The sequence below is a fragment of the Ruegeria sp. CDSA034 genome (assembly GCF_059612275.1).
The window spans coordinates 169071-393910 of sequence record NZ_JBXWQH010000002.1; the positions used below are offsets into that span (position 1 = coordinate 169071).

Sequence of the window (224840 nt, forward strand, 5' to 3'; positions counted from 1 at the left end):
ACGCCACCGAAATTGGCCAGCGCATCGCGGATTTCTGTGGCCTTCATTCCCAGATGGCGGGCAACGGCCACTGCAGACAGCGCGTTCGAGACATTGTGGTCGCCGGGCATCGGCAATGTGCAGCCCTCGATCATCTTGTCTTCGTACTGAAGGTGGATGTCGAAATGCGCCACGCCGCCTTTGTAGGTCAGGTTCAAGGCGCGCACATCGGCCTGCGCGTTGAACCCATAGGTCTGGACACGGCGGTCGGTGATACGTCCAACCAACGTCTGCACTTCGGCGTGGTCCGTGCAGCACACAGCCAGACCGTAGAATGGCAGGTTCGAGACGAACTCATAAAACCCGTCACGCAATTGGTCGAAGTCACCCCAGTGCTCCATATGCTCGGGGTCGATATTCGTAACAATGGCAATGGTCGCGGGCAGTCGGTTGAACGAGCCGTCGGATTCGTCGGCCTCGACCACCATCCATTCGCCTTGCCCCATCCGTGCGTTCGAGCCGTAGGCGTGGATGATGCCGCCATTGATGACGGTCGGATCGAAATCACCCGCCACCATCAGCTCGGCCATCATGGTGGTCGTGGTGGTCTTGCCGTGGGTTCCGGCAATGGCGATGTTGGATTTCAGGCGCATCAGCTCGGCCAACATGTCGGCGCGACGAACAACCGGCAGGCCTTGCGCCCGGGCGCCGTCCAGCTCGGGGTTGCCAGGCTTGATCGCAGTCGACACCACGACAACGGCCGCGTTTTCAAGGTTTTTGGCACGCTGGCCGACAAATATCTCAGCCCCAAGGCTCGCAAGACGATCAGTGATCTTGGACGCTTTCAGGTCTGACCCCTGCACGCGGTAACCGAGGTTCAGCAAAACCTCGGCAATGCCCGACATCCCAATCCCGCCGATCCCCACAAAGTGAATCGACCCCACGTCTTGCGGCAGTTTGGTTGCAGGATTCATGTGGTCTCCTTCTGCGCCAGTTGTTCGACAAGGGCCGTCAGACGTTCAGTCGCGTCGGGGGCACCGGTCGAGAGGGCGGCATGGGCCATCTTTTGGGCGGCTTCGGGGTTGGTAAGAACGGCGCTGATTTGCTCTGCAAGCGCGGGAACGTCAAGTGCGTTTTCCGGGATCATGATCGCGCCGCCTGCCTGAACCAATCCTCGCGCATTGGCGGTCTGATGGTCGCCTGCGGCTGCGGCAAACGGAATCAGGATCGATGGACGTCCGATGACCGAGATATCCGCCACACTAGATGCGCCGGATCGGCTGATGACAAGTTGTGCATCCGACATGCGACGCGGAACGTCGTCGAAAAAAGGTTTGACCTCGGCCCGGATGCCATGTTCGGCATAGAACGCCGTAACACGTTCCCCGTCTTCGTCGCGGGCCTGATGTGCGACCCGGATATGGCTGCGGAGGTCGTCAGGCAAGGCAGCAATCGCCCCAGGGACAATATCGCTGAGAATGCGCGCACCCTGACTGCCGCCCATAACCAGAATAGACATAGGATAGTCGCCCGGTGGGATGTAACCTGCGGCCTCGCGCTCAAGCACGGCGGCGCGGACCGGATTTCCGGTGTAGATGCCATTGGCCCCTACGGGCAGATCGGTCGGCCAGACACCACAGGCGACGTTGGCAACACGCGTGGCAAACAATTGGTTCACGCGCCCCAGAACCCCATTCTGTTCGTGGATCATGCGCGGAACTTTCAACATCGTCGCGGCCCCCAAAGCCGGGATCGACGGGTATCCGCCAAAGCCCACGACAACGTCCGGTTTGTCGCGCATCATCTGAAACGCCATGCTGGCGACACCACCCGCAATCTTGGGCCCTGCCAGCGCTTTAGCGGCCAGCCCGCCGCGCGCGAAAGTGGCAGAGGCGACCTCGACAATCTCAACCGTTTGCGGAAAGGCGCCTGTGTAGCGCGCGCCACGCTCATCCGTGGACAGGCGCACGCGCCAGCCTTTATTCAGCATCGCTTCGGCCAGCGCCTGCGCCGGGAACATATGGCCCCCGGTGCCGCCAGCCGCAATCAACAGGTAAGGTTTCCCCATTATCCTCTTCCGCGCAGAATATCGCCAAGTTCGCCCTGTGGGCGGCTTCTGGTGAAGGCCAGCAGCATGCCAACAGCGATGCCACCTGCAATCAGCGACGACCCACCATAGCTGACAAAGGGCAGCGTCATGCCCTTGGCGGGCAGCAGGCGCACGGCCACACCCATGTTGATCATGGCCTGAACGCCAAACATGCAGGCCAGACCGGTCCCGGCCAGGCGGATGAACATATCGCGCTCGCGCATCAGCCGAAGCAGTGAGCGTACAACGATCAGTGAATACAGCGCGATGATGATCAGCACCAGGATCAGCCCGTATTCCTCGGCCGCAACGGCGATGATGAAATCCGTATGGGCATCGGGCAAGGACCATTTCACCTGCCCCTCACCCACGCCGACACCGAACAGACCGCCTTCGCGGATGGCGTTGGTGGCATAGCCAAGCTGAGTGGTTGGGTCGACCTCCTGGTTCAGGAAGCCATCAATACGGCGGGCAAAGTGTTCCGAATTCGAATAGGCGAACATACCCCCCAGGACAACGACGCCCGCCATGCCAACCAGCAGCAGCATCGGCGCGCCGGCCACAAAGTACATCACACCCCATCCAAACAGGATCAGGCAGGCCTGACCGAAGTCAGGTTGCAAAACCAGCATCGCCACAATTGCAATGCACAACGCAAATGACCACAACCGACCCGGAGGGCCGTTGATCTGTTGCGACGCAGCCAGCAGCCACGCGGCCACGACGACAAATCCGGGTTTCAGAAATTCCGACGGCTGCAAAGATGCAAAGCCCAGCGAGTACCAGCGCACTGCCCCTTTTCCGAAATCCGTTCCGAAGACGGGCAGAAAGGCCAGCGCCACAAACGAGGCAAGGAACCCAAGTACTGCCAAACGGCGCACCAAAGTCGGCGACATCATCGACGTCAGCAGCATCGCAATCAGCGCCAGTCCGCCGAACAGTGCCTGCCGTTCGACATAGTGGAACGGATCAAACCCGTTGCGCCCTGCCAGCGGTGGTGATGAGGCCAGCCCCAGCAACAATCCGATGACAAACAGGATCAGAACGCAGGACATCGTCCAGCGATCAATTGTCCGCCACCATTTCGGAAGAATCGGTTCTCCGCGCTGGTCCTGGACCGCGCCATACACCATCTCAGTCATGAGATACCGCCACTATCTGCCTCGTTAACGTCCCGTTTTTCAGGATCTGACTGAGAGTCTACAGGCATTTTTGCGTTTGGGCTAGCGGAATGAATAAGGATGGAGAAATCTGCTCATCGTTGCGGCTGAGCGGCGGAACACCTACCGGACTTTATCATGAAAGAGCTCGTCATGACGTTTCTTGATCTTGGGCCAGGCTTCAGCAACCGCCGGGACATTCAGGCCAAAGTCATACTTCAGGCAGTCAACCAACTCCCTTGGTGTCGAAATGGTTTCCTCACGCATTCCCATAGTATCAATCGTCCTCATCACCAGACCGCGTAGTATAATATGCCTGTTGGTATAACGCCTTTGCGCGGTCAGGGTGCGTAGAAATGGCGAGTTGGGATCGGTCTGCAAATGTCGACTGGCAGACTGAAACACGCTTGGTTCGACACTTTCCTGAGTAAACCAATAGCCTGTTTCCCCTCCGCCTGCGCTTTCTGAATATTGAACAAAGCCATCACGCTGGGCGGTTAGCGAAATACTGTAGGGCTGCTGCAATCCCGTGAATGGTTCCAGCGGGGTTGGAGTGGACATCGCGCCACCAAATCCAACATCAACAAGCAAATGCTCATCGCACTTGACCTTCAAAAGCATATGATCCGGTGCCTGATCCGGAGCAGGTTTGTCCGGGCCGACGTATCCAGCCAAGTATGACACCTCAAATCCGATTTCCTGCAGTACCCAACTGAAAAGAGAGTTTAGCTCAAAACACCATCCGCCACGTTTCCGCGCAACGACTTTTTCAAACACGTCGTTCTGATCAAACGAAACCGGAACCCCCAATTGTTGATCGATGTTTTCGAAAGCAACCATCCTTAGTTGGGCCGCGAAGAGATTGTCGAGCGTCGCCCGATCCGGCTTTAGGTCGCCCGAATACGCTATTCGGTCCAAGTATCTTTCCAAATCCATTTAAGCACCCTCACAAGCATTGCACTGTTTGGCGACATAAACTTGCTTGTAATTCCTCAAGCTAGGTTGAGCTCAAGACAAAATTCTGGATCGTTCATCTGAGACTTTGACCCCTTGCCTTCCTTTGCGATCCAAGCCATGCGCAGCACATGACCTATGACACAATCATCCTTGGCGCCGGTGCAGCCGGTATGATGTGCGCCGCCTATTGCGGCGGGCGCGTTTTGGTGATCGACCACGCCAAAGCTGCCGGAGAGAAAATCCGCATCTCAGGAGGTGGGCGCTGCAACTTCACCAATATGTACGCGGGACCGGGAAATTTCCTGTCGCAGAATCCGCATTTCTGCAAATCCGCGCTGGCGCGGTACACGCAGCGGGATTTCATTGATCTGGTCGACCGACACGGCATCGCGTGGCATGAGAAAACGCTGGGGCAACTGTTCTGCGACGGATCGTCAAAACAGATCATTCAGATGTTGCTGGATGAGATCGAGCGTGCCGGGGCCGAATTGTGGATTCGGACCGACGTAAAAGACCTGCGCAAGACCGATGGCGGATTTGCTGTGGACCTCGAACGTGAAGGGCAGCGGCTTAGCCTAAGCTGCACCAACCTCGTGCTGGCTACTGGCGGCAAGTCGATCCCCAAGATGGGCGCGACCGGGCTGGCCTATGAGATTGCGCGCCAGTTCGGATTAACGATAACCGAAACGCGGGCCGCGCTCGTGCCGTTTACGTTTTCGGATGGTAAATTCAAGGACCTGTCTGGCGTATCCCTACCCGCGCGGCTGTCGAATGACCGGACCAGCTTTGACGAGGCTCTGCTGTTCACCCATCGCGGGCTTAGTGGACCATCGGTTCTGCAGTTGTCTTCCTATTGGCGCGAAGGCGAGGCGGTCCGCGTAAACCTGATCCCGGATCTGCCGCTGTTAGATTTGCTGCGGGATCAGCGGCAAAGCGGCGGACGCAAGGCGCTGACCACGGAACTCGCGCGCCACCTGCCCGGGCGTCTGGTCGAGTACCTGAGCCATCATATCCCCATGCCAGGCAATCTGGCCGATCAGTCGGACACCGCGCTGTCCGAACTGATCGCAGCACTGTCCGACTGGCAGCTCACCCCCTCGGGCACCGAAGGGTATCGTACAGCCGAGGTGACGCTGGGCGGGATCGACACTGATAGCCTGTCGTCAAAAACGATGGAGGCCAGGGATGTCCCTGGCCTCTATGCGATTGGCGAAGCGGTGGATGTCACCGGATGGCTGGGCGGTTACAACTTCCAATGGGCGTGGTCCTCGGGCCACGCCGCAGGAATTGCAATCGCCGGGCAGAGTTAGCCGACGACGTTGTAGCCACGTCCGCGCATGCAGTTGCGCACGATAACTTCTTTGTTCTGGTTTTTGTTAATCACGTCTGCGCCGGCGCCAACAAGCGCACCGGCAACTGCCGCACGGCCCAGATTGTCACTGCTGTCCTGAACAATCCCGGTTACAGCCGCCGCACCTGCCGCGCCTATCGCTGCGTTTCCTGCGGTAGAGCCATCAACGCTGGCTTGTGATGCCGCCAGTTGTTGGCACTGCTGAAGGTCTACGTTGTAGTTCGGGCCGATCGGGCCGTCGACGATTGGTTGATAATTGGCACCTGTGTTGGTGCAGGCACCGGCAACGAGAATGGCAGGCAGGATCAGAGAAAACTTACGAAATGGCATAGTCATAACCTCGTGTTGAATTTGCAGGCAAGCAAAACCAATAATGATGGCGCGTCAAGCTGATAGCATCGCAGCTTGGCCCAACCGGCGGTCTATTGCAAATGGCTATTCCGGAAGCCGTTGCCTGACTTCCGCTACAAAGTCCTCTCCGCGCTGCTCGAAATTGTCATATTGGTCGAAACTGGCCGCGGCTGGCGCAAGCAGGACTGTCTCGCCGGGTTGGGCATCCTTCATGGCTTGCTCAACAGCCACGGACATGGTGGTGCAAACCAGCGCATCGGCCTTAAGTTGCATGGCGAAACTCGCGGCCTCGCGACCAATGACATAAGCTTTGACCACCTGGTCTGCGGCTGCGTTCAGAGCGGCGACACCGCCTTCCTTCTCAAGCCCCCCACAGACCCAGCGGACCTTCCTGAAAGCGCTCAACGCCTTGAGAGCGCTGTCCACATTGGTGGCTTTTGAGTCATTCACATAAGTAATACCGCCTACCTCGGCGATGATCTGACTGCGATGCGGCAGGCCCGGATAGCTGTGCAGCGCGTCTTCGATTACGCGCGGTGCCAGCCCAAGCGCGCGACAGGCGGCATAGGCCGAACAGGCGTTTTGGTGGTTATGTGCGCCGGGAAGGCCCGTGATTCCGCGCAGGTCAATCGAGCCCGCTTGCCGTCCCTTACGGTATTCCGACAAGAACCCTTTACGCGCAAACACCTGCCATCCGGGTCCCGTCAGTTTGCGCGCAACCGACACCCGGATAACCCGATCGTCTGCGCGGCCCTCTGCCAGTTGACCGGCCAAAAACGCGCCCTCTTTCTCGTCAATGCCAATCACGGCGCGGTCCGGGCCACCTTCGGCGAACAACCGACGCTTGGCGGCAAAATAGCCCCCCATCCCGCCGTGGCGGTCAAGATGGTCGGGCGACAGGTTGGTGAAAACGGCCACGTCCGGGGTCAGGGCCCGGGCCAGTTCTGTTTGATAGCTGGACAGCTCCAGCACAACGACCGAACCGTCACCGCCCGGATCAATATCCAGCACCCCACGACCGATATTACCCGCCAGCTGTGCCTCGCGCCCGGCTTCGGTCAGGATATGGTGGATCAAGGCCGCGGTGGTCGATTTCCCGTTCGACCCGGTCACCGCGATCACACGCGGCGGAGAGTCATAATTGTTCCACTCAGGCCCTGCAAAGGATCGGAAAAACAGCCCGATGTCGTTATCGACCGGGACACCGGCCTCAAGCGCCGCAGCCACAATTGGATTGGGGTCAGGATAGAGATGAGGAATACCGGGCGAAACGATCAGCGTGGCGATATCGTCAAACGCTCCATGACGGCGCAGATCGGCACAGACGAACCCTTCGGCCTCAGCCACTTCCCGGGCGGCAGGATTGTCATCCCAACACACAGGCTCAGCTTTACCTGCCTGCAGGGCACGCGCCGCGGCCAGCCCCGACCGGCCAAGCCCCAGAACCGCAACCTTCTGCCCTGAAAACCCTTTGACCGGGATCATACTGCCTACCTTTTATTGACTTAAATTTGGCCGCCACACTGCACCGAAGAAATCACCGAAGGCAAGGGTGACGAAAGGCTCGCGCGTCAGCGCGAGCCCGGCCCAACAGGTGACAGGTGGACCGCAGGTCCGCCGAACCTGACGGGAGCGTTACCGGACTTTCAGCGTTGCCAGACCGATCATTGCCAGGATTAGCGAGATGATCCAGAACCGGATCACGATCGTCGGCTCTGCCCAGCCCTTTTTCTCATAGTGGTGATGGATCGGCGCCATCAGGAACACCCGACGTCCAGTACGTTTGAAATACAGCACCTGGATGATCACGCTCAGCGCTTCGACTACGAACAAACCACCTACGATCGCCAAAACCAGTTCGTGTTTGGTGGCTACCGCGATGGCACCCAATGCACCGCCCAGCGCCAGCGATCCGGTGTCGCCCATGAACACCGCAGCTGGTGGCGCGTTGTACCAAAGGAAGCCAAGACCGGCCCCGAACAGGGCCGAGGTAAAGACGAAAATCTCACCTGTTCCGGGCACGTAATGGACATCCAGATATTCGGTAAAGTCGACCCGTCCAACGGCATAGGCAATCACTCCCAGCGTCGAAGCTGCGATCATCGCCGGCATGATGGCCAGACCATCCAGACCATCGGTCAGGTTCACAGCGTTGGCCGCCCCTACAATCACGACGATCGAGAAGGGTATGTAGAACATGCCCAGATTGATCAGTGTATCCTTGAAAATGGGCAGCGCCAGCTGGTTCTGCAGGGCCTCGGGATGGTGCAGCGTGGCCCAGGCCGAGGCCAGAACTGCGATGATAACCCCCAGTGCCATACGCATTTTACCCGAAACGCCCTTGGTGTTCTGTTTCGACACCTTCGCATAGTCATCAGCAAACCCGATCGCCGCATAGGCCAGCGTTACAAACAGAACCATCCAGACATAGGGATTGTCCCACCGCGCCCAGATCAATGTCGATGTCATCAGCGCGCCCACGATCAGCAGCCCGCCCATCGTCGGTGTGCCCGCCTTCGAAAAATGCCCTTCGGGCCCATCATCCCGGATCGGCTGGCCCTTGCCCTGCTTTTTGCGCAGCACGTTGATCAGCGGTTTGCCAAAGAGAAAACCGAAAATCAGCGCGGTCAAAAAGGCGCCGCCTGCGCGGAACGTGATATAGCGGAAGAGGTTGAAAAAATCCCCTCCGTCCGACAGGGCGGTCAACCAATAGAGCATTTCAAAACCTTTCTCACACTGAGGTGGCGGGCGCGATCATCAATCAAGCGCGCCCCCTTGCCCCATTTTACGCAAACCGTCAACAATCTGCGCCAATGCCATGCTCAGCGATCCCTTGGCCAACACAGTATCACCGGCCTGAACAAGCTCGGGCAGTTGAACCGCCATCTCGGAGCTGGTCTCGAACCAAAGCCCGCGTTTATCCGCCGGAAGTGCATCGTACAGCGCCTTCATCAGCGGGCCGACGCAATGTACTTTGTCCACGCGCTGCATAGCCGAAACATCCGCCATCGCCGCATGCATAGCAGTTTCTTCCTGCCCCAACTCCTTCATATCCCCAAGAAAAGCGATACGACGATGCCCTTGCGCCGCGGCCAAAACATCCAGTGCGGCCTCCATCGACGTCGGGTTAGCGTTATAGCTGTCATCCAGCAGTTCGATCCGGCCACCGTCGGTCAACGCGATCTGTTCGCGCACCCCGCGACCCTTGACCGGCGACCATCCGCCGAGACCTGCAATCGCCTGATCCAGATCGATGCCCAATTCGACACAGGCAGCCAATGCCCCCAGGGCGTTCATGGCGAAATGCGTGCCCGCTGATTGTACGTCAAACGCAAACTGGCGTCCTGCGACTGTTGCCTTTGCATGAACCGAGTCAGCCTCTTGGGTTACATCGGTCAATGTGTAGTCGGTGCCATTGCGGCCGAAATCCACCGTTTTCGCGCCCAAGTCCCGCGCACAGTCGCGCAGGATGTCCGCATGCTCGATATCCGCGTTCAGGATGGCCGCGCCGCCCTCGATCAGGCCGTCAAAAATTGCCGCCTTTTCATGCGCAATACCGGCCACCGACTCAAAGGCTTCTAGGTGCACTGCCGCCACGGTCGTGACCAGCGCCACATGCGGGCGGGCTTGCTGCGCCAGCGGAGAAATCTCTCCGGGGTGGTTCATACCGATTTCGATCACCGCGAATTCTGTGTCACGCGGCATCCGCGCCAAGGTAAGCGGCACGCCCCAGTGATTGTTGTAGCTGGCAACGCTGGCATGAGTTTTTCCCTGCGTTTCCAAAATCGTGGCCAGCATTTCCTTCGTCGATGTCTTGCCGACGCTTCCGGTCACCCCGAGCACCCGCGCATTGCAGCGGTCACGACCCGCGCACCCCAGCGCCTCAAGCCCCAACTGCACGTCTTCGACGATCAGCAAGGGCGCATCTTCGGTTACGCCCTCAGGAATACGCGACACCAAGGCCGCCCCAGCGCCTTTTTCCAAAGCCTGTGCCACGAATTCATGCCCGTCCCGCGCGGCTGTGAGTGCGACGAAAAGATCACCGGGCTGGATAGTACGCGTGTCGATTGACACACCATTGACCGCCCAATCCGAAGTGACGCGTCCACCGGTTGCCTCGGAGGCCTCGGCTGCAGTCCACAATGTCATGCCACCCTCCCGTCAAGTGCGGCCACACTGATGCTGGCTTGTTCGACATCATCAAATGGCAGAACCTGATCACCAACGATCTGACCGGTTTCATGCCCTTTGCCCGCAATCAAAAGCGCGTCCCCGGGTTGCAGCGCGTCTATCCCGCGCAAGATGGCCTCGGCCCGATCGCCGACCTCGGTGGCCTCTGGTGCCCCGTCCATCACGGCGGCGCGTATGGTGGCCGGTGCTTCGCTGCGCGGGTTGTCGTCGGTGACGAAAACCACATCTGCGTGGTTGGCGGCGGCTTGCCCCATCAGCGGGCGCTTGGTCGCGTCGCGATCACCACCCGCGCCAACAATGGCGATAAGGCGGCCCATTACGTGTGGGCGCAATGCCTTGAGGGCTGTCGCCACCGCGTCGGGTGTATGCGCATAGTCCACAAACACCGCCGCCCCATTCTCTCGTGTCGCCGCCAGCTGCATGCGCCCGCGAACCGTAGTGAGATGCGGCAGGGTTTCGAAAACGTGTTCAGGCTCTTCCCCTGCAGCAATAACCAGACCGCAGGCCAACAAGATATTTTCGGCCTGAAAGCCGCCGATCAGATTCAAACGAGTTTGGAAGATCTTGCCCTGCCAAGAAAACCGCAGGTCCTGACCTGTTGCGTCAAACCGCTGATTCATCAGGCACAGGTCTGCTTCCCCAAGCCCAACGGTCAAAACCTTCTGCCCCCGGTCTTTGGCAATTCGGAGGACCTGAGCGCCCTTGGGATCGCTCATGTTGACGACAACAGTGCCGTCTTGCGGCAGGACCCGATCAAACAGACCTGCCTTAGCGTTGAAATACGCCTCAAACGTTTCGTGGTAGTCCAGATGGTCCTGAGTGAAGTTCGAGAACCCCGCCGCAGCCAGCTGTACCCCGTCCAAGCGGCGCTGTTCCAATCCGTGCGAGGATGCCTCCATCGCAGCATGAGTCACTCCGTTCTCCGCAGCCTCGGACAGGCAACGATGCAAAGTGATTGGTTCGGGCGTTGTATGGGCTAGTGGTGCGGTCCACGCCCCCTCAACCCCTGTGGTCCCAAGGTTGACCGCGGCGTGACCAAGTTCGGTCCATATCTGGCGAACAAATGTCGCGACCGAGGTTTTGCCATTGGTGCCAGTAACCGCAACGATGGTTTTGGGCTGCGCTCCGAACCACAGCGCAGCGCACCCGGCCAGCGCCTGACGCGGGTCCTCGAGCACGATCAGCGCCGCATCTGATGCGGCCAGTTCCTCGGCTGCGATCTCTGCCCCTTCGGCATCCGTCAGGATGGCTGCGGCCCCCATACGCAAAGCGTATTGAATGAACTCACCGCCATGAACACGTGTACCGGGAAGTGCCGCAAAGAGGAAACCGTCTTTGACTTCGCGGCTGTCGACCGCCAGCCCTGTGATATTAGGATTGGTGCCACCTCGGGCGGTCAGGGCCAGTTGGCTGAGTTTCTTTGTCCTTGCGCCCATGACCCACCTCGTTTGGACAGCCTAATTTGAGGTCAGCGTTATAGCAGCGCCGGCCTCAGGCTCAACCCGAGGACGCAGGCCCAGCAACGGTGCGATGCGCCCGATCAATTCTGCGGCCACAGGAACCGCTGTCCAGCCTGCCGTACGGCGCTTTTCGCCATAAGCAAGTATGGATGGTTCGTCCAACGTCACGATCAGGACATACTTAGGATCATAAGCCGGAAAGAACGTCGCAAAGGTCGCGATAACTTTGTCATCATAGTACCCGCCGCGGGGCTTGGGTTTGTCCGCGGTGCCGGTCTTACCGGCCACATCATAGCCTGCAACATCGCCAAAACTGGCGGTGCCATCTGTTACCACCCGGCGCAACATGTTCTGCGCCTGGTTTGCCGCGTTATCAGACATCACCCGAGGACCGTATTGTGGCCCATTTTTACGCAGAATCGTCGGGCTTACATAGTGCCCGCCATTGGCAATCGCCGCGTACCCTGCCGCCAAATGCATGGGGCTGGTCGACAGACCATGACCGTATGAGATGGTCACCGTGCTCAGTTCGCCCCATTTCTTGGGCTTCAGCGGTTCGCCGCCCTTGGCTTCGACGATTTCGAACGGGGTGGGATCGAACATACCAAGCGATTCCAGGAAATCCTGCTGCCGTTGCGCGCCGATCTGCAGCGCCAGTCGCCCGGTGCCCCGGTTCGAGCTGTGGACGATCACATCGGCTACGCTGATCTTGCCGTAATTCTTGCCGTTGAACTCACCAATCGGGAAACGGCCGATCTTCATCGGCCCCGAGGTATCGATGATCGTGTTCGAATTCACCAAACCCAACTGAACCGCCTGCGCGGCGGTGAAAATCTTAAACACGGATCCCAGTTCGTAAACGCCCTGTACATAGCGATTGAACAGCGGGCTATCTGATGGATCGAATCCCGAGGTCGGCGGGCGCGGGCGATCATTGGGATCGAAAGACGGCAACGAGGCCGCTGAGATCACCTCGCCCGTATGCGCGTTCATCAGAACCGCCGACGCACCCTTGGCGTTCATGATCTTCATGCCGCCATATAGCACCTGCTCAACGGCGGCTTGAACCGTCAGGTCCAATGAAAGTTGCAGCGGCTTAGTCCCATTCGCGGGATCACGCAGGTAGTCGTCGAATTGCTTTTCAACACCGGCCACACCGATCACTTCAGCAGCGCTGACGCCTTCGCGCCCAAAGCTTGACCCGCCAAGGATATGCGCCGCCAGACGGCCATTCGGGTACAACCGCATCTCACGCGGGCCGAACAGGATGCCAGGATCACCGATATCGTGCACGGCTTGTTTCTGCTCGGGCGAGATACGCTTTTTGATCCACAGGAATTTGCGATTGCCGGTGAAGTCCGTGACCAGGCGTTCTTTTTCCAGATCTGGGAAAATCGCCACAAGCTGATCAGCTGCGGCAATCGGGTCGATCATCAGCGGCGGCTGCGCATATACCGAATAAGTGTCCAGATTGGTCGCAAGAATGCGCCCTTCCCGGTCTACGATGTTGGCCCGCTGCATCGCAATGGCTGCACCAGGGGCCGAAGCCACAGGCTCCTGCGCTTCGGATGTGGCCAACATGCCCATCCGGACGCCCACGACTGAAAAGGCACAGAAAAAGAACAGACCCAGCACCAGCAAGCGGCCCTCAGCACGGGTGCGGCTGCGGTCTTTCATGTCTTCGTGACGCTTGCGGATGTTTTCGCGCTCAATGGCTTTGGGATTCTCGCCCCGCGAGCGCGCGTCAAGGATTCGGGCGAGAGGGCGCAGCGGCGTGCGGGTCATGGAATCTGCACCTCACCCAGCGCCTGAATATTCGTGATGGCCTGCAGCTCGATCGGGTCGACGATCGGCAGGTCAGGATCTTCCGCATAGGCAATCTGATCGGCGCGACCGAATTGCTCAGCCCGCAGGGGCAAAAGGCCCAGCCGTTCAAAGTTTAGATCTGCAAGCTCACGCAACCTATCGGGGCGGTTCAGATAAGCCCATTCGGCGTTTAAAACCGCCAGCTTCACCTGCGCCATACCAATTTCGCGCTGCAGCTTCTGCGTTTCCTTCACCACCTGCTGCGTGCGATAGTTTTCCTGATACGCCCACAGCGCCAGTCCAAACACGGACAGAGCAGTCAACACATACAAAACACTCTTCATTTTGCTCTTCCCCCTAGTTGCGGCATGCCAACGGCGCGGGCATCAATTTCCCCCGACGGCGCATCCGTTCGAATTGCAACACGCAGCTTTGCCGAGCGTGAACGCGGATTTTCCTGCAGCTCCTGATCATCCGGCCCCACGGCCTTACGAGTCTTAAGCGTGAACTGCGGCAGCTCCTGCTCAATCTCGGGCGCATAGCGATTGGCCCGGCCCGTTTTGCCCGCACGGGACTGAAAGAACCGTTTGACCATCCGGTCTTCGATGGAATGGAACGTCACGACTGCCAGTTGCCCGCCCGGCTTCAAAGCGCGCTCAGCAGCCATAAGGCCCTGATACAGCTCTTCATATTCAGCATTCACTGCGATCCGCAGGCCCTGAAAACTGCGGGTTGCAGGGTGGGACTGCCCCGGCTTGGGACGCGGCAAACAGGATTCGATGATCTGAACCAGGCGCAGAGTTGTTGTTATCGGCTCTTCCGCACGCGCTTTGGCGATGGCTTTGGCAATGCGGCGGCTGGCACGCTCTTCGCCATAATGATACAGGATATCAGCCAGTTGTTCCTCGGTCGCAGTATTGACCAAATCTGCCGCGCTTTCGCCCTCCTGACTCATACGCATGTCGAGCGGGCCGTCCTTCATGAAAGAAAATCCGCGTTCCGCCAGGTCGAGCTGCATCGACGACACACCCAGATCCAGAACGACACCATCCAGATCCTGTGCGTATTCGTCCATGCGCGAGAATACACCCGGCTGCATCACAAGCCGGTCGCCATAATCTCCGACCCAATCCGCCGCCATTTCAAAGGCCAATGGATCACGGTCCACGCCGATGACCTTATCTGCGCCAGCGTCCAGCAGGCCCCTTGTATATCCGCCTGCGCCAAACGTTCCATCCAGCCAGACGCCCGACACGGGCGCAACAGCAGCCAGCAATGGACGCAGCAGAACGGGAATATGAGGTTTATCAGAAGGGGTGTTAGCGCCGGCCATGCCGTTACGCATCCCCGGTGCCGTCAAGGAACTCCAAAGGATCAAAGTCCTCGGGCTGTTCGTCCAACCACTCTTCGGCCGCAGCCAATTCTTCGGAATCGTAAGTTTCAGGCTTCCAAATCTGGAACGTGTCACCCGCGGCGATAAAGAATGCCTCACCTTCAAGATTGATCTTGTTGCGCAGCTTGGCCGGCAGCACCAGACGGCCGGTTTCATCCACTGTGGTCGGGAAAGATTGACCGTGGAACATGCGCTGCAACATCTTCCGCTGCATCGACCCGCGCGGCAGCGCATCGATCTTGGCATCGACCTCTTCGATCGCCTGCATAGTATAGCATTCCAAGAATTTGCGTCGGTGGTCGCCGTAGACAATTACAAGCTCAGGAGTGTCGCCGGGCTGCCAGTTCGGGTCAGAGGATTCAAGCACACGGCGAAACGAGGCCGGGATCGACACCCTGCCCTTCGTATCCACCTTGTGGTGGCTTTCACCTCTAAACCTGCGCGCCAAGACGACTGTCCCTTCCGCTTGCGCCCCACTTAAAATTCACTCCCCCAGATGAAAAACGGCGGGTTGATCTGCTGCCACTGATCAACCCGCCGCATTGACCCGCTGTGCGGGATGTCCAGCTGCGCGCGCCACCTGGGGGGATGTCTGCTCGCCCGCGCGCCGGATCTCTTGATTGATGAAAGCGAGATGCCTGTATGAAACCTGTTTTTATTGGTTCGGGGTCGTTTGGCGCCCCATGTGCCTCGTCCTCATCGGATGAACTAGGGATGACATGGGAATTCATGGAAATCAACAGAAAATTTGCCGACCCTATGTTCAGAATCACAGTTTAGCCAACGCAACTGGGAAAGAAAACCACCCCGCAGACACCAATTGTAGGTAGTTTGTGTTATCAGTATACTAAATAGGCCAATTTTGGAGCCACCCCAAATATTCCCATAATTTCCCAGAAAATTCTCCCAAAGGTGATATTTTATGATGAGCATAGCGAAAATGGGCCACTGGGTTAACGAATCATCCCAATTATTAACCTCAGCCACATGTGGATTCTGCGCCGCCCCAGCTGACGCCCATGAATTCCCACGATCAGAAATCATCATGTCAGCCGCCGCGCGCCTGGCCCGTCCAATACACAAAGCGCACAAGAATTGACAAACTACGCTCAAAAGACGCGCAGACAGGAAAATTCAGAAAACCTTGTTGAGACCTTCCCTAGGGGAAACACTCACTGAAGGCCTTATTTTATTGGCTCGGCCAAACCCACACTGGCAACCGGTTGATATCTATGCATTTGCTGCATAGCAGCATTGACGTTGTCGGGTATTGTGCAATCGCAGCATTTGATTATTTTCAATCTCAAGCAAGCGCCGGACAACACCGGCAACAACGAATACATCGAGTAAAGCAAATGGCTGTAGCAACACAGAACACCGCGCTCAAAGGCGCACCGGCAGTTAGCCTGGCTTCGCTGTTCGAGGCGGCAAAGACCCGGTTCACCCGATATCGCGTCTATCGCCAGACAGTTCACGAACTGTCTGATCTGTCGAACCGCGAACTGGCTGATCTGGGGCTTCACCGCTCAATGATCCGCCGCCTGGCTCAGCAAGCGGCCGAAGAGCACGTCGCGCGTTAAGCGACACAGAAACATCGAGATCAGGTCCTTCCTCCTCCCTTTTGGACCTGTATTTCAGCGGCGACATCTCTCCTCCTCCCTGATGTCGCCGCCCTTAATACCGGCCTTGAACGCCGGAACGTGACACACCGGGTACTCCTCCTCCCTTTCCCGGTGTTGAAAGCGCGCGGCGACGTCTCTCCTCCTCCCTGACGTCGCCGCGTCTTCCTCATACCGGGATCAAACCCGGGTTCGGATACATCGGGGCTCTCCTCCTCCCTGCCCTGATGTTGAAAAGAACGGCGGTTCCCTCTCCTCCTCCCTGGGAACCGCCGTTTTTGTTTTTGCAGACAAGAAAAAAGCGCCGCGGTCGAAACCGGGCGCTTTTCAAAAAGATCGAGCATGTGCCGTCAGGCAAATTCCGTTTGCTTAAAACGGCACATCATCCTTGGCGGACAGAAAGCGGGAAACCACTTTTTTCAATCCAGCCTTTTCGAAATCGACCTCAACCTTGTCGCCTTCGATGCCGATCACTGCGCCATAGCCGAATTTCTGATGAAACACGCGCTCGCCAAGGGTGAAACTGGCGACCGCAGTCGCGTCAATCACCGTATTGCGGCTTTCGCGGGGTTGGGACGTTCCATACTGCCCCTGCCGGGCCTGCAATCGCCGCCAACCGGGGGAGTTATAGACATTGGCCTCGGCCGCACGGGTTTCGATACCGGCAGTCGGCTGACCACCCCCATACAGCCCCGGCGGCGTCAGAACTTCGACATGATCTTCAGGCAACTCGTCAATGAACCGCGACGGCATCGCGTTTTGCCATTGACCAAACACCCGACGATTGGCCGCAAAAGAAATCGTACAGATCTCTTCCGCGCGTGTGATGCCGACATAGGCCAATCGCCGTTCTTCCTCGAGTCCCTTGATCCCGGATTCGTCCATCGACCTTTGCGACGGGAACAACCCGTCCTCCCACCCCGGCAGGAACACGGCCGGGAACTCCAGCCCCTTTGCCGCGTGCAGGGTCATGATCGAGACTTTTGCCCCGTCCGATTCCTTCTCGTTGTCCATCACCAGGCTGACATGTTCCAAAAACCCTTGCAGATTCTCGAAATTATCCAGTTGGTTGACCAATTCCTTGAGGTTTTCCAACCGCCCCGGAGCCTCAGGCGTTTTCTCGTTCTGCCAGTGGGCCGTATAGCCGGATTCGTCCAGGATGATCCGCGCCAACTCAATATGTGACACCTCTGGCTCACCAAACCGCATCGGAGCTGTGCCGTCATCAATCACAGAATCATCGTCGACTTCGATCTTGGGCCCGCGCGTCATCGCGTTCCAACGCGCCAACCCATCGATAAGCTCGCGCAGTGCTTTGCCGCCTTTGCCTTTGATCAGCCCATTGTCGACAGCAATCCGCGCCCCATCGACCAGCGACACGCCATTTTCCCGCGCCGTCATCTGAATCGTCTGCTGCGCCTTGTCACCAAGCCCGCGTTTCGGGGTATTCACGATCCGCTCGAAGGCCAGATCGTCGCCGGGGCTAACCACCAGCCGGAAATAGGCCATCGCGTCACGGATCTCCATCCGCTCATAGAATCGTGGGCCGCCTATGACCTTGTAGGGCAGGCCGATGGTCAGAAAACGGTCCTCAAACGCGCGCATTTGATGGCTGGCCCGCACGAGAATCGCAATTTCATCCAGATTAAAGGGCCGCGCACCGCGCGTTCCCCCCTGCATTGCGTCGATCTCTTCACCGATCCAGCGCGCCTCTTCCTCGCCATCCCAGTGGCCAATTAATCGTACTTTTTCGCCATCCTGCGCATCAGTCCACAGTTCTTTGCCCAACCGGCTTTCATTGCCGCGAATTACATTGGACGCAGCCGCCAGAATATGTGGGGTTGAACGATAATTTTGTTCCAGCCGGACAACATAAGCCCCGGGAAAATCTTTCTCGAACCGCAGGATGTTGCCCACTTCGGCCCCGCGCCAGCCATAAATTGACTGATCATCGTCCCCCACGCAACAAATGTTCTTGTGCACCCCGGCCAGCAACCGCAACCACAAATATTGGGCGACGTTGGTATCCTGGTATTCGTCCACGAGAATGTAGCGGAACCAGCGTTGGTATTGCTCCAACACATCCTGATGAGTCTGGAAGATCGTGACCATGTGCAACAGTAGGTCGCCAAAATCCACCGCGTTCAGCTCTCGCAGACGAGTTTGGTACTGCGCGTAGATCTCGAGACCTTTGTGGTTATAAGCCCCCGCATCGGCTGCCGGCACTTTGTCGGGCGTCAGGGCGCGGTTCTTCCAGTCATCAATGATGCCGGCCAACATGCGCGCAGGCCAGCGTTTGTCATCAATATTAGCCGCTTGAATCAGCTGTTTGAGCAGCCGCAACTGATCATCCGTATCCAGAATGGTGAAATTTGATTTCAGATCGACCAGTTCCGCGTGCCGCCGCAGCAGCTTGACGCAGATCGAGTGGAACGTGCCCAGCCAAGGCATCCCCTCGGCTGGTTGCCCCAACAAACGGCCCACGCGGTTCTTCATCTCGCGCGCGGCCTTGTTGGTGAATGTCACCGACAAGATCTCGTTCGGGCGCGCACGCCCAATACTAAGCAGATGCGCGATACGCGCGGTCAGTGCCTTGGTTTTGCCCGTACCTGCGCCTGCCAGCATCAGGACAGGCCCATCCAGTCGCTCGACCGCGTCACGTTGCGCCGGGTTCAGCTCGTCCAGATAAGGCATAGGGCGCGCGGCCATGGCGCGCGCGGACAGGGATGCGCCCTCAAAGGCGTCCATTTCGTCGAAACTGCTCATCTTGCCAAACTACGCTGGATGTTGGCCGAGGGAAAGGGTTTGTTCACGCCTTGTTCGCATAGATTTTGTTACTCCGTTACGATCAATTCTAATCAAGCGACTTGGACTGAGAACGATTTCATTAACCATCTGTAAAACACCCGCCGCGATGATCAGTAAATTGCTGTGGGAGCGCGTAGGTATGACTCAGGATAATCGGGGGGCCGTAAATCACCGGCTGAAATGGATCGGTATCAGCATGTTGCTGATTTCTCTGGCAATTGGATGCGGCTGGGGAATTTACAAATTGCCTGCGCCGCTGGTCGACAGGATGCTAAAGGTCGACATTCTCAAGCAAGCCGAGCTGTGGAAGCGCCGCGTCGTCTTGCATCTGGAGGACCCCGAGAGCGCGCTTAAGACCGGCGTGATTGATGCGCATGACGCCGAATTTCTGGCCGCGATGCCCGAAGCTTCTGATGTTTACCGCTTCAAATTGCTCGACTCGAATGGGCGTGTCACCTGGTCGACTCGTCCGACAGAGGTAGGCAGTGTTGAAAACCGTGATTTCTTTCGCAGCGACGTAGCCAGAGGAATGATTCACTACATTCAGGAAGTAGTTCCACTGTCCGAGATCGACGGGCTTGATCTGCATACCGACAATATCCTGAACGCAACGCAGCACCATGTTGCCGAAGTCTTTATGCCGGTGGCCAAGAATGGGCGTTTCATCGGCGCCATCGAATTCTTTACTGATATCTCCGATTTGCGCACCACGTTCATCACGCGGCTTAGGATTTCTTTGACCGTTCTAAGTGTCATAGCCCTGCTTGCGCTTGTTGCCGTGTCCTTTGCCAGCTACCGGGCGAACCGCTTGCAACTGCGGGCCCTGCAAAAACAATCTGCAAAAGAGCGTGATCTGATGGAAGATCAACTGCGCCTGGCCCGCGAAGTCCGATTGCTGGGCGAATTGAACGAGTGGTTACAATCCAGCCGGTCCTTGGACGAGCTGTTCGATATGGTCTCGCGCTTCATGACCCATATCCTACCCGAGGCTGAGGGCAGCGTTTACGTGTATTCCAACTCGCGCGACGTCCTGGATGGCTGTGCCAGTTGGAATGGCGGGACCCATAAGGCGCACATCCATCCCGAAGGGTGTTGGGGGCTTCGGCGTGGCCGAACCTATGAATACGGCGCGTCTGAGATCGACTTTGTCTGTGAACACGCCGAACCACATGACGGGCGACCCTATTTCTGCTTTCCGATACTGGCGCATGGGGAAACGGTCGGCCTTCTGCACCTCCGCGCCCTTGAGGGAACAGATGAGGCGTTTCACACGAGTAAAAAGCTGGCACAGCTCAGCGCCGAACAGATCAGTATGGCGATTGCCAATGTACGGATGCGCGATCAGTTGCATGACCAGTCCGTCCGGGACCCTTTGACCGGGCTGTTCAACCGGCGGCATATGCTTGAAACCCTGCGCAAATCGATCAACCGCAGTCAGCAAACCGGCGCACCGCTCAGCCTGATTGCCGTGGATGTCGATCATTTCAAGAAATTCAACGACACCCATGGGCATGATGCCGGTGACATGGTGTTGCGTGCAGTTGGTGCCGCTTTGGAACAGGGCTGCGACCGGGATGAAGTTGCCTGCCGCATTGGTGGTGAAGAATTTATGCTGATCCTGCCCGACAATACATCAGACGACGCAGTCACCCGCGCCGAACAATTGCGGCAAGCGGTCGAGGCCGTCTCGGTGCGCTACGGTGAGAAATCCCTGCCCCGTATCACGATCTCGGTTGGGGTTTCGCATTATCCGGCACATGGCACCATGCCGCAGGATCTGATGCGCGCTGCCGATGATGCGTTGTATGCGGCAAAGGACAAAGGTCGCAATCAAGTGCAGGTCGCCGGCAGCGGAAGTGACTCACAGCAGATTTCCCAGCTCAAAAAGCCGGTAAAAGCCATTGGTGGGAAATCAACGGCTTAAAATCCTTGCCGAATCGCGCCTTTGGTCCGATCAATCCCCATGGACCTTCATAGTCGCTTTCCCGGCATCGCCGATCTGAAACACCGCGCCCAGCGCAGGATTCCTCATTTTGTCTGGGAGTATCTGGACAGCGGAACCGGGGTTGAAGCCACGCTGCGCCGCAATCGCGAGGGATTGGACCGCGTCGGTTTCCTGCCGTCTATCCTGCACGGACCATTGGAATTTGACACTTCGACCGAGTTCCTGGGTCAGACCTACCCATTACCGTTCGGCGTTGCCCCGATCGGTATGGCCGGCCTGATTTGGCCTGATGCCGAAGCTCATCTTGCCCGCGCTGCCGCAAGCGCCGGTCTGCCTTTTACCCTATCCAACGTTGCCTGCCAAAGCCCCGAGGACGTCGCGCCGCATCTGGGTGACAACGCGTGGTTTCAGCTTTATCCGCCAAGGGACCCGGACATTCGTAAGGATCTTCTGAATCGGGTCCGGGATGCTGGCTTTACGACGCTTGTGATGACCGCAGACGTTCCGGTTGCATCCCGACGCGAACGGCAGACACGCTCGGGCCTGACCAATCCACCAAGATTGACGCCGCGCCTGCTAGCCCAAATCGCGATGCGGCCGGAATGGGCGCTTGGAATAGCGCGCAGCGGGCCGCCGCGGATGCGGACACTGGACAAGTATACGGACAACTCCAGCAACTTGCCCCCGACGGCCCATGTTGGGTATCTGCTCCGCACGTCTCCGGACATGGACTATGTTCACTGGCTGCGCGATGCCTGGGATGGCCCGCTGATCGTGAAAGGCGTGCAGCGCCCTGAAGATGCCGAGCCATTGCAGCGGGCTGGCGTCGACGCCATCTGGATATCGAATCACGGCGGACGACAATTCGATGGTGCCCCCGCCGGAATCGACGCCTTGCCTGCAATCCGCGCGGCCACAGACCTGCCCCTGATCTTCGACAGTGGTATCGAAGGTGGTCTGGACATCTTGCGTGCCAAGGCCCTTGGGGCCGATTTTGTGATGCTGGGCCGTGGCTTCATGTATGGGCTGGCCGCCCTCGGCGCCAAAGGCCCTGCCCATGTCATCGACATTTTGCGGCAGGATATGCACGCGAATATGGGTCAAATGGGGGCTGTGTCGCTGAATCACCTGCCCCCAGTCGTGCCGCTTGCCGATGCTGCGGTGCAGCGTTATTAGATAAATAGCGCTAATAGGGGGCGTTTGCGAGCGTTAACATGCCGGTTCTACCCAGAACGACTGATATACGTGCGCGTATTGTCCGCCTATCAACACGGCCAAACAAGTAGGACCGGGACTCGACATGACTGAATTCACCAAGATCCTGATCGCCAATCGAGGCGAGATTGCCATTCGCGTTATGCGCGCCGCCAATGAGATGGGCAAACGCACCGTTGCCGTCTTTGCCGAAGAGGACAAGCTGGGCTTGCATCGGTTCAAAGCGGACGAAGCCTATCGCATTGGCGAAGGGATGGGGCCTGTTGCGGCCTACCTGAGCATCGATGAGATCATCCGCGTCGCTAAAGAATGTGGGGCAGATGCGATCCATCCCGGCTATGGCCTGCTGTCCGAGAACCCGGACTTTGTCGATGCCTGCGTGCAGAACGGCATCACCTTTATTGGCCCGAAGGCGGAAACCATGCGCGCCTTGGGTGACAAGGCCAGCGCGCGCCGCGTGGCCGTCGCGGCGGGTGTGCCTGTGATTCCGGCGACTGAGGTTCTGGGCGATGACATGGATGCGATCCGGGCCGAGGCAAAAGAAATCGGTTATCCCCTGATGCTCAAGGCGTCGTGGGGCGGTGGCGGGCGCGGTATGCGCCCGATCCTATCCGAGGATGAACTGGAAGAGATGGTTCTGGAAGGCCGTCGCGAGGCCGAGGCCGCGTTCGGCAATGGCGAGGGTTATCTGGAAAAGATGATCATCCGCGCCCGCCATGTCGAGGTGCAGATTCTGGGCGACAAGCATGGTGAGATCTATCACCTGTATGAACGCGACTGCTCGGTCCAGAGACGGAACCAGAAGGTGGTCGAGCGCGCCCCTGCCCCGTATCTGTCCGAAGAGCAGCGTGCCGAGATCTGCGAACTGGGCCGCAAAATCTGCGCCCATGTGAATTATGAATGCGCCGGCACTGTTGAATTCCTTATGGATATGGAAACCGGCAAGTTCTACTTCATCGAAGTGAACCCACGTGTTCAGGTGGAACACACCGTCACCGAAGAAGTCACCGGTATCGACATCGTTCAGGCGCAAATCCTGATTGCCGAAGGCAAAACTCTGGCCGAGGCCACCGGCGCAAACAGCCAGTCGGATGTGCACCTGACCGGCCACGCGCTGCAAACCCGGATCACCACCGAGGACCCGCAAAACAACTTCATTCCCGACTACGGTCGTATCACTGCCTATCGCTCGGCCACTGGCATGGGCATCCGTCTGGATGGCGGCACCGCTTATGCGGGGGGTGTGATCACGCGCTATTACGACTCGCTGTTGACCAAAGTGACTGCCAAGGCGCCGACACCCGAGGCTGCGATTGCCCGGATGGACCGCGCTTTGCGTGAATTCCGAATTCGCGGCGTCAGCACCAATATCGACTTTGTCATCAACCTGCTCAAACACCCGACTTTCTTGTCGAATGAATATACGACCAAATTCATCGACACGACGCCGGATCTGTTCTCCTTTAAACGCCGCCGCGACCGGGGCACCAAGGTTCTGACCTACATCGCCGACATCACGGTGAACGGGCATCCCGAGACCAAGGACCGCCCCGAACCTCGCGCTGATCTGAAAGACGCAAAGCCCCCGGCACCGAACTCCGAGCCGCAGATGGGCGCTCGCAACCTGCTGGAACAAAAAGGTCCGCAAGCCGTTGCTGATTGGATGAAGGCGCAGCGCCAGCTTCTGATCACCGACACAACCATGCGTGACGGGCATCAGTCTCTGCTGGCGACCCGGATGCGTTCGATCGACATGATCAAAGTGGCACCAACCTATGCAGCGAACTTGCCCCAGCTATTCTCGATCGAGTGCTGGGGGGGCGCGACCTTTGACGTGGCCTATCGTTTCTTGCAGGAATGCCCGTGGCAGCGCCTGCGCGACCTGCGCGAGGCGATGCCGAACCTGATGACCCAGATGCTGCTGCGCGGCGCGAACGGGGTCGGTTACACCAATTACCCTGACAACGTTGTGCAGGAGTTCGTGCGTCAAGCATCGCAGAACATCGACGTGTTCCGTGTGTTCGACTCGTTAAACTGGGTCGAGAATATGCGCGTGGCCATGGACGCCGTGGTTGAGAACGGCAAAATCTGTGAGGGCACCGTCTGTTACACCGGTGATATTCTGGACCCGGACCGCGCCAAGTATGACCTGAAATACTATGTCGGCATGGCGAAAGAACTGCGCGATGCAGGTGCACACGTTCTGGGTCTGAAGGATATGGCGGGTCTTTTGAAACCGGCCTCGGCCAAAATCCTGATCCGTGCGCTGAAGGAAGAGGTCGGCCTGCCAATCCACTTCCACACACACGATACTGCCGGTATCGCCAGCGCCACCATTCTCGCTGCATCCGAGGCGGGCGTGGACGCGGTGGATTGCGCGATGGACAGCTTCTCGGGCAACACTTCGCAGGCGACGCTGGGCACCGTGGTCGAAGCACTGCGCCATACCGAGCGCGACACCGGGTTGGACATCAAGGCCATCCGTGAGATCAGCGACTATTTCGAAGCGGTTCGCGGCCAGTACGCAGCCTTCGAATCCAGTCTGCAGGCTCCGGCTTCTGAGGTTTACTTGCACGAGATGCCCGGCGGACAGTTCACCAACCTCAAGGCGCAGGCGCGTTCGCTGGGGCTGGAAGAACGTTGGCACGAGGTCGCTCAGATGTATGCTGACGTGAACCGGATGTTCGGTGACATCGTGAAGGTGACACCGTCATCCAAGGTGGTCGGTGACATGGCGCTGATGATGGTCAGCCAGAACATGACCCGCGAACAGGTCGAAAACCCGGATACCGATGTGGCCTTCCCCGACTCGGTTGTGGACATGATGCGCGGCAATTTGGGTCAACCTCCGGGCGGGTTCCCCGACACTATCGTAACGAAGGTCCTCAAGGATGAAACACCCAACACAGATCGCCCGGGCAAGGATGTCCCACCGGTTGACCTTGAAGGCACACGCGCCGAGCTGTCCCAACTTTTGGAAGGCAAAGAGGTCGATGACGAGGATCTGAACGGCTATCTGATGTATCCAAAGGTGTTCCTGGACTACATGGGGCGTCACCGGGCTTACGGACCTGTGCGCACTCTTCCCACGCGCACCTTCTTCTACGGCATGGAACCCGGCGAAGAGATCACGGCCGAGATCGACCCCGGCAAAACACTGGAAATCCGCTGTCAGGCCATCGGTGAGACCGATGAAAAGGGCGAGGTCAAAGTGTTCTTTGAACTCAACGGCCAACCGCGCGTGATCCGGGTTCCAAACCGACTGGTGACCTCAACCACGCAATCCCGTCCTAAAGCCGAGGCAGGCAACCCCAACCACATCGGCGCGCCGATGCCAGGTGTGGTGGCCACCGTCGCCGTGGCTGCGGGTCAGGAGGTCAAGGAAGGCGACATGCTGCTGACCATCGAAGCGATGAAGATGGAAACCGGCATCCACGCCGAGCGCGATGCGACGGTCAAGGCTGTGCATGTTCAGCCGGGCAGCCAGATTGACGCAAAGGACCTACTGGTCGAACTGGAATAAACGACCTAACCTTTTCGGGAACAAGGGCCGTTCGGGGAACCGGGCGGCCCTTTTTTGATCCTGAAAGGAGCAGACCATGCTGTCCATCACCCCAGTCTATGCCGCATTGCTGGCACTTCTCTATGTCGCGCTCAGTGTGCGGGTCATCATGCAGCGCCGCGGCGACAAGATTTCTTACGGCGATGGTGGCAACACCGACATGCTCAAAGTGATGCGCACGCATTCCAACTTTGCCGAATATGCACCGTTTGCCCTGTTGCTGATCGCCATGGTCGAGCTGCAGGGCGCCGGTGGCTGGTTGGTCAATCTGTTGGGCCTTGGCATTCTGGCCGGGCGCGTGCTGCATGCCTATGGGTTCGGCCGCAAACCGCAGATCGTGATTCTGCGCCAGATCGGCATGTTGCTGACCTTCGCCGTGATTGTGGTAGCAGCCATAGCCAGCCTTTTGATGGCGCTGTGAACCGGATGGCGGGGATTACCCCGCCAAAATCTGCGTTTCGATTCGAGGGGATTCCGTAAAAATTGATTCGACATCGCCCATTTGATTCTCGCCTTTGCCAGACACCGCCGTAGCCAGCAAAATCATCGCCGCCAGGGCCGCCATCTTCAGATCCTTAGTATACGTCATTTTCGTCACCTCCACCGTTCTTATTCTTGGATGCTCAGGTTCTTGAACGGTTAAGAGGCGCGTTTCCGTCGCAAAGAATTTTCCTCTTTTTTGTTTTTTCCGCTTGAAGCCCTGCTTGGGAATTAATACACCCCTCCTCACTCAACGGCGCGGGCGTAGCTCAGGGGTAGAGCATAACCTTGCCAAGGTTAGGGTCGGGCGTTCGAATCGCCTCGCCCGCTCCATTGAGAGACCGAATGGTCGAAAATATGTATCTGATGCGGGCGTAGCTCAGGGGTAGAGCATAACCTTGCCAAGGTTAGGGTCGGGCGTTCGAATCGCCTCGCCCGCTCCAGATACAAACCTCTCTGAACATGCTGGTTCTTTGTCTGGTGTTGCGGCATTCTCGAATGGCACGCAATCACAACAGAGGTGCGCTGATGCCAGAATACGTTATTCGCGCTTTGACTGAAGACGAAGTTCAAACGGCCGTCGATTGGGCCGGCCAGGAAGGCTGGAACCCGGGGCTACACGACGCGGTCTGCTTTCGGGGTTCCGACCCCGAAGGGTTTAAGGGCGGGTTCCTGGATGGGCAGATGATCGCATCGGCCTCTGCCGTGAATTATGACGATAACTACTCGTTTTTAGGCTTTTATATCGTGCAACCCGAGTATCGCGGATCGGGATATGGGCTGCAGGTTGCCGAGGCAGTCAAGGCCCATTGTCAGCACCGGAACATGGGCATGGATGGCGTTGTCGAACAGCAGGACAATTATCGAAAATTCGGGTTCGAGCTGGCCTATGACAATTACCGCTTCTCGGGCACGGTGGGTAAAATCCTAGATCAACTGGGCCGGTCCCTTCACGATCAGATCACGCCCCTCAGCGCCCTGACGGACGAGCTGAAATCGTATGACCGGGGCTTGTTCCCTGCCCCGCGCGACACATTCCTTCACGCCTGGCTCGGTGCGCCCAGCCACGTCTCTCGCGTGTTCGAAGAAGATGGTCAGATCAAGGGCTATGCAACCCTGCGGCGATGTTTGAGTGGTTACAAAGTTGGCCCCCTTTTTGCGGACCGCCCTGAGATCGCACAAGCCCTTTTGGTATCGCTGCTAACGACACTTCCCGCCGATCAGATGGATGCGGAGGTCTTCATCGACATGCCCAACCCCAACGCGCATGCTATGGCAATGGCGCAACAGTTGGGTCTGACCAAAGTCTTCGAAACAGGTCGCATGTATTCCAGCCACGCACCGGATATTGATCTGGACCGGATTTACGGCATCACAACATTCGAACTGGGGTAATTTCACCCCACACTCGACATTCCAAAAGCGCAATTACAAAAAGGAAATCTACAGAATGCCCAGCGAAACCCAAAAGCGGTTGCTGCTTGAGATGTTTGAGAATCTGCCGGGCGTGGTTTTCATGCTTTTGTTTCGGGCCACGGATGATATGCGATTGGCCGGGTGGATCGGCACGGTTCTGGCCGCCTCGGTTTGCGTTACCTATGTCAGGAAAACGCTGCGTCCACAGCCCATTTTACTTGGTATCAATCTCTTCATGGTGGCGATCACGCCACTGATCGAATGCCTGATCTTGCTTGGCTATCGCGACACGGCGACGATTTTGACCCGGAACATCGCGACCCTCGTTATTATGAGCGTTTTCTTGACGGGTGTCGTTTTGACCTTGTTCAGAACGAACGGATTCCTGAACTATCAGACCAATGGGACAAAACAGAGAAACACGCACTCTGCCGTTTTGCTGATTGTCTGCGCTTTCGGTGTGGTTTGGTCGCAATTGGCCGGAGAAAACTATCTGGTCTCGCTTGGCATTCCGCTGATGGTATTGTTCGGTGTGCATCAGTTGCTCCGGGCAGGAACAACTGATCAGCAGGCGCGCAATGGCGCGATTTTGGCAAGTGCCGCGCCACAAGGTTCCGTGTCCGACGCTTCGGCCTGACTCAGAACGCCTTGAAGGTCATAGTGGTCAGCGAACGCTCGATATTCGGGATCACAAGCAGGTTTTCATTGATGAAATGACCGACATCGTCGGTTTCAGGGATGTAGAGCTTGAGTAGCAGGTCATATTCGCCGCTGGTCGAGTAAAGCTCGGAGTGAATCTCGCGCAGCGCGATCTCTTCGGCGACCTTATAGGTGGTGCCGGGTGTGCAGCGGATCTGAATGAAAACGCAGGTGGACATGTTTTGGACCTGTTGATTGAGTTTCCGGCAGGCTGGCATGGCACGTCACCGGGCGCAATCCCCTGCAACAGATTGTAGTGAAAGCAACGCTTGGCCTGGATAAGCCGACCAATCCCCGTCTATAAGCGCGCCTGTAGCAAAAGGAATTCGCCCATGCGCAGCGCAAAGATCAGCCGTCAAACCGCCGAGACCGAGATTTCGGTCGAGGTCAATCTTGACGGAACCGGCACCTATGACAACCAAACCGGTGTTGGGTTCTTCGATCACATGCTGGACCAACTTGCGCGCCATTCGCTGATCGACATGACGATCCGCGCCAAGGGTGATTACCACATCGACGACCACCACACGGTTGAGGATACCGGTATTGCACTGGGTCAGGCGCTGACACAGGCCTTGGGCGACAAGAAGGGTATCCGACGCTATGGCGAGTGCCACCTGCCCATGGATGACGCGCAAGTACGCTGCGCTCTGGACTTGTCCGCGCGTCCTTTTCTGATCTGGAACGTGGACCTGCCGACACCCAAGATCGGCAACTTTGACACCGAATTGGTGCGCGAGTTCTTTCAGGCGCTCAGCACCCACGGCGGCATCACGCTGCACATCGACCAGTTACACGGCTTCAACAGCCACCACATCGCCGAGGCCGCGTTTAAGGCCGTCGCGCGTGCGTTGCGTTTGGCGGTCGAAACCGATCCGCGCAAGGCGGACGCGATTCCGTCCACGAAGGGCGCGTTGTAGATGCTGACGGCCATTATCGACTACGAAAGTGGCAATCTGCACTCGGCCGAAAAGGCGTTTCAGCGCATGGCGCGCGAGATGGGCGCGGGTGAAGTTGTCGTAACCTCGGACGCGGAGGTGGTTGCCCGTGCGGACCGGCTGGTTCTACCCGGTGACGGAGCTTTTCCCGCCTGCGCGAATGAGCTGCGCGGGCACAAAGGCATCTACGACGCGATGGTCGAGGCCGTCGAACAGAAAGGCCGCCCCTTTCTGGGCATCTGCGTCGGCATGCAATTGATGGCCTCCAAGGGTCACGAATATCGCGAGACCGACGGTCTTGGCTGGATTGCAGGTGATGTGGTGCGGATCGAGCCGTCAGATAGTGCGCTGAAAGTACCGCATATGGGCTGGAACGATCTGGTTCTGGAAAGCGAGCACCCGGTCTTTGCCGGGGTGCAATCAGGCGATCACGCCTATTTCGTGCACTCCTACCATTTCCGTGTCACCGATCCGGCGCAGCGTCTGGCCTTTGTGGATTATGGGCAGGAGGTCACGGCCGTGATCGGCCGCGACACAATGGTTGGGATGCAGTTTCACCCTGAGAAAAGTCAGGATGTGGGCCTGCGGATGATCGGGAACTTCCTGACCTGGACGCCCTGAGCGTTTACTGAACCCGCGTCCAGTCCTGCCCGCGACACACGAGACCGCCCACAGCACAGCCTTTGACGGTCAGCTTGTTCTGGCTGTCCAGCGTCATTTTCGAGCTGTAGGTCTTGTCCCGGTCCGGGGCCCAGATCTTGCCGCCGCTATAGCTGCCGCCGCCATCGGGCACCATATCCCAGATGATCTGCTTGCCGAGGTTTTCATACGCCAGCTGCTCATTACCGTCTTTGTCAAAGGCGGTGTCGATGGTGCCACAAATCGCGCTGCCGCATTCCGAAATCGAAACGTGTAGATACCCACCGGTATCCCCGGGCTGAGTCTTCCAAAGACCGTCAACCGGATCGGCCGCAAAAGCAGCGCTGGCCAATACCGCAAACCCGGCTGCAAGTGTGAATGTTTTCATGATTTCCTCCCTTATTTCTGCTCAGTCTGGCCCGGCTGGGCAATTCCGGCAAGATTGACTTGGCGTCGCGTTGCATCCCCTGCCCCGCATGTGCGATATCCCGCGCGAACAAATCAGATATAGGGCCGCCTGACATGATCCTCTACCCCGCCATCGACCTCAAAGACGGACAGGCCGTACGCCTGCTGCGTGGTGAAATGGATAAGGCAACGGTGTTCAACGAAAACCCGGCGGCACAGGCCCGTGCTTTTGTCGAGGCAGGCTGTGAATGGCTTCACCTCGTCGATCTGAACGGCGCTTTCGCGGGTGAGCCGGTCAACGCCGCCCCGGTTGAAGCGATCCTGAGAGAATGCAACGTGCCCGCGCAGTTGGGCGGTGGCATTCGCGACATATCCACGATTGAGACATGGATCGACAAAGGTCTGGCGCGCGTGATTCTGGGCACCGTGGCTGTCGAAAACCCCGATCTGGTTCGTGAAGCTGCCAAGGAATTTCCGGGCAAAGTTGCTGTTGGCATCGATGCGCGCGACGGCATGGTGGCCACCAAGGGCTGGGCCGAAGAGACCAACGTGAAGGTCACCGATCTGGCCCGCAGTTTCGAGGACGCAGGCGTTGCGGCCATCATCTATACCGATATTAATCGCGACGGGGCGATGCAGGGGCCGAACATCCAGGCAACGGCAGATTTGGCCCGTGCGGTGTCAATCCCAGTCATCGCCTCGGGCGGGGTCAGTTCGCTGGATGATCTGATCGCCCTGCGTGATTGTGGCGTGGCATTGGACGGCGCGATCTCGGGCCGGGCGCTTTATGATGGCGCGATTGACCTTTCCGAGGCCATTCGCGCCTTAAGCTGATCACTCGGCCGCAACCGAAGTCAGCTTGGCAAGCGCACCGCGCATCTTTTCGATGACAGGTGATTTCTCGACTTCGTCGAGCTCATCCATCGTCTCTTTCGGATCCTCATAGGCCAGCCAGACCTGCCCGGTCTCGTCTTCGTATGCCTGCACTTTGAGCGGCAGGAAAAGCCCGGCACGTGGATCAATTTGCATCGCGGGTGTACCCAGTGCCGGGTTGCCAAAGATCAGAACCTGATTGGCGGGGATGGTCAGACCGACCTTTTCCGCACCAGCTGCATGATCGACGCGTGCAAAGACGGTCGCGCCCGCATTGCCAACGGCAGCTTCCAGGGCGTCCATCGCCTCTTGCACCGATTTGTTCGTGTTTACCTTGATGATGTCGTCAGCCATGGCAGACATCGCCCCTCCAAAAGTCAAAATTGTTGCCAATATCAGATTTCGCATATCGGGTTTCCTTCTGTAAATTTCATCCAAATTGTCTCAGCTTTTCGCGAACTTGCAATCACATCTCCGGCATCGGCGAAGCCTTGCCACGCACCCGACCCCTCGCAACTTTGAAACCCGCGCAGACCGTCCCGTATTCGAGAACAATAACCCATTCTGACAGATATTTTACCCAGCTTGGCCCAAACTTCGTCTTAATTCGCCTGTAGCAGTTCGCAAAAGAACTCGAGCAGGGAATTCCACCGTGAGTATTACCAGCACAGAATATTCGAACAATTCTTGGTTCAGAATTGCGATCATATTCAGCTTTTGCACCACAGTTTTTGTCAGCGCTTCTCTATTGTTTTTTGTTCAGCCCCTGTTTGCCAAGCTGGTCTTGCCGCAAATTGGTGGCGCTCCTGCGGTTTGGACGACCGCTATGCTGTTCTTTCAGGTGGTTCTGATCGTTGGCTACATTTACGCCCATGTGTTGACGAAATGGATCCCCTTGCGCTGGCAGCTTGTGACTCACCTGGCACTTTGGGCGGCTGCACTGACATACCTGCCCCTCTCAATTAGCGACGGCTGGAGTTATGACGCATCCAGCTCGACCGCGCTGCAAACCCTTAAGTTGTTTGCCCTGGGTGTCGGCCTGCCATTTGCGGTTCTTTCTGCGAATGCGCCATTGCTTCAGGCGTGGTATTCACGGTCCGGTGGGCCTTCGGCAGACGACCCCTATTTCCTATACAGCGCAAGTAACGTCGGTTCCCTGCTGGCTCTTTTGGCTTTTCCTTTGCTGGCAGACCCCCTTCTGGGTGCCAGTGCGACCAGTAAAATTTGGTCCATCGGGTTTGTCATCTTCGGTGGGTTAATGGCGATAAGTGGCCTTTTAGCGCTGCGCGGATCGAGCAGCGTCATTGCGCCGATCGCAGCTGATATCGCGAAGAGCACCCCAAAAATGAAGCAGATTGCAACCTGGATTGTGATCGCCTTTGTACCTTCATCTCTGATGCTGTCATTTACCACGAAAGCCAGCACAGATCTGGGCTCAATCCCGCTTATCTGGGTTGTGCCTCTGGCAACTTACCTTCTTTCCTTCATTTTCGCCTTTGCGAAATTGAAAAGACTAAGTGCGAAATCTCTACACGTTCCAATGATTTTGGCACTGGCGACAGGTGTAGTCTTGCTGTCCAACAAAATCGGCCACCATTCGGGCCCAATCGTCTTTTTGTTGTACGTTCCCGTACTGTTCGTAATCGCCCTGTATGCGCACAGGTTGCTTTACGAAATGAGGCCGCCAGCAGAACAGCTTACAGTGTTCTACATCGCGCTGTCGGTAGGCGGCGCATTCGGTGGATTGTTCAATTCAATCCTTGCCCCTTTAGCATTTGCCCAAGAAGTCGAGGCGCAGCTGACACTATTCCTGGCCAGCGGATTGCTCTTGATAGGAAAAGGAACAGTTACGCCCAGAAACCTGGCGATTGGTCTGATTGTCAGCTACCCGATCCTCCTTCTGTTCGGCATGATCGATGGAGTTGATCTTATTGCAGACGGGCCTCTGAGTGCACTTGTAGCAACCGCAATGCTGCTGGGTGCATTGATCCTGTTTCGCAGTCAACCTGCACGTATCGTCGCCATCATCGCGGCGCTGATGCTGCCGGTCCTTTGGCCACATAAGGGTTCGCTGCTTCAGGATCGGAGCTTCTTTGGAACCCATAGGGTCTACTCGGAATCGGGTCTGAGAATTTATCAAAACGGGACCACTCTGCACGGTTTGCAATTGGAGTCAGAATTTGGCGAAAAACCAACGCCGAAGTCATACTTCTACCCCAACGGTCCGATCGCTCAGGTCATAACATCCGATTTTGGGCGTGACGCCGACAGCATTGGTATTATCGGCCTCGGAGTTGGGGCTCTGGCCTGCTACAAACTTCCATCGCAGGAATGGGCCTTCTTTGAAATCGACGCCATGGTGGATCAAGTAGCGCGCGACCCATCCCTTTTCACCTACATCTCGGAATGTGCACCAAATTCGCCAACGCATCTTGGTGACGCTCGTATCGTCCTGGCGCAGACAGACTATACCTTCGATGTACTCGTTCTGGACGCCTACAGCTCTGACGCAATCCCCCTGCATCTGACAACTGAAGAAGCGGTGCGGATGTACATGGATCGACTGGTTGATGACGGGATTCTGGTTTTCCACATCACCAATCGCTACTACGACTTAGTTGACCCGCTGGCGCGCATTGCAGGCAAGCTTGGGCTTCATACCGCCAGTCAATTTCATCAGATCGAGCCGGACAGCAGTGAACTTGGCGCGCACGAATCCCATGTGATGATTGCCAGCCGAGACCAGTCTAAGATCGACAGTTTTGTTGAGAGCGGAAAATGGAAGGCCGTGGTTTCGGATGGAGGTGAGCCGTGGACGGACGACAAGGCCAATCTTCTGTCTGCGCTCAAATTGCTAAAGGACAAAAAGCAATAGAACCGGCGCAAGATCTTAGCCAATGATTGACCCCGCCATTTTCCGCAACGCGCCCTAACGGTACTGGAAAAGGCGGGGTTTTGCCGATACAGGTGCGCCAACAAAGGACGCCGGTATGCTGAAAACCCGTATCATTCCCTGCCTGGATGTCGCCGATGGCCGTGTTGTCAAAGGTGTCAATTTCGTTGGCCTGCGTGACGCGGGCGATCCTGTAGAGTCGGCCAAAGCCTATGACGCAGCAGGCGCGGATGAGATCTGTTTTCTGGACATTCATGCCACCCATGAAAATCGTGGCACCATGTTCGATGTGGTTCAGCGCACGGCAGAACAATGCTTTGTTCCGCTGACCGTCGGCGGAGGTGTCCGCACCAAGGACGACGTGCGTGCGCTGTTGCTGGCTGGCGCCGACAAGGTCAGCTTCAATTCGGCCGCTGTCGCCAACCCGGATGTCATCGCAGAAGCTGCCGATCAATTCGGTAGCCAGTGTATTGTGTGTGCCATCGACGCAAAAACAACCAGCCCAGGCAAGTGGGAGATCTTCACCCACGGTGGCCGCAAGCCGACCGGTATCGACGCGCTTGAGTTCGCCAAAACCGTTGTCGCCAAAGGGGCTGGCGAAATCCTTTTGACCTCAATGGACCGCGACGGCACCAAGGCAGGCTTCAATCTGCCGCTGACCCGCGCGATCTCGGACGCGGTGGACGTGCCGGTGATTGCTTCTGGCGGCGTAGGCAACCTGGATCATCTGGTCGAAGGTGTGACAGAAGGCGGGGCCAGTGCCGTGCTGGCGGCCTCGATCTTCCATTTCGGCGAATACACCATCCGCGAGGCCAAAGAACACATGGCTGCGGCTGGCATCCCCATGAGGCTGACATGAACATCCTGCACGATCTGGCCGCGACAATTGAGACCCGCAAAGGTGCCGAGCCCGACTCTAGCTGGACCGCAAAACTGCTGGCCAAGGGGCCAGAGAAATGTGCCGAGAAGTTCGGGGAAGAGGCTGTTGAGGCCATCATCGAAGCCGTCAAAGGCGACAAGGACAAGCTGACCGCCGAGGCTGCGGATGTCCTCTATCACCTGTTGGTCATGCTGGCCGCGCGGGACGTGGCGCTGGATGACGTTTTGGCCGAGTTGGCCCGACGCCAGGGCACAAGCGGAATCGCGGAAAAGGCATCACGCCCAAAGACCTAAGCGCGGGTTCCGTCCTGCCGCCCTGCCCTGTATAGTCAGGGACCAGTGTGGGACCGACCGAGGAACGCGGGAATGACCAGGGCTCTGGCCAGTGTAATGGCTTTGCTTTCGCTTGTGATGATTACCGCGTGTTCGGCGCCGCCGCGCACGACCGGTGATGAAGTTCAAAGACTGGCAACGGAAATCCGCAGCCTTGGTCCCGACATCGACCCCGAAGAAGCCGACCGCGCGGCCCGCATCGCCTATTCCTATACTGCGCAGCTGGTTCAGGAATACGAAATTACTGACCCTCCGCTGATCCACAATGCCAAGGTCAACAAGGGTCTACGCCCGCGTGGGCTGTGTTGGCATTGGGCCGAGGATATCGAACGTCGACTGAAGCAAGAGAACTTCCGGACGCTGGACTTGCACCGTGCGATAGCAAATGCGGACAACCAGTTCAGAATCGACCACAGCACAGCCATCATCAGCCGCAAGGGCGAGACGATGTACGAAGGCGTGGTGCTGGACCCATGGCGGTACGGCGGTGTTCTGTTCTGGTCGCCCTTGGTGGAAGACACCAAGTATGAGTGGGTGCCCCGAAGCGTTGTTCTGGAAAAGCGCCGCCAGGAACAATACGGGGAATTGCTGCCGTATGTCGGCGGCTAACCTTCACAGTCTGGAAGAAATCACTCCGGTCGCGAATCCACCCATGCGCAGCTCGCCAAACAGGCGCTGATATTCGATTTTAGGGCAGCGATTCATCACCACATCCACGCCGCGCGCCTGTGCTTTGGCTGCGGCTTCGGGGTGTTCAACGCCGATCTGCATCCAGATCGTGCGTAGGTCGGGAAAAGAAGACAGTGCTTCGTCGACTATTGACGGAACAGCTTCGGAACGGCGAAAGATGTCAACCATATCGACCGGCTGAGTAATCTCGGACAATGACGCGCGAACGGTCTGCCCGAAAAGTACTTTCCCGGCATGACCTGGGTTCACCGGGATCACCGTGTATCCCTTAAGTGAAAGATACCGCGCGACATAATAGCTGGGCCGCACCGGGTTCATCGAAACGCCCACGACAGCAATCACTTTGGTGCGACGCAGGATGTCTTTCAGGAATGGGTCTGTGTAATTCGGCATGCGGGCACCCTAGACTTGGCGCAGCAAAGAAAAAAGCGCTCAGGTCGAACCTGAGCGCCAGTTGTTGGAACGAGGGACAGTGAAATGACCCGCGGCAGTTCCGTTCCGCGGTCACTGTGACATTTAGGCATAAGTTTAGAGAAAAAAAGAGGGGCGTCGCATTTTTGTGATGACAGTCCGAAGAAGGCGGAAATTCGCCTAGTCTTGATACAGCACCACAGGCCAGTTTTCCTCGGCCATGTGAATGTATTCTGCACGATCTCCACGCCAGAGCTGCTCAATCTCAGGCGAGTGGGTCAGGTACAGCCGGCCTTCCACCATGTCCCAAAGCATCGGATCGGTGCTTTTTAAGATACCTTGCGCCATGGCATAGGCGCAGTAGCCCCCGAACTGAGGGGAAAAGGCGCGAGGATTGCTTTCAAACAGATCGCGATTCTCGGCCGAGGCGAAATGCCACTCGGCCCCTTTCCAGATCACAGAATATTCTGGCAATCCGCGGACCGGCGTTTCCTCAAGAAAATATGAGACAGGGTCGTAGCCGGCCATGACGGCACCGTCCGCCTCATAGAAGACGGGCATGTCCTGTGCTTGGGCGGCAGAAAGAAGGGCAACGGCGGCTATCGCGCCAAGTATGAAACGTTTGATTGGCATCACATGCTCAGGATTACAAATTCAGGGTATCAAAATGCAATCTTTTGTCGCGCGAAACACCCCTATTAACGCGGTTGTGAACGCTCGTGTCGCTTTATCCCGCGTCAGTCAAAGATATCCTCGACCACATCCCATGCTTCATCAATGACGCGCGCAAAAATCCCCTTTTTCTTCTTTTTCTTTTTGGACTTGTATGCGGTAGCGGTTTTGTAGCTGTCGCGCTTTGGCTTGTCATTGCTCAGCTTGCGCTTGGGAACCATCTTGAGGTCATGCAAAGGGGCCCCACAGCTAGAGCAGCTGAGTTCGTGGCGTTGCTTCCCTTTCAGAACCAACGCAGCGCGCGTTCCGCAGTAACAGCAAGTAGCGATTTTGGTCGGGCTGGTAATGGCTCTCTCCTGTCTATCGATGCCTTGAAGCATATAAGGCAATTGCGGCAGCATTTGAGACGTTAAGAGAACCAAACCCACCGGCTGCGTCGATTTTCACCAGTTGATTGACAGTTTCCTTGGTCTTTTGCCGCAGGCCGGGTCCTTCGGCCCCCAGCACCAACGCGACAGGTTGGTCCAGTTTGCCGCCCAACGCCGTCTCGATGGTTTGTTCGGCCTCACCGTCCAGACCCAATACCTGAAAGCCCATGTTCTGCAGCTCGACAATAGTATCCGCCAGATTGCGCACGCGCAGATAGGGCTGACGCTCCAGTGCTCCACTCGCGGTTTTGGCCAGCGCGCCCGTCTCCGGCGCCGAATGGTGCCGCGTACCGATCACGGCACTGGCTCCAAGCACTTCGGCCGAGCGAAGAATCGCCCCAACATTGTGCGGGTCGGTAACACGGTCCAATAAAATGACCCTGGGATGCTCACGCCCAATGCAATTTTCAGCCAGCCCGCCCCAATCCAGCGGCTTGACCTCAAGTGCAGCCCCCTGATGGACTGAACCGGGATCAATGGGCGCGGTGAATTTTCGCGGATCGACCATTTCGGCCTCAATCCCTGCAAATTCAATCGCTTCTGCCAGTTTATCCCGTGCGTTCCGCGTCACAATCAGTTTCAATTTCTGCCGGTTCGGGTTCATCAAAGCATCCCGAACGGCATGCAAACCGAACAGCCAAACGGTTTCAGACGCCGCAGCTTTGCGCGCCTGTTCCTTTTCAACGACCCACTTGGGTTTCTTCATTTCTTGGGCCTCCGGGCCGGGAATTCGGTTTCCTGCGTCAAAGCCAAATTTTCCTGTTGACGCTTCTTCAAGGCGCTAGTAATCACGCCTCCACGTCAGGTGCAACGCCTGACAGTGGGCGACAGGCCGCAAGGTGTGGCAGGGGACTGTAACTCCCTCGCGGAGACGCACGCCTGGTTCGATTCCAGGGTCGCCCACCACTTTCCAATCACATGCAGATCACTCGATCCAAGCATTTTCGTTTGCACTGGCCTTCGATTGCGAGGCTCTGTTGCAAATTGTTGACATTGGCAGAACGCTACGCGATTGCGCCGACGCTGGCCTACAGCTGTTGATTCTGGGGATCGCGGTCGACACCGGAACGGTCATAGCAGGCGATACACTGGTCGATCTTGGAGCCAGTCCGACTTGGTGCGATCTGGAAAACTGGCTTGAAAATCTGGCCGGGCGCTTTGTCATATTCAGCAGGCTTGGACGCGAGCAAAGGCTGTACATCGACCCTACCCTGAAATTGTCCTGTTTCTATGATCCAAAGACCGGCCTTATCGGCTCATCACCTTTCATGGCGCTGGACCAACCCATTGAGCCAGGTCGCTATATCCGGGTCGAGGACGTCATGTCTGGGGCAACCAACTTTTCACTGGGCATCACTGGTGATCGCGATTTGCGGCTGGCGCGGCCAAATCACGCTCTTACCCTGGACCGGTATTAGCAATATCGCCATTGGCCCCAATCGGACGCGCCGTTTACCGCAGATGCAGATATTGACACTGTTGCATCAGAAATAGTGACGCGTCTTGGGGCGACAGTTGGTGCGCTTGCGGGATCCTTTCGGGCCGCCATTCCGATTACAGGTGGGTATGACAGCCGGGCACTGGTCGCGTCGGCCAAGGAGCACCTTGAACAAGTCAGTGCGTTTATACGCACCGGATTAACTATCTGTCATCGCTGGATTGTCTGCTTGCCCAGAAAATTGGACAGAAACTTGGATTCGAACCCGATTTGATTGACGGCATGAAGTTGACCGAAAAACGCGCGCCCTCGGATGCACCGAGCTTAGAGGAGAAACTATTCGGCCTACGCACGGGGGGGCACACGTCGACGATGGGGTATCGTGAATTGGCAGCGCATGCGTTCCTCCCTGATGCCCAGATCTCTCTGCGCGGCAACGTCATGGACATGAACCGTGCAAACCAGTGGAAAAGGCAGGATGCGTTTCGGTTTCTTCATCTGGTTCGGCGTCTGCGCCTGAGGGCACCCGAAGGCATTCAACCAGCCGTTTTTTGGCAGCGTGAGGTGATGACTTGGCTTGACACACTGCCGCCAGAAGCGCGCCCCAACGCGTATGACCTTTCATTTCTTGAAAACATCCTTCCAAACACAATGGGTGCCATGCTGAACGGGATGCCACGTCACTTTACACTCAATCCGTTCAACGACAGATACCTGATCTCGCGCAGTATGGGCGTCACTCCTGCCCGGCGCCGAAATGGAGAGCTGAACGCGGCGATCTTGCGTCAGTCGGTGCCCGAACTGGCCGAGCTTCCTGACAACCAAGAAATCAAACGCGACCCCGAGGCGCGCCGCGCCGCCGAAGCCCTGTTTGCAGATTAACCGACGCCTAGTTAGGCAGGCATGGCCATTCACTAACCACCTGCCCACCTCGGACGGCCAGAATGGTGCCGAACTGAGTCAGCACAGCCTCGCTTTGATCAGGGCGCAGCAGTGCGATGTCGCCCGGCGATACGTCTGCCGAACGCGGGCCTGTCCACACTTCCTGATTGCTTGAACGGCCAAAGACCGCTGAGTAGCCAAACGCTGCTGGGAAAACCGGCTGGGCAAGGAAGTGGCCGCCAAAGATCGCAATATCCGTTTTTTGTCGCGGCAAGAACTCCAGACCCGGCAATGCGTTTCCCGGCATTACTTTCAGAACTGGTGTCGCAATGAACGCGGCTGGGTCAAACGCCTGCGTCGTGGCGTGGTCAAAATCGCCGGGCTTTACCAGGACCGAGCCGAATGCCACCTCATTCGCAGAACCCTCGGCAAGGTAGGATTGAAAGGTCAGGCTGCCGCCTGTGTTCAGACACAACCCATCCTCGTCACGCGGCAAAGCGGCGACGGCTGTGTTGAACGCATCTGCACTGGCCCGAACCGCGCGGTTGCGCAGAATGCCGGGCAGTTTCGCCAAATGCGCCTCGTAACCCATGACCCCGGCAAGCTGCCCGTATGGGTGCGCTATTATTTGTTGGGCAAGTTCTGCGACATTCTGAGAATTTAGCCCGCCACGGTGCAGGCCGATATCCAGCTCCAAAGACAAACGCAGTGACGTCTGGCGATCTGAAGCCAACGCCAGATATTCGCCAAGCCGAGCTGGGGTGTCGATCAACCATTGAACGCGCCTTGCCGCGTCGTGATTGGTGGTCAGTAGCCTTGCAGCCGTACTGACAGGCAAGGGCTTGCCGATCAGATGGTCCGTATCGGGCTCGGCCATCAAAAGCGCCTGCAACATCGGTTCGGAAAACGTCATCAGGCCAGAGCTCGAGATGCGCTCGCGAATGAAATCCAACAAAGGAAGACAGGGCAGAGACTTGGCAACCAGCCTACGGGCCAGCCCAGCGTCAGCAGCCCTGTTCGCGACAACACAATTGGCGTCCAACAAGTCTAAGTCCACTACGACGACGGGCTTGTCGACCCCGTGTGATCGCAGAACATTTGACAGAGCTTTCAGGGCTGCTGCGTTCATGGTCGAAACAACCGAGCAAGCGAGGGCGTCAGAAATTTACCCTGTGGATCGAGCTGTTCGCGCAACGCGCAAAACTGGTCAAAACCCGGATACATTACGGACAGGTCTTTGTAAGTCAAATTGTGCAACTTGCCCCAATGAGGGCGACCACCTGCTTCGACAAACAGCGGCTCAATAGCTTCGAAATACCGTTTATGATCCTCGGCTGCGTCGGTGTGGATGGCAATGGAAATGCGCGGCCCACCCTGGAACGGAGACAGACAGGCCGTGTCACCAGCAGTCTGGCGCACTTCGATCGGAAAATAGATGTCCTTGTGGTGGCGATGTAGGCGCGTCAGAACCTCTTGCAGAACATCCCCAGCCACATCTGGCGGCAGATGGTATTCCATTTCCTTGAAACGAATATGCCGGTCGCTACACAAAACCCGCCAGCTTTCGCCGACATAATCCTCGTCCGACTGCGCAAGCGTCAGTAGCTTGAGCATCGCACGGCGCAAACCCTCGCTGATCCGCCCCGCGCTGCGTGCAAGTTTCAGAACTTTTACAGCGATCATATCCAAATCGCGCGGTGCCTTGCTTTCGGCGGCATCGATGATGGCGTGACGTAGCTCGACAGTTTTTCCGGTAAACGGGATGCAGAAGAATTCGAAATTCCGGTTCTCTGCCCAATTCTGGTGCATCGTGGCCAGACTTTCCTCGACCGAGGCAAGCTGAACCTGACGACGTAAGTTGTACTTTGGCACGACCGAAATCTGCGCTTCGGTCAGAACGCCTAGCATCCCCAAACTGACTTGTACCATCTCAAGCGGGATTTCATCCGAGGTCAGAATATCTCCACTTGCTCCGATCATCCGGGCTGCAGTGATTTCTGCCGCAAGGCACGGCAAGTCCCGCCCGGTCCCATGCGTCGCAGTCGACGCCGCACCCGCCAGCGATTGGGTGTTGATGTCCCCAAGGTTTCGAAATGCCAGTCCTTTGTCCGCCAGCGCCGGTGACAGATCCCGCAACCGCGCATTGGCGTTGACCCACACCCGATCCTGCCGGGCATCACCAAGCGTTGGCAGATCCAAATCAGACAAGTCCACGATCCGGTCACCACCGGCTACGATTGGCGTAAAGGAATGCCCCGCACCCAAGACCCGCAGGCTTTGGGGTCGCGCGATCTCATTTTGCAGTTCAGCAATCGACGTCGGGCGCGCTATTGGCGTATCCGTGCGCTGGTTTCCGGCCCAGTTGGTCCACATGCACTGTCTCCTCCGAGAGAGAGGATTGCAGCACATGCGACACGAAACAAGTTAGGAAAACAGAAGCTTACCCAACGGGAGCTTTGTCAGGCCGCGGCCTCACGTTGCGCAGTGACGCGGTCGAACCAAGCAATGATGCTTTCAGAATCAGGTTCGATCTGTTCGGCAGCACCACCAGTGAACGCGTCGAATTTCTCTTTGTTCAGACCGTTCACACCAACAAGGACGGGAACATCCAGCGCCAGAGCTTCGGCAATTACGGGGCGGAATCCACGCCCGTCAGCCTCATGCTTGCCGAATTTGTTGATGATCAGCAATTGGGGCGCATCGGCCAGCGAAGACGTCACATATCCTGCGGCCTGTTCCAACGCAGCAGGATCCAAACGGCAACCGCGCGACTGCTCACCAAGGGATTGCGAGATGCGAATGGTCTCTCCCTCGGGCAGAACCCGAACATCCATGTCACACTTGCTGCTATCCGCGCATTCGGTATTAGTTTGCACGACTCCGGCAAGGCTCGCGCCTTTCGCGAGCAGGTGTTCGGCAACCGCGCTTAAAAGACGATCGGTTGCGCCGCGGTCGGTGGTAGTGACATAGGCCAGATGCATCTAAGGACCCCTAAGTACAGATTTGTGACATTCCAGATAGCACGCAAGTACTCGCGCGGCCACTCTCTTGCTTTACGGCAGTGGCGACAACCCGATCACAGGCGCGTGCAGATGAAGCAGGGCCATGAAGATGGCGATAGCAACAAACCAGACCCAAGGGCGCGGCCAGGGACGCGGCGCGCGCAGCGACAGACGACCTGTATTGCGGGACAACCAAGTCCATTCCATGCCCATATCGCGTTGTTTACGGCGGTCGATCAAGGCCATGCCTAAGACAGCAAAACCGGCAAAAAGGCCAAACAGGATCACGTGTGACAGACTGCCATTGGCCAGCAGATGCGCCACGGCCCACAGCATTAAGGCGACAAGAATAGGGTGGCGCGTTGTCCGCAGAATGCCCGGTTTTTCAGGATCGAAGGCGCGGCGCCCCATCCCGCCAAAAGAGAACGGGTTTTGGATCGACAAGCCTGCAACCGCCAGCCAACACACGATCGGCATCACCAAGAGTGGTGCCCAGCGAAAAATGGCAAACGGTGGTATGACCTCAACATATGGTGCTTGGGCTGCAGCGACGATCAGCCACGCGAGAACCAATAGGGACAATGCGGAATATGCAGCGAAATACCCCCTGCGCCCCAACATATCGATCAGCCGACCGCGCACGGCCGGTCTTACCGGGATGGCGTGGCTGAGAAGAAAGGTAATCAGTGCTGCGAGGAAGAAGGCCCAACCGGTCATCGTGTTCTCCGAACGTGTTACGCGCGGTCTACGTCTCGAACGCTGTCCGGTCTTTGTCTAAGATCAAGTGCAGGGCAAAAGGGGCGGACGCGCCGCCCCTGCCCCATTTTACAGTCCCAGCGCTTTGCGCCGTTCTTCGGCAAAACCCTGTACGATACGGTCGGCAACAAGCGCCAGAATCGCCATAGCAGCACCGGCCGAGATGCCCAGACCCACATCCGCTTGCCCTAGTGCAAGATAGATCGACTGCCCCAGACCGGTGGTCCCGATCAGTGCCGCGATCACCAGCATTGCAAAGGCATAAAGGATGGTCTGGTTCAACCCCAGCAGGATCGTCGGCGCAGCATATGGCGCGCGCACGTCGCGCATGATCTGCCACTCGGTCGCACCGCTCGAGATTGCGGCCTCCATCATCTCTTCCGGTGTGTTGACCAAACCGTGCCTCGTGTAGCGGATCATCGGGACAATGGCGTAGGCACAGATCGCCAGAAAGGCCGAGAACTCGCCAATCTGGAAAACCATCAGCACAGGGATCAGGAAGACGAACAGCGGGATTGTCTGCAGCATGTCGCAGATCGGACGAACGACCTTCCAGACCGGCAACCATACGGCGCTGGCTAGGCCGATCAAGCCACCTGCGATGGCGCAGGAAAACACCGCAGCACCGCTGAGGTAAAGCGACAGCAAGGCGCGCTCCCACAGGCCGGACACTAGGATGGTGCAAAGCAACCCAACGGAAAGCGCCGCCAGACGCCAGCCCCCCGCGACATAGCTGAGCGCAGCCGCCCCGGTCAGGACGAAGGGCCATGGAAGGTTTGAAATACCCGTTTCCAGCATTCCGATCAGGATCAGAACAACCAAACCACCTGTCAGGTGGCCGCGCCATGCCATCAATGCGGCGATGACGCCGCCGGCAGCAAAAAGGCCAAAGCTCATCCCTGCTGTCCACTGGAAACCCCATGTGAAGGGCAGAACAGCTTGATCCAGTCCGATCCGCAACGGCAACAGCACGTAAAACAACGAGTTGTTCTTGAGAGCATCCAGCCAAGGACCATTCGCCTGCGTGAACGCTGTCAGTCCGCTGTCGACAGCCTCAGCCATCGGGTCCAGCAGGGTCAACTCGGACGGGTTCGGCAGCCAAGCCCAAAAGGCGGCGGTAAACAGGACCGTAAAGCCCAGAACTGCCCAGACAACGCGTGGATCATAGCGCTTACGCTCGGTCGCCAACGTACCGCTCATCCGATCGATCACCACGGCAAAGACCACGATGACGAGACCGGCCATCAGCGACTCACCAAACTGCGCCTTGCGCATGGTCAGAAGAACTTCCCAGCCGATATCGTTGAACCCGCCGATAACGGCGGCGATGATGACCATCGAAAGGGCGGCCATCAGGCATTGGTTTACGCCCACCATGATCTGCGTCGCCGCTGCGGGGATTTCGACCTGAAACAACTGCTGAAACCGCGTGCCGCCGGACATGATGGCGGCCTCTTTGATCTCGGGCTCGACCCGTTCCAGACCCAGCATCACGTTGCGCGCCATTGGCGGGGCCGCATAGATGGCCGAAGCGATCAGCCCTACGACCGGACCAAAGCCGAACAACAGCAACAGCGGGGTCAAATAGGCAAAAGTCGGGACCGTCTGCATCACGTCCAACACCGCCTGAACAAAGGACTTCACGCGCGGCACCTCGTTGGCAAGGATGCCGATGGCACCGCCGACGACTAACGCGACGGGCACAGAAACGGCAACCAGCGCCAGCGTATTCATACTCTCGGCCCAGTAGCCAGATGCCAGCACAAAACTCAGGCCAAAGAATCCCAACGCCGCCATCGGCAAGCCGCCCAGAAACCAGCCCAGCGCCGTCACCAGTCCAATCAGAATCGGCCATGGTGTATTACCTAATACGAAATTGGCCCCGTTCATGGGATATGCCATCAGGTCAGAGAACAACCGCATCGCCGGTTTGATACCGTTCAGAAACCAGTCCAGAAACGCGCCGACCCATTGCGTGGCGGGCAGTTCCCAAGTGGCGGGCCACTTGACCAACCAAGGCGCAAGACCCTCCAACGCAAGGCAAATCGCGCCGACAACGACTGTGATTAATGCCGCCTTCGCGCCAACCGTCAATTGGATCGCGCTGTTGCTGGGGATGTCTGACACGGCAGTCATGTCTCATCCACCTGGAGCGCGGCGGCAAGATCAGAAGGATGAACCGTGCCAACAATATTGCCGTTTTCATCTCGCACAGGAACGGGCTCATAAAGCTCCATGCAATGCGCCAACGCAGCGTCTAGCGTCATCGAGGTTGTCAGGCCAGGATCATCCGGGCCACGTTCAGACTCGTCCCGCATGACCGAGGCAACCTTGGCGTGCTGACCCTTGGCCACGTCTTTCGAGAATTCGCGCACGTAATCATCTACGGGGCGCAATACGATATCCGTCGGCGTTCCGATCTGGACGATCTTGCCATCGCGCATGATGGCGATGCGGTCGGCCAGTTTCAGCGCCTCTTGGATATCATGAGTAATGAAGACGATGGATTTCTTCAGCGTCGCCTGAATGCGCAGGAATTCGTCCTGCAGCTGTCGGCGGATCAGCGGGTCGAGGGCCGAGAACGGCTCGTCCAGAAACCAGATGTCCGGGTTCACCGCCAAAGACCGTGCAATTCCCACGCGCTGACGCTGACCACCGGAAAGCTGACGCGGGTAGCTGTCCTCGCGCCCCTCCAATCCGACCAGAGTGATGACCTCTTGCGCACGGGCCATTCGTTCCTTTTTGCCGACGCCCGATACGCGCAGTGGATAGGCCACGTTGTCCGCAACAGTCATGTGTGGAAACAGGCCAAAATGCTGGAACACCATGCCCAGTTTTTTGCGCCGCAATTCGGTCAGCGCTTTCTTCGACGCGCCGATAACGTTTTCGCCGTCGACACGGATTTCGCCGCCCGTGCCCGGCAGCAATTGCGAGATACAGCGGATCAGTGTGGACTTGCCCGATCCCGACAGCCCCATGATGACGAACAGCTCGCCCTCTTTAACTTCAAAGTTTGCGTCCTGAACGGCCGGGATGAACCCGTGTTCGCGCAGATCGGCGGCGGCTTTGTCTGCGTCATTCCCTGACCGAGACAGCGCGTCGGTCAGGGCTTTGTCTGCGCCTTGACCAAAAACCTGCCAGAGATTCTGGCAGGTAATGGCTGGCGTATTCGCGTCAGTCACTTATGCGAACTCACTGCGTTGCCGCGTCAACAACCGGACGCCATTTGTCTTCGTTCGCAGCCATCCATTCGGCGACAACTTCTTCGACTTTACCGCCGTCAACGTCGATCGCGCCCATCATCGGCTGTTGGTCCTCGACCGCCAATTGATAGTTGGACAGGATTTCATAAGCCGCGGGCCATTTTTCTTCCATCCCGTTCCAGCTGGCTTTGAAGATGCGTGAGGGCGAGAAATCGCAGTCGTTCACGGCGTTCGGGTTCGGTCCCCAAGCCGGATCGTTAAAGCAAGCTTCTTCACCGGCAGGCAATTCAACGAACTGAACGTCATAGGCCGACATCGCCCAATGCGGCTGCCAGAAAGTGATCAGCAGCGGCGACTTGCGCTCGGTCGAGGCGCGCAATTCGGCGATCAGAGCACCTTCGGAACCGGCAGGCACAGCTTTGAACGGCAGTTCAAGACCGGTCATACGGTCAGCGCCGGGCGTACCCCAATCGGCAGGATAGTCGACCAGACGACCACCGGGCAGAGTTTCAGCGGTCGCGAAGACCTGCGCGCAATCCTTCAGCGCTTCCCATGCCGGCAGACCGGGGCACAGATCGGCCACGTGCGCCGGATAAGCGATGCCTTCCTTGGCATCCAGACCCAGATCGCCGATTTCGACGACGGTGCCTTCGTCGATTTTCTTGGCGTATTCGTCCGAGACGTTTGACGACCAGATTTCCAGCGTCGCAGTGATGTCGCCATCCGCGATTGCCTGGAACTGGTTCATCATACCAGCGGTCACATATTCGACGTTGTAACCCGCGGCTTTCAGCATCTCGCCCGCCACTTGGGTCGTTACGTGCTGACCGGTCCATTCGTTGATCGCCAGTTTGATCGGCTCGTCCACGGCACCCATATCGGCGGCGTAAGCGGAACCGGCTACCATCATAGCCAACAGGCTGACACTAAGTTTTTTCATCGACATTCTCCCTGTCTTTTTTTGTTTTTCGTCCACCTCAGCGCACAGGTGCGCGCCGGAAGGTTGGACAGACGACAATACCATGTCGCAACATGCACAATATTGGCCGCAAAAGGGAAGTGAACACTTTGAACAAAGGCGGAATTTTTCGCCTTGTATTAAGCCGCAAGTCCCCACTCGCTGCGTTGTACTGATCGCGCGCGTTTTTGCTTAACACAAATATCTGGCGCAGGTCTTTGATTGACGAGTCAATCACAAACCCGAATCCCCTGTTTTGTCGAGCATTTCTTTGCTCGATGTTCGATTTTTCTGCATTTTTTTGATCTTAGACGCACCAAATGTCCAAAACCTCACTCTCTTTGAGACCTTGCAACGAAGCGTTCAACAGGCAACTTTATCGGTGGAGGACATGATTGATGCATCATTTCGATGAAATTTTTGTAATGGCTGCCAATCGCCATGGTGGCCCGGATGCGTTGAATGAAAAATTGAGCAAACCCAAAAGCCTGGCCGAGCTTGCTGAGATGCCGGAAGATCGCTGGCTTTCGATTATCACCAAATCCATCTTTCAGGCGGGGTTCAACTGGAAGGTCATCGAAAACAAGTGGGACGGGTTTGAAATCGCATTTGACGATTTCGATGTCGGACGCTGCGCCTTCATGGATGATGAGAAATTCGACGCCTTGCTGCAGGATACCAGCATTGTGCGCAACGGGACCAAGATCGCGACCGTTCGTGACAATGCTGCATTTTTGCTGGAGCTGCGTGATGAAGGCGGTGTGGGTCAAGTTCTTGGCGGTTGGCCATCTGAGGATTATGTCGGTCTGTTGGCGATGCTGGGCAAGCGCGGGTCGCGTCTGGGCGGGGCTTCGGCCCAATACGCCATGCGATTTGCAGGGCGTGACAGTTTTATCCTCTCGCAAGATGTGACCGCGCGGCTGATTGCCGAAGGGGTGGTCGATAAGGCCCCAACATCAAAAAAGGCGATGGCTGCGGTGCAAGAGGCCTTTAATACATGGATGGATCAATCAGGCCGGTCGCTGACCGAAATCAGCAGGGTTTTGGCGATGAGCCTGTGAAAACGGGTTGCAGCGCGGGCACTTCGCATTAGGCTTTGATTATGGCCTTTCGTATTTTGATGACGCTATTAATTTTGCTTGCTGCCTGTGGTCGCCCTTTGACGGATCAGGAACGCGCATTTGCAAGTGCCGTTCAAGGCGACACGCTGGATTTGGATCGCGTGCGACTTGTCGAAGGTGCGCCGGTAACGCCGATCACGTTTTACCGCAAGGACCGGCCGCGCCTGGCCTGTCGGGAACGTATCCTGCCACCAACCGAAGAAGGGGTCGTAACCGCGAAACCCGCCGCTGTTGCGTTGTTTAATAAGGTCTATTTTAACAAGGACTGGTACCTTGAGGACTATATGTCCGATTTCCCGGAACAGATGGACCTGATTGCCGGGATGTTGCTTGCACACGAACTGACACACGTCTGGCAATGGCAGAACCGCCAGTCCACTGGTTACCATCCCTTGCGAGCCGCCGCCGAACATGGCGGAAGCAAGGACCCGTACTTGTTCGACCTGCAGACATCGCCTGATTTTCTATCCTATGGATTCGAACAACAGGGGGCGATCGTCGAGGAATACGTCTGCTGCCGGGCATTGGACCCTACCGCACCGCGGACCCTGCGCTTGCATGACATGTTGGGCGCGCATTTCGACTTGTCACCGCTGCCTGGCGCGCAGCGCGAGCGTGCCGTTGTCATTCCGTGGAGCGGAGCGAAGGTCGAAGGGATTTGCCGCGAAGGCTAAGCCTTATTGCAGCGTCTCCAGATAAGCCACCAGATCCACAATCGGCTGACTGGTCAGGATCGGCTGCCCATCGGGTGTTTTCATTGTGGTATCCTGCCCGTCGAAATAAGGACCGTAAACCGGCATCGGGCTGCCATGACTGACCAAGGGATCACGCCCGTCGATACGCGCCACAACACGGGCTGTAGGGAATACTCCATCCCTGGATGCCAGCAGGGTCAGATCAGTCGGCTGTATCACCAACACACCAGCCATTGGCCCATGCCCGGTCGCATCGATCCCATGACAAGTCGCACAATAATGCTGATAGAGTTCGGCACCGGTTTCAACGTTCTGCGCCATGGCCGGAGACGCCAACGCAGCAACACTCGCACAAACGGCCCTGAACATCGGTCTGATCATCGCATCCTCCTGTCACGATTGACATTTGCAGGCTTGCCCGCCGGGCGGCTTGGCGCAATGATCCAGATCAACGAAGCGGGAGGATACGGGCAATGACACAATACGCAGCCATTATGCTGGCGGCCGGGATCGGCGTTCCGATTCTGGCGGCTTTGAATGCCGCACTGGGCAAGCTGATCGGGTCCCCGACAACCGCCGGCGTAGTCCTGTTTGCCATCGCGTTCGTGGCGTCAGCCCTGGTCATGCTGCTGTTTCCAGGAATGGAAGCGCTATCCAAAGTGGCCCAAGCCCCGAAACACTTGTTGCTGGCCGGTGTTTTGATTGCGTTTTATGTTCTGTCGATCACGCATGTTGCCCCCCATTTCGGGGTCGGTAACGCAGTGTTCTTTGTTCTGCTGGGACAGCTGATCAGCACGGCGGCCATCGATCATTTTGGCCTGTTTGGTGCTCAGGTCACGCCGCTGACATGGATAAGGGCCGGGGGTATCGCCGTGATGGCGGCCGGCGTCGCCATCACTCAACTGGCTTAAGAACACCCGCCTCCAGCCGCAGTTTTCGGTCCATCCGCGCGGCCAGATCCATGTTATGCGTGGCAATCAACGCTGAAAGCCCTTCATCCCGGACCAGCGACATCAAAGCACCAAATACCTGATCCGAGGTTTCGGGATCCAGGTTACCGGTCGGTTCATCCGCCAGCAAAACGCTTGGCTTGTTCGCCAGGGCCCGGCAAAACGCAACACGCTGCTGCTCGCCCCCTGACAGGGCGGCGGGGCGGTGTTTGGCACGTGCCGCCACTCCAACGCGGTCCAGCAAGGCCATCGCCCTGTCCAGTGCAGCCTTCTCAGATACACCGTTAGCCAGTTGCGGCAGGGTGATGTTTTCCAGCGCAGTAAACTCGGGCAACAAATGATGGAACTGGTACACGAACCCAACGTCCTGCCGTCTAAGCGCTGTACGGGTTCGATCCCCCCTGCCCGCTACATTCTGGCCCGCGATCTCAACTGATCCTTCATCTGGTTTGTCCAGTAGCCCAGCAATGTGCAACAGTGTCGATTTGCCTGCCCCGGATGGCGCGACCAAAGCCACAGCCTCACCTGCGCGCAATTCCAGATCGACCCCACGCAACACCTGCACCTCACCTGGAGTGCCCTTGAGGTAGGTCTTGGTCAAACCGTTCAGCCGCATCGTCAGATCATTCATAGCGCAGCGCCTCAACCGGGTTCAGCCGCGCCGCGCGGCGGGCCGGGAAATAGGTGACGATGAATGACAGCCCCAACGACAGCCCAATCGCCTTGAGAACATCTGAAAGGTGCAACTCGGCGGGTAAGGAGTAGATGCCGCGAATGGACGGATCCCAGACGCCGCCGCCCATGACGTAGTTCACGAATGAGAATATCGGGTCGATATAGATGGCAAACAGGCAGCCGAGGATCACGCCCATGACGGTGCCAATGATGCCTGTGAATGCACCGCAGATGAAAAAGACCCGCAGGATCGACCCTTCGCTCAGGCCAATGGTGCGCAGGATACCGATATCGCGCCCCTTGTTTTTCACCAGCATGATCAGGCCCGACACGATGTTCATTGCTGCGATCAGGACGAGGATCGACAGGATGATAAACATCACGTTGTCCTCAACCTCAAGCGCACGCAGAAATCCGCCCGACGCATCCTGCCAAGTCCAGATCTGGCTGCGCCCGCCTGCGGCCTCGAGGATGGGAATCAGAACCGGGGTCATTTCCTCGGGCCGTTCGACCATCACTTCGATCTCGTCGGCCACACCGTCGCGGTTGAAAAAGCTCTGAGCTTGCGTGAACGGCATATAAACGCGGGTGCGGTCGATGTCATACCGCCCGGCCGAGAACACATAGACCACCTGATAAGCGTTCACGCGCGGAGACGTCCCAAAGGCGGTTTTCACCCCATTGGGTGAGGTCAGTTTGACCGTGTCACCAACCGTCGCTCCGATGCTGCGCGCCACACCGGACCCAATGGCAATCACATCCTCTCCGTCTTGAAACTGGGTCAGATCACCGACGGCTTGTTCGCTTTGCGCGACGCCCGGCAGATCGCGCAAGTCGTCGGGGCGGATACCAAAGACCTCGACCCCGCTGCTGCGATCGCGATTGGTAATCAGGACCTGCCCTTTGACCAGCGGGGCCGCGCGTTCCACGCCCGGAACCTGCGCGATCCGGCTGGTCATCTCTTCATATTCCGCGATTGTGCGGTCAACGCGCCCCTGCGCATCAAACTCTCCGGCGGAGTACACAGTCACATGGGCGTTTGCGCCCAGAATAGTGCCGACGAATTCGGACCGAAATCCAGAACGGACGGCCAGAGTGGCAATCAGGGCAAAGACGGCCAGCGTGATCCCGATCAGGGAAATCCACGTCATAACGCTCACGCCACCTTCGACACGGCGCGCGCGCAGGTAACGCCACGCGATTTTCCACTCAAATAGGGCAAAGGGCGGGGGTGTTCTGGCCATGCCTGCTCCGGTTATTTTGTTGTCGCGACCCTTTCGGCATTTCACCGGATGGTCAAGCCGGTTGTCAGCCGGTCAGCGTCGCCGCGCGGTTTAGCACCTCTTCGGCGCGCGGTCGGGTACAAATACCCCTGTCTTCCAACTCGGAAAACACACGATCCCGCAGATCGCCGGGCAACAGCGACAAGGCGCGGTTATGCAGACCCAACGTCAATGCAGCGGGATCATCCAGCATCGCCAACTGCGATGCCATTTCCTCGGGCGAATAGGTCGGCCAGAGCCCGATATTGCATTGCGCGTGGTCCTCGAACCACGGTGCATAGCCATCCGGCGATTTGAGGCAGAACGCATTCAGCAACATGAACTCGGACGGTCGCCTGCGCGATCCGAACAGCGCCTGAACCGAACCGTAGCGATCATTGATCTCGTCCAGCAGCGCCAAGGCCAAGGATCGGCGCATCGCGAAAGGGGTCGCAAATGTCGTAGTCCTTAACCCGTTGAGGTCGGCACCTGACGCGCCCAGAGCATCAAGGCTCTCGACCAGCCAATTGCGGTGGTAATCGCTTTGGACGTCGATGAAAGCGATACGCGCCGCACCGTTGTCAGCAAAGAACTCAGCCGGGTCAAAGCTACGTAGAAAGACATTCTTGGTGTCCAGGATAACCATGTTCTCGGACGCCGCAACGCGCGCGGCGCCCAGCTTCAGAACTTGCTGACTGCGATACCCGTTGGACCCGCGCCACCCCTGCCTGCGAATGCCGGGAATACGAAACCGATTTTCGATCATGATCCGATCCGACAAGGATCGCCGCGCGTACTGACCGGGCTGCAACAACAGGTCATCGCCGCCCAGGACCTGAACCTTGGATCGCAGTGGGCCGTATGAAGCCAAAAGGGGTTCGATTTTTGCCCTGAGCGTATCTTCGTCGCAGTCATTCATGATCACGTGAATCGACGAAACCATGTCCGGATCGACAAAACGGGCAAAAGACAGCGCCTGAAGTTCAAGCAGGGGAAAGTCCTTGGAATACACGACGGTCGCGAAACTCAGCACAGCGCGGGCCCTTTCATCGTTTTGCTCGGTTTATCAGCAATTTCGGCGCGGTCAAATTCACTCTCAAAGCCTCGAAAATGCGAATCAGTAGGGCCACGGGTCGAACGGTCACACGAATTTAAGGAGATCGTCCGCCACCAAAATATACCCCCGGTTGTGACGCTCTTCACAGACAGCCCGGTATTGTTTCAGGTATGAAGTCAATGTGAGCATGGCGAGGCAAACTGAACTCAAAATGCAACATTTGAAACGCAACTTTATTTCGCGTTTTGCTTATTTTTGGAAACTTTGTCACCCTGATTGTGGGGGAATACATTTTTTAGAGCGGGGGTCGCTCATGAGTATTCGAATTGAAACTGAACAACCGGACGCATTTTCGGTCCGACAAACATCAACAGAACTGGATTGTGAATCCGCAGTTCTACTGCGAGCAACGATCCTTCCGATCTTTGCCAGCGCGGCAAGCTGGGCTGGTCTGACCGACATCCTGAACGACAAGGGGTATCGCCTGGTCTTCCGGGATGGACGGATGTGCCTAACCGATCAAACTACCGGAGACCGGATTTGCGGTCTGCGCTTTCTGGGCCTTGAGTTCAGGGATTTGGTGCGACGGCTGGGCCGTCCAGTCGTTGTCGCACGGGGCCATGAGGCAGACGGAGATGTTCTGACCGCCCGACCGACAGCCTGACGCGCCTAAAAGCTGCGCCAGAACTGAACGGATCGGCGTGTCGTCTTCCACAGACTATGGCGCGCGGCGGCTTTGATGGCATCCGACGTGCCGGGCTTTAACAAGCGCTCAAGGATCAGGGCCGCGGGCATGTGACCGCGTCGGTAATATCGAGCGAAATCGGACTGTGTTAGGCCATCGGCCGACCTGTACCCGCTGTAGTAATTCATCCAGACACGGGCGTAGTCTTCCGCTGTTGCGGCATCGTCGCTCGTAGCGCCCCTGCCCCAGAACATGGATATCGGGTCGTCAATGCGCTCGCCCTGATACCCTTCGGTCAAAAGGCGTAACATCAGATCGTAATCGGCCGCGACGCTAAATTGAGTGTCATGTCCGCCCAGCGCCAAAAACACATCCCGCTTCAGCAACACAGAGTTATGACAGAACGGCATCCGCTGCAGAATCGCTGTCAGCGACATCCGTTTCTCTCGGCTTTCCGACCCATCCTCGAACCGGCGCAGGGTCGAGCCGAACAGGAAATCCGGCTGTGTCGCTTCAAGCCGATCAGCGGCGATGTTCAAAATGTCGTCGGATGCCAGCGAGTCATCCGAGTTCAGGAACAACAGATATTCCCCTCGCGCGGCCTGCGCCCCCTTGTTCATCGCGTCATACAAACCGGTATCCGGTTCGCTAATCAGCCGAGTGCGAGCTGCGTCCGCAGTCAGGTCCTGTAGAACCTCGACCGTACCATCGGTCGAGGCCCCATCCTGAACGATATGCTCAGCCCGGTCGCAATTCTGACGCGCCATGCACTCAATCACCTCGCGAAAACTGTCCTGCCGTCCTTGCGATAGCAGGTCATAGGTCGCGGTGATGACCGAGATTAGCGGCGCGTCTGAGGTATCAGGCGATGCGCTCATAGATCTCGGCGATCTTGGTGACGGCGGCTTCGGGGGACATCTCCTCGCTTTCGCCTGTACGGCGACAGGTCAGTTCAACTACTCCGTTTTTCAGCCCGCGCGGGCCAACGGTGATACGCCAGGGCAGACCGATCAGGTCCATAGTGGCGAACTTGCCCCCTGCCCGTTCCTTACGGTCATCATACAACGGGTCGAGGCCCAGCGCAGTCAGCGCGCCGTAGATCTTGTTACAGGCGGCGTCGGCCTCGTCATCACCCTGTTTCAGGTTGACGATACCGCAATGGAACGGAGTCACGCCTTCGGGCCAGATGATGCCCTTGTCGTCATGGCTGGCCTCGATGATCGCGCCGATCAGGCGGCTGACGCCGATACCGTGGCTGCCCATGTGAACAGGAACCGGCTTTCCATCGGGGCCTTGAACAGTTGCGCCCATGGCTTCGGAATACTTGGTGCCGAAGTAGAAGATCTGACCAACCTCGATCCCGCGCGCCACACGGCGACGCTCTTCGGGGACCTGATTGAACAGCGCCTCGTCATGGGTTTCATCCGTGCGCGCGTATTTCGAGGTGAACTCCTCGAGAATGGCCTGACACTGCTCGTGACTGTCATAGTCGATCTGACGATCACCAAAGGTCAGATCGGTGACTGCACTGTCATAGAACACCTCAGATTCACCGGTATCGGCCAGAACGAGGAACTCGTGCGTGTTGTCGCCACCGATAGGGCCGGAATCGGCACGCATCGGTATGGCTTGCAGACCCATGCGCTCATAGGTGCGCAGATATGTGACCAGATGGCGGTTATAGGCGTGCAGCGAGTCTTCTTTGGTCAGGTCGAAATTGTACCCGTCCTTCATATAGAACTCACGTCCGCGCATTACGCCGAAACGGGGGCGGATTTCGTCGCGGAACTTCCACTGGATTTGGTACAGCGTCAGCGGCAAGTCTTTGTAGCTACTCACATGACCGCGGAAGATGTCGGTGACCAGTTCTTCGGCAGTCGGTGTGAACAGCATATCCCGGTCATGCCGGTCTTTCATGCGCAGCATTTCCTGACCGTAGTCATCATACCGCCCGGATTCGCGCCACAGGTCCGCCGACTGGATGATGGGCATCTGGATCGCGATGTGGCCAGCGCGTGCCTGCTCTTCATGGATGATGTTTTCCAGCTTACGCAGCACTTTGAAACCCAGCGGCAACCATGAATAAATTCCGGCAGCAGCTTGCTTGATCATCCCGGCGCGCAGCATCAGCCGGTGGCTGACGATCTGGGCCTCGGAGGGGTTTTCCTTGAGAACGGGCAGAAAGTAACGGCTGAGGCGCATTGGTGAACCTTTGAAGGTGAATTTGGACTTCAAAGTTGCTTATGCCAAAGCCCCGCCGGGGGCAATCATGCATTGGTTAATTTGCGACCTCGGGCCAGTCGGTTTTTTGATTGACCCGCCAGTCAGGGTTTTCAATTGTGACTGAAGTACCAATTCCAGGGGGCACCCATGCAAACCATTCAGGAACCCGCGCGTCAAATACCGGTTGTTCATCAGACAGACGTACTTGTGATCGGGTCAGGACCGGCAGGGCTAGCCGCCGCGCTGGCCGCCGCTCGGGCCGGGGTCGAGGTTTCGCTGGTCGACCGCTTCGGCTGCATGGGTGGCAACATCACCGCCGTGGGCGTTGAGGGCTTCGCCTGGTATCGCCATGAACAGACGGTCGAAGCTGGTGGAATCGGCATGGAGTTCGAGACCCGCGCCAAGGACATGGGCGCCGCGGTGCCCGAAAGCCAGTCGCTGAGCTATGAGTTGGACAGCGAAGGTTTTAAGCTGGTGGCCGACAAGCTGGTTGAAGAGGCAGGCGTTCATCCGATGCTGCACCGGCAATTCGTCGCTCCGATCATGGAGGGAGACCGGATCACAGGCATCGTCACCGAATCCAAAGCTGGGCGTGAAGCAATCCTGGCCAAGGTGGTGATCGACGCCACCGGCGACGCCGATGTAGCCCACCGCGCAGGCGCGCCAACCCACAAAACCGCCCGCGAAGACATGATGGCAGCCTCGGTCATGTTCCATCTGGCCGGTGTCGACAAGCGCGCGTTCATGGAAGGTGTCAAAGCCGATCCGCAGACCTACAAGGATTGGGGCGGCGGCGGCGAGTGGAACATCGAAACTTCGGGCAAAGAAGACGACATGTTTTCCCCCTTCGTGCACAAGCCGTTCCAGCAGGCCATCGATCAGGGCCTGATCCCGCCGCATCTGAACACCATCGCGGGCACATGGGGTGCAATGCACGACACGGGTGAGCTGACCTATATGAACCTCATCCATCTGGGCGAAATCGACGGGACCGACCCCGACAGTCTGACAAAGGGCGAGATTGAAGGCCGCCGCCAATCCATGCTGGCAATCGAGGCGCTTCGTCGCTTTATGCCGGGGTGTGAGAACGCGCGGCTGCGCAATTTTGGGATGACCATCGGCATTCGCGACACGCGGAAGATCGACGCGGTCTATAACATGACTGAAGATGACGCCCGCCATCAGGGCCGGTTTGAGGACACGATCGGCATCTACCCTGAATTCATTGATGGCTATGGCATCCTCATCCTTCCGACTACCGGGCGATATATGCAAGTTCCCTATCGCTCGATGCTGCCCAAAGGCGTCAAAGGCCTCCTGGTTGCAGGCCGCTCGCATGGTGCGGACAAAGTTGCCCACGCTGCAACCCGCAACATGGCTTGCTGCGCGGTCATGGGTCAGGGTGCAGGAATTGCCGCAGCCATGTCGCTGAAAAGCAATCAGGGTCTGCGCGACATGAACCTCGCCCCAGTTCACGCCGAGCTGGATCGGCAAGGCGTGAGGATTCACTGATGCAATCAATCCCGACGATCGACATCTCTCCACTGAAAGACACGGCCCATCCGGACCATGACGCAACCGTTCAGCGGATATTGGACGCCTGCACCGACATCGGCTTTCTCTCCATCACAGGCACTGGGGTTTCGCCTGACACCGTTGATCAGGTCCGCGTCAAGACGCGCGCGATCTTTGACATCGATGAACAGAGCAAGTGGGATCAGGCGATCACCCGCGACAACTATCGCGGATATATCCCCATGGGTTTCTTCACGCCCAATGATGGCTCGGGCAAAGCGGACAAATACGAAGGTTACAAGCTTCATTTCGAAGTTTCCGAGGACCACCCGGTTCGCGATGACTGTGCCCTTTATGGACCGAACCTTTGGCCAGCGGAGGTACCGGGCGCGCAGGATGTGATATTGGAGTATTGGTCGCAACTGGACCACGTGGCCGAACTGCTGCTGGGCGCGCTTGAAATCGGTCTGGCTCTGAAGCCCAACGTCCTGAAAGCGGCCTTTGCCACCCCCATGACAAACATGACGCTGTTGCACTATCCGCCGCAGGCCCCGGATCAGGAAGGCTTTGGCATTCATCCGCACAAGGACACGGATGCCCTGACCATCATTGCCCCCGACCCCGTCGGCGGGCTTGAGGTGCAGACCCGCAATGGCGGATGGATCACCCCGGATTGCCCTCCCGGCGGCTTTGTCGTGAATATCGGCGATATGCTTGAGCTTTGGTCCGGCGGACAGCTTAAATCCACTCCGCATCGGGTGGTCAATAAATCTGGCAAAGAACGCTATTCCTTCCCTTACTTCGCAGTTCCGCGTCATGACGTGGTCGTTGAACCGCTACTGCCGCCCCTGCCCGGCTTTGATCGACCATCTGTTCATTGCGGACATTGGTCCGCCGAAATCTGGCGCACCAACTGGCCCGATGAAAATGCCACCGTCGATACACCCGAGCTTGGGACGCTCAGCTCATAATCCTTGGAAATCTCCATGGCATGAACCGCTTGCATCACGTGGCCGCTTACGCCAAGAACACCAGTAAGAGCCAAAAACAAGGGGACGAGCATGGCCTTGCCGGTAAAGGATCAACTCAGGTACTGGGGCGTCGCGGCTGTCATTTTTGTGCTTTGCCTATGGGCACTTGGCGACGTTTTGCTGCCGTTCGTGATTGGCGGTGCGATTGCCTACTTCCTTGATCCGCTCGCAGATCGTCTGGAAAATGTGGGCCTGTCGCGCATGGCGGCTACTGCGATAATAACGGTTGTCGGTATTTTGGGCTTTGCTCTGGCGATCCTGATGGTCGTTCCCGCGCTGATTACCCAGTTGATCGAATTGGTCGAGGTTATGCCAAGCCTGTTCCAACAGCTGCGCAGTTTCATCGAACAACAGTTCCCGTCCCTTCTGGACCGCGAATCCAACTCGCATCAATTCCTTGTCTCTTTGGGCGAAACGCTGAAGTCCAAAACAGGCGATGTATTGCAATCCGTAGCAGCCTCATTGGGTTCGGCGATCAACGTCGTAGTTCTGTTGGTCATTGTTCCGGTTGTGGCCGTCTACATGCTGCTGGACTGGGACCGCATGATCGCCCGGATCGGGGATCTGCTGCCCCGCGATCACGCCCCCACGATCAAACGCCTGGCCGGTGAAATTGACGCCGTCCTGGCCTCATTCGTGCGCGGCATGGGCACGGTCTGCCTGATCCTTGGCACCTATTACGCCGTGGCACTGATGGCGGTCGGCCTGCAGTTCGGACTGATCGTCGGTTTCATCGCGGGTCTGGTCACATTCATTCCCTACCTCGGCGCGCTTATCGGCGGCACGCTGGCCATCGGTCTGGCGCTGTTCCAGTTCTGGGGGGATTGGGCGCATATCGGTCTGGTTGCCGGGATCTTTGCGCTGGGCCAGGTAACCGAAGGCAATTTCCTGACGCCAAAGCTGGTAGGTAGCTCAGTGGGTTTGCACCCAGTGTGGTTGCTACTGGCTCTGTCAGTTTTCGGTGCCTTGTTCGGCTTTGTCGGGATGCTGATCGCGGTGCCCGTTGCCGCGGCGCTGGGAGTGCTGGCGCGGTATGCAACATCGGTCTATTTGGGCAGCCGCCTGTATACCGGCCTCGAAAGCGCGGATCAGGAAGACCTGTAAGATGGCCCTTCAGCTAAGCTTTGATCTTCCGGCGAAAACTGCGCTGGGGCGTGAGGATTTTTTCGTCTCTCCCGCGAATGCACTTGCGGTTGCCATGATCTCGGCCACGTCCTGGCCGGGCAACAAACTGGTTCTGAGCGGCTCTGCGGGTGCAGGTAAAACCCATCTGGCACAAGTCTGGGCGGCCGAAACCGGTGGTCGGATCATTCAGGCCGTGGATGTGCGTCACGAAGACGTGCCGGATCTGGCACGCGCGCCTGTCGCGGTTGAAGACGTCCCGATGATCGCGGACGACTTAGAACAACAGAAAACACTGTTTCACCTGCACAATCTTGTGTTGGCCGAAGGCAACGCCCTTCTTATGACTGGCCGGCTGGCCCCTAATTTCTGGCAACTTCCGTTGCCCGATCTCCAAAGCCGGATCGAGGGTGCGCATCACGTAGCGCTTGACCCGCCGGATGACGCATTGCTGGGCGCGGTTCTGGCCAAGCTATTCGTGGATCGGCAGTTGAACCCCAGCCCCGAGGTTATCGCCTATCTGGTCAAACATATGGACCGGCGCTTTGAAACTGCCGCCAGTGTGGTGGCGCAACTGGACCAGCTTGCGCTATCGGAAAAGCGCGACATTACCCGCGCCTTGGCGGTGCGTGTTTTGAGCGCAGATTTGGATGATATCCAATCTGGGAATTGACCCACGCCGGGTCATCTCGCATTCTGCACGCGGAATATCTGGAAGAGACATGGATCAGACTGTCGTTACCGAAATCCCTGACTGGGGTCCGTTCGGAAAGCCCCTCTTTGATGACCCCCAAGCCCGAGCTCTGTCACGCGTGGGCGTGGTTGACGTCGGATCAAACTCAGTCCGGATGGTGATCTTTGACGGTGCAGCGCGCTCACCGGCCTATTTCTACAATGAAAAAGTGATGTGCGAGCTGGGCGCGGGCCTGTCAGACACAGGGCGGCTCAATCCAACGGGTCGCCAGCGCGCTCTGGCCGCTTTGGGCCGGTTTGCCCAACTCTCCGATGACCTTGGCCTGCCCGGCCTGCATGTCGTCGCCACCGCAGCCGTACGCGAGGCCGAGGATGGCCCCGAGTTTTGTGCCGAGGTCAAAGCCGAAACCGGCCTGACCGTATCGGTCATCAACGGCGATGAGGAAGCTCGCCTTTCCGCGCAGGGTGTCCTGCTTGGGTGGCCCGGCGCATATGGCCTGATCTGTGACATCGGCGGGTCCTCAATGGAATTGGCCGAGATCGGAGACGGCGGTGTCGGTCGGCGTCTGACCTCGGCGCTGGGGCCGCTGAAACTGCGGGACATCAAAGGTGGGCGGCGTGCGCGCAAGGCGCACATCAAGGCCACGATGGAGGATCTGCGCGATCAGATGGGGCCGCAACGCGATCGCCTGTTCCTTGTGGGCGGAAGCTGGCGAGCATTTGCGCGTCTGGACATGCTGCGCCGGGGTTATCCCCTGAACGTGCTGCATGAATATCGCATGACCACCAAGCAGGTGCGCGAGACCATTAAATTCATCGAAAAAGGTGACCCGGAAAAGCTGCGCGGCAAAGCCGGTGTGTCGGGATCACGGATGGCACTGATCCCCTATGCGATGGATGTGCTGGCACGCTTGATCCGCACGTTCAAACCCAAAGATATCGCCATTTCCAGCTATGGTATCCGCGAGGGTCTGCTTTACGAGCAGATGTCACAAAACCTCCGGGACCGCGATCCGTTGATCGAGGCGAGCCGTTTTTCCGAAGCCAAGGACGCCCGCCTGCCCGGTTTCGGAAAACATCTGCTCGATTTCGTGATGCCGCTGTTCAAATCAGCCCCACCCGCGCGTATCCGCCTGATAAAGGCCGCCTGTCTATTGCACGACGTAAGCTGGCGCGCACATCCTGACTATCGCGCCGAGGTCTGTTTCGACTACGTCACACGTGCCAATCTGGGCGGCTTGAAGCACTCGGAGCGAGTTTATATCGGGCTGGCCCTGCAGCACCGGTATCGCAACAAACGCGAGGGCAACCGGTTCACCGCATTGTACGAACTCCTAGACGAGAAAGACCAGAAACAGGCCGAGATCTTGGGTAAGGCTATGCGGTTTGGTGCCATGCTGTGGATGCAGAACGATGCGCCGATGGCGACCTTGAAGTTTTACCCCAAGAAGCAACAGCTGGACCTGTTTCTGCCAACTGCAGCACGCCCCCTGTTCAACGAAGTGGCCGAGGCGCGGCTAAAATCACTCGGGAACGCTTTGAAATCCGAAACCCGCGTCATCATCCGGGGCTAGATATCAAATCTCGGTTTCGCCCTCGGGCGGGCCTTCAGGGATCTCTGGCTGTATCTCTGGGTCCTGCGGCGGCTTTTTGCGGATAATTATATCGCCGTTAGGCAGGATCTCGGGTGCTTCATAGGCGCTCCAATCCTCAATCTCATCTGCCAGCTCGGCCAAGGCGGGCCCCATTTCCGCAATAAATGACTGCATTGCAGGGCCAAACTGTTCAGCGAGTCCCAGCAGTTCATCCAATGCAGGCTCCATCTCCTGGCGCAAGCCTTCAAAGAACAGCTCTGCCCCCTGCTCCATCAGGGATTTGTTCCCCTCTTCCTCGGCAGAAGCCGGAAGGGCCATAGTGACGGTCAACGCGCAGATTGGAATGAAACGTCTCATATCCAAAATATAGGGCAACTAAAAGTCGGTTGGAAGGTCACAGCTCGATATCCAGAGTGACAGGGAAATGGTCAGACGCGGTTAGCAACCCTTCATGTAGATCCATCGCATCACGGCAAGCCGGATCGCGAAACGGATGCCATATGCGCCAGTCCGGGCGACGATCCTTTAACCCATCGCTGATCATAATATAGTCCAGCAACGCCTCAAGATACCCGCGATCTTGGGGCCGATAAAAGCGCGCGGTCGACGGGCGTTCACCCGGTTCTGACCCGAAGGCCGTATCCGCGTGGGGGTCAAACACCCCCGATTGCAGCAGGATTTCAACCGATGAGCGACCAAACAAGTTTTCGAATTCGTCCAGCCCCGGACCATCGTTCAGATCGCCCATTAAGATCACCTGTTCATCAGCCGCCAGATGCGCCTTGATCCGCCTGCCCAGCCAGATCGCCTGAGCCAGCTGTTTTCGGCGATTGGCGATCGAGATGCGGATCGCCGCATCGCGGGTTTCCGCCCCATGAGGCGCCTTTGACTTCAGATGCGCGCCAATAAGACGGAACCGTTCGCCTGCCTTGGTTTCAACTGCCAATTCCATAGGCGGCTTGGAAAACTGCACCTGATCCTCGGTTGCGTCGATATCGAGGTCGATGTGAAACACCTGGTCGAAACGCGGAGCCCGTTGCCCTCCGTCTTTTGGATCATGTCGCACCGTCAGAACGCGCGGGTCATACAACAAAGCCAGTTCTTGATGTGTATCGTTGGCAAATCCCATCACGGCTTCGCTGGTGCGCAGATCGAAAGCCTCGGCAAAGTTTTGTAGCGCGCGGACCGTGTTCTGAGATTTCCCTGTGTTTGGTGCTTCGACAACCAGCACAGCATCCGCATCGATCGCCGTCAAAACTTTGGCGATAGCCTCGATCTGCTCCGCTTTGGTGACATCATGGCGACCTGACCAACTGTCATCGGCGATCAGTTCGTCATGACGATCAAACAGATTGGCGAACCACTCGATGTTATAAGTCGCGAGGCGCATGCCTCAGGCCTGCGCGCCGTTGATTTCGTCCCAGGCGCGGTTGATGTCGATCATCTTCTTTTCAGCCAGACGTACGGCCTCTTCGGGAACTCCACGTGCCAACATCGCATCGGGATGTGTTTCGCGCACAAGTTGCCGCCAGACCTTACGAATATCCGGTAACGGCATGTCCCGTGGCACCCCAAGAACCGTGTAAGGATCATTGGGCGCATCAGGCACAAAACGGGCACGCAAGGCCATGAACTGCGCATCGGTCTGGCCGAAAATATGGCTGACCTCTTCCAGAAACTCGTTTTCGTTGGGGTGATAGAACCCGTCCGCCATTGCGATGTGGAACAACCCCTCCATCAAATCGCACAGTGTGGTGCTATCCTCGGAAAACATGCGCGCGATCTTGCGGGCATAATCCTGATAGCCCGCAACATCCGTGCGGGCCATGTTGAACACGCGTGCCGCGCCTTCCTCGTCATCACGCGCGATCTGGAATACGTCGCGGAAAGCGGTGACCTCATCTCGCGTCACCTGCCCATCCGCCTTGGCCATTTTCGCACCCAAGGCGATCACAGCGATGGTGAAGGCCACCGACCGTTCGGGCGGCGAGCGCAGCTTTTCAAAGACTGCGGTAAGGCTTTCACCCTGGGCAAGCGCGCTTAGCGCATCGGATATACGGATCCAGATCGACATGAGCGCACCCTAGCGTCCCAAATCGGGACTGTCAGGTGCAACCAAACCGTCTGCGGCAAGAATTTTCTGCATCAGCACAAGGTCCAGACGTTTCCCCCACTTGAACCCAACCTCGGGCATGCGCCCGACCTCGACAAAGCCCACGGCCGCGTGAAATGAAACTGCCCCCGGATTTGCCGAAGAAATCCCCGCCACCAGTGCATGAGTTCCCTCTGCCCGGGCGGCGGCCTCAAGCGCCCGCATCAAAACGCGCCCCGTACCTTGTTCACGCGCATCAGTGGCCAGTTGGATCGTTAGCTCTCGGCACTGCGCGTATCCCGGACCGGATCGAAACGGACCATAGGTGGCAAACCCAAGAATCTGATCATCCTGTTCAGCTACAAGATAAGCCAGACCGCGCGCTTCGATGTCACGCGCAATGCTGTCCACACTGCGTTCGTCGGTTGTGAATGTTACCAGCGTGTCGCGGATGATTGCGTTGGTGATCGCAGCTATCTCTTTGGCATCCGCAGCTTTGGCTTGTCTAATTTTCATTCCAAAACGCGTTTCCCGTGCGGTGTTTCGAACTCTGCCCGCAATGCGACCGGGCCTGTGTCGAAAACCACAGCGTCCATTTCGCCTAGCAGCTTGGCTAGCTCCAGCGCGTCCGGGTGAAAAACCACCAATCGACGCAAACGGCAGCCGCTATCCTGCAGCATATTTGCCGGATGCAAATCTCCGTGCCACTGAATAAGCGCCGGGAACAGATTGTCGAAGGGCAGACGCCCGTTTGGCGGAACCGCCATTTGCCAGCGTAACGCCCCGCGGGCCAGGTCGATCGGGTGGCCCACCCCATCCGGAAACACGGTCAACGAGGCTGAAATGTCCGGCACCCGGCATATCCAGTTGGTAAGGCGCGGCGCGCCCTTGAACCGGTCCAGATCGAACCATCTGGTTCTTTGCGGATTCGGTGCCTGTGGGTCAATCGCGATGGCCTCAAGATACAAGCCGTCTCGCAATCCTAACAGGCGGTTATATGTGCCAAACCTTTCATGCTTGCCGCCGTCCTGCAGCGGTACTCCCAATGCCTGTTCGACATGGGCAGACGCTTCTTCGAGCGTTTCGCCCGCAACCGCCAGATGATCCAGTAACACGCAGCGCCTCCTATGAAAAACGACCAAACCCTATCGGATCTGGTCGCATGTTTTCCTTAAAGGCGGTGGATCACAAGATTTTTCGACGAAAATCTTTGAAAGCCTCAGCCTTTCGCTTCACCGATCAGGCGCAGAATGTCCTGAGCGGCTTCGGGGATGTTGGTGCCCGGGCCAAAGATCGCTTTGACGCCGTGATCATAGAGGAATTGATAATCCTGCTGCGGGATCACCCCGCCGCAGATAACAAGAATATCCTCGGCACCGGCTTTCTTCAGCTCTTCTACTAGCTGCGGTGCCAGTGTTTTGTGCCCCGCTGCCTGCGACGAAATACCGATGACGTGCACGTCGTTGTCCACGGCGTCCTGCGCAGCCTCTGCCGGGGTTTGGAACAGCGGACCTACATCTACGTCAAACCCGATATCCGCAAAGGCGGTTGCGATCACCTTGGCACCGCGGTCATGCCCGTCTTGCCCCATCTTGACCACAAGCAGGCGTGGACGGCGGCCTTCGGCCTCGGCAAATTCTTCGATGGATTTCTGGATCGCGGCAAAGCCTTCGTCGCCTTCGTAGGCTGCGCCATAGACACCGGCCAGCGTTTTCACTTCGGCGCGGTGGCGACCGAATTCTTTTTCCATTGCCATGCTGATCTCTCCTACGGATGCACGGGCGCGGGCGGCCTCAACGGCAGCAGCCAGCAGGTTTCCACCCTCGCGGGCGGTCTTGGTCAGAGCATCCAGTGCCGTTTGACAGGCGGCTTCGTCACGGGTTGCACGGATACGTTCCAATCGCGCGACCTGAGCTTCGCGCACGGCCACATTGTCGACGTCCAGAATGTCGATCGGGTCTTCCTGTTCCTTGCGGTACTTGTTGACGCCGACGATCACCTCGTCACCCCGGTCAATCATGGCCTGACGGCGGGCGGCGCTTTCCTCGATCCGCAGCTTGGGCATACCGCTGGCAACGGCCTTGGTCATACCGCCCATTTCCTCGACCTCTTCCATCAGAGCCCAGGCTTTTTCGATCAACTCGTTGGTCAGGCTTTCGATGTAATACGAACCGGCCAGCGGATCGACCACATCGGTCACGCCGGTTTCCTCTTGCAGAACCAGCTGCGTATTCCGCGCGATACGGGCCGAGAAGTCGGTCGGCAGCGCAATCGCCTCGTCCAACGCGTTGGTGTGCAACGACTGGGTGCCGCCCAGAACCGCGCTCATCGCTTCATAGGCGGTACGGATCACGTTGTTATAGGGATCCTGTTCCTGCAAAGACACGCCGGACGTCTGACAGTGGGTGCGCAGCATCCTGGACCGCTCGGATTTCGCGCCAAAATCGGTCATCACCCGGTGCCACAGCGTACGGGCGGCGCGCAGTTTGGCGATCTCCATGAAGAAGTTCATGCCGATGGCAAAGAAGAACGACAGACGGCCTGCGAACTTGTCCACGTCCATCCCGGCCTGTGTCGCTGCTCGGACGTATTCACGCCCGTCGGCCAGCGTATAGGCCAGTTCCTGCACCAGGTTCGCCCCGGCCTCTTGCATGTGATAGCCCGAGATCGAGATCGAGTTGAATTTCGGCATCTCGTTCGATGTGAATTCAATGATGTCCGAGATGATCTTCATCGAAGGCTCAGGCGGGTAAATATAGGTGTTTCGGACCATGAACTCTTTCAGAATGTCATTCTGAATGGTGCCGGACAGGACGGATTTGTCATGCCCCTGCTCTTCGCCTGCAACAATGAAACTTGCCAGGATCGGGATCACCGCGCCGTTCATGGTCATCGAGACCGAGACCTTATCCAACGGAATACCGTCGAACAGGATCTTCATGTCCTCGACGCTGTCGATTGCCACACCGGCCTTGCCCACGTCACCGACAACGCGCGGATGGTCACTGTCATAGCCGCGGTGCGTCGCCAGATCGAAAGCGACCGACACACCCTGCTGACCGGCCGCCAGATTGCGGCGATAGAACGCGTTTGATTCTTCGGCGGTCGAGAAGCCTGCATATTGGCGGATCGTCCAAGGGCGGCCCGCATACATGGTCGCCTTCACACCGCGCGTAAAAGGACCGAACCCAGGCAGCGACCCCATATGCGGCAGCTCAGCGGTGTCTTCCTGCGTGTAAAGAGGTTTGACGTCGATACCTTCCAAAGTCTCTTTGGTCAGGTCGTCCAACGGGCGTCCGCGCAGCTCTTTCTCGGCCAGCGCCTGCCAGTCTTTCGTATCGGTCATTGTGTATTCCTTTTCTCAATTCGGGTCGCGAACAGGCTTGGCCTGCGCGTTTTAACGTTCGGTGCCGCGCGTCGCGGCAGGTGTAAACGCGATATTTTGAAGCCTGCGTGCATTTCGCCGGTCGCATTCACCGGCGCAGAGGCTATATTCAAACGAACAGGAGGCCCTATGACACGAACGCTTGCCCTTGTTTTCTCGGCACTATTCCCGCTGGTCGCGATGGCGGCAGATGGGTCTGCGCCCGCCGATGAAGATTTTGTCCGCCCCGCTGGTGATAGCGAGCTGAGCGAATACTTATGGGTCAACCGGCCCATCGTCGTCTTTGCCGATACCCCAGCCGACCCGCGTTTCCGGCAGCAAATCGACATGCTTCTGGAAGGCGAAGAAGCCATGCGCGACCGGGATGTGGTCGTGCTGACCGATACCGATCCGTCTGCCCGTTCTCCGATCCGGTCACAATTGCGCCCGCGCGGCTTCCAGATGGTGTTCGTCGACAAGGACGGCGTGGTTAAACTGCGCAAACCCTCGCCGTGGAGCACACGTGAAATCGGCCGTTCCATCGACAAAACACCCCTGCGCGAACGCGAAATCCGCGAACGACGCGAGGGCGGCTGAGCGCTTTCGCCACGCCCAAAGCTCCCGGCGCGAATCGCCGGGAAATCATGGAGATATGGTGAAAACGCGATCATGATCACTCGAACTCTATGATCACGTCGTCCACGGCGAGGTTGTCGCCGGGGCCTGCGTTGACTTTGGACACGACACCCTTCTTCTCGGCGCGCAGGATGTTTTCCATCTTCATCGCCTCAACAGTGCACAGTGCCTGACCTTCCTGCACTTCCTGCCCCACTTCGACATCGATCTTCACGATCAGGCCGGGCATCGGGCACAGCAGCATTTTCGAAGTATCCGGCGGCAGCTTTTCGGGCATCATACGGGCCAGTTCGGCCTGACGCGTCGTACGGACATGGACTTTGAGGTCTGCACCCCGGTTGCGAATACGGAACCCGCCCGAGATTTTTCCGACCTTCAAAACCAGCGGGCTGCCATCGACGTCCAGCACCGCCAAATGATCGCCCGGCGTCCAGTCCGAAGTGACCCGCACGGTATTACCGTCCGAGAACGTCACGGTGGACCCATCGCGATCCGCATCAATCTCAACCGCATATTCCTGCCCTTGCAGTGTGACGACCCAATCAGAGCCGACCTTGCGTTCGTGATTGTCCATCCGGCCAGAAACGCGGGTGCGGCGAATCTCGGCCACGCGGTGCATCGCGGCGCAGGACGCGGCTATGCGGCGCAAGTCGGCCTCGGGCAGTTCAACGCCTTCGAACCCGTCGGGATATTCCTCGGCGATAAAGGCTGTGGTCATGTCACCGCTGACGAATTTCGGATGGTCCATCACAGCCGACAGGAATGGCAAGTTGTGGCCAATGCCTTCGACCTCGAAACTGTCCAGCGCCACGCGCATCGCCTCGATCGCCTGTTCCCGCGTCGGAGCCCAGGTGCACAGTTTGGCGATCATCGGGTCATAGTACATGCTGATCTCGCCGCCTTCGTAGACGCCGGTGTCGTTGCGCACGGCGGCTTCACCTTCGGGCGCTTCACCTTGCCATTTATCGTTCACCAACAGCGGACCAGAGGCAATCTCTTGCGGCGGACGATAGCGGGTCAGACGACCAATCGACGGCAGGAAGCCACGATACGGATCTTCGGCATACAGGCGGTTTTCGATGGCCCAGCCGGTCAGGGTCACGTCGTCCTGTGTGATCGACAGCTTTTCACCTGCTGCGACGCGGATCATCTGCTCAACCAGATCGACTCCGGTGATCAGTTCGGTGACCGGGTGTTCCACCTGCAGACGCGTGTTCATTTCCAGGAAGTAGAAATTCTTTTCGCCATCGACGATGAATTCAACCGTACCGGCGCTGGCATAGTCTACGGCCTTGGCCAGTGCCACGGCCTGTTCGCCCATCGCCTTACGGGTCGCTTCGTCCAGGAAAGGTGACGGTGCTTCTTCGACCACTTTCTGGTTCCGACGCTGGATCGAGCATTCACGCTCGCCCAGATAGATGCCGTTACCGTGACTGTCGCATAGAACCTGAATCTCGATGTGACGCGGCTGGGTCACGAATTTTTCAATAAAGATACGGTCATCACCGAACGAGTTTGCCGCCTCGTTCTTGGACGACTGGAACCCCTCGCGCGCTTCCTCGTCATTCCACGCGATCCGCATGCCCTTGCCGCCGCCGCCGGCACTGGCCTTGATCATGACCGGATAGCCGACTTCGTTGGAAATCTTGACGGCCTCTTCTGCGTCTTCGATCAGCCCCATGTAACCGGGAACAGTGGAAACACCGGCTTCTTGCGCGATCTTCTTCGAGGTGATCTTGTCGCCCATGCTTTCGATTGCCCGAACCGGTGGACCAACAAATGCAACGCCTTCAGCCTCAAGCGCCTCGGCGAATTTCGAGTTTTCCGACAGGAAGCCATAACCAGGATGCACCGCCTGGGCCCCACTCTGGCGAATGGCATCCATGACCTTGTCGATCACGATATAGGACTGGTTCGCAGGCGGCGGGCCGATATGCACCGATTCATCCGCCATCGACACATGCAAGGCGTTCTTGTCTGCATCCGAATAGATGGCAACGGTGCCGATACCCATCTTGCGGGCTGTCTTGATGACCCGGCAGGCGATCTCGCCCCGGTTGGCGATCAGGATCTTGTTAAACATGGAACGTCCTTTGTCTTGATGTTCTGAGAACGCAAAACGCCGCCGCAGGGAACGTTCCCCACGGCGGCGTGATGCGCGATTACGGTCGGGGCGACGCGCGCCCCGAAAAACCCGGTATTACCTACAGTTGTTTTGTGTCTTGCAGTACAGGACGTTGCCCGCCGCGCCGACAACCGCGCCGAACAGCGGATCGGCGCTGACAACAGCCGCCCCGACGGCGCCTGCGCCACCGCCAAGCAGCGCCTGTTCGCCCGTCGTGTCACCACAGGCGGCAAGGCCTGCGCAGGTCGCCATTGCAAGAACGAGTTTCGAGATTCGCATGATATCTGCCCCTTTGGAATTCTTGATGCGTTCCGGGGCAGATGTCCGATTTCGACCTTGTTATTCAATAACAGGCCGTCCTGAACAGAGTTTTGCGCAGATTTGTGCCGCTTTACGCTTGGATATTGCGCAAAGAAAAACGCGGGCAGGACTTTGTGAACATCACAAGCCTGCCCGCGGAAGGAAGGGGTACGGAATAGTAGGTGCTTGTGCGACGCAGGCAAAGTAGAGCCGCACGGCTTGGTCAGGTTGCTTGGCACAATCAAATGCGTAAACAAAGTATTGTTTCCGGTCAGGATTCCGGCTGGAAATCGCCCATTGGGCGAATGCGCGCGCAGAATCGCGCCGAGATCGGATGCAGTTTTTGGGGGGAAACGCGAGGCCAATGCCGTCACGTTGCTGTTACTTTTCCTCAGCAATTGGTCTGTTTCTGCGCCTGCAACATCACGGGTTGCGAAAAAGGGCGCTTGAATTTGTCTTTTCAAACGCAAAGGGTTAACCGATCTGTTCACCTTAGGGTGAAAACGGCCCGATAATTTTGCACGTTTCCTTGAGAAACTAGGAGATTCCCATCCCGTTCTCGTGATTTCCCTCAAGTTCTCTTGCGTGGAACGGTACCCCTGCACACTCGCACACAAGGAAATATCCACATGATTGCAAAGAGAAAAACGGCGTTGCTGCTTGCCGTGTCCGCGCTTGGCATGTCCGGCGCGGCTGCTTTCGCCCAAGACGCCCAGACGCAAACGGAACTTGATGCCCTGCGTGCCCGCGTCGAAGCCCTCGAGGCCGCAAATCCCGGCGCTGGCACTGGCGATCTTCGAATCGGAAACACCACTCTTGATGTTTATGGGTACGTTAAGGCTGATTTCTTCTACGACACGGACTTTGAACTGGGCGATCTTGCTGATGCGACCCGAATAGGCGAGCCAGCAAACGCGACCAGCGGCACCTTTGGGGCTACCGTGCGCCAATCGCGCATCGGGCTTCGGACCAATACGCCGTCTGCCATCGGCGATATTGCGGGCCAGCTGGAACTGGACCTGTTTTCCGGCGGGACGGATGGGCCTGCTGAATTGCGCCTGCGCCACGCCAATATCCGTATTGGTGACAACTGGTTGATCGGTCAATTCTGGACCAACTTCCAGCCGTTGGACACCTATCCCACGACAGTCGAATTCAACGGCCCCGTTGGCATTCCTTTCGCCCGCGTCCCTCAGGTGCGCTATACGAACACGCTGGGCTCGAACACAACCTTTGCGGTGGCGATCGAGGAAAACGTTGGCGGGTCGGATTCGAATGATCCCGTCCTGACCGGATCCATCGAATACAACAACGGTACCTACCTGGCCCGAGCCTCGGCTTTGTATGGTAAGGCCCAATCCAGCGCGGTCGAAGTGGATCAGACCGGCTATACCCTCTCGGCTGGCATCCGGCCCTGGCAAGGCGGTCTGTTTCAGGTCAACTATGTCGACGGCGAGGCTTTGGGCCCCTACCTGATCGCTGCCGGTGACGCCATCGTCAACGGACAGGCCAACGACGTGGATGGATTTACCGTGGAATTCCGCCAGGAACTGAGCCCCAAATGGAACGTCGGCATCGCCTATGGGCAAGAGAATTACGACCTGCCGACCTCGACCGGGACCTTGTCCTTTACCGAAATTGAAACGATCCACGTGAACGCCTTTTACAAAGCGACAGACAATCTGACGCTTAGCGCCGAATACTTCTATGGTGAGCGGAACGATGCACCGACCGGACGCACCTTTGACAGCAACCGAATTCAATTGGCGGCGCAACTGAACTTCTGACCACACATACCGACCCTGCCCCGACACGGGCAGGGTTTTTGGCCTGGAAGGCCTCACCGCGTTATGGGCGACAGCGGTTGGCACGATCAGCGCACCCCGTCAAAAATTTCGGGGAAGGAAATCCGGCCCACATTCGGATCAATGACCAAAAGCGCGTCGTAACTAGCTGGATCAAAAGGATCTTCGGCCGGAATGACTTCGCGTTCGAAGAGCCAGCAAAGACGGCCAGCATCCAAATTGCCCCTCTCAAACGGTTGGTCGCCAAAATGCGCCCACAGGGCTTCCATAAAAGCCGCATCCGCGCGCTTGTCCGCGGGTTTACGATCTCGAAACCGCTCGCGGCGGGTCAGGGGCGTCACGCCTTTGGGATTGGCCCGACGAATAATGAACTGAAAGTCAGTTCCCGGCAGGCGCCCGGGAAATCCGCGATGTTTCAGCATGGTTCCACCTCAGTTGCACAAGGGGTCATGGGGATCAGATATTCACATCCGTCACAGGATGATGTCATGGTGCGCACCTCCAAAGCCGCGTAGCTGTTCAGAAATGCCCTGACGGGATGAATAGCGCGATTCATGGTCAAAGCCCCTCCCAGATACACCGGGACTGTTCCAGCCGGTAGGCTTCAAAGAACTGCGTGGCATCAGGGGATGTACGGCCGAATTCGATGGGCCGGTCAGACAGGGAAATGACCACCCGGGCAGCGTCCAGTTCGTATTTAGCCACATAAGTAACCGCAAGCGTCTGGCACAGATGTTCCATGTCGACCGAGGCGATATCGTACCCGATCCGGCCAATGTCCGAACCGATCTTGGGCGCAATAAAGCGAAACCGCACCCAAAGCTCACCGGGGTTATTGTCCAGCAGAACGTCGCTCAGGTGCACTGGCTGTCCGGACGGGACCGGCAACAGGTTTTCGGAATCAGCCAGAACGGGGACCGCAAAAACCGACAGTACAACAGCTAAAGCGCGATCCCGGACCCGCCACAGGCGAGCTCCTCTCTCCGGGATCGCGCGCGCCTGGCTTTCGGCCCGCGCTGTTCTATGTCTGATTGGGCAACTCATTAGCAGTTGTGGCCTCAAAGTCAATTTTGCACCCAAGTAATCTGCCCTGACCGTTTGTCCGAGACGCTGTCCAAACCGTTTTGGCCGGGCAGATTTCCTTGCACATCCCCTCAAAGAGGGATGTTGTCGTGCTTTTTCCACGGGTTTTTCACGTGCTTGTTCCGCAAGCTGGCAAAGGCCCGCGAAACGCGACGGCGGGTCGATTGAGGCATGATCACCTCATCGATAAAGCCACGCTCGGCCGCGACAAACGGGTTCGCAAACCTGTCCTCATAATCCTGCGTGTGCTGCACAATTTTCTCGGCATCGCCCAGATCGGCACGGTGAATGATCTCGGTCGCGCCCTTTGCGCCCATCACCGCGATTTCGGCTGTAGGCCAGGCATAGTTGAAGTCACCGCGCAGGTGCTTGGACGCCATAACATCATAGGCACCACCATAAGCCTTACGGGTGATGACGGTAACTTTTGGCACCGTGGCTTCACCGTAGGCAAACAACAGCTTGGCGCCGTGCTTGATCACTCCGCCATATTCCTGCGACGTCCCCGGCAGGAATCCAGGTACATCCACCAGCGTCAGGATCGGAATTTCGAAGCAATCGCAGAACCGCACAAACCGCGCGGCCTTGCGCGAGCTGTCGATGTCCAAACAACCGGCCAGGATCATCGGCTGATTGGCTACAACGCCCACTGTCTGCCCTTCAAGCCGGATGAACCCTGTGATGATGTTTTTAGCAAAATCCTCCTGAATTTCGTAGAAATCACCCTCATCCGCCACTTTGGTGATGAGTTCCTTCATGTCGTACGGCGTATTAGGGTTGTCGGGGATCAATGTATCCAGCGAGGTTTCCAGACGGTCGGGTTCGTCAAAGAACGGGCGCACTGGCGGCTTTTCGCGGTTGTTGAGCGGCAGGAAATCAACCAAACGGCGCACCTCGGCCAATGCTTCGACGTCGTTCTCAAACGCTCCGTCAGCAACCGAGGATTTCTTGGTATGGGTCGACGCCCCACCCAGCTCCTCGGCGGTAACGACTTCGTTTGTGACCGTCTTGACCACGTCGGGGCCGGTCACAAACATGTACGAGGTGTCTTTGACCATGAAGATAAAGTCGGTCATCGCCGGGCTGTAGACTGCGCCACCAGCACAGGGCCCCATGATCACGCTGATCTGCGGAACCACGCCTGACGCCATGATGTTGCGCTGGAACACCTCGGCATAACCAGCCAGCGACGCCACGCCTTCCTGAATTCGCGCCCCGCCCGAGTCGTTAATGCCAATCACCGGTGCACCGTTCTGAACGGCCATATCCATGATCTTGCAGATCTTCTGAGCATGGGTTTCCGAAAGCGAGCCGCCAAAGACCGTAAAGTCCTGGCTGAACACATAAACCATGCGACCATTGATAGTACCCCAGCCAGTAACGACACCGTCACCCGCTGGCCTTTGCTTCTCCATCCCGAAATCGGCGCACCGATGGCTGACAAACATGTCAAATTCTTCAAAGCTGCCTTCATCCAGCAACAGTTCGACCCGTTCCCGCGCAGTCAGTTTGCCGCGCGAGTGCTGTGCGTCGATGCGCTTTTGTCCACCACCCAGCCGCGCGTTGTCGCGACGGTCTTCAAGTTCGGAAAGGATGTCTTTCATAACGATGATCCCCTGTAAAATCTGGCCGGACACTATACGCAGATGCCGCGAGACCAAAGTATCTTTCGGCAAATTTGCAAATCTTATCCAATCATCTTGGTGAATATTGTAAACTTGCTAATTTTCACTCACAAAACGCGTGATGGATGGCATTCTGATCCGTGGTGACTATACACGTGAACTATGCAGTTTAGTTCTTCGTCGGCGCATCGCTCGCCTCCTAAAATTACCACTCTGGTTTTGCTGTCCGGATTGTCCGCGCTCAGCCTCAATCTGTTTTTGCCGAGCCTGCCCAATATGGCACTGCACTTTCAGGCCGACTACAAGGTCATGCAACTGTCGATTGCCCTGTACCTGCTGGTCAATGCGGTGCTTCAGATCCTGATCGGACCAATTGCCGACAAGGCGGGGCGCCGTCCCGTTCTACTTTGGGGGTTGGTCCTTTTTTTAGTGGCTACGTTGGGCTGCATCCATGCACCCAACGTCCAGGTTTTTCTTGTTTTCAGAATGTGTCAGGCAATCATCGTGGTCGGCATGGTTCTTAGCCGTGCGGCGGTTCGGGACCTATATGATCAGGACCAGGCGGCGTCGATGATCGGTTATGTAACGATGGGCATGGCCATTGTCCCCATGATCGGACCCGCGATCGGAGGCCTGTTGGAGGAGAGCTTTGGCTGGAAAGCCAACTTCTGGCTGCCCTTCGTTCTTGGCGTAATGACGCTGGTGCTAACTTACTTAGATTTTGGCGAAACCTCAGCCAAGAGCGGCAAAACACTGGTTCAACAATTCCGGGAATACCCCGAACTGCTGGGTTCCCCGCGATTTTGGGGCTATTCGCTGTCATCCGCGCTGTCGTCTGGCGCCTTCTTTGCCTATCTGGGCGGCGCTCCCTTTATCGGCACCGAACTATTCGGCCTCAGCGCCGCCGAGGTCGGCATCTACTTTGGCGCCCCAGCCGTAGGGTACTTTTTTGGCAATTTCTTCAGCGGTCGCTATTCCGTTCACTTCGGCGTCAATCGAATGGTACTTTGGGGCTGCTGGCTGAACGCAGCAGGCGTTGCAATGTCCGCGATCTTGTTTCTGGCCGGTTTCGGAACGGCGCTTAGCTTTTTCGGCTTCATGACCTTTGTAGGCATTGGAAACGGCATGACGATTCCCAACGCAACGTCGGGCGCACTTTCGGTGCGACCGCATCTGGCCGCCACAGCATCCGGACTGAGTGGAGCGATCATGCTGGGCGGCGGCGCGGGCCTCAGCGCGCTTGCAGGAGCCTTGCTAACCCATGAAACTGGAGCAATGCCCCTGCTGTGGTTGATGCTGGCAACCTCGGTCCTGGCAGTATGCGCAATATTGTCCGTCATTCGACGCGAACGGCAACTGGGCCTTTGAATGGCTTGCCTATGACGGTTTGCAAAGTTAGCTTGCCGAATTAGGAAAGTTGCAAAGGCCCAACATGGCGACTCAGAAACTCTATGCAGGTGCAAAGCTACGCGAAATGCGTACGCGCTTGTCACTGACCCAAAAGGAATTTGCCGCCAAACTGGGTGTTTCCCTGCCCTATCTAAACCAGATGGAGAACAACAACCGTCCGATTTCGACCACGGTCGTTCTGGCGCTGGCGCAAGAATTCGGAATGGATGTCACCGAGTTGAGCACCGGCGACAGTGAACGCCTGGTCTCGGACATGCGCGAGGCATTGGCCGATCCGGTCTTTGACGATGCCGTTCCGCCACTCGCCGATCTCCGCCTGACGGCTTCAAACGCACCCGCTCTGGCACGAGCCTTCATTGCTCTGCACCGCACCTATCGTCAGACGCATGAACGCCTGGCCTCTCTTGATGAAGCATTGGGGCGCGAAGACGCGCAAATCCAGGCCAGCCCATGGGAGGAAGTGCGGGACTTCTTCCACTATTGCGACAACTATATCGACGCGGTGGACCGCGCGGCTGAACGATTTGCCGGGCGCGCCGAGGATGCAGGTGGCATACGCGCCGCAGCCCTGGACGGCCTCGCGGAGCGCGGCATCCGGGTACAATTCCCGGATATCGATGAAACCCGAAAGTACGACCCAGAAAACAAAACACTGCAGCTTTCGTCCAGAACCGCACCACAAACTCAGGTGTTTCAGTTGTTGTTGCAGGTTGCACTGATCAGTCAGGACAAACTTCTTGAAGCAACGCTGGATTTTGCCAAATTTCACAGCGATGAGGCCCGTGCCATTGCCAAGATCGGGCTGGCAAATTACTTCGCCGGCGCATCACTGATGCCTTATGCCAAATTTCTGGCCACAGCACAGGAATATCGTCACGACCTTGAACTGCTTAGCAACCGGTTTGGCGCATCGATCGAACAGGTGGCGCACAGGTTGTCGACCCTGCAACGCCCTGGCGCAAAAGGCATTCCGTTTTTTTTCGTTCGCGTTGATCAGGCCGGAACGATCACCAAAAGACACTCGGCCACGCGCCTGCAATTTGCCCGGTTCGGCGGCGCCTGCCCCTTATGGAACGTGCACCGCGCCTTCGAAACACCCGGCCACTTTCTGCGTCAGCTTGCAGAAACACCCGATGGCGTTCAGTATATTTCTCTGGCTCGGGACGTGTCGAAATCCGGAGGCTCATACGGTGCACCGGTACGTCGTTATGCCATTGCCCTTGGGTGCGAAGTGCGTCACGCCGAGGCGCTGGTTTATGCCGACAATCTGGACTTCAAAAACGCCAGCGCCTACGAGCCAATTGGCATATCCTGCCGCATCTGCGAGCGGCAGAATTGTCATCAGCGATCGGTTCCGCCATTGGAAAGACGCTTAACGATAGACGCCCATACCCGCGGCACCCTGCCCTATGAAGTCACCTGATCTTTACCTGGCCTGACAATATCCCGGGGGAGGCGCGGCCTGCCGCGACCGGGGGCGGAGCCCCCGACATGCCTCAGGCTTTCGACAGGATAGCCCAGATCTCGTCTTTCAAACCCGCACGTTTCTTACGCAGGTCCGTTTCAGCAAGATCATCCATCGGCTCGACATTCGTTTCGGCTCGATGCACTTCGCGGTTAATCTCATGGTATTCATCCGCCAGCCGCGCAAAGTGAGCGTCCGTCTGCTTGAGTTGGCTCATCAGCTCAACCTTGTCCGGAAACTCTTCAGCCAGTTCGTGCGGGGTATGGGACATTCCTGTTCGCTCCTCAAAACATGTTGTTGCGATTCAAGTCTATTCGTCCGGTCCCCGTCAATCTTTGACGCGGATCAAATCATTCTTTCGATCATCGCTGTGCAACCGCCCATTGGGGATTAATCCAAGGTTGGTCATTGGCTGCTGGCAGGGCATTCTTACCCAACAGATGATCGGACATCTTCTCACCCACCATGATAGATGGCGCGTTCAGATTGCCATTGGTGATCTGCGGGAAGATGGAGCTGTCGGCAACGCGCAGCCCGTCCACGCCAATAACGCGCCCCTCGGGATCGACCACAGCGTTTTTGTCATCAGCCCGACCCATCCGGCAGGTTCCACAAGGGTGATACGCGCTTTCGGCATGTTCCGCGATAAATGCATTGAGCGCGTCGTCAGACTGCACATCCGCACCAGGTTGGATTTCTTTACCGGAATAAGGTTTGAACGCATCCTGTCCGAAAATCTCACGCGTCAGGCGAATACAGGTGCGAAAATCTGCCCAATCCTCTTCATGGCTCATGTAGTTGAATCGGATCACTGGCCTGTCTTCGACATTGGCTGACCGCAGCGTCACCGCCCCGCGCGACGGCGAGCGCATCGGTCCGACATGCGCCTGGAACCCATGACCTTCGGCCGCCGCCTGGCCATCATAGCGAACGGCAATTGGCAGGAAGTGATATTGAATATCCGGGTATTCCACGCCCGGTTTGGACCGAATGAAAGCCGCACTTTCGAATTGGTTGGATGCACCCAGACCGGTTTTTGTGAACAGCCACTGCGCCCCGATCAGACCTTTGCTGATCAGATTCCAGTGTTTGTACAGCGTGATCGGCTGTAGGGATGCCTGCTGGATGTAAAGCTCCAGATGGTCCTGAAGGTTCGCACCCACACCCGGGCGATCCGCCACGATGTCGATCCCATGCTCGGCCAGATGCGCTGCCGGACCGATGCCTGACAACATCAGCAGCTTGGGAGAGTTGATGGAGGACGCGGCAAGAACCACTTCGCGCCGAGCGCGGATGACCTCAGTCTTGCCACCTCGGATCAATTCCACTCCAATTGCGCGGCCATTTTCCATAACCACCCTTGAGGCCAGTCCGCGCACGATATCGCAGTTGTCGCGCTTGAGCGCAGGTTTCAGATAGGCATTCGCCGCCGACCAACGCCGTCCTTTCCAGACGGTTTGTTCCATCGGGCCAAAGCCTTCCTGCTTTTCACCGTTGTAGTCGCCGGTAACCTCGTACCCCGCCTGCTGACCCGCATCGACGAAAGCCTGAAATAGAGGGTTCTCGCGCGGTCCGCGAGAAACATGCAGCGGGCCATCGGTGCCGCGCCATGTCGGATCACCGCCGTGGCCACCATCATGCCAGGTCTCCATGCGTTTGTAGTACGGAAGAACATCCGCAAAGGACCAGCCATCGGCGCCCATCTCGGCCCATGTATCGAAATCGCGCGCGTGGCCACGAACGTAGACCATACCATTGATCGAAGACGAGCCGCCAATCACCTTGCCGCGCGGGCAGGCCAGTTCGCGGTTATTCAGGTGCGGCTCGGGCTCGGACTTGTAACCCCAGTCATACATCGGCATGTTCATCGGATAGCTCAGCGCCGCTGGCATCTGGATGAACGGTCCGGCATCGGTGCCACCATGCTCGATCACCAGAACCGAGGCCCCGGCCTCGCTCAGGCGATATGCCATCGCGCAACCTGCGGATCCTGCGCCGACGATGACGAAATCTGCTTCCATTTTCAGGTCTCCATATCCTGCCGAACTGCGTTTTGAACCGTTCGGCAGGAGTATTTTCAAAAAGGTGAAGAGGTTACTCGCCGCGCGGGTAGCGGGCGTTTTCCTCGACGACATTCAGATCCATGTGATTGCGCATGTAGCGCTCGGATGCCTTCTGCAGTGGCTGGTAATCCCATGGGTAATACCCGCCCTGCCGCAGCGCCTCGTAAACAACCCAGCGGCGCGCCTGGCTGGCGCGGACATCCGCGTCGAATTTATCCAAGTCCCAACGCGCCTGAGATTTCGCGCGCAAAGTTTCCAGTGTACCTGCGTGTTCGGGATTTTCCGCGAGGTTTTCCAACTCATGCGGGTCAGCCTCAAGGTCGTACAACTGATCAGGGTCCAGTGCGCAGCGATTGTATTTCCACTTGCCATAGCGCAGCGAAACCAGCGGCGCATACGAGCCTTCGGCCGCGTATTCCATCTTCACCGGAGCAGTCCGTTCGGTGCCATTGGCCAGTGGTACAAGGTCTTCACCATCGGTCCACGGCGCGATCTCGGCCATATCTACACCCGCCAGTGCGCCAAGGGTTGGCGTGACGTCGATTGTCGAAACCGGTGTGTCGATACGGCCTGCCGGCATATCCGGCGCGGCAATCATCAACGGCACGCGTGCCGATCCCTCGTAGAAGTTCATTTTGAACCACAGGCCCCGTTCACCCAGCATGTCGCCGTGATCCGAGACAAACATGATGATCGCCTCTTGCCGGGTTGTTTCCAGCACCTCGAGGATTTCACCGATCTTGTCGTCCAGATACGAGATATTGGAAAAATACGCGCGGCGCGACTTGCGGATGTCTTCTTCCGTGATGTCGAAGCTGCGCCAATCATTGGCATCAAAGATACGCTTTGAGTGCGGGTCCTGATTGTCATAGCCAATGTCCGCAACCTCGGGCTGCAGGTGCTCGCAATCTTCGTATAGATCCCAATACTTGCGGCGCGCCACGTAAGGGTCGTGCGGGTGGGTAAAGCTGACGGTCACGCACCACGGGCGGTCATCCTTGCCGCGCGCCAGATCATAAAGCTTGGCCTTGGCGTTGTAGGCGACCTCGTCGTCGTACTCCATCTGGTTGGAGATTTCGGCCACGCCTGCGCCCGTCACCGAGCCCATATTGTGGTACCACCAGTCAATACGCTCACCCGGTTTGCGATAGTCCGGCGTCCAGCCAAAATCAGCCGGGTAGATATCGGTTGTCAGGCGGTCCTCAAACCCGTGCATCTGATCTGGGCCGACAAAGTGCATTTTGCCGGACAGGCAGGTGTAGTAGCCCGCACGGCGCAGATGGTGCGCATATGTTGGGATGTCGCTGCGGAATTCTGCGGCGTTGTCATAAACACCCGTGCGCGAAGGCAGCTGACCGGACATAAAGCTGGCCCGCCCCGGCGCGCACAGGGGCGACGCGGTATAGGCGTTGGCAAACCGGGTCGACCGTTCAGCCAGCTTCTTCAGGTTCGGAGCGTGAAGCCAGTCAGCGGGACCGTCTGGAAAGAGGGTCCCGTTAAGCTGATCCACCATCAGGATCAGAATGTTCGGTTTTGTCATTTTTCAGCCTCGAGCAGAGTGTTGAGGACACGCATCGCGTGATTGACCGCCAGCTGCGGTTCTTCCGGCGCGCTGAGTGCGGCGCGGATATAAAGCCCATCGATCAGGGCGATCATGTTTTCGGCCGCCTCGGCCGGGTCGCCCAGCAATGGACGCAGGGCGTGTGTCAGGTTCGACCGGATACGCGCCTGATAGATTTGCCACAGGCGCAAGGCGTCATCATTCGTTTGGGCCAGCACGTAGAACGTCATCCACGCAGCGATGACATCCGGTGTGAAACATGATGGTGCAAAACAGGCCCGGATAATGGCCTGCGCGCGCTCTTGCGGGACAGCATTCTTAAGCTCCTGTCTAGCCTCGTCGGCAAAGTCCGACAGGATGCGGCGCATGGCAGCCAGAAAGATCTGGTCTTTGCCACCGAAATAATGATGCGCCAACGCACTGGACATGCCTGCCCGCTTGGCAATCTGGCTGACAGTTACATCAAGGGATTTCTTCGACCCGAGCTCGGCAATTGTTGCCTTGACGATCGCGTCACGGCGGATTGGCTCCATTCCGAGTTTCGGCATCGCTATCCCCTCTTTGCGTATTTGAGAAAACGCTAAGGGGTTTTTATTGACTCGTCAATCAATAACGTTTCACGCAACTGTCAACGGTCAGAGTTTGGGTGCGATACTGGGGGTCGTCAAGCTGCTGCGGTTCAAAACCGCTTCGCGCCAGGCAATGAAACTGACCGCCAACAGAATCACCGTACCACCCGCGACAACCCAAATGTCGATGCTTTCGTTGAAGACCAGCGCGCCCAACAAGGTGGCCCAGATCAGCTGCAGGAACGTAACCGGCTGTGTGACCGCAACCGGGGCCGCCTTAAGTGCGATCGTCATGAAATAGTGGCCCGCCGTGGCAAAACTGGCCACCAGAAACAGCACGCCAAGGTCGCGCAAGCTGGGCGTGGTCCAAACTGCAATCGCAAAGGGGATCAAGGCTATGGTCACCCAGATCGACATATGCGCCACAACGACCGACGGCGGCAGATCACGCACAAGCACTTTGGCGATCAGATAAGATCCGCCCAGGGTCAGGGCCGTGCCCAGCATGGTGATATGACCCAGTGAAATCTCACGAAAACCCGGCCTTAGGATTATCAGAACGCCAACCAGTGCCACGCCAATCGCGGCGATCCGACGGATGGCCAGCTTTTCGCCCAGAAACAATGCGGCCCCCAACGTGACATAGACCGGCGTCATGTAGTTCATCGCCGTAACCTCGGCCAGCGGGATCTGGGTCATCGAGAAGAACCACAGCATCACTGCAAATGCGTGGACGACACCGCGTGTCCCCAGCAATACGATGTGGCTGCGTGTAAGGTGGGTTTTCAACACCAGGCGCAACGCTGGCAACAGAAAGATCAAGCCGAAGGCAAAGCGTAGGAACGCAGCCTGCGTAGGGTCCATCGTGGAGCCCAGCGACTTTACCAACGCGGTCATGACCACAAACGACAAGCCTGCCGAAAACATCCAGAGCATGCCAGCTACGGGGCGGTGTTGGGCGGTTAAAGTTGACATGTTAACGGTTGAACACCGAATACTTGGTAGAGGCAACCCGTCACATCAATACGAGCTTTGCAGCAATTGCCAGCATGACCACGCCGATTATTAAATCCAGCACCTGCCACGCCCGTGGTCTTGTGAAAATTGGGGACAGCATCCCTGCCCCGTAGCCCAGCGAAAAGAAGAACACAAAGCTGGACGTCATTGCCCCAAGCGCAAAGGCCAGCCGGTCATCATACTGCGCCGAGATTGACCCAATCAGCACAACTGTATCCAGATAGACATGCGGGTTCAGCCATGTGAACGCAAGAACGGTCAGCAAAACAGATTTCAGGCTGACCCGCTTCCCTTCGCCGATCTCCATCACCGCTCCGCCGCGCCAGGCCGAATTCAGGCTGCGCAAACCGTACCATATCAGAAAGATCGCCCCGCCATACCGCATGACGGTCTCGAACCAGGGCAACGCGTGCGCCAATGTTCCGAAACCCGCAACGCCGGCGGCTATGAGAATGGCATCAGACACCGCGCAAGTCAGGCACAGTGGGAATACGTGCTCGCGCCGCAATCCCTGACGCAGAACAAAGGCGTTTTGCGCGCCAATGGCGAGGATCAGGCTGAAGCCAAGCACAAAGCCTGCGATCAAGGATGTGGACATGAAACCTCCGATAGTCTGAGGCGTTGACTACTTGCTTACCAAGCATCTATCAAATTAAAGAAACTGACCTGAATTAAGTCTGCCTAATGCTGCTGGATCCAAACCACCTGACTGCGTTGTCTGCCATCCTGCGTCATGGCAGTTTTGACGCGGCCGCCTCAGAACTTGCGGTTACGCCTTCCGCGGTATCACAGCGGATCAAAGCGCTGGAAGACCTTGTCGGCGCAACCCTGATCAATCGGGGAACGCCCTGCACGGGTACTCCGATGGGTTTGCGCATCGCTCAACACGCTGAGGACATCGGGCTACTTGAGACGCATCTGGCCCGCGAACTGACGCTTGATCAAACCAACGGCCCCGCGCGCGTGCGCGTCGCCGTGCCAGCCGACGTCCTGGCGACGTGGTTCATCAATGTCATGTCTCAGGTCGACGGCCTGCTGTTCGATCTGGTCGTTGACGATCAGGATCATTCGGCGGAATGGCTGAGGCGCGGAGAGGTCAGCGCCGCCATAACGGTCGGAGGTGATACAGTCCCAGGCAGCGACGCCGTCGCCCTTGGCGCCCTGCGGTACATCCCCACGGCCAGCCCCGATTTCATGCGCAAATGGTTCGCGGACGGTGTAAACGTCGACACGTTGTCCCGCGCCACCTGTTTGACATTCAACCGCAAGGATGGGCTGCAAAAAGCCTGGATTACCCGGCAGACAGGTCAACGGCTATCACCCCCTTCGCATTTCCTGCCGTCCTCTCAGGGATTTGTAGAAGCGGCCATTGCGGGGATTGGTTGGGGAATGAATCCGGAAAACCTTGCGCTCTCAGCGCTGGAAGACGGCCGGTTATGCCCTTTGGTACCGGGCGCGCATCTTGACGTAGGGCTGACCTGGCAGGTGGGTCGTGTGCTATCCACGGCGTTGGCCCCGATGACTGACGCAGTCAAACGCGCCGCCAATGGTGCCCTGCTTCCTGCTGACACGGCAGACTAGGACTGAACCGCTTTTTTCTCGCTGGGAATAACAACACGGTAACAGGCGACCGCCGCGAAAACGCTTGTGGCGACGATGAAGGCGATTGCCCAGGCGACCTCGTGCAAATGCGCAACGCCTGCCAACGCGGCCGAGAGCAATACGCCAGAGATCCGGCAAATGCTCTTGATCGCTGCGGCACCTTTGACCCTCTGATCTTTTGGGGCAACGTCCAGGAAGTACAGCTTGCGGGCACTGCTGATCCCTGTCACCGCAACAGTGACAACGAACAAGGCAATGGCGTGTAAGTGAACGTCATGGTCCATGCCCAGAAAGTGCACGGACAAAAGCGCACCGCCCGTCAGTGCCACCATCAGGTTCCCGGTGACCATCACGGCGCGATGCGATTTCATGTTCACCAATTGCCACAGTGGGGCAGATACAAGATACCCCGACGCCGACGACACGATCATCGCCGTCAGCCCTCTGGCCGAATCGTGGTGCGCTTCGGCTGCGATCAGCGCAAAGAACGGTACGGACAGGGATACGACAACAAGCGGCATGCGCATGATCATGTAACGGCGGAACCAGTGCTGATCGAACATTGCAGCGATATCGGTGAAGTTATCCAGGAACTTTCGCTTCTTGACCCGTTCTGCGCCCTGTTCCTGGGTGGGACCGGCGGTTTCGGACATCATTAGAATCGACAGGCCGGATAGGACAAAGAATGTTACCGAAACGGCGATGACTGCGGAATGGCGCGAAAACGGTGGGTTTTCTTTGGTGATCTCGTGAACCAGCAACGCCAATCCGATTGCGCCCAATCCACCCACCCCCAGCTGCAGATAATGCATGATCATCCGCGATTTGGAGCGCACCTGATCGCCCAGCAGATCGGTATACATCAGCGACTGAATTTCTTCGATCAAACCGATCATGAAAAATGCCGCGACAAAAGCCACACCTATGACCGGAACAACACCTGTTGAGGCCACCAACAAAGCCAAAATCAGGCAGGCGCCGATTGCGACCTCAGTCATCGCGATTGCACGTTTCTTGCGGTCACGCGCTGCGATGGGATACGCGAGGAAAACATCCGAGATCATGCTGCCAACCATCCGCACCGACACCAGCGCGCCGGCTATGTACATCGGAAGCTCAAGCGACACGGCCAGAAACGGCAAGACCACGGATGGGCTACCAAGGGTCCACGCCACCTGAGACAGAATGCTTTGCCCAGCCAGGACTGGAACGTTTCTTTTTGATGTGTCCAGTGACTTGTCAGTCATATGCGCGCTTGGGTTCCTCGGCTCGCAAAAGGGCGCGCCACTTGGGTTTGATCAATCCATGGTACTCAGTTCCACGTAACCGGCCAAGAACCCCCTGTGTCAAAAATGAAAACCCGGCCAAAGACCGAGTTTTTCGTGCTTTTCTTGCAATGCGGATCAGAGCTGAGCCATGACTTCGTCCGTGGCTTCGAAATTCGTCGTCACGCGTTGAACGTCATCGTCGTCCTCCAGCGCATCGACCAGCTTCATCAGCTTTTGCATGTCTTCCAGACCCAACTCGGTTGTCGTCGTAGGCTTCCAGATCAGCTTGGTGGAATCGGTTTCCCCCAGCGCAGCTTCAAGGGCGCTCGACACTTCGTTCAGGTCGGTATCGGCACACCAGATGATATGCCCTTCTTCCGAGCTTTCGACATCTTCAGCACCGGCTTCGATTGCGGCTTCGAACACGGTGTCCGCGTCGCCGACGGAACCCGGATAAACCACTTCGCCCTTGCGTTCGAACATGAAGCCAACTGAACCGGTTTCGCCCAGGTTGCCGCCGTTCTTGGAAAAGGTCGAACGCACGGTCGACGCTGTGCGATTGCGGTTGTCGGTCATCGTCTCGACGATCACCGCCACACCGTTCGGGCCATAGCCCTCATACCGGATCTCTTCGTATTCATCGCCTTCGCCCGCCGTCGATTTCTTGATCGCGCGGTCGATGACATCTTTTGGAACCGACTGTGACTTGGCTTCTTTCACGGCCAAACGCAGCCGTGGGTTTTTTTCAGGATCGGGGTCGCCCATCTTGGCAGCGACGGTGATCTCTTTCGACAGTTTGGAAAACAGTTTGGACCGCGCGGCGTCCTGACGCCCCTTGCGGTGCTGGATGTTGGCCCATTTGGAATGGCCTGCCATGTTGCGTCCTCGTCATCGTGATTGCGTATTCGGCGCTCATATAGACGTTTGCGGGGCCAAGGATCAAGAGAGCGGCTTGCGACAGTCGCCGCGAAGGGTATGGTGGCCGCATGACGACAGACCAGATTATTCTTTTTTCCCTTTTCGCCACTGTGTTTGGAATGCTGCTTTGGGGGAAGTTTCGATACGACCTTGTGGCCTTCACCGCGCTATTGATCGGAGTTACGCTGGGTGTTGTGCCGGTCGATGACGCCTTTGCCGGGTTCGGACACCCCGCCACGATCATCGTCGCTTTGGTATTGGTTGTCTCGGCCGGGTTGGTGCGCTCCGGCGCTGTTTTCCTGATCACCCGCACACTGGTCGATGCCTCGCGCGGGCTTGGCGCGCACATCGCACTGATGGGCGGGATTGGCGCTGTTCTGTCAGCCTTTATGAACAACGTGGCTGCGCTGGCACTGCTGATGCCGGTCGATATCCAAACCGCGCGCAAGGCGGGGCGACCGGTCGGCCTGACCCTGATGCCGCTGAGTTTTGCCACTATTCTGGGCGGCATGGCCACGTTGATTGGAACGCCCCCTAACATCATCATCGCATCGATCCGGGCTGAGACCTTGGGTGAACCGTTCCGAATGTTCGATTTCGCCCCCGTTGGTGGATTGGCCGCGATTGCCGGGCTAGCATTTGTCGCGCTGGTCGGATGGCGGTTGATTCCCAATCGCGGAACACAGGAAGAGGCCTCGGAAACCCTTGCCGAATACATCGCGGAACTGACGGTCCCGCCAGAGTCGCCGCAAATCGGAAAACGTGTCAGCGAACTTTATGAGGCCGCCGAGAAATCCGACGTGGCCATCATCGGCCTTATTCGAGATGGAAAACGGCGCTATGGCCGGTCGGCCCATGCTACAATCAAACCGGGCGACGCTTTGGTGCTGGAGGCCCGCCCCGAGGCGCTAGACGAATTTCGCACCGCGCTGAACCTCGATTTCTCGGATACCCGCCGTCAGGAATTGCTGACCGCCGAAGGGGACGGTCTTGAGGTGATTGAGGTTGTTGTGCCGTTGAACGCACGCGTCACCGGTCGCACCGCGCAGGGCCTAGGATTGGCTTGGCGTCAAAGCACCGTTTTGATGGGGATTTCACGTCAGGGCCGCCGCATAACCGAACAGGTCCGCAAAACTCAGATTGAAGCGGGCGATATTCTGTTGCTGCTGTGCCCACGTGACCGCAGTGCCGATGTGACCGAATGGCTGGGTTGTTTGCCACTTGCTGAACGCGGTCTGAACGTCACCGCCAACGAAAAAGCGTGGCTTGCCATTGGCTTGTTTGGTGCAGCTGTTCTGGCGGCCAGTGTCGGGCTGATCTACCTGCCCATCGCTTTGGGGTTGGTCGTTGTCGCCTATGTTCTGACCAAGATCATGCCGATTGCCGATATCTACAATCATATCGAGTGGCCCGTTGTCGTTCTGCTGGGTTCAATGATCCCGCTAGGCAGCGCATTGGAGACTTCCGGCGGTACAGAACTGATTGCGAATGCTTTGATTCAATTGACCGACGGGCTGCCGGCCTGGGCCATTCTGACCGTGTTGATGGTGGTCACAATGACCCTGTCAGACGTGCTGAACAATACGGCTACCGCCATTGTTGCGGCTCCGGTCGGCATCCAGATGGCCCGCACGCTTGAGGTTTCACCCGACCCGTTCCTGATGACGGTTGCCGTTGCTGCGTCAGCCGCGTTCCTGACGCCGATCGGGCATAAGAACAATACGCTGGTGCTGGGGCCCGGAGGGTATCAGTTTGGTGATTATTGGCGCATGGGGTTGCCGCTGGAAATCCTGATCATCGCCGTTTCCATTCCCGCCATCCTTGTATTCTGGCCACTGTGACGGATAAAGGCCTTTCATGAAACGATTTCTGATCCTGCAACTGCGCCCGGAAACCGATGCTTCGGATGCCGAATATACCTCGATCCTGGACAAAACGGGGCTGACTCCCGATCAGACCCATCGCATCCGATTGGATTGTGAGGCTTTGCCCGACGATTTGAATGTCACTGACTATGCTGGGGTGATTGTTGGTGGTGGACCGGGATGCGTCAGTGACGACCCCGCAACCAAATCCGAAGCCGACGCGCGCATTGAAGGCGCCATCATGGGATTGATGCCGCAGATCATCGCACAAGATCATCCCTTTATGGGCTGTTGCTATGGGCTGGGCATTCTGGTCGCCCATCTTGGCGGTGACGTCAGCAAAGAGAAATACGGTGAACCTGTCGGACCTTCGACCTGCCACCTGACTGCAGACGGAGCGCAAGACCCGCTAACGGCAGGGCTGACCGGAACATTCGACGCCTTCGTCGGCCACAAAGAGGCCGTGCAGGCGCTGCCGAGCGGGTGCATCCACCTGCTGGCCTCGGACCCCTGCCCGTTCCAGATGATCCGCTGGGGGCAGAATGTTTATGCCACGCAATTCCACCCCGAGGCGGACGCGCGCGATTTTGAGCAGCGCATCAATATCTACAAGAACCACGGCTATTTTCCGCCCGAAGACGCCCAGCGCCTGATCGACATTTGTCACGCAGCGGACGTCACGCAACCGGCCGAAATCCTCCGCAGATTTGCCCAACGCTATGGGTGACCCAACGGCGTTATTGCCTGATCCACGACCGCTCGCTTAGGGTGACCCGAACGGCTTTGGGAGGAGTTGTTCTTGGATCTTCTAATTAATGTCGGCCTGCCGCTGTCGCTGGCCATTATCATGCTGTCTCTGGGCGTTGGGCTTGAGGTAGCTGATTTCCGCCGCGTACTCAGCCGGCGCTATCCTTTCGCCATCGGTGCGTTGTGTCAGATTGTGCTGCTGCCGGTCGCAGCCTTCATCACGGTCATAGTGTTCGCCTTACCGCCCGAGATCGCGGTCGGCTTCATGATCCTCAGTTTTTGCCCCGGCGGTGTGACCAGCAACATTTTGTCGAAACTGGCCAAAGGTGATGTGGCCCTTTCGGTCAGTTTGACAGCCGTCATCAGCCTGCTTTCGATGGTTACCGTGCCCTTTCTTGCCGCCTGGTCAGTGAACTATTTCATGGGCGATGCGGCACCCGAGGTGTCCATCTCAGGGCTTGCAATCGCCATGTTCCTGATCACCACGCTACCCGTGGCGCTTGGCGTCACACTTCGCAGCTTTGCAACAGATTTTGCAAAGCGGATCGAGCCCGGGCTGTCCAAGCTTGCGACCGTATTATTCGTGCTGATCGTTATGGCTGCTCTGGCTGGAAACTGGCAGCTGTTCGTCGACAACCTCGGCGTCATGGGCGCTGGGTTGATTACGTTGAACGTCGCGCTTTTGCTGATCGGGTTGGGGCTGGCACGTGCCGCAAAGCTGTCGTGGAACGAAAGCAAGACTGTTTCCATCGAAACCGGCATACAAAACTCGACACTTGGGATTACACTGGCCGCACTGATCACCGGGACGGAAAGCGGGTTCAGCCCGCTGGCCCTGCCGTCTGCGGTATACGGAATCACGATGTATGTTGTGGCCCTGCCCTTCATCCTTTGGTTCCGCAGTCGCTGAAAGGACGTGACATGACCAACAATACTGCTGATGCCATCGTCGTGGGGGCCGGGCTTGCCGGGTTGGCCGCAGCTGCCGAACTGGGCGACCGTGGCAAGAAGGTGATCGTGGTCGACCAGGAGCCCGCGCATTTCCTAGGTGGTCAGGCGTTTTGGAGTCTCGGCGGCCTATTCATGGTCGACACGCCGGAACAGCGGCGCATGGGCATCAAGGACAGCTACGACCTTGCCTTGCGAGACTGGATGGGCAGCGCGCAGTTCGATCGTGACGAGGACGCATGGCCCCGCAAATGGGCCGAGGCCTATGTTGAATTTGCCGCTGGCGAGATGCGCCCTTGGCTGCATGACATGGGCCTGCGCTGGTTTCCGATTGTCGGCTGGGCCGAACGCGGTGGATCATATGCGGATGGTCACGGCAATTCTGTGCCCCGCTTTCATATCACCTGGGGCACCGGCCCAGGTGTTCTGGAACATTTTAAACGCCGGGTGCGTGACCATGTCAGCAACGGGTTGATCGAGCTTAAATTCCGCCATCAAGTCAGCCACATCATCATGCAGAACAGCGCTGCCAAAGGCGTCTCGGGCGAAGTTCTGGCAGACGACACCGCACCCCACGGCGCCAAGACCAACCGTGATGAGGTCGGCGAGTTCGAGTTTTACGCCCCAGCCGTCATCGTCACGTCAGGTGGCATCGGAGGCAACTTTGAAATGGTCCGCAAAAGCTGGCCACGCGACCGTCTGGGCGAGCCGCCGAAGGACATGGTCGCAGGCGTGCCATTCCACGTCGATGGCCGCATGATCGGCATCAGCGAAAAGGCTGGCGGTCATGTGATCAACGGCGACCGGATGTGGCATTACACCGAAGGCGTGCGTAACTGGAATCCGATCTGGCCATCGCACGGTATTCGCATACTGCCCGGCCCAAGCTCAATGTGGTTCGACGCTGAAGGCAACCGGTTGAAACCGCCGTGCCTGCCGGGTTTTGATACATTGGGGACGCTGAAGGAAATCCTGAAAACCGGCCATGAATACAGCTGGTTCGTCCTGACCCAGAAGGTAATCAAAAAAGAGTTCGCTCTGTCCGGGTCTGAACAGAACCCCGACATGACGGACGGTGGATGGAAAGAGGTTCTGTTCCAACGCATTCTGACCGGGTCCAAGGCCACCGCTCCGGTCGAGGCGTTCAAGGAGCACGGCGAAGACTTCATCGTCGCCAATACCCTGACCGAGCTTGTTAACGGCATGAACCATCTGGGCGGAGGGCTGATCGATGAGGCGCATCTACGCGCCCAGATCGAGGCGCGAGATTCCCAGATCGACAACCCGTTCACCAAGGATGCGCAGATGGCCGCCATTCTGGCCGCGCGCAACTACCGTGGTGACAAACTGATCCGAACCGCCAAGCCGCACAAGTTCCTTGATCCGGCCAATGGCCCGCTGATCGCGGTAAAACTGCACGTGCTGACGCGCAAAACGCTGGGTGGGCTTCAGACCAATCTGGACAGTCAGATGGTGGGCGCAGACGGCAAGGTCATTCCCGGCCTATTCGCAGCCGGAGAGGTCGCGGGTTTTGGCGGCGGTGGCTATCACGGCTACAACGCGCTCGAAGGTTCATTCCTGGGCGGCTGCATTTTCTCCGGCCGCAATGCAGGACGGTCAAGGGCCGTCGCGTGACGGCCCCTTCAAACCCTACTGTTCACGGGCAAACTGAACGACGGATTGCCCAGCACTGTCCAGCAACACCAGCGTATCGCCTTTGAACGCATATGCTGTCACCCCTTGTAGGGCTTTGAAAAATTGCCGCTCAACTTCATCCAGTGGGGGTGGACAGGCCATTAGGGTGGCAGCCATGTTGTCGGGGAATTCAATATTGTTGCCCGCAATCTCGGCTTGGCCAGAAAACCGGTTACATCCACCGCTGCCTGAGAACGCGCCATCATTGGCGAATGAAAGCGCGGGGCGCCTTTCGGTCTCAAGTGCTGCGCCATTCAGGCCGGTTGCAGTCCAGTTGGTGTTCTCCAGCACGGCTGCCCCGGGCGGTTGTACTTTGACCAGCATCAGATCGGTCGTGTTCCCGGCCCCATTCGTCAGAACAGGGTAGGCAGTATCGGTTGTGAACAACAGCTTGTCGCCCTGAAAGATCGAACCTCGCACCACGTAGCGCATCCCCTCTTGAATAAGGGCGTCGTCATAGCTCAGCTCGAATTGTGCTGGCACTCCGGTCAGCGCGTAGCGCTTTGCCGACAGGGTCACCGACGGTGCGTCCGCGCGCGAGACGTCTTGCAATTGCACGTAAAGCGTCGCATCCGGAGGTACGGCGATACGCTCGCGATATGCTGCAGTGCCTTCGATCGTTCCGCCGATGGCCGCGCCGCTCAGCAGGACTGATGTGGCCGCAACCGTAAGCGCAGTATATCCGGTCTTGAGCATTGGCGTGCTCCTTTTCGCAAAATCACTTATTCAAAACATTGTATGAGGTTTTGATTTTACAAGGACTTCGCCGGAAAACCAGCGGTTCCGTGCCGAACTCAAAGCGGCCAGATCAGAGGGATCAACAGCGAAGCCAGCAAACCCACAGTCAGATTCAGCGGCACGCCAACCTTCAGAAAATCTGTGAACCTGTACCCACCGGGGCCGTAAACCATCATGTTGGTCTGATATCCGATCGGCGTCGCAAATGAAGCCGAGGCTGCCACCATGACCGCCACCACCAGAGGACGCGGATCAACGCCCACGGCCTGCGCCAAACCGATGGCAATCGGCGTCACCACAACTGCCACGGCGTTATTCGACACCAGCTCTGTCAGCACAGAGGTCAGCAAATAGACCGCCCAGATGATCAGGAATGGCGGCAGGGCACCAAGACCCGGCGCCACGGCTTCGACAATTAAGGAAACTGCACCTGATTTGTCCAGGGCCGCGCCTATGGCCAGCATCGAGAAGATGAGGGCCAGCAATCTTCCTTCGACGAAGGAAAACGCCTCATCCGCGTCGATGCAGCGCGTAATCAAAACTACCGCAACAGCCAGGATCGACAGCAGCAGGATGGGCGCAACGCCCAGCGCGGCCAGCACAACGATCCCGGTTAGCGCCCCGATGGCAATCGGCGCGTGGCTGCGGCGGAATGCGCGGGCCGAAGGTTGGGTCACATCGACCATATCCATATCAGCAGCCAGTTTCCGGATATCTGCAGGTGAACCCTCCAGCAGCAGCGTGTCACCGACCCGCACGACCAGATCATCCAATTGCCGCCCGATATTCTGGTTTCTCCGATGCACCGCCAGCACATAGACGCCATAACGGCGGCGTAAACGCATCGCGCCCAACGTCCGCCCCACCATGCGGCAACCCGGAGTGATCAGCACCTCGACCGTTTTCGTCTCAACCGCCGAGACCTGATCAACACGCTTGAGTTCCTTGTTGGTTTGCAGGCTCAGCAGTTCCGTCATCTCAGTCCGAAGAACGACACGGTCGCCAACTTTCAAAGCGACGCCCTTGAGGTTGCGCCGAAGTGACTCGTCGCCGCGCACGACGTCGATCAGGCGCACGCCAGGACGTTTGAACAGCTGCACGCCCGTCACCTCACGTCCGATCAGGTTGCTGTCGGGGGGAATGACAGCCTCGGTAAAGAACTTCATCTTCGACCGATCGCTAAGCATTGTCGCCATGCTGTCCCGTTCCGGCAGCAGGCGCGGCGCGACAAACCGCAGGTAGAACATGCCGTAAATGACCAGCGCGATGCCCAAGGGTGTGACCTCGAATATCGTAAACGGGGTCATCCCCTGGGCCCGCGCGACACCATCAACCAACAGGTTGGTCGAGGTCCCGATCAGGGTCAGCGTACCACCCAGAATGGCCGCATAACTAAGCGGGATCAGCAGTTTCGAGGCCGACACGTTCAGCGTTCGCGCGATCTGAACAAATACGGGGATCATGACGACCACGACAGGCGTGTTTGAAACCACCGCCGAGGCAAAGACAACAAAGGCCATCAGCGTCGCGATTGCGACCTTGGGACTTACCTGTGCCTGTTTTTGCGCGGTCGATGTGAATGCGTCCAGTGCTCCGGTACGCACCAATGCTCCCATGATGATGAACATCGCGGCAATCGTCCAAGGGGCCGGGTTTGACAGAACGGCAAGTGCGCTTTGATAGGGCAGAATGCCCGTCACCAGCATCACGGCCACGCCACCAATTGCGACCACTTCAGTCGGATAGGATTCGCGCAGGAACATGATGAACATGCCTGCAACGACCAACAGCGCCAGTATCGCGCTTCCCATTTCTGTCAGTTGAAGGAATTGCATTCTTGGTTTTCTGTCCGAACCCTGGCCTGGTTTACGCGCCCGTCAGGCAGTTTCACGTATTGCGCGCGACAGAGCAAGCCTGACGTGCCCTTACTGTGGGCCAGCTTGCTGTAGCCGCCCGCCAACGCGCACCATTTGAACAGATTTCGCCTGACCGTCCCGGTCGTCGGTTTCAACGAACACGCCACTTAGCGTGGCCTCGCCATTAGCCGGCGTGAACCGGGCCTTGGGCATGCCAGTGATAAACCGGCGCATCGGTTCCAGCTTGTCCATGCCGATGACCGAGTCATAATCGCCGCACATGCCCGCATCCGTCAGATATGCCGTGCCACCCGGCAGGATTTGCGCGTCCGCGGTTGGCACATGCGTATGCGTGCCCACAACAAGGCTGGCGCGTTTGTCGCAATAGTGGCCCATGGCCATCTTTTCGGAAGTCGCTTCACAATGCATATCGACGATGATCGCCTGCGCTTGCCCGCCACGCGGGTGCGACTTCAGGATTGGTTCAATAGTAGAGAACGGATCATCAAAGGGGCGTTTCATGAAGACTTGCCCCAACACCTGAACAACCAGAACCTTGCGCCCGCCCGGCGCGGTGTACAACCGGTGGCCCCTGCCCGGCGCGCCCTTGGCAAAGTTCACCGGGCGCACGATACGGGGTTCACTTTCGATGAATTGCAACATGTCTTTCTGGTCGAACGCGTGATCGCCCAGTGTCAGGCAATCGGCCCCGGCATCCAGCAGCAGCTTGGCGTGATCCCCGGTCAGACCCATCCCGTTTGATGCGTTCTCGCCATTGACCACGACAAAATCCAACCGCCATTCGTCGCGCAGACGCGGCAAATGTTGCTGAATGGCCGCGCGTCCGGCGCGGCCCATCACGTCACCCAGAAAAAGTATCCTCATTCGAACTGTCCTAAGTGTGGTATCTCTCAAGCACAAGTGGTTAAGCTGGCAGAATAAACCGCCAAAGCACATTATGCAGGAGATTTCCCATGCGCCTTGCCCTTCTGACCGCCGCCAGTTTGACCGCGCTTTCAGCTTGCGACCAACCTGCTTCAAACGACTCGTCCACCCAGCTGGCGAACCCGGCAGCAACCTTTTGCGTTGAAAGCGGCAATCGTTACGAAATCCGAGATGGCGAAGGCGGCCAGATCGGTATCTGCATCCTGCCCGATGGCACAGAAGTGGACGCGTGGGAGTACTTTCGCGAAAACAGCCCGACCTAAGGCGGTCAGGCCGAGAACGTCAGTACTCGGCTTTCAGTGATGACCATATCCAACGTCTGATCCGTGGGTTCCAACGGCAGCCCCTCGGCCTCTTGTGCGTCAAAGGCAAAGCCGATGGCCAGTGTGGGGCGCTTGGCGCGCAATCCCTCTAGCGTGCGGTCATAAAAGCCACCGCCATATCCCAGTCTTCCGCCTTGCGCGTCAAAAGCAACCAGCGGCACAACCAGAATCTCGGGGTCAAAATAATCGTCAATCTCGGGAACCTTGGCGCCGAACGGGCCGTCTTTCAACACGCCCTCGGGCGTCCAGCGCGAAAACCGCAACGCCTGTCCGGCGGCCTGAATGACTGGCACACCGACCGGACCATAAGCCGCGGCCTCGGCCATAGCAGGCAAAGGATCAATTTCGGTGCGGATCGGCATGTACCCCGACATCGGGACGCCGCGATGCCCCGCAAGCACTTCGGACAAACGTCCGGCTGCACCCGGCAAACGCGCATCGAATGCAACCTTCCGGCGCGCAAATGCCGCCTTACGGGCGACGGCCTTGATTTCAGTCAGATCGGTCACAGAAGCACCACGCTGGCAAGCCCAAGAAAGATGAAGAACCCCATGACATCCGTTGTGGTGGTCACGAAAGTCCCTGACGCCAGCGCCGGGTCAATGCCCAGACGATCCAGCACAACCGGTACTACCGTACCTGCGAAGCCTGCGATCGCCATATTCACGACCAAGGCCGAGCCGATCACGACACCCAGCAAGGGTGAATCGAACCACATCATGCCGACAGTCCCCAAAACGGTCGCGAAGCACAGACCATTGAGCACTCCCACAAGCAATTCTCGCCGGATAACGCGCGCCACGTTCGATCCGGTCAGGTCGCGCGTTGCAAGCGCCCGCACTGCAACCGTCAGCGACTGTGTCCCGGCATTACCCCCCATCGAGGCAACGATTGGCATCAGGATTGCCAGTGCCACTAACTGATTGATCGCCGCCTCGAACTGCGAGATGACCAGTGACGCGCATATTGCGGTACACAGGTTGACAGCCAGCCACGGCAAGCGCCGCCTACTGGTTGCGGCGACACTGTCGGACAGCGAGCTTTCGTCGCTGACACCGGCAAGGCGTAACATGTCCTCTTCGTATTCTTCGTCCAGAACAACCATGGCGTCATCAATGGTAATCACGCCGACCAAACGCCCATCGGCATCAACCACCGGGGCGGAAATCAGGTGGTACTGGTTAAAGGCGTAGGCCACATCCTCTTCGTCCTGATCGACGGGGATGGTGTGAAATTCCTCTTCGGCGATGTCGTGCAACGGCACTTCGCGCCGGGTTGCCATCAGCTTGCCCAGCGTGACCTGTGCCACCGGTTTGAGCCGCGGATCAACCAGAACAACGTGATAGAACTGTTCCGGCAAGTCATCATTGGCGCGCATGAAATCGATGGTCTGCCCCACGGTCCAATGCTCGGGCGACATGACCACCTCGCGCTGCATGAGGCGACCGGCCGAGTTTTCCGGATAGGACAGCGCCTGTTCCGCGGCGATCCGTTCGGAATCTTCCAATGCGCCCAGGATGGCTTCTTGCTGCGGCTCTTCAAGGTCTTCCAGCAGGTCGACAACGTCATCGCTTTCCATGTCCCGCACGGCGTCGGCCAGAACGTCGGGGCGCAGGACACTGATAACCTCTTCGCGGACGGACTCATCCAGTTCGGATAAGATATCGCCATCGAATTCCTTGTCGTAAAGACGGATCAAACGCCCACGGTCATAGGGATTAATCTGTTCAAGGAGGTCGGCAATGTCCGCAGGGTGCAGCGGCTCCATCAGCTCGATCAGTTTGTCGCGATCTTCCACATCAACCGCATACAGGATCGCGGCAACCATCCGGCGATCCAGCGCATAGGCGTCATCGTCGCTTGCGGAATCGATTACGGGTTCATCATAGCCTGTCGTCATGTCTGCCCCCGGTTGGTTCGCGCATTGACCCCTAATTAGAAGAAGCAGCTACCGGAAAACAATGACAATGCGCCGATTTACCGACAAGTTTCGCCCCACTATGCTGTTTCGCAGTCCCATACAGGCGGAGATGAACGGAAATGGCGCAAAAAACGCTGCTGAAAGGGCGTGTCCTGAGCTTCAACGGATCACCATTCGAAGGTGAGCCGACAGAGGCTGTGACAATCAGCGAAGCGGTCCTGATCGAAGACGGCTGCATATCTGCAGTCGGCGATGCCGACAGCTTGATATCCGCGAACCCCGATGCCGAAGTTGTAAACCACGGTCAACACGTGATCATGGCTGGCTTTGTGGATGCGCATGTCCATTACCCACAGACCGCGATGATCGCCAGCTGGGGCAAGCGCCTGATCGACTGGCTGAACACATATACTTTCCCCGAGGAAATGAAGTTCGGGAATCCCGACTATGCAGCCGAGATCGCCAACCGTTATTTGGATCTGACGGCCTCGCATGGCACCACAACAATGTGCAGTTTCTGCACCATCCACCCCGAAAGCGTCGACGCATTCTTCACAGCCGCGCAGCAACGCCGGCAGCGTGTGGTGGCAGGCAAAACCTGCATGGATCGCAACGCGCCCGAAGGGCTGCGGGATACCCCGCAGACGGCCTATGATCAATCGCAGGCGCTGCTTGAGAAATGGCACGGTGTCGACCGGATATCCTACGCCATCACACCACGGTTCTCGCCCACATCCACGCCCGAGCAGCTTGAGGCGATGGGCGCACTGTGGGCCGAACACCCGCATTGCCTGATGCAAACACACCTGAGCGAGCAGACAGACGAAATCTCATGGGTTCGTGAACTTTTCCCTGATGCGCGAGACTATCTGGATACCTATGAAAAGTTCGGGCTGCTGGGCTCGCATGGCGTTTACGGCCACGTTATCCACCTGGAATCGCGCGAACGTGACCGGCTGCGCGAGGTTGATGCCTCGTTGATCCACTGCCCGACCTCGAACACCTTTATCGGATCCGGCTTGTTCGACATGGACGGACTGATGCGCGAAGGGCACCGGGTTGGTCTGGCAACAGATACCGGCGGCGGGTCGAGCTTTTCAATGCTGCACACGATGGCCTCGGCCTATGAAATCGGGCAGCTGCGCGGCTCGCCGCTGCACGCGGCACAACTGCTGTGGCTGGGCACGGTTGGCTCGGCCCGTACGCTGCGGATGGATGATCGCATCGGCAATGTCGCACCGGGGATGGAGGCTGATCTGGTCGTTCTCGACCTTGCCTCAACCCCTGCAATTGCCCAGCGTGAGGCCTGCTCCGATGATCTGTGGGAGGCGATCTTTCCAACGATCATGATGGGCGACGACCGGGCGATTGCGGAAGTTTGGATCGCCGGTCGCCGCGTGTCTTCCTAAGCCTGCAAATCGCGGGCCAATTGGGTCTGCCGTTCGATCACGCGCGGCAGGTCCAACGTCGTGACATGCCCGTCGCGCACGATCTGGCGGCCTTCAACAAACAGGTGTTTCACCTTCATCGGTCCGGCCAACAGCAATGCGGCCGGGTCCCAACTGCCCGCGCTTTCGATGCCGCGCGTGTCCCATATGGCAATGTCGGCGCGCTTTCCGGGCTCTAGCCGACCACAATCAGGGCGGTTCAGCACGTCTGCTCCGCCGCGCGTCGCGATTTCCAGCGCTTCGCGTGACGACATCGCATCCGCACCATTGGCAACGCGCTGCAGCAGCATGGCCTGTCGAGCCTCGAGGATCAGACTGCCGTTATCGTTGCTGGCCGAACCGTCGGCGCCCAGACCCACCGGAACCCCGTGATCACGCATGGTTCGAACCGGTGCGATACCGGACCCCAAGCGGCAGTTTGAGCACGGGCAATGCGCCACCCCCGTTTGGGTTCGGGCGAAAAGATCAATCTCGGCCCCGTCCAGTTTCACGCAATGCGCGTGCCAGACGTCTGATCCGGTCCAACCCAGATCTTCGGCATATTGACCAGGGCGGCACCCGAACTGCGCCTGCGAATACGCTATATCTTCATCATTTTCCGCCAGATGAGTGTGCAGCATCACACCCTTGTCGCGCGCAAGGATTGCTGTGTCGCGCATCAGGTCCCTGCTGACGGAAAACGGGGAGCAAGGCGCCAACCCTACCCGGCACATCGCCCCATCGGATGGATCATGAAACGCGTCAACCACACGGATCATGTCGTCGAGGATTTCGGATTCGACCTCGACCAACGCATCTGGCGGCAACCCGCCGTCGCCTTCCCCGATACTCATCGCTCCACGAGTCGGATGAAACCGCAAACCAATTTCGGCGGCGGCAGCGATCGTATCCTCTAGGCGCGCGCCGTTGGGGTAAAGGTACAGGTGGTCAGAGCTGAGCGTACAGCCCGACAGAGCCAATTCAGCCAGACCGATCTGAGCCGACACAAACATCTCTTCAGGCCCGAAACGGGACCAGATCGGATAGAGTGTCTGCAACCATCCGAACAGCAATGCATCCTGCCCGCCCGGCACAGCCCGCGTCAGGGTTTGGTACAGATGGTGATGGGTATTCACCAGCCCGGGCGTCACAACACAACCCGCAGCATCGTGGATCTCACCGTCGGTTTGCAAGTTGTGGCCGATCTGCGCGATCTGCCCCCCCACGATCAGAATGTCTGCGCCTGACAACTCTTGCCGCGCGTCATCCATCGTCAGAATGGTATCTGCATTTTTGATAAGGATTTCGGTCAATTCGCCCTCCTGCAACAGCCCGTCTCATGCAAGAAGTGCAAAGGCTGGCGGAAAACGGGCATAAGAACCAGCCGCGTAGAACCTACCCGACCGGCCAAATTGCGGCAACCAGTTTCAGTAGTTGCGCAGGATTTCCAGTGCGACCGCGTGCAATTCGGGATTCGCCGCCGCCAGAGCCCGCCCGCCATTATGGGCCGGACCGCCCCGCCAGTCGGTCACAACCCCACCAGCAGCCTCTATCACTGCAATGGGGGCCTGAATATCATAGGCGTTCAGGCTGGATTCGATCACCAGATCAACCTGCCCCGCCGCCACCAACGCATAGGCATAACAATCCATGCCATAACGGGTCAGCTTTGCTTGCCGGGCCACCGCTTCGAACCCTGCGCGGTCCTCAGGTGTGCCAACCTCTGGGAAGGTCGTAAAAACAACCGCCTGATCCAAGGCGGATGTCGAGCGTGTCTTCAACGGTGCCGTTCCGGATGGGCCGGTGACCTGCGCGATATCCGCCGAACCCACAAACCGTTCGCCGATATAGGGTTGGTCGATCACCCCCATAATCGGGCCGTCAGTTGTGCTGAGAGCAATCAGAACCCCCCAAGTCGGAGTACCGCTGATAAAACCGCGGGTACCGTCGATGGGGTCCAGAACCCAAGTTCGTCCGCTGGAGCCTTCTTCGCGACCAAACTCTTCGCCGAAAATGCCATCTTCGGGCCGATAGCGCGCCAGAACCGCGCGCATCGCCTTTTCGGCGTTTCGGTCGGCTATAGTGACGGGGTCAAACCCATCATCCAATTTGTTCGTGGTGTCCAGATTAGTTTGCCGGAAATACGGAAGAATGGCCGCACGCGCCGCGTCGGCCATTTCTTCGGCAACTTCCAGATCGCTTAGAGAGGTCTCTTGCATGCGTAACCCGTGAGGCGCGCACGGTTTGAAGTCAACCCGCTAATTTATGCGACGTCGCTAAGAACCCGCGCCAGCTCAAAAAGGCGGCGACGTTGGTTTTCGGGAATCGCGTAATAGGACCGCACGAGGTCCAGCGCTTCCTTGTCCCCCATCAGATCGGCAGGAACCGACTTTTTACCTGATGTTTCTTTTTCGGCCTCTTCCAGACCTTCAAAGAAAAAGCTGACGGGAACGTCCAATGCCTCGGCAATGTCCCACAGGCGAGACGCGCTGATCCGGTTGGCCCCAGTTTCATACTTTTGAATTTGTTGAAACTTAATACCAACTTGCTGCGCCAACTGCTGCTGGGTCATGCCAATCAGCCAGCGGCGATGCCGGACGCGCTTGCCCACATGGACATCGACGTGATGGGTCATTGGTATTCTCCTCTTTTACACACAACTACTAGGGGCGCGCGTTGCTTTTTATCGCAACACTAGCGAGTCGCACTTAACCACTCCCTAATTTGGAACATACCCCCAAAACAGCACCATAGCGCAATATTGCCGCATTTGGGTAATTTTTCAAGAAGGTTGAATCCGTTTCCCGTCACAAAGATTTAAGGTTGTGTGTTTTTGACGCTTCGATGCGTACTGCACCCGCTGTCGGAAACCCGAATGCAACCGATGCGCCCGGAGAAATGATTGACAAACCCTGGCTGAAAAGAATCTATGCCTCAAAATTACGGAGCGCGATCATGCAGGCATTCACGATTCAATCCCAGGGAAGCGCGGCCCAATTGGCTGAAATTGACCCTCCCGAACCCGGCACAGGGCAGGTGCGCATCGCGATCAAGGCCTGCGGACTGAATTTTGCCGACCTGCTAATGCAGAAGGGTACGTATCAGGACACGCCCGAGGCTCCGTTCACGCTGGGTATGGAGGTTGCCGGCGTTGTCGACAAGCTGGGTAACGGTGTTACGCGCCTGAATGTCGGGGACCGCGTGGCCGTATATTCCGGTCAGGGTGGGCTGGCGGAATATGGCGTTTTTGATGCGAGCCGTGCGATACCCCTGCCCGACGCAATTAGCTTTGAAAATGCAGCGGCCATTCAGATCGCTTACGGCACAAGCCACATCGCCCTGGATCACCGGGCGCATCTGCGGCCGGGCGAGACCCTTTTGGTGACCGGGGCCGCAGGTGGGGTTGGACTTACCGCCGTCGAAATCGGCAAGCTGATGGGCGCGACGGTAATTGCCCATGCGCGCGGGCAGGAAAAACTGGATGTGGCCCGCGCGGCTGGTGCGGATCACCTGATCGACGCCTCGGAAGACTTGCGCGCACGCGTCAAGGAACTGGGCGGCGCGGATGTCGTCTATGACGCTGTCGGAGGGGATGTCTTCAAAGCCGCGTTCCGGGCAACCAACCCCGAAGGGCGTCTGTTACCCATCGGGTTTGCGGGTGGCGACGTCCCCCAAATTCCGGCCAACCATCTGTTGGTGAAAAACCTGACAGTGATTGGGTTTTACATCGGCGGCTATTTGAAATTCCGGCCGCAGATCGTTCAGGACAGCTTTGACACGCTGTTCGGCTGGCTTGCCGATGGTCGGATCAAGCCCCATATAAGCCACGTTCTTCCATTGGCCGAGGCCGACGAAGGCATGCAGTTGCTGCGCGATCGCGTGGCCACGGGCAAAGTGGTTATTACTCCCTGACGGGCGCTTACCCCACGACAGCCTTGAGCGGTGCACTGCCCAGCATACGAAAATTCTGACGCACCAGCGCAGCCAGCGCTTCGACGACGGCGCCGCGCCCGGTCTCGCCTCCGTACAGATTGATCATGTGGGCGGGCAGTTCCGGCAATGCCCCTCCGGTATCAATCTGTTCAAGATGTGCGGGTTCGGTCCCGTCCAGCATCGCGTGAACAGCCAGATCCGCGCTGACGGTCGCCTCGATCGTGCGGTCGTTTTCTGTTTCGACTGACAGTTCCCACGGGATACCTTCCGCATCAAGGGCCGAGATCATCTGGGGCCGAAACGCGCATCGCCGCCCAACAGCCAGCGGAATCGGGTTCTTACGCCATGCTGACCCGCCTGGCGCCCCAATCCACCGTAAGGGCAGTTCCGCGACGGTCTCAGATCCGTCACTGGCTGAGGCTTCGGTTGTCAGGATCAGATCGCACTCGCCGCGCTTGAACATTTCTTTCAGCTGAAGGGAATATGATGAAATCAGTTGCACTCGAACCCGCGGGAAGTCAGCATTGAAACGCTGCAAGACCCGCGGAATGGCCGGGTAGACGATATCATGCGGAACGCCCAGAACGACCTCGCCTTCATAGGCCTGATCCGTGAGCTTTGAGATCACTTCGTCATTCAGCACGATCATGCGCCGGGCATAGGCCAGCAGCTGCTCACCGGATGCAGTCAATGCAATTGTGCGTCCACTACGGTCCAATAATTCAAGGCCCAGCAGTTCTTCCAACCGCTTCAACTGCATCGACACAGCGGATTGCGTCAGATGCAGAAATCCGGCGGCCCGTGTGACGCCGCCTTGGTCAGCAACGGCAACGAAGGAACGGAGCGTGGTGATATCCAGATTTCGCATGTTCACAAATCCTTATGCATCTCTTCATAAATATTCATTTTCAAAATGTGACATGTTGCGCCATATAAATCAAGGAAGTTGATGGAAACACGATCAACCATCATGAAACAGAGAAAGGACAATAAATATGACCCAAATTGCAATCAAACAGCACTGCACACCGCAGCGTCGCTCTTTGTTGTCCTCGCTTCGGGATGCGCTCTCTCTTCTGCGTCAGCGCAAAACGCTTGCCAGACTTGATGATCGCGCCCTGGAAGACATCGGTATCACCCGCCAACAGGCCGAAGCCGAGGCGTCACGATCCATTTGGGATGCGCCGGAGTTCTGGCAAAAGTGATTCGATACCGCACCTTTTCTCAGTGAATGGCAGCGCGAACCGTCGGGCTGCCATTTTTGTTGCGTGTTTTAGCCAGTTTCGGCCGTTAAACCCTTGAAACACAGCCCGCACTTGCCGATATTTGCGGGGAATGGGGTCAACATCATGGCCCGACAAGAAATATGCAAAGGGAGACCCTTAATGGCACAATTTGACACGATCCGGACGGCGACCGGTGCGCGCGCTGCCCAGATTGACGAGGGCCTGCGCGCCCATATGAACAAAGTCTACGGCACGATGTCTGTGGGCATGCTGATTACATTCATGGCGGCCTGGGCCATTTCCGGCCTTGCAACCACAACGGACCCGTCGGCTGCGGTCGGGCAAATCAACTCGGGCACCTATCTGACTTCGCTGGGTGCCGCGATCTACACGTCGCCCCTGCGCTGGGTGATCATGTTTGCACCGCTGGCGTTCATCTTTGGCTTTAGCGCGGGCATCAACCGCTTGTCCGCCGCAGCTGCGCAGCTGGTGTTCTATGCATTCGCAGCGGTGATGGGCCTATCGATCAGCTGGATTTTCATTGCCTTTACAGGCATGTCGATCATTCAGGTGTTCCTGATTACTTCGATCGCCTTCGCTGGGCTGTCCTTGTATGGCTACGTGACCAAGAAAGACCTGTCTGGAATGGGTACCTTCCTGATCATGGGTCTTATTGGCCTGATCGTGGCGATGGTTGTAAACATCTTCCTGCAGTCACCCGCGATGATGTACGCGATCTCGGTGATCGGTGTACTGATCTTTGCTGGCCTGACCGCCTATGACACGCAGAAGATCAAAACCACCTACCTGCAGATGGCTCATTCGGGCGACCAGGAATGGTTGGGTAAAGCCGCAATCATGGGCGCGCTGAGCCTGTACCTGGACTTTATCAACATGTTCATGTTCCTGCTGCAGCTGTTCGGCAACCGCGAATAAGACAGCCGGAATTCGATTTCAAAGGCGGGCCAGATTTGGCCCGCTTTTTTTGTTTGCCTCGCTGCATGGCATCCTGCCCGGGACGGCAAACAGGCGGCGCAGACTTATGTCGCCAAGAACAAAAAAGCCTCCACCGAGACAGTGGAGACTTTTCATTTCGTAACTGCGTGGTTCGATCAGCTGCAGTTCAGAGCAACCGCAAAACCCGAGCTGCGCGACGACGATCCCTTGCGGAACACGTCACCTGCAGGCAAGCACCCGGTAAACTGTTCGGCATTTTGGCCAAAGGCTGCGCCGATGTCGTTGTCCACGCGGGTGCTGTTGTTTGCGGTTCGAAGAACTCCGAACAAAGTGCCGTTCACGCTGACTGTGCTTAAGAACAGGTTCATGTCCGAACCGGTCAGAACGACTGAGTTTGTGTCACTGCGCCCACCGTTGTCGATCGCGACGCGGGCTATTTTTTCCGCCTCGGTCTGATCCGTTACGACCGGGATGGATGGCAACAAAGCCAGTTCCGCCGGAATATTCGTGGCGTCGGGAAGGAACGAGACCGCACCGGGAACATCCGAGAGGGTCCGGGGCTCACCATCGATGCCCGTGAAGCCAACGCCCGATCGATTAAAGGGGTCTTCACAAGCCGCAAGGGTGAATACGGCAATTGTGGATAACAAGATTTTTTTCATGGCGACCAACATTTTGGAACGATTTGCTGAAGCGTATGGCCAAGGGGTTCCAAAAAGCAACCCGCCGCCCAACCGAATAGCCGTTACGCTGATGCGCCACTGCAACGGCCAATTCCTGATTCCGGGCATTTCACCCAGCCGCATGCACAAAGAAAAAGGGTTCCGCATCAGCGAAACCCTTTTCCATTCTGTCCAAGTTGGACGGCAGATTACTTGATCTTGCCTTCCTTGTACTCGACATGTTTCCGAGCAACCGGATCGTATTTACGAACGATCATTTTCTCGGTCATGGTGCGAGCGTTCTTTTTGGTCACGTAGAAGTGGCCCGTGCCCGCGGTCGAGTTCAGACGGATCTTGATTGTCGTCGGCTTCGCCATGGTTATCTCCTGCGTCCGAAAAGGCAGGGGCCTTTCGGTTGAATTCCTATGAGCGTGCGCTTTTACGCCTTGCACGGCTCGTGTCAAGGGCAATTGGGCACATGATCGGCTGATCAGGGATCAGGCCTAGGTCGAAAGTGTCGGCGCGCCCATATACGTGTGAATCTGGTCGCGTTCGGCATCAGATAAACCCAGCGCAGTGGCCAGTTGAACAAGGTAAGAGGCCTCGCGCTGGTTATCCAGACGAATCGCCGCCAGAGACGTTGCATAGACCTGCGCTTTCAATGGCGCACCGGAATCAGCAGCCAGGCCGATCACATCAATCGGGCCATTCAACTGATCCTGGACAAAGGCGCGTTCTTCGTCGCTGATGTCATCACCCAGTTCGCCCAGAATGGTTTCCTTCTCTTGCTCATCTAGCTCTCCGTCCGCCTTGGCTGCCTGGATCATCGCGCGCAGCATCAGCTTGGCCTGCTCCTCCATCGCCGCGCCCCCGGGTGTGCCTTTGAATACCGTATCCATCATGTCGGCGGTCTGCTGGCTGCCTGACTTTGCTGCCCCCTGCATGGCATTCATCAGCCCACCAAGACCTGCGGCCCCAGCCGGATTGGCCATGCCAAGCTTTCCAATTATCTCTTGCAGCCCACCGGCACCCCCCGGCATCCCGAACTGTTCTGCCATCTTGCCCAGTTGATCCATGCCAAAGCCGCCCCCGGCGCCCTGCATCATATCTTGCAGACCGGCCATCCCGCCCATTTGCTTGTACTTTTCCATGCCTTTTGCTGCAGCAAATCCAACTGCGACCGATGCCAGTGCCTTCATGAAACTCATAACAATCCTCCCAATATTCAAAATGCGTTTTTGCAATATAGCAGATATCTGCGACTCAAAAATCCACGGATAAAGCAGATGCCCTAACGCTAGCGCAAAGCTGAGCATTGGTGGCTTCGTTTCACCAAGTGAACATGTAACAGGCGTATTCCCGCACAAGCGCATGTCTAATTTGTCAGAAATTCGAATATGTGATACTTACCGCGCCATCAACAATCCAAAGAAGCCATTTTTCGGCTCGATCTTCGAGGCTCCATAAACAGGCAAGCAACCGTGCAAGCAGGGTTTGCACGATTGATTTTGTTTAGGGGGCATCATGACTGAATGGACCATTAAGGGCGAAGAGCTGGCCAACTGTAACTGCAACTTCGGTTGTCCTTGCCAGTTCAGCGTACTTCCGACACATGGCAATTGCGAGGCCGTCGTCGTATTCGACATCGAAAGCGGTCACTACGGGGACACAGATCTGGCGGGCGTAAGGGCGGCTGGGGTGTACTATTGGCCTGGCCCGATCCATGAGGGCAACGGTCAGATGCAACTGATCATTGATGCCAGCGCCAGCGCTGATCAGCGTGCGGCCCTGCAAGCCATCATGACCGGTGAAGATACCGATGAAATGGCAACCTTCTGGTATGTCTACAGCGCTATGGCTCCGACCAAACATGAAACGCTCTTCGTTCCGATCGAGCTGAACTGGAACCGCGACGAGCGCACCGGGTTTGCAAAGGTGAACGGCGTCTTCGATGTCGAAGTCAGCCCGATTCCGCATATCGTGTCGGGTGCGGCGCACCGGGCGTCAATTCAGCTGCCAAACGGGTTTGAATACCGTCACGCCGAAGCTGCCTCGGGCTCTGCCAAGACTCATGGCGGCGAAATTAGCCTGACCTTTGACGCGACGCATGCTCATCTGGCCCACCTGAACATTTCGGGCCACGGTGTCCTGGGCGCCTGATCCGGGGGTCATCATGACATCCCATCCCACACCGCCCCGCACTGGGGCGGTAGAGTGGCTTATGCGGCGTGAGCGGGTCATCGTGCTGTTCGGTGTGTCGCTGATTGTTCTGTTTGCAGCCTGGTACACCATCGCCGGGATCGGCATGAACATGACGGCCAGCGAAATGACCAATATGGCGGGTCCGATCGGAGAACCCATGCACATGGGCGAAGCGCCCAGTTGGGGCGTGCAATACGTAATCCTGATTTTTCTGATGTGGTGGGTCATGATGATCGCGATGATGACCCCCAGCGCTGCACCCGCAGTCTTGCTGTATTCGGCGATAAAGCGTGCGGGACCCGAACGTGACAAGGCCGCGCAGTTCAGCTTTTGCTTTCTCGCAGGCTACCTGATCGCCTGGGCTATATTCAGCCTTGCCGCGACGGGGTTGCAATGGGGGCTGGAAAGCATCGGGCTGTCCGATGGTCCAATGATGACAATCCGGTCCAAAACATTTGCTGGCTGCGTCCTGATTACGGCAGGCGCGTATCAGTTGTCGGACCTCAAGTCCGCCTGTCTGCGGCATTGTCAAAGCCCTGCCCGATTCATCGCCGATCATCACAAACCCGGCGCATATGGTGCGTTCCGAATTGGTGCTTTGCATGGGCTGTACTGTCTGGGCTGTTGCTGGGCTTTGATGGCGCTGCTGTTCGTCGGCGGGATCATGAACCTGTACTGGATTGCCGGAATCGCGGTCTACGTCGCATTGGAAAAGCTTCTGCCGGGTGCACGATGGTTGCCCACCCTGACCGGTCTTGGGCTAATCGCAGTGGGTTTCTGGATCGCCCTGAACGCCCTTATGAGCATTTTTTAGTCCCGTTTTCAGGCCGCGGAACAGGCCAATTTCAGCGTTCCAAACCATTGAAACAAGGAGAAGACTTATGCCTATTTTCATAACTTACGCGACCTACTCGCAGGATGGCGTCAAAGGAATGCTGAAGAAGCCTGCAGACCGCACGGCGGCCGTCCGGGCGTTGTTGAAAAAAGTCGGCGGCAAGCTTTTGGCTTTTTACATGACGACCGGCGAAAATGACGTGGTGGTCGTAAGCGAAGTTCCGGATGGCACTGACGCAGTAGCAATTGGAATGGCCGTTGCGGCCTCGGGTGCAGTATCAAACGTTGAAACAGTACGCGCCTGGAAGGCGAAGGACTTTGCCGCCATTACAAAGAAGGCCGCCAAGCTGACCGGGGCTTACACGCCGCCCGGTAAGTGAACAGAGTTATGCGCGGAGGGCCTGTAAGCCGGATCTTGTTCCGGGGTTGCCCCCTTCGATGACCATTCCTCTAGGCCGCGCATTGCTGCGCGGCTCAAGCTGCCAACCCGGTCCCTCTTGGCCAGGACGTGCCTAGCGGCGGTATCGGCTTACGCCGACCTGCCCGCGCGGGGACCCTATTTGGCATTGCTCCCGGTGGGGCTTGCCGTGCCGCCCCTGTTGCCAGCGGCGCGGTGGGCTCTTACCCCACCGTTTCACCCTTACCTCGGACCGAAGTCCGGGGCGGTCTGATTTCTGTGGCGCTTTCCGTCGGGTTGCCCCGCCCGGGCGTTACCCGGCACCGTTGTCTTGTGGAGTCCGGACTTTCCTCTCGGGCCTTGCGGCCCCAGCGGCCATCCGGCCCTCCGCGCAAGCGGTGGGTATGCCTTGTGACAGGCTGCGTCAAGAGTGCAGCGCGGATCAGGATCGGGCGGTCATCGGTACGAGATCAGCACTCTGCAACGGCCCTGTAGCCCAAGGACGATATCGCAGACGAACGGCGGATAGCAAAGTTTCGTCGTCTACGTCAGCGCTGAAGCCGGCGGATTGTGCCAGAATTCGAAACTGATCCATCGGCGCATCTAGCGGGCCATCGTTTTGTCCGCGCGGCGCGGCCAGTTTGTTGCGCTCGAGCCGCAGCCAGTCAAATCGCGGTCCGGGATCAAATTTGCGTCCGGGTGCCATGTCGGAATGACCGATCACACCGTATGGTCGAATGCTCCAGCGATGCATGATCTGAGGCAACAACTGTTCCAGCCTGCGCATTTGCAGGTCTGAAAATGGGTGCCTGCCAGTGTTGTCCAGCTCGATGCCAATCGAACGGGAGTTGATATCCTTCTGACCGCTCCATTCTCCGGCCCCGGCATGCCACGCGCGGTCCTCTTCTCGCACCATGTGCCAGAGCGTCCCGTCGCCCCCAATCAGGTAATGCGCCGAAACTTCGTGGACAGGGTCACACAACCTGTCCAGCGCCTCTTGCGCGCTGTTCATCGCCGTATAGTGCAAAACGATCAGGGACGGCTTCAGCCCGTCCCTGCGTGGTCCGTAGTTAGGCGAAGCGTGCCAGATTGGCGCTTGTGGATCAGTTGTTGACGGCACTGCGGAATGCACTTGGATCCCAGCCACATGCGTACCCATCCCCATCCGGGTCCAGACCGTTGCGATCACGCTGCGGGCCGCCGTTGGCCAGAAACTCGATCTGAGCTTGGTCAGGCGACGGGAACTTGGCGCAATTCCGCTGCGCCTTGGCCTCAAGATTGAAACCAGCGCGGCTGTAAAGCTGTGTACCAACTGGATTCGATGTGCTTAAAGCGTATTGCACGATGTTAGGCTGGCCGTCCGATCCGCGCTGCGGAACAGCAGTTGGGGTGACGACTTCGTAGGTCTGGCGGTTCTGTTGAATCAGGGCCGCGTCGTTTTCGATCGTGCGACGTCCTGATACAGCCGCGAAATCCTGTTCGTCGGAGATCGCATTGTTACTGGCGGCAGACAGCGGGACTTGCGTCAACGTGCTTTGCCCCGACGTGTTGGCCAATGCAGCCGCCGTTGCCGACGCGATATCAGCGTTATCCCCGGTTGGGGTGCTGCCGGGTGCGCCCAGTTGTTGTTCTGACACTTCAGCAGGGCCGGTCAATGGGTTGCCGGTGTAGCCCGGCCCGGCCAGCGCGGCCTCGCGCTGTGCCTGATATTGAGGCGTGTTAAATCCAGTACCCTGGACCGGGGCCACCGTGTTGCAGGCGGCCACAAGTCCGATTGCGGGGATCAGAAGCGTAAAGCGCATTCAGCTGCTCCGTTTTAGCTGGTCTTGCCTGATCCGAGGATTACCACCATTTGCCCGGCTTGGCCACAAACCCGGCGGCACTTTCCAACGCATAAGCTGTGTTCAGCAAATCGCCTTCTTCCCACGGGCGGCCGATCAGCTGCAGACCCAGCGGCAATCCCTGTTGGTCCAAACCTGCGGGAACCGAGATACCGGGCAAACCGGCAAGGTTCACTGTCACGGTAAAGACGTCGTTGAGGTACATCTGCACCGGGTCCGCCTCGGTCATCTCGCCCAGACCAAAGGACGCCGACGGGGTAGCAGGCGTCAGGATTGCGTCGATCCCTGCGGCGAAGACATCTTCGAAGTCTTTCTTGATCAGTGTCCGCACCTTACGGGCGCGGTTATAGTAGGCATCATAGAACCCCGCTGACAGCACATAAGTACCGATCATGACACGGCGCTGCACTTCGTGGCCAAAGCCTTCGGCGCGGGTTTTTTCGTACATCTCGGTGATGCCGTCGCCCTGTGCCAGCTGCGCGCGGCGGCCATAGCGGACACCGTCGTAGCGGGCGAGGTTCGAGGACGCCTCGGCCGGTGCAATCACGTAGTATGCGGGCAGCGCATACTTGGTGTGCGGCAGCGAAATGTCGACGATCTCGGCGCCTGCTGCTTTCAGCATCTCGGCGCCTTCGGCCCACAGCTTTTCGATCTCGGCAGGCATGCCTTCCATGCGGTATTCTTTGGGGATACCGATCTTCTTGCCTTTGATATCGCCGGTCAGCATCGCCTCAAAATTCGGCACGGCCAGTTCGGTGCTGGTCGAATCCTTGGGGTCGTGACCACACATCGTCTCGAGCATGATCGCAGCGTCGCGCACGTTCTTGGTCATCGGCCCGGCTTGATCCAATGAAGAAGCAAACGCAACGATGCCCCAGCGCGAGCAACGACCATAGGTCGGCTTGATGCCAGTAATGCCAACAAATGCAGCAGGCTGGCGGATCGAGCCGCCGGTATCGGTGCCGGTGGCGGCCAGACAAAGATCGGCCGCGACGGCCGAGGCCGACCCACCGGACGATCCACCGGGTGTCAGTTGCGCATCGTCATTGCCGCGGCGCCACGGGCTGACCGCGTTGCCGTACACGGAAGTTTCGTTAGACGAGCCCATGGCGAATTCGTCCATGTTCAGCTTGCCCAGCATAACCGCGCCTGCGTCTGCCAGCTGCAGAGACACAGTAGATTCGTATTCGGGCTTGAAACCTTCGAGGATTTTAGAAGCCGCCTGCGAGGGTACGCCTTTGGTGCAAAACAGATCCTTGATGCCAATTGGCAGGCCGCACATCGACGGCGCATCGCCTGCTTTGATCCGCTCATCCGCCGCCTTGGCGCGTTCCAGCGCGATTTCGGGCGTCTTATGTACAAAAGCGTTCAGCGCGTCGGCGTCATCGATCGCCTTCAGGCAGGATTCGGTCAGCTCGACAGAGGTTACGTCGCCAGCGCGCAGTGCGTCGCGCGCTTCGGCCAGGCCCAGTTTGTTCAGATCGCTCATGTCTTACTCCACAACTTTGGGAACAGCGAAGAACCCTTCGCGCGCATCAGGGGCATTGGCCAGAACCTTGTCTTGCTGGTTGCCGTCAGTGACCACATCCTCGCGGCGTTTCAGGCGCATCGGCTCGACCGAAACCATCGGTTCGACACCTTCGACATCAACCTCGTTGAGTTGTTCGATGAAGCCAAGGATGGTGTTGAATTCGGATGCCAGCGCAGGCAGCGCGTCATCCTCGACCTTGATCCGGGCCAGTTTGGCCACCTTGGCGGCGTTGCTTTGGTCAATCGACATCGGATATCCTCATATGCGTTAGGGGGCATTTACCTGTCTGGTCGCCGGGTCGCAAGACCGCCAAGGCGCTGATCCACCCTTGAGCGCATGGCAAAGGTCCATAAATCCTGTCCGATCATTCATTTCTAATTACTCCCATGCAAAAAATGAACCAATTAGTTCACTTCGCATCTTGAAATACTGAACTGAACTGTTCATTTCATATGATACGGCACAGCCTTATATGGAGAAAAACGATGAAAACGTTCATGACTGCCTTTGTACTGGCCACTACGGTTCTTGCTGCGCAAGCTCAGGCGGGCGCTTTTGGCCCAAGCATGGACACCCTGACCCGCAGCCTGATTTTCCCCGATCAGGTGTCGGAACCTGTCACTCAGGATCAGAACAAACCGGGCAAGTAATTTAGCCCGCAAAAACCGGGTTGGGTCCAAATGCCCCGGCCCGGCAATTGCCTGCTGCGTTCCGCGCGGCGTATCGCTACGGTGGTCCACAAGTAACCCGCCGGCCTGCCCTGCAGACCCGGCAAGCCAACGGAGCGGAAGATGGACGCGCGCAAGCAAGCTGTTCTGGACGCAATTGATGCGGCCAACTCACACGACCCCAACCTCGAAGACGGCCAGCCCACTGAACTGCTATATGGTCAGCGCATGAGCGCCGAGTTGGACAGGTTGTTCCCGGACGCCTCTGACCCGTTGCAGATTGCAGCGCGGGGTCAGCATGTGGAGCGGTGGAAACTGGCGCGCAGTAAATTCCCCGAAGGTCGCGCTGGATATCTGGCCTGGCGCAAGGCGCAGGGCGTCCACCACGCCGCGGTCGTGATGGGGCTTATGGAGCAGAACAGCTACTCTTCCGATGATGTGGAATCTGCCGGTCGGATGCTGCGCAAACAGGGCATCAAGCGTGACGACGAGGTGCAGGCGCTGGAGGATGTGATCTGTTTCGTTTTCCTTAAATGGTATTTCGCACCGTTCGCCGAAAAGCACTCGGCCGAGAAAATCCAAAGCATCGTCGAGAAAACCGCGCGCAAGATGTCGGATCAAGGCCGCGCACGTGTGCTGTCTGAATTTGACCTGCCCGCAGAACTGGCCGCAGCGTTTCAGACCTGAGTCGCGCGGGTCAGGTGCCTGCGATACACCTCGATCATCCAGCCCAGCATGAGGGCATTCAGGATGTGCCACATGAAATGCGTGCCAAACGGGATCTGCCCACATATGGGTTCGTCCAGCGCACGAAAGGTGATCGATGCGATCAGGATCATCGCCCCGATGGCCAGACCACGGGCGGTGTCCGGCACCCGGTGGCGCAAAAGAAACGCATAGATCAAGATCAGCAGCGGCACCGGGGCATAGGCTGCTGACCCACCCAAACCCGGAACCACCTGAAACAGGGGCACCGTCGCTGCGGCATAGGGAACGAACAGCGCCGTCACGATCCCGGCCGTAAGCGGCCGCATGTGCCAGACTTCCCGGTTGATCGCGAAGATGTAGACCAGGATGTATAGCAAAATCGGCAGAACATCCGCCATGGCGGCCCAGACCTGCGCGTGGGTATGGAACAGGTAACTGCCGACCCCGATAGCGGCGAGAATGACGACCAGCACCATCGCCAACGGCATCCCCTGCCCGCGCACACGCAGCCACATGACAAATGCTGCAATCAGAAACGCCGCGTTTGTCACCGCGTTTATCGGTTCGGCCCAATAGGCGGGCGACAAGCGCTCGCAATAGCCATCAATTTCCTGAAACCAGTCCATGAACTTTTACATAGCCGATGCTAAGTTAATGCCAACAGTTTGTTTTGGGAGGATGAATTCATGAACATCATTTGGCTGGGACACGGCAGTTTCCGCATCGAAACCGGCGGACAGGTTCTGCTGATCGACCCCTGGCTGACGGGTAACCCAGTCTTGTCCGAGGAACAGCATGATGACGCTCTAAACGGGGCGACTCATATCCTTCTGACGCATACACATTTCGATCACGTCGCCGATGTCGTATCGCTGGCCAAGCACCTGAACATCCCCGTGGTCGGACAATACGACCTGATGGGGTATTGGAACGAGTCTGAGGGGCTGGAAACTATTGGCTACAACAAGGGCGGCACCGTGAACCTGAACGGCGTCAAAGTGTCGATGGTGCCAGCCTCGCACAGCTCGACCTTTTCTACACCTGATGGGCTGCGTACCGGCGGCAGCGAGGTCGGGTACATGATCGCCTCGGAAGGGCACATGCTGTATGTCTCGGGCGATACCGACATCATGGCCGATATGGATTGGATGGGGGATTACTACAAACCCGATATCGGGATCCTGTCGGCAGGCGGTCACTTCACGATGGACATGAAGGGCGCGGCATATGCGGCCAAGCGGTATTTCAACTTCAAGACCCTGATTCCCTGCCACTACAAGACCTTCCCAATCCTCGAACAATCAGCTCAGGCGCTGGTCGACGGGTTGCCGGGGGTCGATGTCATCGAACCCGAGGTGATGAAGGCCATTACTCTTTGAGGTTAACGCCGCGCGGCGAAGAACTCTTTCAAAAGCTCGGCGGCCTCCTGCCCTCGGATGCCGTCGTAAACCTCTGGCACGTGGTGTGCTTGTGTATGGGTGAAAACCCGCGCGCCATGAGCAACGCCGCCTGATTTCGGATCGGCGGCCCCGTAATAGATGCGCCGGATACGCGCCGCTGCCAGAGCCGCCGCACACATCGCGCAAGGCTCTAGCGTCACATAAAGGTCGTGATCGGGCAGACGTTCGGATCCGGCTGCGGCGCATGCAGCACGCAGGGCCAGTATCTCGGCATGGGCGGTGGGATCGTTCAGCTCTCGTGTTCGGTTGCCCGCAGAGGCCACGATCGATCCATCCGGGCCGGCAATAACAGCGCCCACAGGTACTTCACCACGATCCGCCGCAGCGCGCGCTTCAACCAGCGCCTTATCCATGTGCGATCTGAACACCATGCCTCTGACTGCAACAGAAACCTGTCTTTCGCAAGCGGCCGGGATGCGCTATGGGCTGCGGATGACCAAAACCCCTCCTCCAGGCGACCGGATCGCCAAAGTCCTTGCCCGCGCAGGCGTTGCCTCGCGCCGTGAAGCTGAACGCATGATCGAAGCAGGTCGTGTGAGTGTAAACGGCAAGACCATCGACAGCCCTGCGCTGAACGTCACCGCCAAGGACAAGATCTTTGTCGACGGCAAACCGGTGTCGGAACCGGAACCTTCGCGCCTGTGGCTGTATCACAAGCCTTCGGGTCTGGTGACAACGACACGTGACGAAAAAGGACGCGCGACAATTTTTGACAAACTGCCCGAGGATATGCCCCGGGTCATGAGTGTCGGGCGGTTGGACCTGAACTCGGAAGGGTTGCTGCTGTTGACCAATGATGGCGGCATCAAGCGCAAGTTGGAACTGCCCTCGACCGGATGGCTACGCAAATACCGCGTGCGGGTGAATGGCCGCCCCAAGGACGAGGATTTTGCACCGCTTCGTAAGGGGCTTGTGATCGACGGGGAACGCTTTTTGCCGATGGACGTCACGCTGGACCGTCAACAAGGCGCAAATGCCTGGCTGACCATCGGTCTGCGCGAAGGCAAGAACCGTGAAATTCGGCGTGCGATAAAAGATATCGGTTTTGCGGTGAACCGGCTGCTGCGAGTGTCCTACGGCCCCTTCCAGTTGGGAAGCCTGAAACCCGGCGAAGTCGAAGAGATCCGCCGTCGGGTCATGCGCGATCAACTAGGGTTGGAAGCCGAGCCCGAAGCACCGGCCAAACGACCCGCTCGCCCACAGCGAAATCGGCCCCCGATCGGCAAGAAACCTCGCAAGTGACGCAGGTTAGGCAACCTTCCCCCTAGCGCCACGGCCTCTCATGGCCTAGATTTCCTCAAGGGACATTTTTGGGGGGCGCCATGTCCGGGACCGGAGTGCAAAAACTGGCCTATGTCGTGTTGTTGATGCTGATGTTCGGCGTCTGCACCGGCGTGTTGGGAGGCTTGTAAGCACATGGCCAAACGGTATGGCGGGAAATTCAGCCCACAGGACGACTCCTCGTCTCCGAATCAACCTTCGCGCGGACAGTTTGACGTCGCTCGGGTCGAACCGGCCGGGGCGCGCGCTAACCTGTTGTTTCTTCCGGCTGTTCCCTTGGTTTTTCTGTCGCTGAACGATGGGGCCGTCGGATTGACGATCGGCCTGATCGCAGCGGGTCTTTTGACAGCTGCAGCATTTCTGCTGCGCGAAGGGCTGCGGGCCGAATCCGCCTACAACGCTCGCCGCACAGCCCGTCGCCCGGCGTTTCCCAGAAAGATATTCTCCAGCCTATTGACCGGACTTGGCGTCGGATTGGCCGCTTATCGCACCGAATATCTGGATGCAGCCGCAGCGTCTGAAGCCAGCTTGATCGCCCCGATTCTGTTCGGTTTGATGGCCAGCGTCCTGCACTCTGTCTCTTTCGGAATTGATCCGATGACTGACAAAGGCATGGAAGGCATCGACACTTTCCAGCAAGACCGCGTTGCCCGCGTCGTGGAAGATGCTGAAACACATCTGTCCGAGATGACCGACGCCATCAAACGCGCTGGCGACCGCAGGATCGAGGCCCGGGTTGAACGCTTTCAGGATACCGCCCGCGACCTGTTCCGCACGGTCGAGGAAGACCCCCGCGATCTGGCCGGTGCGCGTAAATACCTGACCGTTTACTTAAAGGGCGCGCGTGACGCGACGGTCAAGTTTGCTGACGTTTATGCCCGCACCCGCGATGCGCAGGCGTTGGAGGATTATTCGTCCCTCCTGGATGATCTTGAACAGAATTTCGCGGCGCGTACCCGCAAGTTGCTTTTGGACGACCGCAGTGATCTGACGGTTGAAATTGATGTGTTGCGCGAAAGGCTGCAACGCGAAGGCGTCCGGTTGGACTGACCGGCCACAATTTGAGAGAGGATTACCCCATGTCCGATGACATCAAGAACAAGGCGGTCGAGGCTGAAACGCTGGTGCAGGAAGTGACCGCTGTCACCCTGCCCGACCCGACCGCCGAAATCGTCTTGCTTGAGGAAGCCGACGAACCTGTCAGCGCCGAAATCCGCAAGCGGATGGATGAGATCGACATGGATAACACCAATTCCATCGTCGCGTTCGGATCGTCTGCCCAGGCGGAATTGCAGGAAATCAGCCAGGCCATGTTGGCGGATGTCCGCAACAAAGATGTCGGACCCGCCGGGGATAGCCTGCGCAATATCGTCACGACGATCCGCGGATTTTCAGTCAGTGAGCTGGACGTCCGGCGCGAACGCAGCTGGTGGGAAAAGCTGTTGGGCAAGGCTGCACCTTTCGCCCAGTTTACCGCCAAGTTTGAAGACGTTCAGGGGCAGATCGACAGGATCACCGACGATTTGCTGGGCCACGAACATACGCTGCTGAAAGACATCAAGTCGCTGGACCTGTTGTATGAAAAGACGCTGGGCTTTTATGACGAGCTTGCGCTGTATATCGCAGCAGGTGAAGAAAAACTGACCGAGCTGGACAGCCAGAACATCCCCGAAAAAGAAGCCGAAGTTCAGGCCGCGCCCGAAGACAAACAAGTTATGAAAGCGCAAGAGCTGCGTGACCTGCGCGCAGCGCGGGATGATCTGGAACGGCGTGTTCACGACCTGAAGTTGACGCGACAGGTGACGATGCAATCGCTGCCCTCGATCCGATTGGTGCAGGAAAATGACAAGTCGCTGGTGACCAAGATCAACTCAACCCTCGTCAACACCGTGCCGTTGTGGGAAACGCAACTGGCGCAGGCCGTCACCATCCAGCGTAGCGCCGAGGCGGCCGCGGCCGTGCGTGATGCGAATGACCTGACGAATGAGCTGCTGACCTCGAACGCGGCGAACCTGCGTGAGTCGAACAAGATGATCCGCGAGGAAATGGAGCGCGGTGTGTTTGATATCGAAGCGGTCAAGCAAGCCAATGCCGACCTGATCGGTACGATCAACGAAAGTCTTGCAATTGCTGACGAAGGCAAGGCCAAACGCGCCGCAGCCGAACAGGAACTGCAGAAGATGGAGACCGAGCTGCGCGACACCCTTGCCTCTGCCAAGGCGCGCAAAGACGGCGTCGGCGACAACGCTGGAACTGCGGTTTCGAGCTAAAGGCGGGCTGGACGTGCAGGTGCCGGGATATCTGAAACCCTTGTTGGGTATGGTGGCGCTGTTAGCGCTGGCCAATTGTGATGAGGCGCTGACGTCGTCCGTTGTGCCGCAACCGCGCCCGGTGGCACCTGCACCAGCACCCAATGCTTATGTTCCCCCGTCTGCGGCAAGTCAGGATCTGGCCCGGTTCTATCAGCGGGTCGAACGTGACCTGCTGACCCGCGATATGTTGCGCGTGGACGGAGGCGGTCCCGACACACCCTATGATGCCGATGATCTTGCCCGTAATTTCGAGGCTATAGCCTTTTACAGCGAATACCCCGATCACGCTGTAACTACACGCATTCGGCGAACGGACGGACAGCTTAGCCGGTGGGCAGGACCTGTGCGAATTCAGACCGAGTTCGCCCCGTCCGTGACACCCGAGATACGCGCAAAAGACTCCGCCGACGTCGAAGCGTTTGCGGAACGGCTGAGCAAATTGACGGATCATCCAATCTCGGTTGTCAATCGCAAGGCCAATTTCCATGTCTTCTTCGCCGGCAAAGATGACAGCGCCTATGTGGTGAAACGCCTGAAACAGCTGATTCCCGGCATCAGCACGCCTTCACTGGATTTGGTTGCAAACCCGCGCGCCAATATTGATTGTCTTGTTTTTGCGTCTCCTACCAATACCTCACCGTATAAATTTGTGCGGGCTGTCACGCTCATCCGGGCTGAACTGCCGGATCTGACCCGGCGCAGCTGCATCCACGAGGAAATTGCGCAGGGGCTTGGATTGTCCAATGACAGCCCGGCGGCACGGCCGTCGATATTCAACGACAATGACGAGTTTGCGCTGTTGACCAGCCATGATGAGAAACTTCTGACAATGCTCTACGATCCGCGACTTGAGCCCGGTGTGACAGCCGAGGACGCCCGCCCCGTGGTACGGATTATTGCACGCGAATTGATGGGCCAGCAGCTCTGAGCCCAAGAAAAGGAGACCCCAATGGGTATTTTCGATTTTCTGACCGGAGAATTTATCGACGTCATTCACTGGGTCGACGACACCCGTGACACAATGGTCTGGCGTTTCGAGCGTGAAGGGCATGCGATCAAGTACGGCGCCAAACTGACGGTGCGTGAAGGACAGGCAGCGGTATTCGTGCACGAGGGACAACTGGCAGACGTGTTCACGCCCGGTCTTTATATGCTTGAGACCAACAACATGCCGATCCTGACGACGCTGCAGCATTGGGATCACGGATTTCAGTCGCCCTTCAAGTCTGAGATCTATTTCGTTAACACAACGCGGTTCAATGATCTAAAATGGGGCACCAAGAACCCGATCATGCTGCGCGATCCGGAGTTCGGACCGACCCGTATCCGTGCCTTTGGCACTTACACGGTCCGGGTCAAGGACCCGGCGAAGTTCCTGATTGAAATCGTGGGCACCGATGGTGAATTCACGATGGATGAGATCAGCTTTCAGATCCGTAATATCATCGTGCAGGAGTTCAGCCGCGTAATTGCCGGGTCGGGCATTCCGGTGCTGGACATGGCCGCCAACACCGCCGATCTGGGCAAGCTGATTGCGGCCGAGGTCTCGCCCGTTCTAGAAGGTTACGGGTTGGAGATGCCGGAATTCTACATCGAAAACATCTCGCTACCGTCTGCGGTCGAGGCTGCGTTGGACAAGCGGACGTCGATGGGATTGGCAGGCGATCTGGGCAAGTTCACCCAGTATTCCGCCGCCGAAGCGATGACCGCAGCAGCCAACAACCCCGGTCAGGGCGGCGGCATGGGTGCAGGCCTAGGCATGGGTATGGGCATGGCGATGGCCAACCAGATGGCAAACATGGCAGCGGGTCAACCAAGCGGACCGTGGGGCGGTTCCGCCCCCGCTGCCTCGCAACCGACCGCACATGCGGCACCGCCCCCTCCTCCGGTTGAGCATGTTTGGCATATCGCAGTGGAAGGGCAGACCAGCGGGCCGTTTTCCAAGGCCAAGATGGGCCGCATGGCGACTGATGGTGAGATCACCCGCGATACCCATGTCTGGACCGCCGGTCAGGACGGGTGGAAAAAAGCGGGCGACGTGCAGGAGCTTGCGCAGCTGTTTACCATCCTGCCCCCGCCGCCTCCTGGGGCCTAACCCTGTGGCTAACGCCGATCAAATGGCTCCATATTCCCAACGCGATATCGCGTGCGCGGTCAAGCTGTCTGCGCTTTTGGGGTGGGTCGGCGTTATTGGCGTACCAGTTTTCTCAAACGAATATCGAAGCGGCCTTGACCTGAACTCGCTGTCCCTTGTTTTTTGGTATGCGTTATTTGGGTTGCCTATTTCTCTTTTCATTTGCTGGCTGTTCGTCAAGCCGTTTTTGCGCGTCATGATGCGGCGCAAGGTTGGTTATGTCCGAGCAGCCTGTTGGGGCGCAGGAATCGGGTTTGGCCTTGTAGCCGTTTGGGTTGCCATAAGCCGCTACCGTGGTTGGCGAAAGTCACAGAACCCCGACACTAGGTTTGGCTTTGGCGACGCTAACGGAACAATCGAAGAAAACGGCATTTTGACTGATTATGGCTGGTGGCGGCTCGCCGAGAACTCTTTCCAGTTCATTCTGATCTGCGTCCTCGCTGCGTTGATCGTGCGCCTGATTATCGGGCCCGGAAAATACCCCCCTCCAATCAAGGTTCACCCATGACAGACGAACACCGCTTTCCCTGCGAGCAATGCGGCTCGGACTATCGGTTCAATCCGGGCGACGGAACCCTGACCTGCGATCATTGCGGGCATTCGAAATCCATAGGTGCCGGACCGTGGGGCGGTGCCAGCCTGAAAGAACTGGATTTCAACGCGGCGCTGGCGAACAAGCTGCCGGAAGCAGAGATCGAGGAAACGCGGGTTCTGTCCTGCCCGAACTGCGCAGCTGAGGTCGAGTTTGACCCGAACACCCATGCGGCCGAATGCCCGTTCTGTGCCACTCCGGTAGTCACGGAGACGGGAGTTAACCGGCATATCAAGCCAAAAGGCGTGTTGCCCTTTGCTCTGGATGAACGTTCGGCTCATAAGGCGATGTCGAGCTGGCTTGGCAAGTTGTGGTTCGCGCCCAACGGGTTGAAGGATTATGCCCGCAAAGGTCGCAAGATGCAGGGGATTTACGTCCCCTACTGGACCTTCGACGCGGATACCAAGTCAGCTTATCGCGGCGAGCGGGGCACGGTGTATTACGAGACCCAGACCGTCATGCGTGACGGCAAGCGCGTGCAACAGCAGGTGGCAAAGGTGCGGTGGTCCCCAAAATCCGGTCGGGTTGCCCGGTTCTTTGACGATGTTCTTGTGCTCGCGTCCCAGTCACTGCCGAAACGCTATACTGACGCATTGGAACCCTGGGACTTGCCGGCGCTTGAACCTTACCAGCCGGAGTATCTGGCGGGATTCCGGGCCGAGGCTTATACAGTCGAATTGCAGGACGGGTATACCGAAGCGCGCGGGCATATGGCCCGCGTAATTGAGCGGGATGTGCGTTTTGATATCGGCGGAGACCGGCAGCGCATTCACGCAATCGACACGGATGTGCAAAATGTAACCTTCAAACATATTTTACTACCTGTCTGGCTGGCCGCATACAAATACCGGGGCCAGACCTATCGTTTCGTTGTGAACGGCAGAACGGGGCGTGTTCAGGGCGAACGCCCTTGGTCCGCTATCAAGATCACGATCGCTGTTGTGTTGGGTCTGCTGGTTGCAGCGGGTGTCGGATACCTCATGGCAACTGGTCAGCAGTAGCACCTGTCCCCTTTTAACCGCTTGAATATCACCGATCCTACCGCCATCCTGCGCCTCGGCTACACGAAGGGGGAGCAGAGTGACGCTATCCGATTTGGATCGATTGCTGGCTGAGCGACATTCTTGCCGGGCGTTCCGACCTGAACCCGTTCCCAAAGACCAGATCAAACAGATTCTGACCAGCGCGTCCCGTGCGCCCAGCTGGTGTAATGCGCAGCCCTGGAACATCGTGATCACCAGTGGAGCCGAGACTGACGCTTTTCGAAAGGCGCTGCAAAACGAAGTCACAACCGGCGCACCGGAACCCGACCTGCCGTTCCCGACGGCGTATACCGGTATATATCAGGAGCGACGTCGCGAATGTGGCTGGGCATTATACGAAGCCGTGGGCGTGCAGCGCGGGGACCGCGCCGGTTCGGCCAAGCAAATGATGGAAAACTTTACCCTTTTCGGTGCGCCCCATTGTGCGATCATCTCAAGCCCTAAGGAACTTGGCGCGTACGGAGCAATGGACAGTGGTGGATTTGTCATGGCCTTCACCCTCGCCGCGCAAGCCTTGGGAGTGGCCACAATCCCTCAGGCCGCCGTGGCCAGCTATGGCAAGTTTCTGCACCGGTATTTCGACATTCCCGATGATCGGTTGATCTTGTGCGCAATCTCATTCGGATACTCGGATGCAGACCACCCTGCGAACGGGTTTCGAACCGACCGAGCCGATCTGGGCGAGATCGCTCGTTGGGTCGGATAACCACGCCACCAAACGGAGAACAGATTTGCGTGCACTTTTACAGAGAGTTTCCCGGGCAAAAGTCTCGGTTGACGGACAAACGGTTGGGCAGTCCGGTCCGGGGCTGATGATCCTGGTCTGTGCGATGAAAGGTGACGACGAACAAAAGGTCGAACAACTGGCGGCCAAGGTTTCAAAGCTGCGTATTTTCAAAGATGACACAGGTAAGATGAACCGCTCTGTCGTGGATGTGGGTGGCTCGGCGTTGGTGATCAGCCAGTTCACGCTGGCCGCCGATACCTCGCGCGGGAACCGACCGGGGTTTTCCGAGGCAGCCCCCCCTGATGTGGGGCAGCGCCTTTATGAAGAGTTTGCGCGGCGGTTGCAGGCCCATGGCGTGCCCGTCGAAACCGGGCAGTTCGGGGCCGACATGGCGGTAGAGCTGGTCAATGATGGACCGGTCACAATTTGGATGGAAAGCTGATGGACCAAAGGCAACAGGCAATTCGTATTTGGCAGGCCGGTGTCGATGCGGTTGACGGAAAACGAGCCACCAAAGCTGCTCTGGATGAGGTCCAAACACCCGACCGGATACTGGCCGTCGGCAAGGCAGCCGCAGCGATGGCCAGCGCGGCATTGGACCATTTCGGCCCGCGTCCGACGTTGGTTGTCACCAAGGACGATCATGGGCGCGACCTGCCGGAACATGTGCACTTGATCGAAGCCTCTCATCCAGTTCCGGACACACGCAGCCTGGGCGGTGGCCGCGCCCTGCGCGAAGCGATCGAGGCGATGACACCTGGTTCCCATGTGCTGCTGCTGGTTTCGGGCGGGGCATCATCTTTGGCAGAGGACTTACTGCCGGGTAACTCTTTGGCAGATCTGGAGCAATTGAACACAAGGCTGCTGGCCGAAGGTTTGGATATCACCGCAATGAATGCCGAGCGTCGAAAGCTGTCGCGGATCAAGGGCGGCGGGCTGTTGTCCCATTTCGACGGGGCGAAAGCGACCGTTCTGGCAATCTCGGATGTTCCCGGGGACGACCTGAACGTCATCGGATCGGGAATTGGTGCATTGCCCGTCACTTACAAATTTGACGCCTCGACCAAGATCGTTGCTTCGAACGCCCATGCACGCTTGGCAGCCGCAGAAATGGCGCGCCGAGACGGATTGCAATTGCTGGCTGACGAAGAATGCCTGCATGACGACTTCTTGCAAATCGCATCCAATCTGGGGAAGCGCCTGAGGGATATGCCCCCCGGCGTCATGGTTTTCGGCGGCGAACCAACGGTGGTTTTGCCGGACAAGCCGGGCCGTGGAGGGCGTAATCAGGCTCTGGCGCTGGCACTCGCCCGGGAAATAGCTGGAACACCAAACTTGACTGTTGTTGTCGGTGGTACCGATGGCACCGATGGCCCAACCAATGCGGCCGGAGCCGTAGTCGACGGCAAAACTTGGGGCAAAGGGGCCGAGACCGCCTTGCAGCAGGCAGACAGTGGTAGTTTTCTGGACAAGTCCGGGGCTTTGCTGGTGACAGGCCCAACCGGAACGAACGTGATGGACCTTGTTGTCGCAATCAAACAGTGATTTGACGATTTTAGTACGTTGCAAAAAGACAAAGACCGAAAGACTTCCGAAATGACTCGCTCGCCCAATTCGCTATGCGATATCGAAGATCTACCGGATGTCGGCATAGTGATGCCGGATGGATGTCGTCTTTCAGCGCGTGTCTGGCGCCCGGTGGATGCGGACAGCAACCCCGTTCCGGCCATTTTGGAGTTCCTGCCCTATCGCAAGCGCGACGGCACGGCGACGCGGGATGCCCTGACCCATCCATGGTTTGCCAAACGCGGCTATGCTTGCATTCGTGCGGACATGCGCGGCAATGGAGACAGCGAAGGGTTGATGGAAGACGAGTACACCCAGCAAGAGCTGGAGGATGCCGTTTCCACAATTAAATGGCTGGCGGATCAGCCGTGGTGTTCGGGCACCGTTGGGATGATGGGAATCAGCTGGGGCGGGTTCAACGCGCTTCAGGTTGCTGCCCTTCGACCCGCGCCGCTGAAAGCAATTATCACCCTGTGTTCAACCGCAGATCGTTACGCAGACGACATCCACTTTAAGGGCGGATGCTTGCTGAATGAAAACCTGGGTTGGGGCGCGACCATGTGGTCCTACTCATCCCGCGCACCGGACCCTACGCTGCGCCCCAACTGGCGGGAGTTATGGCTTGAGCGTTTGGAAAACCAACCGTTCCTACCCTCGATCTGGCTGCGCCACCAGACGCGCGACGCCTATTGGCAGCATGGCTCTGTCTGCGAAGATTTCAGCGCGATCCGCGCGGCGACGTTGGCCATAGGCGGCTGGGGTGACGCGTACAAGAATACCGTGCCGCTGCTGGTCGAACAGCTTAGCGCTCCGGTCAAGGGAATCGTGGGGCCATGGGTGCACAAATACCCGCATTTCGCAGTGCCCGAACCGAGGATCGGTTTTCTGCAAGAGGCGCTGCGTTGGTGGGATCACTGGCTGAAGGGTCTGGATAGCGGCGTTGAAACCGACCCAGACTATCGAGCGTATCTGATGGACGGCGTCCGCCCAAAGCGGTGGTACAACAACAGACCCGGGCGCTGGATCAGCGAGCAAGCCGGCGCGACCTCGCATTTGTCCAACCTGACACTGAGCCTGTCGAACGGTGGGCTCGGGCAAGATGAGCCGCTGGATATGCGTGTCCAGTCGCCGCAAACCTGCGGCATGGATGGCGGCGAGTATTGCGCAATTTGGCTGGGACCCGACATGCCCGGCGATCAGCGCGCCGATGATGCGTTGTCCGCCTGTTTCGATGGCCCGCCTTTGTCGGAAGATCTGGATATTGTCGGCGCTCCGCGCATTTGCCTGAATGTCAGTGCCGACCAACCGCAGGCACAGATTGCCGTTAGGTTAAATCATGTCCATCCGGATGGGGCCTCAACCCGGATCACCTATGGCGTTCTGAACCTGTCGCACCGAGATTGCCACGCGCAACCAACTCCGTTGACGCCCGGAGCGCCCTACGAAATCTCATTGGACCTGGATCACATCGCCTATCGCGTTCCCAAAGGGCATCGCGTGCGGGTGGCTGTGTCTAGCGCGTATTGGCCACTGATCTGGCCAGCGCCTGAACCCGTCGAACTGCACCTGACAGGTGGTAAGATCACGATCCCGAACCGGCCGACCGCGGGTGATGATGAGCATGTGTTTCAGCCGCCCGATTCTGAAACCCCGATTGATGTGACGACCCTGCGGGACAGCAGCAACTCTCGCCGGGTGGAGACTGACTTGAATTCAGGTGAAACCCGATTGATCATCGAAGACGATTTCGGTCGCGTAACGGACAATCACCACGGGCTTACGCATGGTGGCACTGCATATGAACGCTGGACCATCCACCCCGACGACCCGCTATCCGCCCACGGGCAGTGCCGCTGGACACAGGAGATCAGTCGGGACGGGATAGACCTGCGCACGGAAACATCCTGCGAAATGTGGTCGGATCGAGAGAGCTTTTTTCTTAAGGCGCAAATAAGTGCCTTTGAAAACGAAACCTTGGTATTCTCTAAACAAACGGAGGACGCCGTTCCACGAAACCAGATGTGATATTTTGGTGGCCAAAGGTCAGACATTTGTCCTTGCTCGGTAGACCGAAATGCGCCTAACTTGACTCATGCGTCAATAAAAATGCCCGGGAAGGGCTGAAATTCAATCAACTGGGAGATCACTAAATGAACGAACAACTCACTCACATGGCCGGTCAGGTCACTGCGGGCAAACTGACCCGTCGCGAATTCATGGGGAAAGCGGCGGCTCTGGGTGTGTCGGCGGCGATGGCCAGCACCATGTTCGCTGACGCTGCGCGCGCGGCAGGACCGAAGAAGGGCGGCGACCTGAAATTTGGCCTGCAGGGCGGCGAATCCACCAATTCGCTGGATCCGGCGACCTATGCCAGCTCGGTGCCGTTCCAGAACGGCAAACAATTCGGTGACCAGCTTGTGGAAGTTGCGCCCGACGGGTCGATCGAGCCGCGCCTGGCTGAAGCCGTCGAAGGCAGCGCGGACGCCAAAGTTTGGACGTTCAAACTGCGTCAGGGCGTCGAATTCCACAACGGCAAGACCATGACCAGCGAAGACGTGCTGAAAACCATGGAGCGCCACTCGAACGAAGACTCCAAGTCCGGTGCCCTGGGTATCATGAAGGGCATCGAGTCAATGAAGGCCGATGGCGACAATTTCCAGGTCACACTAACCGAGCCAAATGCCGACTTGCCTTATCTGATGGCCGACTATCACCTGATCATTCAGCCTGATGGTGGAATGGAAAACCCAGGTGCGGGCATTGGCACCGGACCATACCAGTTGGAAGTCGACGAGCCGGGCGTGCGCCACGTGTTCAAGAAGTTCGCCAACCACTGGAACCCCGATTTCGGCAATTTTGACAGCGTCGAAGTGATTGTCATCAACGATGCGACTGCCCGTACGGCTGCTCTGCAGTCCGGTCAGGTTCATGCGATCAACCGCGTTGAACCAAAGGTTGCCGATCTGCTGGGCCGCGCCCCGAACTTGACGGTGCACTCGACCGCCGGCCGTGGACATTATGTGTTCATCATGCATTGCGACACCGCGCCGTTCGACAACAACGAACTGCGGCTGGCGCTAAAACACGCAATCAACCGCCAGGACTTGGTCGACAAGGTTCTGCGCGGCTATGGCACAATTGGCAACGACATGCCGATCAATGCGGCATATCCGCTGTTTGACGGCTCTATCCCGCAACGTGACTACAGCCTTGAAAAGGCGGCAGAGCACTATGCGAAGTCGGGCCATGACGGTTCGCCGATCATCCTGCGTGTCGCAGATGGCGCCTTCCCGGGTGCCGTTGACGCAGCGGCCCTGTTCCAGCAAAGCGCGGCTCAGGCCGGTATCCCGCTGGAAATCAAGCGCGAGCCCAACGATGGCTATTGGTCCGAGGTCTGGAACGTTCAGCCGTTCTGCGCATCCTATTGGGGTGGCCGTCCGGTGCAGGATCAGATGTACGCGACAGCGTATCTGTCGACTGCCGACTGGAACGACACCCGCTTCAAGGTGCCAGAGTTCGACGAAATGCTGTTTGCAGCACGGGCCGAACTGGACAACGACAAACGCAAGGACATCTACAGCAAAATGGGCATGATGGTCCGCGACCAGGGCGGTCTGATCTGCCCGATGTTCAACGATTTTGTCGAAGGCGTCACCAATCAGCTCGAAGGTTGGGAAAGCGACCCGACCCAAGAGATGATGAATGGCAACATGTCACGCAAGATGTGGTTCGCCTGATAGGGCCCACGGATAATGCATCCTATCATCAAACTGGTTTCCCAGCGCCTCGCGCTGGGACTCCTGCTTCTCTTCGGTGCATCGGCTCTGATTTTCGGCCTCACCGAAGCCCTGCCTGGGGACGCTGCGCAAGCGGTCCTTGGCCAATCCGCAACCCCCGAGGCGCTGGCAAACCTGCGCGAGGAAATGGGCCTCAACCGTCCCGCTTTAACCCGATATTTCGAATGGTTGGGCGGCATCCTGCAGGGCGATCTGGGTCAGTCTTTGACCAACAAACTCGACATCGCAGAAAGCATCGGAAAGCGCTTAGGGAACACCCTTTTCCTGGCATGTGCTGCAGCCGTCGTATCCGTGCCGCTTGCTATCTTTCTAGGCCTTCTGGCCGTTCGGTACCGCAACCGCTGGCCTGACAAACTGATCTCTGCCATCACCCTGACAACGGTTTCGATCCCGGAATTCCTGATCGGTTACGTGGTGATCTACTTCGTCTCAGTAAAACTGGGCTGGTTCTCCTCACTCGCAATGATCAACGACACAATGTCCTTCGGGCAAAAGCTCAATGCCATCGCCTTGCCTGCCTTCGTTCTGACACTGGTGGTTCTGGCGCAGATGATGCGAATGACCCGCGCTGCAATCCTGAACCTGATGCAATCGGCCTACATCGAAACGGCCGAACTGAAAGGCCTCTCGAATTTTCAGGTCATTGCGCGCCACGCGTTTCCCAACGCGATTTCCCCCATTGTCAACGTTGTGATGCTGAACCTGGCCTATCTGGTTGTGGGCGTCGTCGTTGTTGAAGTGGTGTTCGTATATCCCGGCATGGGGCAATATCTGGTGGATTCGGTGACCAAGCGTGACGTGCCAGTCGTTCTGGCCTGCGGCGTCGTCTTTGCCGCGGTCTATATCGGGCTCAACATGGTTGCCGATATTGTGTCTATCCTTGCCAACCCAAGACTGAGGCATCCGAAATGATGAAGAACATTCCTATTTCGGCCGCCGTCGGTCTGTTTTTCACCGGACTGTACTTTTTCATAGCCATCGCAGCCCCGCTGATCGCCCCTTACGGAATGGCCGAAGTGGTCGGTGATGTGTGGGAACCGTCAAGCGCCGAGCATCTGCTGGGCACGGACAATATCGGGCGCGATCTGCTGACACGCATGATCTATGGTGGTCGCACGACAATCTTTATCGCTGCGATGGCTACGATCCTCAGCTTTATCACAGGCACTTCGCTGGGCCTATTGGCTGCGGTTTTGGGTGGTTGGGCTGACCAGGCGCTTAGCCGGATGGTTGACCTGATCATGTCGATCCCAACGCTGATCCTGGCACTGGTTATCCTGGCGATTGTTCCGGTGACCGTTCCAATCCTGATCCTAGTGATGGGGCTGTTGGACGCCACACGTCCTTACCGATTGTCTCGATCGGTCGCCGTGGACATCAACGTGATGGACTATGTCGAAGCCGCAAAGCTGCGCGGTGAAGGTCGTCGCTGGATCATCTTCCGGGAAATCCTGCCAAACGCCTTATCACCTCTGGTGGCTGAATTCGGGCTGCGGTTCATCTTCATGGTCCTGTTCATCTCGACCCTGTCGTTCCTGGGTCTGGGCGTCCAGCCGCCGCTGGCGGACTGGGGCGGGATCGTGAAGGAAAATAAGGACGGGATCGTCTATGGCATCGGCGCGGCCCTGTACCCCGCTGTCGCCATCGCAACGCTCGCCATCTCGGTCAACCTTGTGGCTGACTGGGTTCTGAACCGTACCACATCGCTGAAAGGAGGCCGGGGATGAGTGATACCCTTCTCAAGGTCCGCAACCTCAAGATCGGCGCGACCGTCTATCCGCCCGGCGAAAAGCCCCATGACATCGAAATCGTGCACGGGGTCAGCTTTGACCTCGAACGCGGCAAGGTGTTGGGGCTGATCGGTGAATCCGGTGCCGGTAAATCGACCATCGGTTTGGCGTCTATGGCTTATGGCCGCGGTGGTGTCGAACTGACCGGTGGCGAAGTCTGGGTCAACGGGCGCGACATTCTGAAATCTCCGCACAGCGATATCCGCAATCTGCGTGGTGGCGAGGTTGCCTATGTCTCGCAATCCGCGGCCGCGTCGTTTAACCCGGCCAAGAAAATCATGGATCAGGTGGTCGAAGCTGCGGTCGAACATAAGAAGTTTTCGCGTAAAGAGGCCGAAGGCCGTGCGCGTGAACTGTTCGCCAAGCTGGGGCTGCCCGATCCGGACAATATCGGTGATCGTTATCCTCACCAGGTCTCGGGCGGTCAGCTACAACGTTGCATGACGGCGCTGGCGCTATGCCCCGAGCCTGATCTTGTGGTGTTTGATGAACCGACCACAGCACTGGATGTGACCACTCAGATCGACGTTCTGATGGCGATTAAAGAGGCCATTCGCGATACCGGCGTGGCTGCGCTCTACATCACGCATGACCTCGCCGTTGTTGCTCAGGTCAGTGATGACATCATGGTTCTGCGGATGGGCAATACGGTCGAGTATGGCAATACCGACCAGATCATCAACAACCCGCAGGAAGAGTATACCAAGGCGCTGGTTTCGGTCCGCTCGATCGAGCACGAAGAGAAAAAACCCACACCGGAATCGGTATTGAGTGTCGAAGGTATTACCGCGCGCTACAAGGGTTTGAATTTCGACGTGCTACACAACGTCAATGTCGAACTTCATCCGGGGCAGACACTGGCGGTTGTCGGCGAATCCGGCTCGGGCAAGTCGACACTGGCGCGGGTGATCACAGGCTTGCTGCCGCCGCGCGATGGTGAGATCACCTTTGCTGGCCGCAAGCTTAGTGGCGATCTGAAGGGCCGCAGCCGTGAAGACCTGCGCGAGCTGCAGATGATCTACCAGATGGCTGACGTGGCAATGAACCCACGCCAGACGGTTGGTACGATCATTGGACGCCCGCTGGAGTTCTACTTCAACATGCGCGGTGCCGAAAAACGCAAGCGGATCGTCGAACTGTTGGATGAGATCGAACTGGGCGAAAAGTACATGGACCGCTATCCGGCGGAACTGTCAGGTGGTCAGAAACAGCGTGTCTGTATCGCGCGGTCGCTGGCAGCCAAGCCCAAGATGATCATCTGTGACGAGGTCACCTCGGCGCTTGATCCTCTGGTGGCGGACGGCATCCTCAAGCTGTTGCTGGACCTGCAAAAGATCGAGGATGTGGCATACCTGTTCATCACCCACGATCTGGCAACGGTGCGCGCAATCAGCGACAGTATCGCAGTGATGTATCAGGGTCGCGTGGTTCGCTACGGGTCGAAAAGCGAGGTACTGAGCCCGCCGTTCGACGACTATACCGACCTGCTGCTCAGCTCAGTCCCCGAGATGCATCTTGGCTGGCTGGAAGAGGTCGTTGCCCACCGCAAAATGGAAAGCGCCGGAAACTGACCCCTGCCCTTTCCGTGACAGGTAAGTGAAAAACTGAAATCCCGGCGCCTTGTTCGATGACAGGTGTCGGGATTTTGCTATTGGAGGCGTGAACGGGCAGACCCCTGATCGCGAATCCCCTAGGGTCGCCAGAAATATTTAGTCAAAAGGCCAAAGACATGGACCGCAAACTACTCCTAATCATCCTGGACGGTGTTCCGTGGCGCAATTTCCGACGGTTGTTCGGTAACCTTGAAGGTTGGGTCGACAGCGGTGAGGCGCGCGTGTGGAAACTGCGCGCTGTTTTGCCGTCCACATCCGCCAGCTGCTATGCCTCGATCCACACCGGTGTCACACCACAGGAGCATGGCTGTACCGGCAACGGCAATGTCTTTCGTCTAGGCCATAAGGATGTCTTTAGCCAGGTTCGTGAGGCTGGTGGCGTAACCGGGGCGGTCACCCACAGCTATTGGTCGCAGTTCTTCAACCGCCACCCGTTCGATTACGTCCGCGACATCGAATATGATGAGCCTGAGAGCAAAACGATCAACCACGGCCGCTTTCACACCATGACCGGCTATGGCAAAGCCAATCAGATGACGCCGTCCGACGTGGATCTCTATGCCACTCTGACCAATCTGTGCCTGCGTCATGGGCTGGATTACGGCCTGCTGCACGCCTGCACATTGGACAGTATGGGGCACCGTTTCTACCATGATTGCGAGGAGATGGACCACGCCTGTTTCGTCGCAGACGAGATGCTGGCCCCCTTCATCCCGCGTTGGCGGCAACTAGGCTATGAGATCATCGTGACCGCCGATCACGGTCAGGACGAACGCGGACATCACGGCGGGCGCAGCCCGCTGCAACAGGAAACGGCACTGTACTACTTTGGCGACGCGGAAGGCCCCGAGGTCGACACGGTGATCGACCAACTGCAACTAGCGCCCACGATCCTGAACCGGATGGGTGCGCCCATTGCCGAAACGATGAAAGCCGCGTCCTTCCTGAAGTAACGGATTAATCGTAGGGCCAGATCTGCTGGCCCAGCGCCTCAATCGCGACCGAGATTCGCTCAAAGCTGTCTACCGCGCGCTTAACACTGGTACGCGCGCGCAGATAGCCGTGAACGAGGCCCGGCTCGTTTATCCAATGCGCCTGCCCTCCGGCTGCGGAAATCTTGTCGCAATAAGCGGCGCCATCATCCCGCAGCGGATCACAATCTGCAGTCACCACCACGGTCGGCGGCAGACCCGAGAAATCTGTGTCCTGAAGCGGCGCGAAGGTCGGATCATCTTGCGGGATATCACCACCACAACGCACTTTTTCGTAGAACTGAATCTCATCCAGCGTCAAAAGCGGTGCGTGGGCGTGCTCTATATACGACCCTTTCGTGCTGTCACCACCCAAACCGGGGTAGATCAGGACCTGACCCAGCACATGGTCCAACTTACCTCGTCCGTATTGGGCGACTGCGGCTGCCAGGTTGCCACCGGCACTGTCACCCGCAAGAACAATCGGGTCGCCGAATTCCTGCGCCACCCAGTTTGCCGCATTCCAGCTGTCCTGAAACTGCGCCGGGTGGACATGTTCGGGACACAGACGGTAGTCCACGGCCACAACCCGATATCCGGTCTGCGCGCAGATCTCGGCGCAAACATCATCGTGGCTGTCCAGACCTCCAACAACAAATCCGCCACCATGAAAATAAGTGACGGTTCGCGTCGGCTGACCCGCATTGTAGACACGGACAGGCACGCCAAATGCCTGCCTGTCCTCAGTCTCGACCCCCTGCGGGCGGGGTTGGCGAAAGTCGCGACACATTGTGTCGTACACCCGGCGCTGATCCTCGATCGACTGTTCGACCGCATCATCGGGATAGCTTTCAGCCGTTCGTTTTATGAACGCCCAAGTCTCTTCATCAATCAGACGTTCATAATCCATGTTTCCTCCCGGTCAGGCAGCCCACTCCCACGGCCGGGTGAACGATCCCAGCACTTTGCTGACATCGTCCTCTGCGGAACCCTTCGCGTCAAGCTGCGCAACGAGTCCGCGTTTCTTATCGTCGATGACCGAAATGACCCGTGCCTCAAGACCAGCCTCTTCCAACGCGCCGTTATAGATACGCGTGATCGCCTGTTTGCGAAGTTCGGGCTTAAAGACCTTACCGACCGCAGTTTTCGGCAGCTCGTCCAGAATGGTCATGTGCTTGGGTTGTGCCGCGCGTTCATGGACATGCACGTTGCAATACTCCATCAGCTCTTTCTCGGTGACCGAGGCTCCATCAACCAGTTCGACAAAGGCGCAAGGCACCTCGCCCGAGTAGGCGTCAGGCTGTCCGATGGCACCGGCAAACGCGACAGCATCATGCCCCAGCAGAGCTTCTTCGATCTCGGCTGGGTCAATGTTGTGACCGCCGCGAATGATCAGGTCCTTGGCACGACCTGTGATCCACAGGTAGCCGTCCCCGTCAAAGCGTCCCAGATCACCTGTGCGCAGGTATTTGTCGAAGTGGTAAAGACCTACGTTCTTGTCCGCCTCGGTATAGGTATTGCCCGCAAAGACACCGGGGTTCGAAATGCAAATCTCACCAATTTCATCTGCGGCGCATTCCTTTGGTCCGTCCGGACCATCCTGCAGGATTTTCACATCTGTATAGGGGAACGGAATACCGATCGAGCCAATCTTCTTTTCCCCGTCCACCGGGTTGCAGGACACCAGACAGGTGGCCTCGGTCAGCCCATAGCCTTCTACGATGGTCACACCGGTCGCTTCTTCGAACCTGCGGAACAGTTCGACAGGCAAAGGCGCTGAACCTGAGAACGCCGTCTTCACGCTTGAGATGTCCGCATCTACGGGTCGCTGCATCTTGGCGGCAATCGCTGTGGGTACGGTGATGATAAACGTTACTTTCCAACGCTCGATCAATTTCCAGAAATTGTCGAAAACACCGTCGCCGCGATATCCCGCAGGCGTTGGGAATACCACATGGGCGCCTGACGACACAGCGGCCATCATGATCACGTGCACGGCAAAAACGTGGAACATCGGCAGCGGGCACATGATCACGTCTTCTTCGGAAAACAGCAGCGTGCTCCCAAGCCAGCCGTTGTAGATCAGGCCCGAGTATTTGTGCTGCGCGACCTTCGGCATGCCCGTTGTGCCGCCGGTGTGGAAATAGCAGGCAACGCGATCTTCCTTGCTGTCTTCGAAAGTCAGCGTCGTTGGCTGCTTGGCCAGTTCTTTATTGAAGTTCTTGTAATCCGCATGGGCCAGTTTTTCCTTGTCGCCCATCTTTGGACGCAGGAACGGCACGATCCAGGATTTTGGCGGCGTCAGATAGCGGTTGAGGTCAATCTCGAGAATGGTTTTGACGTTGGGTGCGTGGCGCACCGCCTCTTCGACCTTTTGCGCCACATCCGTTTTGGGGAAGGACTTCAACGTCACAACTACTTTGGCACCGGTTTCGCGCAGGATTGCGGCGATCTGCTCGGGCTCTAATAGCGGGTTGATCGGGTTCACGATCCCTGCGACTGCACCGCCCATCATGGTGACCAGCGTTTCGTTACAGTTGGGCAGCACATAGGCCACCACGTCTTTCTCACCGACACCCAAAGACCGGAACAGGTTTGCTGCCTGATTGACTTTGCCAAGCAGTTGCGACCACGTCAGAGTCTCGGCCTTGTCTGTCGGACCAGACATGAGCTGAAAGCTGACCGCATCACTGTTAGGAAATTTGCCTGCTGTACGTGACAGCAACTGGTGGAAAGTGACCGGAACATCCCGATCCTCCCACGACATTTCCTGCTCCATTCTCGCCTTGTCTTCCAAACCCACAAAGGCCATGTGACTCCTCCCTGTTTTTCTCCCGCGTCTTGCGCGGTTTTTCCAAAACAAGATGGAAGCAAAACCCCGCAGGTGCAAGCGACGGGTTAGAGGGGCTACGCCCAAATTTGTAGAATTACGCAGCGGCGTAAAACTGACTTCCCCGACGTCAGGCTATTCTGCCGCAACTCCGTCGGTGAATTGCAGGCGCGCCAGGCGAGCATACAAGCCATCCTGAACGACCAGATCCTCGTGCGTGCCTTGGGCCACGATCTGACCGGCTTCCATCACAACGATCCGATCCGCCTTTTTGACCGTCGCCAGACGGTGGGCCACGATCAGTGTGGTGCGCCCGGCGCGCATCTGGTCAACCGCGCCCTGAACCGCGCGTTCGCTTTCGGCATCCAAGGCCGAAGTCGCCTCGTCCAGCAGCAGAACCGGAGCATCACGCAAGATCGCGCGGGCAATCGCTATGCGTTGTTTCTGACCGCCCGACAGCATAACGCCGCGTTCCCCGACAAAGCTGTCATAGCCTTCGGGCAGTTTCGAGATGAAATCATGTGCCGCAGCTGCACGCGCGGCGGCCTCAACCTCGGCATCCGAGGCGTTCAGACGCCCGAACCGAATATTCTCGCGGGCCGAGGCTGCAAAGATGATCGGGTCCTGGGGCACCAATGCCATGTGCTGCCGGAAATCGGATCGGTCGAGGTCACGCAGGTCAACGCCGTCCAGACTGACATGACCTGCATCCGGATCGTAGAACCGCTGGATCATTTGAATCACTGTGGTTTTGCCTGCACCCGATGGACCAACGAAAGCCACGGTTTCACCCGGTTGGATCGACAGGGTCAGATGGTCCAGTGCCACAACATCCGGACGGGCCGGATAGTGGAAGATCACATCCTCAAAACGAATCTCGCCCCGAACAGGTGTAGGCAGCAATGCTGCCTTATCCGGATCGATCACGGTATCCTGCGCGTTCAGCAATTCCACCAGACGCTCGGTCGCGCCGGCTGCACGTTGCAGCTCGCTCCAAATCTCAGAGAGGGCGGCGACAGAGCCGGCCATGATGATTGAATAGATCACGAACTGGATCAGAACACCTTCGGTCATCACGCCGTTACGAACGTCGTTTGCCCCCATCCACAGCACGCCGACGATGCCCGAAAATACAAGGAAGATAACGATTACCGTCATCACGGCGCGCGTTTGAATACGCCGAAGAGAAACCGCATAAGAGGTTTCGGTCATATCGCCGAACTGCTGCCGGCTGGCTTTTTCATGCGTAAAGGCCTGAACGGTTTGCACCGCGCTCAGTGCCTCTCCTGCGTTGCCCGACGAGGCCGCGATCCAGTCCTGATTTTCGCGGCTGAGGACCCGCAGACGACGCCCCAGTACAAGTATCGGCACCACCACCACCGGGATCAGCAAAAGCACCAAACCCGTTAGCTTGGCCGAAGTCAGCAGCATTAGAACCAAACCGCCCGCGAACAAAAGCATATTGCGCAAGGCAATGGATACGGACGATCCCAGCACAGACTGAATCAAGGTCGTGTCCGTGGTGATACGGCTGAGAACCTCTCCGGTCATGACTCGTTCATAGAACTCGGGGCTCATCCCGATAACGCGGTTAAACACGGCCTTGCGGATATCGGCCACAACGCGCTCACCCAACCGGGTGACCAACGCATAGCGGATGCCTGTTCCCACTGCCAAAATCGCGGCAATGCCCAGCGCCGCCAGAAAGTACCAATCCAGCAGCTCACCATCTTCAATTCGGAAATTGTCGACTACGCGGCGTACCGCAAGTGGCAGAGTTAGCGTCATGCTGGCTGTCAACACCAGTGCCAGTATCGCCCCCGTCATCAGGGCCCGATACGGCTTCATAAATGGCCAAAGAGACGACAGAACGCCTATCTTCCGCGATCCAGCACGCTCTTCCGTGGCACCGGGTGCAGGTTTGCCCTTAGGCGTGGCTGAGGCAGAGTTTGCCATAATTGGCCCTTACGTCTTTTTCGCACTTAAGTGTTCGCTTCTTGGCGGCCACGGCAAGCCGGGTCAAGAACCACAATATATGACCCAACATAAAAGGGCTATTTGACGCAGAATTTTAGGGCTGATTTGGAGCGGGCGGCGGGAATCGAACCCGCTTCATCAGCTTGGAAGGCTGAGGTAATAGCCAGTATACGACGCCCGCTCAGCGCTGGTCGGTTTAAGCGATGCGTCAGATGTCGTCAAGCGCCGTTCGAAGCCAGATTTCAAATTCGTCGACAAAAATTGACAGGCGGTATACCGCATCCCGCAGCCAGTCGTTCTGGCAGTTAAAGACAAACTCAAGATTGTGCGGGCAGCCATTCGCAACGGCTGAAATCGGCAGATATCCGGATCACCGAACCGTATTCTAAGACCGTTGGCGGGGCCACCCCGATCAGCTGAGCCGGATAAGAAGTGGCCGCCGCCAGTGCGTCCTGCAACGGCACACCGACTTGGTTGACCAGCACACCAACGGCGGTCGTCAGGTCCAGGTCCGCGCCGGCCAGCGTTCCGTCCGCTAGTGTCAACCTGCCTTCGGTTCGCGTGATTTTGCGACCTTCAAGGGTGAATTCGGTTTGATCCGTACCGGCCACAGCCATCGCATCGCTGACCAGAAAGATTTGACCCGGCGCAGTTTTCGCAGCCCAGGCAGCGCGCATCGCGGCGGGGTGCACATGGACACCATCGGCAATCAACCCTGCAGACAGCGTTCCGCTGGCCAGCGCCGCGCCGACGAGGCCGGGTTCACGATTGCCCAATTGGCTCATCGCGTTGAACAGATGGGTTACGCAACGCGCACCGGCGGCAGCATACCGCTGGCAAGTCGCAAAATCCGCATCGCTGTGCCCGAGCGAGACAAGGATACCAGCGTCGCTCATGGCGCGGACTTGCTTCTCGGACACACCCTCGGGGGCGACAGTTAACTTCAGGCAGGGAAGTGCATTAGCCGCTTCTATCAGCGTGTCCAGATCCGATGGTTCCATCGGCCGTATCAAATTACCGTCGTGCGCCCCTTTCCGCGCGACCGACAAATGCGGCCCTTCCAAATGCAGCCCTGCGACGCCCGGCACTTGTGCTCGCACTGCCTCGATCGTCGCATCTATTGCTGCGCGGGTTTTGGCGGGTTCGTCGGTGATCAGAGTGGGCAGCAGCGAAATCACCCCCAATCGGCGATGGGCGCCGGCAATTCTGCGGATCGTTTCGACCGACGGATCATCGTTGAACATAACGCCATCGCCGCCATTGACCTGCAGATCCACAAAACCGGGGCTGAGGATATCGCCGTTCAGATCTACAACGTCCTTTTCTTCGGTCACCTCAGCGTCAGGGAAAACTTCACCAACCCGCCCCTCGCGAAAAACAATCGCGTGGTCGTGTAACAATCGGCTGCCGTCAAAGATTGGCCCGTTTCGAAAAATCACCTTGCGTTCTATCATACCGTCTCGGTCACTTTTTTAAGGTGCCGCGGTGCATCCGGGTCGATCCCCCGCGCACTGGCGACGGCCTCTACCATGCTGTAGAAAGACGTAATCGCCGTTATTGGGTCGGTGATCCAATGATCCGTTCGAACCACTGGCAGAGCCTGCGCGCGCGTTACTTTGGTGGTCGTCGCAAAAACCGCAGCACCTTTTTCGGCCAAGGCATCAGCCGCATCGGCAGTCGCCTGTTCGGCTGCATCATTGGCCGCGAACGAAATCACCGGAAACCCTTCTTCGACAATCGACACCGGGCCATGCAGCACTTCGGCCGCTGAATAGCTTTCGGCATGGATTTGGCATGTCTCTTTGATCTTCAATGCAGCTTCGTCAGAGATCGCATAAGAAGGCCCCCGACCAAGCGTAAACAAAGACCGCCCGGTGATTGTTTCGGCTGCAGCCGACCAATCGCATTGGGCCGCTCGCGCCAGGTATTCGGGCAAGGATTGGATCGCCCCGATCAATTCAGCATCCTCTTTGACCTCGGCCAGCAACCATAGACCGGACACCAACGAGGTCACAAATGTCTTGGTTGCTGCGACGCTCAGTTCCGGCCCCGCGTGCAATGGCAGAACTGCATCCGCCACGTCGGCCAGGCGCGATTCCGAGTTGTTGGTCACCGCAATTGTCAGTGCGCCAGAGTTTCGCAAAGACCCTGTCAGGCCAACGATATCCGGGCTTTGGCCGGATTGCGAGATGGACAGGCAGACAGATCCTTTTGCCCTGAGATCCACCCCGTAAATCGAACTGACGGATGGCCCTACTGAGGCAACCGGTAATCCAAGAAGCAGTTCACTGGCATATTTCAGATAGCTGCAGGCATGGTCGGATGATCCCCGGGCGACCGAGATCAAAAAACGTGGATCCGTATCCCTTACGCTTTGCGCAGCTGCTCGGATATTGTCTGCCCCCGTGCTGAGCAATCTGTCGACGGCATCAGGGATCTCCAGAATTTCCTGACGCATTTTCGAGTTCTTTTCGGACATTTGATCCCGGTCCTTCCGGTTATAGGCGCAATTCAGCGACAAAGTCATAAGCGTCGCCGCGATAGAGCGACCGCGTCATCTCTGCGACCCGCCCGTTTTTCAAAAATGAGATACGCTCAATGTTCAGCCCCGCCGCACCTTCGGGCACCTCCAGCAGTTCCGCTTCTCGCGCGGCTAGATTCAGAGCCGATATCTTTTGCACCGCGCGCACCGGGCGGCGCCCCAGACCATCAAGCACTTCGTACAGAGACGTCGTGACTTCGATTGGGTTCGGCAGGATATCCAGTGGCAGCGCAGCACGTTCCAACGCCAGCGGACGCCCGTCCGCCTCGCGCAGGCGGTAAATGCGGGATATCTGCTCACCCTCTGACAGATTCAGCGCAGTGACCTCTTCCGGGGTTGGCGCAAATACTCCGCGCTCCAACCACTTTGAAGTTGTCTCCATTCCTCGGCTCGACATATCTTCGGTGAACGAGGTCAGGTGTTTCAGCGATTGTTCAACCCTTTGAACACGTTCCCGAATGAAGGACCCTGACCCTTGGCGCTGCTCGATCACACCTTCCTGCACCAGCTCCTGAATCGCCTTGCGCACGGTTACGCGGGACAACTCAGTAATTTCCACCAGTTCCCGTTCGGATGGCAGCGATGAGTTCGGCGCAAGGACGCCCGTATCGATCCCCTCTTGCAACCTGCGCCGCAACTGCACGTAGCGGGGACCATTTTCCGAGGTCAGCCAAAGATCAGAGCGTAGGAATTCAGCAATGCTCATGCGGGACCTCCTTCGCCAAAGCCAGTGCCCCGGCCAACGGCTCGCCCGATGGAGGGCGTATCTCTGACTGCATGGCAGCAGGCAGATAGTGCGCATAATACGGAGAGATTCCGCCGGTCAGGCAGATCGCGACTGCTGGCTGCCATCCGAGACGTGCCGCCATATCGGCGATGTAAGTAGCACCGGCCTGCATAATTTTTCTGGCGACGTCGTCTCCGGAAACTGCTGCAGTGGTAACCATCGGGGCCAACGCGCCGAACTCTGTCGGCGTCGCCCGCCCGGCAAATTCGACGATCCCTGCACTACCGCCAAAATCATCCAGCAATTTCTGCGTAAGATCGCTAGTGACCTGAATTCCATCCACGGAATTCAATGCTTCTGCCAATGCAAAACGACCAACCCATTGCGCAGATGCCTCATCCCCCAATACTGGCCCCCACCCCCCGGCAAACCGCATCACCCGATCCTTCTGCGAAGCAACAAAGGACCCCGTGCCACAATGGGCGATCAAGCCGTCCTGAGACGCGAGCGCGCCCCGCAGCGCGGCTGGTCGATCATCGGAAACGCGCGCCCGCGTTAGGCCCAGCGCGCTCTGCACGCGACGGGCAATATGGTCATCTGTGACGCCAGCCAATCCGACAAAGGCGGGCAACTGAGTCAGGTCCTGAACATCTACAGCAAGCGTTTGCGCAATCTGGGTGATCCCCGATTTCATCTGCAGGACGGACGCATCGAAATCTGTCGAGACATTGGCAGCCCCGGTTTCAACAGAATGGACAATACCAGCGACTTCACATGCAACCCGACATCGGGTTCCGCCACCATCTATGGCCAGTACAGCATTGCTCAGAGACTCAGTCATGACAATACCATTATAATACCTATTTGAATTTAGGAAGGCCAAAATAGGCCAATTTCCGCAGCTTTTCTCTGTTTTGATGCAGAATACGTTGATTTCCACTGGAAAAATAAAATTATGGACAAGTGGTATTGAATAGGTATTGTATTGGGAACCGCAAAGGGGGATTCTTTTGACGCTGCCGCCGACCGAACAACTGCATCCAGACGCCAACAAGCTGGACCCACAAGACCCTGTCGCCTCTGCTCGGGCGCTGGTTGAGGGGCAGATTGCAGCCGCGACCTCAGCGCAGGGCGCATTGGACGCGATCGCGCGGGGCGGCAACGCCATGGCGCAGACCATCCGCGCCGGCGGCGTGCTGCACTATGTGGCCGCAGGCTCGTCCGGGTTGATGGCCGCTGCCGACGCGCAAGAGCTGGGCGGCACCTTCTCAATTCCCGCAAACCAACTCTGTATACATATGGCAGGCGGCCTGCCTACCGGTGTCGAAATGCCCGGAGGCGCAGAAGACGAAGCCGACGGACTAGCGGACGCGCTTTCGACATTGCAACCGACGGATACGATCATCGCAGTGTCCGCAAGCGGATCGACGCCATACACCCTGACCGCCAGCAATTTGGCACAGTCACAGGGCGCAACGGTTATCGGAATTGCCAATAACGCAGGCAGCCCTTTGCTGGAAAGCGCGGATATTCCGATTCTTTTGGCAACGCCGCCGGAATTAATCTCGGGCTCGACGCGTATGGGTGCTGGAACAGCTCAGAAAATCGCTCTGAACATGCTGTCGTCTCTCATGGCACTGCAACTTGGCCATGTTCACGGCGGCATGATGGTCAACCTGCGCGCCGACAACGACAAGTTGCGCGCGCGGGCGACGGGGATCGTCGCGCGGATCGCCAAAGTTGATACAAAAAAAGCAAAACTCGCGCTGGACGCCGCGAACGGAGACGTGAAGCCGGCGGTGCTAGTCGCTGCACGTGGCATATCATCCAAAGATGCCTCGGCCGTTCTGGACGCAAGCGGCGGGGTTCTGAAATCCGCACTGGAACAAGATAAATAACTGCTAACCAACTGGGAGAACACGAATGAAACGCAATAGCCTGAAACTGGCCTTACTGGGCACGACCCTGATGGCTTCAAGCGCCTATGCCGAGGACGTCACGCTGATCATCGAAAGCTGGCGCAATGACGACCTGACCTTGTGGCAGGAACAGATCATCCCGGCGTTCGAAGCCAAACACCCTGGGATCAAACTGCAGTTCACCCCATCAGCTCCGGCGGAATACAACGCCGTGCTGAACTCGAAACTGGATGCGGGTTCGGCCGGTGATCTTATCACGTGCCGTCCATTTGATGCGTCGCTGGCACTGTATGAGGCCGGGCACCTGACCGATCTGTCCTCGGTCGACGCGATGAGCAACTTTTCGGACGTAGCCAAGTCGGCATGGCAGACGGATGACGGCTCGGCCAGCTTCTGTGTTCCCATGGCGTCGGTGATCCATGGCTTCATTTACAACAAGGATGCGTTTGCTGAGTTGGGCATCGAAGTCCCAACGACTGAAGAAGAGTTCTTTGCCGCACTCGACAAGATCAAGGAAGACGGCACTTACATCCCAATGGCGATGGGCACCAACGATCAGTGGGAAGCCGCCACAATGGGCTACAACAACATCGGCCCGAACTATTGGAAAGGTGAAGAAGGTCGCCAGGCCCTTATCGCTGGCGAACAGAAACTGACGGATGAAGCCTGGACCGCTCCCTACGCCACTCTGGCACGCTGGGGACAGTATCTGGGCGACGGGTATGAGGCACAAACCTATCCCGACAGCCAGAACATCTTCACCCTGGGCCGGGCTGCGATCTACCCTGCCGGATCGTGGGAAATCGCTGGCTTCAACACACAAGCCGACTTTGAGATGGGCGCGTTCAAGCCGCCGGTCCAAAACGCGGGCGACACTTGCTATATCTCTGACCACACGGATATCGGCATCGGCATGAATGCTGCTTCCGAGCACCCCGAGGCCGCTGAGACCTTCCTCGCGTGGGTCGCAAGCCCCGAGTTTGCCGAAATCTTTGGCAACGCCGTACCGGGCTTCTTCCCGCTGTCCAACACTCCGGTCGAGCTGGCAGATCCGTTGGCCAAAGAGTTCGTCGGTTGGCGCGACGAGTGTGAATCGACCATCCGTTCGACATATCAGATCCTGTCGCGCGGCACGCCGAACCTTGAGAACGAGACCTGGGGCGCATCCGTTGCCGCGATCAAGGGTGCCAACAGCCCCGAAGAACTGGGCGCCGACCTGCAAAAAGGTCTGTCCTCCTGGTACGCTCCGCACCAGTAAGCGCTGATCTGACATATACCCGGGCGGCGGTGATCGCCCGGGTATCCCCGACACCCCATTGAAAGCAGTCCCATGAACCGCCCCCGCTTCCGCTGGCATATCCTTGTGTTTCTTGCACCGGCCGTTCTTGTTTACACGGCGGTGATGATCTTCCCGCTGTTCAACACGCTGCGTCTGGCGCTCTACACCGAGATTGACCAAAGCCGCGTTTTCGTTGGATTGCAGAACTTTCAAACCCTGTTCTTTGATCCGATCTGGTCCGAACAGTTCTGGAACGCCTTGGGCAATAACTTCTGGTTCTTCCTGATCCACATGCTGGTTCAAAACCCGATCGGGATCGCCTTGGCCGCCCTGCTCAGCCACCCGCGCCTGAGGTTTGCGGCCTTGTATCGGTCGGCGATCTTCATTCCCACGATCCTGAGCTTTGTGATTGTCGGGTTCGCGTGGAAACTGATCCTCTCGCCGATCTGGGGCATTGCGCCGTCGATGCTGGATGCCGTCGGGCTCAAGTCGCTGTTCGCCCCATGGCTGGGGAAAGAGGAATACGCCTTGACCACACTGGCGCTGATTTCGGTCTGGCAGTTTGTCGGCATCCCGATGATGTTGATCTACGCCGCCTTGTTGACCATTCCGGAAGAAATCCTTGAGGCTGGAGAGATCGACGGGATCACCGGAACTGCGGCCTTCTGGAAGATCAAACTGCCGCTGATCCTGCCCTCGATCGGGATCATCTCGATCTTGACCTTCGTCGGGAATTTCAACGCATTCGATCTGATCTACGCGTCACAAGGCGCGCTGGCAGGACCGGACTTCTCGACCGATATTCTTGGGACCTTCATGTATCGCACATTCTTTGGCTTCCAACTTCAATTGGGTGACCCGCATATGGGTTCGGCTATCGCCGGGGCGATGTTCGCCATCATCCTTGTGGGTGTCTGTATCTACCTGTTCGGCATCCAGACCCGGATGCGCCGGTATCAATTGTGAGGGCCACGCGATGAACAAAGCACGTCATAACCCCCTCAACATGGTCGCGATGCACGGCGCGCTGATCCTGTACGCACTGATCGCGCTGTTTCCGGTCTTTGTTATCCTGATCAACAGCTTCAAATCCCGCCGCGCGATCTTTCGCGAACCACTGGCCCTGCCCAATGCGGACAGCTTCTCGATGATCGGCTATGAGACGGTGATGAAGCAGGGAGATTTCTTCCTGTATTTCCAGAACTCGATGATTGTCACCGTGGCATCGCTGTCCTTCATTCTGTTGTTTGGCGCGATGGCCGCCTATGCGTTGTCGGAATACCAGTTCAAGGGCAACCTGATCATGGGGCTGTACCTCGCGCTGGGGATCATGATCCCAATTCGCATCGGCACCGTGGCGATCCTTGAGATGATGGTGGCGACCGGGCTGGTAAACTCGCTCTGGGCGCTGATCCTTGTATACACGGCCCAGGGACTACCATTGGCGGTATTCATCCTGTCTGAATTCATGCGACAAGTCAGCGACGACCTGAAAAATGCCGGGCGCATCGACGGATTATCCGAATACACGATATTCTTCCGCCTTGTCCTGCCTCTGGTCCGGCCCGCGATGGCGACCGTGGCCGTGTTCAACATGATCCCGATCTGGAACGACCTTTGGTTCCCGTTGATCCTCGCCCCAGCCGAAGAAACCAAGACCCTGACGCTGGGAAGCCAAGTGTTCATCGGCCAGTTCGTGACCGATTGGAACGCGGTCCTGTCGGCCTTGTCGATGGCCATTCTGCCGGTGCTTGTCCTATACGTCATCTTCTCGCGCCAGCTGATCCGCGGCATCACATCCGGAGCAGTCAAATGACCCGCGTACTGATTGCAGGCCTTGGTAATATGGGTTTGAGCCACGCGCTGGCGCACCATCACCATCCCGACGCGCAGATCGTTGGTTTCGTGAACCGGTCCGGCCGTGTGGATCACCCGGAACTCATCGATTACCCGGCCTATTCCGATTTCGACTTGGCACTGGCCGAAACCAAACCCGATCTGGTCGTGGTCGCCACCTACTCTGATAGCCACGCGGATTTCGCCTGCGCGGCGATGGAGGCTGGCGCACATGTGTTTGTTGAAAAACCGCTGGCCACTAATGTCGCCGACGCCCGGCGTGTGGTCGAAAAAGCAACGCGGCTGAATCGTAAGCTGGTGGTTGGATATATCCTGCGCCATCACCCCTCTTGGATGCGGCTGATTGACGAGGCGCGCAATCTTGGCGGGCCCTACGTGTTCCGGTTGAACCTGAACCAGCAGTCGTCAGGCGCGGAATGGGAAACGCATAAGGCACTGATGCAGACGACTTCGCCCATTGTCGATTGCGGCGTGCACTATGTCGACGTGATGTGCCAGATCACCGACGCGCAGCCCGTCCGGGTGCATGGTATGGGCCTGCGCCTGTCGGATGAAATCGCGCCGGATATGTATAATTACGGCCAGTTTCAGGTGGTCTTCGACGACAGCTCTGTCGGCTGGTACGAGGCTGGATGGGGCCCGATGATGTCGGAAACCGCGTTCTTTGTGAAAGATATCGTGTCGCCCAACGGGTCCGTTTCGATTACCGATGGGAACAAGGGTGCGTCTGCCGACATCGACGGCCATACCAAAGTCGGCGGCTTGCTGGTCCATACACCGCAAGGCGACCACACCATCGAGATGCCGGACGAACCCGGCCATCAAGACCTTTGTGATGCTGAGCAGGCTTATATGCTGCGCACCATCGCCGAAGATATCGACCTGACCCGTCATATGAATGACGCCGTCCAATCGCTCGCCATTTGTCTGGCTGCGGATCAAAGTATCCGAACCGGCCAGCCCGTTTCCCTTGAGGAGCCCGCATCATGACCGCCCTGACGCTGAACAATGTGAACAAGTCCTTTGGCAACGTGCATGTCCTGAAAGACATCACGCTGGAGGTTGAAGAAGGCGAATTCGTCGTCTTTGTCGGCCCGTCGGGCTGTGGCAAGTCCACCCTGTTGCGCGTGATTGCGGGGCTAGAGGATGCATCGTCAGGTGAGATCAACATTGGCGGGCAGCAGGTCAATCTGGTGCCACCATCCAAGCGTGGGATCGCGATGGTTTTCCAAAGCTATGCGCTCTACCCTCACCTCAGCGTTCGGGGCAATATGACCCTTGCGCTGAAGCAGGAAAAGCAGCCCAAATCGGAAATCGAAGGCCGTGTCGCCAAAGCCAGCCGGATGCTGAACCTTGAACCCTATTTGGACCGTTACCCGTCCGAGCTGTCAGGTGGCCAGCGCCAGCGCGTCGCCATCGGGCGCGCCATTGTGCGTGAACCTAAACTGTTCCTGTTTGATGAGCCGCTGTCCAATCTGGACGCCGCCCTGCGAATGAACACTCGGATCGAGATCGCCAATCTGCACCGTGCTTTGGATGCATCGATGATCTACGTCACCCATGACCAGACCGAAGCCATGACGTTGGCCGACAAGATCGTTGTTTTGCGCGATGGTCAGGTCGAGCAGATCGGTAGCCCGATGGAACTGTACAACAACCCCGCAAATCAATTCGTCGCCGGGTTCCTGGGCTCACCTTCCATGAACTTCCTGCCTGAAGCGTTAGTTCAAGAAAGCGGTCAGAACACGATCGGAATTCGCCCCGAGGACCTGTTCCTGTCAGATGACGGCCCGCTTGCCGCGCGTGTCAGCCATGTGGAAAAGTTGGGCGGGGACACCAATGTGATAGCCAAAGTTCAGGACCACGACGTCACAGCCCGTTTGTTTGGCCAGCATGCCATCGCCGAAGGTCAGGAGTTGCGATTCGGATATGCATCCGAGAAGGCCTATCGCTTTGACGAAGCAGGGCAGCGGCTGGCTTAAACCGGCATACTGCTGGGATCACACAACCTGATCGTCACAACAACATTTTACCAAGATAACAAGCGCGGCTGGCAGAAAGCTTTGGTATGCTTTCGCCAGCCGATTGCTTTTTCTTGAGGGCCAAATGAAGCCATTAATAATGTTGTTAAGAACATGTCACAAAGTCGCCCTACATGCCTTTCATCGACTACTCTAAGACAGCCAGGAGCCATTCATGAAAGACGTTGATACCACCACCCTGTCCGCCGACGATTGGGACGAGCTGCATTTTCCCCGCCCTGAGGAAAACGATTTTGATCGCGTCGTCGAAAACGCCATCTCGCGCCGTGGGTTTCTGGCTGGCGTAGTGGCCTTTGGCTCGGGTGCCGGCGCAATGGGCACGGGCCTGCTGGGCTCAACTGCAGCACACGCTGTTACGGCCTCGCGCTTTGCCTTTACTCCGATTGCCGCACAGACTGACGGCACTGTTCACGTACCTGAAGGCTATGAGTGGAAGGTTATGACGCGCTGGGGCGACCCGCTGTTTTCCGATGCCGACGGCTATGACATCACCGATGGTGGCCCAGTTGAAAAATCGGACCGCATCTTCGGTGAAAACACCGACGGGATGGAGACATTTTCATTCCAGGGTCACGAGTTGATCGCGATCAACCACGAATACCCGAACCGCAAGATCAACCTGCCCGCCGCGCAGGAAGGTGTTCCGGCCAACGCCGACGATGTTCTGAAGTTGCAGAACATTCAGGGTGTCACCGTGATGGAAATCACCGAAGGCCCCGATGGCTGGTCGGTCGTCAAGGACAGCCCTTTCAACCGTCGTATCCACCATAACACGCCGATGAAGATCGTTGGCCCGGCCGCTGGTCACGACCTGCTGAAAACTGAAGCTGATCCGACCGGAACTACGTCGCTAGGTACGATGAACAACTGTGGTGCGGGTAAAACTCCGTGGGGTACCTACCTGACCTGCGAAGAGAACTTTAACGGCTACTTCGGGTCCAGTGATGAAAACGCCACTTACGACCAAAAGGTTGCAGATGGCTTCAAACGCTATGGCGTCAAAGCCGAAAGCTGGAACGGCTATGAACTGTTCGATCCGCGTTTCGACACGTCGAAAAACCCGAACGAACCGCACCGCGCGGGCTGGATCGTCGAAATCGACCCGACCAAGCCCGACAGCACGCCGGTCAAGCACACCGGGCTGGGCCGCTTCAAGCACGAGAATGCCGAGGTCACTCTGGCCGCAGATGGTCGTGTTGTTGTCTACATGGGCGACGATGAGCGGGGCGAGTACCTGTACAAGTTTGTGTCGAATGGCACCTACCAACCGGGAGGTGAAACCGAGGGCCTGCTGAACGACGGCACGCTCTACGTCGCCAAGTTCAACGACGACATGAAGGGCGAATGGCTGGCTCTGACACCGGAAACCACCGGGATGGACGAAGCCGATATCGCAATCTTTACCCGTATGGCCGCGTCCAAGGCCGGCGGCACGACCATGGACCGCCCTGAATGGGTCGCATCCAGCCCTGTTGCGGTAGAAGCGTATTGCTGTCTGACCAACAACAAGAACCGCGGCGTGAAGGCTAACGCCGGTGGAGATGACACCTCGGTCAACGCCCCCAACCCGCGCGAGGCCAACAAGTACGGTCAGATCGTGCGCTGGCGCCCCGCAAATGACGACCACGCCGCCGAAGGGTTCGATTGGGACCTGTACGTGATGGCGGGCAATCCGACGGTTCACTCGGACGATCGCGCCGGCTCGGCAAACGTGAATGAAGGGAACCTGTTCAACTCGCCCGATGGCATGGTGATAGACTCGACCGGGTTGATCTGGATCCAGACGGACGGCGATGACGACAATGAAGGAGACTTCGCAGGCAACGGCAACAACCAGATGCTGGTTGGTGACCCGATCACCGGCGAGATCGCGCGCTTCATGACCGGCCCGAACGGCTGTGAGGTTACCGGTCTCGCCTGGTCCAGCGATCTGCGCACCATGTTTGTCGGCATTCAGCACCCCGGCAGCAATTGGCCGGACGGCGGCACGCCACGGTCGTCGGTTATAGCAATCAAACGTACCGATAACGGTCTGGTCGGCTAATCCCCACAAAACCTATACGCCCCCGACCTTGCGGTTTCGGGGGCGTTTTGTTTCAAATGTCCTCACCCGGTATGGCAAGTGGCCCACCCGGTGCCATGAGATGGCGCTCTGAAAGCCACGGGTTCAGCTCCAACGCCTGAGACAACGCTTCTCGCGCCTCGTCCATGCGCTTTAGTCCCATCAGGGTCAGCGCACGGCCACTGATCGCGGCGACGTGGTTGGGAGACAGCTCGATTGCCTTGTCCAAGTCAGGCAGCGCGGATTGAAAATCCTGACGCAGGTAGTGGGCGAATGCGCGTTGGTTGTACCCTTCGGCGTAGGACGGGCAGTACGCGACAAGCTTGTCAAAATCTTCAATCGCGCCCAGCAAGTCCCACGCATTTCGACGTGTCATGCCACGGTCCAGAACGGCCTGAGCACTTTCGTCCGGGGCATCGGTCCATAACTCCCATAAATGACCGGACAGTGCACGAGCGGACTGTTCGGTTTCAGCGCTCTGTATTTGTTCCAGAACCGCCGATACATCTGCGGAATGGTCTGGCGCGGCAGGGCAGTCTTGCGCATTGGCCGCAAAAACGGTCGCAGCATAGAAAATTGAGGCGTAAGCAAAGCGTTTCATGCGCCAATGGTGACGCGTGCAACGTGTTCGTCAACCCATCGCATCCAAGGCCCCAGACATCCCGGTCTCTTTCACAGCCTCCATCGCGACAAAGGTTGAGGTGCTGGCGACATGCGGCAATGATGAGATCTTTTCGGCCAGAACCGCGCGGTATTCCGACATAGACCCGGTGCGAATTTTCAGAAGATAGTCAAAATTCGACGCAATCATATGGGCTTGTTCGATCTCAGGCACTTTACGAACGGCCGCGTTGAAATCGGCTAAAGCTCTCTCGCGCGTGTCAGTCAATCGGACTTCGACAAAGGCTACGTGGTCCAAACCAAGGCGAATGGGGTCCAGCAAGGCACGATATCCGGTAATGATGCCATCAGCCTCAAGTCTCTTCACACGTGCTTGAGTTGGGGATTTCGAAAGCCCGATACGCCGCGCGAGATCGGCGATGGGGATCCGGCCGTCCTCGGCCAGAATCGCCAGAATTGATTTGTCAAACCGATCCAGCCCCGGAAAGTCTTTTTGCATCGCCCAAACCTCAAAAAACAGGCTGATCGCCCGACCAGAGACAAAATTAAGGCAATCGTCCCGAAAAATCGACACTATATTACTCAAAAGACCGGAGGACACATGTCACACAGCCTGCGCGCCCGCATTGATGCCGAAACCTATGCCGATCCGTCGAGAATTCTTGACGCGTTGATCGCAAATGCTGATCTGAGCGAAGCCGACCGCGCCGCGATCTGCGCGGCTGCGGCGCAATTGGTGCTTGATATCAGGTCCAGCACCTCACCCGGTATGATGGAAGTGTTCCTGGCCGAATACGGCCTGTCCACCGACGAAGGCATCGCGTTGATGTGTCTGGCCGAGGCGCTGCTGCGCGTACCCGATGCCGACACCATCGACGCGCTGATCGAGGACAAGATCGCCCCGTCGGATTGGGGCAAGCATCTGGGTCAATCCTCATCGTCTCTGGTCAATGCGTCCACATGGGCCCTGATGCTGACAGGCAAGGTGCTGGATGAAGACAAGACCTCTCCGGTCGGTGTCTTGCGCGGTGCGATCAAACGGCTGGGCGAACCCGTAATCCGAACGGCCGTCGGGCGCGCGATGAAGGAAATGGGTCGCCAGTTTGTCTTAGGCGAGACCATCCAATCCGCCTTGGACCGCGCCAGCGGTATGGAGGCAAAAGGCTACACCTATTCCTATGACATGCTGGGCGAAGCCGCGCGAACCGAAGCCGATGCCGCCCGCTATCACCTGTCCTACTCACGGGCGATTGCTGCAATCGCCGAAGCCTGCATTCACGACGATATCCGGGCCAATCCGGGGATTTCCGTCAAGCTGTCGGCGCTCCATCCACGCTATGAGTTGGCGCAAGAAGCAGAAGTCATGGAAGAACTGGTGCCCCGGTTGCGGGCGTTGGCCCTTTTGGCCAAGGCGGCAGGTATGGGCTTAAATGTGGACGCTGAAGAAGCAGATCGCCTGTCCTTGTCTTTGCAGGTGATCGAGGCGGTGATGGCCGAACCGGCCCTGGATGGTTGGGACGGCCTGGGTATCGTCGTTCAGGCTTATGGCCCGCGTGCCGGGATCGTGCTGGACACACTGTATGACATGGCTGGGCGTCACGATCGAAAGCTGATGGTTCGTTTGGTCAAAGGGGCCTACTGGGATACCGAGGTCAAACGAGCTCAGGTTGAAGGCATCGATGGCTTTCCCGTGTTCACCCGCAAGGCGGCCACGGACATTTCTTACATCTCGAATGCGCGCAAGCTGCTGGGTATGACCGATCGAATTTACCCGCAATTTGCCACCCACAACGCCCATACGGTCAGTGCGATCCTTCACATGGCCGATGACCAGCCATTCGAGTTCCAGCGCCTGCATGGAATGGGCGAAACCCTGCACCAGCTTGTCAAAGACCAAAACAACACACGTTGCCGGATCTATGCGCCGGTCGGGGCGCATCGGGACCTGCTGGCCTATCTGGTGCGGCGTCTGCTGGAGAACGGTGCAAACTCATCATTCGTAAACCAAATTGTAGACGAGAACGTTCCACCGGAAGAGGTCGCCGCTGATCCGTTCCTGACCATTGTGGATCAGGTACGACCGCTGCCAACCGGGCCGGACCTGTTCCAACCGGAACGCGTCAATTCGAAGGGTTTCGACCTTCACCACACCCCGACATTGGACAAGATCGACGCCGCGCGGGATGCTTTCCGAGCGCACCATTGGTATGCCCAGCCGCTGCTGTCCGGCGATGCAAGCCCGGAACAGGACCAACCGGTCACCAATCCGGCCCAACCACAGGATCGCCCCGGAGCAATCGCCCCTGCCAGCGCCGAGGATGTCGAGCTTGCCCTGAATTCCGCGGCACCGTGGCAGGCACCACCAGCAGAACGGTCGCGTATCTTGAATACTGCTGCCGATCTATATGAGGCTCATTTTGGCGAGCTTTTCGCCTTGCTCGCGCGCGAGGCAGGTAAGTCCCTGCCCGATGCCGTTGCCGAACTACGTGAGGCGGTCGATTTCCTGCGCTACTACGCTGCGAACATTCCCGATGCGGAACCGGCAGGCGTTTTCACCTGCATTAGCCCTTGGAACTTCCCGCTCGCTATCTTCACAGGCCAGATTTCAGCGGCCTTGGCCACAGGCAACGCAGTTCTGGCCAAGCCCGCACCGCAAACGCCACTGATCTCACATCGGGCCGTTCAAATGCTGCACGAGGCCGGCGTTCCCCGCGATGTGCTGCAATTATTGCCCGGCGACCCGTCCGTTGGCGCGGCGTTGACTTCTGACCCGCGCGTATCCGGCGTGGCGTTTACCGGATCGACGGCGACCGCGTTGAAAATACGCGCAGCCATGGCTGACAACCTGCGCCCCGGCACGCCTCTGATCGCCGAGACCGGCGGGTTGAACGCGATGATCGTGGACAGTACCGCCCTTCCTGAACAGGCCGTTCAGTCTATCATCGAAAGCGCGTTTCAATCTGCCGGACAGCGATGCTCCGCCTTGCGGTGTCTCTATGTCCAGGAAGATATCGCCGACGATTTGCTGACAATGCTAACCGGTGCAATGCAGGCTCTCCAGGTCGGAGATCCTTGGTTGATCTCAACCGATTGCGGACCGGTTATTGACGAGACCGCGCGCCAGGGCATTGCAGATCACGTTGCCAATGCCCGCGCCGCAGGCTGCGTTTTAAAGGACACGCCCATACCGCCCGAAGGGACGTTCATCGCCCCGACGCTTATCGAGATACCCGGCATTTCCGCCTTGCAGCACGAAATTTTTGGCCCTGTCCTGCATGTCGTTCGCTTCAAGGCATCTGAGATTGATCAGATCATCGCCGACATTAACGCAACCGGGTACGGACTGACATTTGGTTTGCACACACGTATTGACGACCGGGTGCAACACATCACCGAAGCGGTGCATGCGGGCAATATCTACGTCAACCGCAACCAAATCGGCGCCATCGTAGGATCTCAGCCATTTGGCGGTGAGGGGCTTTCGGGCACAGGCCCCAAGGCGGGTGGGCCGAATTACATGACGCGGTTCTGCGCCCCGGACCGGCAGCAGTCCGACGAACAATGGGACCACCCAATGAGCGAGCTTCCCGATGTTCAGGGTACGCCCGCGTCGGTGCAGACCCAATCCCTGCCCGGCCCGACGGGCGAATCCAACCGGTTGAGCGAATTCCCACGCGCGCCATTGCTGTGCCTGGGTCCCGGAGCCGAGGCCGCACGTGTACAGACCGACGCCGTTCAGGCGCTGGGTGGTACGGCCATTCAGGCGACCGGTTCGTTAGACTTGCATCGGTTGGAGAACGTGACCGAGATATCGGGCGTTCTTTGGTGGGGCGATGACGACACAGCGCGTGAGATCGAACGTCACCTCGCCCGCCGGGACGGTCCGATCCTGCCGCTGATCCCCGGCCTTCCGGACCGCGCACGAGTTCTGGCCGAGCGCCACCTGTGCGTTGATACAACAGCCGCGGGCGGCAATGCCGCATTGCTTGGGGGTGCGGCGTAAGCATGCCTTGACGCTGGGCCGGGAAAAGCCCAGCGTCGCCTCATGTTTCCAATCCGCGACCATAACCCTTCGGGGCGAACACCCTATGTCGTCTATCTGCTGATGGCGGCCAATATCCTGATATTCCTCAGCTATGTGGGTATCATGAACGATGTCCGGCTGATCAATCAGCTGTACTACGACTATGCGATTATCCCGGCGCGGATCACGGACGGTTTTGCTTTTGAGACGCTGGTGACCTCGATGTTCCTGCACGGAGGTTGGATGCATCTGGCCGGAAACATGCTGTTCCTGTGGATTTTCGGCGACAACCTCGAAGATGAAATGGGCCACCTGCCCTTTCTGCTGTTCTATATTGCAGCCGGAATCGGGGCGGGTCTGATCCATGTTTTCACAGCGCCGGGCTCGGTCGTGCCGACCATTGGCGCATCCGGTGCGATTGCGGGTGTCATGGGTGGTTACTTGCTGCTGTTCCCCAAGGCCCGCGTGGATATCCTGCTGATCCTCATTGTCTATTTCCGCATATTCACAATACCTGCCTTTGTCATGCTGGGGGTTTGGTTGGCTATGCAGTTCTTTGGCAGTCTGGCCAGCAACCCGGACGAAGGCGGGGTGGCCTATTGGGCGCATACGGGTGGGTTTTTCGTGGGTCTGATCTTGTGCATCCCAATCTGGCTGCGGCGCGGCGGCACTGATTTTTGGGGCCGCACCCACGGCCATCCGCCGCATCCTGAACACAAGTACAAGCTAACTCAGTCGCGTATTCCCCGCGTACCCCGCAGGTAGCAGGGCTTCAGGTTTTCGGGGTCTGGCCGCCGCTAAGATGGGTGATTTCCCGCGCTGCGGCCAGAACCAATTCACCCAGCGCATGCGCTCGATCCGCGCCAAACCGAGCGGTCGGACCCGATACCGAGATCCCTGCACATGGCTCCCCCCGGTCATTGAAAATCGCCGAGCCGATACAGGACATGCCCTGATATCTTTCTTCTCGGTCATGCGACCAGCCGCGTGCACGGGTCTTGGAAAGATCCTGTTGAAGTCCGTCGCCCGGTATCTGCGTGTTCGCGGTGAATTCCACCGGATCAATTGCCTCTAGCGTTTTGGCCAACCCCGTTTCGGTCATCGCGGCAAGGATCGCCTTGCCGGTGCCCGAGGCATACATCGGCGTTCTTGCCCCGGGCGGGAAAAAGGCGCGAATGGGGTTCGGAGTTTCGACCTGCCCGACAAAGACCACCTCGGACCCATCCGGAACCGCCAGGTTGGCGGTCTCACCGCTCTCCTGCATAAGGCGTCTCAGGATTGGGCGCCCGATTTCAAGCACACTGTTGCGGCGCAGGAACGAGGCGCCGGTCCGATATGCCTCGATCCCGATCATCCATTCCTGACGTTCGTCGTCAAAGGCCACAAAGCCGTGTTTCTGCAAGGTCACCAGAATGCGGTGCGTCGTGGCCGTCGGCACATCGATCTCGCGTGCCAGATCGCTGAGCGCTGCGCGTTCCAGACGGGCCACCGTTGTCAGAACACCCAGTGCCCGATCCAGCGATTGCATAGTCCCGGCCGAACTTGCCTTGAACAGGGATTTGGGCCTGCCGCGCGGTCTTTTCTGATTGTCCATCACCCTACTCCCTTGCTCTACGCCAGAATATTTCTGAACCGTTCATTTTTGAGGTCAAAAAATGAAAAACGAAAAACAGCATAAATACAGCGCGTTAAATATTTAATCGCAAAAATGAAAATACTTTTCAAGAAAATTGCACGTCGTGAGGTTTTCCCGGACACTTACACCCAAAGCGGAGGAATAACAGATGTCCAACCAAAACCCGGTTTTCATACCCGGCCCAACCAACATCCCAGACCGGTTGCGTCTTGCCATGCAGGTCCAAACGCAGGATCACCGCGCGCCGGATTTTGTCGAAACCTTTGCACCTGTCCTTAAGGACACAAAAAAGGTATTCGCTACCACGACCGGTCAGATCGTGACCTTTCCATCCAGTGGCACCGGTGGGTGGGAAGCAGCCGTTACCAACACACTCAGCCCCGGCGACAAGGTTCTGGTTGCGCGCTATGGCGTGTTCAGCCATCGCTGGATCGACCTGTGCGAGCGGCACGGGCTGGACGTTCAGATTGTCGAATGCCCTTGGGGCACCGGCGCACCCGCTGATCAGTTTCAGGCCGCGTTGGCCGATGACACCGCGCATGAAATCCGCGCTGTTCTGGTGACCCACAACGAAACAGCCACCGGGGTGCGTTCCGACATCGCAGCGGTTCGGCAGGCGATGGATTCGGAAAGTCATCCCGCGATGCTCTTCGTCGACTGCGTCAGCTCTCTGGCTTCGATGCCGTTCGACTTTGACGCTTGGGGTGTAGATATCGCCGTATCGGGGTCGCAAAAGGGGTTCATGCTGGCGACCGGCATGGCAATTCTGTGCGTCAGCACCAAGGCACAGGACGCGATGAAAAGCGCCAAGCTGCCGCGTACCTTCTTTGACTTCGACGATATGATGGCGGCCAACGCATCGGGCGGGTTTCCCTATACTCCGCCGCTGCAACTGATCTACGGCATGCGCGAAAGCCTCAAGATGCTGTTCGAAGAAGGGCTTGAGAACGTTTATGCCCGGCATTTCCGACTGGCCGAAGGTGTGCGCCGCGCCGTTGACGCATGGGGGCTGAAACTGGTCGCGCAATCGCCCGATCTGTATTCTGACACTGTCAGCGCGATCTACGTGCCAGACGGGTATGATAGCAACACACTCACTGACCACGCGTTCAACGCTTATGGCGTGTCCTTTGGTATTGGACTGGGTCAACTGAATGGTAAGGCGTTCCGCATCGGCCATCTGGGCAGTCTGACGGATGTGATGGTTCTGTCCGGCCTCAGCACAATCGAGATGGCGATGGCCGATCTGAACTATCCGATCACTTTGGGCAGCGGGGTCGCGGCGGCGCAGGATTATTATCGCACCGGCCCATCTGACCGCGCCCAGGCCGCAGCCTGAGGAGGATGGCAATGCTGGATCACATCCCCGCAGCGGATCTGACGATCGACGATATGCGCGCTGCGCATGAACGAATCAAACCCTTCATCCGACGCACGCCGATCATGGTGTCGGACTATTTGAACGACCTGACCGGAGCGCAGCTGTTCTTTAAATGCGAGAACTTCCAAGAAGCCGGCGCGTTCAAAGTACGCGGTGCGAGCAACGCGGTTTTCGGCCTGAGTGATGATATGGCGACCAAGGGCGTTTGCACACACTCCAGTGGCAACCACGCTTTGTCCCTGTCTTATGCCGCCGGAAGGCGGGGTATTCCCTGCAACGTGGTGATGCCGCGCACTGCGCCGCAAGCCAAGAAGGACGCCGTGCGCCGCTATGGCGGGACGATCACGGAGTGCGAGCCGTCAACCTCATCCCGCGAGGCGACCTTTGCCGAAGTGCAGGCCAGAACGGGCGGAGAGTTCGTGCACCCCTATAACGACCCGCGCGTCATTGCGGGTCAGGCCACTTGCTCGGCCGAAATGTTGGAACAGACAGACGGAGTGGATGCGGTCATCGCCCCAATCGGAGGCGGGGGCATGGTCTCGGGCACGTGCCTGACTGTTTCGAACCTGGCACCCGACACCGCGATCTATGCCGCCGAGCCAGAACAGGCGGACGACGCATACCGATCCTTCAAAGCAGGCCACATCATCGCCGATGATGCGCCAAAAACCATCGCCGACGGGCTACTCGTGCCGCTGAAAGAGAACACGTGGCACTTCGTGTCCCGAAATGTGACCGACATTTTCACCGCCTCTGACGACGAGATCATCGAAGCGATGAAGCTGACGTGGAAATACCTGCGCGTCGTGATGGAGCCGTCATCGGCCGTGCCTCTGGCAACCATACTCAAGAACCCGGACGTTTTCCGCGGCAAGCGCGTCGGTGTGATCATCACCGGCGGCAACGTGGATCTGGACAAACTGCCCTGGCTGAAAGGGTAAGGAGGAACGACATGAACAAACCTGTGAACATCAAAGAACTGGAAGTCGGGTTCGACATCCCCGCTGCAATCGGCATGGATGAAAGCGAAATCCAGACCCCTTGCCTGATCCTGGACCTTGATGCGCTGGAGCGGAACATCAAGAAGATGGGCGATTATGCCAAGGCTCATGGTATGCGCCACCGCGTACACGGCAAGATGCACAAATCCGTCGACGTCGCCAAGCTACAAGAACAGCTCGGCGGTGCGGTTGGCGTCTGCTGTCAAAAGGTATCTGAGGCTGAGGTATTCGCGCGGGGCGGCATCAAGGATGTCCTCGTGTCGAACCAGGTCCGCGACCCGGCCAAGATCGACCGATTGGCGCAACTGCCCAAATTGGGCGCGCGCACTATTGTGTGCGTGGACGACATCGACAATGTCGCCGACCTGTCCAAAGCCGCTGTCGATCACGGCACGGAACTTGAAGTCTTTGTCGAAATTGACTGCGGTGCAGGTCGGTGCGGCGTGACCACGACCCAAGCCGTTGTCGATATCGCAAAGGCAGTCAACGCAGCGCCCAACCTGAAATTTACCGGCATTCAGGCCTATCAGGGCGCGATGCAGCACCTCGACACCTATGAGGCGCGCAAAGAGAAGCTGGATACAGCCATCGCCATGGTCAAAGACGCGGTTGACGGTTTGAAAACCGAAGGCATCGACTGCGAGCTGGTTTCGGGCGGTGGAACAGGATCATACTACTTCGAGAGCAATTCAGGCGTTTACAACGAGTTGCAGTGCGGATCGTATGCTTTCATGGATGCGGATTATGGGCGCATTCTGGACGAGAACGGCAAACGGATCGATCAGGGCGAATGGGAAAACGCGCTGTTCATTCTGACCAGTGTTATGAGCCATGCCAAGACTGACAAGGCCATCTGCGACGCCGGCCTCAAGGCGCAATCGGTCGATAGCGGCCTGCCCTTCATCTTTGGGCGCGACGATGTGGAATACCTCAAATGTTCGGACGAACACGGTGTCATCGGCGACCCCGACGGCGTTTTGAAGGTGAACGACAAGCTGCGGCTTGTGCCCGGACATTGTGATCCCACCTGCAACGTCCACGATTGGTATGTCGGCGTGCGCGACGGCAAGGTCGAGGCTCTGTGGCCCGTGTCGGCCCGCGGAAAGGCTTATTGATGAGGGATGCTATGACCACGCAAGATGGCCTGCTGATTGTGGGCGAAGACCTGTGCGAACAGCTGGTGGGCCGCCAACAGGCCTTTGATGCGGTGCAATCCGTGTTTGGTGCGATGGCCAGCGGTGGAGCACGGAACTTTCCGGTTGTTCGCGAGGCGCTGGGTTATGCTGATGCGCTGTATGGTTTCAAATCCGGCTTCGATCGGGATGGGCAGGTGTTGGGCGTGAAATCTGGCGGCTATTGGCCGGGCAATGCCGAACAAGGATTGACCAATCACCAATCCACGGTGTTTCTGTTCGATCCCGACACGGGGCGGCTTTCGGCATTGGTGGGTGGCAACTACCTAACGGCCGTGCGAACAGCAGCTTCATCAGCGGTTTCCATCGCACATCTTGCCCGAAAAGACGCCAAAGTGCTGGGCATGGTTGGCGCCGGACATCAGTCGGCCTTCCAGCTACGCGCCGCCGCTGAACAGCGGGACTTTGAAAAAGTTGTCGCCTGGAATCCGCACCCCGACATGCTGCCCCGTTTGGCGGCTGTCGCCGAAGAAATCGGTCTGGAGTTTGAGGCTGTCAGCCAGCAGGACTTAGGGGCACAGGCGGACGTCATCATCACAATCACCTCGGCATTCGAGCCGCTATTGATGAAAGACTGGATCAAACCCGGCACGCATCTGGCCTGCATGGGCACAGACACGAAAGGCAAGATGGAGGTCGATCCGGCGCTGGTCGCCTCGGTCACCGTTTTCACCGACGAGGTCGCCCAATCCGCGACGATTGGCGAGGCGCAGCACGCCATAGGAAGCGGCACTTTGACCGAAACAAAGATCACCCCAATTGGTGCGGTCATCAACGGTGATCATCCCGGGCGGAGCAGTGCTGACGAGATCACCTTGTTCGACGGAACTGGCGTGGGTCTGCAGGACCTCGCTGTTGCATCCGTCGCCGCGCGGCTGGCGGACGAAGCAGGTCTGGCGCAACGCGCGACCCTCTGAAAACAAAAAAAGCGCGCCTCAATCGGGGCGCGCTTACGGAATTGCTATGTGGCTGATTAGCCTCGGATCACCTTGGAAAACTGGTCGAAAATCGGCTCGTTCGAACAGATCACTTCACCGTCTTCCAAAACGTTGCCTTCAGGGTTTAGCGCCTGAACAAATCCGCCCGCTTCCTGGACGATGATGATCCCAGCGGCCACATCCCATGCATTCAGCCGACGTTCCCAAAAGCCTTCGTAACGTCCCGCTGCGACATAGGCCATGTCCAGCGCGGCGGCACCCCAACGGCGCACACCGGCACAAGCAGGCATCAGACGCGCCAGATCCTGCAGGGTCGCAGGCAGGTCCGAACGGCCACCAAAAGGCAGGCCGGTCGAGAAAATCGACTCGATCATCCGATGACGGCCCGAGACGCGGATACGCATGTCGTTCATCCAAGCGCCCTCGCCTTTTTCGGCAAAGAACATCTCATCCTTGGCGGCGTCATAGATTACGCCAGCCACGATCTTGCCCTTGTGTTCCAACGCGATCGAGATTGCCCAGTGCGGCAGACCGTGCAGGAAGTTCGTAGTACCATCCAGCGGATCAACGATCCAGCGGCGGGTCGGGTCTTCGCCCTCGATCACACCACCTTCTTCAGCCAGCCAGCCATAGGTCGGACGCGCGCCCAGCAGCTCCTCTTTCAGGATCGCCTCGGCAGCAATGTCAGCTTTGGACACAAAGTCGCCTGCGCCTTTCATCGAAACCTGAAGGTTCTCGACTTCACGGAAATCCTTGACCAAAGAACGCCCCGCCTTACGCGCGGCTTTGATCATGATGTTGAGGTTTGCACTGCCAACCATTGTCCAAAGGCTCCTGTCCGGTCAAACCGCGCGTATACTGATGCAAAGCGCCCTTGCCAAGAGGAATGATGCGCATAGCAGACCCGCGTTTTTTGCCTATTGCTCTTGCAGCTTGCGCGCCTCGGTTTCGGCCAGCTGAATCAGCTCTTGCACGAAAGGTTTTTCTAGGTCCTCGCTGCGCACTGCCGCGTAAAGCCTGCGGGTGATGCCGTCCTTGGTCAGGGGGCGAGTGACGTAGTCCGAATTGTACTTCACTTCGCGCACAACCCAGTCAGGCAGCACCGAAACACCGCGGTTCGACGCGACGAGCAAAAGGATCACTGCAGTCAATTCGACCTGCCGGATTGCGGCCGGCTCGACCCGCGCGGGTATCAGCAACTGGCTGAACACATCCAGCCGGGTGCGCTCCACCGGATAGGTAATCAGGGTTTGCCCACGGAAATCCTCGGCCTCGATGAACTCTTTCTGCGCCAACGGGTGGGATGATGCAGCGACAAAGACGGCATCATAGTCAAACAGTTCAATGAACTCGATGCCCGGCAGGTCCTCGGGGTCGGACGAGACAACCAGATCCACCTCTTCTTTTTGCAGTGCTGGCAGGGCGTCGAATGCCAAACCTGGGCGGATATCAACGTCCACATCACCCCATGATTTCCGGAAAGATTCAAGAACTGGAAACAGCCATTCGAAACACGCGTGACATTCGATCGCGATATGCATCCGCCCCGTGCGTCCATCCCGAAGCGACGAGAATTCCTGTTGTGCGGCTTGGATTTGCGGCAATATCTGTTCGGCCAGACGCAACAGGCGCAGCCCGGCCGCAGACAGCTTCATCGGTTTGGACCGGCGTAGGAACAATTCAACCCCCGCCTGATCCTCTAACCCTTTGATTTGGTGGCTCAGAGCCGATTGGGTGATGTTCAATTGATCCGCCGCACGGGCCAAACCACCACATTCATGGATCGCCTTGATCGTACGCAGGTGGCGGAATTCGATGTGCATTACAGCGATACTCATGTTGTTCTTGAATAATATGAGTTTGTCTCACATTGCCCGAACTGGCACAAGGACTCTGCACCAACCAAATGAGGCCGAGATGACCAAGCCAGAAATTTCATTCGAGTTCTTTCCGCCCAAGACGCTCGAAGCCTCGTTTCGTCTTTGGGACACGGTCCAGACTCTGGCCCCTTTAGAGCCGCGCTTTGTCTCGGTCACCTATGGTGCGGGTGGCACAACGCGGGAACTGACCCGTGATGCGGTGGCGACCCTGCACAAATCCTCGGGGCTGCCTGTTGCCGCCCATTTGACATGTGTTGATGCCTCGCGGCAGGAAACGCTGGAAATCGCGGATACTTTCGCGCGCGCGGGCGTTCAGGATATCGTTGCCCTGCGCGGTGATCCGCCAAGCGGTCAGGATCGTTTTGAACCACACCCCGAAGGTTTTGCAAATTCGGTGGAACTGATCTCGGCCCTGGCTGAGACCGAGATGTTCAACATTCGGGTCGGCGCCTACCCCGACATTCACCCCGAGGCACAAAACGCCCGCACCGATATTGATTGGCTCAAAGCCAAACTGGATGCGGGCGCAGATGAGGCCCTGACCCAGTTCTTTTTTGAGGCCGAGACGTTTTTCCGGTTCCGGGACGCCTGTGAAAAAGCCGGCATCGACAAGCCCATCGTGCCCGGCATCCTTCCGATCGAGAACTGGAAGGGTGCACGCATTTTTGCCAAACGATGCGGCACGCGCATTCCCCAATGGGTCGAACAGGCGTTTGAAAAGGCCGTGCGCGACGATCGTGAGGATTTGCTGGCTACAGCATTGTGTAGCGAGCTGTGCTCGGACCTGATCGACGGGGGCGTGGACAAGCTGCATTTCTACACGCTGAACCGGCCGGAATTGACGCGTGATGTGTGTTTTGCCCTTGGCATAACGCCGAAGGCTGATCTGCAAAACGTGGCCTAATCAGGTCGGCCCGAAAGACAGTATCCCACTGCGGGGAAAGAAACTAAGAACAATTGCCGCGACGCGCCGCAATTGTTCCCGTAAGCACTTCAATTTTGCGTGAAATTTGACAAATTCAACGTCCTGCTCAAACTGAAGGAGTGACGTTTTTTTGTTTTGTAATGAGTAAATTGGGTTATGGAAACTGTTGAGAAGATCAGAGCCCGCACAGAAGCACTGCATGCTCTGGGGTTGGATCAAAACGCCAGTTCGGACGACATCAGAAGCGCCTGGCGGGACATTGCGTTCCATGGTCATCCAGACCAAGCCAAGGGCGATAGCTCCGGATTTACCCGCGCCAAGGATGCATATGATTTTTTGCGTAAAGAAGGGCTGGCGGGTAAGGGTGTTGGATCGGGAAAACCGCGGCGCCCGAAACTGCGCCGTCGTATTCTGACACTGGAAACCGCCGATATCAACGCATGCCGCGCCCTGTTGAACAACGCGTTGCCGGACCGATCAGACGAGGTTGAAACACCGGATTCCGAGCTGATGTGCAAGTCGGACCATGTGCCCGATGCGGTCGGGTTCTTTGGCCGCCATTTGACATTCTTTGTCTCAACGCCGGTCTATGAAGGTGCAAACCGCGTGGCATTGCCCACGTCGGTTTTGGCGAGCTCACGCCAGACGGAAACCGAGGTGCTGAATTTCCAGTCCAACGACTCTGGCGGTGGCGAGGTTGTTGTGCCCGAAGCGATTACTGCGCGTACGTTCCCTGGGGCCAAAAGCGTTCGCATTCGGTTCGATGCCGATCAGCAGATGCGGGACGAATTCTCGTTTGCGCATTGACGAAAAAGCCCGGCTTAAATGCGCCGGGCTTTGGCTTGGTGAGTGGCCACTTAGTTTGAAATCGGGCCTTCCGACGTGAATTTCGGGATCACGCTGGAGGATGCGGCATCGGGTTCGATCCCCGGCCAGTTGCCTTCGGCGAGGTTGATATTGCCGGGCACGTCTTCTTCCCAGAAACCGACAACGACATCGGTGATGTTCAAATAAAGCTTGTCATCGACGATGCGCCAAAGGTTCGGGTTCGCAGGGACTTTGCCGCCCTTCGAAACACCGTATGCGCAATGTCCGTCATATTGCGGCGCGTAGAAGGCTGGGTTCTCCTGAAATTTGTCGCGGTTCTCTTCAGACGAAAATGCCCAGGTGGCACCATTGTATTCTGCGGTGATGTCTGCACGGCCGCGTACAGGCGCGGGCTGAGATTGACCAACCGCAACCTGATCTAGACCACGGTATGCGACGACATCGTAGCCGGACACGGCGAACCCGGTGCCGTCAATATACTGGTCACCAGCAAAGGCCGGAGCGGCAAGGGTCAGAGCCGCAGCTACAGTCAGGGCAAAACGTTTCATGGTGGTAAGTCCTTTTGTCCTCGGGGTTGTTGATTTGCCCGAACTTGCGGGTCTGAACATACAATAGGTGATTCAGACTGCTTGCGAAGTCCCCCTCGCGTCGCTGTGACGTTGAATGAGAATTCGTGAGATGTCGGGTGAGAATTGTTACAAAAACGCTGTGCTCTGGGGGGTTGGACTTGGTGCTTTGCAACATTAGCTGTTGTGTTGGACGGACAATTCACCTGCACTTTGCGAAGAAAGGCAAGAAATGAGCGAGCAACCGACCTATACGCCCCCAAAGGTCTGGACATGGGACAGCCAGAATGGCGGCCAATTTGCCAACATCAATCGCCCAATCGCTGGCGCCACCCACGACAAGGATCTGCCGATTGGACGGCACCCCCTGCAGCTCTATTCACTGGCCACGCCGAACGGCGTGAAAGTGACCGTGATGCTGGAGGAACTGCTGGCGCTGGGTCACGAAGGTGCCGAATACAACGCCTGGCTGGTCAATATCGGCGAAGGCGATCAGTTCAGCTCGGGCTTTGTCGGGGCCAACCCAAATTCTAAAATCCCCGCTCTTTGGGATCGCTCGGGCGACAAGCCGACACGCGTGTTCGAAAGCGCTTCGATCCTGTTTCATCTGGCCGAAAAGTTTGGCGTGTTTTTGCCCGCGTCCGGACCGGAACGTACGGAAGTCATGAACTGGGTCTTCTGGCAGATGGGCAGTGCACCCTATCTGGGCGGTGGGTTTGGCCATTTCTACGCCTATGCGCCGGAAAAGTTCGAATACCCAATTGACCGCTTTACGATGGAGACTAAGCGCCAGCTGGACGTTCTGGATCGCGAACTGGTCGACAAGACGTATATCGCAGGCGAGGATTACACCATCGCGGACATGGCGATCTGGCCCTGGTATGGCCAGCTGGTTCTGGGCCGACTTTACAGCGCCGCCGAGTTCCTAGACGTGGAATCCTACAAGAACGTCATGCGTTGGGCCAAGGCGATCGACGCACGCCCTGCCGTTCAGCGGGGCCGCATGGTCAACCGCCCGTTCGGTGAGCCACATACCCAGCTGCACGAACGTCACGAGGCCAGCGATTTCGAAACCCGCACCCAGGACAAACTGGAAGCAGCTGCGGAATAATCACAAAAAGCCCCGCAGATCAGTCGTGCGCGGGGCTTTTTTCCTACTTCAGAATAGGCGGTTTATCCGGGTTGCTGCCAGGTGTCGTCTGCGCGACAACACGCGCCTCTGGCTGTGGCAGATCGAACCGCAAACCGATCCGCGCCAATGAGGCAGCAGCCTGATCGTGTGCACCGAAGAACCCGACATCCATTGCCCCGGCCTCAATCCCGGAAAACGTCAACGCCTCGGACGCGGCCTTGGCCAGTGCGGGCTCTGCCCCTTCTACCGCACCAATGAACCCAAGCAGGTGACCGGAACCGCCGCCTTCGGACTTCGTTCCCACCAAATATGCAGCTTCCGCCAGCCCAACTGCGGTGGCAAGTTTTGCGTCTAGCGCGGTCAACAGATCGTCGGGCAGGCCCACAGGGGGCAAGAACTCTGCCAACCGTTGCTGAACCTCCTCTGGCTCATGCTGCAGAGTTTCCGCCAGCCAGCCCAGCGCCTCGGACGGGATCAGCATAGAGGACGGCGCAACTTCGAGGTTGAGGCCCAGCCCAATCCCCTGCCCCGCGAGCATGGAGGATAACACCCGGCCCGAAAGCGCCACATAAGGGACAGGACGTTCGGCAAATCGCGCCAACCGGTCCTCTCGGTCAAAGGCCAGCACAAAGCGCCCATCGGCGACGTCGAACAACTCGGGTGAGATGTTTTCGCCCTTCGCCTCTTCTGTCAGCATCAGAAACAGCTCGCTGTCGGCAAGCCGTTCGAAGAACCGCAATCGCACTGCATCATCGTTTGGGGCGGCAGTCATTGCGGCGTAGGTAGTGTCCAGAGCCGTGGTTTCAGTCATTCAGAACCTCTTGCACCCGTGCACGCAGAACCGGCAGAAGGTCGGTCTGGAACCACGGGTTTTTCTTCATCCATGCCGTATTCCGCCACGAGGGATGAGGCAAGGCAAAGACGCGCGGCGCATGGTCCCGCCAGTTGCGAACCGTTTCCGTCACCGAACTGCGCGCATTCAGGTGGTATTTATGAGCGTGCCCACCCACCAAAATAGTCAGGGGTATTTCCCCCAGGGTTTGCATGACTTTGTTGTGCCAGGTCTGCCCGCAGACGGGGGGCGGCGGCAAATCCGCCTTGCGCGTATCATACCCCGGAAAACAAAAAGCCATCGGCACGATCGAAACCTGTGACCGATCGTAGAACACAGCTTCATCCACCCCAAGCCAGTCCCGCAAACGATCTCCGGACGGATCGGTGAACGGTCGGCCCGACTCATGCACCCGTGCGCCAGGGGCCTGACCGGCAATCAAAACTGGCGTCCCGGGCTGAAACCAGACCACTGGGCGCGGCTGATGCGCGGTCTCTGTCGCAGCAAATCTTTCCGCGCAAATACGGCAGGCCGAGATTTCTTTCTGTAGCGAATTCATCAGATGGCAAGGTTTCCTGCATCAAATTGGTTGACGGTCACCCTTAAAGATAGTCAACGCAATGCGTGGGTCCAACCGATGGAAAAGTCACATTACCAACAGCACACGTGCCGGTGCATTGATCATTGCCACTAAAACTCGACATAATATGGCCCACATAAAACGTAGGATAACAACCCGATTACCGGCACATCCGGTACTTTTAAAATGGTGCAAGCAGCAGGCCCTCAATGCTTGAGTTTGAAAATGTCAGTAAGTCCTTCTGGACCGGGACACGCCGCAAGGTGATCCTGGACAGTGTCTCGTTTCGGGTTCAGTTGGGCCGTTCGATTGGCATTCTTGCACCTAACGGAACCGGCAAGACCACCTTGATCAATATGATGGCCGGCCTGGAAAAGCCCGATGAAGGCGTGATTCGAAAGTCCTGCCGAGTGTCTTTTCCTATGGGTTTCACCGGAGGTGTCGCAAACAAACTGTCCGCCCTGGAAAACGCGCGCTACGTCGCCAACATCTACGGGATGGACCCCGATTACGTCGAAGCCTACTGCAAATGGCTATGCGGATTGGGGGAGTATTTTAACCAACCTTTGGCCACTTACTCCAGCGGTATGAAAGCGCGCTTTACGTTTGCGTTGATGTTGGCCCTGGATTTCGACATGTACCTGATTGACGAAGGGATGCCGGCGTCGACGGATGTGGAATTCAACAGGAAGGCCGGCGACATCCTTCGGGAAAAACTACGCACGACTACAATGGTGATCGTGTCGCACAGCCCCGCCGTGCTGGAGAAATTTGCGCAAGAGGCTGCCGTTTTGATGGATGGTCAGCTTTATATGTTCGACACCTTGGAAGAGGCAAAGCAGCTATATGACTACCAAACCCAAGGCTAGCATCTACAACTGGCGCCGCAAACGCCGCAACGCGGGAACGGAAGAAGACCGCGCTGATGCCATTTCACGCATTCGCAACGCGACCCAGCCACCCACTGCGGCCAATGACTCGGAGTCCAATACCGAGATTGACGCCATCAAACGCGAGGGACTGACCGGGCGCCAATTGCGGTTGGCACGCAGATTGGCGCAAAAGAACGGCCTAGAGGCGACCTCGGACTATGATGCGGTGCGTTTGCTACGCCAAAAGGGCATCGATCCGTTTCATCGCGCCAATTTGCTGGGGATGGCCGGTGAAACGGCACAGACCGAGGATCAAGCCAAGGACAAAGTCACGATTCATTTGCCGCAAACGGTCAGTGAAGGTGGAAAGACCCTGCCCGGGCCCGAGATGTCTCCTGCGCAACGACGCGAGCTTGAAATTGGCGAGATACAAAAAGACATCGCCCGCCGTCGCCGTCGCAAACTGCTTGCCCTGTTTGCCCGCCTGACGGTTTTCGTCTTCCTGCCCACCTTTATTGTCGGGTTCTATTTCTACCGTGTGGCGACGCCCATGTATGCCAGCGACTCGGCCTTTTCGATCCTGCAGGCGGACGGGGGCGGTGCAGCTTTTGGCGGGCTTTTGGCGGGCACACAATTCGCCACCGCACAGGATTCTGTCGCTACTCAGGAATTTCTTGAGTCCAAGGATGCGCTGCTGAGGCTTGAACGTGACATGGGCTTCGCAGAGATTTTCCAGCAAGACTGGATCGACCCTATTCAACGGCTTTCGCCGGACGCCACGCTGGAAGAAGCCTACAAGCTTTTCCGGCGCATGATCACCATCGGATACGACCCGAGCGATGGCATTATCCGAATGGAAGTTGCGGCACCTGATCCGCAGATTTCGGTGGCCATCTCTGACCGTCTTCTGTCCTACGCCGAAGAAACCATAAACGGGCTTACGGAACTCAAGCGCGAGGACCAGATGCGCGACGCGCTGGATGGTTTTGAAATGGCACAGAAGGAGCGCAGGAGGGCGCAGGAAGATCTGATCGAACTTCAGATTCAAGGCGCGCTGCTGGACCCGCAAAACGTCATCGTCAGCTTGCGCGGCCGCATCGACGCGCTGGAAACACAGATTCAAGAAAAAGAGCTGCAGCTGGCCGCATTGCTGGACAACCGTCGTCCGAACCAGGCCAAGGTGGATGGTGCCCGCGCGGACATTGCGCGGCTTGAGGCTGTGTTGGAAGAACTCAACTCGGAAATGCTGGATGTGTCTGCAGGCGAAAACTCGCTTGCCCGGCTCAGTTTACGAATTCAGATGGCACAAGCCGATCTTGTTGCCAGGGACATGATGCTGCAGACAGCCATGCAGCAAATGGAAACCACGCGGACCGAAGCAAACCGCAAAGTGCGCTATCTGACGGTGTCCGTAAGGCCGGTGCCAAGTCAGGAACCCACCTATCCGCGCAAGTTCGAAAATACGATTTTGGCTTTTCTGTTGTTTGCTGGTATCTACCTGTTGATCTCGCTTACCGCGTCGGTCCTTCGTGAACAGGTATCCTCGTAAGACACATGAAACATGTAAAAATCTCCGACCTCACGGTCGGCAATGATCTGCCTCTGACGATCATTGCCGGCCCCTGTCAGCTTGAAAGCGCGGATCATGCGCAGATGATCGCAGGCAAAATGAAAGAAGCCTGTGATGCCGCCGGTGCGCAGTACGTCTTTAAGGCCTCGTATGACAAGGCGAACCGTACCTCAATTTCAGGTGTCCGTGGGCCCGGAATTGCTAAAGGACTGGACATTCTGGAAGGTGTCAAAAAACAAATTGGGGTACCTGTCCTGACTGACGTACATACGCCGGAGCAATGCTCAGACGCGGCCAGTGTTTGTGATGTTTTGCAGATTCCCGCGTTATTGTGCCGTCAAACCGACTTGGTGTTGGCCGCAGCCCAAACAGGCGCAGCGATCAATGTCAAAAAAGGGCAATTTCTGGCACCATGGGATATGGCGAACATTGTCGCCAAGATCGAGAGTGTTGGTAACTCGAATATTCTGCTGACAGAACGTGGCACCTCGTTTGGGTACAACACCTTGGTGACAGATATGCGCTCGCTCCCGCAGATGGCGGCGACGGGCTATCCGGTTGTGATGGACGCAACCCACTCGGTTCAGCAGCCTGCAGGGCTTGGAGGTTCGACCGGCGGACAGCGTGAATTTGCTCCGGTGATGGCGCGCGCAGCTGCCGCCATCGGCGTAGGTGCTGTGTTTATTGAAACACACGAAGACCCGGACAAGTCTCCGTCAGACGGGCCCAACATGATCTATCTGGATCAAATGCCTCAATTGATTGACACATTGATGCGCTTTGATGCATTGGCCAAAGCCAATCCTATACAGATTTAAGCAAGAGCAATAGCATGACCAAACCCATCCCAGAGGTGACCCCGAACACCTGGAGTTTTCTGCGCGATCCGATGATCAAGCCGACCGGCTTTCGCGAATATGACGCGCGCTGGAAATATCCCGAAGAGATCAACCTGCCCGGCATGACCGCGCTTGGCTTGGGTCTGGGCACACAGATGCGCAAACGTGGGATCGAACCGGTGATTGCGGTGGGCAACGACTACCGCGACTACTCGCTGGCGATCAAAAACGCGCTGATCCTGGGTCTGATGCAGGCTGGCATTCAGGTCAAGGACATTGGCCCCGCGCTCAGCCCGATGGCCTATTTCGCGCAATTCCATCTGGATGTGCCGGCCGTGGCCATGGTCACAGCCAGCCACAACCCTAACGGCTGGACCGGCGTCAAGATGGGCTTTGATCGTCCTTTGACACACGGCCCCGACGAGATGTCAGAGCTCCGCGACATCGTCCTGAACGGTGAAGGCACCCCACATGAAGGCGGAACATACGAATTCGTTGATGGTGTAAAAGAAGCCTACATCGACGATCTGGTCGGCGATTTCAAAATGTCCCGCCCCCTGAAAGTCGTGTGCGCAACTGGTAATGGAACGGCTTCGGCCTTTGCGCCTGAGATTTTCGAGCGCATTGGCGTCGAAATGGTGCCCAGCCATACCCAATTGGATTATACTTTCCCCCACTATAACCCCAACCCCGAGGCTATGGAGATGTTGCACGACATGTCCGCCTCTGTGAAAGCCAGCGGTGCCGATCTGGCTCTGGGCTTTGACGGCGACGGCGATCGCTGCGGTGTTGTGGATGATGAGGGGGAAGAGATCTTCGCCGATAAGGTCGGAGTGATCATGGCCCGTGATCTGGCCAAATTGTATCCGAACTCGACCTTTGTGGCAGATGTGAAATCCACTGGTCTGTTTGCCAGCGACCCCGAACTGCAGGCCCTTGGTGTCAAAGCGGATTATTGGAAGACCGGGCACAGCCACATGAAGCGTCGGGTCAAAGAGATCAATGCGCTGGCCGGCTTTGAGAAGTCTGGTCATTACTTTCTGGCTGAACCTATCGGGCGCGGCTACGACTGCGGGATGCGCGTCGCCGTTGAGATCTGCAAGCTGATGGATCGCAACCCGGATCAAAGAATGTCGGACTTGCGCAAGGCGCTGCCAAAAACCTGGTCTACGCCGACCATGTCACCCTATGCCGCCGATACAGAGAAATATGACATTCTTCAGCGGCTGGTCGACAAGCTGGTTGCAAAAGCTGATGCCGGAGACAGTTTTGCCGGTCGCGCGATCAAAGAGGTTGTCACCGTCAACGGCGCTCGTGTTATTCTGGACAATGGCAGCTGGGGTTTGGTGCGCGCATCCTCGAACACTCCGAACCTTGTCGTGGTCTGCGAAAGCAGCGAGAGCGAGGATGAAATGCGCGCAATCTTTGGCGATATCGACGCGGTCATTCGCACGGAACCCGGTGTGGGCGACTACGATCAGACCATCTAAGTGCTACTGCGTTTCGGGGCACCTTCTGCCCCGACGCCCTTGCGTATCGGCGCTTTTTAGTTACCGCCAAACAGCTTCAGCAGCCCCTTGTTCACTTCGTCTTCCAGTTTGTTCTTGATCGCGTCTTCGATCTGATCGCTGTCCGTAATCGTCGTATTCAGCTCGTCCCCGACCTTGTCCAAAACTTTCTGCTTGGCCTCATCTTCAAGCTCTTTGGCCTTTCCTTCAGCAACAGCTTCGAGGACTTTGGTTAGATCCGGCTTGATCGTCGGGTTGCTCCACGGCCCGACAATTTTCACTGGTACCGCGATGCCGTTTCCCGAATTCGCGCGCAGCGCCACAGGTGTGAAAAGATAGTCGATATCGCGGTTGCCGATTCCGACCCGACCGGAACCGTCGGCCCGGAAGTTATCCAGCGACATCAACAGGTCGTTGTTCCACAACACCCCTTGATCCATGGTGAAGCTGGCAGACAAGCTGTTGAACACGGTTGTGCCGCGCTCGCCCCCGCTGCGGCCCATCAGGCGGTCCAGATCAAATCCCGAGATCACGCCCTTGCCCACATCCACACGACCCTTGCCGCTGAGTGAGCGCATGATCTGATCCTCGGTCTGTCCAACTCCCAGAAATTCAAACGACCCTGATCCGGTGCCGGACAACCGCTCGATCCCGCCAAGGGCGGACAGAGCTTGCTGCACATCCATGCCATCCGCGGTCAGATTGCCGCCGACCGATAAACCGTTCCGGTTGTTGGCGACCACTTGCCCGTTCAGATGCCCTGAAAACAATGTGGCAGGGTTCATCTGAAGAACCGCTCTGGATCGATCAAGGTTAAGCGTCAGATCGCTGGGTCCCAGCGTCAGACCCGGTACGGCAATGGAATTGGCTTTGAGGCGGATTTTGCCATTCGCCAAGGCCAGCGCAGACGCATCAATCGGGGTGGTCGACCACCCTTGGTCAGGTGACGGCGCCGACCCGCCGCCAGCGCCACCAGGCGTATCATTGAAATGAGTAAGATCCAGGTCACCGCCTTCCAGCCGCGCGGTAATCTGCGGCGGGTCCGAGATAACGATATCTGCCTCACCAGTCAGGCGATTATTATCCAGCAACGCCACCAAGTTGCGCAGCGAAATCCGACCATCGCTGGTATAGGTCATCTGCCCAGCCACATCGGCCTCGCGCCCCAGTCCCAATGGCACCCCAACACCGGCCCGACCAAAAGCAGCCAGCATACGTTCCGTGTTCGTCGTTTTGGCCAGCAATCTGCCATCCATTTCACCAGCCAGATTGACCCGCCCGACAAAACCGAACTCTCCCCCGGGCGCGGTCATGGTCAAATCCAGCGGCGTTACCGCGCCGGACGCGTAGGCTGGCAGATCTTGAATCTTGAGGTCGACATCGACCGCCCCCCCGGGCACCGCCATCTGAGCCTGAACCTGCAGAGGCGCTGAAACGTTCGGCCAACTGGCCGCCAGATCGACATTGGCAAAATCGAATTTAGTTGCGCCGTTTTCGATATAGACCAAACGTGCATTCGTCAGCTTCAGATGATCCAGCGTCACCCCGCCCTGCTGCCCTTGCGGGACCGCGCCACTTGCGGCCCCCGCCGAGGCTGCGTTAGCGGGTGCCGAAAGTTCCCAATTCCCGCGCCCATCCGAAAGTTCCAACCGCAGAACCGGATTATCGGCGATCACCCGTTTTATGCGCAGGTCCCCGGAGATCAGCGCGGCAGCATCAACCCCCACGGCCAGGCTTTCGGCGCTCAGCATTGGTTCAGGACCGGCCCATTGTGCATTTCCAAAAGTCACCGGACCGGTTTCCAGCCCCAGCACGGGCCAGAAAGACAGGTTCACATCGCCCGTAAGCTTCAGGTCACGCCCGGTTTGGGTGCGGACCTGCTCAGCCAATATGGTGGCCAGCTTGTCGCCGGGCATCAGCAGCAAGGCCCCGATGACCAAGCCAAAAACCGCCACCAACAGGAAAACTATGCGCAACAGCCACTTCATATTCTGCTCTCCGCCTTTTTCATGCGTTAAAAAAGATCATCCAAAGCCTGCGCTGCATTTGCAAGGGGAAGCGTTCCCCACTATATGCCGCGCAATGACAACAAACCCGCCAAACCTCCGCCCCGACCTGGCGCCTGCCGCCCGGATGCCCGAGACGCCACGTTCGAACCAGCCGACCATCGGTATGGTCTCTTTGGGCTGCCCCAAGGCCCTGGTCGATAGTGAGCGCATTCTGACGCGCCTGCGTGCCGAAGGATACGGCATCTCGCCCGACTATTCAGGCGCGGATGCCGTGATCGTGAATACCTGCGGGTTTCTCGACAGTGCCAAGGCCGAGTCGCTGGACGCTATTGGTGAGGCATTGGTGGAGAATGGCAAAGTCATCGTTACCGGCTGTCTGGGTGCGGAACCGGATTACATCCGCGAACATCACCCACGCATCATGGCTGTTACCGGCCCGCACCAATACGAGCAGGTGCTGGATGCGGTGCACGCGGCCGTGCCGCCTGATCCTGACCCGTTTGTGGACCTGCTGCCCGTCGCAAGTGTGCAACTGACACCACGCCATTACAGCTATCTCAAGATTTCCGAAGGCTGTAACCACAAATGCAAGTTCTGCATCATCCCCGACATGCGTGGGAAACTCGCCAGCCGTCCGGCACATGCTGTACTGCGCGAAGCCGAAAAACTGGTCGACAACGGCGTGCGTGAATTGCTGGTGATCTCGCAGGATACATCTGCCTATGGGTTGGATCGGAAATACGACGTGAACCCGTGGAAGGATCGCGAGGTGCGCAGCCACATCACCGATCTGGCGCGTGAGCTGGGGCAGTTGGATGCCTGGGTTCGGCTCCACTATGTCTACCCCTACCCGCATGTTCGCGAGTTGATCCCCCTGATGGCCGACGCCGGATGCAACATCCTGCCCTATCTGGATATTCCGTTCCAGCATGCCCATCCGGACGTTCTGAAGCGCATGGCGCGCCCGGCGGCGGCGGCCAAAACTTTGGACGAGATCGCCGCATGGCGCGCAACCTGCCCGGACATCACGCTGCGGTCGACCTTTATCGTCGGTTATCCGGGCGAGACCGAGGCCGAGTTCCAGACCCTTCTGGATTGGATGGACGAGGCGCAACTGGATCGTGTTGGCTGTTTTCAATACGAAAACGTCGATGGCGCGCGATCAAACGACCTCCCGGATCACGTACCAGCCGAGGTCAAGCAAGAGCGCTGGGACCGTTTCATGGAAAAAGCTCAGGCCATCTCCGAGGCTAAGCTGGCCGCCAAGGTTGGCCAGACCATCGACGTGATCGTGGACGAGATTGATGACGAAGCCGCCACGTGCCGGACCAAGGCAGACGCGCCCGAGATCGACGGGAATCTGTTCATCGATGAGGGTTTTGATGACCTGAAGCCTGGTGACATCGTGTCGGTCGAGATCGATGAGGCCGGCGAATACGATTTATGGGGCACACGCACCTAAGCCTAATGTGCCGTTCACCCTCGATAGGCAGAGCGTGATTTAAGTTTATTGGCTTGAGACGGGATTTTCCCGGACCATGAATGAAAACCTCAACTCGCTAGAAGGAGGGTTTTCATGGCGTACCTTCGTGCAATCTCTTTCAATTGCATGGCCGCGATACTTGCGTCCCAACTTTTTGCCATCCCGGCGACCGCAGGCAGCATCACCGTTGGAACGAGCGGCCAAGTTGTTGTTGGGTCAAAATCGCAGAATACTCATAACCGCAATAATATCCGCATTCACCGGCACTATTACTCTCCGAAAGTCTACACACCCAAAGTCTACCACCCAAAACCGGTTCCTAAGAACGCGCCCTACGTTCAGCAAAAGCTAAAAAAGAAATCCTATCGCTACCTTTATGCGCCACGGTACGGGTCAAAGCGTCAACACTATCACCGCAAGTCATTTGGACACGGATATTGACGACTGGTGAGGCGATGATTGCCCATTTTCGGTGCATTCAGATCCGAGCCCGCGTCGGCATGAAGCGGACATAAAAAAAACCGCCCAACAAGGGCGGTCGGCTGTGTTGAGTAAGCGGGCGGCCCAACCAAGACCGCCCGCGGAATTCTTATTGTGCGACCGGGTTACAGATGGTCTGTCCCGCTTCGGTCGTGGCCAGCTCGGTTCCAGCCGGGCAGCTCGGTGTGCCGAACTTGTCGTATTCAGGCGTGATGTAAACCGGCGTCGGCTCTTCCTGCTGCGAGCATGCAGCTAGAACCAGGGCAATTGCGCTAACGGCAGCAAATTTAAGTTTCATGTCCGTCATTCCTCTAAAAATTTTCTCATATTGCCCTTTTTTCTGGGGCCAGTCTCAAAATACGACCTCGTTGATATTATTGCAACAAAATCAATCACAGTTTTGTGAGAGCGGCAAAACCATGCTGCTTGTATAAAGAAACATAAGCGCTCTACACGCCCCGCACGAAGGCCCTATAGTTGTTTCACGACATTAGCCAAAAGCGGAGCAGCCACATGTCAGATCAGCCGAAACCTGCCCAAAAAGCCCCCTACCCGGTCGAAGTGACCGAAGGGAAAACCTATTTCTGGTGTGCCTGTGGCAAGTCAGAGCGCCAGCCCTTCTGCGATGGTTCACACAAGGGAACCCAGTTTGAACCGGTGAAGTTTACTGCCGAGACCAGCAAGAAGGTGTTCTTTTGCGGGTGCAAACAAACGGCCAATCCGCCGCTGTGCGACGGTTCGCATTCCAAGCTCTGACTAAGTCTTCAAAGCGTTCAGCGTTTCCGCATTCACGCAGAATTCAGGGGCCGAATCGGCTTTGACCTGTTGTTTCGACAGCCACAATTCGCATTGGTCGCTGCACCCAGAGGCACGACAGCGCGTCACGATCTCCGCATAACCATTGGTGGTCAACCGCCCCTCGGCCATCGCTTCGGTCAACGAAACATCCATACATCTGGCCACCGACCGGGTTAGCCAAAAGTGTTTCTCCACGTCGCCCAGAATATCTCGGGTCATTGGCAAGTCTGCCTTTTGTTTGCACAAAGCGCCGTCAAACACAGCAATGGCGCGGCATGATTTTTCTTAACCGTCGCGCTTGCTTTCCGACAGCGAAGTGAGGCGGTCAAACAGGGACGTGTTCCTGCAGTATTCCGGGGTTTTCTGGCCTTGGGCAGATTGTGCCAGAAATTGCGCACAATGATCTGGGTTCGAACAATTACTGCAACGCAGGACCGCATCAGAGATCTGGTCAATCGAGACGTCACCGCCTATGGCCGCATCTTCCAGATCGACCCCGACGTGGGTTGCCATCTGGTCGACCAGTTCCGCATGTCGTTTCAGAGTATTTTTGCCAAGCATTGCGCTGTCTCCCTGCCGCACAGTTCTGACAGGATAGCGCGGCGGCCCGAATAGGCATTTGACTCAGGTCAAGACCCGGCGCCGATTTGATCCAGATAGGCGCGGGTGGCGTCCTGCACCCTGCGAAAGCGGTCACCGCCCAGTTTTTTGCCCCCGTACCAGCGGGTGACAATGATGACGTGGCCCTCCAGTCCGGCCCTTTCGAGCATGCGCAGGATGACCATTCCGGCACCGCTTTCGCCATCGTCAGCCTTGAGAGCCCCTGTCGGCAAGATCGTCGCCCAGGTATTGTGCGTCGCCTTGGCATAGGCTTTGTCGGACTTGAGGTCTTGCAGAACGGCATCCACGTCCTCGCGCGTTTGTACCGCTGCCCCCGACACCGCGTATTTCGATCCACGATCCGTCAGGATTACGCCCAGCCTTGCTATTTGGGTCATTGCGTCAGCCCAAGTTTTCGGGCCGTGTTCTGAACCATCTGCACACGCTGCGCATTCGGCGGATGTGACGCGAGAAAACTGTCCTCCGGGTCCGGGATGCGGTCAAAGTACTTTGCACCGATCAACGGGTTATATCCGGCATTGTGGGTAATAATTGTGCCCAACTGGTCAGCCTCAAGCTCGAAGGCCTTAACGTTCAATTGCACACCCACTTCCGCCCCAATTTTCTGTGTACGCTCCAGGTCTTCGCCCTCTTCTCCAAAGAGCTTGCCCAGATTGTTGAAAATGACTGCGCTTTCCTGTGCGTTTTCGGCCTGGCGCGGAATGTGACGCAGCAGATGATGAGCAGTCTCGTGCCCGAGTACAAAAGCCAGCTCATCTGGATTTTGCGCCGACTGAATCATGGATCGGGTCATTATGATCACCGGCTGGCCCCTGTCATCCAAGGTCTGAAACGCATTCGCTTCTGCCTGTGGATTGAGATCAACAAGAACCGTGAAATCGCAATTTTTGACTTTGGCCCGCTTCAGACACTCTGCCCGGGCTTCCTTGCCGATGGAGCGGCTGACATCCCGAACCGCGGCCGCCTCTACCTGATACTCACCCAAGGTCCCCGACCATTGGGTCGCGGGCTGCAATCGCATCTCGCCAGCACTACAGGCCGCCAGAAAAAGAGGGAGAAACAAACAGATCAGACGATACATTCATAATCCTTTGAAACGGTTGGCCCGTTTTCACGACCATAGCGCGGAGCCGCGCCAATCACCACAGCCCGATTGGTAAGGTACGGGTTGCATTGCATTCGACTGAACTGCACTCTGCTTTCATGTTTTCGATTGAGCATGAATTCGACTCGACAGTCATTACTCTGGTGGACGAAGGCCCAAAGCCTTTGCAAGAGGATGTCGTCATCAACAGCTTCGCCGAATGTGTGACGCTTGAGCAATTGGACCCGCGCACGGATCAGATTCAGAGGATCACGTTGTCTCCTGAACAGGTTCGCGATCTGGCGGCGGCTTTGGACTTGCCGGAAGGCGTTTACCAAATCCGGGAAACGCCGGATCAGGGTGAATAGACAAAAACTTTGTCGCGCGACGTGTGCCCCCGCCTGAGGATCAGAGTGGACGGTGCCACCCCCATGGCCACGGCCAATATGTTGCGCACCGCCTCATTTGCCTTGCCGTTTTCGGGCGGCGCGGTGACGGTGATGCGAATGTTTCCCTGATCGGTTAAAATCCCATCCTTCGCAGCTTTCGGCGTGACCCGAACCTCGATCCCTTCATCGGGTACGGCGCGCGCGCTCAGATCCGGTACATTTCGCAGCTTTGGTTTGGCCATCTTCCCTCTCTTCTTCTTGAACACACTTGCACGAACGCTCAGGGAGTGAAATTGATCTCCTGCATCCAGCCACTTGCCCTTGAAACCCGCCAGATGTTCAACCACATACACAACCGCCTATGTAAAGGAAGTTAACATATGTCCTTGAAGAATCCGGCCGCTCTGGAGTTTCTGCAATCGCGACGGTCGCGCCCTGCAAAAACGCTGATTGAACCCGCGCCCACGCGGGACCAGCTGTCACCCCTGCTGACCGCCGCTGCACGCAGCCCGGATCATGGCAAGCTGGAACCCTGGCGTTTTATCGTGCTTGAGAATAGTGCCATGCCGCGCCTTGCGCAATTGACCGAAGAATGTGGCTCGGCGCTGGGTAAATCCGCTGAGGACATAGCCAAGGCCCGCAACCAGTTCGACATGGGCCATCTGGCGGTCGCCGTGATCGAGGTTCAAAAACCCTCCGCGAAAATCCCTGCAATCGAACAGACCTATTCCGCTGGCGCAGTGTGCCTGGCTTTGCTGAACGCGGCACTTGCTGCGGGTTGGGGCGCAAACTGGCTGTCCGGTTGGCAGACCCACGACCGCGACTTTTGCCAAAAAGCGTTCGGGCTGCAAGAAAACGAACGCGTCGCGGGTCTGGTCCATATCGCGACCGAGGGCAAAGCACCGCCCGAAAGACCCCGCCCCGACGTGGATGGGTTGACGCAGTGGGTTTCGGAATGACCATTCTCAACGCCTTTTTTGCGGCGCTGGGACAGATCGGCGACCCAAAGTTCCGGGCTGTCCTGTTGCGCGGCGTTGGTCTGACGATCGTTTTGTTGATCGCCGCCTGTGCTTTGGCGATCTGGCTGATCAACCGGCTGTCGGGGAACGAGATCTCTCTGCCCTTTATCGGTGCCGTGCCGTGGCTGAACGACGTGCTGAACTATTCCGGCATCTTTGTCGTCCTGATCCTGCCAATATTTCTGATGGTCCCGGTGGCCTCGGCGATTACGTCGATGTTTCTGGAAGACGTGGCGCAAGCGGTCGAAGACAAGCATTACCCATCTTTGCCTGCTGTGCCCGGCATTCCGTTCAGCGAAAGCCTGCGCGACGGGCTGAGCTTCATGGGAGTTTTGGTCGTTGCCAATCTGCTGGCCCTGATCCTCTATGCGATCTTTACTCCGTTCGCCCCCTTCATCTTCTGGGGCATGAACGGTTTCTTGTTGGGACGGGAATACTTTACGTTGGCTGCCATGCGCAGGTTGGGTCGGGAAGGTGCACGTAAGCTGCGCGCCAAACACGCAACGACCATCTGGATGGCAGGCATTTTGATGGCGATCCCGCTATCCGTGCCCCTGGTGAACCTTGTGATCCCAATCCTTGGCGTCGCAACGTTCACCCATATCTACCACAAGCTATCAGGGCCTATGGCTTAAAGATCAGCCGCGCGGCTCCAGCTGGTTCAGCCAGTCGAAATCACGCACAGAAATCACGCCGGACAGGATGATGCCTGCTATAATGGCCCAGAGCACCACCGTGATACCGGTGGTGATCCACATCTTTTTCTTCAGGTGATGCTCTTCCGGTGCGCCCGCGTGGGTGCCCGGAACGATATCACCCAGATCGCCCTGCGTCTTGATGCGGATTGGCAGCACCACCAGCAAGGTCATGAACCAGATCACGGCGAACAGAACGGCCGCACCAGTAATCGACATCTCATCCCCTCCGGGGTTAGGTTACACCTGTTCCAGCTCGACCAGGCAGCCGTTAAAATCTTTGGGGTGCAGGAACAGCACTGGTTTACCATGCGCACCGATCTTGGGCTCACCCGAACCCAGCACGCGTGCGCCGGTTTCCTTCAGGTGATCGCGGGCAGCGATGATATCCTCGACCTCATAGCAGACATGGTGGATGCCGCCAGCGGGGTTCTTTTCCAGAAACCCGTTGATCGGGCTGTCATCGCCCAACGGATAGAGCAGTTCGATCTTGGTATTGGGCAGTTCGATGAACACAACTGTGACGCCGTGATCCGGCTCATCCTGTGGCGCGCCGACTTTCGCGCCCAGCGCGTTGCGGTACTGCTCAGAGGCGGCCTCAAGATCGGGTACGGCAATGGCTACGTGGTTCAGTCGACCAATCATGGAACTCTCCTCTATTCTGCATTGCAGCGGTTATGGGGGCAGATTGAACAAAGAACAAGTGCGCCAAATTGCCGTTAACGCCCTGTTAGCCAGAAGTTCCTAGCGTGAGGTATCTGCTGATTAGGAGTTCCGCCATGGACGATTCGAGCCCCTTCGCCTCTCCCGCGCAGCCGACGGCCACGCGGCCCCTGCTGGGACAAACTATTCTGGTTGTGGAAGACAGCCGCTATGCCTGCGACGCCATCCGCTTGATGTGCCTGCACAGCGGCGCGCGCATCAGGCGGGCGGATTGCCTGCAATCGGCACGGCGTCACCTGCAGATCTACCGCCCCTCTGTCATCATTGTGGACATGGGGCTGCCGGACGGGTCCGGCGCGGATCTGATCGCCGATCTGTCTGAGGCTGCGCCCCGTATTGGGGCCATTCTTGGCATGTCCGGGGATGACCACATGAAACGCACCGCAATGCGGGCCGGTGCCGACGGTTTTCTGGAAAAACCCCTCAAATCGCTGGCCTATTTCCAGACATCCGTTCTGGAACGTTTGCCCGAAGATCGCCGCCCCAGCAGCCTGCATGCCGTCCGGGATGAAATCATTAACGCCGATCCGTTGGCCTATCAGGATGACATGGCCCATATCGCCGACATTCTGGCTGGTCCGAATGATCAGCGCACGCTGGATTACGCGGCACAGTTTCTGCGCGGGGTCGCCCGCGATGCCGACGATACAGTTCTGGCAGAAGCGGCGCAGCGGCTGGCCGAGTCCCGGGCAGACGGGACCCCAGTAACGGCCGTCGCCGCTCAGGTCGCCGGGATTGTGCAGACCCGTTTGGAACAACGTGAGGCGATTTGAGATGATGACCGCTTACTTCATAACCGCAACGATCCTGTGCCTTTGGGTCTACTGGCAAACCCGCGCTACCGCCCGTGATATTCGCTCCAGCCGGAAGTCATTTAAGGACCCATGGGAATAGGTCGCCAACAAACGGGCTATGCAGACCTGTGACCAAGCTATGAATACCGGTCCATAGCCATGACCTTTGTACAAGCGCAAACCATGAGAAAACCCGCTGCAGGGTAAGCAGCGGGTTTTGTCATTCTCAGTCTTGAGGGATGATCCGCAGGCCCAGCTCCATCATCTGATCCGAAGTCGGATCGGATGGTGCGTCCATCATCAGGTCCTCGGCACGCTGGTTCATGGGGAACATCATGACCTCGCGGATGTTGGCTTCATCGGCCAGCAGCATCACGATACGGTCGATACCAGCGGCGCAGCCACCGTGCGGCGGGGCACCAAAATGGAAGGCGTTGAACAACGCACCAAAGCGGCTTTTGACTTCATCCTCGCCATAGCCTGCCAGCTCAAAGGCCTTCAGCATGATCTCGGGCTTGTGGTTTCGGATCGCACCCGACACCAGCTCATACCCATTGCAAGCCAAGTCGTACTGATAGCCGCGCACGTCCAGAGGATTGCCTTCCAGAGCCTCCATTCCGCCCTGCGGCATCGAGAACGGGTTGTGTTCAAAGTCGATGGCACCGGATTCTTCGTCCTGCTCGTAGATCGGAAAATCCACGATCCAGGCAAAGGCGAAGCGGTCTTTCTCGGTCAGGTTCAGTTCCTCACCGATCACATCACGCGCTTTACCAGCGACCTTTTCAAAGGCTTTGGGCTTGCCACCCAGGAAGAATGCCGCATCGCCAACGCCCAGCCCCAGTTGCTGACGGATGGCCTCGGTACGTTCGGGGCCGATGTTTTTAGCCAGCGGACCGGCGGCCTCCATCCCTTCGCCCTGATCGCGCCAGAAGATGTAGCCCATGCCGGGCAGACCCTCTTTCTGAGCGAATGCGTTCATGCGGTCGCAGAACTTACGGCTACCACCGGTCGGCGCGGGGATGGCGCGGATTTCGGTGCCTTCCTGCTCCAGCAGCTTCGCGAAAATCGCGAAGCCAGACCCGCGGAAGTGGTCAGAGACCACTTGCATTTTGATAGGGTTCCGCAGATCGGGCTTGTCGCTGCCGTACCACAGCGCCGCATCTTTGTAGGAAATCTGCGGCCATTCCTGATCGACCTTACGCCCTCCGCCGAACTCTTCGAACACACCGGTCAGAACCGGCTGGATCGTGTCGAACACGTCCTGCTGTTCGACAAACGACATCTCAAGGTCAAGCTGGTAGAAATCAGTGGGCGAGCGGTCGGCACGTGGGTCTTCGTCACGGAAGCAGGGCGCGATCTGAAAATACTTGTCGAAGCCCGACACCATGATCAGCTGTTTGAACTGCTGTGGGGCCTGCGGCAGCGCGTAGAACTTGCCCGGGTGCAAACGCGACGGCACAAGGAAGTCACGCGCGCCTTCAGGCGACGATGCGGTGATGATCGGCGTCTGATACTCGCGGAAGCCCTGATCCCACATGCGCTTGCGCATCGAAGCGACAACGTCCGAACGCAGGGTCATGTTGTTCTGCATCGCCTCGCGGCGCAGGTCCAGGTAACGGTAGCGCAGACGCGTTTCCTCGGGGTATTCCTGATCTCCGAACACCATCAGCGGCAGCTCGTCGGCAGCACCCAGCACTTCCAGTTCACGAACGTAAACTTCGATCTCGCCGGTCGGCAGTTTCGAGTTCACAAGTTCTGGGTCACGTGCTTTGACGGTGCCGTCGATGCGGATACACCATTCCGAACGTACTTTCTCAAGCTCGGCAAAAGCTGCACTGTCGCCATCACACAGAACCTGTGTCACACCGAAATGATCGCGCAGATCGATGAACAGCACGCCGCCGTGATCTCGTACCCGATGCACCCAACCGGACAGGCGGACGGTTTCACCGACATTGGCGGCGGTCAGTGCGGCGCAGGTGTGGCTGCGGTAGGCGTGCATGGATTTATCCCTTCGGGCGTAGAATTCGTCGCGCCGGTACACCCTGTCAGGCTTGGAAAGTCAAGGCAGGTCGCGCCGTCAAAACGGCCTTTGCACATTGCCGGAATAGAAATAGATGCCCAGACCCGCCGCAAAGATAACATTCCCCGCAATAGCGTGCAGCAGGACCGCGTAGAAAAACGACCCGCGTTGGCGGTAGGCCCAAGTGAACAACAGTCCTCCGCCAAAGGTCATGATGGCGACAATCCAGCTCCAGTACATCAGGTGGGCCAGCGAAAACAGGGACGCGTTCAGTAGGTAAGCCGCCTTCCCGTTTGGAAGGATCGCCTGGTAGCGGCGGAAAAACAGTGATCGGAACAGAAGCTCTTGCGGCAGAGCCGAAGCGATCGGGTACGCCAGCCAGATCACTGCCAGGAATTCGGGCCGGTAGAGAAGCATGCGAAATGCAACGTCCGGTCGCATCGCCATAACGACCGCCGAGCAAAACGCCGTCATGGCAACAGCAAAAAGAGCGATTTCGCGCCACGTCCAATTGCGCCAGTTGTACCGAAGTTCGGACCAGGTAAAACCAGGCGTGTAATGGAGCAGGATGATACCGATGGCCGTGAAGGTGAACAGCGACGGAAACATCCAATTCGGAGGGAAAAAGACCGCGATCAGAACTGGCACAGCGACAAAGAATAGGCCGAACTCCAGCCGTAGCCGCAGGTGATGCGTTCCGTCGCGCGCCCAATCGCTCTGTTTGCTCACAATACCGCCAATTCCGACCGGATCAGGCCACGTAAGGAATTCCCTACGAAAACTTTTTCCGCGTTTTGCAGATCGGTCAAGGACAAGACGCTTTCGGTAACCTGTTTATTATCAAGTAGTTCTTCTCGCAGAATTCCCGGAAGCAATCCGCAGGTCAGCTTTGGCGTCAGACGTCGGCCGTCCGGCATGTGCAGGAACAGGTTGGTGATGGTCCCTTCGCACAGCTCGTCACGCTCGTTCAGGAACAGAAATTCGTCTATTCCGTCCGGCAGCGATGCGCGAGCCGTGTCGTAAACAGAGCGTTGGGTCGTCTTGTGCTGCAACCAAACATCCGACGCGGAAAGCCGCATTTTGGTGACCGCGACCCGCCATAATGGTGGGTTACCGGCCAGTACTCCGGTTGTCACATCGTATGTTCCATCAACTGCCAGCGTAAGCCGGCAACGCAGAGGTGATTGCCCTACGACAGTGTCTAGTGCCTGGATGGCGGCGCACGCATCGAAAGGAATGCCCATGGCCGCAGCTGACCGAGCCATACGGGCCAGATGCCGATCTCGGCGAACGAACCCTTGCCCGGGTCGAAAGGCCAGTGTTTCGATCAGGCGGAAGTCAGGGTCAGCTGGTGGGCAAAGCGAGCTTTCCATAGCGCTTCCTCATATTCCGATGGGGCCGTGCTGTCCCAGATCACTCCACCGCCGACGTTGAGGGTGGCCGAGCCATCCTCGACCATCAGCGTCCGGATCGCCACGTTGAATTCTGAACGCCCGTCCGGCGCGGCCCAGCCAATCGCACCGCAATAAACATCGCGGGGCCAGGGTTCGAGATCGGACAGAATCTCCATGGCTCGAATTTTAGGGGCACCGGTGATGGAACCGCAGGGGAACAGAGCCGTCAGGATATCGGACAGCTCGGCGCCCATATGCAGCTGCGCCTGCACCAGCGAGATCATCTGATGCACGGTCGCATAGGTTTCGACCTTGAACAGCTCGGGCACCTTGACGGATCCGGGCATCGCGACTCGGCTGATATCGTTGCGCAACAGATCGACGATCATCAGGTTTTCAGCCCGGTTCTTTTCGTCGACTGCCAGGAACGCCCGACGCCGGGCGTCTTCCGCCATATCCTCGCTGCGGGGTTGGGTCCCCTTCATCGGGCGGGTTTCGATCCCGCGGTCCGCGTTTGTGCGGAAGAACAACTCGGGAGACCGGCTGAGTAGATCGGGCAACCCATCCTGCTGGATCAGCGCGCCGTGACCTACGGGCTGTCCGGCCGTGAGCGCGGCATAAAGCGCGGCGCTGTCGCCCTCTACAGTCATATCAATCGGGAATGTCAGGTTGGCCTGATAGATATCCCCTGCCCCAATGGCGTCATGTACGTGTTGAAACGCCTGCGTGTACCGTGCCTCGTCCCAGCGCGGTTCAAAATGGGTCACCCCACCGGATGCAGCGGGCAATTCCCGCTGAATGGGGCGATCATAAACGCCGAAGCATAGTAAAGGCAGCCGGCGGCCATCAGGCATGCGGTCAGACAGCCGCGGTTCCAGCACGTACCCCAGCTCATAGCTGGCATAGCCAGCTAACCAAGCCCCTTGCGCGCGCGCCTGGTCCAGCGCCTCCAACGCTTGGGGCACGTCCTCCGCATTGTCCGCGCGGATCATTTCGGCTGGCCGGTCAAAACTGGTTCCTGACCCGGCTGGCCCCTGATCAAAACGAATACGCAATTGCATCCTCATTTGCCGTGCTGCGCGGTATAGAGAATACGCCGCCAAGGGAAAGGGGGGAAAGCGGCAATTTCGCCCCTGTTTCCGATCCCCCTTGCACCTTTTCGCGCGGTCCCTATAACGCAGGACAATTTGGGCGCTTGGGGGTGCCCTGAATCGCGGACAATCGAAGGAACGTGGCCATGCCGAGAAGAACCGACATTCAGTCGATCATGATCATCGGGGCGGGCCCCATTGTTATTGGTCAGGCTTGCGAGTTCGACTATTCCGGCGCTCAGGCCTGCAAGGCACTACGGGAAGAAGGATACCGGGTCATTCTGGTGAACTCAAACCCCGCTACGATCATGACCGACCCCGGGCTGGCCGACGCAACATATATCGAACCGATTACGCCCGAAGTTGTCGCCAAGATCATTGAAAAAGAACGCCCCGACGCGCTGCTGCCCACGATGGGCGGGCAGACCGGCCTGAACACCTCGCTCGCGCTGGAAGAGATGGGCGTGCTGGACAAGTTTGGCGTCGAAATGATCGGTGCCAAGCGCGACGCCATTGAAATGGCCGAAGACCGCGCCTTGTTCCGCGAGGCGATGGACCGGCTGGGCATCGAAAATCCCAAGGCCGAGATCGTGACTGCCCCCAAGAACGAAAGCGGCAAGAAAGACCTGGACGCCGGTGTGGCGCTGGCCCTCGAAACCCTTGAAAATGTCGGCTTACCCGCCATCATCCGCCCCGCCTTTACGCTGGGCGGCACAGGCGGCGGCGTGGCGTATAACCGCGAAGACTATATCCATATTTGTCGCACCGGCATGGATGCCTCGCCAGTGGGCCAGATCCTAATCGACGAAAGCCTTTTGGGATGGAAAGAATACGAGATGGAGGTGGTGCGCGACACCGCCGACAACGCCATCATCGTCTGCTCCATCGAAAACATCGACCCGATGGGCGTGCACACGGGTGACTCGATCACCGTCGCCCCGGCCCTGACGCTGACTGACAAAGAATACCAGGTCATGCGCAATCACTCGATTGCCGTGCTGCGCGAGATCGGCGTCGAGACCGGCGGATCGAACGTACAATGGGCGATCAACCCGGTCGACGGACGGATGGTCGTGATCGAGATGAACCCGCGCGTATCGCGTTCTTCGGCGCTGGCGTCAAAGGCAACCGGTTTCCCGATTGCCAAGATCGCCGCCAAGCTGGCCGTCGGTTATACGCTGGATGAGCTGGACAACGACATCACCAAAGTCACCCCGGCCAGCTTTGAGCCGACCATCGACTATGTTGTCACCAAGATTCCGAAATTCGCGTTCGAGAAATTCCCCGGCTCCGAGCCCTACCTGACCACCGCCATGAAATCGGTGGGTGAGGCCATGTCTATCGGCCGTACTATCCACGAATCGATGCAAAAGGCGCTGGCTTCGATGGAATCGGGTCTGACCGGGTTTGATGAGGTGGAAATCCCCGGCCTGAATGTCGGTGTCTGGGACGAAGCCGACGACAAGGCCGCCGTCATCAAAGCAATCAGCCAGCAGACGCCCGACCGTCTGCGCACCATCGCGCAAGCAATGCGCCACGGGCTGACCGACGATGAGATCTTTGGCGTCACCAAGTTCGACCCTTGGTTCCTTGCCCGTATCCGCGAGATAATCGAAGCCGAACGCCAAGTGCGCAAAGACGGCCTGCCCGTGACCGAGGAAGGCATCCGTAAGCTCAAGATGCTGGGCTTTACTGACGCGCGTTTGGGAAATCTGACTGGTCGTGACGAAGACAACGTCCGCCGGGCGCGCCGCAATCTGGGCGTTACAGCCGTGTTCAAACGCATCGACACCTGCGCCGCCGAGTTCGAGGCGCAGACGCCCTATATGTACTCGACCTACGAAGCCCCCATGATGGGTGACGTAGAATGCGAGGCGCGTCCGTCTGACCGCAAGAAAGTCGTCATCCTTGGCGGTGGCCCGAACCGGATTGGTCAAGGCATCGAGTTCGACTATTGCTGCTGCCACGCCTGTTTCGCGCTGACCGACGCTGGTTATGAAACCATCATGATTAACTGCAACCCCGAGACCGTGTCGACCGACTACGACACCTCGGATCGTCTGTATTTTGAACCTCTGACTTTCGAACACGTCATGGAAATCCTGACGAAGGAACAGGAAAACGGCACCCTGCACGGCGTGATTGTTCAGTACGGCGGTCAGACCCCCCTGAAACTGGCCAACGCGCTGGAAGCCGAAGGCATTCCGATCCTGGGCACTACTCCGGATGCCATCGATCTGGCCGAGGATCGTGAACGCTTCCAGGCGCTGGTCAATGATCTGGGCCTGAAACAGCCCAGAAACGGCATCGCATCAACCGACGCGCAGGCGCTGGATATTGCTGAAGAGATCGGTTTCCCGCTGGTGATCCGCCCCTCTTACGTTCTGGGTGGTCGCGCGATGGAAATCGTGCGCGATATGGATCAACTGAGGCGCTACATCAACGAGGCCGTGGTCGTCTCGGGCGACAGCCCAGTACTGCTGGACAGCTACTTGGCTGGTGCAGTTGAGCTGGACGTGGACGCGCTGTGCGACGGCACTGACGTGCATGTGGCTGGCATCATGCAGCATATCGAAGAGGCGGGCGTCCATTCCGGCGACTCGGCCTGTTCGCTGCCGCCCTACTCGCTATCGGCAGAGATTATCGATCAGATCAAGGGCCAGACGTTCAAGCTGGCCAAAGCGCTGAACGTTGTCGGCCTGATGAATGTGCAGTTCGCGATCAAAGACGATGAGATCTACCTGATCGAAGTGAACCCGCGCGCCTCGCGGACAGTACCGTTTGTGGCCAAGGCGACCGACAGCGCAATTGCTTCGATTGCAGCGCGCGTCATGGCCGGTGAGAAACTGTCGAACTTCCCCATGCGCCCCGCATATAAGGAAGGTCAGGACACCAAGATTGCCGACCAGATGACGCTGGCCGATCCGGACATGCCGTGGTTCTCGGTGAAAGAGGCTGTTTTGCCTTTTGCCCGCTTCCCCGGCGTTGACACCATTCTGGGCCCGGAAATGCGTTCCACTGGCGAGGTCATGGGCTGGGACCGCGACTTCCCACGTGCCTTCCTCAAGGCGCAGATGGGGGCAGGCATGGTTCTGCCTTCCTCGGGTCGCGCGTTTATCTCGATCAAGGACGCGGACAAGGGTGCGGCCATGCTTGAAGCCGCTCAGGTTCTGCTGGAACAAGGCTTCTCGCTCGTCGCGACCCGTGGCACACAAAGCTGGCTGGCCGAGCAGGGCGTTGCCTGTGAGATCGTCAACAAGGTCTATGAGGGCCGCCCGGACGTGGTCGATATGTTGAAAGACGGCCAGGTTCAGCTGTTGATGAACACCACCGAAGGTGCGCAAGCGGTTGAGGACAGCAAAGCCATCCGATCCATCGCACTGTATGACAAGATCCCATACTACACGACGGCTGCCGCAAGCCACGCCGCCGCGCTGGCGATCAAGGCGCAAGCCGAGGGTGATGTCGAAGTTAGATCGCTGCAGGGCTAATCGGCCTTAACCTGCTTACACGACCGACCGTTTCGCGCGCCCGTTGACCTTATGTCGCCGGGCGCGCATCTTTTCTGTGATTGAGCAGAAGGAAAAAACAAATGCGCAGGTTTATGGTTTTCGCCGCAATGATGACGCTTGCAGCGTGTGATGTACCCTTGGTCCCGTTGATCTAGAAACAGCTTTCAATGCTGCATTTCTTTAACCCGTCGGTATGAGGGACGCGTGGCACTGACCGTAAAGTGGTGAAAGCGTGCGCCTTTATGCCACCTATGGGACCAATGACCTGCCGCAGGCTGTTCGGTTTTAGGACGCAGTCTTTACCGTTCTGGAACTGCCGCGCCTTTCGGGGTGGATAGAGGATCGTTCAGGCTGGGAAGCGAACCAGATGATGAGATCGTTTTTTAGATTTGCACGCCCTTGGATGTGAACCCTGCCAATGTGCGCAACGGCACGATGATCGCGTTTCCGGTGCAAAGCGCCCCCAAGGTCAGAGAGTTTTATACCGTGGGGCAGGAGCACGGTGGTGTGGATGCAGGCCCACCCTGCACACGGGACTGTTATGCGCCTGATTTATATGTCACCTATCTGTGCGACCCGGACGGGAATAAACTGTCCTGTTTTACTATCACTATGACCCGAAAATGGATTCGGGAGACTAGTTAAACTGCGCAATGCGAAGGCAATGTCGACGTGAAAACGCAAAAAGGTTTAGAGGCCACGACATTGACAAAGCCACGCCATCCAGTTCTTGCCGCCAGCAGCCTGACGGAACTCGGTCTGTGTCGCGAAATGAAACCGGGCCATACCGGCCCGGACTACACTGAACACCTGTATGACTTTGACACGTTCTGGTATGACGCCTTCTGGGCCAAAGGGCGCCTGACGGTGATCTGCCCCAAGTTGTTTGGTCTTTATCATGTCATCCAGGAAGGTCAGTTTTTCCTGGATGGAGAAAAGGCGGGAAAATTCCGCCTGAAACCCCATGAATTCTATGACGCCCTGATATTCCGGGCAACTGAACAGCCCAGTACGCTGGCATTTGACTGGAGTGGGTCACGTGTTGAATCTTCGGTGAATTCGGTCCGGCAAGACTCGGTCCCGTTTACTGGGAAAAACGTTGCCGTAACCCTGTCGCGTGACAACGACCTGACTTGGATCGAAGATTTTGCACGCTACCATTGTCAGGTGCATGGGCTGGAGCAGATGTTGTTCTTTGACAATGCTTCTTCCCGGTATGGTCTGGACGATATTCGTGATGCGCTAAAGAGGGGCGGGATCGCAGATCCTGTTGTGTTATCTGCCCCGTTTCGCTTCGGGTTAGCGACGCGCGACAAAAAGGGAAAGCTACGATACAATACCGAGTTTTTGCAGACCACCCTTTTGAATATCGCGCGAATTAGATTTCTTTCCGGTTCCCGCGCCGTATTGCAGTGCGACATTGACGAATTGGTATGGAGCAAGAAAGGCAGGATTTTCGACCTAACTCGGGAGCGGCCAACAGGTTTGATCCGTCTAGGCGTTGAATGGAGATACCCCATTTCTGGCCTCACCGAGGATTTCCGCCATTCAGACCACATACGCAAAACAACCGGCGACAAACTGTGTAGGGCCAAGTACTGTATCGTTCCTTCCGGTCCGCTATGGTTTTCTTCATGGCACATTCACACGATCGGCCTGTTAAGGTCGCGTGGAAGCTTGATCACCCCTAAAGAGCATGGCATTTGGCATTGCAAGGCGATCACGTCGAGCCCATGGCGAAGCTACGACCCAGGAGCCATGCCCAATCTCGTGAAAGCACCAAGCACCCAATCTGCGTTTGAAGCCGTCGACTGGGCAAATGACCCGGCCAGAGAAGACCCCGGCCAGGTTTGAATTTTGCTGACGCGCCTGCTGGCAATCTTTGTCAGACTTGCGCTGTCTTCATCTCACGCTTTTCGTCCCGCGCGAAGAAGATCATGTAGAAGACGGGCGCTGCGACCATCGTCAGGATTGTCGCGAAGGCCAGGCCACCCATAATCGTTACCGCCATGGACTTGAAGAACGCATCCGTCAGCAATGGCGCCATGCCCAGAATAGTGGTGATCGCGGCCAGCATCACTGGGCGCAGACGTGAGACCGAGGCCTCGATGATCGACTCGCGCAAGCCTTTGCCGGTTTCGCGGACCAGATCGATTTCCTCGACCAAAACAATGCCGTTCTTGATTAGCATCCCCGACAGGCTGAGCAGACCCAGCAGCGCCGTGAAGGTGAACGGAAGACCAGTACCCAACAACCCGATAACCACGCCATTTACGGACATCGGCACCAGCAACCAGATGATAATCGGCTGACGGATGGCGTTAAAAATCAGCACCGAAATCAGCACCATGATCAACAGGCTGACCGGCAACTGACGGCCCAGGCTTTCGTTGGCGTCACCGGCGTTTTCGAACTCGCCACCCCACTCCATGCGATACCCTGCGGGCAGTTCCATCTCTTCGATGGCAGCGCGCACTTCCGAGTGGACCTGAGCCGCCGTCAGACCCGCCGGAATTTCGGCGCCGACGGTAATGGTCAGCACCCGGTCACGACGATGAACCAGCGTGTTGAGCGATTTGTACTCGAACCCGTCGACCATCTGTTCGATTGGCACAAACTTTTCGGACTGGTCCGAGTACACGACCTGATCGACGATCGAGTAATCTCCGTCCGCAGGCCGGCGGATAATGATCGGGATCAAACGGTCGCGTTCCCGGAATACACCCGCCCTGATGCCATCGGTCGAAAATTGCAGCGTTCCGGCGATGTCTTCACGGGTGACACCGGCAGTCTGCGCTCGTTCTGTCGCATAGATAGGCTGAACCGCCAGTTCTTTCTCACGCCAGTCCTGATAAACATGCAAAGCGTTCTCGGACGCACCGCGCATCCGCTGAATCGCCTCGTCCGCAAGCTGCCGCAGAACGGCCGGATCACTGCCCGAGAACCGGGCCTGGATCGGATCACCGCCGCCAGGGCCAAAGATCAGACGCTTGGTGCGGAACTCACCTTCGGGGAATTGAGCCGAGCCAAACGCCTCTAGATCAGCCTGCAATGCGGGAATGTCATCCAGAGTTTCTGTACGGATGATCATGTGGCCATAGCTGGGGTTCGGTTTCTCTGCCGAATAGGTCAGCAGAAACCGGGTTGCCCCCTGCCCAACAAATGTGGTGACGGCAACGACATCGTCGCGTTTGTCCAGCCATTCTTCGAATACAGCCATATCCTCGGCCGTTCGCGCGATGGGCGTACCTTGCGGCAGTTTGTAGTGCACGAAGAACAGCGGCGTGTTCGAATCCGGGAAGAACTGCTGTTTGACCAGTCCAAACCCGGCGAAACAGGCAACAGTGACGCTAATCAAACCGGCAACAACCAGCCAGCGGAACCGGAGCGCCCAGCGCAGGATGCTGCCGTAGACACGGAACATGATCCCGCCATAGGCATCCACAGCGCCTGCCTCACCCTGCTTGAAGAAATAGTGGCCCAGCATTGGTGTCACCGTCAGAGCCAGCACCCAGCTCAGCAGCAGTGAAATACCGATCACCGCAAACAGAGAGAACAGGAACTCGCCCGTCGCATCGGGGCTGAGACCGATCCCTGCAAAGGCCATGATCCCGATGACGGTCGCGCCCAACAACGGGATTTGCGTCTTGGAGGCAGCCTCATCCGCGGCATCGCGCGAGTTTTTTCCGCGCAGCATCGCAATCTGCATGCCCTCGGCAACAACGATCGCGTTATCCACCAGCATACCCATTGCGATGATCAGCGCACCCAGTGAAATCCGCTCCATCTCGATCGAGAACATCGACATGAACAGAAGCGTTCCCACCACGGTCAACAAAAGGGTCGAGCCGACAACAACCGCCGCGCGCCATCCCATAAACACCGCGAGTACGATAACCACAATGGTCACGGACATGGCCAGATTTACCAGAAAGTCATTCGAGGCCTGCTCGACCACCACGTGCTGTTGGTAGATCGGCAGGATTTCGACGCCAAACGGGATTTGCGAGTCCAGCTCGGCGAATTTTGCATCAGCGCGTTTGCCGACCTCGACAATGTTTTCGGTGGACAGACCCGCAATGCCCAATGTGAAAGCTTCGGTGCCGTTGAACCGGATCATCACCTCGGGGTCGGTCTGGCGACCACGATACACGTCGGACATATCAAACAGGTTGATCACCTGCCCTTGCGAGCCAACCGACAATCCCGCAATCGCTGAGACACTGTCCGACCCTTCGGCAGTCAGGATGGTCGTGCGGTCATTCTCTGAGCGGACCGAGCCCGAAGCGTTCACCGAATCCGCATTGGCAATGGCCTCGTTGAGGGACTGCAGTGGCACATTCTGGTTCACCGAGATGGCCAGATCGGGCTCCACAAAGATCGCCTCTTGCGGCAGGCCCATCACTTCTACGTCTGCGACGCCTTCGACGGTCAGCAATTCGCGCCGCAAGTAGGTCGACAGTTCGTGTTTTTCAGCGTCTGAAAACCCATCAGCCGTTACCGCATAGAACAGTCCGAACACATCGCCGAACCTGTCATTGACCAGCGGTGCCTGCACACCGGAGGGCAGACTGCGGGCCGTATCACGCACTTTGGCGCGCAGTTTGGTCCAGATTTCAGGTAATTCGGTTCCGTCATATGTTGATTGGATCTCAACCTCGATCAGCGAAAGACCGGGCTGGTTCACGGATGTGATCGTATCAACCTCACCCATTTGCTGGATGGCGGATTCTAGTGGCTCGGATACCTCCAGCGCCACCTGTTCAGCGGTTGCACCGGTATATTGGGTCACGATGACCGCGTTTTTGATGGTGAAGGCCGGATCTTCCAGACGTCCCAACGACAGGAAACCCCAGACGCCACCAAACAGGGCGATCAGGATTATCAGCCACGTATAGATCGGGCGATCAATGGATGCGCGCGCAATGTTCATCGACCCGCCCTTCAGTTCGCAAAGCCAGCAAAGCGGCGAACGGCTTGACCATCTGTCAAGGTGCTGCCACCCGCGACGACGATCTCATCGCCATCGTTCAACCCTGTCAGAACACGGACTTCGCCGGTCTGCGTGGGTTCGATGGTAACCGGCACAAGCTGGACGGCGCCTTCATCGGCCCCAACCGGTGAAAACACCATGACACCCAGACCGCCCTCTGCGTCCGAAATGATGGCCGTTGCAGGCACAACGATACCTGTCCGAGCGTCCTGGACCTTCACATTCACGGTCACTGACGAACCCGGCAAAATCTGCAATCCTTCAGGTGGCGTGAGGCCAAATTGGATGCGGAAAGTCTGACCCACGCTCGAGGTTTCGGCGTCAAATTCCCGGATCTGCAGAGGGAAGACCTCGTCGCTGGTTGGAAACTTCGCCGTAATCGCAATGTCATCTTCCTGACCCGATCGTTGGAACAGGATTTCCGGAACATCTACTTCAATCCGCAATTCGGACATATCGTGGATACGCACGATGGGCGCCCCTGCGTTTACAGTCGTAAAAGCCTCGACCGTTCGGCGTGAGACCAGCGCGTCAAACGGAGCGGTGAGTGTTGCATGTTCCAGATCGTATTCTGCATCGCGGACGGCGATATCCGCCAGTTGCGCTTCGGTTTCCGCGTCATCCACTGCCACCTGACTGGCTGTAGTTCCGCGCAGACGGGAAAGGCGGGCGACGGTACGATCTGCCTGATCCTTTTGCAGGACAGCGCGGTCATAGCGGCGCTGGAATGGTTCCTGATCCAATTGTGCGATCAGCTCGCCCTTGGGTATCACGAACCCCTCGGTCACCGGCATTTCGACGATTTGCCCGGAAACCTGAAAGGCCAGGTCGACCGTCTGTCGCGCAGCGACGCGTCCAAAAAACTGGCGCGAAAAACCGGGCGATGTCTCTTGGACCATCATGAGTTTTACGGGTTTGGCGCTATCCTGCGCCAAAACAGAGGTGGCAAACACGGTCAGAGCGACGCTCAGTACAGTGAAGAGTTTCATTTCTTCAATCCCTCAGGAATTCCTGTTTTCATTATATTTTCCCGGATTTTCCGGGCCAGTCGTGCAAACTCGGCAGTTTCGTCAGCATCCAGCCCAGCGGCTCGGCGGAATAGGTCCCCCGCCTCGGACATCAGAACCTGTCGCATCTCAAGTCCCTTGTCGGTCAGAACCAACAACCACGCCCGACGGTCTTCCGGATCGCGCTGTCGGGTCAGGTATCCTGCCTCTTCTAGCGCGTCAGCGGTTGACGTGATGGTGGACGGCACCGTCAGCATGTCTGCAGCCAAAACGCCCATGCGTTTGGGTCGCTCAAGCTTGACCATCATATGGCATTCCTGATGGCTCAGCCCGACCTCTAGTGCGTCCAGGCTTTCTTCCAGTTTCCAGTACAGCGCATAGACCCCCATCATCGCCTGCACTTCGGGGCTGAGGCAGCGGATCAGCGCACTGTCGTCATGGGTCATCGGTGAATCCGTTTGTAACTTTGGCCCCGCATATACTTCGAAATATGAACTATTCAAGATGTGAAGTGGGTTACAGCGCAAACTTTGACATTCCCTTGGGTCAACGTCTCTTGATCTAACCCATATATGACTGCATTTTGGGCGAATCCGAAACATTCAGGTCTTATCATGTACACGCCCGCGATCACTGGCTCAGGTGTTTTCACCCCCGAAAACGTCATCACCAACGCCGAGCTTGTCACGGCTTTCAATAAGTATGCCGACAAGATGAACGCCCAAAACGCAGACGCAATCGCGGCAGGTGAGATTGAGCCGATGCAGCATTCGTCGGAAGAGTTCATCTTCAAGGCCTCGGGTATCGAGAAACGCTACGTGATGGACAAGGACGGTGTTCTGGACCCTGACGTGATGCATCCCTTGTTGCGTCAACGTAGCGATGACGAACCGGGCATCATGACCGAGATGGCCGTGGATGCGTGTAAAAAGGCGCTGGAACAGGCCGGGCGCAGCGCCGAGGACGTTGATCTGGTGATCTGTGCCGCGTCTAACCACGAACGCGCCTATCCCGCCGTCGCGATCGAAATCCAGCAAGCGCTTGGGATCAACGGGTTCGGGTTTGATATGAATGTCGCCTGTTCTTCGGCCACTTTCGGGATTCAGGCCGCCGCAGACATGATCCGCTCCGGCTCGGTCCGCGCCGCATTGGTGGTAAACCCCGAGATTTGTTCAGGCCATCTGGAATGGCGCGACCGCGATTGCCATTTCATCTTTGGCGACGTGGCCACCGCCACTTTGATCGAGCGGGTCGAAGACGCGAAGGGTCCGCATTTCGAAATTTTGTCGACACGCTGCGCGACCGAATTCTCGAACAATATCCGCAACAACAACGGCTTCCTACGCCGTTCACGCCCTGACGGGGTGGTCGACCGCCGTGACATGCAGTTCATGCAGAACGGACGCAAAGTCTTCAAAGAAGTGCTGCCAATGGTCAGCAAGCACATCTCGGATCACATGGAGTCTGAGGGTGTGGAGAATACAGACCTCAAACGTCTGTGGCTGCATCAGGCCAACAAGACCATGAATGACTTCATCGGCAAGAAGGTTCTGGGACGCGAACCCGAAGCAAGCGAACAGCCCAACATCCTGCAGGATTATGCCAACACCTCCTCGGCCGGGTCCATCATCGCGTTTTCCAAGTATTCGGATGACCTGTCAGACGGAGATGTCGGTCTGATCTGTTCCTTCGGCGCGGGCTATTCGGTGGGATCGGTGATTGTAAAGCGGCACGGGTGACGTCTTGGCGTCGCGACACACCGATCACAACCCAGGATACGCCGTACCACAGCGCGCAAGACGACATCAGGAACGCTTGACTGGGACGCAAATAGGTATAATTCCCGCTCAATTTACACTGCGGTTTAGAATCGTGGAAAGGCGTTCGGTTCCATCCCAATGAACAGCCTTCCATCCTGCGGATCGGGCTGCCTCAATATTCGGCAGGGTATCATCGACCAGCAAAAGTTCACACGGTTGACGCCCGACCTCCTGCGCTGCGAAAGCGAAGAACTCAGGCTTTGGCTTTCTGAACCCGGCTTTTGCTGAGTACACGATGCCGTCAACTTCGTCGCCGAGCGCCATTGTCTGCATGAGATAGATTGCTCTCATGTGATCTTGGTTGGTTGCAAGATAAACAGGTACGCCTTTGCGTTTCGCCTCGCGCACATCCGCAACAGTGGTTTCGACTATGCCGGAATCCCCTCGAAACCAATAGTCTATCAAATCAGGTGCTTTGATGGTCGGCGCAACGCGCTTCAGAACAGCCTCTAGAATGGGCAGGAGTTCAGCCCGTCCCTCGACAATAGCAGTCCATTCAGTTTTGAAAAACTCTTCCGCAAGCAGATTAGGATCAAGTCCCAGATCCTTCGATAAATCAGTGTCCCATCGCAGACCATCGCCGGGACGACCGTCGACGAGGACACCATCAACATCAAGCATCAGGCATTTTGCCATTACCGAACCATATGGTGACGCAACTGGAATGGTGCACTAGTCGCTAGCAGAACAAATGAAACGAAACACACCTGTTCAAATCCAATTCAACCTAAAGACTGCTGAAAAGGTTGCGGGGTGTTCACAGGAACATCGTCCTGATCCCTGGGCGGTGCACACCGAAACCTCAGCTCACGCTTTCCTCTTCCAGATGCAGCTTCATGTCCAAAAGGACCTGTTGCAGTTGGCTCGTCTCCCTTAACAAGCGCTTGGCTTCGTTCACCGTGATGATGCCATCCTCGATCGCCGATTGATATTCGGTCATCAGCATCGCAAACCGCTGGCTCAGCGCGATGACGTCGGAATTCACTCCGCCAGTGCGGGGGCTGTCGTCATTGCGCCCGTCATAGGACAGGGTGATATTTTTCAGATCGGCAAGCGCCGAGGTGACGTGGGGGAAGTTTGCCACTGCCTCAAGCCGCGCCACCGCATCGACCGGCATGAACCGATCAGTATGTTCGACATTGTCAGAATAATAACGGCCCAACGTGGCTTTGGATTTGCCTGTAATCTCGCACGCGGATTCGATTCCCACGTCTTTAACCAGCGCTTCTGTGTGTTTTTTCAGGTAGGCCCCGATATCTGCCATGTTTTTACCTTTACTGCCTGCACGCCCCACTAAATCTGCCATTGCGGGGGAAAGGGAAAAGAAAATTCCCATACTCGATTCATAATTGAAATGTCATATGTTGGCTATCCCTCAGATATGCGGGGGTTTTGTGAGTGAGTGGCGGCATTTAATGCCGGTAATGAGTGATTGCGGGTCGGTATTCTTGTCCCGCTACGGTTAGGCCGCATGTTGGCCGACGGCGTCGCCGTTGTTGGGGCGGGGGGATCCATCCCCAATGGGCTAACGCTCGACCTCTGCAACGATAATGGCGACGTCGCTTTTTGAAGGCTATTGATGGCTTGCCCGAATTGGACAGGCGTTTTAGACCCAACCCATGGCAAAACTATACTTTAATTATTCGACGATGAACGCGGGAAAATCGACCGTGTTGCTGCAAGCCTCGCACAATTACCGTGAGAGGGGGATGGACACCTATTTGATGACCGCGGCCCTAGATGGCCGGGCCGGTGTTGGCAGGATTGCGTCGCGGATCGGCATATCGGCCGATGCGGACACGTTCACCGCCGAAACCGACGTTTTTGCGATGATTGAACAGCGCCTAAAAAAAGGGAACGTCACCTGCGTCTTTATTGATGAGGCGCAATTTCTGACCGAAGAGCAAGTCTGGCAATTGGCCCGCGCAGTGGATGACCTGCGGGTGCCTGTCCTTGCCTATGGCTTGCGCGTGGATTTTCAGGGCCACCTGTTTCCCGGCTCCGCTGCCTTGCTGGCGTTGGCGGACGAGATGCGCGAAGTGCGGACCATTTGCGAGTGTGGGCGCAAGGCCACGATGGTCATCCGTCAGGACGAAAACGGCAACGCCATTACCGAAGGCGCGCAGGTACAGATCGGCGGCAATGAAACCTATGTTTCGCTCTGCCGCAAACACTGGCGCGAGGCCGTCGGGCACTAGACCGGGTTCGGCAAAGATCGCCCCGCGACGAAAGCTGTAACGTTGTCCAGCGCTATATGCCCCATATCGGTGCGGACCTCTTCGGTCGCGGTGCCAAGATGGGGCAATATCGTCACATTCTCCATATCGCGCAAGGCCTGCGGAACGGTGGGTTCGAACTCATAAACATCAAGGCCCGCGCCTGCGATCTGACCGGATTGCAGGGCAGCGATCAGAGAGGATTCGTCCACAACTTCTCCACGCGCGATGTTGATCAAGATGCCCGAAGGTTTCATCGCCTCCAGCACCGGCGCATTGATCAGGTGGCGCGTTTGCGCACCGCCGGGCACGGCGAGCACCAGGAAATCGACGGCAGCGGCCAGTTCTTTCAGGTCGGGTATGTTTTCTGCGGGAAATTCCACCTCTTTCGGGCTGCGCGACTGGTACGCCACGTCCATCCCGAAACCAAAATGGCAACGCCACGCAATCGCCTGACCAATACGGCCCATCCCTACGATCCCAACGCGTTTTCCGGTCACGTGATGACCCAGCATTTGGGTCGGATGCCAGCCTTGCCATTTGCCCGAACGGACCAGCCGTTCTCCCTCGCCCGCGCGACGCGCGGTCGACAACAGCAAAGTCATCGCGATGTCAGCAGTGGCATCGGTAACCGCACCGGGGGTGTTAGTGACCTGAATCCCTGCGGTCTGTGCGGCAGCGACGTCGATATGGTTGTACCCCACACCGAAATTGGCCAGCAGTTTACAGCGCGGCTGCGGCACTTCGGAGAAGATTGTGGCCGAAAACTGATCCCCCAGCGTCGGAACCACCACATCGAACTCAGCCAATGCGCGCCGCATTTCGTCGGGCGACATTGGCAGCGTGCTGCTGCGGATTTCGACGTCGAACTCGGCGCGGGCGCGCGCCTCGACAGCGGCGGTCATGGGGCGTGCGATCAAAAGTTTCATCAGTGCATCCGTCCGCCGGTTGGAACCTCGCCATCCGGACCGATCAGAACGATCTCGCCCTTGTCATCGGGCAGGCCCAGCACCAGAACCTCGGACATGAACTTGCCGATCTGGCGCGGCGGGAAATTGACAACGGCCATCACCTGTTTGCCCACCAGCGTCTCCGGATCGTAATGCGCCGTTATCTGGGCTGAGGTTCGGCGCTCGCCAATATCGTCACCAAAGTCGATCCACATCTTGATCGCGGGCTTACGGGCCTCAGGATAGGGTTCTGCCCGGATGACCTTGCCGACGCGGATGTCGACCTTCAGAAAATCGTCGAATGAAATCTCACTCACGGGACAGCTCCTTGGATCGGTCAGTTGCGGCCTTGACGGCGCGGTGCAGCAGGTCCGGGAAACCTTCTTCCTCATGCATCAGCACTTCAAGCGCGGCCTGCGTCGTACCATTGGGCGACGTTACGTTGACGCGCAGTTGCGAAGGGTCCTCGTCGGCCGCCATTGCCAAAGCTCCTGCCCCGGCCACCGTGGATTTGGCCAGCTTCATCGCCAGATCGTGCGGCAGACCCTGAGCCTGCCCGGCAGCGGCCAGCGTTTCGATCAGATGAAAGACATAAGCCGGACCAGAGCCACTAAGACCTGTCACCGCATCCATCTGCGATTCTTCCTCAAGGCGAATTGTGTCACCGATGGCGGACAGCAGGTTTTCGGCAAGAGAAACATCAGCATCCGATGCAGCCAAATTGCCAATCAGCGCCGTGATTCCCTGCCGGATTGCTGCCGGAGTGTTCGGCATGGCGCGCACGATCGGAGTGCCTTCGCCCAGTACATTCTCGAAGGTTGCAATAGACGTACCCGCAGCGACCGAGACGAAAAGGCTACCGCCACCGCCCAGCGCCTTGATCGATGGCAGCGCATCGCCCATCATTTGCGGCTTGACGGCAACCAGCACGACCGCCGGGGCCTCGGGTAATGGAGTGTTGATATTGACGCCCTGCGCCTTCAGCCATTCTGAGGGGTACGGATCAATCACCCAGACAGCTGACGCAGGAAGGCCATGCTCCAGCCAACCGGCGAGCATGGCCGAACCCATCTTGCCGCACCCCAGAAGAACCAGCCCCTGCTCGGCGACGCGTGACATGTCCATGATTGCCCCTCTCCTTATCCGGTTTGGGGCAAAGCTTTACGCGCGGCCGTAGGCCTCTGCAATGGCGACCTGCATTGCATCCTCGGGATCGCGGTTGCCCCAGGTGACCAGTTGGATCGCGGGGTAATAGCGCTCGGCGCTCAGAACCGCAGCGGTGATCATCGTGTCGATCTGCTCCGGGCTGGCCATCTGGCCACCCGCTAGAACCAAACCATACCTGTAGACCATCAGCTTTTGATTGGCCCAGTAGGTGAACGCCCCTGCCCAGCACTGATCGTTCATCTTGTTGAGCAGCTCATAAAGCACGTTTTCACGCTCGGAAGGCGGCTCCATTTCGAAAGAACACACCATGCGGAGCGTTTCGTCATAGTTGGACCAGGCCAAGGTGATCGAATAGGTGCGCCACTGTCCTTCGACAGCCATGGCAATCTGATCATCCCCGATCCGGTCGAAATCCCAGTCGTGGTGTTCGGCAAGATGTTCAACAATGTCGATTGGATGAAGGTCTTCTTCGAGAAACTGTTCGGAAAGGGCCATAATGCCACCTCACTAATCTCTAGCCTTTTAGGGGCTGGCAGCGCCCCAGCGCTAGTTGCTTGCTCTACAAGCCGGGCTTCCCCAGTCTGCCTGTACTAGATATGGTGCGCCGCGGGCAGGGATCTGGCAACCCTATTTGTTGGGGATAACAGCAATAAGTTGTGGACAGTCAGCAACGGCGATCAAAATATTGGTGCTACCGCCAGCTTTGTCTTGATTAAATTTGGTAAGGCGTCAGAATACACAACACCGCACAATCCCAGCGTGGATTGCGCGGCGGTTTTCTTTTTTCAAAATCTCGAGTGTGCGGAACTTATTTGTCCAGTTTGGCTTCAAGCGCCGCAATGCGCGCCTCAAGTGCGGCGTTCTCTTCGCGCGCTTTCTGGGCCATGGCGCGCACAGCATCAAACTCTTCGCGCGTGACGAAATCGCGGTCGGCCAGCCAGCGGTCGATCATCGACTTCATCGCGTTTTCGGCCTCGTCCTTCGCGCCTTGGGCCACGCCCATGGCATTGGTCATCAGTTGGGAAACGTCATCAAGAATCTTGTTACGGGTTTGCATGGCTTTACTCCGGTATCGCGGTTGGTCTCTATATGGGTAAAGAATGGCCCGGGCTCAAGGTTGACTTGCCCCGCTAACCCCGGGCAATGAGACGCACATGCAGGCTGTTCTGAATTTCCCCGACCTTTCGCCCGAAGTTTTCTCGATCTCGCTGTTCGGGATGGAGTTCGCACTTAGATGGTACGCGCTGGCCTATATCGCCGGTATTCTGATCGCATGGCGATTGGGTACTGCGGCGCTGAAGCGTCCGGCCCTTTGGCCTGATCAAACACCACCGATGAAACCGCAGCAACTAGAGGATCTGATCACCTGGATCATCCTTGGGGTGATTCTCGGCGGGCGACTGGGGTTCGTTCTGTTTTATCAACCGGCCTATTACTTATCGCATCCACTAGAGATTTTGATGATCTGGCAGGGCGGCATGGCCTTCCATGGTGGTTTGCTGGGGGTTGTCGTTGCGTCCTATCTCTATGCTCGGCGTTACCAGGTGCCGGTATTGTCTTTGGCTGATCTGATCGCACATGCTGTGCCGCCCGGGCTGTTGTTAGGGCGGTTGGCGAACTTCACTAATGCCGAGCTTTGGGGGCGACCCAGCGACGTTCCATGGGCGGTGATCTTTCCAGGTGGTGCCGCACAGGACTGCCCGGGTGTTGTGGCCGGGATGTGTGCCAGACACCCTTCTCAACTTTATGAAGCCGCACTGGAAGGTTTGTTGCTGGGCGCACTTTTGCTGTGGATGGCCTATCGACGTGGGGCGTTTCACAAGCCCGGTCTGGTGATGGGTGTATTTTTGGCAGGTTATGGTGCCTCGCGTTTCATTGTTGAGTTCTTTCGTCAGCCTGACGCACAGTTCGTCTCGGCCGGGAATCCGCTGGGGCTGGCATGGCACGTGGGTGGTTATGGCCTGACCATGGGGCAAATGCTGTCGCTGCCAATGATCGCGCTTGGCCTGTGGTTTGCGCTGCGCGCGCGACGCACTCAATGAACCTTAAGGATCACCTACTGGCGCAAATTGCGCTGAATGGCCCGATGAGCGTGGCCGATTTCATGACTGAATGCCTGCTGAACCCTAAGTTCGGGTATTACACCACCCGTGATCCGCTAGGCGCGCAGGGGGATTTCATTACCGCCCCGGAAGTCAGCCAGATGTTCGGAGAGTTGATCGGGCTTGCACTGGCTCAAAGCTGGATGGATCAGGACAAGCCGGACAGATTCATTCTAGCAGAGCTGGGACCGGGTCGCGGCACCCTGATGGCGGATATCCTGCGCGCAACCAGCAGCGCATCCGGGTTTCACGAGGCCGCAGAAATTGTTTTGTTCGAAGCTTCCCCTGCCCTGCGGGACAGACAGGCGCAATCGCTGAGCGGTCACAACCCGCGTTGGATCGATATGCTCACAGACCTCCCCGATGCACCCCTGTTTCTGGTGGCGAACGAATTTTTTGATGCCCTGCCAGTCCGCCAATTCATACGTGACGGCGATGGCTGGTGCGAACGTCTGATCGGTGTGCAGGGCGAATCGCTGACGTATGGGCTGGGGCCGAACACAGCTCAGGTCGCGCTAACGGATCGCATGATAGACACCCAAGATGGCGATCTGGTTGAACTCTGCGCGGCCGCAATTCCGATCCTAACCGTGATCGCCGGGCGGATCGCCACTTATGGCGGGGCGGGTCTGATCGTGGATTACGGTGACTGGCATTCGCTGGGCGACACGTTTCAAGCTTTGCAATCACATGAACGTGTTGATCCCCTGCAAGCTCCGGGTCGGGCGGATCTGACCGCGCATGTAGATTTCGAGCCCCTTGCTATAGCCGCACGGGCCGCCGGTAGCGCCCATACAAAGCTGACACCTCAGGGCATGTTTCTGGAACGGTTGGGCATCACGGCCCGCGCACAGGCGCTGGCTGCGCCACTCGGCGGGTCTGAGCTTGAGACGCTCATTGCTGCACATCGCCGGTTGACGCATCCCGAGGAAATGGGAAATCTGTTCAAAGTACTGGGTCTCTATCCTTCTTACGCTGCACCTCCACCGGGACTGGAACCATGACATTGGAAATTCTGACCTCGGACGTCTTATCGCCTGTCCGCCACGGGTTCTTCAGCCGTCGGGGCGGTGCGTCTTCCGGAATATTCGCGGGTTTGAACTGCGGCTATGGCTCGTCGGACCAAACCGAAGCGGTAGCAGTGAACCGTCAGCGCGTGGCCGCCGCGATGGAAGTCAGCCCAGACGCTTTGGTTGGCGTGCATCAAGTGCATTCCCCAACTGTTCTGACGGTGGACGCTCCGATAAATGGCGACAAACCCAAAGCGGATGCGGTTGTCACCGCAACCCCGGGACTGGCACTGACGATTCTGACAGCGGATTGCCAACCGGTCCTGTTTGCCGATTCTGACGCGAATGTGATCGGGGCTGCGCATGCCGGGTGGCGCGGTGCTTTGGACGGTGTATTGGAGGCAACCCTGGACGCGATGGAGGCATTGGGCGCAAAGCGGGAAAACACCGTGGCTGTCATTGGTCCTACGATTTCTCAAAACGCCTATGAGGTCGGTCCAGATTTTCTGGATGAATTCGCGGCGGATTCGCCCGAAAACCTCAGGTTCTTTGCGAATGGCAATGGGGATCGGCTGCAGTTCGACCTGCCCGCCTTTGGTCTGCACAAATTGCGGCAAGCCGGGGTGGGTGAGGCCGAATGGACGCGGCACTGCACCTATTCGGACCCGGACAGGTTTTATTCCTACCGCCGCTCCACCCACGCGAAAGAAGCCGATTATGGCCGCCTGATTTCCGCCATAAAATTATAGGGCTCGTCCCAAATGTGGCAAAAACGCCGCTTTTTTGCCACATTTGTTGTGTCTGTTTGAGTCGAGACATTTTGATTTTTATTGTCCGTACTCAGGTGTTTATCAAACGATTATCCAGCAGTGCGAGGCATTCCGAAAGAAGAGGATCTGCTGACTTTCAACTTTGCTGCTTTAACCCCGGATCAGCCTTATCGGTGCCGTATTGACGCATCACAGTGATCCGACAAGGGAAACCGGGTGTTCACCCCGATACGAGCAGGAATAATAACATGAAGGTTAAATCTCGCTTTCTTAGCGCCGTTGTTGCGGCGACGCGAGAGCAGGCACCGGAAATGCCGTGGAAACGGGTTTCCAGTACTTCGGTCAGGGTCGCGCGCCGCTTGGCACGCCAACGCTGACCAAAAGCCCAAGGAACCATGCTGCCGGTTCCAAGGGTCAAGACGCACATCGGAGGGGTGCTCCGGGCCGATGTGTAACTAACCGCTGAAATTTCCAGCGGCCATGTTCAGGGGTGTGTGTGCGCAGGTAATTTCCGCCTGCGTTTTAGTGAGTTTGTCTGGGGGGTCAGTGTGTTGACCAAAGAAAAGCGGAAATTTATCGCGTCGCGACGCCGGAATGGCGTGCGCATAATGGTCGCTCTCTCTCTAAAGACAAAGAAAACGCCGGTCAGGTTGCCCTGTACGGAGGGCTTTACCCGTCTGAACGGTATTTTAAAGGGGACGGAATGAAAATGACAATTCCACATTCCTTGACGCGCGCAGCCAGAAACGCGGTCGAAACTTCGGCCATGCTGCGCGAAATTCCGAGGACAAACGCAAGACCAAAGGCCCAGTTGCGGCGCTATGAGGTCAGTACCTTGATGCCAAACGGAGATGTTTCGCAAACGCGCCACATCGCTCCGGCATTGCCCATGTTCGAAGACGCCTTTTGTGCCTTTACACGCGGATCCCTGGTGGAAACCGAAAACGGCCCATTGGCGATCGAAGATCTGCTGCCGGGCGACTTGGTTCTGACACAGGATGGCGCGCTGCAGACCGTGTTGTGGAAGGGGTCGGTGACCCTGATTCCCGGACGCGAGGATTCGCGTGGTCGAACACGCCCGCTAACTCGGATCATGGCCGATACATTTGGAATGCAAAAGCCGCTGTCCGGCGTAATCGCGGGACCCGCAGCACGTCTGCTGGGCGCACCTGCGCATCTGCGCCATTTGCACGAGGGGGCCGAAATTCTGACCCCTGTCCATGAGTTCCAAGACGGTATGAGTGTGATCGAAACGCTGCCGCCGACACCGATTGAACTGTTTCACATCTGCCTGAAACGTCACTCGGTCATAAAGGTCGACGGCCTGCAATTCGAATCCTACCATCCGGGTGTCAACGCCGTGCGTCAGGTCAGCCGATCGCTCAGGTCGATCTACCTGAACTTGTTCGCGCATATCGAATCGTTGAACGATTTTGGCCCGCTGGTTTTGCCACGCGCCGGAGACGGTGAGATAGATGCGCTTACGGCCTGAAAACAAAAACTAACTGCAGTGTGGGGGCATTATGCAGCTGATAATTAGTTGGGTTCTATCATTGACGGTCGCAGCATTTCTGCCGCCGTCAAAACCGCATCAAAAGCGAATGATGTTCACGCCGTCCGGTTCATTCGTTCTTCCAGAACGTCGAAGGGAACGCCGGGTTCGTCCTTGGCGCCGCGAATAACCAGCGATGTTTTTACGCTGGCTACATTGGGCGTAGTCAGCAGCTCGCCCGTCAGAAACTGCTGAAAACTGCTCAGGTCGGGGGCGACGCATTTCAGGATAAAGTCCACCTCGCCGTTCAACATGTGGCATTCCCGAACCAGCGGCCATTCGCGGCAGCGTTCCTCAAATGCGTTAAGTTCGGATTCGGCCTGGCTTTCCAACCCCACCATGGCAAAGACCTGAACCTCGAACCCCAACTCGCGTGAGTTCACATCGGCATGGTAGCCGCGAATAAGCCCGGATTCTTCCAACGTACGCACGCGCCGCAGGCAAGGCGGCGCTGAAATACCTACGCGTTTTGCCAACTCGACATTGGTCATGCGACCGTCTGCCTGCAATTCTGCCAAAATCTTGCGGTCAATCTCATCCAGCCGTATCGCGACCATGAAATGCTCCTAATTTTTCGGTTGTTATATCAGCACCCGACCAATGCGCAATTATCTTTCGCACCTGCGCAATATTCTATATTTTCAATGTTCTTTTTTTGGGCACCTTGCCGCAAATGCATGACTGCCTGTCAAAAGGTTGGGGGTTTAAGCCCTGCGCGACGCTCGCTATATCCATCCGTCAGGGGCCACGCGCCCCAATCAGGCAGATCGAGTTGGGGGTACTATGGCCGAAACACGACACACCAGGGTTCTGATCATCGGATCGGGACCGGCCGGTTACACGGCCGGCGTTTATGCAAGCCGCGCGATGCTGGAGCCGATTCTGGTTCAGGGCATCGAGCCGGGCGGCCAGCTGACCACAACGACCGAGGTCGAAAACTGGCCCGGAGACACCGAGGTTCAAGGCCCCGACCTGATGGTGCGTATGCAGGACCATGCCAAGGCGATGGGCTGTGAAATCATCGGTGACATCATCAACGATCTGGACCTCAGCAAACGCCCGTTCACCGCAACCGGCGACAGCGGCACTGTTTACACAGCAGATGCCGTCATTCTGGCCACCGGCGCGCGTGCCAAATGGCTGGGTCTGCCGTCGGAAGAGAAATTTAAGGGCTTTGGCGTTTCGGCTTGCGCGACCTGCGACGGCTTCTTTTATCGCGGACAAGAAATCGTGGTCATCGGTGGCGGCAACACCGCCGTCGAAGAGGCGCTGTTTCTGACCAATTTTGCCAGCAAGGTCACTTTGATCCATCGTCGTGATGAGCTGCGCGCGGAAAAGATCCTGCAGGACCGGCTGCTGAAGCATGAAAAAATCGAACCCCTGTGGTTCCACGAGTTGGAAGAAGTGACCGGCACCGATGCCCCGCTGGGCGTCGAAGGTGTGCGGGTCAAAAACGTGAAGACCGGCGAGATCACCGAGATCCCCTGCAAAGGCGTTTTTGTCGCGATCGGACACGCACCTGCCAATGAACTGGTCAAGGACTCACTGGAAAGCCATATGGGCGGCTATGTCGTGACCAAGCCAGGTTCGACCGAGACCTCGGTGCCGGGTGTTTTTGCCGCCGGGGATCTGACGGACCACATCTACCGGCAGGCTGTGACCAGCGCCGGCATGGGATGCATGGCCGCGCTGGATGCCGAGCGTTTCCTGGCCGAACAGGATTGATCTGATGCTGGAATTCTCTGGCCCGGTCTGGAGAATTCTTTTTCTGACGCAGTTGGACGCCCCTTTGGCCCCTGCCCGGGCACCGGAGGGGCGTTTTCATTACTCGGGGCAGATGGCGCTTTACGCCTCGCTCAGCGCAGAAGGTGCCGGGGTTGCGATTCGAAGATATGTTTCGGCGGGCGATCCACCACGTGTCTTACAGCGGGCAACCGTGACAGGCGCAAAACTGGTTGACTTACGTGGACAGCGCGAGGCATCGGTCGTTTGGCAGGACATTCACGCCAAGCAGGGCACCTCGCCGACATGGGGCTTCTCGGACCGCGCGCGTGACGCAGGCGCTGACGGGTTGCTATACAGCTCACGCTCGCGCCCCGAACTTAGCCACATCGTCCTGTTCGACCCGTCTCCTTCGCTGATCCGCGTGGATACGCCGCCAACGGATTGGACACCGCCCTATCCGCAACCTGCGCTTGACCGCTAAGCTGCGGCGTATCAGACTCGGCCTCAGGCGAGACCAATGCAGGTGATCTGATTGAAAACTGTTCTGTGGCAAGGCGGGTGGGCAACCCGGCTGAGGATCGGCAGCGGCTTGGTTCTGTTCGCCTTTGCGTTCTTTCACTTCATCAATATCGGCCTTGGTTTGTTTCACACAGACTATTTGCATGGCATGCAGGATGCCCGTCATGTGATCACACGTCACGATGTCGGCAGCATAATACTCTATGCTGCTCTTTTGATTCACGCGGGGTTAGCCCTGTACTCGATCAGCCAGCGCCGGACTTTGCGCATGCCGTTCAGCACGGGGTTGCAGATGGTTCTGGGGTTGTTGATCCCATTGCAGCTGATCTCGCATATCGTGCAAACGCGCTATGCGAACACGGTTTACGATGTGAACGATGAAATGGGCTATATCATCGTTCTGATGTGGCCGAGCTACGCGGTCTGGATGCAAAGCCTGTTGTTGCTGGTGGTGTGGGTACATGGCTGTATCGGACTGCACATGTGGCTGCGGCTGACCCGCTGGTGGCCCAAATTGGTGCCATATCTGATTGGCCTGGCTGTGTTTGTTCCCACATTTGCCCTTGCCGGAGTGTTGACGGAGGGGCGCCGGATCTGGGCAGATTTTGCAGACCCGTTTTTGCGCGAGCAATATATCGAGCATTACAACTGGCCCTCTCCCGAAGACTTCCAGCACCTGTTCAGCGTAAAAGACAATGCGCTGATGGCGTTCTGGGTGGCCCTTGGCGCATCCCTGGCGGTATTTGCGATCCGCAAACTGTGGCGCCGCCGACATTCCGTGCGCGTCAAGTACGCTCAAGGCCCTGAGGTCGTTGCTGAAAAAGGGATGACCCTGCTTGAAATTTCCCAAGCCAACGGCATTCCACACACGGCGCTATGCGGTGGCAAAGGGCGCTGCACCACCTGCCGCGTGATTGTCGAGGCGGGCGGGGATCAACTGCCTGAACCTGGTGAGGTCGAAGCCCGAAGCCTAGCTGCGGTCAGCGCCCCGGCGGGTGCCCGGCTGGCATGTCAAATCCGACCGATGGCTCCGATCACAGCGTTTCGCATGTTCCGTCCAGATGGCGCCCGACACCGGGCACATGCAAGCCAGGGTCAGGAACGGCAATTGGCGGTCCTGTTTCTGGACATGCGCGGCTTTACCTCGCGCACCGCTGGCCAACTGCCCTATGACATCGTTTTCCTGCTGAACCGCTTTTTCGACGCCATCGTCCCCGCGATCACTGCCGAGGGCGGAGTGGTCGACAAATACATGGGCGACGGCCTGTTGGCCGTGTTCGAAACCGCCAACGCCCAAAGCTCTGCTCGGGCCGGGATGAAAGCGGCCATTGATATCAGCCTTGCCTTGCAGCGTTTCAACCAGCAGCTGGAAACAGAAGGCAGTCCTCGGATCCGAATCGGAATGGGCCTGCATCTGGGGGACCTTGTTCTGGGTGAAATCGGTGCTGCGGGCCACGCCGCCCGAACAATCATCGGCGACACCGTAAATGTGGCCAGCCGGTTAGAGGCCGAAACCAAAACCCTGGGGTGCGAACTTCTGGTCTCGGAAGAGTTGTTGCTGGCGGCAGGATATGACGGCGATATGCGGCAGGTTCGCCCATTTGAACTGCGTGGCGTGACGAAACCGATTCCCGCCCTGCCCGTCCCCAAAGCCGCGGATCTGAACGCCAGTGTCGCTGCATAAGAACACTCGCCCTGAATTGGGTGGAATTGTTGCCCACCTAGGGAACCAGCTTCGCAGATTGCCACACAAACCGGAATATCCTTCCATTGCGTGGAAAAACCGCGCATATCGTCCTTTGTTTCACCAAGGTATATGGACTTCACCCAAAAGCCGGGGCAAACGCCCCTTAATCAATGGCAAAGCAGCACTTTTACAAGAGTAATCCCATGACGATGTTAAGTAACCTGGCCCCGATCCCCGAATTGTTCGTGTCCTACGATTCAGCACAGAAACTGAAGGTGGAAGCCGCAGATCTGACCAGCTGGGACCTGAGCCCGCGCCAGATCTGTGATCTGGAACTGCTGATGAACGGCGGGTTCAACCCTCTCAAAGGTTTCCTAGGCGAGGCGGACTACGACAACGTCGTCGAGAACATGCGTCTGGCCGACGGCACACTGTGGCCGATGCCCATTACTCTGGACGTAGACGAGGCGTTCGCCGACAAAATCGAATTGGGCCAGGACATCGCTCTGCGTGATCAGGAAGGCGTCATTCTGGGCACCATGACAGTCACGGACCGCTGGACGCCTAACAAGGCACGCGAGGCCGAAAAAGTCTTTGGTGCAGATGACGACGCCCACCCGGCGGTGAACTACCTGCACAACGTCGCGGGCAAAGTTTATCTGGGCGGACCTGTGGTCGGTATTCAACAGCCGGTCCATTATGACTTCCGCGCGCGCCGCGACACTCCGAACGAGCTGCGCGCCTATTTCCGCAAAGTCGGCTGGCGGCGTATCGTTGCGTTTCAGACCCGCAACCCGCTGCACCGCGCGCACCAGGAACTGACCTTCCGCGCCGCGAAAGAGGCGCAGGCCAACCTGCTGATCCATCCGGTCGTGGGCATGACCAAACCGGGCGACGTGGATCATTTCACCCGCGTGCGCTGCTATGAGGCGGTACTGGACAAATACCCGGCCTCGACCACATCGATGTCGTTGTTGAACCTGGCAATGCGCATGGCCGGCCCGCGCGAGGCCGTCTGGCACGGGCTGATCCGCGCAAATCATGGCTGCACCCACTTTATCGTCGGCCGTGACCATGCGGGCCCGGGCAAGAACAGTCAGGGCGAAGATTTCTACGGCCCCTACGATGCGCAGGATCTGTTCCGCAAGTACCAGGATGAGATCGGCGTCGAGATGGTCGATTTCAAACACATGGTCTATGTGCAGGAACGCGCGCAATACGAGCCAAACGATGAGATTCTGGACAAGGACAATGTCACTATCCTGAACATCTCGGGCACCGAGTTACGCCGTCGTCTGGCCGAAGGTCTGGAGATCCCGGAATGGTTCAGCTTTCCCGAGGTTGTCGCCGAATTGCGCAAGACCCGCCCACCGCGCAGCCAGCAGGGCTTTACTGTGTTCTTCACCGGCTTTTCGGGCTCGGGCAAATCCACTATCGCCAACGCGCTTATGGTCAAACTGATGGAGATGGGCGGCCGCCCTGTCACATTGCTGGATGGTGACATCGTTCGGAAAAATCTATCGTCAGAGCTGGGCTTTTCGAAGGAACACCGCGACCTGAACATCCGCCGCATTGGCTATGTAGCCAGCGAGATAACCAAGAACGGCGGCATTGCAATCTGCGCCCCGATCGCGCCCTATGCCACGACCCGCCGTGCGGTCCGGGAAGAGATCGAGCAATTCGGCGCCTTCTGCGAGGTTCATGTGGCCACCACCATTGAGGAATGCGAACGCCGCGACCGCAAGGGACTGTACAAGCTGGCCCGCGAAGGCAAGATCAAAGAGTTCACCGGAATCTCGGACCCTTATGATGTTCCCGCGGACCCCGAACTGAGCGTCGAGACCGAAAATGTCGAGGTCGACAACTGCGCCCATCAAGTTCTCCTGAAACTGGAAAGCATGGGTCTCATTGCAGCATCCTAACTGCTACAACGAACAAGCAAAGCGGCCAGCATTGGCCGCTTTTTTTGTTGGATTGACAAGCGCACGCTGCCTTGGTGCAAATGCAGACCCTAACCAAAACGCAATGTGCCCATGACCCGCGACCTGCCTGCAATTGCCAGTTTCTGGTTTGGTTCAGACTTGAGCTGGCTCGAGGCGTTATGCATTCAATCCTATCTGGATAACGGTCACCGGTTTATTCTGTATACCGTGCATGACATCGAAGGCGTGCCTAGCGGCACCGAGATACGGCCCGCTTCTGATATCCTTTGGCCCGCGCCGTTTGATTTCCAACCGGAAGACCGGTTGGGCGTCGCAGTGTTTTCCGACATTTTCCGACTGCGGCTTATGCAGAAAACCCCGTTCATCTGGGTCGATCTGGATGCCTACTGCGTCAAGCCATTCGACTTTTCTTCGTCTTACGTTTTCGGGTCGACGCAATCAGGCACTTTTCCCAATGGTGTTCTGCGTCTGCCACCAGACTCAGAGACACTGGCGCTATGGATTGAGTTCGTGACCTCTGCCAACCCGACCCAGCCCTGGCGTGGCGGGCGGCTGTTTCGACACAATCGCAAGCGCATCCGAAACGGAGAGACCTGGGGCATCGAAGCACTTCCCTGGGGCAGCTCCGGCCCCAAGGCGTTGGAGTATTTTCTGCGCCAGACCGGCGAAGACAGCCACGCGATGCAGCCGGATATGTTCTATCCTTTGGACAAGGAACAGCTATGGAAACTGCACGATCCGCGCATTTCCACGGCCGAAATCGAACGGGATAAGGTGCATTCAGTCCACATCTACGGACATCAGAAGAAGTTCATGGCAGGCAAAACCGCCGGGCTGCCGGTCACCGGATCATATCTGCAGCGACTTTGCCTTCGGCACGGGATCAACGCCTTGGCGAACCCGATCTTGCCGGTGGGATGGCTGGCCCCGCCGCCATTGGACGACTAGGCCGCGTTTATCTGTTCCCGCAGGGTTCGCACCGCACGGCCTTCAAAGTCACCGAACTCTGCCGCCTTGCTTTGCGCAGCTTTCAGATGCGGCAGGCGTTCGGCATGGTCGTCAGCGGTCAGGCCGTTGATTGCGCGCTGAATGTCGGCCTCGGACTCACAGAGGATCATACCGGCTGTGTCCATGAAGTCCCCGATATTCGGGCACCCCCAATAGATCGGAACCGTTGAGCATAGGATCGCATCTGTCAGCTTTTCCGAGAAATAGTTTTTCTCGCGCACATTTTCGATCACAACGGAATAGCGATACGGTGCCAAACCGTCGGATTTGCGATCAAACGGCGTGTATCCCCGCCCCATGATATCAACGTCAGCGCCCGTTTCACGCACCCAGTCAATCACCGAATGGCGAAGTTGGTGCCCTTCCAGATCGCGTTTGGCTGAGGCGATGAGCGAGCAGGATTTAGTTTTCTCTACGTTGAGGTCTCGCCAATCCGGCACCATCGTCACGCCGTAGGGCAGAAACACAGCGTTCGGAAGGTTCTGCAGCAGCACGTCATGAAACGTCATCACCCGAAAGAACCGCCGCCATGTGTAGCGGAGCATCTTGTCGTGCTTGGCGTGAATGGCCGAAGGTTCGCCCATCATCAGCGAAATCCGGGCGCGGGTGCCCCGGCGCAGGCGCAAATGCACGGTAGAATTGGGATACATGATCAGATGGTCCGTACGCTCAAGATCGCCAACCGTTTTGCCCATCAGGCGCTCGGGGCACCCTTCGGGCCAGATCAGATCGGACAATGGAACCGAAGCCAATTTCGGACCCAACCGATGCCCGTAGGGCAGGATGGCGATCGCGGGTTCAGTCATGACAGTTGCCCGGGCAAATTGACCTGACCGCGCATCAGAATATAGCCACGGCCCGCCACCTTAATACCGGTCATCGCATCGGCAGGTCCAACGCGTGTAACGGTCGCTTGGCCGGGGCGGCCCAAGTCGTGGCCCTGTTCTGCCGTAAACGTATCTTTGGGCATCAAACCATACTTCCACAGATAAGCTGCCATCGCCCCGGTTGCGGATCCCGTGAAGGGATCCTCGGGCGGGCTGGGCGGCAGCATCAACAGACGTGAGAATGTGTCGCCCGCCTCGGTCGCGCCTTCCAGCGTCACAAGGAAGGGCTCGGCCATGTCCGACCCCGAATACCCGCCTGCTTCGATCACTTTTCGCAAAGGTTCTTCAACCAACTTCGCGGCGCGCAAGGCTTCATGATCGCGCAATACGGTGACACAAAAGGGCAACCCTGTGGATACCATCTGAGGTGGGGAGATGATCGCGCTTTCCGGCAGGCTGATGGCGGCAGCAACCAGATCGGCAGGAACCATCGCACCAAATTGCGGGGCAACCTGCGTCATCTCAATCTCATCACCATTGAGTTGGATGGAAACGATCCCTGCCCCGGTGTCCAGTGTCAGTGCATCCCCCTGAAACAGCCCACGCGACCGCATCGCCGCGACAGTGGCAATGGTTGGATGACCCGCAAAAGGGATTTCACGGCTGGCCAGAAAATAGCGCACTTGGAAGTCGGCCGCGTCAGACGGCCCGGTAAAGGTACATTCGACCAAGGACGTTTCGCGCACGTAAGCCGTGCAGACATCTTTGGGTAGGACGGCCCCACCATGCACCACGGCGCATCCATTACCGCCAAATGCGCGGTCGCTGAATGCGTCCACCCAGTCAAAATCAAACCAACTCATGTTTGGTGCCTCCGCCCTGCGAACCCGTATTGGTTCGCATATCTCACCCGTGGGGCGGCGGATGTCACGGGAAAATCACACGCTGCGGGGGCCGATTTAGTGCACGGCCACCGGGGAAAAGTCATGTTCGCGCGCCAGAATAAAGGCCAGTTTGCGATCTGCGACCAGGGCCAGTTGCTGACCATCCGAGTCATGCACAGCGTAGAGCTGATCCAGATCACCGGCCTGTTCGCGCACTTCACGCGGCAGGTCAGCCACATCGACGGCTTTTACATAGACGATCCGGTCGCCTTCGGTGTTGATTTCAATCGGTGTATTCATTGCTCTTACCCCTTCCGTATATTGATTGTCTGAACCACGGTTTCAGGCACGGCGCGGGTCAGATCCACATGCAGCAGACCGTTTTCCATGATCGCCTCGCCCACCTCGACACCGTCCGCCAGCACAAACATGCGCTGAAATTGACGCGCCGCGATGCCGCGATGCAGAAAGATACGCCCCTCGCTATCGTCGCGTTGACGGCCCCGGATCACCAGTTGGCGATCCTCGATGGTAATCGACAGGTCCTCTTCCGCAAAACCGGCAACTGCCAAGGTGATACGATAGGAAAAATCCGAGGTCTGTTCGATGTTATAGGGCGGGTATCCTTCGTTGCCGGCCTTTGCAGACCGCTCCAGAAGGCGTTCCAATTGCTCGAACCCCAAAAGATGCGGGTATGAGCCAAGAGTAAGTTTCGACACGTATTTTCGTCCTTTATTGCCAAAGCGACGTGTGGTGCGGTCCCGTTTTGGCAACCGCGTATGATAGAATATGGGAATATGCAGGGATGTCCACAAGGTCTGGCCGGATAAACCCTGACACACTATCTTGTGTGGAAAGCACCATAATAACAACTGAGTCGCCCATGAACGCGCCCACTGACATTTCAATGAAAACAGATGAAGTTCTTCGGGTCGAGCTTGAGGTATTTCGCCGCCAGCACCGCGATCTGGACGAAGCGATCGAGGCGCTGCAGGCCACGGGGACTTCGGATCAGTTGACGATCAAGCGGCTGAAAAAACAGAAACTGCGTCTAAAGGACATCATTCGCCTGATCGAGGACCGTCTGACACCCGATATCATCGCCTAAAACCCCTGTACCGCATTGCCAGATAGGCCGATTTGGCTATAGTGCGCGCTCTTTCGACGGGCAGAGGCGACAAGCGGATGAGCGATGTAAAAGTGGGGATCATCATGGGCAGCCAGTCGGACTGGCCCACGATGAAAGAGGCCGCAGACATTCTGGATGAACTGGGCATTGCGTTTGAAAAACGCATCGTTTCGGCGCACCGCACCCCTGATCGCCTGTGGGACTATGGTAAAACCGCCGTTCAGCGTGGCCTGGATGTGATTATCGCCGGTGCGGGCGGTGCTGCGCATCTGCCGGGGATGATGGCCTCAAAGACGCGCGTACCGGTGATCGGCGTTCCTGTGCAGACCCGTGCCCTGTCCGGCGTCGATTCGCTATACTCCATCGTGCAGATGCCCAAAGGCTTTCCGGTGGCGACGATGGCTATCGGCTCTGCCGGTGGGGCCAATGCCGGGTTGATGGCGGCTGGCATCCTCGCCTTGCAGGACGCAGCACTGGCTGATCGGCTGGATGCCTGGCGCGAAGCTTTGTCTGCTTCTATCCCCGAGGAACCCCAAGGATGAGCCGTATCGGCTTTATCGGAACCGGACATATCGCAGCCCCCATTGCGCGTTTTCTTACGGACAAAGGGCACAGCATTGCCGTTACAGAGCGAAACGCCAAAGTCTCAGCTGAGTTGGAGGCTGAACTGGGCGTAACGGTCACAAACCCACAAGCGGTTATCGACGCATCGGATATCGTTTTTCTTTGCCTGCGCCCTCAGATCGCCCCGGAAGTTCTGGATAACCTGAGTTTTCGCTCGGGTCAGCAAATCGTATCTGTGATGGCAGCTGTATCGGTGGATCAGCTTGCTGCGTTATGCGCCCCCGCAACTGACTTTGTGCAAACGATCCCATTGGGTTTTCTTCAGCAAGGTGGATGCCCGCTTGCAGCGTTTGGCAACGATGCCTTGCTGGCCGAATTGTTCGAACCCGAAAACCCGGTTGTCAAAGTCGCAACCGAGGCGGCGTTGAACGCGCATTTTGCGATCTGCGCGATGGTCCCGGGCCTTCTGGACGTAATGGCAACAGGTGCCGAGTGGCTGGCCGAGCAGACAGGCGACGCGGATGCCTCAGAGTTTTATACAACACAGCTACTGTCCGGATTTCTGCAGACGATGCAAACCGGGCAAGCCGGGCGTCTGGCCCAGGAACGGGACGCGCTGGCGACGGATGGAACACTCAGCCTGCAGATGACGCAGGCCTTGCATGCGGGCAACGCACATGATGCGCTGCGCTCGGCCCTGCAGGCGATTGGAAAAAGGTTGGAGACAGACTGATGACGGACATGCTTGCTCCGGGGGCGCGGATTGGAATTTTGGGCGGAGGCCAATTGGGCAGGATGTTGTCCGTCGCCGCAGCCCGGTTGGGCTTTGTAACCCACATCTTTGAGCCGGGCGCGAACCCACCCGCCGGTCAGGTGGCGGATCATGTGACGACTGCAGCTTATGATGACGCTGCGGCACTGAAGGCCTTTGCCGAGTCCGTCGATGTCATCACGTATGAATTCGAAAATATCCCGACCGAAGCGCTGGACCTGTTGGAAGCACATTGCCCTATCCATCCGGGGCGCGAAGCACTGCGCGTCAGTCAGGACCGCCTGACCGAAAAGACGTTCCTTGCCGGGTTGGGCTTGAAAACAGCGCCGTTCGCCGACATCACCGATCTGGACTGCCTAAAGGCAGCAATTGACCAGATTGGCACGCCAGCCATCCTGAAAACACGTCGTTTCGGCTATGACGGCAAGGGGCAGGCGCGGTTGCGCGGCCCCGAGGATGCCGAGGCCGCACTGGCCGATATGGCAGGCGCGCCCGCAATCCTCGAAGGGTTCGTAAATTTCAGCCACGAGGTATCGGTCATCGCCGCCCGAAGCATCGACGGTCAAGTGTCCTGTTTCGACCCCGGTGAAAACGTGCACCGCGATGGCATCTTGCACACCACCACGGTACCCGCCCGCCTTGCCCCGGCGCAACGAACCGATGCTGTTCTTCTGGCCGCCAATATCTTGAACGCGCTGGATTACGTCGGAGTCATGGGTGTCGAACTGTTCGTCACGTCAGAAGGGTTGATCGTGAATGAGGTTGCGCCTCGGGTGCACAACTCGGGTCACTGGACACAGAACGGCTGCGCGGTGGATCAGTTCGAACAGCATATCCGCGCTGTGGCGGGATGGCCCCTGGGTGATGGTCAACGCCATTCGGACGTGGTCATGGAGAACTTGATCGGTGATGATATGGACCGTGTGCCGGAATTGGCACGGGAACGCGACGTGGCGCTTCATCTCTATGGCAAGGCTGAGGTCAAACTGGGCCGCAAGATGGCGCATTTCAACCGCATCACGCGGTGACTCAGCCCACGAACCGTGCGGCGATATCGCCGGACATGAAACTAACCCGCCCACCAGCCAGCGTGGCGGCGACGCGGTGGGACCGAGCATCAAGGATCACTAGGTCTGCGCGTTGACCCGGGGCGAGCGTGCCCCGGTCCTGCAACCCAAGAACCCGTGCCGGACCGGAAGAGACCAACGCCCAGGCTCCGGCCAGATCCAACAGACCGGATTTGGCCAGCATCAAAGCCGCGCGCCTGGGACTGGGGTAATGGTAATCCGAGGCGAGCGCATCACACAGCCCCATCGTGATCAGATCCAACGCGCTGACGTTGCCCTTGTGCGATCCGCCACGCACCACGTTGGGTGATCCGAGAATAACGTGATCCCCAGCAGCCCGTGCAGCCTCGGCTGCCTCTAGCGTTTCTGGGAATTCCGCGATCTGCGCGCCCCGCGCCCGCCAATCGGCGCGGGTTTGGGCGGTTGCGTCGTCATGACTGCCCATACGGACACCCTGCTCGGCCAGCGCCGTACAGAGCGTGTCCAAGGCAGCGGGCACATCATCCCGGCGGGCATGCATGGACAGCAGCATCTCAAAATGTGCGTCCGGATTGTGCCCTGCCTTAAGCGCCTGCCCCGTCAAACGTGGCGGCTTGCGCCCCTCGGCCAACCGGTCATGCGGCAAGTGGTCGTTGAACACGACATAGGGCACCTGCCAATCGGTGATGCGTTCAGGCAGGCTGGGGTATTCCGCCAGCATGTGTGTTTCGAACCGTAATTGAGGCAGCAGATCGGTCACGACGCAATCTTTGACCGACGCGATAGCATCAAACACTTGGCCAGCGAATTCAGGGCCGCGTACGCCGCCCTCCCAACTCAGGAACTGGGCCAGGACCGCCGTCGTGATCCCGTTGGCGGCCAGTTCAGCTTCGACCGACAAAATACCTTCGCCCATCTGCTTCATCGCCCCGCGGCGCGGTGCGATGTGGCGCTCGAACCCGTCGCCGTGCAGGTCGATGATACCGGGCATCACAAGATATCCCGACAGATCGATTGTTCTGCCTGCGCGGTCCTCTTGCACGATCCCCTCGGCAATGGGCAGGTCTGCACGAGTCATCCCTTGGTCCGGCAACAAGACCTCTGCGCCGGTTAAAGTCAGAGAAAGTGCAGTCATTGGGAAGGCTCCGACGCGGGTTCCGAACAATCCTGCCCGATGCAGATTTCGTCGATGATTTCCATCACCCCGTCCAACCAAGTAATCTGTGGGTCAAACTGCCCAAACTCTATGAAATGCAACGCCTGCGCCATTACGCGCGGGTTGTTCATCATGAATGTGTGTGTCACCGGCAAAACGATATGGTCCGCCATCCCTTTGACCTTGGTGGTCTCAACCGAGACCTTGCCGTCATCCGAACCGTCAATCATCGACGAAAACAGCGGGTTCAGCGAATTCTCACCGGCGATAACACCCAGTTCGAAATCCGCAGGCGGCAGTTGCCTTGGGATACCTTCGGGGCCCGTCCCCAACGCCAGGCCAGCCGGGCCATTCAGCATCCCGAACACCTCATACGCGCTAAGTTCGTCCACCAACTGACTGCCCTGATTGGGCGGGCCGAGCATGACCACGCGGCCCAGATTTTCCGGATGGTTATCCTGCAGCCAATAGCGCAATAAGATGCCGCCCATCGAATGCGCAACCACATTGACCTTGTCGTCACCGCATTCAGTAAACGCGTCCGGCAGAGTCTGTGCAGCCAGTTCGGGAATAGGTAGGTCAGTGGACGGATATCCCGGGCGCACGACGGTATAACCATGCGTCTTGAACAGCTGTTCCATCACGGTAAAGGACGCTTCGGTCCGTGCCAGCCCATGCAGCAGGACCACGCATTTTGCCTGCACAATGGCAGGCACAAAGAACAGAAAGAGGGCAAGCAAATAACGCATAGCCGCCAGATAAGGCCTAACGTCCAGCGAATAAACCCCTACCGCGGCGTCCTGCGCAGAACGGCCAGTGCAATTCCGCCCAATACCAGACCCGCCCCCAGGATCAGACGCAGACTGGCGGCCTCACCCAGCAGGAGGACACCGCCGATAATGGCTATGATCGGAACGCTGAGTTGCACGACGGCCGCCGTTGTGGGCGTCAATTCCCGCAGAACCTGATACCACAGCGCATACCCCATCCCCGAAGTAACCGCGCCGGCCAACGCAGCCAGCAAGTATCCGTTAGCGGTCATTTGCCAAGCCCCTCCTGTCGCCAACAAAGCCAGCGTTGTCACGGGCAATGCCACGACAAAATTGGCCGCAGTGCCGGATAAGGCATCCGATTCGGACTTGCCAACCAACGAATAGATCGCCCAGCCGATCCCGGCGGCGATCATCAGGACAGCCCCGATCGGGTTGACCTGTATCGATCCGGACGGCCACAGCACGTAGACCAACCCCAGCAACGCGATTGCGGCGCCCGCGATCTGCTGACCAGTGGGCAGCGTGCCTTTCACTGATGTCACAGTGAACATCGTCACCTGCACCACCCCAAACAGGATCAGCGCGCCAAGACCCGCGTCCAGCGTCAGATAGGCGACCGAGAATCCGATCATGTACAGGGACAACGACCCCGCCCCGGCAATCCTGCGTCGGTCAAACAGTGGCAAGTGGCCAGCCCTTAGAAGAACCAACCCGGCCAGTACCACTGCACCAGCTAAGACCCGCACCACGGCAAAGGCAGCAGGATTGCTGGCGCCACTATCAATCGCCAGACGATTAAGTATCGAGTTGGACGCAAAGGCGCACATCGTCAGGCACGTGAGTAGGAACAGTTTCATATCAACCGCATAGCCGGTTTCGGCGCGTTTTGCACACTCACATTCCCGCGGGTGGTCCGCAAAACGGAACGGGGCCGCCCGAAGGCGACCCCGTCCCTATATTTTAAGGCTTCCCCTTCGGCAGCTTGGCCTTACAGCCAAGCGCCTGTCGGGACCGTCAGAATTCGCCGAGGCGAATTCGACGTCTTACATCATGCCGCCCATGCCGCCCATGTCGGGCATGCCGCCGCCAGCAGGCGCGCCGTCTTTGGCAGGCTTGTCAGCAACCATTGCTTCGGTGGTGACCAGCAGGCCAGCAACCGATGCTGCATCTTCCAGCGCAGTGCGGACAACTTTGGCCGGATCGATAACGCCGAACGAGAACATGTCGCCATACTCTTCGGTCTGAGCGTTGAAACCAAAGGCCGCTTCCGAAGATTCGCGAACTTTGCCTGCAACAACTGCGCCGTCGACGCCCGCGTTCTCAGCAATCTGGCGCAGCGGCGCTTCGATGGCTTTACGCACGATATTGATGCCTGCGTCCTGATCAGCGTTTGCGCCTTTCAGAGTGTCCAGTGCTTTACCGG

227 protein-coding genes, 4 tRNA genes and 1 other RNA gene (2 of these 232 cut by a window edge) are annotated in these 224840 nt (G+C 57.7%); 111 read left to right on the top strand and 121 right to left on the bottom strand.

The annotated features are described in order from the left end of the window. The 4 genes from murC to AC2FLJ_RS04750 form a co-directional block, all read right to left on the bottom strand. Nucleotides 1-953 carry the 5' portion of a UDP-N-acetylmuramate--L-alanine ligase gene (murC, locus tag AC2FLJ_RS04735; protein ID WP_496704610.1) on the bottom strand. 457 nt of this gene lie to the left of the window's left edge, so the window shows 953 of its 1410 coding nt (coding positions 1-953); it begins with the start codon at nucleotides 951-953; its stop codon lies off the left edge, out of view. After that, entirely contained in the window at nucleotides 950-2047 is a 1098-nt protein-coding gene (locus AC2FLJ_RS04740; protein WP_496704612.1) for a UDP-N-acetylglucosamine--N-acetylmuramyl-(pentapeptide) pyrophosphoryl-undecaprenol N-acetylglucosamine transferase, read from the bottom strand. The genes murC and AC2FLJ_RS04740 overlap by 4 nt, the downstream gene beginning before the upstream one ends. After that, nucleotides 2047-3210 carry a putative lipid II flippase FtsW gene (gene ftsW, locus AC2FLJ_RS04745; protein ID WP_058279575.1) on the bottom strand — a complete coding sequence of 388 codons (1164 nt, stop codon included), beginning with the start codon at nucleotides 3208-3210 and terminating at the stop codon, nucleotides 2047-2049. Before ftsW ends, AC2FLJ_RS04740 begins: the two co-directional genes overlap by 1 nt. 141 nt (nucleotides 3211-3351) lie before the next feature. Further along, nucleotides 3352-4164 carry an arylamine N-acetyltransferase family protein gene (locus AC2FLJ_RS04750; RefSeq protein WP_496704614.1) on the bottom strand — a complete coding sequence of 271 codons (813 nt, stop codon included), beginning with the start codon at nucleotides 4162-4164 and terminating at the stop codon, nucleotides 3352-3354. 149 nt (nucleotides 4165-4313) lie between these two features. Between AC2FLJ_RS04750 and AC2FLJ_RS04755 the strand changes: the two genes are divergently transcribed. Continuing rightward, nucleotides 4314-5495, top strand: a complete 1182-nt coding sequence (locus tag AC2FLJ_RS04755) for a BaiN/RdsA family NAD(P)/FAD-dependent oxidoreductase (protein ID WP_496704616.1) — start codon at nucleotides 4314-4316, stop codon at nucleotides 5493-5495. Here the strand turns inward: AC2FLJ_RS04755 and AC2FLJ_RS04760 are convergent. The 9 genes from AC2FLJ_RS04760 to mraZ form a co-directional block, all read right to left on the bottom strand. Beyond that, nucleotides 5492-5866 carry a glycine zipper family protein gene (locus AC2FLJ_RS04760; RefSeq protein WP_233493524.1) on the bottom strand — a complete coding sequence of 125 codons (375 nt, stop codon included), beginning with the start codon at nucleotides 5864-5866 and terminating at the stop codon, nucleotides 5492-5494. The genes AC2FLJ_RS04755 and AC2FLJ_RS04760 overlap by 4 nt on opposite strands. A 105-nt stretch (nucleotides 5867-5971) precedes the next feature. After that, complete coding sequence (gene murD, locus AC2FLJ_RS04765) at nucleotides 5972-7372, bottom strand: UDP-N-acetylmuramoyl-L-alanine--D-glutamate ligase (RefSeq protein ID WP_496695914.1); 1401 nt, start codon at nucleotides 7370-7372, stop codon at nucleotides 5972-5974. 150 nt (nucleotides 7373-7522) lie between these two features. Beyond that, entirely contained in the window at nucleotides 7523-8605 is a 1083-nt protein-coding gene (gene mraY, locus AC2FLJ_RS04770) for a phospho-N-acetylmuramoyl-pentapeptide-transferase (protein WP_058274330.1), read from the bottom strand. A 39-nt stretch (nucleotides 8606-8644) separates the two neighbouring features. Further along, nucleotides 8645-10036, bottom strand: coding sequence for a UDP-N-acetylmuramoyl-tripeptide--D-alanyl-D-alanine ligase (locus tag AC2FLJ_RS04775; protein ID WP_282119128.1), 1392 nt, complete (start codon nucleotides 10034-10036; stop codon nucleotides 8645-8647). Next, entirely contained in the window at nucleotides 10033-11514 is a 1482-nt protein-coding gene (locus tag AC2FLJ_RS04780) for a UDP-N-acetylmuramoyl-L-alanyl-D-glutamate--2,6-diaminopimelate ligase (protein WP_282119127.1), read from the bottom strand. Before AC2FLJ_RS04780 ends, AC2FLJ_RS04775 begins: the two co-directional genes overlap by 4 nt. Before the next feature lie 21 nt (nucleotides 11515-11535). Then, nucleotides 11536-13323: a peptidoglycan D,D-transpeptidase FtsI family protein gene (locus tag AC2FLJ_RS04785; RefSeq protein ID WP_282168832.1), complete on the bottom strand. Its 1788-nt coding sequence runs from the start codon at nucleotides 13321-13323 to the stop codon at nucleotides 11536-11538. Next, nucleotides 13320-13688: a cell division protein FtsL gene (gene ftsL, locus AC2FLJ_RS04790; RefSeq protein ID WP_058274326.1), complete on the bottom strand. Its 369-nt coding sequence runs from the start codon at nucleotides 13686-13688 to the stop codon at nucleotides 13320-13322. The genes AC2FLJ_RS04785 and ftsL overlap by 4 nt, the downstream gene beginning before the upstream one ends. After that, nucleotides 13685-14677, bottom strand: coding sequence for a 16S rRNA (cytosine(1402)-N(4))-methyltransferase RsmH (gene rsmH / locus AC2FLJ_RS04795; protein ID WP_282119125.1), 993 nt, complete (start codon nucleotides 14675-14677; stop codon nucleotides 13685-13687). Before rsmH ends, ftsL begins: the two co-directional genes overlap by 4 nt. A gap of 4 nt (nucleotides 14678-14681) precedes the next feature. Further along, nucleotides 14682-15185, bottom strand: coding sequence for a division/cell wall cluster transcriptional repressor MraZ (gene mraZ, locus AC2FLJ_RS04800; RefSeq protein WP_082637227.1), 504 nt, complete (start codon nucleotides 15183-15185; stop codon nucleotides 14682-14684). 907 nt (nucleotides 15186-16092) lie between these two features. On the opposite strand from mraZ, the gene AC2FLJ_RS04805 reads away from it, so the two are divergent. Next, entirely contained in the window at nucleotides 16093-16317 is a 225-nt protein-coding gene (locus tag AC2FLJ_RS04805; protein ID WP_058279568.1) for a DUF1127 domain-containing protein, read from the top strand. Nucleotides 16318-16725: 408 nt separating this feature from the next. Here the strand turns inward: AC2FLJ_RS04805 and AC2FLJ_RS04810 are convergent, their stop codons facing one another. Beyond that, nucleotides 16726-19122, bottom strand: coding sequence for an ATP-dependent helicase (locus AC2FLJ_RS04810; RefSeq protein WP_496704621.1), 2397 nt, complete (start codon nucleotides 19120-19122; stop codon nucleotides 16726-16728). A 181-nt stretch (nucleotides 19123-19303) separates the two neighbouring features. Between AC2FLJ_RS04810 and AC2FLJ_RS04815 the strand changes: the two genes are divergently transcribed. The 4 genes from AC2FLJ_RS04815 to AC2FLJ_RS04830 all read left to right on the top strand — a co-directional run bounded on the left by AC2FLJ_RS04815 (nucleotide 19304) and on the right by AC2FLJ_RS04830 (nucleotide 26307). Beyond that, on the top strand, nucleotides 19304-21088 hold the full coding sequence (locus tag AC2FLJ_RS04815) for a sensor domain-containing diguanylate cyclase (RefSeq protein WP_496704623.1): 1785 nt from the start codon (nucleotides 19304-19306) through the stop codon (nucleotides 21086-21088). A gap of 39 nt (nucleotides 21089-21127) precedes the next feature. Continuing rightward, nucleotides 21128-22285 (top strand): alpha-hydroxy acid oxidase, encoded by a 1158-nt coding sequence (locus AC2FLJ_RS04820; protein ID WP_496704625.1) that lies wholly within the window; start codon nucleotides 21128-21130, stop codon nucleotides 22283-22285. A 124-nt stretch (nucleotides 22286-22409) separates the two neighbouring features. Continuing rightward, on the top strand, nucleotides 22410-25847 hold the full coding sequence (locus tag AC2FLJ_RS04825) for a pyruvate carboxylase (RefSeq protein ID WP_496695927.1): 3438 nt from the start codon (nucleotides 22410-22412) through the stop codon (nucleotides 25845-25847). A 76-nt stretch (nucleotides 25848-25923) separates the two neighbouring features. Next, entirely contained in the window at nucleotides 25924-26307 is a 384-nt protein-coding gene (locus AC2FLJ_RS04830) for an MAPEG family protein (RefSeq protein ID WP_082637226.1), read from the top strand. A gap of 15 nt (nucleotides 26308-26322) precedes the next feature. On the opposite strand, the gene AC2FLJ_RS04835 is transcribed toward AC2FLJ_RS04830, so the two are convergent. Then, nucleotides 26323-26451, bottom strand: coding sequence for a hypothetical protein (locus AC2FLJ_RS04835; RefSeq protein WP_496704628.1), 129 nt, complete (start codon nucleotides 26449-26451; stop codon nucleotides 26323-26325). Nucleotides 26452-26624: 173 nt separating this feature from the next. Here AC2FLJ_RS04835 and AC2FLJ_RS04840 point away from each other — a divergent pair. The 4 genes from AC2FLJ_RS04840 (at nucleotide 26625) to AC2FLJ_RS04855 (ending at nucleotide 28419) form a co-directional block, all read left to right on the top strand. Continuing rightward, nucleotides 26625-26699: transfer RNA gene (locus AC2FLJ_RS04840), tRNA-Gly, on the top strand. Between the two features lie 35 nt (nucleotides 26700-26734). Further along, nucleotides 26735-26809, top strand: a tRNA-Gly gene (locus AC2FLJ_RS04845). A 55-nt stretch (nucleotides 26810-26864) separates the two neighbouring features. Continuing rightward, a complete protein-coding gene (locus AC2FLJ_RS04850) occupies nucleotides 26865-27761 on the top strand; it encodes a GNAT family N-acetyltransferase (RefSeq protein ID WP_496704630.1) in 897 nt (298 codons plus the stop codon). A gap of 55 nt (nucleotides 27762-27816) precedes the next feature. Beyond that, nucleotides 27817-28419 carry a hypothetical protein gene (locus AC2FLJ_RS04855; protein ID WP_496695931.1) on the top strand — a complete coding sequence of 201 codons (603 nt, stop codon included), beginning with the start codon at nucleotides 27817-27819 and terminating at the stop codon, nucleotides 28417-28419. Nucleotide 28420: 1 nt separating this feature from the next. On the opposite strand, the gene AC2FLJ_RS04860 is transcribed toward AC2FLJ_RS04855, so the two are convergent. Further along, nucleotides 28421-28660 carry an Lrp/AsnC family transcriptional regulator gene (locus tag AC2FLJ_RS04860; RefSeq protein ID WP_058274459.1) on the bottom strand — a complete coding sequence of 80 codons (240 nt, stop codon included), beginning with the start codon at nucleotides 28658-28660 and terminating at the stop codon, nucleotides 28421-28423. Between the two features lie 153 nt (nucleotides 28661-28813). Here AC2FLJ_RS04860 and hisB point away from each other — a divergent pair, with 153 nt between their 5' ends. Continuing rightward, a complete protein-coding gene (hisB, locus tag AC2FLJ_RS04865) occupies nucleotides 28814-29401 on the top strand; it encodes an imidazoleglycerol-phosphate dehydratase HisB (RefSeq protein ID WP_282151628.1) in 588 nt (195 codons plus the stop codon). Continuing rightward, nucleotides 29402-30040 carry an imidazole glycerol phosphate synthase subunit HisH gene (gene hisH, locus AC2FLJ_RS04870; RefSeq protein ID WP_496695933.1) on the top strand — a complete coding sequence of 213 codons (639 nt, stop codon included), beginning with the start codon at nucleotides 29402-29404 and terminating at the stop codon, nucleotides 30038-30040. 4 nt (nucleotides 30041-30044) lie between these two features. On the opposite strand, the gene AC2FLJ_RS04875 is transcribed toward hisH, so the two are convergent. Then, a complete protein-coding gene (locus AC2FLJ_RS04875) occupies nucleotides 30045-30446 on the bottom strand; it encodes a DUF2147 domain-containing protein (protein ID WP_058274317.1) in 402 nt (133 codons plus the stop codon). Between the two features lie 134 nt (nucleotides 30447-30580). Here AC2FLJ_RS04875 and hisA point away from each other — a divergent pair, with 134 nt between their 5' ends. Beyond that, complete coding sequence (gene hisA / locus AC2FLJ_RS04880; RefSeq protein WP_496704633.1) at nucleotides 30581-31300, top strand: 1-(5-phosphoribosyl)-5-[(5-phosphoribosylamino)methylideneamino]imidazole-4-carboxamide isomerase; 720 nt, start codon at nucleotides 30581-30583, stop codon at nucleotides 31298-31300. Here the strand turns inward: hisA and AC2FLJ_RS04885 are convergent, their stop codons facing one another. Further along, on the bottom strand, nucleotides 31301-31747 hold the full coding sequence (locus tag AC2FLJ_RS04885; protein ID WP_058274315.1) for a DUF302 domain-containing protein: 447 nt from the start codon (nucleotides 31745-31747) through the stop codon (nucleotides 31301-31303). 418 nt (nucleotides 31748-32165) lie between these two features. Here AC2FLJ_RS04885 and AC2FLJ_RS04890 point away from each other — a divergent pair, with 418 nt between their 5' ends. From AC2FLJ_RS04890 to AC2FLJ_RS04905, 4 genes are all read left to right on the top strand, one after another. After that, on the top strand, nucleotides 32166-34214 hold the full coding sequence (locus AC2FLJ_RS04890; protein WP_496704636.1) for a fused MFS/spermidine synthase: 2049 nt from the start codon (nucleotides 32166-32168) through the stop codon (nucleotides 34212-34214). A 115-nt stretch (nucleotides 34215-34329) separates the two neighbouring features. After that, nucleotides 34330-35091, top strand: a complete 762-nt coding sequence (gene hisF, locus AC2FLJ_RS04895) for an imidazole glycerol phosphate synthase subunit HisF (RefSeq protein ID WP_496704638.1) — start codon at nucleotides 34330-34332, stop codon at nucleotides 35089-35091. Continuing rightward, complete coding sequence (locus tag AC2FLJ_RS04900) at nucleotides 35088-35405, top strand: phosphoribosyl-ATP diphosphatase (RefSeq protein ID WP_282151633.1); 318 nt, start codon at nucleotides 35088-35090, stop codon at nucleotides 35403-35405. Before hisF ends, AC2FLJ_RS04900 begins: the two co-directional genes overlap by 4 nt. 72 nt (nucleotides 35406-35477) lie before the next feature. Then, a complete protein-coding gene (locus AC2FLJ_RS04905; protein ID WP_282168843.1) occupies nucleotides 35478-36053 on the top strand; it encodes a hypothetical protein in 576 nt (191 codons plus the stop codon). A 3-nt stretch (nucleotides 36054-36056) separates the two neighbouring features. Here the strand turns inward: AC2FLJ_RS04905 and AC2FLJ_RS04910 are convergent, their stop codons facing one another. From AC2FLJ_RS04910 to rlmB, 4 genes are all read right to left on the bottom strand, one after another. After that, the gene (locus AC2FLJ_RS04910; RefSeq protein WP_496695942.1) at nucleotides 36057-36527 is read right to left on the bottom strand and encodes a CoA-binding protein; all 471 of its coding nucleotides are present in this window, start codon (nucleotides 36525-36527) and stop codon (nucleotides 36057-36059) included. Between the two features lie 198 nt (nucleotides 36528-36725). Next, a complete protein-coding gene (locus AC2FLJ_RS04915; protein ID WP_282151636.1) occupies nucleotides 36726-37178 on the bottom strand; it encodes a YHS domain-containing (seleno)protein in 453 nt (150 codons plus the stop codon). Nucleotides 37179-37282: 104 nt separating this feature from the next. Beyond that, the gene (locus AC2FLJ_RS04920; protein WP_200833257.1) at nucleotides 37283-37597 is read right to left on the bottom strand and encodes a hypothetical protein; all 315 of its coding nucleotides are present in this window, start codon (nucleotides 37595-37597) and stop codon (nucleotides 37283-37285) included. Then, on the bottom strand, nucleotides 37578-38351 hold the full coding sequence (gene rlmB / locus AC2FLJ_RS04925; RefSeq protein WP_282151637.1) for a 23S rRNA (guanosine(2251)-2'-O)-methyltransferase RlmB: 774 nt from the start codon (nucleotides 38349-38351) through the stop codon (nucleotides 37578-37580). Before rlmB ends, AC2FLJ_RS04920 begins: the two co-directional genes overlap by 20 nt. 116 nt (nucleotides 38352-38467) lie before the next feature. Between rlmB and AC2FLJ_RS04930 the strand changes: the two genes are divergently transcribed. The 3 genes from AC2FLJ_RS04930 to AC2FLJ_RS04940 all read left to right on the top strand — a co-directional run bounded on the left by AC2FLJ_RS04930 (nucleotide 38468) and on the right by AC2FLJ_RS04940 (nucleotide 39965). Further along, nucleotides 38468-38551: transfer RNA gene (locus AC2FLJ_RS04930), tRNA-Tyr, on the top strand. A gap of 71 nt (nucleotides 38552-38622) precedes the next feature. Beyond that, entirely contained in the window at nucleotides 38623-39063 is a 441-nt protein-coding gene (locus tag AC2FLJ_RS04935) for a hypothetical protein (protein ID WP_496704641.1), read from the top strand. Nucleotides 39064-39365: 302 nt separating this feature from the next. Next, nucleotides 39366-39965: a hypothetical protein gene (locus tag AC2FLJ_RS04940; protein ID WP_496704643.1), complete on the top strand. Its 600-nt coding sequence runs from the start codon at nucleotides 39366-39368 to the stop codon at nucleotides 39963-39965. A 7-nt stretch (nucleotides 39966-39972) separates the two neighbouring features. On the opposite strand, the gene AC2FLJ_RS04945 is transcribed toward AC2FLJ_RS04940, so the two are convergent. The 7 genes from AC2FLJ_RS04945 to AC2FLJ_RS04975 form a co-directional block, all read right to left on the bottom strand. After that, a complete protein-coding gene (locus AC2FLJ_RS04945) occupies nucleotides 39973-41094 on the bottom strand; it encodes an alanine racemase (protein WP_496704644.1) in 1122 nt (373 codons plus the stop codon). Then, nucleotides 41091-42338 (bottom strand): D-arabinono-1,4-lactone oxidase, encoded by a 1248-nt coding sequence (locus AC2FLJ_RS04950; protein WP_496704646.1) that lies wholly within the window; start codon nucleotides 42336-42338, stop codon nucleotides 41091-41093. Before AC2FLJ_RS04950 ends, AC2FLJ_RS04945 begins: the two co-directional genes overlap by 4 nt. 86 nt (nucleotides 42339-42424) lie before the next feature. Continuing rightward, nucleotides 42425-42946 (bottom strand): DUF2478 domain-containing protein, encoded by a 522-nt coding sequence (locus AC2FLJ_RS04955; protein WP_496695951.1) that lies wholly within the window; start codon nucleotides 42944-42946, stop codon nucleotides 42425-42427. Nucleotides 42947-43018: 72 nt separating this feature from the next. Next, complete coding sequence (locus AC2FLJ_RS04960) at nucleotides 43019-43684, bottom strand: NnrU family protein (protein WP_496695953.1); 666 nt, start codon at nucleotides 43682-43684, stop codon at nucleotides 43019-43021. Nucleotides 43685-43792: 108 nt separating this feature from the next. Then, nucleotides 43793-45859: an ABC transporter permease gene (locus AC2FLJ_RS04965; protein ID WP_496695955.1), complete on the bottom strand. Its 2067-nt coding sequence runs from the start codon at nucleotides 45857-45859 to the stop codon at nucleotides 43793-43795. Then, the gene (locus tag AC2FLJ_RS04970) at nucleotides 45856-46905 is read right to left on the bottom strand and encodes a quaternary amine ABC transporter ATP-binding protein (RefSeq protein ID WP_496695957.1); all 1050 of its coding nucleotides are present in this window, start codon (nucleotides 46903-46905) and stop codon (nucleotides 45856-45858) included. The genes AC2FLJ_RS04965 and AC2FLJ_RS04970 overlap by 4 nt, the downstream gene beginning before the upstream one ends. A gap of 10 nt (nucleotides 46906-46915) precedes the next feature. Beyond that, on the bottom strand, nucleotides 46916-47866 hold the full coding sequence (locus tag AC2FLJ_RS04975) for an ABC transporter substrate-binding protein (protein WP_058275748.1): 951 nt from the start codon (nucleotides 47864-47866) through the stop codon (nucleotides 46916-46918). Between the two features lie 416 nt (nucleotides 47867-48282). On the opposite strand from AC2FLJ_RS04975, the gene AC2FLJ_RS04980 reads away from it, so the two are divergent. Continuing rightward, entirely contained in the window at nucleotides 48283-48945 is a 663-nt protein-coding gene (locus AC2FLJ_RS04980; RefSeq protein WP_496695958.1) for a DNA-3-methyladenine glycosylase I, read from the top strand. Nucleotides 48946-48986: 41 nt separating this feature from the next. Beyond that, complete coding sequence (locus tag AC2FLJ_RS04985; protein WP_496704650.1) at nucleotides 48987-49679, top strand: hypothetical protein; 693 nt, start codon at nucleotides 48987-48989, stop codon at nucleotides 49677-49679. Between the two features lie 3 nt (nucleotides 49680-49682). On the opposite strand, the gene AC2FLJ_RS04990 is transcribed toward AC2FLJ_RS04985, so the two are convergent. Continuing rightward, complete coding sequence (locus AC2FLJ_RS04990) at nucleotides 49683-50081, bottom strand: c-type cytochrome (RefSeq protein ID WP_496695962.1); 399 nt, start codon at nucleotides 50079-50081, stop codon at nucleotides 49683-49685. A gap of 92 nt (nucleotides 50082-50173) precedes the next feature. On the opposite strand from AC2FLJ_RS04990, the gene AC2FLJ_RS04995 reads away from it, so the two are divergent. Then, nucleotides 50174-50611: a DMT family transporter gene (locus tag AC2FLJ_RS04995; protein ID WP_058275676.1), complete on the top strand. Its 438-nt coding sequence runs from the start codon at nucleotides 50174-50176 to the stop codon at nucleotides 50609-50611. Here the strand turns inward: AC2FLJ_RS04995 and AC2FLJ_RS05000 are convergent. The 3 genes from AC2FLJ_RS05000 to AC2FLJ_RS05010 all read right to left on the bottom strand — a co-directional run bounded on the left by AC2FLJ_RS05000 (nucleotide 50595) and on the right by AC2FLJ_RS05010 (nucleotide 53620). After that, nucleotides 50595-51281: an ABC transporter ATP-binding protein gene (locus tag AC2FLJ_RS05000; protein ID WP_496695965.1), complete on the bottom strand. Its 687-nt coding sequence runs from the start codon at nucleotides 51279-51281 to the stop codon at nucleotides 50595-50597. The two genes, AC2FLJ_RS04995 and AC2FLJ_RS05000, sit on opposite strands and share 17 nt — an antisense overlap. After that, entirely contained in the window at nucleotides 51274-52569 is a 1296-nt protein-coding gene (locus AC2FLJ_RS05005; RefSeq protein WP_282168854.1) for a lipoprotein-releasing ABC transporter permease subunit, read from the bottom strand. The genes AC2FLJ_RS05000 and AC2FLJ_RS05005 overlap by 8 nt, the downstream gene beginning before the upstream one ends. Before the next feature lie 64 nt (nucleotides 52570-52633). Further along, on the bottom strand, nucleotides 52634-53620 hold the full coding sequence (locus AC2FLJ_RS05010) for a DUF6492 family protein (RefSeq protein ID WP_282168855.1): 987 nt from the start codon (nucleotides 53618-53620) through the stop codon (nucleotides 52634-52636). Nucleotides 53621-53957: 337 nt separating this feature from the next. Between AC2FLJ_RS05010 and AC2FLJ_RS05015 the strand changes: the two genes are divergently transcribed. Further along, on the top strand, nucleotides 53958-54308 hold the full coding sequence (locus tag AC2FLJ_RS05015; RefSeq protein ID WP_058275672.1) for a hypothetical protein: 351 nt from the start codon (nucleotides 53958-53960) through the stop codon (nucleotides 54306-54308). Between the two features lie 5 nt (nucleotides 54309-54313). Here AC2FLJ_RS05015 and AC2FLJ_RS05020 read toward each other — a convergent pair whose 3' ends face one another. Beyond that, nucleotides 54314-55207: a glycosyltransferase family 2 protein gene (locus AC2FLJ_RS05020; RefSeq protein ID WP_282168856.1), complete on the bottom strand. Its 894-nt coding sequence runs from the start codon at nucleotides 55205-55207 to the stop codon at nucleotides 54314-54316. Beyond that, entirely contained in the window at nucleotides 55191-56531 is a 1341-nt protein-coding gene (gene proS / locus AC2FLJ_RS05025) for a proline--tRNA ligase (RefSeq protein WP_058276849.1), read from the bottom strand. The genes AC2FLJ_RS05020 and proS overlap by 17 nt, the downstream gene beginning before the upstream one ends. 168 nt (nucleotides 56532-56699) lie before the next feature. Between proS and AC2FLJ_RS05030 the strand changes: the two genes are divergently transcribed. The 5 genes from AC2FLJ_RS05030 to AC2FLJ_RS05050 all read left to right on the top strand — a co-directional run bounded on the left by AC2FLJ_RS05030 (nucleotide 56700) and on the right by AC2FLJ_RS05050 (nucleotide 62487). Continuing rightward, nucleotides 56700-58064: an FAD-dependent oxidoreductase gene (locus tag AC2FLJ_RS05030; protein ID WP_496704654.1), complete on the top strand. Its 1365-nt coding sequence runs from the start codon at nucleotides 56700-56702 to the stop codon at nucleotides 58062-58064. Then, nucleotides 58064-59038, top strand: coding sequence for an isopenicillin N synthase family dioxygenase (locus AC2FLJ_RS05035; protein WP_496704656.1), 975 nt, complete (start codon nucleotides 58064-58066; stop codon nucleotides 59036-59038). Before AC2FLJ_RS05030 ends, AC2FLJ_RS05035 begins: the two co-directional genes overlap by 1 nt. 90 nt (nucleotides 59039-59128) lie before the next feature. Next, nucleotides 59129-60202, top strand: coding sequence for an AI-2E family transporter (locus tag AC2FLJ_RS05040; protein ID WP_496695976.1), 1074 nt, complete (start codon nucleotides 59129-59131; stop codon nucleotides 60200-60202). A 1-nt stretch (nucleotide 60203) separates the two neighbouring features. Further along, nucleotides 60204-60893 (top strand): HdaA/DnaA family protein, encoded by a 690-nt coding sequence (locus AC2FLJ_RS05045; protein WP_496695978.1) that lies wholly within the window; start codon nucleotides 60204-60206, stop codon nucleotides 60891-60893. 49 nt (nucleotides 60894-60942) lie between these two features. Then, on the top strand, nucleotides 60943-62487 hold the full coding sequence (locus tag AC2FLJ_RS05050) for a Ppx/GppA family phosphatase (RefSeq protein ID WP_496704658.1): 1545 nt from the start codon (nucleotides 60943-60945) through the stop codon (nucleotides 62485-62487). Between the two features lie 3 nt (nucleotides 62488-62490). Here AC2FLJ_RS05050 and AC2FLJ_RS05055 read toward each other — a convergent pair whose 3' ends face one another. The 6 genes from AC2FLJ_RS05055 to scpA all read right to left on the bottom strand — a co-directional run bounded on the left by AC2FLJ_RS05055 (nucleotide 62491) and on the right by scpA (nucleotide 67946). Next, nucleotides 62491-62826 carry a hypothetical protein gene (locus AC2FLJ_RS05055; protein ID WP_496704660.1) on the bottom strand — a complete coding sequence of 112 codons (336 nt, stop codon included), beginning with the start codon at nucleotides 62824-62826 and terminating at the stop codon, nucleotides 62491-62493. A 76-nt stretch (nucleotides 62827-62902) separates the two neighbouring features. Beyond that, the gene (locus tag AC2FLJ_RS05060) at nucleotides 62903-63898 is read right to left on the bottom strand and encodes an endonuclease/exonuclease/phosphatase family protein (RefSeq protein WP_496704662.1); all 996 of its coding nucleotides are present in this window, start codon (nucleotides 63896-63898) and stop codon (nucleotides 62903-62905) included. 3 nt (nucleotides 63899-63901) lie between these two features. Beyond that, nucleotides 63902-64582 carry a molecular chaperone DjiA gene (locus AC2FLJ_RS05065; RefSeq protein ID WP_058275662.1) on the bottom strand — a complete coding sequence of 227 codons (681 nt, stop codon included), beginning with the start codon at nucleotides 64580-64582 and terminating at the stop codon, nucleotides 63902-63904. Between the two features lie 9 nt (nucleotides 64583-64591). Continuing rightward, nucleotides 64592-65116 carry a GNAT family N-acetyltransferase gene (locus tag AC2FLJ_RS05070; RefSeq protein WP_496704664.1) on the bottom strand — a complete coding sequence of 175 codons (525 nt, stop codon included), beginning with the start codon at nucleotides 65114-65116 and terminating at the stop codon, nucleotides 64592-64594. Next, entirely contained in the window at nucleotides 65113-65715 is a 603-nt protein-coding gene (locus tag AC2FLJ_RS05075; protein WP_496704666.1) for a VOC family protein, read from the bottom strand. Before AC2FLJ_RS05075 ends, AC2FLJ_RS05070 begins: the two co-directional genes overlap by 4 nt. A 104-nt stretch (nucleotides 65716-65819) precedes the next feature. Beyond that, the gene (gene scpA / locus AC2FLJ_RS05080) at nucleotides 65820-67946 is read right to left on the bottom strand and encodes a methylmalonyl-CoA mutase (protein WP_282168864.1); all 2127 of its coding nucleotides are present in this window, start codon (nucleotides 67944-67946) and stop codon (nucleotides 65820-65822) included. 168 nt (nucleotides 67947-68114) lie between these two features. Between scpA and AC2FLJ_RS05085 the strand changes: the two genes are divergently transcribed. Then, nucleotides 68115-68561, top strand: a complete 447-nt coding sequence (locus AC2FLJ_RS05085) for a DUF4174 domain-containing protein (protein ID WP_058275658.1) — start codon at nucleotides 68115-68117, stop codon at nucleotides 68559-68561. A gap of 76 nt (nucleotides 68562-68637) precedes the next feature. Here AC2FLJ_RS05085 and AC2FLJ_RS05090 read toward each other — a convergent pair whose 3' ends face one another. Both AC2FLJ_RS05090 and AC2FLJ_RS05095 read right to left on the bottom strand, forming a co-directional pair. Then, nucleotides 68638-70683 (bottom strand): ATP-binding protein, encoded by a 2046-nt coding sequence (locus tag AC2FLJ_RS05090; RefSeq protein ID WP_496704669.1) that lies wholly within the window; start codon nucleotides 70681-70683, stop codon nucleotides 68638-68640. 117 nt (nucleotides 70684-70800) lie between these two features. Continuing rightward, the gene (locus AC2FLJ_RS05095; RefSeq protein WP_058275656.1) at nucleotides 70801-71004 is read right to left on the bottom strand and encodes a hypothetical protein; all 204 of its coding nucleotides are present in this window, start codon (nucleotides 71002-71004) and stop codon (nucleotides 70801-70803) included. Nucleotides 71005-71654: 650 nt separating this feature from the next. Between AC2FLJ_RS05095 and AC2FLJ_RS05100 the strand changes: the two genes are divergently transcribed. Further along, nucleotides 71655-72812, top strand: a complete 1158-nt coding sequence (locus AC2FLJ_RS05100; RefSeq protein WP_496695994.1) for a DcaP family trimeric outer membrane transporter — start codon at nucleotides 71655-71657, stop codon at nucleotides 72810-72812. 86 nt (nucleotides 72813-72898) lie between these two features. Here AC2FLJ_RS05100 and AC2FLJ_RS05105 read toward each other — a convergent pair whose 3' ends face one another. From AC2FLJ_RS05105 to AC2FLJ_RS05115, 3 genes are all read right to left on the bottom strand, one after another. After that, complete coding sequence (locus AC2FLJ_RS05105; protein ID WP_058276835.1) at nucleotides 72899-73252, bottom strand: hypothetical protein; 354 nt, start codon at nucleotides 73250-73252, stop codon at nucleotides 72899-72901. A 136-nt stretch (nucleotides 73253-73388) separates the two neighbouring features. After that, on the bottom strand, nucleotides 73389-73874 hold the full coding sequence (locus tag AC2FLJ_RS05110) for a DUF6497 family protein (RefSeq protein WP_282168867.1): 486 nt from the start codon (nucleotides 73872-73874) through the stop codon (nucleotides 73389-73391). A gap of 110 nt (nucleotides 73875-73984) precedes the next feature. Next, complete coding sequence (locus AC2FLJ_RS05115) at nucleotides 73985-75517, bottom strand: acyl-CoA carboxylase subunit beta (RefSeq protein WP_496695998.1); 1533 nt, start codon at nucleotides 75515-75517, stop codon at nucleotides 73985-73987. A gap of 183 nt (nucleotides 75518-75700) precedes the next feature. Here AC2FLJ_RS05115 and AC2FLJ_RS05120 point away from each other — a divergent pair, with 183 nt between their 5' ends. Beyond that, a complete protein-coding gene (locus AC2FLJ_RS05120; RefSeq protein ID WP_496696000.1) occupies nucleotides 75701-76906 on the top strand; it encodes a multidrug effflux MFS transporter in 1206 nt (401 codons plus the stop codon). Nucleotides 76907-76970: 64 nt separating this feature from the next. Then, nucleotides 76971-78371 (top strand): helix-turn-helix domain-containing protein, encoded by a 1401-nt coding sequence (locus tag AC2FLJ_RS05125; RefSeq protein ID WP_496696002.1) that lies wholly within the window; start codon nucleotides 76971-76973, stop codon nucleotides 78369-78371. Between the two features lie 73 nt (nucleotides 78372-78444). Here the strand turns inward: AC2FLJ_RS05125 and AC2FLJ_RS05130 are convergent, their stop codons facing one another. The 6 genes from AC2FLJ_RS05130 to lysE form a co-directional block, all read right to left on the bottom strand. Beyond that, the gene (locus AC2FLJ_RS05130) at nucleotides 78445-78684 is read right to left on the bottom strand and encodes an HP1242/YdcH family protein (RefSeq protein ID WP_170558723.1); all 240 of its coding nucleotides are present in this window, start codon (nucleotides 78682-78684) and stop codon (nucleotides 78445-78447) included. A 91-nt stretch (nucleotides 78685-78775) separates the two neighbouring features. Next, a complete protein-coding gene (gene betA, locus AC2FLJ_RS05135; RefSeq protein WP_496696004.1) occupies nucleotides 78776-80434 on the bottom strand; it encodes a choline dehydrogenase in 1659 nt (552 codons plus the stop codon). Nucleotides 80435-80507: 73 nt separating this feature from the next. Then, nucleotides 80508-82016 carry a choline-sulfatase gene (betC, locus tag AC2FLJ_RS05140; protein ID WP_496704673.1) on the bottom strand — a complete coding sequence of 503 codons (1509 nt, stop codon included), beginning with the start codon at nucleotides 82014-82016 and terminating at the stop codon, nucleotides 80508-80510. Then, nucleotides 82013-82585: a choline-binding transcriptional repressor BetI gene (gene betI / locus AC2FLJ_RS05145; protein WP_108859390.1), complete on the bottom strand. Its 573-nt coding sequence runs from the start codon at nucleotides 82583-82585 to the stop codon at nucleotides 82013-82015. Before betI ends, betC begins: the two co-directional genes overlap by 4 nt. A gap of 87 nt (nucleotides 82586-82672) precedes the next feature. Beyond that, nucleotides 82673-83581, bottom strand: coding sequence for a DMT family transporter (locus AC2FLJ_RS05150; protein ID WP_282151670.1), 909 nt, complete (start codon nucleotides 83579-83581; stop codon nucleotides 82673-82675). 40 nt (nucleotides 83582-83621) lie between these two features. After that, entirely contained in the window at nucleotides 83622-84221 is a 600-nt protein-coding gene (gene lysE, locus AC2FLJ_RS05155; protein WP_496704676.1) for an L-lysine exporter, read from the bottom strand. Nucleotides 84222-84307: 86 nt separating this feature from the next. Here lysE and AC2FLJ_RS05160 point away from each other — a divergent pair, with 86 nt between their 5' ends. Further along, a complete protein-coding gene (locus AC2FLJ_RS05160; protein WP_282151672.1) occupies nucleotides 84308-85204 on the top strand; it encodes a LysR family transcriptional regulator ArgP in 897 nt (298 codons plus the stop codon). Here AC2FLJ_RS05160 and AC2FLJ_RS05165 read toward each other — a convergent pair. Further along, the gene (locus tag AC2FLJ_RS05165; RefSeq protein ID WP_496704678.1) at nucleotides 85201-86472 is read right to left on the bottom strand and encodes an MFS transporter; all 1272 of its coding nucleotides are present in this window, start codon (nucleotides 86470-86472) and stop codon (nucleotides 85201-85203) included. The two genes, AC2FLJ_RS05160 and AC2FLJ_RS05165, sit on opposite strands and share 4 nt — an antisense overlap. Before the next feature lie 156 nt (nucleotides 86473-86628). Continuing rightward, on the bottom strand, nucleotides 86629-87369 hold the full coding sequence (locus tag AC2FLJ_RS05170; protein ID WP_058275643.1) for a YebC/PmpR family DNA-binding transcriptional regulator: 741 nt from the start codon (nucleotides 87367-87369) through the stop codon (nucleotides 86629-86631). 110 nt (nucleotides 87370-87479) lie between these two features. Here AC2FLJ_RS05170 and AC2FLJ_RS05175 point away from each other — a divergent pair, with 110 nt between their 5' ends. From AC2FLJ_RS05175 to AC2FLJ_RS05190, 4 genes are all read left to right on the top strand, one after another. Next, complete coding sequence (locus AC2FLJ_RS05175; RefSeq protein ID WP_496696013.1) at nucleotides 87480-89252, top strand: SLC13 family permease; 1773 nt, start codon at nucleotides 87480-87482, stop codon at nucleotides 89250-89252. 16 nt (nucleotides 89253-89268) lie between these two features. Then, a complete protein-coding gene (locus AC2FLJ_RS05180; protein ID WP_496704680.1) occupies nucleotides 89269-90003 on the top strand; it encodes a glutamine amidotransferase in 735 nt (244 codons plus the stop codon). 72 nt (nucleotides 90004-90075) lie between these two features. Beyond that, entirely contained in the window at nucleotides 90076-90933 is an 858-nt protein-coding gene (locus AC2FLJ_RS05185) for a bile acid:sodium symporter family protein (protein WP_496704681.1), read from the top strand. Nucleotides 90934-90944: 11 nt separating this feature from the next. Then, on the top strand, nucleotides 90945-92606 hold the full coding sequence (locus tag AC2FLJ_RS05190) for an FAD-binding dehydrogenase (protein ID WP_496704683.1): 1662 nt from the start codon (nucleotides 90945-90947) through the stop codon (nucleotides 92604-92606). A gap of 15 nt (nucleotides 92607-92621) precedes the next feature. Here AC2FLJ_RS05190 and AC2FLJ_RS05195 read toward each other — a convergent pair whose 3' ends face one another. The 3 genes from AC2FLJ_RS05195 to AC2FLJ_RS05205 form a co-directional block, all read right to left on the bottom strand. Next, complete coding sequence (locus AC2FLJ_RS05195; protein ID WP_496696020.1) at nucleotides 92622-93362, bottom strand: YbaY family lipoprotein; 741 nt, start codon at nucleotides 93360-93362, stop codon at nucleotides 92622-92624. Nucleotides 93363-93460: 98 nt separating this feature from the next. Next, nucleotides 93461-95239 carry an SLC13 family permease gene (locus tag AC2FLJ_RS05200; RefSeq protein ID WP_496704685.1) on the bottom strand — a complete coding sequence of 593 codons (1779 nt, stop codon included), beginning with the start codon at nucleotides 95237-95239 and terminating at the stop codon, nucleotides 93461-93463. Nucleotides 95240-95329: 90 nt separating this feature from the next. After that, the gene (locus AC2FLJ_RS05205; RefSeq protein WP_496704687.1) at nucleotides 95330-96145 is read right to left on the bottom strand and encodes a TIGR00282 family metallophosphoesterase; all 816 of its coding nucleotides are present in this window, start codon (nucleotides 96143-96145) and stop codon (nucleotides 95330-95332) included. A gap of 89 nt (nucleotides 96146-96234) precedes the next feature. Here AC2FLJ_RS05205 and AC2FLJ_RS05210 point away from each other — a divergent pair, with 89 nt between their 5' ends. Beyond that, nucleotides 96235-96468, top strand: a complete 234-nt coding sequence (locus AC2FLJ_RS05210; protein WP_058275635.1) for a putative hemolysin — start codon at nucleotides 96235-96237, stop codon at nucleotides 96466-96468. Nucleotides 96469-96473: 5 nt separating this feature from the next. Here AC2FLJ_RS05210 and AC2FLJ_RS05215 read toward each other — a convergent pair whose 3' ends face one another. Continuing rightward, complete coding sequence (locus AC2FLJ_RS05215; RefSeq protein ID WP_472723206.1) at nucleotides 96474-97037, bottom strand: 5-formyltetrahydrofolate cyclo-ligase; 564 nt, start codon at nucleotides 97035-97037, stop codon at nucleotides 96474-96476. After that, on the bottom strand, nucleotides 97034-98428 hold the full coding sequence (gene mgtE / locus AC2FLJ_RS05220) for a magnesium transporter (protein ID WP_496704689.1): 1395 nt from the start codon (nucleotides 98426-98428) through the stop codon (nucleotides 97034-97036). Before mgtE ends, AC2FLJ_RS05215 begins: the two co-directional genes overlap by 4 nt. A 140-nt stretch (nucleotides 98429-98568) precedes the next feature. Between mgtE and guaD the strand changes: the two genes are divergently transcribed. Beyond that, on the top strand, nucleotides 98569-99858 hold the full coding sequence (gene guaD, locus AC2FLJ_RS05225) for a guanine deaminase (protein WP_496704691.1): 1290 nt from the start codon (nucleotides 98569-98571) through the stop codon (nucleotides 99856-99858). On the opposite strand, the gene AC2FLJ_RS05230 is transcribed toward guaD, so the two are convergent. From AC2FLJ_RS05230 to AC2FLJ_RS05240, 3 genes are all read right to left on the bottom strand, one after another. Beyond that, nucleotides 99855-101189, bottom strand: a complete 1335-nt coding sequence (locus AC2FLJ_RS05230; RefSeq protein WP_496704693.1) for an 8-oxoguanine deaminase — start codon at nucleotides 101187-101189, stop codon at nucleotides 99855-99857. The genes guaD and AC2FLJ_RS05230 overlap by 4 nt on opposite strands. A 114-nt stretch (nucleotides 101190-101303) precedes the next feature. Next, nucleotides 101304-102095 (bottom strand): histidinol-phosphatase, encoded by a 792-nt coding sequence (gene hisN / locus AC2FLJ_RS05235; protein ID WP_496696033.1) that lies wholly within the window; start codon nucleotides 102093-102095, stop codon nucleotides 101304-101306. Nucleotides 102096-102139: 44 nt separating this feature from the next. Beyond that, on the bottom strand, nucleotides 102140-102511 hold the full coding sequence (locus AC2FLJ_RS05240; RefSeq protein ID WP_058275630.1) for a helix-turn-helix domain-containing protein: 372 nt from the start codon (nucleotides 102509-102511) through the stop codon (nucleotides 102140-102142). A gap of 320 nt (nucleotides 102512-102831) precedes the next feature. Between AC2FLJ_RS05240 and AC2FLJ_RS05245 the strand changes: the two genes are divergently transcribed. Next, nucleotides 102832-103788 (top strand): NADPH:quinone oxidoreductase family protein, encoded by a 957-nt coding sequence (locus tag AC2FLJ_RS05245; protein WP_496704696.1) that lies wholly within the window; start codon nucleotides 102832-102834, stop codon nucleotides 103786-103788. 7 nt (nucleotides 103789-103795) lie between these two features. On the opposite strand, the gene AC2FLJ_RS05250 is transcribed toward AC2FLJ_RS05245, so the two are convergent. Beyond that, the gene (locus AC2FLJ_RS05250; RefSeq protein WP_496696037.1) at nucleotides 103796-104677 is read right to left on the bottom strand and encodes a LysR family transcriptional regulator; all 882 of its coding nucleotides are present in this window, start codon (nucleotides 104675-104677) and stop codon (nucleotides 103796-103798) included. A 127-nt stretch (nucleotides 104678-104804) separates the two neighbouring features. Between AC2FLJ_RS05250 and AC2FLJ_RS05255 the strand changes: the two genes are divergently transcribed. Both AC2FLJ_RS05255 and AC2FLJ_RS05260 read left to right on the top strand, forming a co-directional pair. Further along, nucleotides 104805-105014, top strand: coding sequence for a DUF1127 domain-containing protein (locus AC2FLJ_RS05255; RefSeq protein ID WP_282119062.1), 210 nt, complete (start codon nucleotides 104805-104807; stop codon nucleotides 105012-105014). 180 nt (nucleotides 105015-105194) lie between these two features. Further along, nucleotides 105195-105971, top strand: a complete 777-nt coding sequence (locus tag AC2FLJ_RS05260; protein WP_282119061.1) for a Bax inhibitor-1/YccA family protein — start codon at nucleotides 105195-105197, stop codon at nucleotides 105969-105971. A 176-nt stretch (nucleotides 105972-106147) separates the two neighbouring features. Here the strand turns inward: AC2FLJ_RS05260 and AC2FLJ_RS05265 are convergent, their stop codons facing one another. Further along, the gene (locus AC2FLJ_RS05265) at nucleotides 106148-106642 is read right to left on the bottom strand and encodes a hypothetical protein (protein WP_496704698.1); all 495 of its coding nucleotides are present in this window, start codon (nucleotides 106640-106642) and stop codon (nucleotides 106148-106150) included. On the opposite strand from AC2FLJ_RS05265, the gene AC2FLJ_RS05270 reads away from it, so the two are divergent. Continuing rightward, nucleotides 106632-106871, top strand: a complete 240-nt coding sequence (locus AC2FLJ_RS05270; RefSeq protein WP_496696038.1) for a hypothetical protein — start codon at nucleotides 106632-106634, stop codon at nucleotides 106869-106871. The genes AC2FLJ_RS05265 and AC2FLJ_RS05270 overlap by 11 nt on opposite strands. Here the strand turns inward: AC2FLJ_RS05270 and rpmG are convergent. Both rpmG and AC2FLJ_RS05280 read right to left on the bottom strand, forming a co-directional pair. Next, nucleotides 106864-107031 (bottom strand): 50S ribosomal protein L33, encoded by a 168-nt coding sequence (gene rpmG / locus AC2FLJ_RS05275; RefSeq protein ID WP_058275626.1) that lies wholly within the window; start codon nucleotides 107029-107031, stop codon nucleotides 106864-106866. The genes AC2FLJ_RS05270 and rpmG overlap by 8 nt on opposite strands. 126 nt (nucleotides 107032-107157) lie before the next feature. Continuing rightward, complete coding sequence (locus AC2FLJ_RS05280) at nucleotides 107158-107862, bottom strand: DUF533 domain-containing protein (protein ID WP_058275625.1); 705 nt, start codon at nucleotides 107860-107862, stop codon at nucleotides 107158-107160. Between the two features lie 316 nt (nucleotides 107863-108178). Between AC2FLJ_RS05280 and AC2FLJ_RS05285 the strand changes: the two genes are divergently transcribed. The 3 genes from AC2FLJ_RS05285 to AC2FLJ_RS05295 all read left to right on the top strand — a co-directional run bounded on the left by AC2FLJ_RS05285 (nucleotide 108179) and on the right by AC2FLJ_RS05295 (nucleotide 110070). Further along, on the top strand, nucleotides 108179-108814 hold the full coding sequence (locus tag AC2FLJ_RS05285) for a DUF1326 domain-containing protein (RefSeq protein WP_282168890.1): 636 nt from the start codon (nucleotides 108179-108181) through the stop codon (nucleotides 108812-108814). Between the two features lie 13 nt (nucleotides 108815-108827). Next, a complete protein-coding gene (locus AC2FLJ_RS05290) occupies nucleotides 108828-109670 on the top strand; it encodes a DUF2182 domain-containing protein (protein WP_496704701.1) in 843 nt (280 codons plus the stop codon). 67 nt (nucleotides 109671-109737) lie between these two features. Then, nucleotides 109738-110070, top strand: a complete 333-nt coding sequence (locus AC2FLJ_RS05295) for a GYD domain-containing protein (RefSeq protein ID WP_058275623.1) — start codon at nucleotides 109738-109740, stop codon at nucleotides 110068-110070. 8 nt (nucleotides 110071-110078) lie between these two features. Here the strand turns inward: AC2FLJ_RS05295 and rnpB are convergent. The 5 genes from rnpB to gatC form a co-directional block, all read right to left on the bottom strand. Further along, an RNA gene (rnpB, locus tag AC2FLJ_RS05300) (RNase P RNA component class A) lies at nucleotides 110079-110478 on the bottom strand. A gap of 51 nt (nucleotides 110479-110529) precedes the next feature. Continuing rightward, nucleotides 110530-111246, bottom strand: a complete 717-nt coding sequence (locus AC2FLJ_RS05305) for an N-acetylmuramoyl-L-alanine amidase (RefSeq protein WP_496696512.1) — start codon at nucleotides 111244-111246, stop codon at nucleotides 110530-110532. Next, complete coding sequence (locus tag AC2FLJ_RS05310) at nucleotides 111191-111889, bottom strand: hypothetical protein (protein WP_108859365.1); 699 nt, start codon at nucleotides 111887-111889, stop codon at nucleotides 111191-111193. The genes AC2FLJ_RS05305 and AC2FLJ_RS05310 overlap by 56 nt, the downstream gene beginning before the upstream one ends. A gap of 40 nt (nucleotides 111890-111929) precedes the next feature. Then, entirely contained in the window at nucleotides 111930-113417 is a 1488-nt protein-coding gene (gene gatA, locus AC2FLJ_RS05315; protein ID WP_496704703.1) for an Asp-tRNA(Asn)/Glu-tRNA(Gln) amidotransferase subunit GatA, read from the bottom strand. Between the two features lie 3 nt (nucleotides 113418-113420). Continuing rightward, nucleotides 113421-113708, bottom strand: a complete 288-nt coding sequence (gene gatC / locus AC2FLJ_RS05320; RefSeq protein ID WP_058275619.1) for an Asp-tRNA(Asn)/Glu-tRNA(Gln) amidotransferase subunit GatC — start codon at nucleotides 113706-113708, stop codon at nucleotides 113421-113423. A gap of 236 nt (nucleotides 113709-113944) precedes the next feature. Here gatC and AC2FLJ_RS05325 point away from each other — a divergent pair, with 236 nt between their 5' ends. Together AC2FLJ_RS05325 and AC2FLJ_RS05330 are read left to right on the top strand one after the other, a co-directional pair. Beyond that, nucleotides 113945-114109 (top strand): hypothetical protein, encoded by a 165-nt coding sequence (locus AC2FLJ_RS05325; protein WP_186437502.1) that lies wholly within the window; start codon nucleotides 113945-113947, stop codon nucleotides 114107-114109. Nucleotides 114110-114250: 141 nt separating this feature from the next. Then, complete coding sequence (locus AC2FLJ_RS05330) at nucleotides 114251-114814, top strand: DUF4202 domain-containing protein (protein WP_496704705.1); 564 nt, start codon at nucleotides 114251-114253, stop codon at nucleotides 114812-114814. On the opposite strand, the gene AC2FLJ_RS05335 is transcribed toward AC2FLJ_RS05330, so the two are convergent. After that, nucleotides 114805-115461, bottom strand: a complete 657-nt coding sequence (locus AC2FLJ_RS05335; protein WP_496696050.1) for a ceramidase domain-containing protein — start codon at nucleotides 115459-115461, stop codon at nucleotides 114805-114807. The two genes, AC2FLJ_RS05330 and AC2FLJ_RS05335, sit on opposite strands and share 10 nt — an antisense overlap. Nucleotides 115462-115521: 60 nt before the next feature. On the opposite strand from AC2FLJ_RS05335, the gene AC2FLJ_RS05340 reads away from it, so the two are divergent. Next, nucleotides 115522-116214: a metal-dependent hydrolase gene (locus AC2FLJ_RS05340; RefSeq protein ID WP_496696051.1), complete on the top strand. Its 693-nt coding sequence runs from the start codon at nucleotides 115522-115524 to the stop codon at nucleotides 116212-116214. A 2-nt stretch (nucleotides 116215-116216) separates the two neighbouring features. Here the strand turns inward: AC2FLJ_RS05340 and AC2FLJ_RS05345 are convergent, their stop codons facing one another. After that, nucleotides 116217-116666, bottom strand: coding sequence for a nucleoside deaminase (locus tag AC2FLJ_RS05345; protein ID WP_108859360.1), 450 nt, complete (start codon nucleotides 116664-116666; stop codon nucleotides 116217-116219). 61 nt (nucleotides 116667-116727) lie between these two features. On the opposite strand from AC2FLJ_RS05345, the gene AC2FLJ_RS05350 reads away from it, so the two are divergent. From AC2FLJ_RS05350 to AC2FLJ_RS05425, 16 genes are all read left to right on the top strand, one after another. After that, nucleotides 116728-117537 carry a pseudouridine synthase gene (locus AC2FLJ_RS05350; RefSeq protein WP_496704708.1) on the top strand — a complete coding sequence of 270 codons (810 nt, stop codon included), beginning with the start codon at nucleotides 116728-116730 and terminating at the stop codon, nucleotides 117535-117537. 174 nt (nucleotides 117538-117711) lie between these two features. After that, a complete protein-coding gene (locus tag AC2FLJ_RS05355; RefSeq protein WP_282119050.1) occupies nucleotides 117712-118626 on the top strand; it encodes a 5-bromo-4-chloroindolyl phosphate hydrolysis family protein in 915 nt (304 codons plus the stop codon). A gap of 29 nt (nucleotides 118627-118655) precedes the next feature. After that, nucleotides 118656-119846, top strand: coding sequence for a toxic anion resistance protein (locus AC2FLJ_RS05360; protein WP_496704710.1), 1191 nt, complete (start codon nucleotides 118656-118658; stop codon nucleotides 119844-119846). Nucleotides 119847-119895: 49 nt separating this feature from the next. After that, entirely contained in the window at nucleotides 119896-120816 is a 921-nt protein-coding gene (locus AC2FLJ_RS05365) for a DUF2927 domain-containing protein (protein WP_496704948.1), read from the top strand. Between the two features lie 21 nt (nucleotides 120817-120837). Beyond that, the gene (locus tag AC2FLJ_RS05370) at nucleotides 120838-121983 is read left to right on the top strand and encodes an SPFH domain-containing protein (RefSeq protein ID WP_496704712.1); all 1146 of its coding nucleotides are present in this window, start codon (nucleotides 120838-120840) and stop codon (nucleotides 121981-121983) included. Between the two features lie 22 nt (nucleotides 121984-122005). Beyond that, complete coding sequence (locus tag AC2FLJ_RS05375) at nucleotides 122006-122530, top strand: hypothetical protein (RefSeq protein WP_496704714.1); 525 nt, start codon at nucleotides 122006-122008, stop codon at nucleotides 122528-122530. Beyond that, on the top strand, nucleotides 122527-123615 hold the full coding sequence (locus AC2FLJ_RS05380; protein WP_496704716.1) for a TFIIB-type zinc finger domain-containing protein: 1089 nt from the start codon (nucleotides 122527-122529) through the stop codon (nucleotides 123613-123615). Before AC2FLJ_RS05375 ends, AC2FLJ_RS05380 begins: the two co-directional genes overlap by 4 nt. A 79-nt stretch (nucleotides 123616-123694) precedes the next feature. Further along, entirely contained in the window at nucleotides 123695-124363 is a 669-nt protein-coding gene (locus tag AC2FLJ_RS05385) for a nitroreductase (protein WP_496704718.1), read from the top strand. A gap of 25 nt (nucleotides 124364-124388) precedes the next feature. Further along, nucleotides 124389-124826, top strand: a complete 438-nt coding sequence (dtd, locus tag AC2FLJ_RS05390; protein WP_058275607.1) for a D-aminoacyl-tRNA deacylase — start codon at nucleotides 124389-124391, stop codon at nucleotides 124824-124826. Beyond that, nucleotides 124826-125929: a glycerate kinase type-2 family protein gene (locus AC2FLJ_RS05395; protein WP_496704720.1), complete on the top strand. Its 1104-nt coding sequence runs from the start codon at nucleotides 124826-124828 to the stop codon at nucleotides 125927-125929. Before dtd ends, AC2FLJ_RS05395 begins: the two co-directional genes overlap by 1 nt. Before the next feature lie 51 nt (nucleotides 125930-125980). Then, complete coding sequence (locus tag AC2FLJ_RS05400) at nucleotides 125981-127975, top strand: CocE/NonD family hydrolase (RefSeq protein WP_496704722.1); 1995 nt, start codon at nucleotides 125981-125983, stop codon at nucleotides 127973-127975. 125 nt (nucleotides 127976-128100) lie between these two features. After that, the gene (locus AC2FLJ_RS05405) at nucleotides 128101-129687 is read left to right on the top strand and encodes an ABC transporter substrate-binding protein (protein ID WP_058275605.1); all 1587 of its coding nucleotides are present in this window, start codon (nucleotides 128101-128103) and stop codon (nucleotides 129685-129687) included. Nucleotides 129688-129702: 15 nt separating this feature from the next. Next, nucleotides 129703-130659, top strand: a complete 957-nt coding sequence (locus AC2FLJ_RS05410) for an ABC transporter permease (RefSeq protein ID WP_058276793.1) — start codon at nucleotides 129703-129705, stop codon at nucleotides 130657-130659. Beyond that, nucleotides 130659-131474 carry an ABC transporter permease gene (locus AC2FLJ_RS05415; RefSeq protein ID WP_058275739.1) on the top strand — a complete coding sequence of 272 codons (816 nt, stop codon included), beginning with the start codon at nucleotides 130659-130661 and terminating at the stop codon, nucleotides 131472-131474. The genes AC2FLJ_RS05410 and AC2FLJ_RS05415 overlap by 1 nt, the downstream gene beginning before the upstream one ends. Further along, nucleotides 131471-133108, top strand: a complete 1638-nt coding sequence (locus tag AC2FLJ_RS05420; RefSeq protein ID WP_058275603.1) for an ABC transporter ATP-binding protein — start codon at nucleotides 131471-131473, stop codon at nucleotides 133106-133108. Before AC2FLJ_RS05415 ends, AC2FLJ_RS05420 begins: the two co-directional genes overlap by 4 nt. Before the next feature lie 158 nt (nucleotides 133109-133266). Beyond that, complete coding sequence (locus tag AC2FLJ_RS05425; protein ID WP_496704725.1) at nucleotides 133267-134103, top strand: alkaline phosphatase family protein; 837 nt, start codon at nucleotides 133267-133269, stop codon at nucleotides 134101-134103. Nucleotides 134104-134107: 4 nt separating this feature from the next. On the opposite strand, the gene AC2FLJ_RS05430 is transcribed toward AC2FLJ_RS05425, so the two are convergent. From AC2FLJ_RS05430 to AC2FLJ_RS05465, 8 genes are all read right to left on the bottom strand, one after another. Then, the gene (locus AC2FLJ_RS05430; protein ID WP_496704727.1) at nucleotides 134108-135031 is read right to left on the bottom strand and encodes an alpha/beta hydrolase; all 924 of its coding nucleotides are present in this window, start codon (nucleotides 135029-135031) and stop codon (nucleotides 134108-134110) included. 12 nt (nucleotides 135032-135043) lie between these two features. After that, the gene (locus tag AC2FLJ_RS05435) at nucleotides 135044-136933 is read right to left on the bottom strand and encodes an acyl-CoA synthetase (RefSeq protein ID WP_496704729.1); all 1890 of its coding nucleotides are present in this window, start codon (nucleotides 136931-136933) and stop codon (nucleotides 135044-135046) included. 153 nt (nucleotides 136934-137086) lie between these two features. Next, nucleotides 137087-138907: an ABC transporter transmembrane domain-containing protein gene (locus AC2FLJ_RS05440; RefSeq protein ID WP_496704731.1), complete on the bottom strand. Its 1821-nt coding sequence runs from the start codon at nucleotides 138905-138907 to the stop codon at nucleotides 137087-137089. Nucleotides 138908-139034: 127 nt separating this feature from the next. Further along, nucleotides 139035-139109 (bottom strand) — tRNA-Gly (locus AC2FLJ_RS05445). Between the two features lie 136 nt (nucleotides 139110-139245). Then, nucleotides 139246-140382, bottom strand: coding sequence for an N-acetylglucosamine-6-phosphate deacetylase (gene nagA, locus AC2FLJ_RS05450; RefSeq protein WP_496704733.1), 1137 nt, complete (start codon nucleotides 140380-140382; stop codon nucleotides 139246-139248). Continuing rightward, nucleotides 140379-141407, bottom strand: coding sequence for an SIS domain-containing protein (locus tag AC2FLJ_RS05455; RefSeq protein WP_496704949.1), 1029 nt, complete (start codon nucleotides 141405-141407; stop codon nucleotides 140379-140381). Before AC2FLJ_RS05455 ends, nagA begins: the two co-directional genes overlap by 4 nt. 19 nt (nucleotides 141408-141426) lie before the next feature. Further along, on the bottom strand, nucleotides 141427-142176 hold the full coding sequence (locus tag AC2FLJ_RS05460) for a GntR family transcriptional regulator (RefSeq protein WP_108859343.1): 750 nt from the start codon (nucleotides 142174-142176) through the stop codon (nucleotides 141427-141429). Continuing rightward, on the bottom strand, nucleotides 142163-143038 hold the full coding sequence (locus tag AC2FLJ_RS05465; protein WP_496704735.1) for a glucosamine kinase nucleotide-binding domain-containing protein: 876 nt from the start codon (nucleotides 143036-143038) through the stop codon (nucleotides 142163-142165). Before AC2FLJ_RS05465 ends, AC2FLJ_RS05460 begins: the two co-directional genes overlap by 14 nt. 169 nt (nucleotides 143039-143207) lie before the next feature. Between AC2FLJ_RS05465 and AC2FLJ_RS05470 the strand changes: the two genes are divergently transcribed. The 7 genes from AC2FLJ_RS05470 to AC2FLJ_RS05500 all read left to right on the top strand — a co-directional run bounded on the left by AC2FLJ_RS05470 (nucleotide 143208) and on the right by AC2FLJ_RS05500 (nucleotide 151338). Continuing rightward, nucleotides 143208-144095 carry an N-acetylmuramic acid 6-phosphate etherase gene (locus AC2FLJ_RS05470; protein WP_496704737.1) on the top strand — a complete coding sequence of 296 codons (888 nt, stop codon included), beginning with the start codon at nucleotides 143208-143210 and terminating at the stop codon, nucleotides 144093-144095. A 25-nt stretch (nucleotides 144096-144120) separates the two neighbouring features. After that, nucleotides 144121-145374, top strand: coding sequence for an ABC transporter substrate-binding protein (locus tag AC2FLJ_RS05475; RefSeq protein WP_496696082.1), 1254 nt, complete (start codon nucleotides 144121-144123; stop codon nucleotides 145372-145374). Between the two features lie 72 nt (nucleotides 145375-145446). Continuing rightward, nucleotides 145447-146361 carry a carbohydrate ABC transporter permease gene (locus AC2FLJ_RS05480; protein ID WP_058275594.1) on the top strand — a complete coding sequence of 305 codons (915 nt, stop codon included), beginning with the start codon at nucleotides 145447-145449 and terminating at the stop codon, nucleotides 146359-146361. Nucleotides 146362-146371: 10 nt separating this feature from the next. Then, nucleotides 146372-147211, top strand: coding sequence for a carbohydrate ABC transporter permease (locus AC2FLJ_RS05485; RefSeq protein ID WP_496696085.1), 840 nt, complete (start codon nucleotides 146372-146374; stop codon nucleotides 147209-147211). Continuing rightward, the gene (locus AC2FLJ_RS05490) at nucleotides 147208-148242 is read left to right on the top strand and encodes a Gfo/Idh/MocA family protein (RefSeq protein WP_496696087.1); all 1035 of its coding nucleotides are present in this window, start codon (nucleotides 147208-147210) and stop codon (nucleotides 148240-148242) included. Before AC2FLJ_RS05485 ends, AC2FLJ_RS05490 begins: the two co-directional genes overlap by 4 nt. Then, nucleotides 148239-149234, top strand: a complete 996-nt coding sequence (locus AC2FLJ_RS05495) for an ABC transporter ATP-binding protein (protein WP_496696089.1) — start codon at nucleotides 148239-148241, stop codon at nucleotides 149232-149234. Before AC2FLJ_RS05490 ends, AC2FLJ_RS05495 begins: the two co-directional genes overlap by 4 nt. A 214-nt stretch (nucleotides 149235-149448) precedes the next feature. After that, a complete protein-coding gene (locus AC2FLJ_RS05500; protein WP_496704740.1) occupies nucleotides 149449-151338 on the top strand; it encodes a PhoX family protein in 1890 nt (629 codons plus the stop codon). Nucleotides 151339-151390: 52 nt separating this feature from the next. On the opposite strand, the gene AC2FLJ_RS05505 is transcribed toward AC2FLJ_RS05500, so the two are convergent. Beyond that, nucleotides 151391-151957, bottom strand: a complete 567-nt coding sequence (locus AC2FLJ_RS05505; protein WP_282119032.1) for a tetratricopeptide repeat protein — start codon at nucleotides 151955-151957, stop codon at nucleotides 151391-151393. A 30-nt stretch (nucleotides 151958-151987) separates the two neighbouring features. After that, the gene (locus AC2FLJ_RS05510) at nucleotides 151988-152476 is read right to left on the bottom strand and encodes an Lrp/AsnC family transcriptional regulator (RefSeq protein ID WP_282169094.1); all 489 of its coding nucleotides are present in this window, start codon (nucleotides 152474-152476) and stop codon (nucleotides 151988-151990) included. A 102-nt stretch (nucleotides 152477-152578) separates the two neighbouring features. Here AC2FLJ_RS05510 and putA point away from each other — a divergent pair, with 102 nt between their 5' ends. Both putA and AC2FLJ_RS05520 read left to right on the top strand, forming a co-directional pair. Further along, the gene (gene putA / locus AC2FLJ_RS05515) at nucleotides 152579-155980 is read left to right on the top strand and encodes a bifunctional proline dehydrogenase/L-glutamate gamma-semialdehyde dehydrogenase PutA (RefSeq protein WP_496704742.1); all 3402 of its coding nucleotides are present in this window, start codon (nucleotides 152579-152581) and stop codon (nucleotides 155978-155980) included. Nucleotides 155981-156022: 42 nt separating this feature from the next. Continuing rightward, nucleotides 156023-156766, top strand: coding sequence for a rhomboid family intramembrane serine protease (locus tag AC2FLJ_RS05520; RefSeq protein ID WP_496704744.1), 744 nt, complete (start codon nucleotides 156023-156025; stop codon nucleotides 156764-156766). 7 nt (nucleotides 156767-156773) lie between these two features. On the opposite strand, the gene AC2FLJ_RS05525 is transcribed toward AC2FLJ_RS05520, so the two are convergent. Beyond that, nucleotides 156774-157595 carry an IclR family transcriptional regulator gene (locus AC2FLJ_RS05525; RefSeq protein ID WP_496704746.1) on the bottom strand — a complete coding sequence of 274 codons (822 nt, stop codon included), beginning with the start codon at nucleotides 157593-157595 and terminating at the stop codon, nucleotides 156774-156776. Nucleotides 157596-157785: 190 nt separating this feature from the next. Here AC2FLJ_RS05525 and bhcA point away from each other — a divergent pair, with 190 nt between their 5' ends. Genes bhcA through bhcD form a run of 4 tightly spaced genes read left to right on the top strand, consistent with a single transcriptional unit; the run spans nucleotide 157786 to nucleotide 162129 of the window. Beyond that, entirely contained in the window at nucleotides 157786-158976 is a 1191-nt protein-coding gene (gene bhcA / locus AC2FLJ_RS05530; RefSeq protein WP_496704748.1) for an L-aspartate--glyoxylate aminotransferase BhcA, read from the top strand. A gap of 11 nt (nucleotides 158977-158987) precedes the next feature. After that, complete coding sequence (gene bhcB, locus AC2FLJ_RS05535; RefSeq protein ID WP_108859333.1) at nucleotides 158988-159959, top strand: beta-hydroxyaspartate dehydratase BhcB; 972 nt, start codon at nucleotides 158988-158990, stop codon at nucleotides 159957-159959. Nucleotides 159960-159970: 11 nt separating this feature from the next. Further along, nucleotides 159971-161134, top strand: coding sequence for a 3-hydroxy-D-aspartate aldolase BhcC (gene bhcC / locus AC2FLJ_RS05540; protein ID WP_496704750.1), 1164 nt, complete (start codon nucleotides 159971-159973; stop codon nucleotides 161132-161134). An 11-nt stretch (nucleotides 161135-161145) separates the two neighbouring features. After that, complete coding sequence (gene bhcD / locus AC2FLJ_RS05545; protein WP_496696102.1) at nucleotides 161146-162129, top strand: iminosuccinate reductase BhcD; 984 nt, start codon at nucleotides 161146-161148, stop codon at nucleotides 162127-162129. Nucleotides 162130-162185: 56 nt separating this feature from the next. On the opposite strand, the gene AC2FLJ_RS05550 is transcribed toward bhcD, so the two are convergent. Both AC2FLJ_RS05550 and AC2FLJ_RS05555 read right to left on the bottom strand, forming a co-directional pair. Beyond that, complete coding sequence (locus AC2FLJ_RS05550) at nucleotides 162186-162971, bottom strand: inositol monophosphatase family protein (RefSeq protein ID WP_282119024.1); 786 nt, start codon at nucleotides 162969-162971, stop codon at nucleotides 162186-162188. Between the two features lie 96 nt (nucleotides 162972-163067). Then, on the bottom strand, nucleotides 163068-163973 hold the full coding sequence (locus AC2FLJ_RS05555) for a LysR family transcriptional regulator (RefSeq protein ID WP_496696515.1): 906 nt from the start codon (nucleotides 163971-163973) through the stop codon (nucleotides 163068-163070). Nucleotides 163974-164067: 94 nt separating this feature from the next. Between AC2FLJ_RS05555 and metF the strand changes: the two genes are divergently transcribed. Then, nucleotides 164068-164934: a methylenetetrahydrofolate reductase [NAD(P)H] gene (gene metF / locus AC2FLJ_RS05560; protein WP_496704753.1), complete on the top strand. Its 867-nt coding sequence runs from the start codon at nucleotides 164068-164070 to the stop codon at nucleotides 164932-164934. Between the two features lie 177 nt (nucleotides 164935-165111). Continuing rightward, nucleotides 165112-165762, top strand: coding sequence for a J domain-containing protein (locus tag AC2FLJ_RS05565; protein ID WP_472723168.1), 651 nt, complete (start codon nucleotides 165112-165114; stop codon nucleotides 165760-165762). 50 nt (nucleotides 165763-165812) lie between these two features. Here AC2FLJ_RS05565 and AC2FLJ_RS05570 read toward each other — a convergent pair whose 3' ends face one another. Beyond that, nucleotides 165813-166331, bottom strand: coding sequence for a YHS domain-containing (seleno)protein (locus AC2FLJ_RS05570; RefSeq protein ID WP_282119021.1), 519 nt, complete (start codon nucleotides 166329-166331; stop codon nucleotides 165813-165815). A 250-nt stretch (nucleotides 166332-166581) separates the two neighbouring features. On the opposite strand from AC2FLJ_RS05570, the gene yghU reads away from it, so the two are divergent. Then, nucleotides 166582-167460, top strand: a complete 879-nt coding sequence (gene yghU / locus AC2FLJ_RS05575; protein ID WP_496696106.1) for a glutathione-dependent disulfide-bond oxidoreductase — start codon at nucleotides 166582-166584, stop codon at nucleotides 167458-167460. A 43-nt stretch (nucleotides 167461-167503) separates the two neighbouring features. On the opposite strand, the gene AC2FLJ_RS05580 is transcribed toward yghU, so the two are convergent. Together AC2FLJ_RS05580 and AC2FLJ_RS05585 are read right to left on the bottom strand one after the other, a co-directional pair. Then, complete coding sequence (locus AC2FLJ_RS05580; RefSeq protein WP_496704755.1) at nucleotides 167504-168292, bottom strand: SseB family protein; 789 nt, start codon at nucleotides 168290-168292, stop codon at nucleotides 167504-167506. Then, nucleotides 168285-168872 carry a uracil-DNA glycosylase family protein gene (locus AC2FLJ_RS05585; RefSeq protein WP_496704757.1) on the bottom strand — a complete coding sequence of 196 codons (588 nt, stop codon included), beginning with the start codon at nucleotides 168870-168872 and terminating at the stop codon, nucleotides 168285-168287. Before AC2FLJ_RS05585 ends, AC2FLJ_RS05580 begins: the two co-directional genes overlap by 8 nt. Before the next feature lie 230 nt (nucleotides 168873-169102). Between AC2FLJ_RS05585 and AC2FLJ_RS05590 the strand changes: the two genes are divergently transcribed. The 4 genes from AC2FLJ_RS05590 to AC2FLJ_RS05605 are packed head-to-tail and all read left to right on the top strand — an operon-like array spanning nucleotide 169103 to nucleotide 173664. After that, nucleotides 169103-169762, top strand: a complete 660-nt coding sequence (locus AC2FLJ_RS05590) for an ABC transporter ATP-binding protein (protein ID WP_282119017.1) — start codon at nucleotides 169103-169105, stop codon at nucleotides 169760-169762. Next, entirely contained in the window at nucleotides 169740-171314 is a 1575-nt protein-coding gene (locus tag AC2FLJ_RS05595) for a KpsE/RkpR family capsule polysaccharide export protein (protein WP_282168937.1), read from the top strand. The genes AC2FLJ_RS05590 and AC2FLJ_RS05595 overlap by 23 nt, the downstream gene beginning before the upstream one ends. A gap of 5 nt (nucleotides 171315-171319) precedes the next feature. After that, nucleotides 171320-172153 (top strand): 3-deoxy-8-phosphooctulonate synthase, encoded by an 834-nt coding sequence (gene kdsA / locus AC2FLJ_RS05600; protein ID WP_282168938.1) that lies wholly within the window; start codon nucleotides 171320-171322, stop codon nucleotides 172151-172153. Nucleotides 172154-172167: 14 nt separating this feature from the next. Beyond that, nucleotides 172168-173664 (top strand): phosphomannomutase/phosphoglucomutase, encoded by a 1497-nt coding sequence (locus AC2FLJ_RS05605; protein WP_496704760.1) that lies wholly within the window; start codon nucleotides 172168-172170, stop codon nucleotides 173662-173664. A 56-nt stretch (nucleotides 173665-173720) separates the two neighbouring features. Here AC2FLJ_RS05605 and AC2FLJ_RS05610 read toward each other — a convergent pair whose 3' ends face one another. Continuing rightward, on the bottom strand, nucleotides 173721-175670 hold the full coding sequence (locus AC2FLJ_RS05610; protein WP_496704762.1) for an AsmA family protein: 1950 nt from the start codon (nucleotides 175668-175670) through the stop codon (nucleotides 173721-173723). A gap of 94 nt (nucleotides 175671-175764) precedes the next feature. Between AC2FLJ_RS05610 and rimO the strand changes: the two genes are divergently transcribed. After that, nucleotides 175765-177153, top strand: coding sequence for a 30S ribosomal protein S12 methylthiotransferase RimO (gene rimO / locus AC2FLJ_RS05615; RefSeq protein ID WP_496696113.1), 1389 nt, complete (start codon nucleotides 175765-175767; stop codon nucleotides 177151-177153). Between the two features lie 114 nt (nucleotides 177154-177267). After that, nucleotides 177268-177615, top strand: a complete 348-nt coding sequence (locus tag AC2FLJ_RS05620) for a hypothetical protein (RefSeq protein ID WP_496696114.1) — start codon at nucleotides 177268-177270, stop codon at nucleotides 177613-177615. A gap of 148 nt (nucleotides 177616-177763) precedes the next feature. Here the strand turns inward: AC2FLJ_RS05620 and AC2FLJ_RS05625 are convergent, their stop codons facing one another. Next, the gene (locus AC2FLJ_RS05625; protein ID WP_058275732.1) at nucleotides 177764-177952 is read right to left on the bottom strand and encodes a hypothetical protein; all 189 of its coding nucleotides are present in this window, start codon (nucleotides 177950-177952) and stop codon (nucleotides 177764-177766) included. Nucleotides 177953-178167: 215 nt separating this feature from the next. Here AC2FLJ_RS05625 and AC2FLJ_RS05630 point away from each other — a divergent pair, with 215 nt between their 5' ends. Beyond that, a complete protein-coding gene (locus tag AC2FLJ_RS05630) occupies nucleotides 178168-178410 on the top strand; it encodes a CDGSH iron-sulfur domain-containing protein (protein WP_058275570.1) in 243 nt (80 codons plus the stop codon). On the opposite strand, the gene AC2FLJ_RS05635 is transcribed toward AC2FLJ_RS05630, so the two are convergent. From AC2FLJ_RS05635 to AC2FLJ_RS05650, 4 genes are all read right to left on the bottom strand, one after another. After that, the gene (locus AC2FLJ_RS05635; protein WP_496704765.1) at nucleotides 178411-178671 is read right to left on the bottom strand and encodes a DUF6455 family protein; all 261 of its coding nucleotides are present in this window, start codon (nucleotides 178669-178671) and stop codon (nucleotides 178411-178413) included. Between the two features lie 66 nt (nucleotides 178672-178737). Then, complete coding sequence (locus AC2FLJ_RS05640; RefSeq protein ID WP_496704766.1) at nucleotides 178738-179013, bottom strand: DUF6455 family protein; 276 nt, start codon at nucleotides 179011-179013, stop codon at nucleotides 178738-178740. A 68-nt stretch (nucleotides 179014-179081) separates the two neighbouring features. After that, on the bottom strand, nucleotides 179082-179450 hold the full coding sequence (locus AC2FLJ_RS05645) for a YigZ family protein (RefSeq protein WP_496704768.1): 369 nt from the start codon (nucleotides 179448-179450) through the stop codon (nucleotides 179082-179084). Then, on the bottom strand, nucleotides 179447-180154 hold the full coding sequence (locus tag AC2FLJ_RS05650) for a M48 family metallopeptidase (protein WP_496704770.1): 708 nt from the start codon (nucleotides 180152-180154) through the stop codon (nucleotides 179447-179449). Before AC2FLJ_RS05650 ends, AC2FLJ_RS05645 begins: the two co-directional genes overlap by 4 nt. A gap of 122 nt (nucleotides 180155-180276) precedes the next feature. Here AC2FLJ_RS05650 and AC2FLJ_RS05655 point away from each other — a divergent pair, with 122 nt between their 5' ends. Beyond that, nucleotides 180277-180525: a DUF8831 family protein gene (locus AC2FLJ_RS05655; protein WP_108859312.1), complete on the top strand. Its 249-nt coding sequence runs from the start codon at nucleotides 180277-180279 to the stop codon at nucleotides 180523-180525. Here the strand turns inward: AC2FLJ_RS05655 and AC2FLJ_RS05660 are convergent. Next, nucleotides 180513-180788: a DUF167 domain-containing protein gene (locus AC2FLJ_RS05660; protein ID WP_496704772.1), complete on the bottom strand. Its 276-nt coding sequence runs from the start codon at nucleotides 180786-180788 to the stop codon at nucleotides 180513-180515. The two genes, AC2FLJ_RS05655 and AC2FLJ_RS05660, sit on opposite strands and share 13 nt — an antisense overlap. Nucleotides 180789-180926: 138 nt before the next feature. Here AC2FLJ_RS05660 and AC2FLJ_RS05665 point away from each other — a divergent pair, with 138 nt between their 5' ends. Together AC2FLJ_RS05665 and AC2FLJ_RS05670 are read left to right on the top strand one after the other, a co-directional pair. Then, nucleotides 180927-181505: a nitroreductase family protein gene (locus AC2FLJ_RS05665; protein WP_496704774.1), complete on the top strand. Its 579-nt coding sequence runs from the start codon at nucleotides 180927-180929 to the stop codon at nucleotides 181503-181505. Further along, nucleotides 181502-182200, top strand: a complete 699-nt coding sequence (locus AC2FLJ_RS05670; protein ID WP_496704776.1) for an EI24 domain-containing protein — start codon at nucleotides 181502-181504, stop codon at nucleotides 182198-182200. The genes AC2FLJ_RS05665 and AC2FLJ_RS05670 overlap by 4 nt, the downstream gene beginning before the upstream one ends. Before the next feature lie 3 nt (nucleotides 182201-182203). Here AC2FLJ_RS05670 and AC2FLJ_RS05675 read toward each other — a convergent pair whose 3' ends face one another. Both AC2FLJ_RS05675 and mce read right to left on the bottom strand, forming a co-directional pair. Then, complete coding sequence (locus AC2FLJ_RS05675) at nucleotides 182204-182479, bottom strand: DUF1467 family protein (RefSeq protein WP_058275562.1); 276 nt, start codon at nucleotides 182477-182479, stop codon at nucleotides 182204-182206. 21 nt (nucleotides 182480-182500) lie between these two features. Further along, entirely contained in the window at nucleotides 182501-182905 is a 405-nt protein-coding gene (gene mce, locus AC2FLJ_RS05680; protein WP_109313240.1) for a methylmalonyl-CoA epimerase, read from the bottom strand. 134 nt (nucleotides 182906-183039) lie between these two features. Here mce and AC2FLJ_RS05685 point away from each other — a divergent pair, with 134 nt between their 5' ends. Continuing rightward, nucleotides 183040-183756 carry a response regulator gene (locus AC2FLJ_RS05685; protein ID WP_108859308.1) on the top strand — a complete coding sequence of 239 codons (717 nt, stop codon included), beginning with the start codon at nucleotides 183040-183042 and terminating at the stop codon, nucleotides 183754-183756. Nucleotides 183757-184003: 247 nt separating this feature from the next. Here AC2FLJ_RS05685 and aspS read toward each other — a convergent pair whose 3' ends face one another. The 4 genes from aspS to AC2FLJ_RS05705 form a co-directional block, all read right to left on the bottom strand. Next, complete coding sequence (gene aspS / locus AC2FLJ_RS05690) at nucleotides 184004-185779, bottom strand: aspartate--tRNA ligase (RefSeq protein ID WP_108859307.1); 1776 nt, start codon at nucleotides 185777-185779, stop codon at nucleotides 184004-184006. Between the two features lie 78 nt (nucleotides 185780-185857). After that, the gene (locus AC2FLJ_RS05695) at nucleotides 185858-186529 is read right to left on the bottom strand and encodes a CPBP family intramembrane glutamic endopeptidase (RefSeq protein ID WP_496696125.1); all 672 of its coding nucleotides are present in this window, start codon (nucleotides 186527-186529) and stop codon (nucleotides 185858-185860) included. Beyond that, on the bottom strand, nucleotides 186526-187173 hold the full coding sequence (locus AC2FLJ_RS05700; protein WP_496704778.1) for an aminotransferase class IV family protein: 648 nt from the start codon (nucleotides 187171-187173) through the stop codon (nucleotides 186526-186528). Before AC2FLJ_RS05700 ends, AC2FLJ_RS05695 begins: the two co-directional genes overlap by 4 nt. Beyond that, complete coding sequence (locus AC2FLJ_RS05705) at nucleotides 187128-188255, bottom strand: aminodeoxychorismate synthase component I (RefSeq protein WP_496704780.1); 1128 nt, start codon at nucleotides 188253-188255, stop codon at nucleotides 187128-187130. The genes AC2FLJ_RS05700 and AC2FLJ_RS05705 overlap by 46 nt, the downstream gene beginning before the upstream one ends. A 176-nt stretch (nucleotides 188256-188431) precedes the next feature. Here AC2FLJ_RS05705 and carB point away from each other — a divergent pair, with 176 nt between their 5' ends. Further along, on the top strand, nucleotides 188432-191776 hold the full coding sequence (gene carB, locus AC2FLJ_RS05710; protein WP_496704781.1) for a carbamoyl-phosphate synthase large subunit: 3345 nt from the start codon (nucleotides 188432-188434) through the stop codon (nucleotides 191774-191776). A 693-nt stretch (nucleotides 191777-192469) separates the two neighbouring features. Beyond that, nucleotides 192470-193651, top strand: a complete 1182-nt coding sequence (locus AC2FLJ_RS05715) for a hypothetical protein (RefSeq protein WP_496696130.1) — start codon at nucleotides 192470-192472, stop codon at nucleotides 193649-193651. A gap of 31 nt (nucleotides 193652-193682) precedes the next feature. Here the strand turns inward: AC2FLJ_RS05715 and AC2FLJ_RS05720 are convergent, their stop codons facing one another. The 3 genes from AC2FLJ_RS05720 to AC2FLJ_RS05730 are packed head-to-tail and all read right to left on the bottom strand — an operon-like array spanning nucleotide 193683 to nucleotide 198243. Continuing rightward, a complete protein-coding gene (locus AC2FLJ_RS05720; protein WP_496704783.1) occupies nucleotides 193683-196730 on the bottom strand; it encodes an efflux RND transporter permease subunit in 3048 nt (1015 codons plus the stop codon). An 11-nt stretch (nucleotides 196731-196741) separates the two neighbouring features. Continuing rightward, complete coding sequence (locus AC2FLJ_RS05725; protein ID WP_058275551.1) at nucleotides 196742-197779, bottom strand: efflux RND transporter periplasmic adaptor subunit; 1038 nt, start codon at nucleotides 197777-197779, stop codon at nucleotides 196742-196744. Beyond that, on the bottom strand, nucleotides 197776-198243 hold the full coding sequence (locus AC2FLJ_RS05730) for a MarR family winged helix-turn-helix transcriptional regulator (protein ID WP_496696135.1): 468 nt from the start codon (nucleotides 198241-198243) through the stop codon (nucleotides 197776-197778). The genes AC2FLJ_RS05725 and AC2FLJ_RS05730 overlap by 4 nt, the downstream gene beginning before the upstream one ends. Nucleotides 198244-198411: 168 nt before the next feature. Here AC2FLJ_RS05730 and AC2FLJ_RS05735 point away from each other — a divergent pair, with 168 nt between their 5' ends. After that, nucleotides 198412-199536 (top strand): beta-ketoacyl-ACP synthase III, encoded by a 1125-nt coding sequence (locus tag AC2FLJ_RS05735; RefSeq protein WP_496696137.1) that lies wholly within the window; start codon nucleotides 198412-198414, stop codon nucleotides 199534-199536. A 108-nt stretch (nucleotides 199537-199644) separates the two neighbouring features. Here the strand turns inward: AC2FLJ_RS05735 and AC2FLJ_RS05740 are convergent, their stop codons facing one another. Further along, complete coding sequence (locus AC2FLJ_RS05740; RefSeq protein WP_496704786.1) at nucleotides 199645-200253, bottom strand: HAD-IA family hydrolase; 609 nt, start codon at nucleotides 200251-200253, stop codon at nucleotides 199645-199647. Nucleotides 200254-200419: 166 nt separating this feature from the next. Next, nucleotides 200420-200881: a hypothetical protein gene (locus tag AC2FLJ_RS05745; RefSeq protein WP_058275729.1), complete on the bottom strand. Its 462-nt coding sequence runs from the start codon at nucleotides 200879-200881 to the stop codon at nucleotides 200420-200422. Nucleotides 200882-201236: 355 nt separating this feature from the next. Between AC2FLJ_RS05745 and AC2FLJ_RS05750 the strand changes: the two genes are divergently transcribed. Continuing rightward, nucleotides 201237-201815, top strand: coding sequence for a thymidine kinase (locus AC2FLJ_RS05750; RefSeq protein ID WP_496696141.1), 579 nt, complete (start codon nucleotides 201237-201239; stop codon nucleotides 201813-201815). On the opposite strand, the gene AC2FLJ_RS05755 is transcribed toward AC2FLJ_RS05750, so the two are convergent. The 5 genes from AC2FLJ_RS05755 to AC2FLJ_RS05775 all read right to left on the bottom strand — a co-directional run bounded on the left by AC2FLJ_RS05755 (nucleotide 201812) and on the right by AC2FLJ_RS05775 (nucleotide 205007). Beyond that, on the bottom strand, nucleotides 201812-202762 hold the full coding sequence (locus tag AC2FLJ_RS05755; protein ID WP_496696143.1) for a 2-hydroxyacid dehydrogenase: 951 nt from the start codon (nucleotides 202760-202762) through the stop codon (nucleotides 201812-201814). The two genes, AC2FLJ_RS05750 and AC2FLJ_RS05755, sit on opposite strands and share 4 nt — an antisense overlap. Further along, nucleotides 202762-203100 carry a tRNA-binding protein gene (locus AC2FLJ_RS05760; RefSeq protein WP_282118993.1) on the bottom strand — a complete coding sequence of 113 codons (339 nt, stop codon included), beginning with the start codon at nucleotides 203098-203100 and terminating at the stop codon, nucleotides 202762-202764. The genes AC2FLJ_RS05755 and AC2FLJ_RS05760 overlap by 1 nt, the downstream gene beginning before the upstream one ends. After that, nucleotides 203093-203908, bottom strand: a complete 816-nt coding sequence (gene proC, locus AC2FLJ_RS05765) for a pyrroline-5-carboxylate reductase (protein WP_496696145.1) — start codon at nucleotides 203906-203908, stop codon at nucleotides 203093-203095. Before proC ends, AC2FLJ_RS05760 begins: the two co-directional genes overlap by 8 nt. A gap of 36 nt (nucleotides 203909-203944) precedes the next feature. After that, nucleotides 203945-204445 (bottom strand): type III secretion system chaperone family protein, encoded by a 501-nt coding sequence (locus tag AC2FLJ_RS05770; RefSeq protein ID WP_058275545.1) that lies wholly within the window; start codon nucleotides 204443-204445, stop codon nucleotides 203945-203947. A gap of 313 nt (nucleotides 204446-204758) precedes the next feature. Beyond that, nucleotides 204759-205007 (bottom strand): accessory factor UbiK family protein, encoded by a 249-nt coding sequence (locus tag AC2FLJ_RS05775; RefSeq protein ID WP_108859295.1) that lies wholly within the window; start codon nucleotides 205005-205007, stop codon nucleotides 204759-204761. 97 nt (nucleotides 205008-205104) lie between these two features. On the opposite strand from AC2FLJ_RS05775, the gene lgt reads away from it, so the two are divergent. The 5 genes from lgt to AC2FLJ_RS05800 all read left to right on the top strand — a co-directional run bounded on the left by lgt (nucleotide 205105) and on the right by AC2FLJ_RS05800 (nucleotide 209324). Next, nucleotides 205105-205992, top strand: a complete 888-nt coding sequence (lgt, locus tag AC2FLJ_RS05780) for a prolipoprotein diacylglyceryl transferase (protein WP_109313258.1) — start codon at nucleotides 205105-205107, stop codon at nucleotides 205990-205992. Beyond that, nucleotides 205989-207056 carry a class I SAM-dependent methyltransferase gene (locus AC2FLJ_RS05785; RefSeq protein WP_496704790.1) on the top strand — a complete coding sequence of 356 codons (1068 nt, stop codon included), beginning with the start codon at nucleotides 205989-205991 and terminating at the stop codon, nucleotides 207054-207056. The genes lgt and AC2FLJ_RS05785 overlap by 4 nt, the downstream gene beginning before the upstream one ends. Next, nucleotides 207053-207811: a peptidoglycan editing factor PgeF gene (gene pgeF / locus AC2FLJ_RS05790; protein ID WP_282118989.1), complete on the top strand. Its 759-nt coding sequence runs from the start codon at nucleotides 207053-207055 to the stop codon at nucleotides 207809-207811. Before AC2FLJ_RS05785 ends, pgeF begins: the two co-directional genes overlap by 4 nt. Nucleotides 207812-208080: 269 nt before the next feature. Next, nucleotides 208081-208209: a hypothetical protein gene (locus tag AC2FLJ_RS05795; protein ID WP_282118988.1), complete on the top strand. Its 129-nt coding sequence runs from the start codon at nucleotides 208081-208083 to the stop codon at nucleotides 208207-208209. A gap of 332 nt (nucleotides 208210-208541) precedes the next feature. After that, a complete protein-coding gene (locus AC2FLJ_RS05800; RefSeq protein WP_496704952.1) occupies nucleotides 208542-209324 on the top strand; it encodes a Hint domain-containing protein in 783 nt (260 codons plus the stop codon). Between the two features lie 116 nt (nucleotides 209325-209440). Here AC2FLJ_RS05800 and AC2FLJ_RS05805 read toward each other — a convergent pair whose 3' ends face one another. Beyond that, on the bottom strand, nucleotides 209441-209941 hold the full coding sequence (locus AC2FLJ_RS05805; RefSeq protein ID WP_058275538.1) for an Lrp/AsnC family transcriptional regulator: 501 nt from the start codon (nucleotides 209939-209941) through the stop codon (nucleotides 209441-209443). A gap of 226 nt (nucleotides 209942-210167) precedes the next feature. On the opposite strand from AC2FLJ_RS05805, the gene trxB reads away from it, so the two are divergent. The 5 genes from trxB to AC2FLJ_RS05830 all read left to right on the top strand — a co-directional run bounded on the left by trxB (nucleotide 210168) and on the right by AC2FLJ_RS05830 (nucleotide 216206). Beyond that, the gene (gene trxB / locus AC2FLJ_RS05810; protein WP_282118987.1) at nucleotides 210168-211109 is read left to right on the top strand and encodes a thioredoxin-disulfide reductase; all 942 of its coding nucleotides are present in this window, start codon (nucleotides 210168-210170) and stop codon (nucleotides 211107-211109) included. Nucleotides 211110-211113: 4 nt separating this feature from the next. Further along, nucleotides 211114-211590, top strand: coding sequence for an RES family NAD+ phosphorylase (locus tag AC2FLJ_RS05815; RefSeq protein ID WP_496704793.1), 477 nt, complete (start codon nucleotides 211114-211116; stop codon nucleotides 211588-211590). 51 nt (nucleotides 211591-211641) lie between these two features. Continuing rightward, on the top strand, nucleotides 211642-213312 hold the full coding sequence (locus tag AC2FLJ_RS05820; protein ID WP_496704795.1) for an adenylate/guanylate cyclase domain-containing protein: 1671 nt from the start codon (nucleotides 211642-211644) through the stop codon (nucleotides 213310-213312). A 206-nt stretch (nucleotides 213313-213518) separates the two neighbouring features. After that, a complete protein-coding gene (locus AC2FLJ_RS05825; protein ID WP_496696156.1) occupies nucleotides 213519-215237 on the top strand; it encodes a bifunctional sulfate adenylyltransferase/adenylylsulfate kinase in 1719 nt (572 codons plus the stop codon). A 111-nt stretch (nucleotides 215238-215348) separates the two neighbouring features. After that, nucleotides 215349-216206: a hypothetical protein gene (locus AC2FLJ_RS05830; RefSeq protein WP_496704797.1), complete on the top strand. Its 858-nt coding sequence runs from the start codon at nucleotides 215349-215351 to the stop codon at nucleotides 216204-216206. On the opposite strand, the gene AC2FLJ_RS05835 is transcribed toward AC2FLJ_RS05830, so the two are convergent. The 4 genes from AC2FLJ_RS05835 to AC2FLJ_RS05850 all read right to left on the bottom strand — a co-directional run bounded on the left by AC2FLJ_RS05835 (nucleotide 216203) and on the right by AC2FLJ_RS05850 (nucleotide 218696). Further along, nucleotides 216203-217072: a hypothetical protein gene (locus AC2FLJ_RS05835; RefSeq protein ID WP_496704798.1), complete on the bottom strand. Its 870-nt coding sequence runs from the start codon at nucleotides 217070-217072 to the stop codon at nucleotides 216203-216205. The two genes, AC2FLJ_RS05830 and AC2FLJ_RS05835, sit on opposite strands and share 4 nt — an antisense overlap. Next, nucleotides 217069-217956 (bottom strand): PhzF family phenazine biosynthesis protein, encoded by an 888-nt coding sequence (locus tag AC2FLJ_RS05840; RefSeq protein ID WP_496704800.1) that lies wholly within the window; start codon nucleotides 217954-217956, stop codon nucleotides 217069-217071. Before AC2FLJ_RS05840 ends, AC2FLJ_RS05835 begins: the two co-directional genes overlap by 4 nt. Nucleotides 217957-218052: 96 nt before the next feature. Next, nucleotides 218053-218277 (bottom strand): DUF1150 family protein, encoded by a 225-nt coding sequence (locus AC2FLJ_RS05845; protein WP_058275531.1) that lies wholly within the window; start codon nucleotides 218275-218277, stop codon nucleotides 218053-218055. A gap of 5 nt (nucleotides 218278-218282) precedes the next feature. Further along, on the bottom strand, nucleotides 218283-218696 hold the full coding sequence (locus AC2FLJ_RS05850) for an Hsp20 family protein (protein ID WP_058275530.1): 414 nt from the start codon (nucleotides 218694-218696) through the stop codon (nucleotides 218283-218285). 164 nt (nucleotides 218697-218860) lie between these two features. On the opposite strand from AC2FLJ_RS05850, the gene AC2FLJ_RS05855 reads away from it, so the two are divergent. The 4 genes from AC2FLJ_RS05855 (at nucleotide 218861) to AC2FLJ_RS05870 (ending at nucleotide 221470) form a co-directional block, all read left to right on the top strand. Continuing rightward, entirely contained in the window at nucleotides 218861-219085 is a 225-nt protein-coding gene (locus AC2FLJ_RS05855) for a YdcH family protein (protein WP_058275529.1), read from the top strand. A gap of 77 nt (nucleotides 219086-219162) precedes the next feature. Continuing rightward, the gene (gene purE, locus AC2FLJ_RS05860; protein WP_496704802.1) at nucleotides 219163-219648 is read left to right on the top strand and encodes a 5-(carboxyamino)imidazole ribonucleotide mutase; all 486 of its coding nucleotides are present in this window, start codon (nucleotides 219163-219165) and stop codon (nucleotides 219646-219648) included. After that, nucleotides 219645-220403 (top strand): NAD(P)-binding domain-containing protein, encoded by a 759-nt coding sequence (locus tag AC2FLJ_RS05865; protein ID WP_496704804.1) that lies wholly within the window; start codon nucleotides 219645-219647, stop codon nucleotides 220401-220403. Before purE ends, AC2FLJ_RS05865 begins: the two co-directional genes overlap by 4 nt. Further along, the gene (locus AC2FLJ_RS05870) at nucleotides 220403-221470 is read left to right on the top strand and encodes a 5-(carboxyamino)imidazole ribonucleotide synthase (protein ID WP_496704805.1); all 1068 of its coding nucleotides are present in this window, start codon (nucleotides 220403-220405) and stop codon (nucleotides 221468-221470) included. The genes AC2FLJ_RS05865 and AC2FLJ_RS05870 overlap by 1 nt, the downstream gene beginning before the upstream one ends. 1 nt (nucleotide 221471) lies before the next feature. Here AC2FLJ_RS05870 and AC2FLJ_RS05875 read toward each other — a convergent pair whose 3' ends face one another. From AC2FLJ_RS05875 to groL, 4 genes are all read right to left on the bottom strand, one after another. Further along, nucleotides 221472-222623, bottom strand: a complete 1152-nt coding sequence (locus AC2FLJ_RS05875; RefSeq protein ID WP_496704807.1) for an alpha-D-ribose 1-methylphosphonate 5-triphosphate diphosphatase — start codon at nucleotides 222621-222623, stop codon at nucleotides 221472-221474. Continuing rightward, nucleotides 222620-223393 (bottom strand): alpha/beta fold hydrolase, encoded by a 774-nt coding sequence (locus AC2FLJ_RS05880; RefSeq protein ID WP_496704809.1) that lies wholly within the window; start codon nucleotides 223391-223393, stop codon nucleotides 222620-222622. The genes AC2FLJ_RS05875 and AC2FLJ_RS05880 overlap by 4 nt, the downstream gene beginning before the upstream one ends. 38 nt (nucleotides 223394-223431) lie before the next feature. Further along, nucleotides 223432-224274, bottom strand: coding sequence for a DMT family transporter (locus AC2FLJ_RS05885; RefSeq protein ID WP_496704811.1), 843 nt, complete (start codon nucleotides 224272-224274; stop codon nucleotides 223432-223434). A 186-nt stretch (nucleotides 224275-224460) separates the two neighbouring features. After that, on the bottom strand, nucleotides 224461-224840 hold the final stretch of the coding sequence (groL, locus tag AC2FLJ_RS05890) for a chaperonin GroEL (protein ID WP_058275524.1). The gene runs 1264 nt beyond the window's last position; only the last 380 of its 1644 coding nucleotides appear in the window; the start codon falls outside the window, past its right edge; its stop codon occupies nucleotides 224461-224463.

Coding starts and splice junctions, on each gene's coding strand:
- AC2FLJ_RS04740 (WP_496704612.1), bottom strand. CDS start 2,047: ATGGGGAAACCTTACCTGTTGATTGCGGCTGGCGGCACCGGGGGCCAT.
- ftsW (WP_058279575.1), bottom strand. CDS start 3,210: ATGACTGAGATGGTGTATGGCGCGGTCCAGGACCAGCGCGGAGAACCG.
- AC2FLJ_RS04750 (WP_496704614.1), bottom strand. CDS start 4,164: ATGGATTTGGAAAGATACTTGGACCGAATAGCGTATTCGGGCGACCTA.
- AC2FLJ_RS04755 (WP_496704616.1), top strand. CDS start 4,314: ATGACCTATGACACAATCATCCTTGGCGCCGGTGCAGCCGGTATGATG.
- AC2FLJ_RS04760 (WP_233493524.1), bottom strand. CDS start 5,866: ATGCCATTTCGTAAGTTTTCTCTGATCCTGCCTGCCATTCTCGTTGCC.
- murD (WP_496695914.1), bottom strand. CDS start 7,372: ATGATCCCGGTCAAAGGGTTTTCAGGGCAGAAGGTTGCGGTTCTGGGG.
- mraY (WP_058274330.1), bottom strand. CDS start 8,605: ATGCTCTATTGGTTGACCGCCCTGTCGGACGGAGGGGATTTTTTCAAC.
- AC2FLJ_RS04775 (WP_282119128.1), bottom strand. CDS start 10,036: ATGACATTGTGGACTGCAGCCGAGGCCTCCGAGGCAACCGGTGGACGC.
- AC2FLJ_RS04780 (WP_282119127.1), bottom strand. CDS start 11,514: ATGGGCGCAAGGACAAAGAAACTCAGCCAACTGGCCCTGACCGCCCGA.
- AC2FLJ_RS04785 (WP_282168832.1), bottom strand. CDS start 13,323: ATGACCCGCACGCCGCTGCGCCCTCTCGCCCGAATCCTTGACGCGCGC.
- ftsL (WP_058274326.1), bottom strand. CDS start 13,688: ATGAAGAGTGTTTTGTATGTGTTGACTGCTCTGTCCGTGTTTGGACTG.
- rsmH (WP_282119125.1), bottom strand. CDS start 14,677: ATGGCCGGCGCTAACACCCCTTCTGATAAACCTCATATTCCCGTTCTG.
- AC2FLJ_RS04805 (WP_058279568.1), top strand. CDS start 16,093: ATGGCTGTAGCAACACAGAACACCGCGCTCAAAGGCGCACCGGCAGTT.
- AC2FLJ_RS04810 (WP_496704621.1), bottom strand. CDS start 19,122: ATGAGCAGTTTCGACGAAATGGACGCCTTTGAGGGCGCATCCCTGTCC.
- AC2FLJ_RS04815 (WP_496704623.1), top strand. CDS start 19,304: ATGACTCAGGATAATCGGGGGGCCGTAAATCACCGGCTGAAATGGATC.
- AC2FLJ_RS04820 (WP_496704625.1), top strand. CDS start 21,128: ATGGACCTTCATAGTCGCTTTCCCGGCATCGCCGATCTGAAACACCGC.
- AC2FLJ_RS04825 (WP_496695927.1), top strand. CDS start 22,410: ATGACTGAATTCACCAAGATCCTGATCGCCAATCGAGGCGAGATTGCC.
- AC2FLJ_RS04830 (WP_082637226.1), top strand. CDS start 25,924: ATGCTGTCCATCACCCCAGTCTATGCCGCATTGCTGGCACTTCTCTAT.
- AC2FLJ_RS04835 (WP_496704628.1), bottom strand. CDS start 26,451: ATGGCGGCCCTGGCGGCGATGATTTTGCTGGCTACGGCGGTGTCTGGC.
- AC2FLJ_RS04850 (WP_496704630.1), top strand. CDS start 26,865: ATGGCACGCAATCACAACAGAGGTGCGCTGATGCCAGAATACGTTATT.
- AC2FLJ_RS04855 (WP_496695931.1), top strand. CDS start 27,817: ATGCCCAGCGAAACCCAAAAGCGGTTGCTGCTTGAGATGTTTGAGAAT.
- AC2FLJ_RS04860 (WP_058274459.1), bottom strand. CDS start 28,660: ATGTCCACCTGCGTTTTCATTCAGATCCGCTGCACACCCGGCACCACC.
- hisB (WP_282151628.1), top strand. CDS start 28,814: ATGCGCAGCGCAAAGATCAGCCGTCAAACCGCCGAGACCGAGATTTCG.
- hisH (WP_496695933.1), top strand. CDS start 29,402: ATGCTGACGGCCATTATCGACTACGAAAGTGGCAATCTGCACTCGGCC.
- AC2FLJ_RS04875 (WP_058274317.1), bottom strand. CDS start 30,446: ATGAAAACATTCACACTTGCAGCCGGGTTTGCGGTATTGGCCAGCGCT.
- hisA (WP_496704633.1), top strand. CDS start 30,581: ATGATCCTCTACCCCGCCATCGACCTCAAAGACGGACAGGCCGTACGC.
- AC2FLJ_RS04885 (WP_058274315.1), bottom strand. CDS start 31,747: ATGCGAAATCTGATATTGGCAACAATTTTGACTTTTGGAGGGGCGATG.
- AC2FLJ_RS04890 (WP_496704636.1), top strand. CDS start 32,166: ATGCTGTTCTTTCAGGTGGTTCTGATCGTTGGCTACATTTACGCCCAT.
- hisF (WP_496704638.1), top strand. CDS start 34,330: ATGCTGAAAACCCGTATCATTCCCTGCCTGGATGTCGCCGATGGCCGT.
- AC2FLJ_RS04900 (WP_282151633.1), top strand. CDS start 35,088: ATGAACATCCTGCACGATCTGGCCGCGACAATTGAGACCCGCAAAGGT.
- AC2FLJ_RS04905 (WP_282168843.1), top strand. CDS start 35,478: ATGACCAGGGCTCTGGCCAGTGTAATGGCTTTGCTTTCGCTTGTGATG.
- AC2FLJ_RS04910 (WP_496695942.1), bottom strand. CDS start 36,527: ATGCCGAATTACACAGACCCATTCCTGAAAGACATCCTGCGTCGCACC.
- AC2FLJ_RS04915 (WP_282151636.1), bottom strand. CDS start 37,178: ATGCCAATCAAACGTTTCATACTTGGCGCGATAGCCGCCGTTGCCCTT.
- AC2FLJ_RS04920 (WP_200833257.1), bottom strand. CDS start 37,597: ATGCTTCAAGGCATCGATAGACAGGAGAGAGCCATTACCAGCCCGACC.
- rlmB (WP_282151637.1), bottom strand. CDS start 38,351: ATGAAGAAACCCAAGTGGGTCGTTGAAAAGGAACAGGCGCGCAAAGCT.
- AC2FLJ_RS04940 (WP_496704643.1), top strand. CDS start 39,366: ATGAAGTTGACCGAAAAACGCGCGCCCTCGGATGCACCGAGCTTAGAG.
- AC2FLJ_RS04945 (WP_496704644.1), bottom strand. CDS start 41,094: ATGAACGCAGCAGCCCTGAAAGCTCTGTCAAATGTTCTGCGATCACAC.
- AC2FLJ_RS04950 (WP_496704646.1), bottom strand. CDS start 42,338: ATGTGGACCAACTGGGCCGGAAACCAGCGCACGGATACGCCAATAGCG.
- AC2FLJ_RS04955 (WP_496695951.1), bottom strand. CDS start 42,946: ATGCATCTGGCCTATGTCACTACCACCGACCGCGGCGCAACCGATCGT.
- AC2FLJ_RS04960 (WP_496695953.1), bottom strand. CDS start 43,684: ATGACCGGTTGGGCCTTCTTCCTCGCAGCACTGATTACCTTTCTTCTC.
- AC2FLJ_RS04965 (WP_496695955.1), bottom strand. CDS start 45,859: ATGACTGCCGTGTCAGACATCCCCAGCAACAGCGCGATCCAATTGACG.
- AC2FLJ_RS04975 (WP_058275748.1), bottom strand. CDS start 47,866: ATGAAAAAACTTAGTGTCAGCCTGTTGGCTATGATGGTAGCCGGTTCC.
- AC2FLJ_RS04980 (WP_496695958.1), top strand. CDS start 48,283: ATGCATCATTTCGATGAAATTTTTGTAATGGCTGCCAATCGCCATGGT.
- AC2FLJ_RS04985 (WP_496704650.1), top strand. CDS start 48,987: ATGGCCTTTCGTATTTTGATGACGCTATTAATTTTGCTTGCTGCCTGT.
- AC2FLJ_RS04990 (WP_496695962.1), bottom strand. CDS start 50,081: ATGATCAGACCGATGTTCAGGGCCGTTTGTGCGAGTGTTGCTGCGTTG.
- AC2FLJ_RS04995 (WP_058275676.1), top strand. CDS start 50,174: ATGACACAATACGCAGCCATTATGCTGGCGGCCGGGATCGGCGTTCCG.
- AC2FLJ_RS05000 (WP_496695965.1), bottom strand. CDS start 51,281: ATGAATGATCTGACGATGCGGCTGAACGGTTTGACCAAGACCTACCTC.
- AC2FLJ_RS05005 (WP_282168854.1), bottom strand. CDS start 52,569: ATGGCCAGAACACCCCCGCCCTTTGCCCTATTTGAGTGGAAAATCGCG.
- AC2FLJ_RS05015 (WP_058275672.1), top strand. CDS start 53,958: ATGAGTATTCGAATTGAAACTGAACAACCGGACGCATTTTCGGTCCGA.
- AC2FLJ_RS05020 (WP_282168856.1), bottom strand. CDS start 55,207: ATGAGCGCATCGCCTGATACCTCAGACGCGCCGCTAATCTCGGTCATC.
- proS (WP_058276849.1), bottom strand. CDS start 56,531: ATGCGCCTCAGCCGTTACTTTCTGCCCGTTCTCAAGGAAAACCCCTCC.
- AC2FLJ_RS05030 (WP_496704654.1), top strand. CDS start 56,700: ATGCAAACCATTCAGGAACCCGCGCGTCAAATACCGGTTGTTCATCAG.
- AC2FLJ_RS05035 (WP_496704656.1), top strand. CDS start 58,064: ATGCAATCAATCCCGACGATCGACATCTCTCCACTGAAAGACACGGCC.
- AC2FLJ_RS05040 (WP_496695976.1), top strand. CDS start 59,129: ATGGCCTTGCCGGTAAAGGATCAACTCAGGTACTGGGGCGTCGCGGCT.
- AC2FLJ_RS05045 (WP_496695978.1), top strand. CDS start 60,204: ATGGCCCTTCAGCTAAGCTTTGATCTTCCGGCGAAAACTGCGCTGGGG.
- AC2FLJ_RS05050 (WP_496704658.1), top strand. CDS start 60,943: ATGGATCAGACTGTCGTTACCGAAATCCCTGACTGGGGTCCGTTCGGA.
- AC2FLJ_RS05055 (WP_496704660.1), bottom strand. CDS start 62,826: ATGGCCCTTCCGGCTTCTGCCGAGGAAGAGGGGAACAAATCCCTGATG.
- AC2FLJ_RS05060 (WP_496704662.1), bottom strand. CDS start 63,898: ATGCGCCTCGCGACTTATAACATCGAGTGGTTCGCCAATCTGTTTGAT.
- AC2FLJ_RS05065 (WP_058275662.1), bottom strand. CDS start 64,582: ATGTCGATCTGGATCCGTATATCCGATGCGCTAAGCGCGCTTGCCCAG.
- AC2FLJ_RS05070 (WP_496704664.1), bottom strand. CDS start 65,116: ATGAAAATTAGACAAGCCAAAGCTGCGGATGCCAAAGAGATAGCTGCG.
- scpA (WP_282168864.1), bottom strand. CDS start 67,946: ATGACCGATACGAAAGACTGGCAGGCGCTGGCCGAGAAAGAGCTGCGC.
- AC2FLJ_RS05085 (WP_058275658.1), top strand. CDS start 68,115: ATGACACGAACGCTTGCCCTTGTTTTCTCGGCACTATTCCCGCTGGTC.
- AC2FLJ_RS05090 (WP_496704669.1), bottom strand. CDS start 70,683: ATGTTTAACAAGATCCTGATCGCCAACCGGGGCGAGATCGCCTGCCGG.
- AC2FLJ_RS05095 (WP_058275656.1), bottom strand. CDS start 71,004: ATGCGAATCTCGAAACTCGTTCTTGCAATGGCGACCTGCGCAGGCCTT.
- AC2FLJ_RS05100 (WP_496695994.1), top strand. CDS start 71,655: ATGATTGCAAAGAGAAAAACGGCGTTGCTGCTTGCCGTGTCCGCGCTT.
- AC2FLJ_RS05105 (WP_058276835.1), bottom strand. CDS start 73,252: ATGCTGAAACATCGCGGATTTCCCGGGCGCCTGCCGGGAACTGACTTT.
- AC2FLJ_RS05110 (WP_282168867.1), bottom strand. CDS start 73,874: ATGAGTTGCCCAATCAGACATAGAACAGCGCGGGCCGAAAGCCAGGCG.
- AC2FLJ_RS05115 (WP_496695998.1), bottom strand. CDS start 75,517: ATGAAAGACATCCTTTCCGAACTTGAAGACCGTCGCGACAACGCGCGG.
- AC2FLJ_RS05120 (WP_496696000.1), top strand. CDS start 75,701: ATGCAGTTTAGTTCTTCGTCGGCGCATCGCTCGCCTCCTAAAATTACC.
- AC2FLJ_RS05125 (WP_496696002.1), top strand. CDS start 76,971: ATGGCGACTCAGAAACTCTATGCAGGTGCAAAGCTACGCGAAATGCGT.
- AC2FLJ_RS05130 (WP_170558723.1), bottom strand. CDS start 78,684: ATGTCCCATACCCCGCACGAACTGGCTGAAGAGTTTCCGGACAAGGTT.
- betA (WP_496696004.1), bottom strand. CDS start 80,434: ATGGAAGCAGATTTCGTCATCGTCGGCGCAGGATCCGCAGGTTGCGCG.
- betC (WP_496704673.1), bottom strand. CDS start 82,016: ATGACAAAACCGAACATTCTGATCCTGATGGTGGATCAGCTTAACGGG.
- betI (WP_108859390.1), bottom strand. CDS start 82,585: ATGCCGAAACTCGGAATGGAGCCAATCCGCCGTGACGCGATCGTCAAG.
- AC2FLJ_RS05150 (WP_282151670.1), bottom strand. CDS start 83,581: ATGTCAACTTTAACCGCCCAACACCGCCCCGTAGCTGGCATGCTCTGG.
- lysE (WP_496704676.1), bottom strand. CDS start 84,221: ATGTCCACATCCTTGATCGCAGGCTTTGTGCTTGGCTTCAGCCTGATC.
- AC2FLJ_RS05160 (WP_282151672.1), top strand. CDS start 84,308: ATGCTGCTGGATCCAAACCACCTGACTGCGTTGTCTGCCATCCTGCGT.
- AC2FLJ_RS05165 (WP_496704678.1), bottom strand. CDS start 86,472: ATGACTGACAAGTCACTGGACACATCAAAAAGAAACGTTCCAGTCCTG.
- AC2FLJ_RS05170 (WP_058275643.1), bottom strand. CDS start 87,369: ATGGCAGGCCATTCCAAATGGGCCAACATCCAGCACCGCAAGGGGCGT.
- AC2FLJ_RS05175 (WP_496696013.1), top strand. CDS start 87,480: ATGACGACAGACCAGATTATTCTTTTTTCCCTTTTCGCCACTGTGTTT.
- AC2FLJ_RS05180 (WP_496704680.1), top strand. CDS start 89,269: ATGAAACGATTTCTGATCCTGCAACTGCGCCCGGAAACCGATGCTTCG.
- AC2FLJ_RS05190 (WP_496704683.1), top strand. CDS start 90,945: ATGACCAACAATACTGCTGATGCCATCGTCGTGGGGGCCGGGCTTGCC.
- AC2FLJ_RS05195 (WP_496696020.1), bottom strand. CDS start 93,362: ATGCTCAAGACCGGATATACTGCGCTTACGGTTGCGGCCACATCAGTC.
- AC2FLJ_RS05200 (WP_496704685.1), bottom strand. CDS start 95,239: ATGCAATTCCTTCAACTGACAGAAATGGGAAGCGCGATACTGGCGCTG.
- AC2FLJ_RS05205 (WP_496704687.1), bottom strand. CDS start 96,145: ATGAGGATACTTTTTCTGGGTGACGTGATGGGCCGCGCCGGACGCGCG.
- AC2FLJ_RS05210 (WP_058275635.1), top strand. CDS start 96,235: ATGCGCCTTGCCCTTCTGACCGCCGCCAGTTTGACCGCGCTTTCAGCT.
- mgtE (WP_496704689.1), bottom strand. CDS start 98,428: ATGACGACAGGCTATGATGAACCCGTAATCGATTCCGCAAGCGACGAT.
- guaD (WP_496704691.1), top strand. CDS start 98,569: ATGGCGCAAAAAACGCTGCTGAAAGGGCGTGTCCTGAGCTTCAACGGA.
- hisN (WP_496696033.1), bottom strand. CDS start 102,095: ATGCAAGAGACCTCTCTAAGCGATCTGGAAGTTGCCGAAGAAATGGCC.
- AC2FLJ_RS05240 (WP_058275630.1), bottom strand. CDS start 102,511: ATGACCCATCACGTCGATGTCCATGTGGGCAAGCGCGTCCGGCATCGC.
- AC2FLJ_RS05245 (WP_496704696.1), top strand. CDS start 102,832: ATGCAGGCATTCACGATTCAATCCCAGGGAAGCGCGGCCCAATTGGCT.
- AC2FLJ_RS05250 (WP_496696037.1), bottom strand. CDS start 104,677: ATGCGAAATCTGGATATCACCACGCTCCGTTCCTTCGTTGCCGTTGCT.
- AC2FLJ_RS05255 (WP_282119062.1), top strand. CDS start 104,805: ATGACCCAAATTGCAATCAAACAGCACTGCACACCGCAGCGTCGCTCT.
- AC2FLJ_RS05260 (WP_282119061.1), top strand. CDS start 105,195: ATGGCACAATTTGACACGATCCGGACGGCGACCGGTGCGCGCGCTGCC.
- rpmG (WP_058275626.1), bottom strand. CDS start 107,031: ATGGCGAAGCCGACGACAATCAAGATCCGTCTGAACTCGACCGCGGGC.
- AC2FLJ_RS05280 (WP_058275625.1), bottom strand. CDS start 107,862: ATGAGTTTCATGAAGGCACTGGCATCGGTCGCAGTTGGATTTGCTGCA.
- AC2FLJ_RS05285 (WP_282168890.1), top strand. CDS start 108,179: ATGACTGAATGGACCATTAAGGGCGAAGAGCTGGCCAACTGTAACTGC.
- AC2FLJ_RS05290 (WP_496704701.1), top strand. CDS start 108,828: ATGACATCCCATCCCACACCGCCCCGCACTGGGGCGGTAGAGTGGCTT.
- AC2FLJ_RS05295 (WP_058275623.1), top strand. CDS start 109,738: ATGCCTATTTTCATAACTTACGCGACCTACTCGCAGGATGGCGTCAAA.
- AC2FLJ_RS05305 (WP_496696512.1), bottom strand. CDS start 111,246: ATGGGTACGCATGTGGCTGGGATCCAAGTGCATTCCGCAGTGCCGTCA.
- AC2FLJ_RS05310 (WP_108859365.1), bottom strand. CDS start 111,889: ATGCGCTTTACGCTTCTGATCCCCGCAATCGGACTTGTGGCCGCCTGC.
- gatA (WP_496704703.1), bottom strand. CDS start 113,417: ATGAGCGATCTGAACAAACTGGGCCTGGCCGAAGCGCGCGACGCACTG.
- gatC (WP_058275619.1), bottom strand. CDS start 113,708: ATGTCGATTGACCAAAGCAACGCCGCCAAGGTGGCCAAACTGGCCCGG.
- AC2FLJ_RS05325 (WP_186437502.1), top strand. CDS start 113,945: ATGAAAACGTTCATGACTGCCTTTGTACTGGCCACTACGGTTCTTGCT.
- AC2FLJ_RS05330 (WP_496704705.1), top strand. CDS start 114,251: ATGGACGCGCGCAAGCAAGCTGTTCTGGACGCAATTGATGCGGCCAAC.
- AC2FLJ_RS05335 (WP_496696050.1), bottom strand. CDS start 115,461: ATGGACTGGTTTCAGGAAATTGATGGCTATTGCGAGCGCTTGTCGCCC.
- AC2FLJ_RS05340 (WP_496696051.1), top strand. CDS start 115,522: ATGAACATCATTTGGCTGGGACACGGCAGTTTCCGCATCGAAACCGGC.
- AC2FLJ_RS05345 (WP_108859360.1), bottom strand. CDS start 116,666: ATGGTGTTCAGATCGCACATGGATAAGGCGCTGGTTGAAGCGCGCGCT.
- AC2FLJ_RS05350 (WP_496704708.1), top strand. CDS start 116,728: ATGACCAAAACCCCTCCTCCAGGCGACCGGATCGCCAAAGTCCTTGCC.
- AC2FLJ_RS05355 (WP_282119050.1), top strand. CDS start 117,712: ATGGCCAAACGGTATGGCGGGAAATTCAGCCCACAGGACGACTCCTCG.
- AC2FLJ_RS05360 (WP_496704710.1), top strand. CDS start 118,656: ATGTCCGATGACATCAAGAACAAGGCGGTCGAGGCTGAAACGCTGGTG.
- AC2FLJ_RS05365 (WP_496704948.1), top strand. CDS start 119,896: ATGGTGGCGCTGTTAGCGCTGGCCAATTGTGATGAGGCGCTGACGTCG.
- AC2FLJ_RS05370 (WP_496704712.1), top strand. CDS start 120,838: ATGGGTATTTTCGATTTTCTGACCGGAGAATTTATCGACGTCATTCAC.
- AC2FLJ_RS05375 (WP_496704714.1), top strand. CDS start 122,006: ATGGCTCCATATTCCCAACGCGATATCGCGTGCGCGGTCAAGCTGTCT.
- AC2FLJ_RS05380 (WP_496704716.1), top strand. CDS start 122,527: ATGACAGACGAACACCGCTTTCCCTGCGAGCAATGCGGCTCGGACTAT.
- AC2FLJ_RS05395 (WP_496704720.1), top strand. CDS start 124,826: ATGGACCAAAGGCAACAGGCAATTCGTATTTGGCAGGCCGGTGTCGAT.
- AC2FLJ_RS05400 (WP_496704722.1), top strand. CDS start 125,981: ATGACTCGCTCGCCCAATTCGCTATGCGATATCGAAGATCTACCGGAT.
- AC2FLJ_RS05405 (WP_058275605.1), top strand. CDS start 128,101: ATGAACGAACAACTCACTCACATGGCCGGTCAGGTCACTGCGGGCAAA.
- AC2FLJ_RS05410 (WP_058276793.1), top strand. CDS start 129,703: ATGCATCCTATCATCAAACTGGTTTCCCAGCGCCTCGCGCTGGGACTC.
- AC2FLJ_RS05415 (WP_058275739.1), top strand. CDS start 130,659: ATGAAGAACATTCCTATTTCGGCCGCCGTCGGTCTGTTTTTCACCGGA.
- AC2FLJ_RS05420 (WP_058275603.1), top strand. CDS start 131,471: ATGAGTGATACCCTTCTCAAGGTCCGCAACCTCAAGATCGGCGCGACC.
- AC2FLJ_RS05425 (WP_496704725.1), top strand. CDS start 133,267: ATGGACCGCAAACTACTCCTAATCATCCTGGACGGTGTTCCGTGGCGC.
- AC2FLJ_RS05430 (WP_496704727.1), bottom strand. CDS start 135,031: ATGGATTATGAACGTCTGATTGATGAAGAGACTTGGGCGTTCATAAAA.
- AC2FLJ_RS05435 (WP_496704729.1), bottom strand. CDS start 136,933: ATGGCCTTTGTGGGTTTGGAAGACAAGGCGAGAATGGAGCAGGAAATG.
- AC2FLJ_RS05440 (WP_496704731.1), bottom strand. CDS start 138,907: ATGGCAAACTCTGCCTCAGCCACGCCTAAGGGCAAACCTGCACCCGGT.
- nagA (WP_496704733.1), bottom strand. CDS start 140,382: ATGATAGAACGCAAGGTGATTTTTCGAAACGGGCCAATCTTTGACGGC.
- AC2FLJ_RS05455 (WP_496704949.1), bottom strand. CDS start 141,407: ATGTCCGAAAAGAACTCGAAAATGCGTCAGGAAATTCTGGAGATCCCT.
- AC2FLJ_RS05460 (WP_108859343.1), bottom strand. CDS start 142,176: ATGAGCATTGCTGAATTCCTACGCTCTGATCTTTGGCTGACCTCGGAA.
- AC2FLJ_RS05465 (WP_496704735.1), bottom strand. CDS start 143,038: ATGACTGAGTCTCTGAGCAATGCTGTACTGGCCATAGATGGTGGCGGA.
- AC2FLJ_RS05475 (WP_496696082.1), top strand. CDS start 144,121: ATGAAACGCAATAGCCTGAAACTGGCCTTACTGGGCACGACCCTGATG.
- AC2FLJ_RS05480 (WP_058275594.1), top strand. CDS start 145,447: ATGAACCGCCCCCGCTTCCGCTGGCATATCCTTGTGTTTCTTGCACCG.
- AC2FLJ_RS05485 (WP_496696085.1), top strand. CDS start 146,372: ATGAACAAAGCACGTCATAACCCCCTCAACATGGTCGCGATGCACGGC.
- AC2FLJ_RS05490 (WP_496696087.1), top strand. CDS start 147,208: ATGACCCGCGTACTGATTGCAGGCCTTGGTAATATGGGTTTGAGCCAC.
- AC2FLJ_RS05495 (WP_496696089.1), top strand. CDS start 148,239: ATGACCGCCCTGACGCTGAACAATGTGAACAAGTCCTTTGGCAACGTG.
- AC2FLJ_RS05500 (WP_496704740.1), top strand. CDS start 149,449: ATGAAAGACGTTGATACCACCACCCTGTCCGCCGACGATTGGGACGAG.
- AC2FLJ_RS05505 (WP_282119032.1), bottom strand. CDS start 151,957: ATGAAACGCTTTGCTTACGCCTCAATTTTCTATGCTGCGACCGTTTTT.
- AC2FLJ_RS05510 (WP_282169094.1), bottom strand. CDS start 152,476: ATGCAAAAAGACTTTCCGGGGCTGGATCGGTTTGACAAATCAATTCTG.
- putA (WP_496704742.1), top strand. CDS start 152,579: ATGTCACACAGCCTGCGCGCCCGCATTGATGCCGAAACCTATGCCGAT.
- AC2FLJ_RS05520 (WP_496704744.1), top strand. CDS start 156,023: ATGTTTCCAATCCGCGACCATAACCCTTCGGGGCGAACACCCTATGTC.
- AC2FLJ_RS05525 (WP_496704746.1), bottom strand. CDS start 157,595: ATGGACAATCAGAAAAGACCGCGCGGCAGGCCCAAATCCCTGTTCAAG.
- bhcA (WP_496704748.1), top strand. CDS start 157,786: ATGTCCAACCAAAACCCGGTTTTCATACCCGGCCCAACCAACATCCCA.
- bhcB (WP_108859333.1), top strand. CDS start 158,988: ATGCTGGATCACATCCCCGCAGCGGATCTGACGATCGACGATATGCGC.
- bhcC (WP_496704750.1), top strand. CDS start 159,971: ATGAACAAACCTGTGAACATCAAAGAACTGGAAGTCGGGTTCGACATC.
- bhcD (WP_496696102.1), top strand. CDS start 161,146: ATGACCACGCAAGATGGCCTGCTGATTGTGGGCGAAGACCTGTGCGAA.
- AC2FLJ_RS05550 (WP_282119024.1), bottom strand. CDS start 162,971: ATGGTTGGCAGTGCAAACCTCAACATCATGATCAAAGCCGCGCGTAAG.
- AC2FLJ_RS05555 (WP_496696515.1), bottom strand. CDS start 163,973: ATGCACATCGAATTCCGCCACCTGCGTACGATCAAGGCGATCCATGAA.
- metF (WP_496704753.1), top strand. CDS start 164,068: ATGACCAAGCCAGAAATTTCATTCGAGTTCTTTCCGCCCAAGACGCTC.
- AC2FLJ_RS05565 (WP_472723168.1), top strand. CDS start 165,112: ATGGAAACTGTTGAGAAGATCAGAGCCCGCACAGAAGCACTGCATGCT.
- AC2FLJ_RS05570 (WP_282119021.1), bottom strand. CDS start 166,331: ATGAAACGTTTTGCCCTGACTGTAGCTGCGGCTCTGACCCTTGCCGCT.
- yghU (WP_496696106.1), top strand. CDS start 166,582: ATGAGCGAGCAACCGACCTATACGCCCCCAAAGGTCTGGACATGGGAC.
- AC2FLJ_RS05580 (WP_496704755.1), bottom strand. CDS start 168,292: ATGACTGAAACCACGGCTCTGGACACTACCTACGCCGCAATGACTGCC.
- AC2FLJ_RS05585 (WP_496704757.1), bottom strand. CDS start 168,872: ATGAATTCGCTACAGAAAGAAATCTCGGCCTGCCGTATTTGCGCGGAA.
- AC2FLJ_RS05590 (WP_282119017.1), top strand. CDS start 169,103: ATGCTTGAGTTTGAAAATGTCAGTAAGTCCTTCTGGACCGGGACACGC.
- AC2FLJ_RS05595 (WP_282168937.1), top strand. CDS start 169,740: ATGACTACCAAACCCAAGGCTAGCATCTACAACTGGCGCCGCAAACGC.
- kdsA (WP_282168938.1), top strand. CDS start 171,320: ATGAAACATGTAAAAATCTCCGACCTCACGGTCGGCAATGATCTGCCT.
- AC2FLJ_RS05605 (WP_496704760.1), top strand. CDS start 172,168: ATGACCAAACCCATCCCAGAGGTGACCCCGAACACCTGGAGTTTTCTG.
- AC2FLJ_RS05610 (WP_496704762.1), bottom strand. CDS start 175,670: ATGAAGTGGCTGTTGCGCATAGTTTTCCTGTTGGTGGCGGTTTTTGGC.
- rimO (WP_496696113.1), top strand. CDS start 175,765: ATGACAACAAACCCGCCAAACCTCCGCCCCGACCTGGCGCCTGCCGCC.
- AC2FLJ_RS05620 (WP_496696114.1), top strand. CDS start 177,268: ATGGCGTACCTTCGTGCAATCTCTTTCAATTGCATGGCCGCGATACTT.
- AC2FLJ_RS05625 (WP_058275732.1), bottom strand. CDS start 177,952: ATGAAACTTAAATTTGCTGCCGTTAGCGCAATTGCCCTGGTTCTAGCT.
- AC2FLJ_RS05630 (WP_058275570.1), top strand. CDS start 178,168: ATGTCAGATCAGCCGAAACCTGCCCAAAAAGCCCCCTACCCGGTCGAA.
- AC2FLJ_RS05635 (WP_496704765.1), bottom strand. CDS start 178,671: ATGACCCGAGATATTCTGGGCGACGTGGAGAAACACTTTTGGCTAACC.
- AC2FLJ_RS05640 (WP_496704766.1), bottom strand. CDS start 179,013: ATGCTTGGCAAAAATACTCTGAAACGACATGCGGAACTGGTCGACCAG.
- AC2FLJ_RS05645 (WP_496704768.1), bottom strand. CDS start 179,450: ATGACCCAAATAGCAAGGCTGGGCGTAATCCTGACGGATCGTGGATCG.
- AC2FLJ_RS05650 (WP_496704770.1), bottom strand. CDS start 180,154: ATGTATCGTCTGATCTGTTTGTTTCTCCCTCTTTTTCTGGCGGCCTGT.
- AC2FLJ_RS05655 (WP_108859312.1), top strand. CDS start 180,277: ATGTTTTCGATTGAGCATGAATTCGACTCGACAGTCATTACTCTGGTG.
- AC2FLJ_RS05660 (WP_496704772.1), bottom strand. CDS start 180,788: ATGGCCAAACCAAAGCTGCGAAATGTACCGGATCTGAGCGCGCGCGCC.
- AC2FLJ_RS05665 (WP_496704774.1), top strand. CDS start 180,927: ATGTCCTTGAAGAATCCGGCCGCTCTGGAGTTTCTGCAATCGCGACGG.
- AC2FLJ_RS05670 (WP_496704776.1), top strand. CDS start 181,502: ATGACCATTCTCAACGCCTTTTTTGCGGCGCTGGGACAGATCGGCGAC.
- AC2FLJ_RS05675 (WP_058275562.1), bottom strand. CDS start 182,479: ATGTCGATTACTGGTGCGGCCGTTCTGTTCGCCGTGATCTGGTTCATG.
- mce (WP_109313240.1), bottom strand. CDS start 182,905: ATGATTGGTCGACTGAACCACGTAGCCATTGCCGTACCCGATCTTGAG.
- AC2FLJ_RS05685 (WP_108859308.1), top strand. CDS start 183,040: ATGGACGATTCGAGCCCCTTCGCCTCTCCCGCGCAGCCGACGGCCACG.
- aspS (WP_108859307.1), bottom strand. CDS start 185,779: ATGCACGCCTACCGCAGCCACACCTGCGCCGCACTGACCGCCGCCAAT.
- AC2FLJ_RS05700 (WP_496704778.1), bottom strand. CDS start 187,173: ATGGAAAGCTCGCTTTGCCCACCAGCTGACCCTGACTTCCGCCTGATC.
- AC2FLJ_RS05705 (WP_496704780.1), bottom strand. CDS start 188,255: ATGCAATTGCGTATTCGTTTTGATCAGGGGCCAGCCGGGTCAGGAACC.
- carB (WP_496704781.1), top strand. CDS start 188,432: ATGCCGAGAAGAACCGACATTCAGTCGATCATGATCATCGGGGCGGGC.
- AC2FLJ_RS05720 (WP_496704783.1), bottom strand. CDS start 196,730: ATGAACATTGCGCGCGCATCCATTGATCGCCCGATCTATACGTGGCTG.
- AC2FLJ_RS05725 (WP_058275551.1), bottom strand. CDS start 197,779: ATGAAACTCTTCACTGTACTGAGCGTCGCTCTGACCGTGTTTGCCACC.
- AC2FLJ_RS05730 (WP_496696135.1), bottom strand. CDS start 198,243: ATGACCCATGACGACAGTGCGCTGATCCGCTGCCTCAGCCCCGAAGTG.
- AC2FLJ_RS05735 (WP_496696137.1), top strand. CDS start 198,412: ATGTACACGCCCGCGATCACTGGCTCAGGTGTTTTCACCCCCGAAAAC.
- AC2FLJ_RS05740 (WP_496704786.1), bottom strand. CDS start 200,253: ATGGCAAAATGCCTGATGCTTGATGTTGATGGTGTCCTCGTCGACGGT.
- AC2FLJ_RS05745 (WP_058275729.1), bottom strand. CDS start 200,881: ATGGCAGATATCGGGGCCTACCTGAAAAAACACACAGAAGCGCTGGTT.
- AC2FLJ_RS05750 (WP_496696141.1), top strand. CDS start 201,237: ATGGCAAAACTATACTTTAATTATTCGACGATGAACGCGGGAAAATCG.
- AC2FLJ_RS05755 (WP_496696143.1), bottom strand. CDS start 202,762: ATGAAACTTTTGATCGCACGCCCCATGACCGCCGCTGTCGAGGCGCGC.
- proC (WP_496696145.1), bottom strand. CDS start 203,908: ATGGACATGTCACGCGTCGCCGAGCAGGGGCTGGTTCTTCTGGGGTGC.
- AC2FLJ_RS05770 (WP_058275545.1), bottom strand. CDS start 204,445: ATGGCCCTTTCCGAACAGTTTCTCGAAGAAGACCTTCATCCAATCGAC.
- AC2FLJ_RS05775 (WP_108859295.1), bottom strand. CDS start 205,007: ATGCAAACCCGTAACAAGATTCTTGATGACGTTTCCCAACTGATGACC.
- lgt (WP_109313258.1), top strand. CDS start 205,105: ATGCAGGCTGTTCTGAATTTCCCCGACCTTTCGCCCGAAGTTTTCTCG.
- AC2FLJ_RS05785 (WP_496704790.1), top strand. CDS start 205,989: ATGAACCTTAAGGATCACCTACTGGCGCAAATTGCGCTGAATGGCCCG.
- pgeF (WP_282118989.1), top strand. CDS start 207,053: ATGACATTGGAAATTCTGACCTCGGACGTCTTATCGCCTGTCCGCCAC.
- AC2FLJ_RS05795 (WP_282118988.1), top strand. CDS start 208,081: ATGAAGGTTAAATCTCGCTTTCTTAGCGCCGTTGTTGCGGCGACGCGA.
- AC2FLJ_RS05800 (WP_496704952.1), top strand. CDS start 208,542: ATGACAATTCCACATTCCTTGACGCGCGCAGCCAGAAACGCGGTCGAA.
- AC2FLJ_RS05805 (WP_058275538.1), bottom strand. CDS start 209,941: ATGGTCGCGATACGGCTGGATGAGATTGACCGCAAGATTTTGGCAGAA.
- trxB (WP_282118987.1), top strand. CDS start 210,168: ATGGCCGAAACACGACACACCAGGGTTCTGATCATCGGATCGGGACCG.
- AC2FLJ_RS05815 (WP_496704793.1), top strand. CDS start 211,114: ATGCTGGAATTCTCTGGCCCGGTCTGGAGAATTCTTTTTCTGACGCAG.
- AC2FLJ_RS05825 (WP_496696156.1), top strand. CDS start 213,519: ATGACGATGTTAAGTAACCTGGCCCCGATCCCCGAATTGTTCGTGTCC.
- AC2FLJ_RS05830 (WP_496704797.1), top strand. CDS start 215,349: ATGACCCGCGACCTGCCTGCAATTGCCAGTTTCTGGTTTGGTTCAGAC.
- AC2FLJ_RS05835 (WP_496704798.1), bottom strand. CDS start 217,072: ATGACTGAACCCGCGATCGCCATCCTGCCCTACGGGCATCGGTTGGGT.
- AC2FLJ_RS05840 (WP_496704800.1), bottom strand. CDS start 217,956: ATGAGTTGGTTTGATTTTGACTGGGTGGACGCATTCAGCGACCGCGCA.
- AC2FLJ_RS05845 (WP_058275531.1), bottom strand. CDS start 218,277: ATGAATACACCGATTGAAATCAACACCGAAGGCGACCGGATCGTCTAT.
- AC2FLJ_RS05855 (WP_058275529.1), top strand. CDS start 218,861: ATGAACGCGCCCACTGACATTTCAATGAAAACAGATGAAGTTCTTCGG.
- purE (WP_496704802.1), top strand. CDS start 219,163: ATGAGCGATGTAAAAGTGGGGATCATCATGGGCAGCCAGTCGGACTGG.
- AC2FLJ_RS05865 (WP_496704804.1), top strand. CDS start 219,645: ATGAGCCGTATCGGCTTTATCGGAACCGGACATATCGCAGCCCCCATT.
- AC2FLJ_RS05870 (WP_496704805.1), top strand. CDS start 220,403: ATGACGGACATGCTTGCTCCGGGGGCGCGGATTGGAATTTTGGGCGGA.
- AC2FLJ_RS05875 (WP_496704807.1), bottom strand. CDS start 222,623: ATGACTGCACTTTCTCTGACTTTAACCGGCGCAGAGGTCTTGTTGCCG.
- AC2FLJ_RS05880 (WP_496704809.1), bottom strand. CDS start 223,393: ATGCGTTATTTGCTTGCCCTCTTTCTGTTCTTTGTGCCTGCCATTGTG.
- AC2FLJ_RS05885 (WP_496704811.1), bottom strand. CDS start 224,274: ATGAAACTGTTCCTACTCACGTGCCTGACGATGTGCGCCTTTGCGTCC.